This window comes from Nocardioides cavernaquae, assembly GCF_003600895.1.
Lineage (GTDB): Bacteria > Actinomycetota > Actinomycetes > Propionibacteriales > Nocardioidaceae > Nocardioides > Nocardioides cavernaquae.
Map to the genome: position 1 here is coordinate 1,698,436 of NZ_QYRP01000002.1, position 224,607 is coordinate 1,923,042.

At 69.5% G+C, this 224,607-nt stretch carries 216 protein-coding genes, 4 tRNA genes and 1 riboswitch (2 of these 221 cut by a window edge); of the genes, 152 read left to right on the forward strand and 68 right to left on the reverse strand.

The window, feature by feature from the left end:
- The 22 genes from rpsQ to rplQ form a co-directional block, all read left to right on the forward strand.
- Positions 1–127, forward strand: the end of a protein-coding gene (gene rpsQ, locus D4739_RS08290) for a 30S ribosomal protein S17 (protein ID WP_120060176.1). It extends 152 nt beyond the left edge of the window; only the last 127 of its 279 coding nucleotides appear in the window; its start codon lies beyond the left edge, outside the window; the stop codon is at positions 125–127.
- 68 nt (positions 128–195) lie between these two features.
- Positions 196–564, forward strand: coding sequence for a 50S ribosomal protein L14 (gene rplN / locus D4739_RS08295; RefSeq protein ID WP_017932847.1), 369 nt, complete (start codon positions 196–198; stop codon positions 562–564).
- Positions 565–567: 3 nt separating this feature from the next.
- Positions 568–924 carry a 50S ribosomal protein L24 gene (gene rplX, locus D4739_RS08300; RefSeq protein WP_120060177.1) on the forward strand — a complete coding sequence of 119 codons (357 nt, stop codon included), beginning with the start codon at positions 568–570 and terminating at the stop codon, positions 922–924.
- A complete protein-coding gene (gene rplE / locus D4739_RS08305) occupies positions 924–1,484 on the forward strand; it encodes a 50S ribosomal protein L5 (protein WP_120060179.1) in 561 nt (186 codons plus the stop codon). The genes rplX and rplE overlap by 1 nt, the downstream gene beginning before the upstream one ends.
- 1 nt (position 1,485) lies before the next feature.
- Positions 1,486–1,671, forward strand: a complete 186-nt coding sequence (locus D4739_RS08310) for a type Z 30S ribosomal protein S14 (protein WP_010831721.1) — start codon at positions 1,486–1,488, stop codon at positions 1,669–1,671.
- 88 nt (positions 1,672–1,759) lie between these two features.
- Positions 1,760–2,179, forward strand: a complete 420-nt coding sequence (gene rpsH / locus D4739_RS08315) for a 30S ribosomal protein S8 (RefSeq protein ID WP_120060181.1) — start codon at positions 1,760–1,762, stop codon at positions 2,177–2,179.
- Between the two features lie 29 nt (positions 2,180–2,208).
- Positions 2,209–2,751, forward strand: a complete 543-nt coding sequence (gene rplF / locus D4739_RS08320; protein ID WP_120060183.1) for a 50S ribosomal protein L6 — start codon at positions 2,209–2,211, stop codon at positions 2,749–2,751.
- Positions 2,752–2,753: 2 nt separating this feature from the next.
- On the forward strand, positions 2,754–3,137 hold the full coding sequence (rplR, locus tag D4739_RS08325; RefSeq protein WP_120060185.1) for a 50S ribosomal protein L18: 384 nt from the start codon (positions 2,754–2,756) through the stop codon (positions 3,135–3,137).
- A 34-nt stretch (positions 3,138–3,171) separates the two neighbouring features.
- Positions 3,172–3,786 carry a 30S ribosomal protein S5 gene (gene rpsE / locus D4739_RS08330; protein WP_120060187.1) on the forward strand — a complete coding sequence of 205 codons (615 nt, stop codon included), beginning with the start codon at positions 3,172–3,174 and terminating at the stop codon, positions 3,784–3,786.
- Positions 3,786–3,968, forward strand: a complete 183-nt coding sequence (gene rpmD / locus D4739_RS08335) for a 50S ribosomal protein L30 (protein ID WP_120060189.1) — start codon at positions 3,786–3,788, stop codon at positions 3,966–3,968. Before rpsE ends, rpmD begins: the two co-directional genes overlap by 1 nt.
- Before the next feature lies 1 nt (position 3,969).
- Entirely contained in the window at positions 3,970–4,413 is a 444-nt protein-coding gene (gene rplO, locus D4739_RS08340; RefSeq protein ID WP_120060191.1) for a 50S ribosomal protein L15, read from the forward strand.
- 157 nt (positions 4,414–4,570) lie between these two features.
- Positions 4,571–5,875: a preprotein translocase subunit SecY gene (secY, locus tag D4739_RS08345; RefSeq protein ID WP_120060193.1), complete on the forward strand. Its 1,305-nt coding sequence runs from the start codon at positions 4,571–4,573 to the stop codon at positions 5,873–5,875.
- A complete protein-coding gene (locus D4739_RS08350) occupies positions 5,875–6,447 on the forward strand; it encodes an adenylate kinase (RefSeq protein WP_120060195.1) in 573 nt (190 codons plus the stop codon). Before secY ends, D4739_RS08350 begins: the two co-directional genes overlap by 1 nt.
- Before the next feature lie 8 nt (positions 6,448–6,455).
- Positions 6,456–7,307 (forward strand): type I methionyl aminopeptidase, encoded by an 852-nt coding sequence (gene map, locus D4739_RS08355; RefSeq protein WP_120060196.1) that lies wholly within the window; start codon positions 6,456–6,458, stop codon positions 7,305–7,307.
- A 50-nt stretch (positions 7,308–7,357) separates the two neighbouring features.
- Positions 7,358–8,416, forward strand: coding sequence for an LLM class flavin-dependent oxidoreductase (locus D4739_RS08360; protein ID WP_238473576.1), 1,059 nt, complete (start codon positions 7,358–7,360; stop codon positions 8,414–8,416).
- Between the two features lie 219 nt (positions 8,417–8,635).
- Positions 8,636–8,857 (forward strand): translation initiation factor IF-1, encoded by a 222-nt coding sequence (gene infA, locus D4739_RS08365; protein WP_056887142.1) that lies wholly within the window; start codon positions 8,636–8,638, stop codon positions 8,855–8,857.
- A gap of 28 nt (positions 8,858–8,885) precedes the next feature.
- Positions 8,886–8,999, forward strand: coding sequence for a 50S ribosomal protein L36 (gene rpmJ / locus D4739_RS08370; protein WP_008361054.1), 114 nt, complete (start codon positions 8,886–8,888; stop codon positions 8,997–8,999).
- Positions 9,000–9,193: 194 nt separating this feature from the next.
- Entirely contained in the window at positions 9,194–9,565 is a 372-nt protein-coding gene (gene rpsM / locus D4739_RS08375; RefSeq protein ID WP_120060197.1) for a 30S ribosomal protein S13, read from the forward strand.
- Between the two features lie 70 nt (positions 9,566–9,635).
- Positions 9,636–10,043, forward strand: coding sequence for a 30S ribosomal protein S11 (gene rpsK, locus D4739_RS08380; RefSeq protein WP_120060198.1), 408 nt, complete (start codon positions 9,636–9,638; stop codon positions 10,041–10,043).
- A 29-nt stretch (positions 10,044–10,072) separates the two neighbouring features.
- On the forward strand, positions 10,073–10,681 hold the full coding sequence (rpsD, locus tag D4739_RS08385; protein ID WP_120060199.1) for a 30S ribosomal protein S4: 609 nt from the start codon (positions 10,073–10,075) through the stop codon (positions 10,679–10,681).
- A gap of 110 nt (positions 10,682–10,791) precedes the next feature.
- Positions 10,792–11,808, forward strand: coding sequence for a DNA-directed RNA polymerase subunit alpha (locus D4739_RS08390; protein WP_120060200.1), 1,017 nt, complete (start codon positions 10,792–10,794; stop codon positions 11,806–11,808).
- A gap of 122 nt (positions 11,809–11,930) precedes the next feature.
- Positions 11,931–12,581, forward strand: coding sequence for a 50S ribosomal protein L17, sunset domain variant (rplQ, locus tag D4739_RS17430; protein WP_120060201.1), 651 nt, complete (start codon positions 11,931–11,933; stop codon positions 12,579–12,581).
- A 62-nt stretch (positions 12,582–12,643) separates the two neighbouring features.
- Here the strand turns inward: rplQ and D4739_RS08400 are convergent, their stop codons facing one another.
- Both D4739_RS08400 and D4739_RS08405 read right to left on the reverse strand, forming a co-directional pair.
- On the reverse strand, positions 12,644–13,561 hold the full coding sequence (locus tag D4739_RS08400) for a hypothetical protein (protein WP_147384850.1): 918 nt from the start codon (positions 13,559–13,561) through the stop codon (positions 12,644–12,646).
- Positions 13,558–14,304: a DUF2786 domain-containing protein gene (locus D4739_RS08405; protein WP_120060203.1), complete on the reverse strand. Its 747-nt coding sequence runs from the start codon at positions 14,302–14,304 to the stop codon at positions 13,558–13,560. The genes D4739_RS08400 and D4739_RS08405 overlap by 4 nt, the downstream gene beginning before the upstream one ends.
- A 127-nt stretch (positions 14,305–14,431) precedes the next feature.
- Between D4739_RS08405 and truA the strand changes: the two genes are divergently transcribed.
- The 3 genes from truA (at position 14,432) to D4739_RS08420 (ending at position 16,545) form a co-directional block, all read left to right on the forward strand.
- Positions 14,432–15,268 (forward strand): tRNA pseudouridine(38-40) synthase TruA, encoded by an 837-nt coding sequence (gene truA / locus D4739_RS08410; RefSeq protein WP_120060204.1) that lies wholly within the window; start codon positions 14,432–14,434, stop codon positions 15,266–15,268.
- Positions 15,261–15,878: a class I SAM-dependent methyltransferase gene (locus tag D4739_RS08415; protein WP_120060205.1), complete on the forward strand. Its 618-nt coding sequence runs from the start codon at positions 15,261–15,263 to the stop codon at positions 15,876–15,878. The genes truA and D4739_RS08415 overlap by 8 nt, the downstream gene beginning before the upstream one ends.
- A 97-nt stretch (positions 15,879–15,975) precedes the next feature.
- Positions 15,976–16,545 (forward strand): hypothetical protein, encoded by a 570-nt coding sequence (locus D4739_RS08420; protein ID WP_120060206.1) that lies wholly within the window; start codon positions 15,976–15,978, stop codon positions 16,543–16,545.
- 14 nt (positions 16,546–16,559) lie between these two features.
- Here D4739_RS08420 and D4739_RS08425 read toward each other — a convergent pair whose 3' ends face one another.
- Entirely contained in the window at positions 16,560–17,048 is a 489-nt protein-coding gene (locus D4739_RS08425; RefSeq protein WP_120060207.1) for a hypothetical protein, read from the reverse strand.
- A 191-nt stretch (positions 17,049–17,239) separates the two neighbouring features.
- Positions 17,240–18,529 carry a citrate synthase gene (locus D4739_RS08430; RefSeq protein WP_238473577.1) on the reverse strand — a complete coding sequence of 430 codons (1,290 nt, stop codon included), beginning with the start codon at positions 18,527–18,529 and terminating at the stop codon, positions 17,240–17,242.
- 374 nt (positions 18,530–18,903) lie between these two features.
- Here D4739_RS08430 and rplM point away from each other — a divergent pair, with 374 nt between their 5' ends.
- From rplM to D4739_RS08455, 5 genes are read left to right on the forward strand one after another with little or no spacing between them, the layout of a single operon-like run.
- Positions 18,904–19,347, forward strand: a complete 444-nt coding sequence (gene rplM / locus D4739_RS08435; RefSeq protein WP_120061812.1) for a 50S ribosomal protein L13 — start codon at positions 18,904–18,906, stop codon at positions 19,345–19,347.
- Between the two features lie 20 nt (positions 19,348–19,367).
- Positions 19,368–19,871: a 30S ribosomal protein S9 gene (gene rpsI / locus D4739_RS08440; protein ID WP_120060209.1), complete on the forward strand. Its 504-nt coding sequence runs from the start codon at positions 19,368–19,370 to the stop codon at positions 19,869–19,871.
- A gap of 29 nt (positions 19,872–19,900) precedes the next feature.
- A complete protein-coding gene (glmM, locus tag D4739_RS08445) occupies positions 19,901–21,250 on the forward strand; it encodes a phosphoglucosamine mutase (RefSeq protein WP_120060210.1) in 1,350 nt (449 codons plus the stop codon).
- A 60-nt stretch (positions 21,251–21,310) separates the two neighbouring features.
- On the forward strand, positions 21,311–22,333 hold the full coding sequence (locus tag D4739_RS08450; protein ID WP_147384852.1) for a GNAT family N-acetyltransferase: 1,023 nt from the start codon (positions 21,311–21,313) through the stop codon (positions 22,331–22,333).
- Between the two features lie 15 nt (positions 22,334–22,348).
- Positions 22,349–23,095, forward strand: coding sequence for a DUF8017 domain-containing protein (locus tag D4739_RS08455; RefSeq protein WP_120060212.1), 747 nt, complete (start codon positions 22,349–22,351; stop codon positions 23,093–23,095).
- Between the two features lie 57 nt (positions 23,096–23,152).
- Here the strand turns inward: D4739_RS08455 and coaA are convergent, their stop codons facing one another.
- Complete coding sequence (gene coaA, locus D4739_RS08460; RefSeq protein WP_120060213.1) at positions 23,153–24,169, reverse strand: type I pantothenate kinase; 1,017 nt, start codon at positions 24,167–24,169, stop codon at positions 23,153–23,155.
- A gap of 82 nt (positions 24,170–24,251) precedes the next feature.
- Here coaA and glmS point away from each other — a divergent pair, with 82 nt between their 5' ends.
- The 9 genes from glmS to tsaD all read left to right on the forward strand — a co-directional run bounded on the left by glmS (position 24,252) and on the right by tsaD (position 33,620).
- Positions 24,252–26,117: a glutamine--fructose-6-phosphate transaminase (isomerizing) gene (glmS, locus tag D4739_RS08465; RefSeq protein ID WP_120060214.1), complete on the forward strand. Its 1,866-nt coding sequence runs from the start codon at positions 24,252–24,254 to the stop codon at positions 26,115–26,117.
- 49 nt (positions 26,118–26,166) lie between these two features.
- Entirely contained in the window at positions 26,167–26,532 is a 366-nt protein-coding gene (locus D4739_RS08470; RefSeq protein WP_120060215.1) for a holo-ACP synthase, read from the forward strand.
- A 110-nt stretch (positions 26,533–26,642) separates the two neighbouring features.
- Positions 26,643–28,118, forward strand: a complete 1,476-nt coding sequence (locus tag D4739_RS08475) for a bifunctional ADP-dependent NAD(P)H-hydrate dehydratase/NAD(P)H-hydrate epimerase (protein ID WP_120060216.1) — start codon at positions 26,643–26,645, stop codon at positions 28,116–28,118.
- A complete protein-coding gene (gene alr / locus D4739_RS08480; protein ID WP_120060217.1) occupies positions 28,115–29,293 on the forward strand; it encodes an alanine racemase in 1,179 nt (392 codons plus the stop codon). Before D4739_RS08475 ends, alr begins: the two co-directional genes overlap by 4 nt.
- Positions 29,290–30,429: an alpha/beta fold hydrolase gene (locus tag D4739_RS08485; protein WP_120060218.1), complete on the forward strand. Its 1,140-nt coding sequence runs from the start codon at positions 29,290–29,292 to the stop codon at positions 30,427–30,429. The genes alr and D4739_RS08485 overlap by 4 nt, the downstream gene beginning before the upstream one ends.
- Positions 30,426–31,379 (forward strand): tRNA (adenosine(37)-N6)-threonylcarbamoyltransferase complex ATPase subunit type 1 TsaE, encoded by a 954-nt coding sequence (gene tsaE / locus D4739_RS17150; protein ID WP_238473578.1) that lies wholly within the window; start codon positions 30,426–30,428, stop codon positions 31,377–31,379. The genes D4739_RS08485 and tsaE overlap by 4 nt, the downstream gene beginning before the upstream one ends.
- A gap of 9 nt (positions 31,380–31,388) precedes the next feature.
- The gene (gene tsaB / locus D4739_RS08495; protein WP_120060219.1) at positions 31,389–32,027 is read left to right on the forward strand and encodes a tRNA (adenosine(37)-N6)-threonylcarbamoyltransferase complex dimerization subunit type 1 TsaB; all 639 of its coding nucleotides are present in this window, start codon (positions 31,389–31,391) and stop codon (positions 32,025–32,027) included.
- A complete protein-coding gene (gene rimI / locus D4739_RS08500) occupies positions 32,024–32,458 on the forward strand; it encodes a ribosomal protein S18-alanine N-acetyltransferase (protein ID WP_120060220.1) in 435 nt (144 codons plus the stop codon). The genes tsaB and rimI overlap by 4 nt, the downstream gene beginning before the upstream one ends.
- A gap of 121 nt (positions 32,459–32,579) precedes the next feature.
- Positions 32,580–33,620, forward strand: coding sequence for a tRNA (adenosine(37)-N6)-threonylcarbamoyltransferase complex transferase subunit TsaD (tsaD, locus tag D4739_RS08505; protein WP_120060221.1), 1,041 nt, complete (start codon positions 32,580–32,582; stop codon positions 33,618–33,620).
- A gap of 56 nt (positions 33,621–33,676) precedes the next feature.
- On the opposite strand, the gene rocD is transcribed toward tsaD, so the two are convergent.
- Both rocD and ddaH read right to left on the reverse strand, forming a co-directional pair.
- Complete coding sequence (gene rocD / locus D4739_RS08510; protein ID WP_120060222.1) at positions 33,677–34,945, reverse strand: ornithine--oxo-acid transaminase; 1,269 nt, start codon at positions 34,943–34,945, stop codon at positions 33,677–33,679.
- Complete coding sequence (gene ddaH / locus D4739_RS08515) at positions 34,942–35,784, reverse strand: dimethylargininase (RefSeq protein WP_120060223.1); 843 nt, start codon at positions 35,782–35,784, stop codon at positions 34,942–34,944. Before ddaH ends, rocD begins: the two co-directional genes overlap by 4 nt.
- A gap of 133 nt (positions 35,785–35,917) precedes the next feature.
- On the opposite strand from ddaH, the gene D4739_RS08520 reads away from it, so the two are divergent.
- A complete protein-coding gene (locus tag D4739_RS08520; protein WP_120060224.1) occupies positions 35,918–36,355 on the forward strand; it encodes an Lrp/AsnC family transcriptional regulator in 438 nt (145 codons plus the stop codon).
- Positions 36,356–36,433: 78 nt separating this feature from the next.
- Here the strand turns inward: D4739_RS08520 and D4739_RS08525 are convergent, their stop codons facing one another.
- Complete coding sequence (locus D4739_RS08525; RefSeq protein ID WP_120060225.1) at positions 36,434–37,633, reverse strand: class I SAM-dependent methyltransferase; 1,200 nt, start codon at positions 37,631–37,633, stop codon at positions 36,434–36,436.
- 101 nt (positions 37,634–37,734) lie between these two features.
- Here D4739_RS08525 and D4739_RS08530 point away from each other — a divergent pair, with 101 nt between their 5' ends.
- Complete coding sequence (locus tag D4739_RS08530; RefSeq protein ID WP_120060226.1) at positions 37,735–38,781, forward strand: glycosyltransferase family 2 protein; 1,047 nt, start codon at positions 37,735–37,737, stop codon at positions 38,779–38,781.
- A gap of 57 nt (positions 38,782–38,838) precedes the next feature.
- On the opposite strand, the gene D4739_RS08535 is transcribed toward D4739_RS08530, so the two are convergent.
- The 5 genes from D4739_RS08535 to D4739_RS08555 are packed head-to-tail and all read right to left on the reverse strand — an operon-like array spanning position 38,839 to position 44,431.
- The gene (locus tag D4739_RS08535; RefSeq protein ID WP_120060227.1) at positions 38,839–39,987 is read right to left on the reverse strand and encodes a glycosyltransferase; all 1,149 of its coding nucleotides are present in this window, start codon (positions 39,985–39,987) and stop codon (positions 38,839–38,841) included.
- Positions 39,984–40,754 (reverse strand): ABC transporter ATP-binding protein, encoded by a 771-nt coding sequence (locus tag D4739_RS08540; RefSeq protein WP_120060228.1) that lies wholly within the window; start codon positions 40,752–40,754, stop codon positions 39,984–39,986. The genes D4739_RS08535 and D4739_RS08540 overlap by 4 nt, the downstream gene beginning before the upstream one ends.
- On the reverse strand, positions 40,747–41,592 hold the full coding sequence (locus D4739_RS08545) for an ABC transporter permease (RefSeq protein ID WP_120060229.1): 846 nt from the start codon (positions 41,590–41,592) through the stop codon (positions 40,747–40,749). The genes D4739_RS08540 and D4739_RS08545 overlap by 8 nt, the downstream gene beginning before the upstream one ends.
- A complete protein-coding gene (locus D4739_RS08550) occupies positions 41,589–42,926 on the reverse strand; it encodes a nucleotide sugar dehydrogenase (RefSeq protein WP_120060230.1) in 1,338 nt (445 codons plus the stop codon). The genes D4739_RS08545 and D4739_RS08550 overlap by 4 nt, the downstream gene beginning before the upstream one ends.
- Positions 42,923–44,431, reverse strand: coding sequence for a glycosyltransferase family 4 protein (locus D4739_RS08555; RefSeq protein WP_182920350.1), 1,509 nt, complete (start codon positions 44,429–44,431; stop codon positions 42,923–42,925). The genes D4739_RS08550 and D4739_RS08555 overlap by 4 nt, the downstream gene beginning before the upstream one ends.
- 98 nt (positions 44,432–44,529) lie before the next feature.
- On the opposite strand from D4739_RS08555, the gene wecB reads away from it, so the two are divergent.
- The 7 genes from wecB (at position 44,530) to D4739_RS08590 (ending at position 52,940) form a co-directional block, all read left to right on the forward strand.
- Positions 44,530–45,645 carry a non-hydrolyzing UDP-N-acetylglucosamine 2-epimerase gene (gene wecB, locus D4739_RS08560; RefSeq protein ID WP_120060232.1) on the forward strand — a complete coding sequence of 372 codons (1,116 nt, stop codon included), beginning with the start codon at positions 44,530–44,532 and terminating at the stop codon, positions 45,643–45,645.
- Complete coding sequence (locus tag D4739_RS08565; protein ID WP_120060233.1) at positions 45,642–47,468, forward strand: glycosyltransferase family protein; 1,827 nt, start codon at positions 45,642–45,644, stop codon at positions 47,466–47,468. Before wecB ends, D4739_RS08565 begins: the two co-directional genes overlap by 4 nt.
- A gap of 1 nt (position 47,469) precedes the next feature.
- Entirely contained in the window at positions 47,470–49,641 is a 2,172-nt protein-coding gene (locus tag D4739_RS08570) for an acyltransferase family protein (RefSeq protein ID WP_120060234.1), read from the forward strand.
- Positions 49,642–49,682: 41 nt separating this feature from the next.
- The gene (locus D4739_RS08575) at positions 49,683–50,405 is read left to right on the forward strand and encodes a lysophospholipid acyltransferase family protein (protein WP_182920351.1); all 723 of its coding nucleotides are present in this window, start codon (positions 49,683–49,685) and stop codon (positions 50,403–50,405) included.
- Between the two features lie 93 nt (positions 50,406–50,498).
- A complete protein-coding gene (locus D4739_RS08580) occupies positions 50,499–51,815 on the forward strand; it encodes a threonine/serine exporter family protein (protein WP_120060236.1) in 1,317 nt (438 codons plus the stop codon).
- Positions 51,816–51,829: 14 nt separating this feature from the next.
- Complete coding sequence (locus D4739_RS08585) at positions 51,830–52,639, forward strand: enoyl-CoA hydratase-related protein (RefSeq protein ID WP_120060237.1); 810 nt, start codon at positions 51,830–51,832, stop codon at positions 52,637–52,639.
- A 28-nt stretch (positions 52,640–52,667) separates the two neighbouring features.
- Complete coding sequence (locus tag D4739_RS08590) at positions 52,668–52,940, forward strand: hypothetical protein (protein ID WP_182920352.1); 273 nt, start codon at positions 52,668–52,670, stop codon at positions 52,938–52,940.
- A gap of 7 nt (positions 52,941–52,947) precedes the next feature.
- Here D4739_RS08590 and D4739_RS08595 read toward each other — a convergent pair whose 3' ends face one another.
- From D4739_RS08595 to D4739_RS08620, 6 genes are all read right to left on the reverse strand, one after another.
- Positions 52,948–53,169: a histidine kinase dimerization/phospho-acceptor domain-containing protein gene (locus D4739_RS08595; RefSeq protein WP_120060238.1), complete on the reverse strand. Its 222-nt coding sequence runs from the start codon at positions 53,167–53,169 to the stop codon at positions 52,948–52,950.
- Positions 53,169–53,915, reverse strand: coding sequence for a response regulator transcription factor (locus tag D4739_RS08600; RefSeq protein WP_120060239.1), 747 nt, complete (start codon positions 53,913–53,915; stop codon positions 53,169–53,171). Before D4739_RS08600 ends, D4739_RS08595 begins: the two co-directional genes overlap by 1 nt.
- Positions 53,916–53,963: 48 nt before the next feature.
- Positions 53,964–55,787 (reverse strand): Ig-like domain-containing protein, encoded by a 1,824-nt coding sequence (locus tag D4739_RS08605; RefSeq protein WP_220699258.1) that lies wholly within the window; start codon positions 55,785–55,787, stop codon positions 53,964–53,966.
- Entirely contained in the window at positions 55,784–56,362 is a 579-nt protein-coding gene (locus D4739_RS08610; RefSeq protein WP_120060240.1) for a signal peptidase I, read from the reverse strand. Before D4739_RS08610 ends, D4739_RS08605 begins: the two co-directional genes overlap by 4 nt.
- A gap of 119 nt (positions 56,363–56,481) precedes the next feature.
- The gene (locus D4739_RS08615) at positions 56,482–57,015 is read right to left on the reverse strand and encodes a TasA family protein (RefSeq protein WP_120060241.1); all 534 of its coding nucleotides are present in this window, start codon (positions 57,013–57,015) and stop codon (positions 56,482–56,484) included.
- Between the two features lie 162 nt (positions 57,016–57,177).
- The gene (locus D4739_RS08620; RefSeq protein ID WP_120060242.1) at positions 57,178–57,513 is read right to left on the reverse strand and encodes a hypothetical protein; all 336 of its coding nucleotides are present in this window, start codon (positions 57,511–57,513) and stop codon (positions 57,178–57,180) included.
- Between the two features lie 67 nt (positions 57,514–57,580).
- Here D4739_RS08620 and D4739_RS08625 point away from each other — a divergent pair, with 67 nt between their 5' ends.
- Together D4739_RS08625 and D4739_RS08630 are read left to right on the forward strand one after the other, a co-directional pair.
- Positions 57,581–57,922: a hypothetical protein gene (locus D4739_RS08625; RefSeq protein ID WP_120060243.1), complete on the forward strand. Its 342-nt coding sequence runs from the start codon at positions 57,581–57,583 to the stop codon at positions 57,920–57,922.
- Positions 57,923–57,928: 6 nt separating this feature from the next.
- On the forward strand, positions 57,929–59,161 hold the full coding sequence (locus D4739_RS08630) for a site-specific DNA-methyltransferase (protein ID WP_120060244.1): 1,233 nt from the start codon (positions 57,929–57,931) through the stop codon (positions 59,159–59,161).
- Positions 59,162–59,259: 98 nt separating this feature from the next.
- Here D4739_RS08630 and D4739_RS08635 read toward each other — a convergent pair whose 3' ends face one another.
- Entirely contained in the window at positions 59,260–60,669 is a 1,410-nt protein-coding gene (locus D4739_RS08635) for a WS/DGAT/MGAT family O-acyltransferase (protein ID WP_120061815.1), read from the reverse strand.
- A 76-nt stretch (positions 60,670–60,745) separates the two neighbouring features.
- Here D4739_RS08635 and D4739_RS08640 point away from each other — a divergent pair, with 76 nt between their 5' ends.
- Positions 60,746–61,885, forward strand: a complete 1,140-nt coding sequence (locus D4739_RS08640; protein ID WP_120060245.1) for an FUSC family protein — start codon at positions 60,746–60,748, stop codon at positions 61,883–61,885.
- Between the two features lie 85 nt (positions 61,886–61,970).
- Here the strand turns inward: D4739_RS08640 and D4739_RS08645 are convergent, their stop codons facing one another.
- Together D4739_RS08645 and D4739_RS08650 are read right to left on the reverse strand one after the other, a co-directional pair.
- Positions 61,971–62,807 (reverse strand): SDR family NAD(P)-dependent oxidoreductase, encoded by an 837-nt coding sequence (locus D4739_RS08645; RefSeq protein WP_120060246.1) that lies wholly within the window; start codon positions 62,805–62,807, stop codon positions 61,971–61,973.
- Positions 62,804–64,351: a flavin-containing monooxygenase gene (locus D4739_RS08650; RefSeq protein WP_120060247.1), complete on the reverse strand. Its 1,548-nt coding sequence runs from the start codon at positions 64,349–64,351 to the stop codon at positions 62,804–62,806. Before D4739_RS08650 ends, D4739_RS08645 begins: the two co-directional genes overlap by 4 nt.
- A gap of 72 nt (positions 64,352–64,423) precedes the next feature.
- Here D4739_RS08650 and D4739_RS08655 point away from each other — a divergent pair, with 72 nt between their 5' ends.
- The 4 genes from D4739_RS08655 (at position 64,424) to D4739_RS08670 (ending at position 71,232) form a co-directional block, all read left to right on the forward strand.
- The gene (locus D4739_RS08655) at positions 64,424–65,029 is read left to right on the forward strand and encodes a TetR/AcrR family transcriptional regulator (RefSeq protein ID WP_120060248.1); all 606 of its coding nucleotides are present in this window, start codon (positions 64,424–64,426) and stop codon (positions 65,027–65,029) included.
- 75 nt (positions 65,030–65,104) lie between these two features.
- The gene (locus tag D4739_RS08660; RefSeq protein WP_120060249.1) at positions 65,105–66,580 is read left to right on the forward strand and encodes a flagellar hook assembly protein FlgD; all 1,476 of its coding nucleotides are present in this window, start codon (positions 65,105–65,107) and stop codon (positions 66,578–66,580) included.
- A gap of 58 nt (positions 66,581–66,638) precedes the next feature.
- On the forward strand, positions 66,639–70,496 hold the full coding sequence (hrpA, locus tag D4739_RS08665) for an ATP-dependent RNA helicase HrpA (protein ID WP_120060250.1): 3,858 nt from the start codon (positions 66,639–66,641) through the stop codon (positions 70,494–70,496).
- Between the two features lie 31 nt (positions 70,497–70,527).
- Positions 70,528–71,232, forward strand: coding sequence for a hypothetical protein (locus tag D4739_RS08670; protein WP_120060251.1), 705 nt, complete (start codon positions 70,528–70,530; stop codon positions 71,230–71,232).
- Positions 71,233–71,236: 4 nt separating this feature from the next.
- Here D4739_RS08670 and D4739_RS08675 read toward each other — a convergent pair whose 3' ends face one another.
- Entirely contained in the window at positions 71,237–71,821 is a 585-nt protein-coding gene (locus D4739_RS08675) for a hypothetical protein (protein WP_120060252.1), read from the reverse strand.
- Between the two features lie 47 nt (positions 71,822–71,868).
- The gene (locus D4739_RS08680) at positions 71,869–72,558 is read right to left on the reverse strand and encodes an aspartate/glutamate racemase family protein (protein WP_120060253.1); all 690 of its coding nucleotides are present in this window, start codon (positions 72,556–72,558) and stop codon (positions 71,869–71,871) included.
- A 107-nt stretch (positions 72,559–72,665) separates the two neighbouring features.
- Between D4739_RS08680 and D4739_RS08685 the strand changes: the two genes are divergently transcribed.
- The 4 genes from D4739_RS08685 (at position 72,666) to D4739_RS08700 (ending at position 78,160) form a co-directional block, all read left to right on the forward strand.
- Positions 72,666–75,329, forward strand: a complete 2,664-nt coding sequence (locus D4739_RS08685) for an AMP-binding protein (protein ID WP_120060254.1) — start codon at positions 72,666–72,668, stop codon at positions 75,327–75,329.
- A 24-nt stretch (positions 75,330–75,353) separates the two neighbouring features.
- Complete coding sequence (gene purU / locus D4739_RS08690; protein ID WP_120060255.1) at positions 75,354–76,199, forward strand: formyltetrahydrofolate deformylase; 846 nt, start codon at positions 75,354–75,356, stop codon at positions 76,197–76,199.
- Between the two features lie 145 nt (positions 76,200–76,344).
- The gene (gene mshA, locus D4739_RS08695; RefSeq protein WP_420799017.1) at positions 76,345–77,607 is read left to right on the forward strand and encodes a D-inositol-3-phosphate glycosyltransferase; all 1,263 of its coding nucleotides are present in this window, start codon (positions 76,345–76,347) and stop codon (positions 77,605–77,607) included.
- A gap of 16 nt (positions 77,608–77,623) precedes the next feature.
- The gene (locus D4739_RS08700; RefSeq protein ID WP_182920353.1) at positions 77,624–78,160 is read left to right on the forward strand and encodes a type III secretion system chaperone family protein; all 537 of its coding nucleotides are present in this window, start codon (positions 77,624–77,626) and stop codon (positions 78,158–78,160) included.
- Between the two features lie 5 nt (positions 78,161–78,165).
- On the opposite strand, the gene D4739_RS08705 is transcribed toward D4739_RS08700, so the two are convergent.
- The 3 genes from D4739_RS08705 to D4739_RS08715 are packed head-to-tail and all read right to left on the reverse strand — an operon-like array spanning position 78,166 to position 81,186.
- On the reverse strand, positions 78,166–79,323 hold the full coding sequence (locus D4739_RS08705; RefSeq protein ID WP_120060257.1) for an acyl-CoA dehydrogenase family protein: 1,158 nt from the start codon (positions 79,321–79,323) through the stop codon (positions 78,166–78,168).
- A 49-nt stretch (positions 79,324–79,372) separates the two neighbouring features.
- Positions 79,373–80,050 (reverse strand): response regulator transcription factor, encoded by a 678-nt coding sequence (locus D4739_RS08710; RefSeq protein ID WP_120060258.1) that lies wholly within the window; start codon positions 80,048–80,050, stop codon positions 79,373–79,375.
- A complete protein-coding gene (locus D4739_RS08715) occupies positions 80,047–81,186 on the reverse strand; it encodes a sensor histidine kinase (protein WP_120060259.1) in 1,140 nt (379 codons plus the stop codon). The genes D4739_RS08710 and D4739_RS08715 overlap by 4 nt, the downstream gene beginning before the upstream one ends.
- A gap of 134 nt (positions 81,187–81,320) precedes the next feature.
- Between D4739_RS08715 and phoU the strand changes: the two genes are divergently transcribed.
- Positions 81,321–81,971 carry a phosphate signaling complex protein PhoU gene (phoU, locus tag D4739_RS08720; RefSeq protein ID WP_120060260.1) on the forward strand — a complete coding sequence of 217 codons (651 nt, stop codon included), beginning with the start codon at positions 81,321–81,323 and terminating at the stop codon, positions 81,969–81,971.
- A 331-nt stretch (positions 81,972–82,302) separates the two neighbouring features.
- On the opposite strand, the gene D4739_RS08725 is transcribed toward phoU, so the two are convergent.
- From D4739_RS08725 to D4739_RS08735, 3 genes are read right to left on the reverse strand one after another with little or no spacing between them, the layout of a single operon-like run.
- Entirely contained in the window at positions 82,303–83,040 is a 738-nt protein-coding gene (locus tag D4739_RS08725; protein ID WP_182920354.1) for a phosphoglyceromutase, read from the reverse strand.
- A complete protein-coding gene (locus D4739_RS08730; RefSeq protein ID WP_120060262.1) occupies positions 83,040–83,618 on the reverse strand; it encodes a hypothetical protein in 579 nt (192 codons plus the stop codon). Before D4739_RS08730 ends, D4739_RS08725 begins: the two co-directional genes overlap by 1 nt.
- Positions 83,619–83,674: 56 nt before the next feature.
- Positions 83,675–84,472, reverse strand: coding sequence for a UbiA family prenyltransferase (locus tag D4739_RS08735; RefSeq protein WP_120060263.1), 798 nt, complete (start codon positions 84,470–84,472; stop codon positions 83,675–83,677).
- 255 nt (positions 84,473–84,727) lie between these two features.
- On the opposite strand from D4739_RS08735, the gene D4739_RS08740 reads away from it, so the two are divergent.
- From D4739_RS08740 to D4739_RS08775, 8 genes are all read left to right on the forward strand, one after another.
- On the forward strand, positions 84,728–85,213 hold the full coding sequence (locus D4739_RS08740) for a CarD family transcriptional regulator (protein WP_120060264.1): 486 nt from the start codon (positions 84,728–84,730) through the stop codon (positions 85,211–85,213).
- Between the two features lie 333 nt (positions 85,214–85,546).
- On the forward strand, positions 85,547–87,121 hold the full coding sequence (locus D4739_RS08745; RefSeq protein ID WP_238473579.1) for an MFS transporter: 1,575 nt from the start codon (positions 85,547–85,549) through the stop codon (positions 87,119–87,121).
- Positions 87,122–87,312: 191 nt separating this feature from the next.
- Positions 87,313–89,403, forward strand: a complete 2,091-nt coding sequence (locus D4739_RS08750) for a molybdopterin oxidoreductase family protein (RefSeq protein WP_120060266.1) — start codon at positions 87,313–87,315, stop codon at positions 89,401–89,403.
- Positions 89,400–90,809 (forward strand): FAD-dependent oxidoreductase, encoded by a 1,410-nt coding sequence (locus D4739_RS08755; protein ID WP_120060267.1) that lies wholly within the window; start codon positions 89,400–89,402, stop codon positions 90,807–90,809. The genes D4739_RS08750 and D4739_RS08755 overlap by 4 nt, the downstream gene beginning before the upstream one ends.
- 187 nt (positions 90,810–90,996) lie before the next feature.
- Positions 90,997–93,546, forward strand: coding sequence for a nitrite reductase large subunit NirB (gene nirB, locus D4739_RS08760; protein WP_120060268.1), 2,550 nt, complete (start codon positions 90,997–90,999; stop codon positions 93,544–93,546).
- On the forward strand, positions 93,543–93,893 hold the full coding sequence (gene nirD, locus D4739_RS08765) for a nitrite reductase small subunit NirD (protein ID WP_120060269.1): 351 nt from the start codon (positions 93,543–93,545) through the stop codon (positions 93,891–93,893). The genes nirB and nirD overlap by 4 nt, the downstream gene beginning before the upstream one ends.
- On the forward strand, positions 93,890–95,014 hold the full coding sequence (locus tag D4739_RS08770; protein WP_120060270.1) for a uroporphyrinogen-III synthase: 1,125 nt from the start codon (positions 93,890–93,892) through the stop codon (positions 95,012–95,014). Before nirD ends, D4739_RS08770 begins: the two co-directional genes overlap by 4 nt.
- A complete protein-coding gene (locus D4739_RS08775; RefSeq protein ID WP_120060271.1) occupies positions 95,014–95,736 on the forward strand; it encodes a sirohydrochlorin chelatase in 723 nt (240 codons plus the stop codon). Before D4739_RS08770 ends, D4739_RS08775 begins: the two co-directional genes overlap by 1 nt.
- Positions 95,737–95,921: 185 nt before the next feature.
- Here the strand turns inward: D4739_RS08775 and ispF are convergent, their stop codons facing one another.
- Positions 95,922–96,404, reverse strand: a complete 483-nt coding sequence (ispF, locus tag D4739_RS08780; RefSeq protein ID WP_120060272.1) for a 2-C-methyl-D-erythritol 2,4-cyclodiphosphate synthase — start codon at positions 96,402–96,404, stop codon at positions 95,922–95,924.
- A gap of 32 nt (positions 96,405–96,436) precedes the next feature.
- Between ispF and D4739_RS08785 the strand changes: the two genes are divergently transcribed.
- Together D4739_RS08785 and D4739_RS08790 are read left to right on the forward strand one after the other, a co-directional pair.
- On the forward strand, positions 96,437–98,080 hold the full coding sequence (locus D4739_RS08785; protein WP_120060273.1) for a molybdopterin-dependent oxidoreductase: 1,644 nt from the start codon (positions 96,437–96,439) through the stop codon (positions 98,078–98,080).
- A 13-nt stretch (positions 98,081–98,093) separates the two neighbouring features.
- On the forward strand, positions 98,094–99,413 hold the full coding sequence (locus D4739_RS08790; protein ID WP_182920355.1) for a C39 family peptidase: 1,320 nt from the start codon (positions 98,094–98,096) through the stop codon (positions 99,411–99,413).
- A gap of 69 nt (positions 99,414–99,482) precedes the next feature.
- Here the strand turns inward: D4739_RS08790 and rlmB are convergent, their stop codons facing one another.
- Both rlmB and cysS read right to left on the reverse strand, forming a co-directional pair.
- A complete protein-coding gene (rlmB, locus tag D4739_RS08795) occupies positions 99,483–100,433 on the reverse strand; it encodes a 23S rRNA (guanosine(2251)-2'-O)-methyltransferase RlmB (RefSeq protein ID WP_120060275.1) in 951 nt (316 codons plus the stop codon).
- On the reverse strand, positions 100,433–101,845 hold the full coding sequence (cysS, locus tag D4739_RS08800; protein WP_120060276.1) for a cysteine--tRNA ligase: 1,413 nt from the start codon (positions 101,843–101,845) through the stop codon (positions 100,433–100,435). The genes rlmB and cysS overlap by 1 nt, the downstream gene beginning before the upstream one ends.
- A gap of 128 nt (positions 101,846–101,973) precedes the next feature.
- On the opposite strand from cysS, the gene D4739_RS08805 reads away from it, so the two are divergent.
- A complete protein-coding gene (locus tag D4739_RS08805; RefSeq protein WP_120060277.1) occupies positions 101,974–103,008 on the forward strand; it encodes a hypothetical protein in 1,035 nt (344 codons plus the stop codon).
- Positions 103,009–103,029: 21 nt separating this feature from the next.
- Positions 103,030–104,535 carry a metallophosphoesterase gene (locus D4739_RS08810; protein WP_182920356.1) on the forward strand — a complete coding sequence of 502 codons (1,506 nt, stop codon included), beginning with the start codon at positions 103,030–103,032 and terminating at the stop codon, positions 104,533–104,535.
- Positions 104,536–104,550: 15 nt separating this feature from the next.
- Here the strand turns inward: D4739_RS08810 and D4739_RS08815 are convergent, their stop codons facing one another.
- Positions 104,551–106,386 (reverse strand): glycoside hydrolase family 13 protein, encoded by a 1,836-nt coding sequence (locus tag D4739_RS08815; protein ID WP_120060278.1) that lies wholly within the window; start codon positions 106,384–106,386, stop codon positions 104,551–104,553.
- An 88-nt stretch (positions 106,387–106,474) separates the two neighbouring features.
- Between D4739_RS08815 and D4739_RS08820 the strand changes: the two genes are divergently transcribed.
- Positions 106,475–106,550, forward strand: a tRNA-Thr gene (locus D4739_RS08820).
- Positions 106,551–106,665: 115 nt separating this feature from the next.
- On the opposite strand, the gene D4739_RS08825 is transcribed toward D4739_RS08820, so the two are convergent.
- The 5 genes from D4739_RS08825 to D4739_RS08845 are packed head-to-tail and all read right to left on the reverse strand — an operon-like array spanning position 106,666 to position 110,340.
- Positions 106,666–107,442, reverse strand: coding sequence for a dioxygenase family protein (locus D4739_RS08825; protein WP_120060279.1), 777 nt, complete (start codon positions 107,440–107,442; stop codon positions 106,666–106,668).
- 27 nt (positions 107,443–107,469) lie between these two features.
- Complete coding sequence (locus D4739_RS17030; protein WP_120061818.1) at positions 107,470–108,129, reverse strand: uracil-DNA glycosylase; 660 nt, start codon at positions 108,127–108,129, stop codon at positions 107,470–107,472.
- 32 nt (positions 108,130–108,161) lie between these two features.
- Positions 108,162–108,674, reverse strand: a complete 513-nt coding sequence (locus D4739_RS17035; protein WP_120060280.1) for a hypothetical protein — start codon at positions 108,672–108,674, stop codon at positions 108,162–108,164.
- Positions 108,671–109,192 carry a hypothetical protein gene (locus tag D4739_RS08840; protein ID WP_120060281.1) on the reverse strand — a complete coding sequence of 174 codons (522 nt, stop codon included), beginning with the start codon at positions 109,190–109,192 and terminating at the stop codon, positions 108,671–108,673. The genes D4739_RS17035 and D4739_RS08840 overlap by 4 nt, the downstream gene beginning before the upstream one ends.
- The gene (locus D4739_RS08845; protein WP_120060282.1) at positions 109,189–110,340 is read right to left on the reverse strand and encodes an alpha/beta fold hydrolase; all 1,152 of its coding nucleotides are present in this window, start codon (positions 110,338–110,340) and stop codon (positions 109,189–109,191) included. Before D4739_RS08845 ends, D4739_RS08840 begins: the two co-directional genes overlap by 4 nt.
- A 59-nt stretch (positions 110,341–110,399) precedes the next feature.
- Here D4739_RS08845 and D4739_RS08850 point away from each other — a divergent pair, with 59 nt between their 5' ends.
- The gene (locus D4739_RS08850) at positions 110,400–111,953 is read left to right on the forward strand and encodes an FMN-binding glutamate synthase family protein (protein ID WP_120060283.1); all 1,554 of its coding nucleotides are present in this window, start codon (positions 110,400–110,402) and stop codon (positions 111,951–111,953) included.
- Between the two features lie 33 nt (positions 111,954–111,986).
- On the opposite strand, the gene D4739_RS08855 is transcribed toward D4739_RS08850, so the two are convergent.
- The 3 genes from D4739_RS08855 to D4739_RS17155 all read right to left on the reverse strand — a co-directional run bounded on the left by D4739_RS08855 (position 111,987) and on the right by D4739_RS17155 (position 114,972).
- The gene (locus D4739_RS08855) at positions 111,987–113,447 is read right to left on the reverse strand and encodes an alpha,alpha-trehalose-phosphate synthase (UDP-forming) (RefSeq protein ID WP_120060284.1); all 1,461 of its coding nucleotides are present in this window, start codon (positions 113,445–113,447) and stop codon (positions 111,987–111,989) included.
- A 24-nt stretch (positions 113,448–113,471) separates the two neighbouring features.
- Positions 113,472–114,443 carry an adenylate/guanylate cyclase domain-containing protein gene (locus D4739_RS08860; RefSeq protein WP_120060285.1) on the reverse strand — a complete coding sequence of 324 codons (972 nt, stop codon included), beginning with the start codon at positions 114,441–114,443 and terminating at the stop codon, positions 113,472–113,474.
- 127 nt (positions 114,444–114,570) lie between these two features.
- Complete coding sequence (locus D4739_RS17155) at positions 114,571–114,972, reverse strand: Crp/Fnr family transcriptional regulator (protein WP_238473580.1); 402 nt, start codon at positions 114,970–114,972, stop codon at positions 114,571–114,573.
- Positions 114,973–115,222: 250 nt separating this feature from the next.
- Between D4739_RS17155 and D4739_RS08870 the strand changes: the two genes are divergently transcribed.
- From D4739_RS08870 to D4739_RS08890, 5 genes are all read left to right on the forward strand, one after another.
- Positions 115,223–115,519, forward strand: coding sequence for a DUF3263 domain-containing protein (locus D4739_RS08870; RefSeq protein WP_120060287.1), 297 nt, complete (start codon positions 115,223–115,225; stop codon positions 115,517–115,519).
- A gap of 5 nt (positions 115,520–115,524) precedes the next feature.
- Positions 115,525–116,034, forward strand: coding sequence for a LytR C-terminal domain-containing protein (locus D4739_RS08875; protein WP_120060288.1), 510 nt, complete (start codon positions 115,525–115,527; stop codon positions 116,032–116,034).
- A gap of 74 nt (positions 116,035–116,108) precedes the next feature.
- Positions 116,109–117,026, forward strand: coding sequence for a trehalose-phosphatase (gene otsB, locus D4739_RS08880; RefSeq protein WP_120060289.1), 918 nt, complete (start codon positions 116,109–116,111; stop codon positions 117,024–117,026).
- Between the two features lie 9 nt (positions 117,027–117,035).
- A riboswitch (SAM riboswitch) is annotated at positions 117,036–117,180 on the forward strand.
- 11 nt (positions 117,181–117,191) lie between these two features.
- On the forward strand, positions 117,192–118,457 hold the full coding sequence (gene thrC / locus D4739_RS08885; RefSeq protein WP_120060290.1) for a threonine synthase: 1,266 nt from the start codon (positions 117,192–117,194) through the stop codon (positions 118,455–118,457).
- 59 nt (positions 118,458–118,516) lie between these two features.
- A complete protein-coding gene (locus D4739_RS08890; RefSeq protein ID WP_120060291.1) occupies positions 118,517–118,795 on the forward strand; it encodes a MoaD/ThiS family protein in 279 nt (92 codons plus the stop codon).
- Positions 118,796–118,966: 171 nt separating this feature from the next.
- Here D4739_RS08890 and D4739_RS08895 read toward each other — a convergent pair whose 3' ends face one another.
- Positions 118,967–119,530: a GDYXXLXY domain-containing protein gene (locus D4739_RS08895; protein WP_120060292.1), complete on the reverse strand. Its 564-nt coding sequence runs from the start codon at positions 119,528–119,530 to the stop codon at positions 118,967–118,969.
- Positions 119,527–120,771, reverse strand: coding sequence for a DUF2157 domain-containing protein (locus D4739_RS08900; RefSeq protein ID WP_182920358.1), 1,245 nt, complete (start codon positions 120,769–120,771; stop codon positions 119,527–119,529). The genes D4739_RS08895 and D4739_RS08900 overlap by 4 nt, the downstream gene beginning before the upstream one ends.
- A 162-nt stretch (positions 120,772–120,933) precedes the next feature.
- Between D4739_RS08900 and D4739_RS08905 the strand changes: the two genes are divergently transcribed.
- From D4739_RS08905 to D4739_RS08930, 6 genes are all read left to right on the forward strand, one after another.
- Positions 120,934–122,352 carry a cytochrome ubiquinol oxidase subunit I gene (locus tag D4739_RS08905; protein WP_238473581.1) on the forward strand — a complete coding sequence of 473 codons (1,419 nt, stop codon included), beginning with the start codon at positions 120,934–120,936 and terminating at the stop codon, positions 122,350–122,352.
- Entirely contained in the window at positions 122,349–123,350 is a 1,002-nt protein-coding gene (locus tag D4739_RS08910; protein WP_120060294.1) for a cytochrome d ubiquinol oxidase subunit II, read from the forward strand. The genes D4739_RS08905 and D4739_RS08910 overlap by 4 nt, the downstream gene beginning before the upstream one ends.
- 115 nt (positions 123,351–123,465) lie before the next feature.
- Positions 123,466–124,314 (forward strand): SGNH/GDSL hydrolase family protein, encoded by an 849-nt coding sequence (locus tag D4739_RS08915; protein ID WP_238473582.1) that lies wholly within the window; start codon positions 123,466–123,468, stop codon positions 124,312–124,314.
- Between the two features lie 196 nt (positions 124,315–124,510).
- Positions 124,511–126,142, forward strand: coding sequence for a chaperonin GroEL (gene groL / locus D4739_RS08920; RefSeq protein ID WP_120060296.1), 1,632 nt, complete (start codon positions 124,511–124,513; stop codon positions 126,140–126,142).
- A gap of 242 nt (positions 126,143–126,384) precedes the next feature.
- Positions 126,385–126,912 carry an RNA polymerase sigma factor gene (locus D4739_RS08925; protein ID WP_238473583.1) on the forward strand — a complete coding sequence of 176 codons (528 nt, stop codon included), beginning with the start codon at positions 126,385–126,387 and terminating at the stop codon, positions 126,910–126,912.
- Positions 126,912–127,544 (forward strand): hypothetical protein, encoded by a 633-nt coding sequence (locus D4739_RS08930; protein ID WP_120060298.1) that lies wholly within the window; start codon positions 126,912–126,914, stop codon positions 127,542–127,544. The genes D4739_RS08925 and D4739_RS08930 overlap by 1 nt, the downstream gene beginning before the upstream one ends.
- Here the strand turns inward: D4739_RS08930 and D4739_RS08935 are convergent.
- Entirely contained in the window at positions 127,541–128,167 is a 627-nt protein-coding gene (locus tag D4739_RS08935) for an alpha-ketoglutarate-dependent dioxygenase AlkB (RefSeq protein ID WP_120060299.1), read from the reverse strand. The genes D4739_RS08930 and D4739_RS08935 overlap by 4 nt on opposite strands.
- A gap of 149 nt (positions 128,168–128,316) precedes the next feature.
- Here D4739_RS08935 and D4739_RS17340 point away from each other — a divergent pair, with 149 nt between their 5' ends.
- Entirely contained in the window at positions 128,317–129,012 is a 696-nt protein-coding gene (locus D4739_RS17340; RefSeq protein ID WP_274380482.1) for a GntR family transcriptional regulator, read from the forward strand.
- Positions 129,013–129,057: 45 nt separating this feature from the next.
- Here the strand turns inward: D4739_RS17340 and D4739_RS08945 are convergent, their stop codons facing one another.
- Complete coding sequence (locus D4739_RS08945; protein ID WP_120060301.1) at positions 129,058–130,575, reverse strand: hypothetical protein; 1,518 nt, start codon at positions 130,573–130,575, stop codon at positions 129,058–129,060.
- 146 nt (positions 130,576–130,721) lie between these two features.
- On the opposite strand from D4739_RS08945, the gene D4739_RS08950 reads away from it, so the two are divergent.
- Together D4739_RS08950 and D4739_RS08955 are read left to right on the forward strand one after the other, a co-directional pair.
- Positions 130,722–131,918: an RtcB family protein gene (locus tag D4739_RS08950; protein ID WP_238473584.1), complete on the forward strand. Its 1,197-nt coding sequence runs from the start codon at positions 130,722–130,724 to the stop codon at positions 131,916–131,918.
- 128 nt (positions 131,919–132,046) lie between these two features.
- Complete coding sequence (locus D4739_RS08955; RefSeq protein ID WP_120060302.1) at positions 132,047–132,985, forward strand: esterase/lipase family protein; 939 nt, start codon at positions 132,047–132,049, stop codon at positions 132,983–132,985.
- Positions 132,986–133,003: 18 nt separating this feature from the next.
- Here the strand turns inward: D4739_RS08955 and D4739_RS08960 are convergent, their stop codons facing one another.
- On the reverse strand, positions 133,004–134,653 hold the full coding sequence (locus D4739_RS08960) for a DNA repair helicase XPB (protein WP_120060303.1): 1,650 nt from the start codon (positions 134,651–134,653) through the stop codon (positions 133,004–133,006).
- Complete coding sequence (locus tag D4739_RS08965; protein ID WP_120060304.1) at positions 134,646–136,631, reverse strand: helicase-associated domain-containing protein; 1,986 nt, start codon at positions 136,629–136,631, stop codon at positions 134,646–134,648. Before D4739_RS08965 ends, D4739_RS08960 begins: the two co-directional genes overlap by 8 nt.
- Positions 136,632–136,746: 115 nt before the next feature.
- Here D4739_RS08965 and D4739_RS08970 point away from each other — a divergent pair, with 115 nt between their 5' ends.
- The 4 genes from D4739_RS08970 to D4739_RS17345 all read left to right on the forward strand — a co-directional run bounded on the left by D4739_RS08970 (position 136,747) and on the right by D4739_RS17345 (position 139,774).
- Positions 136,747–137,757 (forward strand): ATP-binding cassette domain-containing protein, encoded by a 1,011-nt coding sequence (locus D4739_RS08970; protein ID WP_120061821.1) that lies wholly within the window; start codon positions 136,747–136,749, stop codon positions 137,755–137,757.
- Positions 137,754–138,617 carry an ABC transporter permease subunit gene (locus D4739_RS08975; protein WP_120060305.1) on the forward strand — a complete coding sequence of 288 codons (864 nt, stop codon included), beginning with the start codon at positions 137,754–137,756 and terminating at the stop codon, positions 138,615–138,617. The genes D4739_RS08970 and D4739_RS08975 overlap by 4 nt, the downstream gene beginning before the upstream one ends.
- Positions 138,610–139,302: an HAD family hydrolase gene (locus D4739_RS08980; RefSeq protein ID WP_120060306.1), complete on the forward strand. Its 693-nt coding sequence runs from the start codon at positions 138,610–138,612 to the stop codon at positions 139,300–139,302. The genes D4739_RS08975 and D4739_RS08980 overlap by 8 nt, the downstream gene beginning before the upstream one ends.
- 64 nt (positions 139,303–139,366) lie before the next feature.
- A complete protein-coding gene (locus D4739_RS17345) occupies positions 139,367–139,774 on the forward strand; it encodes a cold-shock protein (protein ID WP_120060307.1) in 408 nt (135 codons plus the stop codon).
- A 6-nt stretch (positions 139,775–139,780) separates the two neighbouring features.
- On the opposite strand, the gene D4739_RS08990 is transcribed toward D4739_RS17345, so the two are convergent.
- On the reverse strand, positions 139,781–140,800 hold the full coding sequence (locus tag D4739_RS08990) for an adenosine deaminase (RefSeq protein ID WP_120060308.1): 1,020 nt from the start codon (positions 140,798–140,800) through the stop codon (positions 139,781–139,783).
- Positions 140,801–141,007: 207 nt separating this feature from the next.
- The gene (locus D4739_RS08995; protein WP_238473586.1) at positions 141,008–142,288 is read right to left on the reverse strand and encodes an aspartate aminotransferase type Ic; all 1,281 of its coding nucleotides are present in this window, start codon (positions 142,286–142,288) and stop codon (positions 141,008–141,010) included.
- A gap of 165 nt (positions 142,289–142,453) precedes the next feature.
- On the opposite strand from D4739_RS08995, the gene D4739_RS09000 reads away from it, so the two are divergent.
- The 21 genes from D4739_RS09000 to D4739_RS09100 all read left to right on the forward strand — a co-directional run bounded on the left by D4739_RS09000 (position 142,454) and on the right by D4739_RS09100 (position 166,492).
- Positions 142,454–142,526: transfer RNA gene (locus D4739_RS09000), tRNA-Trp, on the forward strand.
- 39 nt (positions 142,527–142,565) lie between these two features.
- Positions 142,566–142,808 (forward strand): preprotein translocase subunit SecE, encoded by a 243-nt coding sequence (gene secE, locus D4739_RS09005; RefSeq protein WP_120060310.1) that lies wholly within the window; start codon positions 142,566–142,568, stop codon positions 142,806–142,808.
- Between the two features lie 68 nt (positions 142,809–142,876).
- Complete coding sequence (gene nusG / locus D4739_RS09010; protein WP_120060311.1) at positions 142,877–143,725, forward strand: transcription termination/antitermination protein NusG; 849 nt, start codon at positions 142,877–142,879, stop codon at positions 143,723–143,725.
- Positions 143,726–143,851: 126 nt separating this feature from the next.
- Complete coding sequence (gene rplK, locus D4739_RS09015; protein ID WP_120060312.1) at positions 143,852–144,280, forward strand: 50S ribosomal protein L11; 429 nt, start codon at positions 143,852–143,854, stop codon at positions 144,278–144,280.
- 64 nt (positions 144,281–144,344) lie between these two features.
- Complete coding sequence (rplA, locus tag D4739_RS09020) at positions 144,345–145,058, forward strand: 50S ribosomal protein L1 (RefSeq protein WP_120060313.1); 714 nt, start codon at positions 144,345–144,347, stop codon at positions 145,056–145,058.
- Positions 145,059–145,228: 170 nt separating this feature from the next.
- Positions 145,229–146,062 carry a hypothetical protein gene (locus tag D4739_RS09025; protein ID WP_120060314.1) on the forward strand — a complete coding sequence of 278 codons (834 nt, stop codon included), beginning with the start codon at positions 145,229–145,231 and terminating at the stop codon, positions 146,060–146,062.
- Between the two features lie 290 nt (positions 146,063–146,352).
- Complete coding sequence (gene rplJ, locus D4739_RS09030) at positions 146,353–147,027, forward strand: 50S ribosomal protein L10 (protein WP_120060315.1); 675 nt, start codon at positions 146,353–146,355, stop codon at positions 147,025–147,027.
- A gap of 80 nt (positions 147,028–147,107) precedes the next feature.
- On the forward strand, positions 147,108–147,494 hold the full coding sequence (gene rplL, locus D4739_RS09035; protein WP_120060316.1) for a 50S ribosomal protein L7/L12: 387 nt from the start codon (positions 147,108–147,110) through the stop codon (positions 147,492–147,494).
- A 311-nt stretch (positions 147,495–147,805) separates the two neighbouring features.
- Entirely contained in the window at positions 147,806–148,774 is a 969-nt protein-coding gene (locus D4739_RS09040) for an ABC transporter ATP-binding protein (RefSeq protein ID WP_120060317.1), read from the forward strand.
- 11 nt (positions 148,775–148,785) lie between these two features.
- Positions 148,786–149,571 (forward strand): MlaE family ABC transporter permease, encoded by a 786-nt coding sequence (locus D4739_RS09045; protein ID WP_120060318.1) that lies wholly within the window; start codon positions 148,786–148,788, stop codon positions 149,569–149,571.
- 4 nt (positions 149,572–149,575) lie between these two features.
- Positions 149,576–150,400: an MlaE family ABC transporter permease gene (locus D4739_RS09050; protein ID WP_120061822.1), complete on the forward strand. Its 825-nt coding sequence runs from the start codon at positions 149,576–149,578 to the stop codon at positions 150,398–150,400.
- Positions 150,401–150,403: 3 nt separating this feature from the next.
- A complete protein-coding gene (locus tag D4739_RS09055; protein WP_120060319.1) occupies positions 150,404–151,681 on the forward strand; it encodes an MCE family protein in 1,278 nt (425 codons plus the stop codon).
- The gene (locus D4739_RS09060) at positions 151,678–152,718 is read left to right on the forward strand and encodes an MCE family protein (RefSeq protein WP_120060320.1); all 1,041 of its coding nucleotides are present in this window, start codon (positions 151,678–151,680) and stop codon (positions 152,716–152,718) included. Before D4739_RS09055 ends, D4739_RS09060 begins: the two co-directional genes overlap by 4 nt.
- Positions 152,718–153,704, forward strand: a complete 987-nt coding sequence (locus D4739_RS09065; RefSeq protein ID WP_120060321.1) for an MCE family protein — start codon at positions 152,718–152,720, stop codon at positions 153,702–153,704. Before D4739_RS09060 ends, D4739_RS09065 begins: the two co-directional genes overlap by 1 nt.
- A complete protein-coding gene (locus D4739_RS09070; protein WP_120060322.1) occupies positions 153,701–154,816 on the forward strand; it encodes an MCE family protein in 1,116 nt (371 codons plus the stop codon). The genes D4739_RS09065 and D4739_RS09070 overlap by 4 nt, the downstream gene beginning before the upstream one ends.
- Positions 154,813–156,195, forward strand: a complete 1,383-nt coding sequence (locus D4739_RS09075; RefSeq protein ID WP_120060323.1) for an MCE family protein — start codon at positions 154,813–154,815, stop codon at positions 156,193–156,195. The genes D4739_RS09070 and D4739_RS09075 overlap by 4 nt, the downstream gene beginning before the upstream one ends.
- Positions 156,192–157,469 carry an MCE family protein gene (locus tag D4739_RS09080; RefSeq protein ID WP_120060324.1) on the forward strand — a complete coding sequence of 426 codons (1,278 nt, stop codon included), beginning with the start codon at positions 156,192–156,194 and terminating at the stop codon, positions 157,467–157,469. Before D4739_RS09075 ends, D4739_RS09080 begins: the two co-directional genes overlap by 4 nt.
- Before the next feature lie 25 nt (positions 157,470–157,494).
- Positions 157,495–158,052, forward strand: coding sequence for a hypothetical protein (locus D4739_RS09085; protein WP_120060325.1), 558 nt, complete (start codon positions 157,495–157,497; stop codon positions 158,050–158,052).
- Positions 158,049–158,849, forward strand: a complete 801-nt coding sequence (locus D4739_RS09090) for a J domain-containing protein (protein ID WP_120060326.1) — start codon at positions 158,049–158,051, stop codon at positions 158,847–158,849. The genes D4739_RS09085 and D4739_RS09090 overlap by 4 nt, the downstream gene beginning before the upstream one ends.
- 187 nt (positions 158,850–159,036) lie before the next feature.
- Entirely contained in the window at positions 159,037–162,504 is a 3,468-nt protein-coding gene (gene rpoB / locus D4739_RS09095) for a DNA-directed RNA polymerase subunit beta (RefSeq protein ID WP_120060327.1), read from the forward strand.
- Between the two features lie 112 nt (positions 162,505–162,616).
- The gene (locus D4739_RS09100; RefSeq protein ID WP_120060328.1) at positions 162,617–166,492 is read left to right on the forward strand and encodes a DNA-directed RNA polymerase subunit beta'; all 3,876 of its coding nucleotides are present in this window, start codon (positions 162,617–162,619) and stop codon (positions 166,490–166,492) included.
- A 174-nt stretch (positions 166,493–166,666) separates the two neighbouring features.
- On the opposite strand, the gene D4739_RS09105 is transcribed toward D4739_RS09100, so the two are convergent.
- Positions 166,667–167,659, reverse strand: coding sequence for an acyltransferase family protein (locus D4739_RS09105; RefSeq protein WP_147384853.1), 993 nt, complete (start codon positions 167,657–167,659; stop codon positions 166,667–166,669).
- 49 nt (positions 167,660–167,708) lie between these two features.
- Here D4739_RS09105 and D4739_RS09110 point away from each other — a divergent pair, with 49 nt between their 5' ends.
- The 5 genes from D4739_RS09110 (at position 167,709) to D4739_RS09130 (ending at position 175,060) form a co-directional block, all read left to right on the forward strand.
- Complete coding sequence (locus D4739_RS09110; RefSeq protein WP_120060330.1) at positions 167,709–168,605, forward strand: NUDIX domain-containing protein; 897 nt, start codon at positions 167,709–167,711, stop codon at positions 168,603–168,605.
- Between the two features lie 8 nt (positions 168,606–168,613).
- On the forward strand, positions 168,614–171,430 hold the full coding sequence (locus D4739_RS09115; RefSeq protein WP_238473587.1) for an FAD-binding and (Fe-S)-binding domain-containing protein: 2,817 nt from the start codon (positions 168,614–168,616) through the stop codon (positions 171,428–171,430).
- A gap of 178 nt (positions 171,431–171,608) precedes the next feature.
- Positions 171,609–172,862: a class I SAM-dependent methyltransferase gene (locus tag D4739_RS09120; protein ID WP_120060331.1), complete on the forward strand. Its 1,254-nt coding sequence runs from the start codon at positions 171,609–171,611 to the stop codon at positions 172,860–172,862.
- A complete protein-coding gene (locus tag D4739_RS09125) occupies positions 172,843–173,907 on the forward strand; it encodes a hypothetical protein (RefSeq protein ID WP_120060332.1) in 1,065 nt (354 codons plus the stop codon). The genes D4739_RS09120 and D4739_RS09125 overlap by 20 nt, the downstream gene beginning before the upstream one ends.
- Positions 173,908–173,977: 70 nt before the next feature.
- A complete protein-coding gene (locus D4739_RS09130) occupies positions 173,978–175,060 on the forward strand; it encodes an alpha/beta hydrolase (protein ID WP_220699259.1) in 1,083 nt (360 codons plus the stop codon).
- Between the two features lie 223 nt (positions 175,061–175,283).
- Here the strand turns inward: D4739_RS09130 and serC are convergent, their stop codons facing one another.
- Positions 175,284–176,402 carry a phosphoserine transaminase gene (gene serC, locus D4739_RS09135; protein WP_120060333.1) on the reverse strand — a complete coding sequence of 373 codons (1,119 nt, stop codon included), beginning with the start codon at positions 176,400–176,402 and terminating at the stop codon, positions 175,284–175,286.
- A 124-nt stretch (positions 176,403–176,526) separates the two neighbouring features.
- Between serC and D4739_RS09140 the strand changes: the two genes are divergently transcribed.
- Positions 176,527–176,991, forward strand: a complete 465-nt coding sequence (locus D4739_RS09140) for a GNAT family N-acetyltransferase (protein WP_238473588.1) — start codon at positions 176,527–176,529, stop codon at positions 176,989–176,991.
- 81 nt (positions 176,992–177,072) lie between these two features.
- On the opposite strand, the gene D4739_RS09145 is transcribed toward D4739_RS09140, so the two are convergent.
- Positions 177,073–178,200, reverse strand: coding sequence for a citrate synthase 2 (locus D4739_RS09145; protein ID WP_120060335.1), 1,128 nt, complete (start codon positions 178,198–178,200; stop codon positions 177,073–177,075).
- Between the two features lie 174 nt (positions 178,201–178,374).
- Entirely contained in the window at positions 178,375–179,871 is a 1,497-nt protein-coding gene (locus D4739_RS09150) for an MFS transporter (RefSeq protein WP_182920359.1), read from the reverse strand.
- 87 nt (positions 179,872–179,958) lie between these two features.
- Between D4739_RS09150 and D4739_RS09155 the strand changes: the two genes are divergently transcribed.
- The 7 genes from D4739_RS09155 (at position 179,959) to D4739_RS09185 (ending at position 187,912) form a co-directional block, all read left to right on the forward strand.
- Positions 179,959–180,378 (forward strand): MarR family winged helix-turn-helix transcriptional regulator, encoded by a 420-nt coding sequence (locus tag D4739_RS09155; RefSeq protein ID WP_120060337.1) that lies wholly within the window; start codon positions 179,959–179,961, stop codon positions 180,376–180,378.
- 49 nt (positions 180,379–180,427) lie between these two features.
- On the forward strand, positions 180,428–181,069 hold the full coding sequence (gene pdxH / locus D4739_RS09160) for a pyridoxamine 5'-phosphate oxidase (protein WP_120060338.1): 642 nt from the start codon (positions 180,428–180,430) through the stop codon (positions 181,067–181,069).
- A gap of 60 nt (positions 181,070–181,129) precedes the next feature.
- Positions 181,130–181,705 (forward strand): TetR/AcrR family transcriptional regulator, encoded by a 576-nt coding sequence (locus tag D4739_RS09165; protein WP_238473589.1) that lies wholly within the window; start codon positions 181,130–181,132, stop codon positions 181,703–181,705.
- Positions 181,705–183,438, forward strand: a complete 1,734-nt coding sequence (locus D4739_RS09170) for an ABC transporter ATP-binding protein (protein WP_120060340.1) — start codon at positions 181,705–181,707, stop codon at positions 183,436–183,438. Before D4739_RS09165 ends, D4739_RS09170 begins: the two co-directional genes overlap by 1 nt.
- The gene (locus D4739_RS09175; RefSeq protein ID WP_120060341.1) at positions 183,435–185,405 is read left to right on the forward strand and encodes an ABC transporter ATP-binding protein; all 1,971 of its coding nucleotides are present in this window, start codon (positions 183,435–183,437) and stop codon (positions 185,403–185,405) included. Before D4739_RS09170 ends, D4739_RS09175 begins: the two co-directional genes overlap by 4 nt.
- Positions 185,406–185,912: 507 nt before the next feature.
- Positions 185,913–187,466, forward strand: a complete 1,554-nt coding sequence (locus tag D4739_RS09180) for an MDR family MFS transporter (protein WP_238473590.1) — start codon at positions 185,913–185,915, stop codon at positions 187,464–187,466.
- Entirely contained in the window at positions 187,463–187,912 is a 450-nt protein-coding gene (locus tag D4739_RS09185; protein ID WP_120060342.1) for a MarR family winged helix-turn-helix transcriptional regulator, read from the forward strand. Before D4739_RS09180 ends, D4739_RS09185 begins: the two co-directional genes overlap by 4 nt.
- Positions 187,913–187,991: 79 nt before the next feature.
- Here the strand turns inward: D4739_RS09185 and D4739_RS09190 are convergent, their stop codons facing one another.
- A complete protein-coding gene (locus D4739_RS09190) occupies positions 187,992–189,647 on the reverse strand; it encodes a glycoside hydrolase family 13 protein (protein ID WP_120060343.1) in 1,656 nt (551 codons plus the stop codon).
- A gap of 45 nt (positions 189,648–189,692) precedes the next feature.
- On the opposite strand from D4739_RS09190, the gene D4739_RS09195 reads away from it, so the two are divergent.
- On the forward strand, positions 189,693–190,379 hold the full coding sequence (locus D4739_RS09195; protein ID WP_120060344.1) for an iron-dependent transcriptional repressor DtxR: 687 nt from the start codon (positions 189,693–189,695) through the stop codon (positions 190,377–190,379).
- A gap of 11 nt (positions 190,380–190,390) precedes the next feature.
- Here the strand turns inward: D4739_RS09195 and D4739_RS09200 are convergent, their stop codons facing one another.
- On the reverse strand, positions 190,391–190,660 hold the full coding sequence (locus D4739_RS09200) for a DUF2277 domain-containing protein (RefSeq protein ID WP_120060345.1): 270 nt from the start codon (positions 190,658–190,660) through the stop codon (positions 190,391–190,393).
- 74 nt (positions 190,661–190,734) lie between these two features.
- On the reverse strand, positions 190,735–192,729 hold the full coding sequence (locus D4739_RS09205) for a beta-propeller domain-containing protein (protein WP_120060346.1): 1,995 nt from the start codon (positions 192,727–192,729) through the stop codon (positions 190,735–190,737).
- Between the two features lie 65 nt (positions 192,730–192,794).
- On the opposite strand from D4739_RS09205, the gene D4739_RS09210 reads away from it, so the two are divergent.
- The gene (locus D4739_RS09210) at positions 192,795–193,961 is read left to right on the forward strand and encodes a saccharopine dehydrogenase family protein (protein WP_120060347.1); all 1,167 of its coding nucleotides are present in this window, start codon (positions 192,795–192,797) and stop codon (positions 193,959–193,961) included.
- Positions 193,962–193,979: 18 nt separating this feature from the next.
- Here the strand turns inward: D4739_RS09210 and D4739_RS09215 are convergent.
- Positions 193,980–194,055: transfer RNA gene (locus tag D4739_RS09215), tRNA-Arg, on the reverse strand.
- Between the two features lie 190 nt (positions 194,056–194,245).
- On the opposite strand from D4739_RS09215, the gene D4739_RS09220 reads away from it, so the two are divergent.
- From D4739_RS09220 to D4739_RS09240, 5 genes are all read left to right on the forward strand, one after another.
- Entirely contained in the window at positions 194,246–195,430 is a 1,185-nt protein-coding gene (locus D4739_RS09220; protein WP_238473591.1) for an LCP family protein, read from the forward strand.
- Positions 195,427–195,657 (forward strand): hypothetical protein, encoded by a 231-nt coding sequence (locus tag D4739_RS09225; protein ID WP_120060348.1) that lies wholly within the window; start codon positions 195,427–195,429, stop codon positions 195,655–195,657. The genes D4739_RS09220 and D4739_RS09225 overlap by 4 nt, the downstream gene beginning before the upstream one ends.
- Positions 195,658–195,731: 74 nt before the next feature.
- A complete protein-coding gene (gene cpaB, locus D4739_RS09230) occupies positions 195,732–196,391 on the forward strand; it encodes a Flp pilus assembly protein CpaB (protein ID WP_120060349.1) in 660 nt (219 codons plus the stop codon).
- A 72-nt stretch (positions 196,392–196,463) separates the two neighbouring features.
- Complete coding sequence (locus D4739_RS09235) at positions 196,464–196,799, forward strand: MscL family protein (RefSeq protein ID WP_120060350.1); 336 nt, start codon at positions 196,464–196,466, stop codon at positions 196,797–196,799.
- Between the two features lie 179 nt (positions 196,800–196,978).
- Positions 196,979–197,209: an FmdB family zinc ribbon protein gene (locus D4739_RS09240; protein ID WP_120060351.1), complete on the forward strand. Its 231-nt coding sequence runs from the start codon at positions 196,979–196,981 to the stop codon at positions 197,207–197,209.
- A 74-nt stretch (positions 197,210–197,283) separates the two neighbouring features.
- On the opposite strand, the gene D4739_RS09245 is transcribed toward D4739_RS09240, so the two are convergent.
- Entirely contained in the window at positions 197,284–197,892 is a 609-nt protein-coding gene (locus tag D4739_RS09245; RefSeq protein ID WP_120060352.1) for a 5-formyltetrahydrofolate cyclo-ligase, read from the reverse strand.
- Positions 197,893–197,951: 59 nt separating this feature from the next.
- Between D4739_RS09245 and D4739_RS09250 the strand changes: the two genes are divergently transcribed.
- From D4739_RS09250 to D4739_RS09280, 7 genes are all read left to right on the forward strand, one after another.
- Entirely contained in the window at positions 197,952–199,337 is a 1,386-nt protein-coding gene (locus tag D4739_RS09250) for a UTP--glucose-1-phosphate uridylyltransferase (protein WP_120060353.1), read from the forward strand.
- Between the two features lie 5 nt (positions 199,338–199,342).
- Positions 199,343–200,578 (forward strand): molybdotransferase-like divisome protein Glp, encoded by a 1,236-nt coding sequence (gene glp / locus D4739_RS09255; protein WP_120060354.1) that lies wholly within the window; start codon positions 199,343–199,345, stop codon positions 200,576–200,578.
- A complete protein-coding gene (gene moaC / locus D4739_RS09260; protein WP_120060355.1) occupies positions 200,578–201,102 on the forward strand; it encodes a cyclic pyranopterin monophosphate synthase MoaC in 525 nt (174 codons plus the stop codon). Before glp ends, moaC begins: the two co-directional genes overlap by 1 nt.
- Positions 201,099–201,575 carry a MogA/MoaB family molybdenum cofactor biosynthesis protein gene (locus D4739_RS09265; RefSeq protein ID WP_120060356.1) on the forward strand — a complete coding sequence of 159 codons (477 nt, stop codon included), beginning with the start codon at positions 201,099–201,101 and terminating at the stop codon, positions 201,573–201,575. The genes moaC and D4739_RS09265 overlap by 4 nt, the downstream gene beginning before the upstream one ends.
- Before the next feature lie 46 nt (positions 201,576–201,621).
- A complete protein-coding gene (locus D4739_RS09270) occupies positions 201,622–202,173 on the forward strand; it encodes a GNAT family N-acetyltransferase (RefSeq protein WP_274380483.1) in 552 nt (183 codons plus the stop codon).
- 82 nt (positions 202,174–202,255) lie between these two features.
- The gene (gene sepX / locus D4739_RS09275; protein WP_476638909.1) at positions 202,256–203,143 is read left to right on the forward strand and encodes a divisome protein SepX/GlpR; all 888 of its coding nucleotides are present in this window, start codon (positions 202,256–202,258) and stop codon (positions 203,141–203,143) included.
- Positions 203,144–203,219: 76 nt separating this feature from the next.
- Positions 203,220–203,292: transfer RNA gene (locus D4739_RS09280), tRNA-Ala, on the forward strand.
- Positions 203,293–203,371: 79 nt separating this feature from the next.
- Here the strand turns inward: D4739_RS09280 and D4739_RS09285 are convergent.
- From D4739_RS09285 to D4739_RS09295, 3 genes are all read right to left on the reverse strand, one after another.
- On the reverse strand, positions 203,372–204,409 hold the full coding sequence (locus D4739_RS09285; RefSeq protein WP_120060359.1) for an NAD(P)-dependent alcohol dehydrogenase: 1,038 nt from the start codon (positions 204,407–204,409) through the stop codon (positions 203,372–203,374).
- Positions 204,410–204,445: 36 nt separating this feature from the next.
- Positions 204,446–204,913, reverse strand: coding sequence for a MerR family transcriptional regulator (locus tag D4739_RS09290; RefSeq protein ID WP_420799018.1), 468 nt, complete (start codon positions 204,911–204,913; stop codon positions 204,446–204,448).
- 85 nt (positions 204,914–204,998) lie between these two features.
- A complete protein-coding gene (locus tag D4739_RS09295; protein WP_120060360.1) occupies positions 204,999–205,646 on the reverse strand; it encodes a TetR/AcrR family transcriptional regulator in 648 nt (215 codons plus the stop codon).
- A 101-nt stretch (positions 205,647–205,747) separates the two neighbouring features.
- Between D4739_RS09295 and D4739_RS09300 the strand changes: the two genes are divergently transcribed.
- The 3 genes from D4739_RS09300 (at position 205,748) to D4739_RS09310 (ending at position 209,601) form a co-directional block, all read left to right on the forward strand.
- Entirely contained in the window at positions 205,748–207,607 is a 1,860-nt protein-coding gene (locus tag D4739_RS09300; RefSeq protein WP_120060361.1) for an acyl-CoA dehydrogenase family protein, read from the forward strand.
- 8 nt (positions 207,608–207,615) lie between these two features.
- Positions 207,616–208,680, forward strand: coding sequence for an oxygenase MpaB family protein (locus D4739_RS09305; RefSeq protein ID WP_120060362.1), 1,065 nt, complete (start codon positions 207,616–207,618; stop codon positions 208,678–208,680).
- A 150-nt stretch (positions 208,681–208,830) separates the two neighbouring features.
- Entirely contained in the window at positions 208,831–209,601 is a 771-nt protein-coding gene (locus D4739_RS09310) for an alpha/beta hydrolase family protein (protein WP_120060363.1), read from the forward strand.
- Positions 209,602–209,620: 19 nt separating this feature from the next.
- On the opposite strand, the gene D4739_RS09315 is transcribed toward D4739_RS09310, so the two are convergent.
- The 3 genes from D4739_RS09315 to D4739_RS09325 are packed head-to-tail and all read right to left on the reverse strand — an operon-like array spanning position 209,621 to position 211,983.
- Positions 209,621–211,072 (reverse strand): hypothetical protein, encoded by a 1,452-nt coding sequence (locus D4739_RS09315; RefSeq protein WP_120060364.1) that lies wholly within the window; start codon positions 211,070–211,072, stop codon positions 209,621–209,623.
- Positions 211,069–211,299: a hypothetical protein gene (locus D4739_RS09320; RefSeq protein WP_120060365.1), complete on the reverse strand. Its 231-nt coding sequence runs from the start codon at positions 211,297–211,299 to the stop codon at positions 211,069–211,071. Before D4739_RS09320 ends, D4739_RS09315 begins: the two co-directional genes overlap by 4 nt.
- Positions 211,300–211,356: 57 nt before the next feature.
- On the reverse strand, positions 211,357–211,983 hold the full coding sequence (locus D4739_RS09325) for a TetR/AcrR family transcriptional regulator (protein WP_147384857.1): 627 nt from the start codon (positions 211,981–211,983) through the stop codon (positions 211,357–211,359).
- Positions 211,984–212,217: 234 nt separating this feature from the next.
- On the opposite strand from D4739_RS09325, the gene D4739_RS16865 reads away from it, so the two are divergent.
- Together D4739_RS16865 and D4739_RS09335 are read left to right on the forward strand one after the other, a co-directional pair.
- Positions 212,218–212,670: a hypothetical protein gene (locus tag D4739_RS16865; RefSeq protein ID WP_182920360.1), complete on the forward strand. Its 453-nt coding sequence runs from the start codon at positions 212,218–212,220 to the stop codon at positions 212,668–212,670.
- Between the two features lies 1 nt (position 212,671).
- Positions 212,672–213,307 carry a DUF1345 domain-containing protein gene (locus D4739_RS09335; RefSeq protein WP_238473592.1) on the forward strand — a complete coding sequence of 212 codons (636 nt, stop codon included), beginning with the start codon at positions 212,672–212,674 and terminating at the stop codon, positions 213,305–213,307.
- 71 nt (positions 213,308–213,378) lie between these two features.
- Here D4739_RS09335 and D4739_RS09340 read toward each other — a convergent pair whose 3' ends face one another.
- Complete coding sequence (locus D4739_RS09340) at positions 213,379–214,440, reverse strand: HAD-IIA family hydrolase (protein ID WP_120060367.1); 1,062 nt, start codon at positions 214,438–214,440, stop codon at positions 213,379–213,381.
- 213 nt (positions 214,441–214,653) lie between these two features.
- Between D4739_RS09340 and D4739_RS09345 the strand changes: the two genes are divergently transcribed.
- The 5 genes from D4739_RS09345 to D4739_RS09365 all read left to right on the forward strand — a co-directional run bounded on the left by D4739_RS09345 (position 214,654) and on the right by D4739_RS09365 (position 220,138).
- Positions 214,654–215,727 carry a class 1 fructose-bisphosphatase gene (locus D4739_RS09345; protein WP_120060368.1) on the forward strand — a complete coding sequence of 358 codons (1,074 nt, stop codon included), beginning with the start codon at positions 214,654–214,656 and terminating at the stop codon, positions 215,725–215,727.
- 55 nt (positions 215,728–215,782) lie between these two features.
- Positions 215,783–216,658, forward strand: coding sequence for a phosphoribulokinase (locus tag D4739_RS09350; protein WP_120060369.1), 876 nt, complete (start codon positions 215,783–215,785; stop codon positions 216,656–216,658).
- A 45-nt stretch (positions 216,659–216,703) separates the two neighbouring features.
- Positions 216,704–217,738, forward strand: a complete 1,035-nt coding sequence (gene gap / locus D4739_RS09355) for a type I glyceraldehyde-3-phosphate dehydrogenase (protein ID WP_120060370.1) — start codon at positions 216,704–216,706, stop codon at positions 217,736–217,738.
- A gap of 3 nt (positions 217,739–217,741) precedes the next feature.
- Positions 217,742–218,947 carry a phosphoglycerate kinase gene (locus D4739_RS09360; protein ID WP_120060371.1) on the forward strand — a complete coding sequence of 402 codons (1,206 nt, stop codon included), beginning with the start codon at positions 217,742–217,744 and terminating at the stop codon, positions 218,945–218,947.
- A 225-nt stretch (positions 218,948–219,172) separates the two neighbouring features.
- The gene (locus tag D4739_RS09365; protein ID WP_220699260.1) at positions 219,173–220,138 is read left to right on the forward strand and encodes a Dyp-type peroxidase; all 966 of its coding nucleotides are present in this window, start codon (positions 219,173–219,175) and stop codon (positions 220,136–220,138) included.
- Between the two features lie 38 nt (positions 220,139–220,176).
- Here D4739_RS09365 and D4739_RS09370 read toward each other — a convergent pair whose 3' ends face one another.
- Both D4739_RS09370 and tkt read right to left on the reverse strand, forming a co-directional pair.
- A complete protein-coding gene (locus D4739_RS09370) occupies positions 220,177–220,893 on the reverse strand; it encodes an HAD-IA family hydrolase (RefSeq protein WP_238473593.1) in 717 nt (238 codons plus the stop codon).
- Between the two features lies 1 nt (position 220,894).
- Positions 220,895–222,850, reverse strand: a complete 1,956-nt coding sequence (gene tkt, locus D4739_RS09375) for a transketolase (protein WP_120060373.1) — start codon at positions 222,848–222,850, stop codon at positions 220,895–220,897.
- 160 nt (positions 222,851–223,010) lie between these two features.
- Here tkt and D4739_RS09380 point away from each other — a divergent pair, with 160 nt between their 5' ends.
- Positions 223,011–223,676, forward strand: coding sequence for a response regulator (locus D4739_RS09380; protein WP_120060374.1), 666 nt, complete (start codon positions 223,011–223,013; stop codon positions 223,674–223,676).
- A gap of 37 nt (positions 223,677–223,713) precedes the next feature.
- Positions 223,714–224,607 carry the 5' portion of a GAF domain-containing sensor histidine kinase gene (locus D4739_RS09385; RefSeq protein ID WP_220699261.1) on the forward strand. It continues 345 nt past the right edge of the window, so the window shows 894 of its 1,239 coding nt (coding positions 1–894); it begins with the start codon at positions 223,714–223,716; its stop codon lies beyond the right edge, outside the window.

The window sequence follows — 224,607 nt, forward strand, 5'->3', positions numbered from 1 at the left end:
CAAGCTGAAGGCGCACGACGAGAAGAACGAGTGCGGCATCGGCGACCGGGTCCAGATCATGGAGACCCGGCCGCTGTCGGCGACGAAGCGCTGGCGCGTCGTCTCCATCGTCGAGAAGGCCAAGTAACCCACTAGTTCGGCCAGGCTCAGTGCCCGTGAGGCCCTGAGAACCGGCACGACAACCAGGAGAAATCAATGATCCAGCAGGAGTCGCGACTCAAGGTCGCCGACAACACCGGTGCGAAGGAAATCCTTTGCATCCGTGTTCTCGGTGGCTCTGGTCGACGCTACGCCGGCATCGGGGACGTCATCGTCGCCACCGTCAAGGACGCGATCCCGGGTGGAAACGTGAAGAAGGGTGACGTCGTCAAGGCTGTCATCGTCCGGACCGTCAAGGAGCGCCGTCGTCCCGACGGTTCCTACATCCGCTTCGACGAGAACGCCGCTGTCATTCTCAAGAACGACGGCGAGCCCCGCGGTACCCGCATCTTCGGCCCGGTGGGCCGCGAGCTGCGCGAGAAGAAGTTCATGAAGATCATTTCCCTTGCTCCGGAGGTGCTGTGAGCCATGGCTAAGAGCATCAACATCAAGACCGGTGACACCGTCAAGGTCATCGCCGGCAAGGACAAGGGCGCGCAGGGCAAGGTCCTCAAGGTTCTCCGTGAGGACGACCGTGTGATCGTCGAAGGCGTCAACCAGATCAAGAAGCACGAGAAGGTCGTCAACACCGGCTCGGGCAACACTGGTGGCATCGTGACCGTTGAGGCCCCGATCCACGTCTCCAACGTGATGCTCGTCGAGGGTGACGGCGTCACCCGCGTTGGCTTCAAGAAGGTCGAGGGCACCAAGAAGCGCCCCGACGGTTCGACGTACACCGTGCAGCGCTCGGTGCGTGTCTCCCGCAAGACGGGGGAGGAGATCTGATGTCTGAGACCAAGATCCAGCCTCGGCTGAAGACCCGGTACCGCGCGGAGATCATCCCCGCGCTCAAGACCGAGTTCGAGCTTCCCAACGTCATGCTGGTTCCCGGCCTGACCAAGATCGTGGTCAACATGGGTGTCGGCGAGGCTGCTCGCGACTCCAAGCTGATCGAGGGTGCCGTCAAGGACCTCACCGCGATCACCGGCCAGAAGCCGCAGGTCACCAAGGCCCGCAAGTCCATCGCGCAGTTCAAGCTGCGTGAGGGCATGCCGATCGGCGCGCACGTCACGCTGCGTGGCGACCGCATGTGGGAGTTCCTGGACCGCCTGCTGTCGCTCGCGCTGCCGCGTATCCGCGACTTCCGTGGTCTGAACCCGGGCCAGTTCGACGGCCGTGGCAACTACACCTTCGGTCTGACCGAGCAGGTCATGTTCCACGAGATCGACCAGGACCGGATCGACCGGTCGCGCGGCATGGACATCACCATCGTGACCACCGCCACGACCGACGACCAGGGCCGCGCGCTGCTCAAGCAGCTCGGCTTCCCGTTCAAGGAGAACTGACATGGCGAAGACTTCGCTGAAGGTCAAGGCTGCCCGCAAGCCCAAGTTCGCGGTGCGTGGCTACACGCGCTGCCAGCGCTGCGGTCGTCCGAAGGCTGTCTACCGGAAGTTCGGCCTGTGCCGTATCTGCCTCCGGGAGATGGCTCACCGGGGCGAGCTGCCCGGCGTGACCAAGTCCTCCTGGTGACCAGGGCACCCCGAGATTCCAACGACAGCTGAAGGTCCGCCCCGCCGTTGAGCGGACGGAAACCGCAGCAAGAGAGAGAACACGCATCATGACGATGACTGACCCGATCGCAGACATGCTCACGCGTCTGCGCAACGCCAACCAGGCGTACCACGACGCGGTGTCGATGCCTTACTCCAAGCTGAAGCAGGGTGTCGCTGACATCCTCAAGCAGGAGGGCTACATCACCTCGTACGACGTGAAGGACAACGTCGACTCCGAGGGCCAGGAGGCCGTCGGCAAGACGCTCACCATCACCCTCAAGTACGGCCGCAACCGCGAGCGTTCCATCGCTGGCGTGCGCCGCATCAGCAAGCCGGGCCTCCGGGTCTACGCCAAGTCCACGGGTCTCCCGAAGGTGCTCGGCGGACTGGGTGTCGCGATCATCTCGACGTCCCAGGGCCTGCTCACCGACCGCCAGGCGAACCAGAAGGGCGTGGGTGGGGAAGTCCTCGCCTACGTCTGGTAACCCGGACAAGACCAGGAAGGATTAGAAGCATGTCGCGTATTGGCAAGCTCCCCATCGCGGTCCCGTCCGGTGTTGACGTGGCGATCGACGGCAGCGACGTGACGGTCAAGGGCCCCAAGGGCACCCTGACCCACACGATCGCCGCTCCGATCACCATCGAGCGCGGCGAGGATGGCATTCTCGAGGTCAAGCGCCCCAACGACGATCGCATTGCGAAGTCGCTGCACGGCCTGACCCGCACACTGATCAGCAACATGGTCGTGGGCGTGACCGAGGGTTACGAGAAGAAGCTCGAGATCGTGGGCGTGGGTTACCGCGTCCTCCCCAAGGGCCCGACCCAGCTGGAGTTCCAGCTCGGCTACTCCCACGTGATCACGTTCAACGCTCCCGAGGGCATCACCTTCACCACGGAAGGCCCGACGAAGCTCGGCGTCGTGGGCATCGACAAGCAGCTCGTCGGTGAGGTTGCCGCCAACATCCGCAAGTTGCGCAAGCCGGAGCCCTACAAGGGCAAGGGCGTCCGCTACAGCGGCGAGCACATCCGCCGCAAGGTCGGAAAGGCCGGTAAGTAACCATGGCGATTTCCCTGAAGAACAACAAGCACACCTCGGCCCGGGTGCGTTCGCGCCTGCGCCGCCAGGTTCGTGGTCGCAAGAAGATCTCCGGTACGGACGAGCGTCCGCGCCTGGTCGTGACGCGCTCTGCCAAGCACATCTCCGTCCAGGTCGTGAACGACCTGGTCGGCAAGACGCTGGCCTACGCGTCCACCATGGAGGCGGATGTCCGCTCCTTCGAGGGCGACAAGTCGGCCAAGGCACGCAAGGTCGGCGAGCTCGTTGCCGAGCGCGCGAAGGCTGCGGGCGTCGAGAGCGTGGTCTTCGACCGCGCCGGTAACAAGTACCACGGTCGCATCGCTGCGCTGGCGGATTCCGCCCGCGAAGCCGGTCTGACCTTCTGATCGCGACAGAGACAAGAGAGAAGAGGAAAGTCTGATGAGCGGAGCCCAGCAGCGCGGTCAGCGCGCCGGTGGCGAGCGCCAGTCGGGCGGTCGTGGAGGCCGCGACGGTCGTCGCGGCGACCAGGCAGCCGACAAGACCGCCTACATCGAGCGTGTCGTCGCGATCAACCGTGTCGCCAAGGTCGTGAAGGGTGGTCGTCGCTTCAGCTTCACCGCCCTCGTGATCGTCGGTGACGGCGAAGGCATGGTCGGCGTCGGTTACGGCAAGGCCAAGGAAGTCCCCGCGGCGATCGCCAAGGGTGTCGAGGAAGCGAAGAAGGCCTTCTTCAAGGTTCCCCGCATCCAGGGCACCATCCCGCACCCGGTCCAGGGCGAGAAGGCTGCAGGCGTCGTCCTGCTCAAGCCGGCTTCCCCCGGTACCGGTGTGATCGCCGGCGGTCCGGTGCGCGCAGTTCTCGAGTGCGCCGGCATCCACGACGTCCTGAGCAAGTCGCTCGGTTCGTCCAACCAGATCAACATCGTTCACGCGACTGTCGCGGCGCTGAAGATGCTCGAGGAGCCCGAGGCCGTTGCGGCCCGCCGTGGCCTCCCCGTCGAGCACGTCGCCCCGGCAGCCCTGCTGAAGGCTCGGGCGGAGGCGACCAACTGATGGCACGCCTCAAGGTCGAGCAGAAGCGTGGCGTCGTCGGCGTCAAGGCCAACCAGCGCGAGACCCTTCGCACCCTGGGCCTGAAGCGCATCGGTGACGTCGTAGTCAAGGAAGACCGCCCGGAGATCCGGGGCATGGTCAACACGGTCCGTCACCTTGTGACGGTTGAGGAGGTCGACTGACATGGCCGCGCTCAAGCTGCACCACCTGCGTCCTGCCCCCGGTGCCAAGACTGCCAAGACCCGCGTGGGTCGTGGTGAGGGCTCCAAGGGTAAGACCGCTGGTCGTGGTACCAAGGGCACCAAGGCTCGCTACCAGGTTCCGACCGCCTTCGAGGGTGGTCAGATGCCGATCCACATGCGGCTCCCGAAGCTCAAGGGCTTCCGGAACCCGTTCAAGGTCGTGTTCCAGGTCGTGAACCTGGACCGCCTCGGCGAGCTGTTCCCGGAGGGTGGCACCATCACGGTCGCCGACCTCATTGCCAAGGGCGCCGTCCGTGACGGTTTCCCGGTCAAGGTCCTCGGATCGGGCGACATCACCGTCGCCGTCCAGGTGACCGCCGACGCCTTCTCCGGCGCTGCCAAGGAGAAGATCGAGGCTGCCGGCGGCAGCGTCATCGTCGCCTGATCGATAGCTGAACACACGCGAGGGGCACCGGATCCGTCCGGTGCCCCTCGCGCGGTTTGTGACACACACCTGCCTGTTAGGCTTCGCCGAGCCTGTGCGGCCTGCGCCGTACGGGCTCGACCATGACCCTGCTGGGCCGTACTGAGAAGAGGGACTCGTGCTAGGCGCGTTTGCTAACGCCTTCCGGACGCCGGACCTGCGACGCAAGTTGCTGTTCGTGCTGTTTGTCATCGTGCTCTTCCGATTCGGCTCACAGCTGCCGGCGCCGGGCGTCAATGCCGCCAACGTCCAGCAGTGCATCGAGGGCGTGAAGGACGACAGCGTCTACAACCTGATCAACCTGTTCTCAGGTGGCGCGCTCCTGCAGCTGACGATTTTCGCGCTCGGCATCATGCCGTACATCACCGCGAGCATCATTCTGCAGCTGCTCGTGGTCGTGATCCCGCGCCTCGAGGCCCTCAAGAAGGAGGGTCAGGCAGGGCAGACCAAGATCACGCAGTACACCCGCTACCTGACGCTCGCCCTCGCGCTGCTCCAGGCCACCGGCATCGTCGCCCTGGCCCGTTCGAAGCAGCTGCTGCAGGGCTGTGAGCGCGACCTGCTCTACGACAACGAGAGCGTCCAGGTCTTCCTCGTCATGGTGATCACCATGACTGCGGGCACCGCCGTCATCATGTGGCTCGGCGAGCTGATCACGGACCGCGGAGTCGGCAACGGCATGTCGATCCTGATCTTCTGCCAGGTCGTCGCGACCTTCCCGGCTGCCCTCTGGCAGGTCCAGGCCACCAAGGGCTGGTGGACCTTCGGCATCGTCATGGTGATCGGTCTGATCATCGTCGCCGGCGTCATCTTCATCGAGCAGTCCCAGCGGCGCATCCCGGTGCAGTACGCCAAGCGCATGGTGGGCCGCAAGATGTTCGGCGGCAGTTCGACGTACATCCCGCTCAAGGTGAACCAGGCCGGCATCATCCCGGTCATCTTCGCCTCGTCGCTGCTCTACCTGCCTGCAATGGCGGTCCAGTTCAACCAGGGTCAGAGCCCCCAGCCGAAGTGGGTCCAGTTCCTCAGCGACTACTTCGTCGGCGGCGACCACCCGCTCTACATGGCCCTCTTCTTCGGCCTCATTGTCTTCTTCACCTACTTCTACGTCTCGATCACGTTCAACCCGAACGAAGTTGCGGACAACATGAAGAAGTACGGCGGCTTCATCCCCGGGATCCGGGCGGGCAAGCCGACCGAGGACTACCTCGGGTATGTCCTTTCCCGGATCACGCTGCCGGGAGCTCTCTACCTCGGTCTGATCTCGCTGGTTCCGTTGATCGCCTTCGCGGTGATCAACGCGAGCCAGAACTTCCCCTTCGGCGGCACCTCCATCTTGATCATGGTCGGTGTTGCGCTGGACACGGTGAAGCAGATCGAGAGCCAGCTCCAGCAGCGCAACTACGAAGGGTTCCTCCGCTGATGCGTCTTCTTCTCATGGGTCCGCCAGGCGCGGGCAAGGGCACTCAGGCCGTCGACCTCGCCACGAGCATCGGTGGCGCCCACATCTCCACCGGAGACATGTTCCGCGAGAACCTCGCGAACGAGACCGACCTGGGCAAGCTCGCCAAGCAGTACATGGACGCCGGCCAGTACGTCCCCGACGAGGTCACCAACGGCATGGTCCGCAACCGCCTCGCAGAGCCCGACGCCGCGGCGTTCGTGCTCGACGGCTACCCGCGCACCGCAGACCAGGTCGTCGAGCTCGATGACATCCTCGCGTCGCTGGGCGCCAAGCTCGATGGCGTCATCTCGCTCGTGGTCGAGGACCGTGAAGAGCTGGTGCAGCGCATGATCAAGCGCGCGGAGACCAGCGGCCGGGCCGATGACACCGAAGAGGTCATCCGCCACCGCCAGGACGTGTACGACGCGGAGACCGCCGCGCTCGTGCCGCTCTACCGCGATCACGGCATCCTGCACGAGGTCGACGGCATCGGCACGATCGACGAGGTCGCTGCGCGCATCGCCGCAGTGGTCGACTCGCTGCGGGGCTGACGGATTCGATGGCCCTTCGCGATCGCGGTGTCGAGATCAAGACGCCCGAGCAGATCCGCCTCATGCGGAAGGCCGGGCTCCTGGTCGGCGAGACCCTGGAGCTGCTTCGCTCGTCCGTCCGGGCGGGGACCAGCACCGCGGAGCTCGACGCGATCGCGGAGGACAACATCCGCTCCCACGGGGGCATCCCGTCCTTCAAGGGCTACAGCCACCCGCCGTTCCCGTCGTCGATCTGTGCATCGGTCAACGACGAGATCGTGCACGGCATCCCCAACCAGCGGGTGCTGAAGGTCGGCGACATCATCTCGATCGACTGCGGCGCGATCGTCGAGGGCTGGCACGGCGACGCCGCGATCACCGTCGCGGTGGGCGAAGTCGCGCCTGACGTCGCCGAGCTGATGCGTGTGACCGAGGAGTCGCTGTGGCGCGGCATCGCTGCGATGCGTCTGGGCGGGCGCGTCACCGACATCTCCGCAGCGGTCGAGTCCTACGTCCGCAGCCAGCCCCACCCCGGTGGCGGCAGCTGGGGCATCCTCGAGGACTTCACGGGCCACGGCATCGGCTCCGAGATGCACATGGCTCCGAACGTCCCCAACTACGGCCGGGCCGGCCGCGGTCCCAAGCTCGAGCGTGGCCTGGCGCTCGCCATCGAGCCGATGGTCACCCTCGGTTCGCACCGGTGGAAGACCTACGACGACGAGTGGACGATCGCCACTGCCGATGGCAGCTGGGCTGCCCACTACGAGCACAGCATCGGTCTCACGGCGAGCGGCGCCTGGGTGCTCACCGCGCTCGACGGGGGAGAGGCCCGGCTCGCCGAGCTCGGCGTTCCCTTCGGCGGCCTTCCCGGCTCCGCCTGATCAGGGGCCTTGTCGGGGAACAACCCGAGCCGTCCGCAGGTTGCAGCACCGTGACCCCGGCCCACCCTCACCTGTCCGTCCTCGACCTCGTGCCGGTGCGGGCGGACCAGTCCACCCGCGATGCGGTCTCCGCCTCGCGAAGCCTTGCGCAGGTTGCGGACCGCCTCGGCTTCCGCCGCTACTGGGTGGCGGAGCACCACAACATGCCGGGCGTCGCCGCCACCAACCCACCGGTCCTGATCGCGATGATCGCCGCGGCAACGTCGCGGATCCGGGTCGGTTCGGGTGGCGTGATGCTCCCGAACCACGCCCCGCTCGTCGTCGCCGAGCAGTTCGCGCTCCTCGAGGCGGCGCACCCGGGACGGATCGACCTCGGCATCGGCCGGGCTCCGGGCACGGACCCGTTGACCCGCTATGCGCTGCGCGACGGGGCAGGATCGTCGGGGGAGGACCCGGTCGCCCGCTTCCCCGAGTACGTCGACGACGTGCGGCTGCTGCTCTCGCCGGACGGTGTCGGAATGCAGGTCGGGGGCAGGCTGCACCCGCTCCGCGCCACGCCTGCCGCCCGCAGCACCCCGGACGTCTGGCTCCTCGGGTCCTCCGACTACTCCGCCCGCCTTGCGGCGGAGCGGGGGCTGCCCTACGTCTTCGCGCACCACTTCGCCGGTCGCGGCACGGCCGAAGCGCTCGGGCTCTACCGCTCGGCGTACCGGCCCAGTCCTGAACACCCCGAGCCGCGGACCTTCCTGACCGTCAACGCCGTCGTCGCTGACACGTACGCCGAGGCGCAGCGCCTGGCCCTGCCCAACCAGCAGGCGATGGTGGCACTGAGGACCGGTTCCGACCTTTTCGCCCAGCGCCTGGTCGAGGATGCGGAGGAGGTCGGCATCGCTTTGGAGCACGAGCGGCTGGCGGCGGCGATGCTGCGTCGCTGGGTGATCGGGGACCCGGCAGCGGCCGCCGCGCAGGTGCGGGCCCTTGCCGCGACGTACGAGGTCGACGAGGTGATGATCCACCCGGTTGCGGGCGCGCACGTGGGCACGCCGAGGGAGGCTTCGCCGGCCCGTGAGGCGACGCTGGAGCTGCTAGCGCACGCCTTGTCCGATTAGGTGGAAGCGCGCCGATCTGACTAGACTTGCCTGTCGGCCCAACGTGGGTCCGTTTCGTGGTGCCTCGCGGCTGCCCGGTTCACAACTCCAGCATCGGTCACGATGCTGGCGCGTGCCCGGGGTAAATGAGGCTCATCGAGACGATTCACGAGGTCCACTCGTCCCGACGACGAGAGGTTCCCGGGCCACCGGTAGAGAAACACGATCAGTAAGGACGGCATGCCGAAGAAAGAAGGCGTGATTGAACTCGAGGGCGTCATCACTGAAGCCCTCCCCAACGCGATGTTCCGTGTGGAGCTGAGCAATGGGCACAAGGTTCTCGCTCACATCAGCGGCAAGATGCGCCAGCACTACATCCGGATCCTCCCCGAGGACCGGGTCGTGGTGGAGCTCTCGCCGTACGACCTCACGCGAGGTCGGATCGTCTACCGCTACAAGTGATCAGCAGCCGAACTGAAAGGTCCTTCTGATGAAGGTCAACCCCAGCGTCAAGAAGATCTGTGACAAGTGCAAGGTGATCCGTCGCCACGGCCGCGTCATGGTGATCTGCGAGAACCCGCGCCACAAGCAGCGTCAGGGCTGAGCTCCGGCTCACTCGCAGCCGGTGGCCTCGCGCCGCCGGTGCTCCACAACTGAACAACCACTCAAATCGAGTCGCTAGCCGCATCGAAAGACGCGGTGAAGTCACCTCCGGAACAGAGGCCGGAGCCTGGAGACCCATCCGGGACGCGACACGACCAGACACCTCTGTGAATTACCGAAGGGAAACGCCAGACAATGGCACGCCTCGTTGGTGTAGACCTCCCGCGCGACAAGCGCATCGAGATCGCACTCACCTACATCTACGGCATCGGCCGTACCCGCGCCCAGCAGCTGCTGGCCGCCACCGGGGTCAACCCGAACCTCCGCGTCCACGAGCTGGGCGACGAGGAGCTGGTCAAGCTCCGCGACGAGATCGAAGCCAACTTCAAGATCGAGGGTGACCTCCGTCGCGAGGTCCAGGCCGACATCCGCCGCAAGATCGAGATCGGTAGCTACCAGGGTCGCCGCCACCGCATGGGCCTTCCGGTCCGCGGTCAGCGCACCAAGACCAACGCTCGTACCCGCAAGGGTCCGAAGCGGACTGTCGCCGGCAAGAAGAAGAAGTGATCTAGCGCCCAGCGCTCAGATCCTTCTGATTCCTCGAAACTCACAGACCAGCCACCTCAGGAGATATTGAATGCCTCCCAAGAGCCGACAGGCTGCGGCGAAGACCAAGATTCGCCGCAAGGAGAAGAAGAACGTTGCTCAGGGCGAAGCCCACATCAAGAGCACGTTCAACAACACCATCGTCACCATCACGGACCCCACCGGTGCCGTGATCTCGTGGGCCTCTGCCGGCACCGTCGGCTTCAAGGGCTCGCGCAAGTCCACGCCGTTCGCTGCGCAGATGGCTGCGGAGGCCGCTGGCCGTCGCGCCATGGAGCACGGCATGAAGAAGATCGACGTCTTCGTCAAGGGCCCGGGTTCTGGTCGCGAGACCGCGATCCGTTCGCTCGGTGCCATCGGCCTCGAGGTCGGCACCATTCAGGACGTCACGCCCGCCCCGCACAACGGCTGCCGCCCGCCCAAGCGCCGTCGCGTCTGATCACCGAGACCTAAGGAGACAACTGAGTTATGGCTCGTTACACCGGCCCCATGACCAAGAAGTCGCGCCGTCTCGGTGTCGACCTCGTTGGCGGAGACGCAGCTTTCGAGAAGCGTCCCTACCCGCCCGGCCAGCACGGCCGCGGCCGCATCAAGGAGAGCGAGTTCCTTCTCCAGCTTCGTGAGAAGCAGAAGGCTCGCTTCACCTACGGCGTGATGGAGAAGCAGTTCCACAAGTACTACGTCGAGGCGAACCGTCGCTCCGGCAAGACTGGTGAGAACCTCCTCCAGCTGCTCGAGGCCCGCCTCGACAACGTCGTGTACCGCGCTGGCTTCGCCCGCACCCGCAAGGCTGCTCGCCAGCTCGTGGTCCACGGCCACTTCCTGGTGAACGGCAAGAAGGTCAACATCCCGTCGTACCAGGTGTCGCAGTACGACATCATCGACGTCCGCGAGAAGTCGCTGGAGATGACCCCGTTCATCGTGGCTCGCGAGACCCACGGCGAGCGCGTTGTTCCGGCGTGGCTGCAGGCCATCCCGGGTCGCATGCGGATCCTGGTTCACCAGCTTCCTGTTCGGGCGCAGATCGACCTGCCCGTCCAGGAGCAGCTGATCGTTGAGTACTACTCGAAGAAGTGATTCGACGGTAGGAGGTCCCAGACCGGGGCCTCCTGCCGAGCTCCACAACTTCCCTCACCTCGAAGTTCGGGTCCGTCAAATGGTGGTCGGTCCCGGGAAGGAATGAATCAGTGCTTATCGCACAGCGCCCCACCCTCTCCGAAGAGGTCGTCGACGAGTTCCGCTCGCGGTTCGTCATCGAGCCGCTGGAGCCTGGCTTCGGCTACACCCTCGGAAACTCCCTCCGTCGCACCCTGCTCTCGAGCATCCCGGGCGCCTCGGTCACCAGCATCAAGGTGGACTCCGTCCTCCACGAGTTCTCGACTGTCGAGGGCGTCAAGGAAGACATCACCGAGGTCATCCTCAACCTCAAGGCTCTCGTCGTCTCCTCGGAGAACGACGAGCCTGTCACGATGTACCTCCGCAAGTCGGGCGCCGGTGTTGTCACCGCGGCCGACATCCAGCCCCCGGCTGGTGTCGAGGTCCACAACCCCGAGCTCAAGATCGCGACGCTGTCCGACAAGGGCAAGCTCGAGATGGAGCTCGTCGTGGAGCGTGGCCGCGGCTACGTCTCCGCCGTCCAGAACAAGGGCGCTGACAACGAGATCGGCCGCATGCCGGTCGACTCGATCTACAGCCCCGTCCTCAAGGTGACCTACAAGGTCGAGGCCACCCGTGTCGAGCAGCGCACGGACTTCGACAAGCTGGTCATCGACGTCGAGACGAAGCCGTCGATCAAGCCCCGCGACGCCATCGCCTCGGCCGGCAAGACCCTGGTCGAGCTCTTCGGCCTGGCCCGCGAGCTGAACGTCGAGGCCGAGGGCATCGACATCGGCCCGTCCCCGATCGACGAGCAGCTGGCTGCCGACCTCGCCCTCCCGGTCGAGGACCTGCAGCTGACCGTCCGCTCCTACAACTGCCTCAAGCGCGAGGGCATCCACACCGTGGGTGAGCTCATCAGCCGCTCGGAGCAGGACCTCCTCGACATCCGGAACTTCGGTTCCAAGTCGATCGATGAGGTCAAGGGCAAGCTCGTCGAGATGGGCCTGTCCCTCAAGGACAGCGCGCCGGGCTTCGACGCCGCCGCCGCCCTCGCGGCGTACGGCGACGACGATGACGACACCTTCGTCGAGGACGAGCAGTACTGATCGCATCCGGATGCCGGCGCGGCACGTCCGCGCCGGCGTCCTGATCACCACCTGAAAATCGAGCGGCTCTCGCCGCTCGTCTACCCGGGTACCTGATACGGCCCGAGAGAAAAGAGAGAACCATGCCCGCTCCGAAGAAGGGTTACCGCCTCGGCGGTTCGCCCGCCCACCAGCGCCTGATCATCTCGAACCTGGCCACCGCCCTGTTCGAGCACGGCCGGATCACCACCACCGAGGCCAAGGCCCGTGTGCTGCGTCCCCACGCCGAGAAGCTGATCACCAAGGCCAAGAAGGGCGACCTGCACAACCGCCGCGAGGTCCTCAAGACCATCCGCGACAAGGGTGTCGTGCACGTCCTCTTCACCGAGATCGCCCCGCTCATGGCGGAGCGTCCCGGCGGCTACACCCGCATCACCAAGATCGGTCCGCGCAAGGGCGACAACGCCCCCATGGCGGTCATCGAGCTCGTGACCGAGGCGTTCTCGCCGAAGGCCCCGAAGGCTGCTCCGGCCGCTGAGGTCGTTGAGGCTCCGGTCGAGGAGACCGAGGTCGTCGAGACCGAGGTCGCCACGGTTGCTGACGTCGACGGCAACGCCGACGTCGCCGAGCCGCTCGAGGACGGTTCCGCTCCCGAGGGCTTCGAGATCAAGGGCAACAAGGACTCGATGAAGTTCCACACGCCCGCGTCGCAGTGGTACGACCAGACGGTCGCCGAGGTGTGGTTCCGCACCGAGGAGGCCGCTGAGGCCGCTGGCTTCACCAAGGCCGGCTGACACCAGCTCTGAATCGAAGGTCCGTCACCCCTCGGGGTGGCGGACCTTCGTGCATGTGCGGGTCACCCGTCCGGTGTGGGTACGACGCGGAGCGCTGTGGCGAGCCAGCTGCCGTCGCGGCGCTCGAGGGTCACGACGAGCCGGACCGCGTGCGAGCTGGGCTGCCCCTCGCCGATCTGAGTGCTCCCGGTCAGCCCGACCAGCACCTGGGCCCGGTCGGCGCGCAGGACGTCGAGCCCTGCGGCGATGACGCTGCCCTGCTGGGTCGTGCGCGACTCGGTCGTGCGGCGGATCAGCTCGGGGGCGGCTGCGTTGTAGGCCGCGCGGAACTCTCCGGAGCTGAGGGAGAGCACGCGCTCGATGTCGGCCGTCGGGTGCTGCCAGCTGAGGTCGGCATAGGCATCGGCGACCGCAGCTGCGGCAGCGAGTGCGGCCCGGGCGGGTGGGCGTGCGTCGACCACCGGCTGCTTCGGCGCGCCGGTCTCGAGCGAGGCGAGGAGCCATCGGCCGTGGCGGCTGTCCAGGGTGAGGACGGCCGACGAACCCGTGTCGCGACGACCCGCGGATGTGCTGAGTGACTGATCGACGAAGACCAGCACCGAGGCACGGGTCGCCGTCGAGCCGATGATGGCGGCGTCGACGACAGTCGCGCTGGCGCGCGCGTGCTGCTTCTCGGCGCTGACACGCAGGCGGCCGACGAAGTTGTTGTAGGAGCGCCGGAACGCTGGAGTCAGCAGGCTGCGGGTCTGGGCCGCGTCCTGGTCGAGCGTGCGGTAGTCGTAGCCCAGCACTGCCTCAGCGGCACCCTCGGCGGCAGCGATCAACGCCCGCCGGGCCGCTGGGCCGCTCGTGGCGATCGAGGACTCCCCGACGGCAGGGTAGGCGGTCGGGCGCTGGCCGAGGGCGCTCTCGCCCGATGGCTGACACGCCGCAGAGAGGGAGAGCCCGGCCGCCACGAGAACAGCGGGGACACGCTTCATGAGGGCAGTATGCCGCGTGAACCGCGGGCCAGGCGTGCGCGGTCACCCAGGTCCGCCCGCTGCCCCGACTCCCAGCCGTTGCGCCGCCCCGATCCGGTCAGGACCCGGGCCCGCCCGGTGCGAAGTCGGGGGTACTCGTGGTGCATCGCCTCGGTGACCAGCTCGGACCGGTCAGCGAGGACGAGCGCTGCGGTGCTGCCCGCGGCCGCGAACCGTGGAGCTGCCTCGGCGGCAGCCGCGCGCTCTGCGTCGGCGAGGCGCTGACCGACGGCATGGGTGAAGCCGGCCAGCCACGACCGGCGGAATGCAGCGGCGTGCTGGCCGCGGGGGACCGGTGTGCGGGTCAGGTCGCGGATCGCGTGCAGCAGCAGGCTCGTGAAGAGCACCTCGGAGCGGTCCAGGTCTCCCGCGTGGCCGAAGAGGTGGAGGGAGATCTCCTTGCCGTCATCGGTGTGCCGGACGCGGCGGACCGCCTTGCAGCGCAGCTCGTGGGCGATCACCGACAGCAGGTCCGCCTTGTCGGCGGCATACGGAGCGTCCAGCCCGATCACGCGGTCGCCGACCGGGTCGACCGAAGGATCATCGCCCGCCAGCAGCGCGCGATCGATGCCATACGCCGCGATCAGCGCGGCCGCCTTGGCGGTGTAGGACTCTGCCTCGGCAGGTGTCGTGGCAGGGTCGGCTGCCTTGGCGAGCAGCTTGCGGACCTTCGCCAGCATGGGGTCGCTCGTCGGATCGGTCATCAGGGCACATCCTTCCGGGTCGGGATGACGAGGCTGGCAGCGGCCTCCGACAGTCGGGGCAGGACTCGGCTCCGTCCTCCACAGGTCCCGTCGCCGACACAGGCGGGCCGGATGGGAAGATGCTTGCGTGCGACTGCGGATCGACCTTGCCTATGACGGTGGCGGCTTCAAGGGCTGGGCCGTCCAGCCTTCCCTGCGCACGGTCCAGGGTGAGCTCGAAGCGGCCCTCGCGACCGCGCTCCGGTTGCCGGAGGTGCGGGTCGTCTGTGCGGGGCGCACCGACACGGGCGTCCACGCGCGTGGCCAGGTCACGCACGTCGACGTCGACCCTGCGGTCCTCGAGGCCGCTGCGGGACGCGCCGGTGAAGACCGCTTCCTGGCACTGCAGCGCCGCCTGAACGGCATCCTGGACGCCGACCTGCGGGTCCACGGCGTACAGGAGGCGCCGGAGGGCTTCGACGCGCGGTTCTCCGCGGTCTGGCGCCGGTACGCCTACCGCGTCGCGGATCGGCCCGAGCTGCTCGACCCGCTGACGCGTGGGCACGTCCTGTCCTGGCGCGGCCCGCTCGACCTGGTTGCCATGAACGAGGCCAGCCGGATGCTGATCGGGCTGCACGACTTCGCGTCCTTCTGCAAGAAGCGTGAGGGCGCCACGACGATCCGCACCCTGCTCGACGTGCACTGGTACCGCGACGCCGACGACCGCGCCGTCGCGACCGTGCGAGCGGATGCCTTCTGCCACTCGATGGTCCGAGCCCTCGTGGGCTGCATGCTCGCGGTCGGCGAGGGAAGCCGGGAACCGGAGTGGGCGGGCAAGGTCCTGAGCGCGGCGTCGCGCGATCCTGCGGTCCGGGTGGTCCCGCCGCATGGACTGACCCTCGAGGAGGTCGGCTACCCGCCGGCCGATCAACTGGCGCGACAGGCCGAGCTGGCCCGCGCGAAGCGGGAGCACACCGATGGATGACGAGCACTACTTCTCCGCCGACCCGTCGGTCCCGTTCAAGCGGGAGCCGGTCGTGGCCGAGATCTGGGGCCACGAGCTGAAGCTCGACAGCGGCTCCGGAGTCTTCGCGCGCGGGCGCATCGACATCGGCACCGCGGCGCTCTTCCGTGAGACCGAGCCTCCGATCCAGGGTCGCTTCCTCGATCTCGGCTGTGGCTACGGCGCCATCGGCCTGGCCATCGCGCGGGCTGTCCCGCTCGCGTCGGTGTGGGGTGTCGACGTCAACGAGCGCGCCGTGCGCCTGATGAACGAGAACGCCCAGGCGATGGGCGTCACCGGCCGGGTGGTGGCCTGTACGCCGGACCAGGTGCCCTCCAACGCCACCTTCGACGAGATCTGGTCCAACCCGCCGATCCGCATCGGCAAGGAGGCGCTCCACGAGCTGTTGCTGACCTGGCTGCCGCGGCTCGTGCCGGGCGGTCGTGCGGTCATGGTCGTCGGCAAGAACCTCGGTGGCGACTCGCTCCAGCGCTGGCTGACCGAGCAGGGTTACCCCACCGAGCGGGTCGGCAGCTCGAAGGGGTTCCGCATCCTCGAGTCGATCCGTCCGGCTGACGGCCCGGCCAGCTGACCCGGCTGCCTGACCCGGCTGCCTGACCCGGCTGCCTGACCCGGCTGGATACTGACCCAGGTGGGGGTTCTCAGGTGGGCCTGCTTGGATGTGCGCCATGCTCCGTCGCGTCGTACCTGCCCTGGTCCTTCCGCTCCTGCTCGCCGGCACCCTGGCGGCGTGCGGCCAGGAGGACGACCCCAGCACGTCCAGCCAGGAGGACGACCCCAGCACGTCCAGCCAGCCGGTGCCCTTCTCGGGTCGCCAGGAGACGTCGGACGGTGCTTCCAGCCTGGTGCTTCCCGAAGGCTGGGTGAAGGCGCCTGAGGCCCTCGACGGCCCGGTGACCCTGGCCGCTGTGGATGCGCTCGAGGTCAGTCGCGAGGTCTACGTCACCTCTGCGGCGTCGATCGACGACGCCGAGGCGGTGGCGATCTACTCGGCCACGGCGCTGGGCAAGCAGGGCGCCACGTGCCGCCGGGACCGCACCGACGACACCTTCGGAGCCAGCTACCGGATCGTCGACTGCGCGTGGGCCGAGTCGGCGCCGCCGTACCGGAAGATCATGGTCGCGATCGGTGACGACCAGCGCGGAGCGATGGTTCTCGTGGCCGGCGAGGCGAAGGACCGCGCGGGCCTCGCCGAGCTGATCACTCCGCTGCTCGCGTCATGGGAGTGGGCCGACTGACCCACCGGCGCGGCTCAGAGGCGGACCTTGCGGCTGGGCCAGTGCAGGACCAGGTCCTCGCCGTGCCCGGTCTGCTCCCAGTGGCCGATGAGGTCGGCGATGCGTGAGGAGACGCGGCGGTGCTCGTCGTCGGAGAGCAGCTCCGGCTTGTGGCGGACGGTGCCGTCGTGGCCCACGAGCGCCGCGATCAGCTCGGAGCGCACTGCGTCGCTCCGTCCGGCCTCGCTGATCCGCTTGTTGCGTCGGGCATCGGCCAGCTTCTTGCGATCCTCGGGCGCCGGGAAGAAGAAGCCGTCGCAGTCGCCTCCCGCGGCCAGCTGCCCGAAGATGCCGAGCCGGATGCCGAGCACCTCCTCGATGGCGAAGTGCACGAGGTCATGCGGGACCGGGCCGCCGCCGGGACCGATCCGGGGCGGGACGTCAGGGCCGGTGTCGTGCGGGTCATCGCGGCGCAGCCCGATCAGGTAGCGCTTCTCGTCCACCTTGCGGAAGATCACGTGCATGGGGCGAACCTAGGGCACGGCGGAGGGACTCGGCCACGGGTTTGTGCGCGCTGCCTTGCTCGGCATGATTGACGTGTCGGCGCGCCAAAGGTGACGTCTCGGCCCGCCAGGGGTGACCTTTCGGCGGAAATGGGAGGAAGCCCCGGATCGGGTCCGCTGGCGCGGGTCCGGTCCGGGGCTTCCTGCACTTCCTAGGCCCAGCGCTCCTCGCGGGGAACGAACTTGAGCGTCCGGTCACCGGTGTAGACCTGCTTCGGACGGGCGATCTTCTGCTCCTTGTCCGTGATCAGCTCCTGCCACTGGGCCAGCCAGCCCGGCGCGCGGCCGATCGCGAAGAGCACGGTGAACATCTCCGGCGGGAACTGCAGCGCCTCGTAGATGAGACCCGAGTAGAAGTCCACGTTGGGGTAGAGCTTGCGCTTGATGAAGTACTCGTCCTCGAGCGCGATCTTCTCGAGCTCCTTGGCGATCGCCAGCAGCGGGTTGACGCCGGTCACCTCGAAGACGTCGTCGCAGGCCTTCTTGATGATCTTCGCGCGCGGGTCGAAGTTCTTGTAGACCCGGTGCCCGAAGCCCATCAGGCGCTCGTTGCCGTTCTTCACACCCTCGATGAACGCGGGGATGTTCTCGACCGAACCGATGCGCTTGAGCATGCGGAGCACGGCCTCGTTGGCGCCACCGTGCAGCGGGCCGTAGAGGGCGCCGACGCCGGCGGCGACCGCGGAGTACGGGTCGACCTGCGAGGAGCCGACGGAGCGGACCGCGTTGGTCGAGCAGTTCTGCTCGTGGTCGGCGTGCAGGATGAAGAGCACGTCGAGCGCCTTCACCAGGCGCGGGTCGGCGTTGAACTTCTGCTCGCTCATCTTGAAGAGCATCGAGAGGAAGTTCTCGGTGTAGGAGAGCTCGTTGTCCGGGTAGACGTAGGGCTTGCCCTGCGCGTGGCGGAACGACCAGGCGCCGAGGGTCGGCATCTTGGCGATCATGCGCACGATCTGCATGTGCCGGTTGTCGGCGTCCTCGATGTTGCGCGCATCCGGGTAGAAGGTCGACAGCGCGCCGACGGAGGCCATGACCATGCCCATCGGGTGCGCGTCGTAGCGGAAGCCCTGCATGAACGCCTTGACGTTCTCGTGCACGAAGGTGTGGTAGGTGATCTCGTGGACCCAGGCCTCGTACTGCTCCTTGGTCGGGAGCTCTCCGTAGACGAGGAGGTAGGCGACTTCGAGGAACGTCGACTCCTCGGCAAGCTGCTCGATCGGATAGCCCCGGTACTCGAGGATGCCCTTGTCGCCATCGATGAACGTGATGGCGCTCTTGCAGGAGGCGGTGTTGACGAAGCCGGGGTCATAGGTCGACAGGCCGGGCTCGTCGTCGGAGGTCTTGATCTTGCCGAGGTCTGCGGCCTTGATCGTTCCGTCGACGATGGGAACCTCGTATTCGGCGCCCGTGCGGTTGTCCCTGATGGTCAATGAATCAGTCACGGAGGCCACACTAGGCTGCGGGTGGAGACGGCGGATAGCGGGTGTCCGGCCCACGGGCATCTCACCACCTCACGGATCACGGGTGCGCTACGCCGTTCAGGCGTGGGTACGCCGTTTTGACCGGGCAGCGCGCCGCCGCTTACCCTTGTCTGTCGCGACTCCTGCCGCGTTGCCCACCATCGGTCTCACAGCCGGGGCAATGCAGATCCGGACACCCGCCACTCGTTCGTTCGAGTGCGCTGGGAAAGCCGGGCCGTGTTCGTCAGAAGCCGCCGCCCCCGATCGACGTACAGGCTCGCCTGCCGCTGAGGGAGGGGACTCCCTGCCGGGGACTTCCCGGCTGGGGAACCACGAACGAGAAAGCTGTGATCGCCTTGCGCACCTACAGCCCCAAGCCCGCTGACATCCAGCGTGAATGGCTCATCATCGACGCCAACGACGTCGTGCTCGGACGCCTCGCCGTCCAGACCGCGAACCTCCTTCGCGGCAAGCACAAGCCGACCTTCGCTCCGCACATGGACATGGGCGACTTCGTCATCATCATCAACGCCGAGAAGGTTCACCTCTCCGGCACCAAGAAGACCACCAAGCTCGCGTACCGCCACTCGGGTTACCCGGGCGGTCTGTCCTCGACGCCGATCGGTGAGCTCCTCGAGAACGACGCACGCAAGGCGATCGAGAAGGCTGTCTGGGGCATGCTCCCCAAGAACCGCCTGGGCCGCCAGATGCTGAAGAAGCTCAAGGTCTACTCGGGCCCTGAGCACCCGCACGCGGCCCAGCAGGCCAAGCCGTTCGAGATCACGCAGATCTCCCAGTGACTGTAGACAAGGAAATCAACGTGACCGAGAACGCTACCGCTGAGGTCGAAGAGACCTTCGTCGCCGACGAGCAGGGTGTCGCCTACACCTCCGAGTCCGAGGCGTCTGCCGACGCTCCGCTGAAGCCCGCCACCATTGCTCCTGGCGCTGCCACCGGCCGCCGCAAGGAAGCCGTCGCCCGCGTCCGGATCGTTCCGGGCACCGGCGTGTGGACCATCAACGGTCGTGAGCTGAACGACTACTTCCCGAACGCCCTGCACCGTCAGATCGCGAACGAGCCGTTCGCGACGCTGCAGCTCGAGGGTCGTTTCGACGTCATCGCCCGCATCCACGGCGGCGGCTCCGCCGGCCAGGCCGGTGCGCTGCGCCTGGGCGTTGCCCGCTCGCTGAACGCGATCGACGTCGAGGCCAACCGCCCCGAGCTCAAGAAGGCCGGTCTGCTGACCCGCGACGCTCGCGTCGTGGAGCGCAAGAAGGCCGGTCTCAAGAAGGCCCGCAAGGCGTCGCAGTTCAGCAAGCGCTGATCTGTCGGCTCTCTGCGACACTGCCTTCTGTGGCAAACCTTTTCGGCACGGACGGGGTCCGGGGACTGGCCAACGGTGTTCTCACCGCTGAGCTGGCCCTGGACCTCTCCGTTGCCGCAGCACATGTCCTGACCGACCGCGGTGAGTTCGCGGGGGCTCGCCCCCTCGCCGTGGTGGGTCGGGACACGCGCATTTCCGGGCAGTTCCTCGAGGCAGCCGTCGTCGCGGGCCTCGCGTCGGCCGGAGTCGACGTACTGCTCCTCGGTGTCGTCCCCACTCCGGGTGTCGCCTACCTGACTGCGTCGCTGGATGCTGACCTCGGTGTCATGCTCAGCGCCTCGCACAACCCGATGCCGGACAACGGCATCAAGTTCCTCGCCCGCGGTGGCGTGAAGCTCGACGACGCGATCGAGGTCGCGATCGAGCAGCGCATGGGTGAGGCCTGGACCAGGCCGACCGGAGGCGACGTCGGCCGCGTCACGACGTACGACGCCGCGCTGGACGATTACGTCGAGCACCTCGTGCAGACCACCTCCAAGCCGCTCGCCGGTCTCCGCGTCGTCCTCGACTGCGCCGAGGGCGCAGCGTCCGATGCGGGCCCACGCGCGCTGGAGAACGCCGGCGCCAAGGTGACCGCGATCCACGCACAGCCCGACGGCCTGAACATCAACGACGGCTGCGGTTCGACCCACCTGGGCAACCTGCAGGCGGCCGTGGTCAAGGACGGCGCCGACGTGGGCTTCGCACTCGACGGCGACGCGGACCGCTGCCTGGCCGTCGACCACGAGGGCAACGTCGTCGACGGAGACCAGATCCTCTGCATCCTGGCCGAGTCGCTGCGCGACCAGGGCAAGCTCGTTGACGACACCGTCGTTGCCACCGTCATGAGCAACCTCGGCTTCAACCGCGCACTCAACGCGACCGGCATCAAGGTCGTGCAGACCAAGGTCGGCGACCGCTACGTGCTCGAGGCCATGAAGGCCGAGGGCTACTCGCTGGGCGGTGAGCAGTCCGGCCACGTGATCATGAGCGACCACGCCACCACCGGCGACGGCATCCTCACCGCGCTCCACCTCCTCGAGCGCATGGCCATGACCGGCAAGTCCCTGCAGCAGCTGGCCGCCATGATGACCCGGCTCCCGCAGGTCCTGCTCAACGTGCCCGAGGTCGACCGCACGCGTTGCGACACCGACGAGGTGCTCACCGCTGCCGTGGCCGAGGCCGAGGCCGGCCTGGGCGACGACGGCCGCGTGCTGCTGCGTGCGTCCGGCACCGAGCCGCTGGTGCGCGTCATGGTCGAGGCCGTCTCCCTCGAAGAGGCCAACTCGGTCGCCGAGAAGCTGGCCGACGTGGTCCGCGAGCGGCTCTCGCTCTCCTGACCCAGGCGCCGCGATAAAATCGGTGGCCCCTCGCGGGAGCACGGCCTAGCGTCGTACGACGTGAGTGAGTTGCGGTTCCACCAGGTCGCGCCCGACGCCTCCGACGCCGAGATCGCGGCGTGGCACGCGGCGTACGTCGCCTCGGACACGCACGCGCGGGTCGATGCGTGCCCGTTCCGGCTGGCCGAGACCGTCGACATGGTCCGGGTCCCCACGGCGTACCGGTGGTTCGGTGCGTGGTCGGCGCACCGCGACGACACCCTCGTGGCGGTGGGCTTCGTCGAGACGCCGCTGGCGGACAACCTGCACCTCGCCCAGGTGGAGGTGCAGGTGGTGCCGGAGTTCCGCAGGCAGGGGATCGGCTCGGCGTTGCTGGCCCGGCTCGAGGGCGAGGCACGCGCGCGCGGCCGCGTGAGCGCGATCGCGGAGGTCTCCTACCCGCTCGAGGCGCCCGAGGACGGTGCCGGGTCGGCGAGCGCGGAGTTCGCGCGTGCGCACGGCTTCGAGTTCGCACTCGGCGACATCCAGCGTCGCTGTGCGCTGCCGATCGACGAGGAGCTCCTGGAGGGCCTGGCGGCCTCCGCGGCTCCGCACCACGCCGGCTATCGCCTGGTGTCGTTCGCCGGTCCGGTCCCCGACGAGTGGGTGGAGGGTGTCGCGGCGATGGCGGGATCGCTCGTGGTCGAGGCGCCCATGGGTGAGCTGGACATGGAGGCCGAGGACGCCTCGGTCTCGGGCTGGCGTGACCGGGAGGCAAGCCTCGAGCGCCAGGGACTGACGCCATGGCACACGCTGGCTCTCGATGCGGCGGGGGTGCCGGTCGCCTACACCTCCGTTGCGGTGTCGGCGGATGACAAGGCCCTGTGCCACCAGTGGGGCACGCTCGTCGTTCCCGCGCACCGCGGCCACCGGCTCGGGCTCGCGGTGAAGGTCGCCAACCACCGCGCCCTGCAGGCCGAAGGCGTGCCCGCAGCCGAGATCGCGACCTGGAACGCCGCGGTCAACGAGCACATGATCGGCGTCAACGAGCTGCTCGGTTTCCACAGGGTGGGGCGTCTCGGGGAGTTCCAGAAGCGTCTCTGAGCGCATGATGGGGCGGTGACCTCCCTGCCCCGGCTCCGCTCCGTCGCCACCGTCGTGGCCGTGGTCGGGCTGTGCTGCGTGGTGGCGCTCGGTGTGCTCGGTGCGGTGCTGCGGACACCGCCGGGATCAGCGGAGCAGCGGCCGGGGGAGGCCGCGTCCGCAGCGCTCTCCGCGGTGCCTCCCGCTGCTGCCGCGGTTCCCGCGCCCGCGGTCACGGTCCCCGCGGGCTGGCGGCGCGTGTCGGGACCGGACGGCAGTTCGTACGCCGTGCCGCCGGGCTGGCGCTCGCGTCCACTCGAGGAGGCTGTCGCCTACCGGGACGAGGGGCAGGTGACCGTCGAGGGACTCGCGCTCTCCCAGTCCTGGGCCAACGACTGCCGCGCAGACATGGCGCCCGTGCCGGTTGCCTGGGCGTTGCTCGGGGCGCCGGTTCGCTCGACCAACCCGGAGGGGGTGGCTCGCGCTGCGGCCGCGGGGTGGGTGCGGGGCTACGCCGCGATGAGGTCGGGTGCCGAGGTGCCCGCGCCGAGCGTGCGGGCGATCGACCTCGCGGAGGGAGAGCGTGCGGTGGCCGCATCGGTCACCCTCGACCTGAAGGATTCGGCGAACCCCTGCGCGGGTGACACCGCGGAGCTCACGGTTGTGGGGCTGGTGGCCGGTGACGAGGTCCGATCGCTGGTCGTGGCGCGGTTCCTCGGGGTGGGTGGGAGCCCGTCGGACGCGGCGTACACCGCGGTGCTGGGCTCCTTGCGCCAGAGCTGACCTCTCGGTCCGCCAAAATTGACCTCTCGGCGGACCAGGGGTGACCTCTCGGCGGGGTCAGAGCTTGCGCAGGCGGACGTAGCGGACCGAGTGGTCCGGGTCCTTGCGCAGCACGAGGGTGGCGCGCGAGCGCGTCGGGAGGACGTTCTCCATCAGGTTCGGGCCGTTGATGGTGTCCCAGATCCGCTCGGCCTCCGCGCGCGCCTCGTCCTCGGTGAAGGCGCCATAGCGGGCGAAGTACGACCCCGGCTTGCGGAAGGCGGTCTCGCGCAGGCGCAGGAACCGCTCGACGTACCAGCGGCGGATGTCGGTGGCCGCGGCGTCGACGTAGACGGTGAAGTCGAAGAAGTCGGAGACCGCGAGGCCGGTGCGGCCGTCGTCGCGCACACGGGCCGGCTGGAGGACGTTGAGGCCCTCGACGATGACGATGTCGGGCTTGCGGATCGTCACCTTCTCGTCGGGGACGACGTCGTAGACCAGGTGCGAGTACGTCGGCGCCTGGACCTCTTCGCGGCCGGACTTGATGTCGATGACGAACCGGAGCAGGGCCTTGCGGTCGTAGGACTCGGGGAAGCCCTTGCGGTGCAGGATGCCACGACGCTCGAGCTCGGCGTTGGGGAGCAGGAAGCCGTCGGTGGTCACGAGCGCCACCGAGGGGTGCTGTGGCCAGTGGGCGAGCATCTGCTGCAGCAGGCGGGCTGACGTCGACTTGCCCACGGCGACCGATCCGGCCAGGCCGATCACGAACGGCGTGCGCGGCGGCTGTGGCTCGTTGAGGAACTCCTCCTGCTTGCGGTGCAGGCGGCCGGCCGACTCGACGTACATCGACAGGAGGCGGGACAGCGGCAGGTAGACCTGCAGCACCTCGTCCAGGTCGAGCTCGTCGCCGAGGCCACGGAGGGCCTCGATCTCCTCACGCGTCAGCGGTGACTCGGTGGACTCGGCGAGCTCCGCCCACGCGGCGCGGTCCAGCTCGACGTACGGCGAGGCTTCGCGCGGCTCCGGGCGAGGCTCGCTCCGTTCGGTCTGTCCGGTCCCAGGGCCGGGCAGATCGGGGGCGTCGGTGGACGACATGCCGGGAATTGTTGCAGGAGTGCGGATTGCCGGGCCGAACGGTCCCCCAAAACGAAAGAGTGGAGACCGTAGACTCCTCCCCATGTGCGGAATCGTGGGTTACGTCGGTGACAAGCAGGCTCAGGGTGTCGTCATCGAGGGCCTCCGCCGTCTCGAGTACCGCGGCTATGACTCCGCCGGCATCGCCGTCGTGTGCGGCCCGGACGGCACTGCGGGCTCGGGTGCCCTCGCGTCGGACAAGAAGGCCGGCAAGCTGGCCAACCTGGAGAAGGAGATCGCGGACCACCCGCTGCCTCCCTCCACCACCGGCATCGGTCACACCCGCTGGGCCACCCACGGTGCGCCGACCGACCGCAACGCACACCCGCACCTCGGCAACGAGCGCCGCCTGGCGCTGGTCCACAACGGCATCATCGAGAACTTCGCCGAGCTGCGCTCCTCGCTCGAGGCCGACGGACATGAGCTGCTCTCGGAGACCGACACCGAGGTCGCCGCCCACCTGGTCGAGCGCGAGCTCGTGAAGGGCGTCGACCTGACCGCCGCGATGCAGGCCGCCTGCCGGCAGATGGAGGGCGCGTTCACGCTCGTCGCCATCGACGCCCAGGACGCCGACCGCGTGGTCGCCGCCCGCCGCAACTCGCCGTTGGTCGTGGGCCTCGGCGAGGGCGAGAACTTCCTCGGCTCCGACGTCGCCGCCTTCATCGAGCACACCCGCGAGGCGATGGAGCTCGGCCAGGACCAGGTCGTCACGATCACCCGCGAGGGCGTCGCTGTCACCAACTTCGACGGCACCCCGTCCGACGGCACGCGCTACCACGTCGACTGGGACCTGTCGGCCGCCGAGAAGGACGGCCACGACTGGTTCATGCGCAAGGAGATCCACGAGCAGCCGCGCGCCGTCGCGGACTCGCTGCTCGGTCGCCGCACCCCGGCCGGCCAGCTGCAGCTCGACGAGGTGCGCATCTCCGACGAGGACCTGCGTGACATCGACAAGGTCATCATCATCGCCTGCGGCACGTCGTTCTACGCGGGCATGGTCGCGAAGTACGCCATCGAGCACTGGTGCCGGATCCCGTGCGAGGTCGAGCTGGCCTCCGAGTTCCGCTACCGCGACCCGATCCTGACCCGTGAGACCCTGGTCGTCGCGATCTCGCAGTCCGGCGAGACCGCCGACACCCTGCAGGCGATCCGCCACGCGCGCACGCAGCGCTCCAAGGTGCTCGCGATCTGCAACACCAACGGCTCGACGATCCCGCGTGAGTCCGACGCGGTGATCTACACCCACGCCGGTCCCGAGATCGGTGTCGCCTCGACCAAGGGCTTCCTGACCCAGCTCGTGGCCTGCTACCTGCTCGCGCTCTACCTCGCGCAGGTCAAGGGCACCCGCTACGGCGACGAGATCAACCAGGTGATGGACCAGCTCGAGGCGATGCCGGGCCACATCCAGACGGTCCTCGACCGGGAGGAAGAGGTCTATGCCCTCGCCAAGTCCTACGTGGGGGCGCGGTCGGTGCTCTTCCTCGGCCGTCACGCGGGCTACCCGGTCGCGCTCGAGGGTGCGCTCAAGCTCAAGGAGCTGGCCTACCTCCACGCCGAGGGCTTCGCCGCCGGTGAGCTCAAGCACGGCCCGATCGCGCTGGTCGAGCAGGACCTGCCGATCTGGTGCGTCGTGCCGCCCCGCGGCCGCGACCAGCTGCACGAGAAGATGATCTCCGGCATCCAGGAGGTCCGAGCGCGAGGCGCCCGCACCATCTGCCTGGCCGAGGACGGCGACACCGCCATCGAGCCGTACGCCGATGTGCTGATCCGGCTGCCCAAGGTGCCCACGCTGCTCCAGCCGCTGGTTGCCGCGGTCCCGCTGCAGCTGTTCGCCTGCGAGCTCGCCACGCTCATGGGACACGACGTCGACCAGCCCCGCAACCTGGCGAAGTCCGTCACGGTCGAGTGATCGTCGTGGTCGGGGCGGCTGGATTGGCTGGGTCGGCTGGGGTGACCGCGTGATCGTCGGATTGGGCGTCGACGTGGTCGACGTCGCCCGGTTCGCCGAGTCGCTCGCGCGCACCCCGGGCATGCGCGACCGGCTCTTCACGCCCGGTGAGCTCGGTCCCGACCACAACCCGCGGTCCGACCAGTCCCTGGCGGCCCGGTTCGCCGCCAAGGAGGCCATCGCCAAGGCGCTGGAGGCGCCGGCCGGCCTCTCCTGGCAGGACGCCGAGGTGGTCACGGCCGAGTCGGGCAAGCCCGAGCTCGTGATCACCGGCACGGTGCGGACCGCAGCGCACGCGCTCGGGGTGAAGTCCGTGCACCTCTCGCTCGCGCACGACGGTGGCATCGCCACGGCCTACGTCATCCTGGAGGGGTGACCTCCCGGGGCGGGTTCCCCGGGGAATGCCTTCCTCCTCGGGCAGGTCTGGGCAGGACGCCTGTGTCGCACGAGCGCCGGGCCGCGTCCTCCCGGCCGTAGGCTGACGCCATGCGGCACGCACACACGGTTGCGCAGGTCCGGGCGGCGGAGGAGGAGCTCCTCTCCGCGCTCCCTGACGGGGTGCTGATGCAGCGGGCCGCGACCGGTCTGGCCTACGCCGTGATCGACCTGCTCGGTGGTGCCTACGGTCGACGGGTCGTGCTGCTGGTCGGCTCGGGAGACAACGGCGCAGACGCGATGTACGCCGGGGCGTTGCTGGCCCGTCGTGGCGCGAAGGTGGAGGCGGTTCTGCTCGCCGACCGGGTCCACGAGGCGGGGCTCGACGCATTCCGGTCCGCGGGCGGCCGCATCCGCGGCGAGTCGAGTGCACAGCCATTCGGTGAAAGCAGCCACCTGCGCACTCAACTCGCCGCGGACGTGGTCGTGGACGGGATCGTCGGGATCGGCGGGCGTCCGGGGCTCCGGCCGGAAGCGGTGGCCGCGCTGGCGGCGTACACGCGGCCGGGGGTGGACGGGCGGCGGCCGGTCGTGGTTGCGGTGGACGTGCCGAGCGGGGTCGACGTCGACAACGGACGGCTCGATGGCCCTCATGTCCGCGCGGACCTGACCGTCACCTTCGGGACCCACAAGGTCGCCCACCTGGTCGATCCCGCGGCCGAGGCGTGTGGCGTCGTGCAGCTCGTCGACATCGGCCTCGCGCTGCCCGAGGCAGCCGTGACATCCCTCCAGGCCGCCGACGTGGCCGCGCTCCTGCCGGTGCCCGGCCCGTTCGACCACAAGTACACCCGCGGCGTCGTGGGCGTGCGCGCCGGTTCGCGGCAGTACCCGGGCGCGGGCGCGCTCTGCGTCGCCGGCGCGGTCTCCGGGCTCGCGGGCATGGTGCGCTACCGGGCGGTCGACAACGACGAAGGAGTCGCGGACACGGTCCGCGCCCAGCACCCCGAGGCGATCTCGGGCGACGGGCGGGTCCAGGCCTGGGTCGTCGGATCCGGTGGTGGCGACCGCGCCGAGGAGGCCCTGCTGGAAGCAGTCGCCGACGGCACACCGGTGGTCGTCGATGCCGACGCGCTCGCACACGTGGTGGGCTCGCTGGGCGTCGCGGCGATCCTCACGCCCCATGCCGGCGAGCTGGCACGGATGCTCGACGTCGCGCGCTCCGAGGTCGACGCGCACCAGCTGCTCTTCGCACGCGAGGCCGCCGTGCGCTTCGGTGCCGTCGTGGTCCTCAAGGACCGGCACACCCTCACCGCCCACCCGGACGGCCGGGTCCGGGTGACGACGACCGGGGTTCCGTGGCTCGCGACGGCCGGCGCGGGCGACGTGCTGGCCGGTCTGACCGGCGCACTCCTGGCCTCCGGGCTGGATCCGTTCGACGCCGCGTCGGTGGGTTCGTGGGTGCACGGAGCCGCCGCCACGCTCGCCGCGGACGGCGGTCCGCTGGCCGCTGGAAGGGTCGCGCTCGCCATCCCCGAAGCAGTACGCCGCATCCTCGGCGAACGCGGCCTGACAGAATCGACCCCATGACCCGCCCGAGTCCCGCCGAGATCGTCGTCGACGTCGCGGCCATCCGGCACAACGTCCGCCGGCTCCGGGAGATCGTCGGACCCGAGGTCGCGATGATGACCGTGGTCAAGGCAGACGGCTACGGACACGGGCTGGCCGCTGCCGCCCAGGCGGCCCGCGACGCTGGCGCGACCTGGCTCGGTGTCGCCACCCTCGAGGAGGCGCGCACGGTCCGGGCCACGGGTGACACCGGCCGGCTGCTGTGCTGGCTGACGGTGCCCGGCGAGGACTACCGCGCTGTGCTCGAGGCGGACGTCGACGTCACGGCGTACTCCGTCGCGGAGCTGGACGAGATCCGGGCCGCGGCACGCGAGGTGGGTGTCCGCGCCCGCGTGCAGCTCAAGGTCGACACCGGGCTCTCCCGCGGCGGATCGCCCGCCGAGGACTGGCCCACGCTCGTGGCGGCCGCGCGCCAGGCCGAGACCGACGGCGACGTCGTGGTCACCGGCGTCTGGTCCCACCTCGCCGCGAGTGACGACCCACTCCACCCCGCCAATGACGCGCAGGAGAAGGCGTTCGTCGCCGCACTCGCCGTGGCGGAGGAAGCGGGGCTCCGGCCCGAGGTGCGCCACCTGGCCAACAGCGCGGCGGCGATCCTCCGGCCCTCGGCACGGTTCGACCTGGTCCGGTGCGGCATTGCGTCGTACGGCCTCGATCCGGCGCCGGGTGAGACCCCCGCCGACATCGGGCTGGTCCCCGCGATGACGGCCCGCGCACGCCTCGCGCTGGTCAAGCCGGTGCAGGCGGGAGACGGCGTCTCCTACGGCCACACCTGGATCGCCGACCGCGCGACGACCGTCGGTCTGGTGCCGGTGGGCTACGCCGACGGCGTCCCGCGGCACGGCTCCAACGTCGCCGAGGTGTACGCCGAGGGCGCGCGACGCCCGATCAGGGGCCGGGTCTGCATGGACCAGTTCGTGATCGACCTCGGTCCGTCGTCCGCGGCGGGCCCGGGCGACGAGGTCGTCCTGTTCGGCACCGGTGCGTGTGGCGAGCCGACGGCAACCGACTGGGCAGCCGCCGTGGGCACCATCAACTACGAGATCGTGACCAGGATCGGTGGCCGCTTCGCGCGCGTCACCGTGGATTCCGAGGCCGTCCAGGACGGCGACACCGAGGGTGGAGCAGGCGCATGAGCTGGAGGGGCAGGGCCGCTGCGGCGGTCGCCGGTGTGGTCGGTGTGGCCGCGGCAGGCACGGCGGTCGGTGTCGTCCGCCATCGCCGGGAGATCGAGCACCGAGGCCCGGGCCAGGCGCGGCTCGGCAGCCTGCGCTCGACCCCGCGCACGGTGATCGCCGCCGATGGTGTGGAGCTGCACGTCGAGGTCGACGAGGTCGCCCCATCCGGCCGCTCTTCCGGGCGCCACCGGGCCCGGACCGCTGAGGCCGATCACCTCACCGTGGTCTTCGTGCACGGGTTCTCGCTCAACCTGGACAGCTGGCACTTCCAGCGCGCCGGCTTCCGCGGGCAGGTCCGCAGTGTCTTCTACGACCAGCGCTCGCACGGTCGCTCGGGTCGCTCCACCGAGGGCCACAGCACGATCGAGCAGTGCGGCGAGGACCTGCTCCGGGTCATCGACGAGGTCGCGCCGACGGGGCGCATCGTGCTGGTCGGTCACTCGATGGGTGGCATGACGATCATCGCGCTGGCCGAGGAGCACCCCGAGCTGTTCGGGGACCGCATCGCAGGCGTCTGCCTCGTGGCCACGACCGCCGGCGGTCTCAGCCCGGCCAGGATGATCCTCCCGTTCGTCCCCGAGGGCGTCGGTGGCGAGGTGGCCCGCCGGGTCGTGGCCGCGCTCGCCCGCACGTCGCGGGTCGTCGAGGGTGTCCGCAAGGTCTCGACGCCGCTGGCCATGGTCTTCACCGACATGTTCGCGTTCGGCGACGACGTCCCCGCGTCGTACATCGAGTTCGTGGACACGATGATCTCCGGCACCCACTTCGAGGTGCTCGCCGAGTTCTTCCCGAACTTCGAGGCACTCGACAAGTTCGCGGTCATCAACGCCTTCGAGAAGGTCCCGACCGAGATCGTCTGCGGCACGGGCGACAAGCTCACCTCGGTCGGTCACAGCCGCAAGCTGCACTCGCTCCTGCCCGAATCGACCCTGACCGAGGCCGAGGGCGCGGGTCACATGGTGCTCATCGAACGCCACGAGATGGTCAACGCTGCGATCGACCGGCTGCTGGCGTCCGCCGCCTCAGCGCCGGTCGCCCGTGCCGAGGGCGCGTCAGCGGCATCGTCCCGAGGCGCGTCGAGGAAGGTGCGGTGAGTGCGGATATCCGGCGGGTCGGAGCAGAGGCCGCGCCGGAGCTGTACGCCGTGGTGCGGGCTGCCTTCGCGGGCCGCCCTCCGCTCGATCCGCCGTCCGACGCACTCGCCGAGACCCCCGAGACGCTCGCTGCCGCGCTCGGTGCGCACGGCGGACTGATCGCCGTGATCGAGGGCGAGGTGGTCGGTGGGCTGGTGCTCGACCCGGTCGGCTCGCTCCTGGCGCTGAGGCGCTTCGGCGTCGTTCCGGCGGCGCGGCACCACGGCGTCGCCCACGACCTGGTCCGTGAGTCGCTGGTGGTCGCAGGCGAGCTCGGGCTCGACGGGCTCACCGTCCTCGCGCGCGAGGAGCTGGAGTCCAACGTCGGCTTCTGGAACAACAACCTCTTCACCGAGGTCGAGCGCCGCAAGCCCTACGTCGAGCTGGTGCGCCCGGTGCCGCACACGGTCGAGGTGACGGATGCCGAGGCCATGCGGGCGCTGGGTTCCTCGCTGGCGGCGGTTCTGCGTGCGGGTGACGTGCTGGTGCTCAGCGGCGAGCTCGGTGCCGGCAAGACCACCTTCACCCAGGGCCTCGGTGTGGGGATGCAGGTGCGTGGTGACGTGACGTCACCGACGTTCGTGATCGCCCGGGTGCACCCGTCGCTGGTCGGTGGCCCGTCGCTGGTCCACGTCGACGCCTACCGGCTCGGCGGCATCGACGAGCTCGACGACCTGGACCTCGACACCTCGCTGGACCAGGCCGTGACCGTCGTCGAGTGGGGGACAGGCGTCGCCGAGGCGCTCGCGGATGACCGGCTGCACGTGCGCATCGACCGCGCCGTCGGTGGCCCTGGCGGGGCCCTCGATTCCGACGGTGACGCCGGGGCAGACGACGACACCCGTCGCGTGGAGCTGGTCCCGGTCGGCGCCCGCTGGCTGGGCGTCACGCTGCCCGGCCGCGCCCAGTAGCCTTCTGCCGTGCTCCTCGCCCTCGACACCGCAACCGCTCAGGTCGCCGTTGCGCTCTACGACGGCACCGACGTGGTCGCCGAGGAGCGCTCCGAGCAGTCGATGAAGCACGGCGAGCACCTCGCTCCGATGATCGCGACAGTGCTCGCCGCCGCTCACGCGACGGTTGCCGACATCACCGCGATCGGGGTCGGGGTCGGTCCTGGCCCGTTCACCGGCCTGCGCGTCGGCCTGGTCACCGCACGCACGCTCGGCATGGTGCTCGGGGTCCCGGTCCACGGCGTCTGCACTCTCGACGTGCTCGCTGCCGAGGCGGTCGCGCGCGGCGCGGTCGTCGGCGACTTCCTGGTCGCCACCGATGCGCGACGCAAGGAGGTCTACCTCGCGGCGTACGACGCGACGGGGGCCCGGCTGTCCGGTCCCGAGGTGATCCGCCCCGTGGATGCCGCATCGACCCTGCCGACTGCCGGCGAGGGCGCGACGCTCTACCCCGACTCGTTCCCCAACGCGGTCTACCCGTTCCGGCCGAGCGCCGGCTGGCTGGCCCGCCTGGTCGCCGCAGGCACGGTGCCGTTGCTCGACCCGGAGCCGCTCTACCTGCGCCGCCCCGATGCCGTGGCGAGCGCCGGGCCCAAGAAGGTCTCGTGATCCGGCCGGCGACTGCAGGCGATGCCGCCGCGATCGCCGGGCTCGAAGCGGCACTCTTCGGTGTCGACGCCTGGAGTGCCGAGCAGGTGAGCGAGGAGCTCACCGGTTTCGGGGCGGGATTCATCCTGCACGCTGGCGAGGAGCTGGCCGGCTACGTCGTCACCCGGACCATCGGGGACGTGAGCGACCTGCAGCGGATCGCTGTGGACGCGGCGTACCAGCGTGGGGGCAGGGCGTCGGCGCTGCTGCGTGAGGCGATGCGGGCAGCTGCTGCGTCGGGCGCTGAGCGGATGCTGCTCGAGGTGGCCGAGGACAACGAAGCCGCGCTGCGGTTCTACGCGCAACGCGGCTTCGTGGAGATCGACCGGCGTGCGCGCTACTACCGCAGCGGTGCCGCTGCCATCGTCATGGCCGCCGACCTCTTTCCCTGAGGGCTCGGGGTCCGCCGTTGCCGGCAGGGAGTGCACCTCGGGGTTCCGGGCAGGCTATGTGATCCACCGGGCGCGGCAGGTCAAGGTTGGGTAACGGTCGCGGCACGGCACAATGGCGCCCATGAGTGAACCCCTCGTCCTCGGCATCGAGACCTCGTGCGACGAGACCGGGGTCGGCATCGTGCGGGGCCACACCTTGCTGGCCGACGCCGTGGCGTCGTCGGTGGAGGAGCACGCCCGCTTCGGTGGTGTCGTCCCCGAGGTCGCGTCGCGGGCCCACCTCGAGGCGATGGTGCCGACGATCGAGCGTGCCTGTGCGACCGCAGGCGTCTCGCTGCGCGACCTGGACGCGATCGCGGTGACCTCCGGTCCTGGCCTGGCGGGCGCGTTGCTGGTCGGCGTCGCCTCCGCGAAGGCGCTGGCACTCGGACTCGACAAGCCCCTGTACGGCGTGAACCACCTCGCCTCGCACGTCGCCGTCGACCAGCTCGAGCACGGCCCGCTGCCGGAGCGCTGCCTGGCGATGCTGGTGTCCGGCGGCCACTCGTCCCTGCTGCTGGTCGACGACATCACGCTCGGGGTCACGCCGCTCGGCGCCACGATCGACGATGCCGCCGGTGAGGCGTTCGACAAGGTGGCGCGGGTGCTCGGGCTGCCGTTCCCCGGTGGCCCGCACATCGACCGGGTCGCGGCCGACGGGGAGATCACCATCGACTTCCCGCGCGGTCTGACCTCCCGCAAGGACCTGGAGCGGCACCGCTTCGACTTCTCGTTCTCGGGGCTCAAGACGGCGGTCGCCCGCTGGGTCGAGGCACGTGAGCGGGCCGGTGAGCCGGTGCCTGTCGCCGATGTCGCCGCGTCGTTCCAGGAGGCGGTCTGCGACGTGCTCGTTCGCAAGGCGCTCGATGCAGCAGCTGAGCACGACGTGGACACGATCATGATCGGCGGCGGCGTCGCCGCGAACTCCCGGCTCCGCGCGATGGCCGAGTCGCGGGCTGCCGACCGCGGGATCCGGATCCGCGTGCCGCGGCCCGGCCTGTGCACCGACAACGGCGCGATGGTGGCCGCACTGGGCTCCGAGCTCGTGGCCCGTGGTCGCACCCCCTCGGCGCTCGATCTCCCCGCCGACTCGAGCCAGCCGATCACGACCGTCGTCGCCTGACCTGCCCCGCCCGCTCTGACTCGCCCTGACTCTTCCCGGCGAGCCGGAGGCCTTGGTCAGGCCAGTGCGTTGGACAGCGCGTCGACGGCGAGGTCGATCTCGTGCTCCTCGATGACCAGTGGCGGCGCGAGCCGGACGGTCTGGCCGTGGGTGTCCTTGGCCAGCACGCCCTGGGCGAGCAGGCGCTTGCAGACCTCGCGCCCGGTGCCGGCTGCCGGATCGACGTCGATGCCCGCCCAGAGCCCGAGGCCCCGCACCTGGGTCACCCCGTCCCCGACCAGCGAGCCGAGGCGCATGTGGAGGTGCTCGCCGAGTGCGGATGCGCGCGCCTGCCAGTAGCCGGTCCCGAGCATGCCGACCACGGCCCGCCCGACCGCGCACGCCAGCGGGTTGCCGCCGAACGTCGACCCGTGCTGGCCGGGCTGGAAGACCTCCATCACGTCGGCGTCGGCGAGGACCGCTGAGACGGGGAGTACGCCGCCCCCGAGCGCCTTGCCGAGGAGTACGACGTCCGGCTGGACTCCCCAGTGCTCGCTGGCGAGAGTGCGCCCGGTGCGGCCCAGACCGGACTGGATCTCGTCGGCGATCATCAGCACCCCGGCCTTCGTGCAGGCAGCGCGGACGGCGGGAAGGTAGGACGGCGGCGGCACGATCACGCCGGCCTCGCCCTGGATCGGCTCGAGCAGGACGGCGACCACCCGGCCTTCCAGCTCGGTGAGCGTGCGTTCGAGCGCCGCCGCATCGGCGTACGGGACGGTGCGGAAGCCGGGCGTGTAGGGCCCGAAGCCGGCGCGTGCGTCGGGGTCGTCGGAGAAGCTGATGATGGTCGTGGTGCGGCCGTGGAAGTTGCCGGACGCGACGACGATGACCGACTCCTCGGCGGGGATGCCGCGGACCTCCTGGCCCCACTTGCGGGCCAGCTTGAGCCCGGTCTCGACCGCCTCGGCGCCGGTGTTCATCGGCAGCACCATCTCCTTGCCGATCAGCCCGGCGAGCTCCGCGCAGAACGGCCCGAACTGGTCGTGGTGGAAGGCACGGCTGACCAGGGTCACGCGCTCCAGCTGCTCGCGGGCGGCGGCGAGCACCTGGGGGTTGCTGTGGCCGAAGTTCACCGCGGAGTACGCCGCGAGGCAGTCGAGGTAGCGCCGGCCGGTGAGGTCGGTGATCCACGCCCCCTCGGCGTGGCTGGCCACGATCGGGAGCGGCGAGTAGTTGTGCGCCGCGTGCTGCTCGGCGAGCGCGATGTGGTCCGCCGAGCTCCGCGGGGAGCCCGGGAGCGGTGCGGCGGGAACGATGGCCTGGCGGGGGATCTGAGTGGCGGTCATACGCGAATCTCCAGAGTGCAGCACTTGGGTCCGCCGCCGCCCTTGAGCAGCTCGGACAGATCGACGGGGATGGGGGTGAAGCCGTGGGCGGAGAGCTGGGCGATCAGGCCCTCCGCGGCCGCGGCGACGATGACGTTGCGGCCGTCGCTGACCACGTTGAGCCCGAGCACGACCGCGTCCGCCTCGGAGGCGATGATCGCGTCGGGGAAGAGCGTGCGCAGGACCTCCCGGCTGCCCGGGCTGAACGCCGCCGGGTAGTAGGCGACCGTGTCGTCGTCGAGCACGGCGAGCGCGGTGTCGAGGTGGTAGAACCGCGGGTCGACCAGCGTCAGCGAGGTGACCGGCAGGCCGAAGAACTCCTGCGCCTCGGCATGCGCGGCGGGCTCGGTGCGGAAGCCGGTGCCGGCGAGGATCCGCTCGCCGACGACGAGGAAGTCGCCCTCGCCCTCGTTGGTCGCGACCGGCTCCTTCACATGGGTCAGGCCGGCCTCGCGGAGCCACGCAAGGTACGCCGGGCCCTCGGCGGCGCGTTCGGGGAACCTGAACTTCGCGCCGAGGGCACGTCCGCGGGCGGTCGTGCCGCCGTTGGCGGCGTACACCATGTCGGGGAGGCCCGGGACCGGGGCGATGACGTCGACCGCGTGGCCGAGCTCGAGGTAGATCCGCCGCAGGCGCTCCCACTGTGCGAGGGCGCGGTCGGTGCTGACCGGGACGTCGGGATCCATCCACGGATTGATGCTGTAGCTGACGGTGAAGTGCTCGGGGCGACACATCAGGTAGTGCCGCGGACGGGAGGTCCGGGGGACCGGGACGTCAGAGGGCAGCGCGAGGACGGTCATGCGTCAAGTGTGGGAACGAAGTGCTCTGCAATCGATCGCTAGCCGTTGCGCATCCAGGAGGGATCCGTTGCGCGTATCGTCGTGAAAAGAAGATCTGTTGCATCCAGTGGACGACCTCACTCCGGGAGGGCTCGTGGACGACATCGACCGCCAGGTGGTGGGCTGCCTGCTCGACAACGCCCGCGCCACTTTTGCCGAGATCGGCGAGCAGGTCGGCCTGTCCGCGCCGGCCGTGAAGCGGCGGGTCGACCGGCTGACCGAGCGTGGCGTCATCAAGGGTTACACGGCCGTGATCGACGCACCGGCGCTCGGCTGGACGACCGAGGCCTACATCGAGCTCTACTGCACCGGCACCGTCGCGCCGGCGGTGCTGCGGCAGATGCTGGGCGGGCTGCCCGAGGTGGTCGGCGCGTGCTCGGTCACCGGCAGCGCCGACGCGCTCGTGCACATGCTGGCGAAGGACGTCGCTGCCCTCGAGCGGGCGCTGGAGAAGTTGCGTGACCACCCCAACGTCGACCACTCCAAGAGCGCGATCGTGCTGTCGCGGCTGATCGACCGCCCGCGGTCTTGACGTTTCGGCCCGCCAAACCTGACGGTTCGGCCCGCCAAACCTGACGGTTCGGCCCGCCAAACCTGACGGTTCGGCGGGTCAGAGGGGTTGGACGAGGTACGCCGTGCCGACGCCGGTGACGCGGGTCAGGATGAGCGTGCCCTCGTTGTCACCGGCCAGATCGAGTCGCTTGCGCAGCTGCTCCGGCACGATCTGGACGCCGCGCTTCTTGATCGCCAGCGTGCCGATGCCGCGGTCGCGCAGGGCGGCCTTGAGCTGCTTCTCCCGATAGGGGAGCTCCTCGAGCACGCGGTAGCCCTTCGTGAAGGGTGAGTGGAAGGCGAGGTCCGATGTCACGTAGGCGATGTGCTCGTCGAGCAGCCCGCCGTCGACGCCGGACGCGATCGCGGTGACCAGTCCGGCCCGGATCACGGCTCCGTCGGGCTCGTAGAGGAAGGCGCCGACCGGGCGGACGGGGCGCTCGGGCACGCCGTCGTACGGGTCGTCCTCCTCGGTGATGGTTGCCAGTCCGCCCTCGCCGATCACGGTGGCGCGGCGGCGGGCGGTCGCCAGTCGCGGTGACCAGAGTGCCGCCTCCTTGACGTCGCCGCCCTCGCTGACCCACTCGGCCTCGACGCCCTCGGGCACCAGCTCGTGGGGGATGCCGGGGGCGACCTTCACGATCGCGTTCCGGGTCAGGAGCCCGAGGACGAACTCCCACGACGGCGTCCAGCCGTTGACATCGAAGATCCGGCCCGCTGCGCTGCGGCGGGCCGGGTCGGCGAAGACGGCCCCGAAGCCAGCCAGGTCGAGCGTCGTCGAGTCCGCGACGCTGACCGCACCGGCCAGCCCGAGCGCGGACAGGTTGGCGCGAGCGACCTCGACGCGGAGCGGGTCGATGTCGACGCCGGCCGCGGTGAGCCCGGCGCGGGCGAACGCGATGAGGTCACCGCCGATGCCGCAGCCCAGGTCGATGACGCTGGAGGGCTCGGCGGCTGCCAGTCGTGCGGCCCGGTGGGCGGCGACCCGGGGGCGGGTGGCCTGCTCGAGCGCCTCGCCGACGAAGTACATCGCGGTCGCGTCCGGTCCGAACTTGGCGACTGCGCGGTGGCGCAGCTGCACCTGGCTCAGCGCCACGGTCGCCCGCGCGGCATCCGGCTCGACCTTGCGGAGCGCGGTGGCGGTCCTCACAAGGTCGCCGGAAGGTCCGTCAAAGCTGTCGGCGTACAGGTGGGTGGCCCGGGTCAGCAGCTGCTGGCCGGGCTCGGTGAGCAGCCAGCGGAAGGCGTCCAGATCCACCTCCGGAGGGTAGCGAATGACAAAGACAATAAAATCAGTAGACTAAGATAAGTAAGACTCAGAAACCGCTCGGGGAATCGGCCCGGGGGAAGAGGTGGAGCATGCAGTTCCGGACCGTCGAGCAGAGCGCGATCCTCGCCGCCCCCCGTGTTGCGACGGCGGTGTCCGTGGTGATCCCTGTGCTCAACGAGGAGCGCTACCTGCGCCAGTCCGTCGAGCGCGTGCTCCGCCAGGAGTACGACGGCGAGGTCGAGGTCGTCCTCGCGCTCGGGCCGAGCAGCGACGGCACCCACCGGATCGCGGCCGAGCTCGCGGCCGAGGACCCGCGCATCGTGCTGGTCGAGAACCCGGCCGGCCGCACGCCTCATGCGTTGAACCTCGCGATCGCCGCCTCCAGCCACCCCTACCTGATCCGGGTCGACGCCCACGGCCTCCTGCCCGAGGGCTACGTCCGCGACGTGGTCCACCTGCTCGACACGACGGGAGCCGCCAACGTCGGCGGCATGATGCGCGTCGAGGGAGACACCCATTTCGGGCGTGCCGTGGCTGCGGCGATGTCGTCTCCGCTGGGCATCGGCGGCTCGAAGTTCCACGTCGGCGGCGAGCCCGGCCCGGCCCGCACGGTCTACCTCGGGGCATTCCGTCGCGACGTGCTCACCGAGCTTGGCGGCTTCGACGAGCACTTCCACCGGGCCCAGGACTGGGAGCTCAACTTCAGGATCCGCGATGCCGGGCACACCGTCTGGTTCACGCCACACCTCGCCGTCACCTATCGCCCGCGCCGTGACTTCAAGGCGCTGCGGAAGCAGTTCTACGGCTCAGGCCAGTGGCGCCGGCAGATCGTCGACGCCCACCCGAGGACCGCGAGCCTGCGTTACCTCGCGGCTCCGATCGTCACGGCGGCCGTCGCCCTCGGCGTACTCCTCGGAGTGATCGGGCTCGTGGTCGGCGGCGTCCCCGGTGCCGTGCTGCTCGCCGGCTTCCTCGCCCCGTTCGGCTACGTCGCCGGCGTGCTCGCCGCGACCCTCCCGATGGGCCGCGGTCTGCCCTGGCAGTCCCGGGCGTTGCTGCCGCTCGTCGTGATCACGATGCATCTCTCCTGGGGTGCCGGGTTCCTCCGGTCGATACCGCGCAGCCAGCGCCGCTGACCCGCCCGCCTCGGGCGGAGGTCGCCGGGACTTGGGAAGGTGGCCCCGGCGGCGTCGCTACGGACGGGGGGCGCCGGCGATCGAGCCGAGGCGCGACACGAACTCGCCCGAGCGCACCGACCAGTCCAGTCGCGCGGCGGCGTAGGCGTGCCCGCGGGCACCCATCCGTCGGCGGCCCTCAACGTCGACGTCGAGGCGCAGGATCGCCTGGAGGACGCGCTCCGGGGCGGCGGTGCCCGAGGGCGTGAACGGTACGACGACGCCGGCGCCGGTGGCGGTGACCAGTTCGGCGGCGCGGGGGAGCGGCGTCGTGATGACGGGTACGCCGTGGGCGAGGTACTCCACGACCTTGGTCGGCTGGGAGATCCGGTAGTTGGGCTGGTCGTGGAGGAGCGACAGGCCGGCCAGTGCGCCGTCGACGAGCTCCATCGCCCGGTCGTGCGGGAGGAAGCCGTGCCAGGTGACTGCATCGGAGTCGGAGAGCAGAGCGGTCGTCTCGGCGTCAGCATGGCCCACGAGCTCGACCCGGATCCGCCCGCCGGTGTGCTCGTGCAGCAGCCGGCCGAGGGCGACCAGCTCATGTGCTCCACGAGCGCGGGTCAGGTGCCCCACGTAGACCACGCGGGGCTGGTCGGGAGGCGCGGTCGACGCCGGGACCCGGGTGGTGTTCGGGACGACGGGGTGCGGTCGAGCGAACCGCTGCTGATAGGCGTCCTCGGCCAGCAGCAGGTGGGCGCGTCGTTCCGCGGCGGCCTCGACGCGGCGTACGGCCCAACGGGTGGGACGCCGGAGTGGTCCGGGGACCCAGCCCTTCATGGCAAGTGCCGCGGCCGTGTCCTCGTGCACGTCCCAGACGACGCGGCGCGGGTCGATTCCGCGTACGGCGAGGAGCAGCTCGGGGTCGTGGAGCAGGACCAGGTGGTGCTGCTCCGCCTCGGACCTGACCAGCTTGCGGGCAGCCCTCTGCGCCGTGAGGCGCGAGCGGCCGAGTGCGCGCGGCAGGTCGATCTGGCGCAGCCCTGCCGGAGCCGGCGGCAGGTCGAGCCCGTAGCCCGTGAACGGCGCCGCGTAGGTCACCTCCCAGCCGTTCTCCAGCAGGGCGGCGATCTGGCGGTGCCGGATCCGGGCGTCCTCGGGGTGGTGCACGACGGTGACCACCAGTGCTCGCCCAGGCCGTCCGGGAAGCCGCTCGCCGGGGGTGCTCATGCGCCGGCCCGCCGTTTCGCCGGCAGGCTGGTCACCTCGGCGTAGCGCTCGAGGACCTCCGCGGTCGGTCCGTCGGCCAGGAGCTCGCCGCGGTGGATCCACAGCACGCGGTCGCACATCTCGCGGATGTGGCTCAGCTGGTGGCTGACCAGCAGCACCGTGCCGGCCTGGGCCCGGATCTCCTCGATGCGTCGCTCGCTGCGGCGACGGAACTCCGCGTCACCCGTGGCCAGTGCCTCGTCGATCAGCAGGATGTCCGGGCGGGCCGCGGAGGAGATCGCAAACCGCAGGCGAGCCCCCATGCCGGCCGAGTAGGTGCGCATCGGGAGGTGCAGGAACTCGCCGATACCGGCGAAGTCGGCCACCTCGTCGTACGACGCGGCGACCTGCCCGCGGGTCTGGCCGAGCGCGAGCCCGCCCAGCCGGATGTTCTGCTCGCCGCTCAGGTCGCGCATGAGGGCCGCGTTGACGCCGAGCAGGGCCGCGGACCCGTCGGTCCAGATCGCGCCGGACTTCAGCGGCTGGCTCCCGGCGATCGCGCGCATCAGCGTGCTCTTGCCCGAGCCGTTGTGGCCGACGACCCCGATCGACTCGCCGTGGCGGGCCACGAAGGAGACGCCGCGGACGGCCTGGACGACGTCGACCGTGCCGACGTGGCGCAGCAGGCGCGACTGCCGCGGTCCGAGCCGGCGGCCGCCGTAGGTGCGGTAGTCGACGTGGACGTCGTCGACGATGAGCGACGGGCGCCCCAGGGGGATGTCAGCCACGGCCGTACCTCGCCTCTCCGCGCCAGAAGTAGACCAGCCCGACGACGAGCGCGAGCGCGGCCCACGCGGCACCCCAGAGCCACAGCGTCAGCGACGCGTCGTACTCGGCAAGGAGGGTGGCCCTGCCGAGCTCGAGGTAGACCGCGATCGGCTGGTGCGTCAGCAGCCAGCCGACGACGCCGTCTCCGGCGTAGCGGTCGATCGAGTAGAAGACGCCGGAGGCATACATGAGGCCGCGGATCCCGAACGGGATGAGCTGGCCGAGGTCGCGGACGTCGTTGACCAGGCGGGCGCACAGCAGTGCGGCGCCCGTCCCGAAGATCCACTGCAGGCCGATCGCGAAGGGCAGCAGCAGCCACGACCACTGCGGGGCCTCGCCCGAGAGCGGGACCAGCACCAGCAGCACGAGGAGGGCCGGGGCGAGGGTGAACAACTCGGCCAGCACGATGCTGAACGGCAGCAGTGCCCGGGGGAACTGCAGCGACGTCACCAGCCCGGAGTTGTTGACGATCGCGCCCGAGCCGTTGTTGATGTTCGCGCTGGTGAAGTGGAACAGGAAGACCCCGATGACCAGGAAGCCGATGTAGTTGCCGATGCCGGCGTCCGTGCCGAGCATGACGCCGAAGACGAGCAGGTAGACCCCGGCCCACAGCAGCGGTGTGAGGATCGCCCAGGTCTGGCCCAGGAAGCTGCCCTGGTTGCGGCTGTAGGCGCGGGCCGCGCCGAGCGCGATCGCGAAGTGGCGACGTCGCCACAGCTCGCGGAGGTACGCCGCCAGCGTGGGGCGGCCGCCGACCCGGGTCAGACCGTGTTCCGCGGCGAGGAGGTCGAGGCTCACAACCGGTGTGCTCCATCGCCCTGGGTGACGCCCCGGGTGTCGAAGAAGAGTCGCGAGGACTCGACCAGCGCCGGGACGTCGTAGGCACTGTGGGGCTGGACCAGGATCACCAGGTCGGCGAACGCGAGTGCGGTCGCCAGGTCGTCGGCGCGGGTGACGTCGAGGCCCGGCTCCCAGTTCTGGACGTTCGGGTCGTGGTAGACCACGCGCGCGCCGAGGAGGTCGAGGTGGCGGGCCAGTGGCACGGCCGGCGACTCACGCTGGTCGGCGATGTCGGGCTTGTAGGTCACGCCGAGCAGCAGCACCGACGAGCCGTGGATCGCCTTGCCATGGGCGTTGAGGAGGTTCTGTGCCCGGTGGGCGACGTAGGACGGCATGGTCGCGTTGATCTCCTCGGCCAGCTCCACGAACCGGAACGGGTAGCCGAGCTTCGCGCGCACGTTGTGGGAGAGGTAGTTGGGGTCGATCGGGATGCAGTGGCCGCCGACGCCTGGTCCCGGGTAGAACGCCTGGAAGCCGAACGGCTTGGTCGAGGCGCAGCGGATCACGTCCCACAGGTCGATCTTGAGCTCGTGGCAGAACCGCGCCATCTCGTTGACCAGCGCGATGTTGATGTGGCGGTAGGTGTTCTCCAGGAGCTTCGCGGTCTCCGCCTCGGCCGGTCCGCTCGCCTCGACGACCGTGTCGACGAAGCGCCGGTAGAACGTCGCGGCCCGCTCGGTGCTCTCGGGAGTGATGCCGCCGACGATCTTCGGGGTGTTGGTCAGCCCCCAGGTCGCGTTGCCGGGGTCGATCCGCTCGGGGGAGAAGGCCAGGTGGAAGTCCTCGCCGGCGACCAGGCCGGAGGCCGCCTCGAGCTGCGGCAGGACGACGTCCTGCGTCGTGCCCGGGTACGTCGTCGACTCGAGCACCACGAGCTGGCCCGGGTGCAGGTGCTCACCGATCACGCCGACCGCGGACTTCACGGCCCCCAGGTCGGGCCCACCCTCGGCGCCCAGCGGAGTCGGCACGCAGATCACCGCGACGGCCGCCTCGGCGAGGACCGAGGCATCCGTGGTCGCCCGGAACCCCGCCTCCTTCAGGGCTGCGATGTCGTCGTCGCTCAGGTCGTCGACGTGGGAGCGACCCTCGTTCAGGCCGGCGACCGCACGCTCGCTGACGTCCAGCCCCACGACCGAGAGACCGGCGCGGCTGGCGGCCTGAGCGAGCGGCAGCCCGACGTAGCCGAGGCCGATCACGACCAGGTCGACGGTCGCCTTCTTCGTGGCCGTGCGGCGCTGGCGAGGTGCGGGGGTGGCCGTCTTGTCGGTCAGGTGGGTGATCGTGGCGGTCATCGGTGTCCTCCGGTGGTGACGGCGCTGGGTGTGGTGCGGGTCGTGGCGCTGGCTCGGGTGCTGGCGTAGATCTGCTGGTAGCTGTCGGCGGCGGCCGCCCAGGTCCGGTGCGTGGCGGCCCAGGAGCTGCCGGCGGCGCCGAGCGTGTGCCGCAGGCCGGGGTCGTCGCGAAGCCGCGCGATCGCTGCGGCCAACGCGTGCCGGTCCCCGGGCGGGACGAGCAAGCCGCGCTCGTCCCCGACCAGCTCGCGCAGTGGCGCCAGGTCGCTCGCGATCACCGGGCGCCCGAGGCCCATGGCCTCGACCGGCTTGAGCGGCGGCACGAGGCGGGTGACGGGGAGGTCGGCGCGGGGCACGGCGTACACGTCGATGGAGCGGTAGATCCCCGGGACGGCGCTGTGCGGCACACGACCCGTGAAGGCGACCGTGCCCTGCAGGCCGAGGCTGTCGGCCAGGGCTTCGAGATCGGCACGGGCCGGGCCGTCGCCGACGATCAGGAGCCGCGTCGGAGCCTGGGCGGGGTCATCCCGGAGCTCGGCTACCGCCCGGATCAGGACGTCGATGCCCTCGTAGGCGTTGAGCGTGCCGACCACGCCGACGGTGAACGGCCGCCCCTCGTCGACCTGGCTCGCGGTCAGGAAGCGCGGGTCCACGCCGTTGCCGACGACGTGCACGCGGTCGGCCGGGACGCCGCGGTCGACGATCGCGGAGCGCATGGCCTCGCTCAGGGTCACGACGGCGTCGGCGGCGAGCATGCACTCGGTCTCGCGGGCCCGTGCCAGCCGGTAGGTCTCCGCGTCGGTGCCGCGGGAGTTCCGGCTGCGCCAGGTCTCCTCGAGGAAGCCGCGCGCCTCGTAGACGACCGGGATCGCGAACCGGGCCCGCAGGGCGAGCGCGACCTGGGCGTTGACGTGGTTGCTGTGGGCGTGGAGGACGTCCGGGCGGACCTGCTCCACCAGGCGGGCCGCGTGCTCGATGCCGCGGGCGAGGGCGGCGTCGGCGCGCAGCGGGAGGCGTCGCGGCAGCAGGCGGTGATGCGTGACCCCGTCGACGACCACCTCGAAGTCCGCCCGGAGGTGGCCCTTCGTCACGGGGAACCCGAGCTGAGTCACGACACGGACGGGAGTGCCGGCCGAGAGCTGGGCGCGAGCGATGCCCTGCGTGCGCACGGTGTAGCCGGCCTGCACCTCGGGCAACGCGTTCGTCACCAGGTGCAGCACGCCGCCACCCGTGGGCGGTCCGTACGACGTAGAGCGGGTCGTCTCGAGTGGCCGGGTCAGCAGGGCGAGGTCGCCAGCCACCTGCTGGCGGAGCAGCCGGCCGATCGCACCGGCCGCCTCGGCGTGCCCCGCTGCCGAGGTGAGGTCGCCGCGGGTGAGGGCGTCGACCGCCGCGGCGTACGACCCGGAGCGGAGCCAGGGCTGGGGGAGCGAGGAGACCCGGTCGGTGCTGCGGGCCAGGTGGCGGGCGAGGACGCTCGCGGCTGCTGCTGCATGGGTGGGCACGGGGATCTCCTTCCTCAACTCGCCGGATGGCCTGGTTCGTGGTTACTACCAAATCTATAGTAACTTACTGGAATTAGATGGAACCACGGAAGGAAGCCATGTCCCACCTCGTCGTCCACATCACCGGCGCTCGCCCGAACTTCCCCAAGGCGGCACCGGTCATCGACGCGCTCGCGCGTCAGGCGGCCGCCGCAGGGCAGGACGTGCGGCAGGTGCTGGTCCACACCGGTCAGCACTACGACGAGCGCCTTTCGGACGTGTTCTTCCGTCAGCTCGGCCTGCCCGAGCCCGACGTCAACCTCGGCGTCGGGTCCGGCTCGCACGCCGAGCAGACCGCTGCCGTGCTGGTGGGGCTGGAGAAGCTCTTCCTCGAGGGCGAGTGGGGCAGGCCCGACCTGGTCGTGGTCTATGGCGACGTGAACTCGACGGTCGCCGCTGCACTGGTGGCCGCCAAGCTGCAGATCCCACTCGCCCACGTCGAGGCGGGGTTGCGTTCCTTCGACCCCTCGATGCCGGAGGAGGTCAACCGCCTGGTCACCGACCGGCTGGCCGATGTCCTCCTCTGCACCAGCGCCGACGCCGTCGCCCACCTCGGCAACGAAGGGGTGGCACCCGAGCGGATCCACCTCGTCGGCAATCCCATGATCGACACCCTGCTGGCCCATCTCGGGAGCTTCGACGTGGAGCTGGCCCGCAAACGGCACGACCTCGACGGGCGGTACGCAGTTGCCACCCTGCACCGACCTGCCAACGTTGATTCTGCTCAGGACGTCCAGGCGCTGGTCACGACGCTGCACTCCGTTGCTGACCAGGTCGAGGTCGTGCTTCCACTTCACCCGCGCGGCCGTGAGGCGCTCCTCAGCGCGGGTCTGCTCGACCACGACCGGATCCGGCTGGTCGAGCCCCTCGGCTACGTCGAGTTCCTCGGACTGGTCCGGGGTGCCGACGTGGTCGTGACCGACTCCGGCGGCGTCCAGGAGGAGACCACGGTGCTCGGCGTACCGTGCCTCACCCTGCGCCCCAACACCGAGCGACCGGTGACCATCACGCATGGCACCAACCGCCTCGTGACGCGCGACGAGCTCGCGGCTCGTGTGGCCGAGGTGCTCGCGACACCGTCGGAGGAGACGGATGGTGGCTGGCCGGTCCCGCCCCTGTGGGACGGCCAGGCCGGTCCGCGCATCGCCAAGGTCCTGCTGGAGGTGCTCCGATGAGCGTCAAGTCGCGACTCAAGGTCCGCACCCGCGCAAGGCGGGTTCTCGGCTACCGACCGTTTCACTCCTCTCTGGGCGAGCTGCGCTTCCGTGCACGCCCGCGCATCCCGGAGGCCCCGCTCCCGCTCGCCGTGCCGCGTCGGCCCGACCTCCGAGTGGCGGTGATCCTCGACCCGTTCAGCGAGCTGGCCTTCGGCTACGAGTGGGACCAGGTCGCGCCCGGGCCTGACGACTGGCGCCGGGTGCTGTCCGGGCACAGGCCGGACCTGCTCTTCGTTGAGTCGGCGTGGGGCGGCAACGGTGGTCGCTGGCGGCTGCACATGACGCGCGACAACAAGCCCAGCGAGGAGCTCCGCGCTCTCGTCTCGTGGTGCCGGGCGGAAGGCATTCCGACCGTCTTCTGGAACAAGGAGGACCCGCCGGGCTACGAGAAGTTCCTCGAGACGGCGCGCCTCTTCGACCAGGTCTTCACCGTCGATGCCGACCGCATCCCGTGGTATCAGCGCGATCTCGGCCACGACCGCATCGCCCTGCTGCCGTTCTCCGCCCAGCCCCACCTCCACAACCCCGTGCGCCGCGGGCACGTCGGGCGGTCCTTCGACGTGGCCTTCGCCGGCACCTGGCACCCCGAGAAGCACCCGGAGCGCCGCCGCCAGATGGAGTTCCTGCTGGTCCCTGCCTGCGAGTTCGGGCTGCACATCTGGTCGCGGATGGAGAAGGACGCCAAGCACCGCTTCCCGGGCAAGCTGGGCAAGCGCGTCGTGGGGTCACTGCCCTACGAGCAGATGCTCACGGCGTACGCCCGCTACAAGGTGTTCCTCAACGTCAACTCGGTGACCGAGAGCCCGACCATGTGCGCGCGCCGGCTCTTCGAGCTCTCTGCCGCGCAGACCGCTGTCGTCTCGGCCCCCGCGGCGAGCATCGAGCCGTTCTTCGGCGACACGATCACTGTCGTCTCCACTGCGGAGGAGGCCCGTGCCGCGCTCGCGAAGCTGATCGGGTCGGACGACGAGCGTGACCGGCTGGCGCTCAGGGCGCACCGTCGCGTCTTCGACGAGCACCTGCTCGAGCATCGCGTCGAGTCCGTGCTGCTCAGCGTCGGGATCGCGCCGTCCGGCCCGGACCAGCCGCTGGTCAGCGTGATCGTGCCGACTCACCGGCCCGACCAGCTCGACAACGTGTTTGCCAACGTCGGTCGCCAGTCCCACCGTCGTCTGGAGCTGGTGCTGGTCACCCACGGCTTCGAGGTCGACGAGGCCGAGCTGCGTCAGCGTGCGACGGCCGCGGGGGTGTCGTCGCTGGTGGTCGTTCCGGCTCCGTCCGAGCTGACCCTGGGTGCCTGCATGAACCTGGGTGTCGATGCCGCGATCGGTGACCTGGTTGCCAAGGTCGATGACGACAACTACTACGGCGTGCACTACCTGACCGACCTCGTCCGGGCGCTCGACTTCTCCGGCGCCGATGTCGTCGGCAAGTGGGCCCACTTCGTGCACCTCGAGGCCAGCGACGCGACGCTGCTCCGGTTCGCCAGCGCGGAGCACCGGTTCGTCGATCTCGTTCAGGGCGGCACGCTGCTGACGCGGCGTTCCGTCGTACGCCGGATCCCGTTCGCCGACATCCCCCGCGCTGTCGACACCACTTTCCTGACGGCCGCACGTGAGGCGGGCCTGACCGTCTACGCCGCCGACCGGTTCAACTTCGTCTCCGTGCGGCGGGCCGATCCCGGCTCCCACACCTGGACCATCACCGACAGCGAGCTGCTCGCGAAGAGCTCCACACATCTGCTCTTCCACGGACAGCCGTTCGGCTACGCGGAGGTCTGACGTGGCCACGCTCGAGCTGCTTGGGCGGGCGTCGGAGGCCGGCCCGAAGGCGGGCCAGTCGGGCGGGTCCAGCCCGGCATCTGGTTCCGCGGCTGGTCATGCGCGGATGAGGGCCGACATCGAGGGCCTGCGCGCGATCGCGACGTTCCTCGTGCTGCCCTTCCACGCCGGGCTGATGCTCTTTCCGGGTGGCTTCGTCGGCGTCGACGTCTTCTTCGTCATCTCCGGTTTCGTGATCACGGGGCAGCTCGTGCGCGAGGTGGAGAGGTCGGGCCGTGTGCGCCTGCTCGACTTCTACGCGCGCCGCGTCCGGCGGCTGCTGCCCGCGAGTGCCGTCGTGCTGGGCGCGACCGCCTTCATGGTCTGGGCGTGGGTGCCGCGGATCCGCTGGGAGACGACGGGCGGCGACATCGTCGCGGCCGCGCTCTACGTCGTGAACTGGCGCCTCGCCGACCGCTCGGTCGACTACCTCGCCGAGGACGTCACGCCCTCGCCCGTGCAGCACTTCTGGTCGCTGTCGGTGGAGGAGCAGTTCTACCTGCTCTGGCCGCTGCTCGTGCTCGCGGCCGCGCTGGTCGCCGCGCGCTACGGCGTACGTCGGAAGGTCGCGCTCGCCGTCGGCCTCACGGCGGTGGCGCTCCCGTCGTTGCTCTGGGCCGGCCACCAGGCTGTCGCAGCACCGGAACGCGCCTACTTCGCCACGAGCGTGCGCATCTGGGAGTTCGCGATCGGTGCCTTCGTCGCCCTGGCCGCGGCGCGCCTCGCCCGGATCCCGAGGGCCCTCGCCGTCGGGCTCGCCTGGCTCGGGTTGGCCATGATCCTGTGGTCCGGTCGCACGTACTCCACCGACATGACCTGGCCCGGGTACGCCGCGCTGGTGCCGACGCTGGGCGCCGGACTGCTGATCGGGGCGGGCGTCGCCGCGGGGCGTGGGGGCCCGGTCTGGTTCCTCGGCCGTAAGCCGATGCTGGTGATCGGCTACCTGACCTACTCGCTCTACCTGTGGCACTGGCCGCTGCTGATCGTGGCCCGCGAGCACTTCGGGGGCATCCCGGTCTGGGTGGGCCTGCTGATCGTGGTCTTCAGCGCGCTGCCGGCCTGGCTGACCTGGAAGTTCGTCGAGACGCCGTTCCGCAGCTCACCTGTGGTCACGAAGCACCGCCGGGTGGCGTTCGGTCTCGGGGCGAACGCCACCCTGGTCGGAGCGGCCGCCGGCCTCACGCTGATCGTCGCGCTCAGCCACTCGTTCGGTCCCGGCTCCGCCGTCACCGCCGCCGTCACTCCCGTGGGAGGCACCACGGGTGCGCTCGGCGCGGCGGCGCTCGGCGACGACCCGACGCGATCGTCGGCCGGTGCGGTTGGCACCAGCTGGCCGCAGGCGATCGTCCCCGATCCGGTGCTCGCACCGAAGGACGTGCCAGGTCTCTACCGGGCCGGCTGCCAGCAGCAGCCCGACTCCGCCGACCCGGTGAGCTGCTCCTACGGCAACAAGGACGCCGGCACGACGATTGCCGTGGTCGGCGACTCCAAGGCCGCCCAGTGGGTGCCCGCCTTCGAGCAGCTGGTGACGAAGCACGACTGGCACGTGATCACCTACAACAAGTCGGCCTGCCAGTTCGTCGACACCGACACCCCGCTCGACGGTGGCGTCTACACGACCTGTCGCGAGTGGACGCGCAACGTGATCGCGAAGCTGACAGGTCCGGACCGGCCCGACGTCGTGGTGACCGCGGGCCAGCAGGACGACGCGGTCACCGGAGTTGCGGATGACGGCAGCCTGGAGGAGAGCCAGCCGGTCATGCAGGCCGCGCTGGCGGCGACCTGGCGGCAGGTCGCGGACGCCGGGGTGAAGGTGATCGTGCTCGCGGACACCCCGCAGACCGGACGGGACATCTATCCGTGCGTCGCCGAACGCCCGAAGGACCCGGGGGAGTGCGCCTACGAGCGGGCCAACGGAGTGGCTGCCTCGGGCGCGCCGGTCCAGCGTGCGGCCGCCAGCGAGGCGAAGGTGCCGTTCATCGACCTCGTCGACTGGATCTGCCCGCGCGCCGAGTGCGCGCCCGTGATCGGCGGCGTACTCGTCTACCGGCAGGGCTCGCACATCACCAAGACCTACATCGAGTCGCTCGCTCCCCGTCTCGAGCAGGAGCTGGCGGCGCTCGGCGTCACCTGAGTTCCCACCGCAGCGGCGGGCGATGGGCCATGATCCTCCGCATGCCCGTCAGTCATGAAGAAGCCCACGAGATCGCCCGCTACGGCACGAGCCGCTGGGGTTACCTCGTGGTGAAGCTGGTGCTCACGCCGATCTTCCGGTTGCTCTTCCTGATGGGGGTCACCGGTCAGGAGAACGTGCCGAAGTCCGGTCCGGTCGTCATCGCGCCCAACCACAAGAGCTTCTGGGACAGCTTCTTCATCACCGCGGTCCTGCGCCGACGTGTCTTCTACATGGGCAAGTCCGAGCTCTTCCAGGGCCGGTCGGGCCGGTTGCTGCTCGCGCTCGGTGCCTTCCCGGTGAAGCGTGGCGAGTCCGACGCCGAGGCGATCGAGACGGCGCTGGCGATCCTGAAGCGCGGTGACGTCCTGTGCCTCTTCCCCGAGGGCACCCGGATCAGCGACCCGGACTCCCTCGGCATCCCGCGCAAGGGCGCCGCGCGCCTGGCCATCGAGGGCGGTGCGCCGATCGTGCCGACCGCCATCACGGGCACCGAGAAGCGGCGCTGGCCGCTGCCGCGCCGCGTGCAGATCGCCTTCGGTGAGCCGATCCCGGTCGCGGGTCTCACCGCGACCCCCGAGGACGCGGCACGCATCGTCGACGAGCACCTGTGGCCGAGCATCACCGAGGACTACAGCCGGCTGAAGTCGCGCCCCGGCCTGATCGCGGCCGGGGTGGCCGCAGCGGGCCTCGGCTTCGCCGTGCACCGCATGCGCAAGCGCTGACCCACGGTTGCGCATGCCACGGAGTACGCCGATCGGCGGTTGCGCGTGGGGCCCTCACGGGTGCTCTTGCGCGGCCTGCCAGCATGGGGAGCCATGAGCGAGACGCGCACCCTGCATCTCACGATGGACCTCTGCCTCCGGGTGGGTGAGCTGTTGCTCTCCTCCGGTGCCGGGGCCGCCGACGTGACCGCAACCATGCAGTCCGTTGCCCACTCCCTGGGCCTGCGGAACCCCGTCATCGACGTCACCTTCACCGCGCTGTCGATGGGTTACCACGCCGATCCGGAGCTGCCGCCGCTGACTCTCCTGAGGTCCGTGGTCCATCGCGAGATCGACTACGAGGACCTGACCCGCGTCGACCACCTGGTCAGCCAGGTGCTGCTCGGCGAGGTCGACGTGGTCGCGGCGCGAGCCACCGTCGCCCGGATCAGCTCGTCCGGCCACCGGCGCAAGCGCTGGGCAGTCACCACGGGCTGGGGCGTGATGTGCGTCGGCGTCGCCCTGATCCTCGGCGGTGGCGTGGCGGTCTGCGCGATCGCGTTCTCCGCGGCAGTGGCCATCGACCGCCTGCAGGCGTTCCTGTCGCGGCGCCGGCTCCCGTCGTTCTACCAGCAGGTCGCCGGAGGCGGGCTGGCCACGTTGCTCGGCGTACTCGCCGCGTGGGCGGGGCTTGCCGTGAACCCGTCCCTCGTGGTCACCGCCAACATCGTGATGCTGCTCTCCGGCGTCGGGTTCATGGGTGCCCTTCAGGACTGCCTGTCCGGCTTCTACGTCACCGGCAGCGCGCGGGTGATGGAGGCGCTGCTCTCGACCGCCGGCCTCATCGCCGGGGTCAGCGGGGGCCTCGCGGTCGCCGATGTGCTCAACGTCGACGTCGGCCGCATCAGCCCCGGTGAGGGCACCTGGCAGGCAGTCACGGGCATCGCGATCGGCTCCGCGATCGCGGCCGGTGCGTTCGCCTTCTCGTCGTACGCGCCGAAGCGCACGGTCGTCCCGATCGGCCTGGTGGCCGCCATCGCTCTCGTGATCGACAACCAGATCGTGTCCGGCGGCTTCGGGCGCACCTGGGGCGCCGCGGTCGCGGCGTTCTTCGTCGGCGTGGTTGCCTGGTCCCTCTCGCGCTGGGTGAAGGTGCCGCCCCTGGTGGTCGTGGTCTCGGCGGTCGTGCCGCTACTGCCGGGCCTGCTGATCTACCGGGGCCTGGCGCTGCTCAGCGAGGACGCCGGAGATCCGGCGGCCGGCATCCTTGCGCTGGCCACCGCGGCGTCGGTGGCCCTCGCGCTCGCGGCGGGTGTGATCCTCGGCGAGTACGTCGCGCAGCCGCTGTCGCGCGAGGCCCGCAAGCTGGAGGGGCGACTCTCGGGCCCGCGCCTGGTGGGACCGCTGCGCGCGAAGTTCCGGCGCGTCTGACCTACGCTCTGGCCATGCGACAGCCCGTTCCCCAGCAGGTCCTCGCCGACGGTGCCCTGCTCCTCGACCGCGCCGACGGCGTCGTCACGGTGACGTTCAATCGCCCCGACCGCCTCAACGCGATGAACGAGGCGATGTTCTCGGCGTTCGCCGACCTGATCGACGAGGCGGCCGCGGACCGTTCACTGCGAGCGATCGTGCTCCAGGGTGCAGGTGGAGCGGCGTTCAGTGCCGGCAACGAGATCACCTCATTCGTCGAGATGGAGACGGGTGCCGAGGTGGTCGCCTTCGAGAAGGGGGTCCGCAGCGTGCTCCGCCGGTTCGCGGAGCTCCCGCTGGTGACGATCGCGGCGATCGACGGCATCTGCGTCGGCGGCGGCCTCGGCATCGCGACGTACTGCGACATCCGGGTCGCCACGCCCCACTCCCGCTTCGGCTACCCGATCGCGCGCACCCTGGGCAACGCGCTCGCGGCCCCGATGCTCGAGCGCTGCGTCGCCGCCTTTGGTGAGTCGGTCACCCGCGAGATGCTGCTCGGCTCACGGCTCGTCACCGCCGACCGCGCGTACGCCGTCGGAGCACTCGCCGCAGTCGTCGAGCCGGACGCGCTGGACGGGTTCGTGGCCAGCCTGACCAAGGGGATCGGGCACTCCGCGCCCGGCACGATCGCCACCACGAAGGCGCAGCTGCTGCGACGTTCCGATGCCCTGCTGGCGGACGAGGGCGACGAGGCGATGCTGATCGAGCGCTACAGCTCGGCCGACTTCCGCGAAGGCGTGCGGGCGTTCACCGCCGGCGAGAAGCCGACCTTCACGGGCGCCTGACCAGAGCCGGACCAGACGAGGAGACTCCATGCACGTGTTCGTCAAGCCCATCAACCGGTTCCTGGCCTGCCAGGTCTGCGCTGGCCTGCTCTTCGTCCAGCGTGAGATCAAGATGACCACCACCGGCATGACGTTCTTCGACCTCGACTGGGCCAACAAGTCGGCCGACGGCGCGATCTGCCGACGCTGCGGTTTCGTGCACACCTTCCTGGGCGGCGGGCTGCAGTGGCTCGCGCCCGACCAGGTCAAGGCCGATGACCTGCCCGAGGACCCGCTCGCCGGTGCCGCCGAGCTTCCCTGAGCCGGTCTCAGGGCGTGCCGTCGAGGGCGTCGCCCTCGGCCACCATCGCGCAGATCATGGCGGCCATGCGCTTGCTCGCTGCCAGGGCGTTGGAGGAGAGCCGCTTCAGGTCGGGGTCCTCGATCTCGTCGTCGAGCATCTCGACGCTGGCCATGATCGCGGTGAGTGGAGTGCGCAGGTCGTGGGCCGACCGGTGGATCAGCTCGCGCAACTGCTCGTCGGGAGCCATCACAGGACCCGCACGTCGTCAGCCTCGAGGCGGAAGCCGACTCCGCGCACCGTGACGACGGCGCTGGAGAGGCCCTGGCCCTCGAGCTTGACGCGCAGGCGCGCGACGGTGACGTCGAGGGTCTTGGTCGAACCGAACCAGTTCTCGTCCCAGACCGCGTCCATCAGCTCTTCGCGGCGGGCGACCACTCCCGGCTGAGAAGCGAGGTGGTTGAGCAGGTCGAACTCCTTCTCCGTCAGCCCGACCTCGGACCCGGCCACCCAGGCACGGCGTGCCGAGGGGTCGATCTGGAGCACGGTGCCGTCCTCGCCAGGCGTTGAGGCACGGGCCGCGCCACCGGCGGTGGCGACGGTGGACGAGGCCGCCGGACGCGTACGCCGCAGCAGCGCGCGAGTCCTCGCGAAGAGCTCCGCAAGCCCGAACGGCTTGGGTAGGTAGTCATCAGCGCCGACATCCAGCCCGTCGACCCGGTCGAGTTCGCTGTCGCGGCCGGTCAGCATGAGGATGCCTCCGTCGTAGCCATCGGCACGCAGCTGGCGACAGACCTCGAGCCCGTCGATGTCGGGCAGGCCGAGATCGAGAAGGACGAGGTCCACTCCGCCCGCGGCGACCACCGCCAAGCCCTCGGCGCCGCTGGCAACGCGCTGGACGGCGTAGCCCTCGCGCTGGAGCGCGCGCAGCAGGGGGACGGCGACGCTGTCGTCGTCCTCCAGGAGCAGGAGCCGTTGGCCCGCGGTCGTCTGCACACCCAGCAGGATGCCATCCGGGCACGAACGGCTGCGTCGTCGGATCGGTCAGTAGTCACGGTCGAGTGGGCCACTTTCGGTGACGGGGGCGGTCGCGCAGGCCGTGCCCGAGATGTCGGTCGCGGACGCCGAGGGGGTCCAGACCATGGTGGAGGGGTTGCCGCCCCGGATGCCGGTGCCGCTGGCGACGGTGCCGAGGGTCACCGTGATGATCGTCGCGGGGACACCGCCGACGGTGCCGGTCGAGGCGGTCATCGTGGCGTTGAAGGCGACGGTCTTGCCGCTCTTCACGTACTCCTGGCCGAGGAGGACGGAGCCGAGCCCGACCGGTGAACCGGACCGCAGCACGTCGATGGTGTCTCCGCGGCCGCCGAGTCCCAGCAGGCCGCCGTCCCGCAAGCGGAGGCTGACGGCGAGTGGCGATCCGGTCCAGCCGGCTGTGATGGTCGCCGGGTTCACCAGCGTGCTGTAGCTCAGCACCAGCTGGTCGCCCGCGTCGGGCTTGCCGGCCGACGCTCCACCGTTGACGGTCTGCACATCCACCCCGCGCAGCGGGCTGTTGTCGACCCGTCGGCCGCTCACGGTCGCCGAGATCGTGGTCCCGCCGTGGCCGTCGACGAGCAGGGCACGGAGGTCGTAGAGGCCGTCGGTCTCGGTCCGCGTGTCCCACGAGCAGGAGTACGTCGCGCTGGTGTCGGTGCACAGGTCCGTCCAGGTGCTCGTGCCGGAAGGGGCCCGCTGGATCCGGACCGAGGCGACGCCCGCGGTGGAGTTCGCGGTGGCGCCGACGGTGACCACGCCGGCGAGGTAGGAGCCCGGGTCCTCCACGGAGACCGAGGAGACGGTGTTGTCGATCGACCGGGCAGCGAGCACCGCTGACGTCGTGCTGTTGCCGGCGGCATCGGTCGCGACCGCACGGAACCCGTAGGAGCCGTCAGCCGTCGTCGACGTGTCGAACCGGCAGGACCACGGAGAGGTGGTCGCCGTGCAGGCCGTGAGCCAGGTGCTGCTCCCGGTCACGGCGTACTGGTGGACCACGGTGGCGATGCCGGAGTGCGCGTCGCTGGCCGCAGCTGCGAGGGTCACCGTTCCGCGCAGCGGCGAGCCGGGGTCGGTCAGGGTGACCGACGGCGCCGTGTTGTCGACGAGCACGTCGGTGATCACGGCCGAGGCGTAGGTGGTGGTGCCGACCACGGCGACAGCGCGCAGGTCGTACTCCTGGCTGGTGAGGGCGCCAGTCGACCAGGTGCAGGTCAGCTCGCTGCCGAGCCCGGAGCAGGCGGTCTTCCAGTTGTCGCTTCCGGCGACGCTGTACTCGATGCGGGTCGTCAGCGTGAGGATGCCGGCGTTGTAGACGTGCGCGGAGAGAGGGACGTTGCCGCGCAGTGGGTCGCCCGGGTTGTCGAGGAGGACCAGGAGGCTGTTGGCAACGGCTGTGCTGACCACGGCAGAGGTCGCGGCGTTGCCAGCCGAGTCGGTGGCCCGGGCGCGCAGCAGGTGGCCACCGTCGCTCACCGTCCGGGTGTCCCAGCTGCAGCTCCAGGGCTGGCCGGTCGCGGTGCACAACGTCGTCCAGGTGCCGCCGCCCGACGGCTGTGCCTCGATGACGACCGAGGCGAGGCTGGAGTCGGCGTCGGCGGCATCCGCAGTGATCGTGACCGTGTTGCGGAGCGGGCTCCCCGGGTCGCGGACGGCCACGGTGGGCACGGTCCAGTCGGAGGCGGCACGCACGGTCGCGGAGCTCGAGGTGGTGGCACTCCAGGTGGCGCTCGACGTCTGGGGCGGGTGGAACGCCACGGAGCCGAGCGCGAGGACAGCGGCCGCGCTCCAGCGGCGGCCGATGCGGCGACGCTGGACGCGGTGGCTGGTCACAGCGCAGCTCCTGCCGTCCCGGAGCTGCCGTGGGGCTGCCGGGCGCCACGTCCGCGGATCGCTGCGACCAGGTCGCGGGCGGCGAGCAGGGCGACAGCGCAGGCGGGCAGGCCGAGGATGACGAAGCGCGAGCGTGGGTCGGCCAGCGCGAGGAGCGCGTTCCCGACCCAGGGGACGTCGAGCACGACGACCGGCTGGGTCGGAGAGTTGAGGGTGAACAGCCAGGGGTCCTGGTCCGCGTTCGCGTCGCCCTTGGTCTGGAGGACGGTAGTGCCCGCCTCGTCCTTGGTGATGGCGACGATGCGATGCGTCACCAGCGAGTGGGTGCCGGAGTCGGCGGGCGGAAGGTAGGTGATCACGTCACCGATCTCCAGCCCGCCGACGGGCACCTCCCGCTCGATGACCAGCGACCCTCGTTCGAAGGTGCCAGACATCGAGCCGCCAGTGATCACGTAGTCCTGGTACCCGAGCAGGCGCGAGCCGAGAAAGCCCAGGCCGGCGACGAGGACCAGCATGACGAGGAGGCGCGCGCCGAGACCCGCAGCACGACGTACGACGCGAAGCAGGTGGCGCATGCTTCCTCCTGGCAATGGACGGGTGGTGGTGACCCCGAGGGGTGAGGGGGAGTGGACCCCGCGGGGACATCTGGGCGGACGGTTGGCCGGGCCGACCCCATGCCGGTCCGGCCGTCACGTCACTGGTTGGTGGTGGTGCCGTCCAGCTGGATCGAGTTCCACTGGAAGGTGGCGCTGGCGCCCTTGCCCTGCTCGGTGTTGGTCGCGGCCTGGGCCAGCGTGACCGTGAACCGGTAGCTGTGCGCCTCGTTGGCGGCGAAGGTGCCGAGCGGGGTGGCCTCGCCATCGGTCAGGCCACCGAACGTGCCGTCGTACACCGTGGTGCTGGTGGTGGTGTCCGTGATCGCCAGGTTGAGCAGGTTGCTGGAGAACGCGTTGCTGGACGCGGTCTCGGTGAGGCTGAACGCCGCCGGCAGCGAGCCGGTGTTGGTCAGCGTCAGGGAGCCGTTGAGCGTGTCGCCCGGCTTGAGGTCGGTCAGCGCGAAGATCGCCGCGTTGTCCTTGGAGTTGCTGTGCGTCAGGGTGCCGGAGACGACCGAGCTGGCCGTGTTGCCGGACTGCGAGGTGAAGGTGGCGCCCGAGCCGACCGCGATCGCGCCGGCGGCGACGAGCGTGGCGAGCGGCACGAGGATGGTGCGGCGGTTGCGTGACATGAGGATCCCTCCCAGGGTTGGTGCACGTTGCTGTGCTTGCACGTCAACGCTAGGGAGAGCACCTCCACGGCTTCTCCAGCCGATTGCCACAGGAGTGCCACAGCCCGGCAACAGTTGCCGGAGGTCGTGCGCCGGAGGGCCGGAGCACTGGAGGGCCGGGGATCAGCGGCGGCGGAGCACGCGCCCGGGAGCCTTCGCGACGAAGCCCGGGGCGGCCGTGACGCCGCGGATGCCGAGCCGGGCGCCGCCGACCGTCGTGCGCACACCGAAGCGGGCCGCGGCCCCCGGCGCCTTGATCGCGGAGCCGACCGGGTCGGAGATCGCTCCGGCTACCACGGCGGCGTCGTCGAGGTGGGTGAGCACGAACGGCAGGTGTTTCACCGCGCGCAGGTCGCCGTGCTTCACGACCGGCGGGACAGCAGCCACCGTCACCTGGACGGCGAGCTTCACGGTCGTCGGTGACGGCAGCGACAGCGGGATCCCGAGAGGCAGCTTCATGGTCGCGAGGATATCGTCAGTTCCGAGAGCCACCCTCACGCTGAGGGGAGGCCGAGAGGGGCAGACGATGGGCAAGGTCACCAGCACCGCCAAGGTCGTGGGCAAGGGCGCGCGACTGGCGGTCAAGTACGGCCCCCAGGCCAAGATCGCCTGGGACAACGGCGGCAAGCAGGCCGGCACCGCTGCCGCCCGCCGTGCTCGTTCGGTCAACTCACGCCGCAAGGCGTTCAAGCACGCCGCCACCGTCGTCGAGGGCTCCGTCCTCAAGGTCGCGCCCACCGGCACCACGATGTACGTCGTCTTCGCCGGCGAGGTCCCGATCGCGACGTACCCGAAGAGTGACCTCACCCCGGTCGAGCTGCTCGCCCATGCCGACCTGACCAAGCGGATCCCCGCCAACCAGGCCTGATCTCGCATGGCCGAGCTGCTGCCCGACCCCGATAACCCAGCGAACCCAGCGAATCCTTCGACATCCGGGCCGGGCGGCGCGCGCACGCTCTTCGTCGAGGGCGACAACCTCGACGTGCTGCCACTCCTCCCGGCCCTCATCGGGAGCCCCGTGGACGTGGTCTACATCGACCCGCCCTACAACACTGGCAACGACTTCTCCTATGCCGACAAGATGGGGGTTGGCCGGGGCCGCCACGGGGCCTGGGTGGCGATGATGCGTCCGCGTCTCGAGGCGGCGCGCGAGCTGATGGCCGAGTCCGCGGCGATCTTCGTGAGCATCGACGACAACGAGGTCGCCCACCTGCGGCTGCTGCTCGACGAGGTCTTCGGTGAGCGCAACTTCATCGCGCAGGTCGTGGTCAACCTCAACGCCAAGGGGCGCCAGCTCGGCCCGTTCTTCGCCACCAACCACGAGTACCTGCTGGTCTACGCGCGCTCCTTGTCGAGTTGCGGGCTCGATGCGACCAGCGTGCACGAGGTGAGCGAGGCCGACTTCCCGGTGCTCGATCCCGACGGGCGCCGGTTTCGGCACCTGCCGCTTCGCAACACCAACAAGAAGTTCAACCCGGCAACGTGCCGCACGCTCGCCTACCCGCTCTGGGGTGACCCGCTCACCGGCCGGGTGGCGACCGCAGCGTTCGACGGCGGGCAGGAGATCTGGCCCGTCTTCGGTGACGGAGCGCCGGCGGTCTGGCGCTGGTCCGCGCCGCGCGTCGAAGAACGCCCGGACGACCTGGTCTGCCGGACCATCAGCGGCCGGCTCGGGGAGAGGGTCGACATCTTCCAGCGCGACTGGCTGCACCCGGGACGCCGCAAGAAGCTCCGCACGATCTGGCTGCACGACGAGGTCGGCTCGACCGACACCGCGGTCGCCGAGGTCAAGGCCCTGGTCGGCAAGGTGTTCGAGTCGCCCAAGCCGACCGGCCTGCTGCTCCGGATCCTCGAGACGTTCCCCTCCGACGCGGTTGTGCTGGACTTCTTCGCCGGCTCCGGTACGACGGGGCACGCGACGCTGATCGCCAACGCTGCCGACGGTGGCAGCCGGGTGTCGGTCTCGGTGAACAGTCCCGAGCCGACCCGCACCGGATCTGCAGCGCAGGTTGCCGGCTACGAGTCGGTCAGCGCGATCACCGAATCCCGCTTGCGCGCCGCCGCGGCCGCCCACGGCGAGGATGTCGCGGCGTACCGGCTGAGCTGACCAACCGTCGACACGGCGCAACCTGGACGTCGACACGGCGCGACTTCGAGCTCGAGACGGCGCCTAGTCGACGCCGAAGTCGCGCCGTGTCGACGCAGTCAGTTGAGGCCGGCGGCGCGCTCGAGGTCGACCAGCGCGTCCTCGAGGTGGATCAGCAAGCGCTGCAGCGACGGCACGGTGCGGCGGCAACCGGTCAGGCCGAAGCCCATCTGCCCGTTGTAGGACGTGCAGGTGATGTTCATGGCCTGGCCGTGCATCGGCACGGACGCGGGGTACATGCCCGACAGCTTCGCGCCGTTGTAGTAGACCGGCTCGCGCGGCCCGGGGACGTTGGAGATCACCAGGTTGAACGGCGGCCGCATGATGCCGTTGAGCCGCAGCACCGGCTGGATCACGAGCGGGGCCATCCCGATCGCGGCCATCGCGATGATCTGCGCCTTTGTCATCGACTCCATGGCCTGCTTGCCCGCGACCATCGAGTCGTGGATGCCCTGGAGGCGGTCGGCCGGGTCCTCGAGGTTGGTGCCGAGCTTCACCATCAGCGTCCCGACCGCGTTGCCGCCCTTGTCGGAGGCCACGTGGGCTTGCTTGGCGTTGAGCCCGACCGGGCACATCGAGACGAGTGAGGCATCGGGCAGGGCGCCGAGGTCGGAGAGATAGGTGCGCATGGCGCCGCCCGACATCGCGAGAACGACGTCGTTCAGGGTGGTCCCCGTGGCCTTGGCGACGCGCTTGAGGCGCTCGATCTCCCAGTCCTGCGCGGCGACACGGCGGGCGCCGCTGATCCGCTGGTTCAGGATCGAGCGCGGCGCGGCGTACGACGCGGGGCCGGCGGTCTCGTTGCGTGCTCCGGTCTGGAGGGTCTTGATGAGGGCGCTCGGCATGCCGGCGGCCTCAGCAGCGACACCGAGGGCAGAGCGGACCGCGCTGATCGGCACGTCAGCGGCAGCGCGCACGAGCGCCCGGCTGGCCTCGTCGCGCGGCGGCTTCGGCCGGTAGGCGAAGGGCGGCACCATCCCGCGCTCGTCGGGGTCCGGGGAGAACGCGCTGCCGAGCAGGCGCATCGCGGAGACACCGTCCACCAGGGCGTGGTGGATCTTCGTGTACATCGCGACGCGGCCGTCGTTGAGGCCCTCGATCAGGTGGCTCTCCCAGAGCGGACGCTCGAGTGAGAGCTGCTGTCCGTGCAGGCGCGAGGTCAGGTCGAGCAGTTCGCGGATGCGGCCGGGCTCGGGCAGGGCGGAGTGGCGCACGTGGTGCTCGATGTCGAACTGCTCGTCCTCGGTCCACGTCCACTGCAGACCGGTCGCCAGCGAGCGGTGGGGGCGCTTGAGGAACAGCGGCCGGACCTTCTCGACCATGAGCGACTCTTCGTACATGTCGCGCACATAGCTCGGGCCGGCGTCGTCCGGCTTCTCGAGCAGCAGCAGGCCGCCGACGTGGATCGGTGTGTTGCGGCTCTCCGCAAGGAGAAAGCCGACCGACTGCGGGTCGATGGGAGTAGCCATGGTGTCCTCGTCTCCTCCGGCCCCCATGCCGGATCCGTTCGAACTGTACTGCTCCCGCTCTGGCAGGATCCGGTCCATGGACATGCCGCATCTCGACGACGTCCGGGCCCGCGGTCGCACGTCGGCCGCGGTGCGGGTCCGGCGCTGGCAGAGCAAGTCCTGGCACGTCGCCCAGTGCGCCATCGCGGCCGGGCTCGCGTGGTTCGTCGCGTCCGACCTGCTCGGTCACGACACCCCGTTCTTCGCGCCGATCGCAGCCGTCGCCGCCCTCGGTACGTCGTACGGCCAACGCCTGCGCCGCGTGGGTGAGGTGGCCATCGGAGTGGCCATCGGGGTCCTGATCGGCGACCTCCTGGTCACCCAGATCGGCACCGGCTGGTGGCAGCTCACGATCATCGTCGCGCTTGCGATGTCGACTGCGATCCTGCTCGACGGGGGACAGCTCTTCGTCACCCAGGCGGCGGTCCAGGCGATCGTCGTGACCACCCTCGCGCCGACCACATCGGGTGCCTTCACGCGATGGACCGATGCGCTCATCGGCGGAAGCCTGGCCCTGCTCGCGGCCGCGATTGTGCCGGCGGCTCCCTTGCGGCGGCCCCGAGAACAGGCAGCCGTGGTGATCCGCAAGATCGCGGGGCTGCTGCGTGTGGCCGCCGATGTCATGGAGAGCGGCGAGGTCGAGCCGGCGATGGCCCTGCTCGCCGACGCCCGCGCCACCGACTACCTGATCCGCGAGCTGCAGGCGGCGGCCGATGAGGGGCTCGCCGTGGTCGCGTCCTCGCCGTTCCGGCTGCGGCACCGCCCGGGCATGCGACGGATGGCCGAGCTGGTCGATCCGCTCGACAAGAGCCTGCGCACGACGCGGGTCCTGGTCCGACGTACGGCGGTCGCGGCGTATCACCGCCGCCCGGTCCCCGCGTCGTACGTCGTGGTGTGCCGCGAGCTGGCCGATGCCGCTGACGTCCTCGCGGAGGAGTTCCGCGCCGATCCCTCGACCGAGGGCCCCTCGGCTGCGCGTGCCGCACTGATGGCGGTCGGGCAGCACACCTCCGAGCTCCAGCGCTCGCACGCGCTGTCGATCGAGGTCGTCCTGGCGATGTTGCGCGGACTCGTTGCCGACCTGCTGGAGCTGACCGGGCTCAGCCCGCTCGAGGCGACCGACGCCCTCCCGGCCCCGCGCCGGGACTGGCTGGACGACGACCTGCGCCACGACTGACCCGCCCCAACGGGACAGTCCCCAACATGTGGCATCTTTCCGCTGCGCGAAACCTGCCTCACGTTGGGGACTATCGGGTCGAAGGTCAGGCCTTCTTCTTCGCGGGGATGACCCGCTTGCTGCCGAACGCCACGATGTCCTGGTAGCGCGAGCCGGCGAACTTGCCGAAGTTGTGGACGATGTGGGCGTCGATGCCCACGAGGATCCGGGCCTGGTTGCGCTGGACGGCGCCGAGGATCACCCTGGCGGCCTTGTCCGGGGTCATGCGGGCCAGCTTCTCCTCGAAGATCCGGTCGAGCGCCTCGGAGTTCTGCCCGGCGGTCTTGCGGCCGTTCTTGGAGATGCCGGTCTTGATGCCACCGGGGTGCACGCAGGTCACGCCGACCGGGTGCTTGTTGATCAGCATCTCCTCGCGGAGTGCTTCGGTGAAGCCGCGCACGGCGTACTTGCTGGCGTTGTACGCCGACTGACCCGGCATGGAGACCAAGCCGAAGAGCGAGCTGATGTTGACGACGTGGCCGTCGCCCGACGCGATCAGGTGGGGGAGGAACACCTTGGTGCCGGTGACGACGCCATTGACGTTGATGCCCATGATCCAGTCGAACTCGTCGAGGGTCATGTCCTCGAAGTCGCCGGTCATCGTGACGCCGGCGTTGTTGATGATGACGTTGACGCGGCCGAAGTGCTCGGCGACGGCGTCGGCGTAGGCGAGGAAGGCGGCCCGGTCGGAGACGTCGAGCTTGTCGGCCTTGACCTCGGCGCCGATCTCCTTGACCAACGCGACGGTCTCGTTCAGACCGGCTTCGTTGACGTCCGAGATGGCGACTGCTCCGCCGCGGCGGGCCGTTTCGAGCGCCAGTGCGCGCCCGATGCCGGAGCCGGCACCGGTGATGACGACGACCTTGTCGTTGAGCGACTTCATGCGGAGACCTTCTTCGTGTTCTTGGGGCGGCGGGTGCGGGTGGAGGTGCGGGTGGGAGGGGTGGCCTCGGCGGCCGGGACGACGTCGTACTTGTCGAGGTCGAAGGCCGAGAGGTGGTTGCGGAACGTGAACGTCTGGCCCGGCCAGAGGGTGGTGTTGTTGCCGAACTCGTCGACGTACCAGCTGGCGCAGCCGCCGGTCAGCCACACGGTCGGCTTCATGCGGGCCTGGACTGCGTCGGTCCAGGTGTCCTGGGCCTCGAGGGTGGGCTCGACCGCGGCAACGCCCTCGGTGCGAAGCGTGCGGACGGCGTCGACGATGTAGCGGACCTGCGACTCGATGATGAAGATGATCGAGCTGTGGCCGAGAGCGGTGTTCGGGCCGACGATCTGGAACATGTTCGGGAACCCGTTGATCGTGGTGCCCTTGTAGGCACGCATGCCCTTCTCGCTCCACACCTCGGCCAGCGTGCGGCCGTCCTTGCCGACGACGTGCTGGGCGATCGGCGGGTCGGTGACGTGGAAGCCCGTCGCGATGATCAGTACGTCGATCGGTCGCTCGACGCCGTTGGCGTCGACGATGCTGTCGGGCCGGATCTCGGCGATGCGATCGGTGACGAGGTCGACGTTGTCGGCGGCGATGGCGGGGTACCACTTGTTGGAGACCAGGATCCGCTTGCAGCCGGCGCGGTAGGCCGGGGTGACCCGGGCGCGCAGCTCGGGGTCCTTGATCGCCTTGGCGATGTTCTTCTTGCCCTGGGCCTCGACGGCCTTCATCAGGACGGGGAAGCGGTTGAATGCGGGGACGCGGCCCTCGAGGGTGGCGTAGACGCCGGCGCGGACGGCGCGCTGCACGCCCGGGACGCGACGGAAGAGCTCCTTCTCGATGCGCGAGAAGCGGCGCTCGTTGCGCGGGATGATCCAGTTCGGCGTGCGCTGGTAGACGTCGACCTGCGCCGCGATCTTCTGCACCTCGGGCACGAGCTGGATCGCCGAGGCGCCGGTGCCGATGACAGCGACGCGCTTGTCGGTGAGGTCCACGTCGTGGTTCCACCGGGCGGTGTGGAACGTCTCGCCCGTGAAGGACTCGATGCCCTTGATCTCGGGGAGCGACGGCTCGGAGAGGCCGCCCGCGCCGGCGATCAGGGTCTTCGCTGCGTAGCTGCCGTTGCTGGTCTTGACGATCCAGCGCTGCTGGACGCCGTCCCAGGCGGAGTTGATCACCGAGGTGTCGAGCACGACGCGGTCGAGCACGCCGGCGTCGGTGGCGACCTTCTTGGTGTACTCCCAGATCTCCTGCTGCGGGGAGTAGACCTTCGACCAGTCGGGGTTGAGGGCGAAGGAGTAGCTGTAGAGCTGGCTCGGGACGTCGCACTCGGCGCCGGGGTAGGTGTTGATGTGCCAGGTGCCGCCGACGTCGCTGTCCTTCTCGATGACGACGAAGTCGCGCTCGCCGGCCTCGTCGAGCTTGATGGCGGCGGCGAGTCCGGCAAAGCCGGCGCCAACGATCAGGTGGTCAACGAGCGTGGGGGTGCTGGTGGTCATGGGTCGAGGTTACGGAGCGTATTGAACATTCGTCAATAGCGTTGCTGAACGAGATTCAGTAAGGTGGGACACATGAGCACCCGCATCCGCCTCTCGCCGGAGGACCGCCGCGCGCAGCTGATCGCGCTCGGGGTGGAGCTCATCGCGACCCGCACCCTCGACGAGGTGTCGATCGACCTGCTCGCGGAGGAGGCCGGCGTCTCGCGGGGGTTGCTCTACCACTACTTCGGCGGCAAGCAGGAGTTCCTCCTCGCGGTCCTGCGGCACATGGCGGACGAGCTCTTCCTCGCGACCGCCCCGGTCGACCACCCCGACCTCGTGCACCGGTTGCGGGTCTCGCTGGTGAACTACCTCGGCTTCGTGCGCGACCACCACACGGCGTACCTCTCCTTCATGCAGACGGCCCGAGGGGGCAGCAGCCCCGAGGTCCGGGCGATCTACGAGGACGGGCGCGGTGCGCTCACCGACCGCATCTTCGACTCGGCCACGGCCGACGAGCTCGCCGTCTTCGGCATCGCCGACACCCCGAGCAGCCGGCTCTTCGCCCGCGGCTGGAGCGCGATGGTGGAGGACGTCCTGATGGCCTGGCTGGACGATGCCCGCGGCCTCACCGAGGACGAGCTGATCGACTCGCTGACCTTCTCCCTCGGCGGGGTCCTCGGCGTCGTCGCGCGCTGATTCCCCAAACCTGCCTGCGGGCCCGGCCCGAGGGTTACATTTTCCGGGTCCGTTTCGCATCTCGGGGGAAATGACATGACCTTCACGCTTCCGCGCGCACACGTAGCGCTCGCTCTCGGGCTGTTGATCGCAGTCCTCGGACTGCCGACCGCAGCGCACGCCACGGATGTGCCGCCGCCGGAGGTCGCCTGGCCGTCGGTCACCCGCTTCAACCCCACGCTGACGACGTACACGTTCACGGTCGACGACACGGCGGCCAGCGACAGCGGCGACCTTTACGCCGTGTGGGGCCTCGAGCGGAGCCTGATCCCGCACCAGGGCGAGTTCACGATGACGTTCGCTGAGGACGGCTGGAACCGCATCGAGGTCGAGCGCTGCGTGGCCGAGGTGTGCACCCCGACCGGCGTCACCTCCGACCTGCTGAACGTTCGTCGCTCAGCTGTCGTCTCGGCCCACACGGTCGAGGGGTTGTCGCGGGAGCTCACCGTCACGGCCGGCTACAGCATCGACCTCGAGGGCAGCCTCGAGTCGGGGCGCTGGTGGGTCACGACCGCCGGCGGTGGTCCCGAGGTCGTCTCCGGGCCCCTGACGACGAACCAGTTCCAGGTCGCGCTTCCCGAGGGGACCCCCGACGGTGAGTACCTGATCTGGGCGGAAGGGATCGTCAACACCGCCGACTACGGCACCCTCGTGGCAGCGCCGTTCTCCACGCAGTTCACGATCGACCGCACAGCAGCGACGGCCGCAGTGTCGATCCCCACCATCTTCAACCCGGCGGTCGACGGCTACCGGGACGTCCTGCGTTACACGGTCACCCCGAACGAGCACATGGGGAGTGTCGAGGCACAGGTCTTCGGACCCACTGGCGCGGAGTGGACCTGGCCTGCGGCGATGGTGGCCGGGGCAGGCGAGACGGTGGCGTTCGACTGGGACGGACGCTCGGCGTTCAACGGCTCGCTCGCGCCCGAGGGCACGTACACCGTCCGCATCTCGCTGCTCGACGCAGCCGGCAACACCTCGACCATCAACCGGTTCGTCACCCTGGACCATGCCCGGCTGCAGACCCGCACCTTCCGGCGCACGGTGAGTGCGGCCGGGTCGACTGTCGACAAGCACGTCGGACGCTGCTCGGTGCTGCGCCGCCCGTCACTTCGCGGCTGGGCCGGGTCGCTCGGCTACTACTCCAACAAGCGTTGCCGCGCAGGCTCCGCGGCATCCCAGGTCACGACCGTCAACGGGCTCCTCGTTCCGAAGGCCTTCCAGGGGAAGTACAAGACCCTGTCGATCTCGACCTACGGCGGAGCGGCGCGCGGCTACCCGCGCAGCGGTCTCGGGTTCGGCATCCTCCGGGCCTCGGACGACTCCCTGGTGGGGTTGCGCCGACTCGGCCCTGCGCTCGGGGCCCACTCCGGCGGCAGCTTCGCCGCGAGCGGTCTCGTCCACGGCAAGTCCACGACTCCGGCGGTGTTCTGGGCGGCAGGCACCGGCGGCGGCCAGCGCTACGACGTCAAGAACTTCACGGTCACGCTGACCTACACCGTCCTCGCCTGACGCACCGCCTGACCCGCCGCCGGCACGCGGTGCGGGTGGCCACCGGGCATGCGGGAGAATGGGCGACGTTGTGTCCGAGCCCTTGAAGATCACCTATCCCGACCTGCCGGTCAGTGCGCGCCGCGATGACATCGCCGCGGCCATCCGTGACCACCAGGTCGTCGTCGTCGCGGGCGAGACCGGGTCGGGCAAGACCACCCAGCTGCCGAAGATCTGCCTCGAGCTCGGCCGCGGGCTCGGCGGCCGCGAGGGCAAGCTGATCGGCCACACGCAGCCGCGCCGCATCGCTGCGCGCTCAGTGGCCGAGCGCATTGCCTCGGAGCTCGGCACCGAGCTTGGTGACACCGTCGGCTACCAGGTCCGGTTCACCGACCGCACCTCGCGCGAGAGCCGGGTCAAGCTGATGACCGACGGCATCCTGCTCGCCGAGCTGCAGCGCGACCGCAAGCTGCTGAAGTACGACACGATCATCATCGACGAGGCGCACGAGCGGTCGCTCAACATCGACTTCATCCTCGGCTACCTCAAGCGGCTGCTGCCGCAACGGCCGGACCTCAAGGTCATCGTCACGTCGGCGACGATTGACGTCGACCGCTTCGCCGCGCACTTCGCCGACGCACGCACGGGCACGCCTGCGCCGGTCGTCGAGGTCTCGGGTCGCACCTATCCGGTCGAGGTCCGCTACCGCCCGTTGATGGAGCTGCCGGAGGACGACGAGGACGGCGAAGCCGTTGTCCGGGACCAGACCGAGGCCATCGTCGACGCGGTCAAGGAGCTCTCCGCCGAGGGCCCCGGCGACGTGCTCGTCTTCCTGCCCGGAGAGCGCGAGATCCGGGACACCGCCGACGCGCTGAACACCGCCTTCGGCATCACCAAGGGCGATCGTCGCGGCCTGCTCGAGATCGTGCCGCTCTACTCGCGGCTGTCGGCAGCCGAGCAGCACAAGGTCTTCTCGTCGCACACCGGTCGCCGCGTCGTACTCGCGACCAACGTCGCCGAGACCTCACTGACCGTCCCCGGCATCCGGTACGTCGTCGACTCCGGCGTCGCGCGCATCTCGCGCTACTCGGCCCGCACCAAGGTGCAGCGGCTGCCGATCGAGCCCATCTCCCAGGCTTCCGCGAACCAGCGGTCCGGCCGCTGCGGCCGCGTCGAGGCGGGCATCGCGATCCGGCTCTACTCGGAAGAGGACTTCGAGGGCCGGCCGGAGTTCACCGATCCCGAGATCCTGCGCACCAACCTGGCCAGCGTCATCCTCCAGATGGCGTCGCTCAGCCTCGGCGACATCGCGCGCTTCCCGTTCGTCGAGCCGCCGGACAAGCGCAACATCCAGGCCGGCGTCCAGCTCCTCGAGGAGCTCGGCGCGCTGGGGTCCGGTGACGCCACGCGCCCCGGTCCACGCCTGACCCAGCTCGGGCGTCGCCTCGCGCGGATGCCGATCGACCCCCGCCTGGGCCGCATGGTGCTCGAGGCGGAGAAGCTCGGCTGCGCGCGCGAGGTCATCGTGATCGCTGCAGCGCTCTCGCTGCAGGACCCGCGTGAGCGTCCCGGCATGGATCGCCCGGCCGAGCAGGCTCGAGCCGACCAGCTGCATGCCCGGTTCAAGGCGGAGGGCAGCGACTTCCTCGCGTGGCTCAACCTCTGGCGCCACATCAAGGACCAGCAGCGCGACCTCTCCAGCAGCGCCTTCCGGCGGATGTGCCGCGATGAGTTCCTCAACTACCTGCGCGTGCGCGAGTGGCAGGAGTTCGAGTCGCAGCTGCGTGCGGTCTGCAAGGAGATGAAGTTCGACGTCGGAGTGCCCGCTGACAGCCCCGATGCCGACGGCATCCACCAGGCACTGCTGTCCGGGCTCCTCTCGCACATCGGCGCGCTCGAGGAGCGCGACAAGCCCCGCCCAGGCAGCCCTGCAAGCAAGGGACGCCCGGGACCACGCGAGTACCTCGGCGCCCGCGGCACCAAGTTCGCGATCTTCCCCGGCAGCGGCCTCAAGGGCACCAGCCCACAGTTCCTGATGGCCGGCGAGCTGGTCGAGACCGGCCGCCTGTGGGCTCGGCAGAACGCCGCCATCAAGCCTGAGTGGGCCGAGCGCCTCGGCGAGCACCTGGTCAAGCGCAGCTACTCCGAGCCGCACTGGAGCCGCAAGCGCGCCTCGGTGATGGCCGTCGAGAAGGTCACCCTGTACGGCGTCCCGCTGGTCGCCGACCGCCCGGTCAACTACGGCCGCATCGACCCCGAGCTCGCGCGCGAGCTCTTCATCCGGCACGCGCTCGTCTATGGCGAATGGGCGACCCGCCACCGCTTCATGGCCGACAACGCCAGGCTGCTCGAGGAGGCCGAAGAGCTCGAGCACCGGGCCCGCCGCCGCGACATCGTGGTGGATGAGCACACGCTCTTCGACTTCTACGACGCCCGGGTCGGTGCCGGCTGCGTCAGCGGTGCGCACTTCGACCGGTGGTGGAAGGACGAGCGGCGCAAGCGTCCCGACCTGCTCACCTTCGACCCGTCGATGCTCACCCACGACACTGTCGAAGAGATCGAGGCCGGAGACTTCCCGACGCTGTGGCGTGCCGACGGCACGTACGACGAGGGCCTTACCTTCCCGATCAGCTACCACTTCGAGCCCGGCGCAGCCGCCGACGGACTGACCATCGAGGTGCCTCTGGCGACGCTCAACCGGGTCGAGGCCGACCAGTTCAGCTGGCTCGTGCCGGGCCTGCGCGAAGAGCTCGTCACCTCGCTGATCCGCAGCTTGCCCAAGAACCTCAGGGTCAACTTCGTGCCCGCGCCCAACCACGCGCGCGCGTTCCTCGAGCACGTCCCGGCAGGGGAGGAGCCCCTCCTCGAGGCGCTCGAGCGCCACTTCCGCTCGACCACCGGCGTCGTCGTGCCGCGGACGGCCTGGGACTGGTCCAAGGTGCCCGAGCACCTGCGTCCGACTTTCCGTGTCGTCGATGAGCAGGGCCGTGAGCAGGGCGCCGGCAAGGACCTCGAGGCGCTGAAGGCACCGCTGCGACCCAAGTTCGCCCGCGCGATCGCGGAGGTCGCCGCCGAGTCCGGCGTCAGCGTCACCGGCCAGACCACCTGGGCCTTCGACACCATCGAGAAGTCGTTCACGCAGACCCGCGCAGGCCATGAGGTCAGGGGCTTCCCGGCCCTCGTCGACGAGGGCAGCACGGTCGGCCTGCAGGTCTTCGGCTCCGAGGACGAGCAGCTCGCACGCCACCGCCTGGGAGTGCGACGCCTGCTGCTGCTCGGGCTGCCCGATCCGGGCAAGGAGCTGATGCACGGATTCGGTAACGCCGAGAAGCTCGCCCTCGCCGGATCGCCCTATCCCACCGTCGCCGAGCTGCTCGAGGACTGCCGGGCAGCCGTGTTCCAGCAGGCGATCGATGCCCGACCGCCGGTGCGCTCGCCGGAGGACTTCGCCGCGCTCAAAGACGCTGCGCGCACTGACCTGACCGGCCACGTGGGGGCGGTGCTCGCGGACGTGATGCGGGTGCTGGAGGTGTCGCGGACAGTGGATCGACTCCTCTCCGGTCGTGCGGACATGACCACCCTGCCCGCGCTCGCCGACATGAAGGCCCAGCTCGAGCGCCTTGTCCACAGGGGCTTCGTGGGCGAGTTCGGCGCTGCCCGCCTGCGGCGTACTCCGGTCCATCTCCGCGCCCTCGAGTACCGCCGCGAGCGCCTGGACTCCCAGGTCGCGAAGGACCGTCAGCTGATGGACCAGATCGGCGAGCTCCAGGAGGCACACCTGAACCGCCTCGCGGCGCTGCCCGCAGGCAGGCCGCCCGGCGAGGACCTTCGCCAGGTCGGCTGGATGCTCGAGGAGTACCGGATCTCGCTCTGGGCCCAGCAACTCGGCACGGCGTTCGCGGTCAGTGACGCCCGGATCCGCAAGGCACTCGGCTAACCTCGCGTCAACGATCCCGGGGGAGCGAAGCATGGCGGTGTTCACGTTCCATCTCGCGGAGCTCCCTTCCCGGACCACGGCGCGAGCGTTGGTCCGCCCACCGGTTCCGGGCACCACGGAGGGCCTCAGGCATGCCGAGTGCCTGGCGATGATGACGCTCGGCTCGCCGACGTTCTCCACCGAACGCATGCAGCTCGGTCGGCTGGCGCTCTTCGCCGCCTGGGACGACGAGGACGCGATCGACCGCTTCCTCGACCACGACCGGCTCGGCCGCCGGCTCGCCGATGGCTGGCACGTGCGGCTGGAGTTCCTCCGGAAGTACGGCGACGTCGCCTGTCTTCCTGACCTCCCGACCAAAGCAGGCAGCTGGGATCCCGAGGAGCCGGTCGTCGCGGTGACCCTGGCTCGGCTCTCCCTCGGAAACCTGCCCCGCTTCCTGAAGTGGGGCAAGCCCGTCGAGCGGCTGGTCGCCGACCACCCGGCGACCACGCTGGCGCTCGCAGCCATGCGGCCGCCCGGCAACTTCTCGACCTTCTCGGTCTGGCGGTCCGTGCGCGAGATGACCGAGATGGTGCACGGCCGCAGCGACGTACCCGACGCACGGCGACATGCCGCGGCAATGGAGGAGCAGCGCCGCAGGGACTTCCACCGCGAGTCGACGTTCATGCGCTTCCGGCCGTTGTCGGAGCACGGCGAGTGGCAGGGCCGGACGGGGATCGTGCCGGGCCTCGCCTGAAGGCTCAGGCCAGGTTGCCGTGCAGCTCGAGGTGCGCAGCGGCCTCGAGCTGCTCGCTCAGGAGCAGCATGCGCGAATGCTCCGGATGTCCGACGTGGGCCCGGCCCACGGCCACGACCCGGGCGAACGCCGCGGCCCGCAGGAGGACGTCGGCGAAGTCGCCCGTCGCGATCCCGCTGAGGACCGCATCGATCATCGCGATCACCTGGTCCGGCCCCGGCGGGTCGGCAACTCCCGCCACCACGCGCGCGACCTGGGCGGTTGCCCGCCCCTCCTCGAACTGGGCGGCGACCTCGGCCGGCATGCCGTGCACCCAGGCCCTGAGCAGGTAGAGCCGCCACAGGCAGCCGGCCAGCGAATCGGCCGGAGCGCCTGACCACAGGTCGGCGAGCGTCTCCAGCCCCTCGGTCTCGGCGAGGTGCAGCACGCGCTGCGCGGTCTCGGTGTCGCCGCTGGAGCGGGCGCCGCGGACCAGCAACGTTGCTGCGCGATCAGCGGCCTCCGACACCAGTGCCGGGTCGGACCCGCCCTCGAGCGATGCGAAGTAGGCATCGCCCGGCGTCATCGGCCGGTGGTGGTCGCGGGTCATCCTGCGAGCCTAGTCCGACTCATCGCGGACAACCGCGCGTCGGCGGATCAGGCCAGCGCGCGGTCGAGTGCTGCGGTGACGTGCAGGGTGGTGCACGGGAACAGCGGCAGGTCGACGTCGGCCTGCTTGACCAGGAGCTCCAGCTCGGTGCAACCGAGGATCACACCGCCGGCGCCTGCGTCGTACAGGTCGTCGATGACCGAGATGACGCTGCGGCGCGAGGAGTCGAGCACCTTGCCGTGCACGAGCTCGTCGTAGATGACCCGGTTGAGCTCGGCGTGCTGCCGCTCCTCGGGGACGACGACCTCGATGCCGTGCGAGGCGATCCGGTCGGTGAAGAAGGTGCGACCCATGGCGAAGCTGGTGCCGAGCAGGGCCACCTTCGAGATGCCCTGTTCCTTCACCGCGGCAGCGACCACGTCGGCGAGGTGCACCAGCGGGATGTCGACGGCGGCCTCGACCTGCTCGGCGACGCGGTGGAACGTGGTGGTGCAGAGCATCAGGAAGTCAGCACCGGCAGCCTCGACACCGCGTGCCGCAGCGGCCACGATCTCGGCGACCTCGTCCCAGCGCTCCTGCTCCTGCAGCGCAGTGACCTCGGCGAACTCGACGGATGCCATCACCGTCTTCGCCGAGTGCAATCCGCCCAGGCGTTCTTCGACGCCGACGTTCAGCAGCTTGTAGTACGCCGCGCTGGACTCCCAGCTCATGCCCCCGACAAGTCCGATGGTCTGCATGGCGGGAGTCTGTCAGATCTGCGCTGCGCGCTCACGTGGTGACCCGAAGAAACCGAGTGACGGACTGCACAGCGACACAGGCAAGGCTTACCTAATACACTTCGTTAGTGTCCGTTATCCACCCGTCTGACCTGCCGCTCTGGTCGACGCCTCTCGTCGACCGCCTGGCTGCGTTCGGGGGACGGACCGCGCTCCTCGGGACCGGCGCGAAGAACGGCATGACGTACGCCGAGCTGGCCGCGCGCGTGCACGACGTCGCGGGCCGCCTCGGCACTGCCCGCCGGCTGGTCCTGATCGAGGCCGGGAACGACGCCGAGACCCTGATCGCCCACCTCGGTGCGCTGGCTGCCGGGTGCCCCGTGCTCCTCACCGGGCCCGGTGCTCCCCGCGATGCCCTCGTCGCGGCGTACGACCCCGATGTGGTCGTCACCGCCGGCGACCTGGACGAGCGGCGTGCGGACACGACGCACGACCTCCACCCTGATCTGGCCCTGCTGCTCTCGACCTCGGGCAGCACGGGTTCGCCCAAGCTGGTGCGGCTGTCCCGGCGCAACGTGATCAGCAACGCACGGGCCATCGCCGACTACCTCGGCATCCGCGACACGGATGTCGCTGCCACGACCCTGCCGGTCCACTACTGCTACGGACTCAGCGTCGTGCACAGCCACCTCGTGGCTGGCGCATCGGTCCTGCTGACCGACCGCTCGGTGACCGACCCGGAGTTCTGGACAGAAGCGCGCGCCCACGGTGTGACGACGTTCCCCGGTGTCCCGCACACCTTCGACCTGCTGGAGCGCAGCGGCTTCACCGGCGCAGAGCTGCCGACGCTGCGCTACCTCACCCAGGCGGGTGGCCGTCTGGCCCCCGACGCCGTCCGCCGCCATGCCCTGCGCGGCCGCGAGCAGGGCTGGGACCTCGTCGTCATGTACGGCGCCACCGAGGCCACCGCACGCATGGCCTTCCTGCCGCCCGTGCTCGCGGCGGAGGCGCCCGGCACCATCGGCATCCCGATCCCCGGCGGCTCGCTGAGCGTCGACCCGATCGACGGCCTCCAGGACCCCGACGTGGGTGAGCTGGTCTACCGGGGCGACAACGTGATGCTCGGCTACGCGGAGTCGCCGGCCGACCTGGCGCTCGGTCGCACGGTCCACGAGCTGCGCACCGGCGACCTGGGCCGCCAGCGCGACGACGGCCTCTTCGAGATCGTGGGCCGGCGCTCGCGGATCGCCAAGGTCTTCGGTCTCCGCGTCGACCTCGACCGCGTGGAGCGCGTTCTCGCTGCCCGTGGCGTCATCGCGGCCGCAGCCGACGGCGGCGATGCGCTCGTCCTCGCCGTGGCAGCCGGTGCTGCTCCTGTCGACGCGGCGTCGGTCCTCGCGGTGGTCCGCGAGGAGTTCGGCCTCACGCCTTCAGGGGTCCGGTTGCTGACGCCCGCCGACCTGCCGCGCCTGGCCAGCGGCAAGGTGGACTACCGCGCCATCACCGACGCCAGTTTCACCGGCCAGCCGGTGAATCGGGCACATGTAGTGGCGCGCACCGCACAACAACTGCCCGACTCGCGCGCGAAGTACGCCGAGCCGGTCACCCCCGACGCCGTGGCCGCGCTGTTCGCTGTCCTGCTCGGCCGGCCCGACGCCACGCCACAGCACTCCTTCCGGGCGCTCGGCGGCGACTCGCTCTCCTACGTCGAGGCCAGCCTCCGGCTCGAGGAGCTGCTCGGCACCCTTCCGTCGGACTGGACCCGCAAGAGCGCTGCGGAGCTCGCCGGGCACGCCCGGCCGGCGCACGAGCGGCGCGCCCGCAACAGCCGCGCGACCCGCTTGTTCGGCCGTGTGCGGTCGGTGGAGACCAGTGTGCTGCTCCGTGCGGTGGCCATCGTGTCCATCGTGGGCAGCCACGCGAATCTCTTCGTGCTGCTCGGCGGCGCGCACACCCTCTTCGCGGTCCTCGGCTTCAACTTCGCCCGCTTCCACGCCGACCTGCCGCGGCCCGATCGCACCCGCGCCGTGCTGCGCAGCGTCAGCCGGATCGCGCTTCCCGCCATGGTCGTGATCGGCGCGGTCTCCCTCTACCAGCCCGAGCTCGGCTGGCGACAGGTCCTGCTGCTCAACTGGCTGCTCGGGCCGGAGCACTGGACCAATCCCCAGTGGCGCTACTGGTTCATCGAGGTCGCCCTCCTGCTGATGCTGGCGGCGGCCGCGCTCCTCGTCGTACCCACGCTGGACCGGCTCTCGCGCCGCTACGCCTTTGGGTTCCCGATCGCGCTCGCCGCCCTCGGCCTGGTGCCGCGCTTCGTCCTGCGCGTTCAGGACAGCCTCGGCGATGTCGACCAGCGCCATGTCGTCCTGGGGCCGATCGATTTCGGAGGCGGCGACTTCCTGCACCAGGCGCACACCGTCTTCTTCGTCTTCGCGCTCGGCTGGGCGGCGGCGCGCGCCAGCAACCACTGGCAGCGGCTGCTGGTCTCGGCGCTCGCGCTGGTGAGCCTCTGGGGCTACTTCGAGCACGAGCCCGCGCGCGACGCCTACGTCGCCATCGGCATCCTGCTGCTGACCTGGGTTCCCCAGATCCGGGTGCCCGCGAGGATGGCGGCCCTGGCCGGGCTCCTGGCGTCGGCATCGATGTGGATCTACCTGGTCCACTGGGAGATCTACCCGCACCTCGAGCACCGGATCCCGGTGCTGGCGACCCTGCTCTCGCTGGTCGCGGGTGTGCTCGCCTGGCGCGCCTGGACCCACGTCGAGGCGCGGGCGCGTCGGCGCACCTCCTGACCTCTGCCCGATACTGGGTGGGCCATGGACCGATACGTACTCACTCTTCACTGCCCCGACCAGCCCGGGATCATCCGCGCCTTCGCCGAGGGCGTCGTGCAGGCGCAGGGAAACATCGTCGACAACATGCAGTACACCGACCCCGAGACGGGATCGTTCAGCATGCGCACGGAGTTCGACTCGCCGCTCGGTGACCTCGACCTGGTTCGCGCGGTCCTCGAGACCGCCCTCGCGGCGTACGACGCGGTGATCACGCTGCGTCTGCAGACCCAGCGTCGACGTGCGCTGATCATGGTCAGCAAGACCGACCACTGCCTGTTGGACCTGCTCTACCGCTGGGAGAACGGAGAGCTGCCGGTCGACATCCCGGTGGTTGTGTCCAACCATGACGACCTGCGGCCGATCGTCGAGCGCCACGGGCTGACGTTCGTGCACCTCCCGGTGACGGCTGCGACCAAGGCCGCCGCCGAGGCCCGGCTGTTGGCCCTCGTCGAGGAGCACGCCATCGACTTCGTCGTCCTCGCGCGCTACATGCAGGTGCTCTCGGACAACCTGTGCAGCCAGCTCCCGGGTCGGATCATCAACATCCACCACTCCTTCCTGCCGGGCTTCAAGGGCGCGAAGCCGTATCACCAGGCGCACGCGCGCGGAGTGAAGCTGATCGGAGCGACGGCCCACTACGTGACCGCCGACCTGGACGAGGGCCCGATCATCGAGCAGGACGTCGTCCGGGTGACGCACACCTACACCGCCCAGCAGCTCGTTGCGCACGGGCGCGATGTCGAGCGCCTCGTGCTTTCCCGGGCCGTCCGCCGTCATGCCGAGGACCGGGTCCTGATGGTCGGTGTCCGGACCATCGTCTTCGACTGATCCCTCCCCGCCGAAGGGTCAGGTTTGGCGCGCCGAGCCGTCAACACTGGCGCCGCGGGCCATCAACCGTGGCGCACGGGGAATGCCCGGGCCCCACTGTTCGTTGTCGCCGGTGGAGCATCGGGACCGGACAGGAAGGCGGGAGGTGGCAGAGTTGGATCGCATCGCGATGATCAGCATGCACACCTCGCCGCTCGATCAGCCCGGCACCGGCGACGCCGGCGGCATGAACGTCTACGTCATCGAGCTCGCCCGTCGTCTCGCCGACCGCGGCATCGGCGTCGACATCTTCACCCGGGCCACCTCGAGCCGGGCGCCGCAGATCGTCGAGGCCGGCGACCGGATCCTCGTGCGCAACGTCCACGCGGGCCCGTTCGAGGGCCTCGGCAAGACCGAGCTCCCCGGCCAGATGTGCACCTTCGCCCGCGAGGTCATGCGCGCCGAGGCAGGCCAGCGCCCGGGCACCTACGCCGCGATCCACTCGCACTACTGGCTCTCGGGCCAGGTCGGAGCGCTCGCCCGCGACCGCTGGGGCGTCCCGCTGGTCCACTCGATGCACACGATGGCCAAGGTCAAGAACGAGGCACTCGCCGAGGGCGACACCCCCGAACCCGTCGCCCGCGTCATCGGCGAGGAGCAGGTGGTCGAGGCCGCCGACATGCTCATCGCCAACACCGACATCGAGGCCAAGCAGCTCATCAACCTGTACGACGCGGAGCCCGGCCGCGTCGAGGTGGTCAACCCCGGCGTCGACCTCGACGTCTTCCGCCCGCTGGACAAGAGTGTTGCGCGCGCCCGGCTCGGGCTGCCGCGCGACGCCCATGTGCTCCTCTTCGCTGGCCGCATCCAGCCGCTGAAGGCTCCTGACGTGCTGCTGCGTGCGGTCGCCGTGCTCCTCGACGAGGACCCGTGCCTGCGGTCCCGCCTGGTGGTGCCGGTCGTGGGCGGCCCGTCCGGCTCTGGTCTCGAGCACCCCACCGCCCTCGCCGACCTCGCTCGCGACCTGCGCATCGATGACGTCGTCCGCTTCGTGCCGCCGGTGCTCCAGTCCGAGCTCGCGGTGTGGGCGGCTGCCGCCACGCTGGTCGCGGTCCCGTCCTACAACGAGTCCTTCGGGCTGGTGGCGGTCGAGGCGCAGGCCACCGGCACCCCGGTCATCGCTGCCGACGTCGGCGGCCTGCCGACCGTCGTACGCCACGGGCACTCGGGCCTGCTCGTCCCCACGCACGACCCCCGCCACTGGGCTGCGGCGATCCGCCGCGTCATCGAGGATCCGGTCCTCGCACTGAACCTCTCGATCGGCGCACTCGAGCAGGCGCGACACTTCTCCTGGGAACGAACCGCGGAACGCACGCTCGAGACCTACGAGCAGGCCGCCCGCCTGATGCGCGAGGAGCTCAGAGTCTGATGAACGGCACTGTCCGATGAGCACCGATCCGGCCGGCGACCTGCACAACGCCATTCCCGACGAGGCGGCCAAGGTCGTCCGGGCCTGGCTCGACGACAACGACATCGCCTACGACGAGCAGCAGCCCGGCCAGATCTCCTTCGCGCTCCCGGGCGAGAAGAAGCTCCAGACGCCGGTCCGCCTCGACGTCAGCACGCACGCGCTCGGCATCCACGCCTTCGTCTGTCGCAACCCCGACGAGAACCACCAGGTCGTCTACCGCTGGCTGCTGGAGAAGAACCTCCGCCTGTACGCCGTGGCGTTCGCCGTCGACAAGGACGGCGACATCTACCTCGACGCGCGCCTGCCGCTCTCGAGCGTGACCGCCGATGACCTCGACCGCATCCTCGGCACCGTGCTGAGCGTCGCGGACAACAGCTTCAACACGATCCTCGAGCTGGGGTTCGCCTCCTCCATCCGCAAGGAGTGGGAGTGGCGGATCAGCCGCGGCGAGTCGACGAAGAACCTCGAGGCGTTCCGCGGCTGGCTCGAGCGGGACGCCCCGACGTCCTGAGGCCCTTACAGCCCCATGTCCTTGGCGATGATCGTCTTCATGATCTCCGAGGTGCCGCCGTAGATGCGGTTGACCCGGTTGTCGGCGTAGAGCCGCGCGATCGGGTACTCGTTGATGAAGCCGTAGCCACCGTGCAGCTGCAGGCAGCGGTCGATGACCCGATGGGCCACCTCGGTGCAGAACAGCTTGGCGGAGGCGGCTTCCGCCGGCGTCAGCTCCCCGGCGTCGAGGGCCTCGAGGGCCCGGTCGGCCACGGCCTCGGCAGCGTCGACCTCTGCCTTGCAGGCGGCGAGCTCGAACTTGGTGTTCTGGAACGACGCCACCGGCTTGCCGAAGACGACCCGCTGCTGGACGTACTCCTGCGCGAAGCGCACCGCCGCGGCCGCCTGGGCGTAGGCGCCGTGGGCGATGCCCCAGCGCTCGGACGGGAGGTTGCTGCCGAGGTAGGAGAAGCCCTTGTCCGCCTCGCCGAGCAGGTCCTCGACCGGCACCTTGACGTCGACGAACGAGAGCTCGGCGGTGTCGGAGGTGCGCAGGCCGAGCTTGTCGAGCTTGCGACCGACCGTGTAGCCGGGCGACGAGGTGTCGACGCCGAAGAGCGAGATGCCGAACCGTCGGTCGTCCTCGCGAGGAGCGCTCGTGCGGGCACAGACGATGACCCGGTCGGCGTGGACGCCACCGGTGATGAAGGTCTTGGCGCCGTTGAGGACGTAGTGCGTGCCGTCCTCGGACAGCTTCGCGGTCGAGCGCATCCCGGCCAGGTCGGAGCCCGTGCCGGGCTCGGTCATCGCGAGCGCCCACATCTCCTCGCCGGTGACGAACTTCGGCAGGTAGCGCTTCTTCTGCTCCTCGGTGCCGAGCATCAGCAGGTAGGGCAGCGCGAGCAGCACGTGAACGCCGGACCCGCCGAAGGAGACACCCGCGCGCGAGGTCTCCTCGTACTGGATGGCGGTGAACTTGTGGGAGTCCAGCCCGGCGCCGCCGTACTCCTCGGGGACGCTGATGCCGAACAGGCCGAGCTCGCCGAGCTTGGCGTAGAGCTCACGCGGCACGATGCCTGCGGCGAACCACTCGTCGTAGTGGGGGACGACCTCGGCTGCGATGAACGAGCGGAGGGTCTGGCGGAAGGACTCGTGGTCCTCGTCGAAGACAGAACGGCGCATGGTTCAGGTCTACACCCTCGCCATGCGCCGCCGTGTCAGAGGTGCCGTGTCAGAGGTCGAGCTTGTAGCCCAGACCGCGCACGGTGACGAGGAACTTCGGCTCGCCCGGGTCGGGCTCGAGCTTCGCGCGCAGGCGCTTGACGTGTACGTCGAGGGTCTTGGTGTCGCCGACGTAGTCGGAGCCCCAGACCCGGTCGATCAGCTGCCCGCGGGTGAGAACGCGGCCCGGGTTTCGCAGGAACATCTCGAGGAGCTCGAACTCCTTGAGCGGCAGCCGCGTGTCGATGCCGTCGACGGTCACGACGTGGCGCTCGACGTCCATGCGGACCGGTCCGGCCTCGAGCGTCTGCGGCGCGAGGTCGGGCTCGACGCCGCGGCGCAGGACGGCGCGGATGCGCGCGACCAGCTCACGGGGGGAGTAGGGCTTGGTGACGTAGTCGTCGGCGCCCAGCTCGAGGCCCACCACCTTGTCGACCTCGTCGTCCTTGGCGCTCACCATGATCACCGGGACGGAGGAGGTCTGCCGGATCTGGCGGCACACCTCGGTGCCGGGCAGGCCGGGCAGCATCAGGTCGAGCAGCACGATGTCCGCACCGTTGCGGTCGAACTCCGTGATCGCGTCGTTGCCGTTGGTGGCGACGGCGACCTCGAAACCCTCCTTGCGCAGCATGTAGGTGAGAGCGTCGATGTAGCTCTCTTCATCCTCTACGACGAGTACGCGGGTCATGAACTCTCCTCCGAGAGGTTGGCAACGGAGCGGGGGAGGGTCAGGGTGAAGGTCGATCCCTGGCCCTCGACGGACCACACGCGGACTTCTCCGCCGTGGGTGGCAGCGACGTGCTTGACGATGGACAGGCCGAGGCCGGTGCCACCGGTGGAGCGGTGCCGGGCCGGGTCGACCCGGTAGAACCGCTCGAAGATGCGGTCCAGGTCGTCGGCCGGGATGCCGATGCCCTGGTCGGTCACGGCGATCTCGACGGTGTCATCGAGCCCGCGCACCCCGACGAGGACGGAGGAGCCCTCGCGGGAGTAGGCGACCGCGTTGGCGACGAGGTTGCTGACCGCGATGGTGAGCTGCTCCTGGCTGCCGCTGAGGAAGAGGCCGGCCTCGCCGCCGGGAACCACGGTGATGCCCTTGGCCTGCGCGTCGATCGCGCTGGTGTCGATGGCGACGGCCACGACCTCGTCGACGGCCACCGGCTTGGGCTGCGCGACCGGCTCGTCGCCCTGGAGTCGGGAGAGGTCGATGATCTGCTGGACGAGGTGGGTCAGGCGGTCGCTCTCCTTGAGCATGCGCCCGGCGAACCGCTCCACGGCCTCCGGGTCGTCGGAGGCGTCGTGGACGGCCTCGCTGAGCAGCCGGATGGCACCGACCGGGGTCTTGAGCTCGTGGCTCACGTTCGCGACGAAGTCGCGTCGGATCGAGTCGACCCGACGCTCGCGGGTGCGGTCCTCGACCAGCGCCAGGACCAGGCGTGACCCGAGGGGCGCGACGCGGGCGGTCACGTGGCGGGGCTGGGCGCCGGACGTGCGCAGCTGGAGCTCGGTCTCGCGGATCTGGCCGTCGCGGCGTACCTTGCGCACGAGGCCGGCCAGCTGCTCGTCAGCGACCTCGTTGCGATGCACGAGTCCGAAGGCGTACGCCGGGGCGGAGGCCTTGAGGACGACGTCGTTCTCGTCGACCACGACGGCGCTTGCGCGCAGCACCGAGAGGACCGACGAGATGCCGGCCGGCATCGCGGGCACCACCGGGGCAGGCGCGCGGCGCTGAAGCCGGTCGCTGAAGTGCCACGCGAGGACACCGCCACCACCGACGGCGAGTCCCGCGAGGGCAGCGAGAAGCGCCTGAAGCGTCGGAGTCACGCTGCGATCGTACGCACGGAGTCACCCGGCGTTGGCCATCCAGACGCCCCACCACCAAGATTTCGCCAGCAGTTCACGCCTCGGCACTTGCCGGACACCTGACGCCGATCGGTGTACCTCGGTAGGTTCGGACCATGCGTGATGCCTACTCCGACCAGCTCGACGCCATCTTCGACGACCTTGCCACCATTGCCAGCGATGTGAAGGTCGCCGTCGCGCGAGCGACGACCGCGCTGCTGACCGGTGACGCCGTGGTCGCCGAACAGGTGATCAGCGCCGATGTCGTGATCGACACCCGCCGTGAGCGGGTCGAGGACCGGTCCTTCAGCCTGCTCTCCCTGCAGCAGCCGGTTGCCGGCGACCTCCGCACGATCGTCGCCGCGCTGCGCATGGTGGCCGATCTCGAGCGCGCGGGCGACCTGGCCGTCCACGTCGCCAAGATCGCACGCCTCCGGGTGCCCGGCATTGCCGTCCCGGAGGACGTGCGGCCGATGGTGCAGCGCATGGCCGAGATCGCTGAGGAGATGGTCGGCCGCACCGCGCGGATCATCGCCGAGCGCGACATCGACGGCGCCACGGCCCTTGCCAAGGTCGAGGACGAGATGGACAACCTGCGCGCCCAGATGCTGCGGGACCTGCTGGGCTCCGACTGGAGCCACGGCGTCGAGTCTGCCGTCGACCTTGCCCTGCTGGGGCGCTACTACGAGCGCATCGGTGACCACGCGGTCTCGGTTGCCAACCGGGTCGTGTACGTCGTGACCGGGGTCCGTCCCTCCCGCGACTGAACGTCGACACGGCGCGACTTCGCCGTCGACATGGCGCAAACTTGGCGTCGACACGGCGCAAACTTGGCGTCGACACGGCGCAAACTTGGCGTCGACACGGCGCAACGTGGGCAGCTTGCGGGCGGCTGCGGCAGGGCAACACCGTCGCTGTCGGCGCGACAGACTCGCTTGCCTCGTTGCGGCCCCAGTCGCAGCCGACTTTTGCGCTCCTCGCGCTGCCCCGCCTCCGCCGCTCTGCACGTACGGGCACCCGCCGTTCCGGGCCGGGTGGAAATGCAGCGACCGGCTGGGCGCTTGGAGCACCAGCCGGTCGTTTGCTTGCTGCTCTGTGTCAGCGGCCCTGGTTGGCGACTGCGGCGGCAGCAGCGGCAGCGGCCTCGGGGTCGAGGTACTCACCGCCGGGAACGAGCGGCTTGAGCGACTCGTCGAGGCGGTAGACCAGCGGCTGACCGGTGGGGATGTTCAACGCTGCGATGTCGGAGTCGGAGATCCCGTCGAGGTGCTTGACCAGTGCACGCAGCGAGTTGCCGTGGGCCGTGACGAGCACGGTCTTGCCCGCCTTGAGGTCGGGCACGATCGCCTCTTCCCAGTAGGGAACCAGGCGGGCGACGACGTCCTTCAGGCACTCGGTGCGCGGAACGTCGATGTCGGCGTAGCGCGGGTCACCGACCTGGGAGAACTCGTCGTCGTCGGCAAGCGGCGGTGGCGGGACGTCGTACGAACGACGCCAGAGCTGGAACTGCTCGTCGCCGAACTTCTGCAGGGTCTCCTTCTTGTTCTTGCCCTGCAGGGCGCCGTAGTGGCGCTCGTTGAGCCGCCAGTCGCGGCGGACCGGAATCCAGTGCCGCTCGGCGGTGTCGAGCGCGATGTTCGCGGTGTTGATCGCGCGTCGCTGGAGCGAGGTGTGGACCACATCGGGGAGAACCCCGGCCTCGACCAGCAGGTTGCCGCCGTTGACGGCCTCCTCGCGACCCTTGTCGGTGAGGTTGACGTCGACCCATCCGGTGGAGAGGTTGAGCGCGTTCCACTCGCTCTCGCCGTGGCGGAGCAGGATGAGCGTGTAGGTCATCAGTGACCCTCGCTCGTGCCGTGCTCCTCGGTGTGCCCGGCCTCGACAGCGGGGTCGGCGGGACCGTTCTGGTCGGCGAACTGGCTGCCGGCGATGTTCGCGACGACCGGGACCTTCAGCGTGACGCTCTTCGCGTTGGCGAAGTCGAACTCGACCTTCACCTCGTCGCCCAGCTCGAAGTCACCGCTCACGACGATGCCGGGGACGGCCTCGGTGATGGCGGCGGTCTTGGCGGCGAGCACCACGAACCCGCCCGACGGGACGGTCACCGCAGACTTGACCTTGCCGGTCACGTCGCCGCCGACGGCGACGAGCTCGTCGTCCTCGTTGGCAGTCGAGCCGGCGGCCACGACCTCGTTGTTGACCAGGGTCACGACGAGGGTGCCCTCGCCGGGGTGAGCCTCGTTGGCCACGATCACCGCGTTGAGCACGTCGACGCGCGAGCCGCGGTCGTTGGTGCCCACGGCCGGCGTGTAGATCGCGTCCGTGGGGTGGGTCGTGCACGAAGCGAGAGTGGGAGCGGCGAGCAGGAGCGCGCCGATGCCCAGCAGGCGCGAGGTCCGGTTGCTGATCAGCATCGATGTGGCCTTCGTCAGTGTCGTCAGTGCGGGGACAGCCTAGGGCATGTCGTCGGTCAGCGACTCACTCCGAGTGTGAGGCCCGAGACGAGCATCGCGACGGCGATCACGCCCGTGTAGACGGAGGCGAGGACGAGCAGCCGCGGAGCCCCGGTGCGCAGGGCAAGGGTGAGGGGGAAGTGCCGGATCCCGTCCTTGTTGTCGTCCACCAGGCCAGGCAGTGAGGTGAGCACGTGGATGCCGATGCCGAGCAGCGCGGAGAGCAGCGTGAGGACGATGCTGGGCGCCTCTCCGATGGTGCCGTTGGGGGCTCCCCCATAGGACAGGAAGGCGGGCCAGAGCGCGAAGCTGGCCATCCACATCAGGTACGAGAAGCGAGTACGACGCAGGACGCCGGAGTTCGCCACGAGGGCGATGCCGAGCAGCATCAGGTGGCTCGATCCGGCCACGACACCGTTGGCCACGGACAGCGGCACGACGAGCAGCACGGCACAGATCAGCGCGAACCACACCTGACCGTGCTCGACCTGGCCCTGGGCGATCGGCTTCCCGGTGCGCTGGAGTCGACGGTCACGCTGCACGTCGAGCAGGTCGTTGTGCCAGCCGAGGATGGCCTGTCCGACGAGGACGGCGGCGAAGACAATTCCCGCCTGGCTGAGCGGACGCCCGGTGAGAGCGGCCGCGACCGCGACGACGATGGCCGTGATGAGTGCCTGACGCGGGTGGCTCGCGCGGACCAGTGTCACGGGCAGGCTGCGTCCGAGATCGACGCGGGTGGCCCTCCGGAGTCCGTGCAGGCGCGGCGGCCGGGGAACGCGAGGGACACGGGGGCGGGGCAGGGACTTCGCGGACATGCCTTGCAGTATCGACCACACGGGGCCGGAACGCGCGCTGGTCGGGGGTGTCTGTCCGACGGTGCCCGATTTGTCCGCGAGTGGAGCGCGGGGCGCCGCAGAACGCCGTGATCGCACACAGGTGCGAATCCGGTGCGCGACCACAGGATCCGCATTTCTGTCAAGCCCCCACTACCGCTCTGACCAGCACAAACACTGCGAAGACATGCTTCGAGGTCGTGTTAGACTGGTCACCTAGGAAGGGGTACCTGACATATGACTTTCACCGTCGGCGAAACGGTTGTTTACCCGAATCATGGGGCTGCGGTCATCGAGGACATCGAGTACCGCACCATCAAGGGGGAAGAGCGGGAGTACCTGGTCCTTCGCATCGTGGCGCAGCAGGACCTGGTCGTCCGTGTGCCCGCGTGCAACCTGGACCTGGTCGGCGTCCGCGACGTCGTGGACAAGGACGGCCTGGACCGGGTCTTCGACATCCTGCGCGCTGCGCACGTCGAGGAGCCGACCAACTGGTCGCGCCGCTACAAGGCCAACCTTGAGAAGCTGCACTCGGGCGACGTCATGAAGGTGTCGGAGGTCGTCCGTGACCTGTGGCGCCGCGAGCGTGACCGTGGCCTGTCTGCTGGCGAGAAGCGGATGCTGGCCAAGGCGCGCCAGATCCTCGTCTCCGAACTGGCCCTGGCTGAGCACACCAACGAGGACAAGGCAGAGGCCCTCCTCGACGAGGTGCTCGCTTCCTGAGCCTGGCACAGACTCCGTAACAGGACCCCCGACCGTCACGGTCGGGGGTCCTGTTCGTTTCGAAGCAACTTGAAGGGGCCAATCAAATTTGCAGATCGGTCGCTGACCTGCGGGTTTTCATCACCGCAACACGATGTAACCGGGCGTTCATGGCAAATCAGTGAGTGGGTGAGGACAAGTTGACACCTGTGCGAAACAAAGGTGCCCGTCGGCGAAACGTGGAATTCCTACGGTTCTCGGTATCCGATGACTGCATCGGTCATCTCTCGTAGCACCCGGATTCCCCTCGCCGACGACGTCGAGGTCGAGCCGGGCCCCCGCAAGGAGTTTGACGTGACAATCACCGAAACCGGCGCGCACAGCGCCACGGTGACCGCCAAGGGCGGCACCTGGATCGAGGACTGGCGTCCCGAGGACGACGAGTTCTGGGCCAACGGCGGCAAGAAGATCGCCAAGCGCAACCTGATCTGGTCGATCTTCGCCGAGCACCTCGGCTTCTCGGTCTGGCTCCTCTGGAGCGTGAGCGCCGCACTGCTGGCGAAGCAGGGCTTCGTCTTCACGCCCGAGCAGCTCTTCTTCCTGGTCGCCGTGCCGAACCTCGTCGGCTCGCTGATCCGGATCCCCTACACCTTCGCGGTGGGCAAGTTCGGCGGTCGCAACTGGACGGTCATCAGTGCGCTCCTCCTGCTGATCCCGACGGTCCTCTACGTCGTCGCCGTGCAGAACCCCGACACCCCGTTCTGGGCGTTCGTCGTGATCGCGGCAACGGCCGGCTTCGGTGGCGGCAACTTCGCCTCCTCGATGGCCAACATCAACTTCTTCTACCCGGCCAAGGAGAAGGGTGCTGCGCTCGGCCTCAACGCTGCGGGCGGCAACCTGGGCGTCGCGCTCATCCAGTTCTTCCTGCCGATCATCGTCGGCGCCGGTGGCGCCTTCGGCCTCTTCGTCGCGGCCACCAAGGTCATCGACGGCAAGAAGGTCCCCGACATTCACCTCGAGTACGTCGGCTTCCTCTACATCGCTCTCGCGATCGCTGCGGCTGCCGCGGCGTACTTCCTGATGAACAACCTGCGTGAGGCCAAGTCGACGCCGAAGGACCTGCTCCCGGTCCTGAAGCAGAAGCACACCTGGGTGATGTCGTTCCTCTACATCGGCACCTTCGGTTCCTTCATCGGCTACTCGGCCGCGATGCCCCTGCTGATCAAGCTCAACTTCTTCCGTCAGCCGGTCCCGACCGCGGAGCCGCTCGGCATCAACTTCGTCTACTACGCCTTCCTCGGTGCGCTCGTCGGCTCCATCGCCCGCCCCGTCGGTGGCTGGCTCGCTGACAAGTACGGCGGCTCGAAGGTCACGCTCTACACCTTCATCGCGATGATCGCCGGCACGCTCGGCATCTTCTGGACCCTGACCCGCCTCACCAAGGTCCCGGTTCCGCCGCCGGAGGTCCTCAAGGGTTGGCAGGCCGATCCCTCGACGTTCCCGGGCTACAAGCCGGAGGTCATCGAGGCCGTCAACGCCAACACCGCGCTCTTCCCGCTCTTCCTCGCCTTCTTCCTCTTCGTCTTCGCCGCGACCGGCATCGGCAACGGCTCGACGTACCGGATGATCCCGCTGATCCAGAAGCACCACGCGGTCGAGGCCACGGAGGAGGGCACCCCGGAGCGTCACTCGGCGCTGCTCAAGGCGACGAAGCTGTCGTCGGGTGTCATCGGCATCGCCGGTGCCATCGGCGCCATCGGTGGCTTCCTGATCCCGATCACGTTCAACGCGCCGTGGGTCACCGACCCGATCGACGCGTGCCGCTCGGCCTTCCTGGTCTTCACCGGCTTCTACGTGATCTGCCTCGCAGTGACCTACTGGTTCTACATCAAGAAGACCGGCAAGAGCCTGGGTCACGCCGACATCTGATCCACGCAGCACCTGATCCACGCAGCACCGCAACACCACACACGGCGTACGTCGCTGGGGCTCGGGGCCCGGCGACGTGCGCCGTTGTGCGTGTGTGAGAACTTGTTGACACCTGCGAGCGACGAGCGCACACGGGAGCGAAATCCGGCGTTCCTACCGTGGCTGGTGAACCGCTTGTTTGAGGAGATCCGATGACGACCACCACGCACTGTCCCTACTGCTCGCTGCAGTGCGGCATGAAGCTCTCCGGGACGCGCAAGCTCGAGGTTTCCGAGTGGGCGGAGTTCCCGGTCAACAAGGGCGCGATGTGCCGCAAGGGCTGGACCTCGGCCGAGCTGCTCCACCACCGTGAGCGCCTGACGACTCCGCTGATCAAGGAGCCGACCGGCGAGTTCCGCCCCGCCTCGTGGGAGGAGGCGCTGGACTATGTCGGCGAGCGCCTCAACGGGCTCCGGGCACAGCACGGCCCGGACTCGATCGGCATCTTCGGTGGCGGCGGCCTGACCAACGAGAAGGCCTACCAGCTCGGCAAGTTCGCCCGGGTCGCCGTCGGCACCTCGCAGATCGACTACAACGGCCGCTGGTGCATGAGCTCGGCGGCCAACGCCGGCTCGCGCGCCTTCGGCGTCGACCGGGGACTGCCGTTCCCGCTGGCCGACATCGCGGAGGCCGACGTCCTCATCCTGGTCGGCTCCAACCTCGCTGAGACGATGCCTCCAGCCGCGCGCCACCTGGTCGAGTCGCGCGAGAAGGGTCACCACGTCGTGGTGATCGACCCGCGCCGCACGGCGACGGCCGACAAGGCCGACACCTTCCTCCAGCCCGTCCCCGGCACCGACCTGGCCCTCGCCCAGTCGCTCCTGCACCTGATCGTGGCCAACGGCCACGTCGACGAGGAGTACGTCGCGTCCCGGACGACCGGCTGGGAAGCGGTCAAGAACTCCGTCATGTCCTGGTGGCCCGAGCGCGGCGAGCGGGTCACCGGCATCCCGGCCTCCGAGCTCAAGGAGCTGGCTGACCTCGTCGGCACTGCTGAGAAGGTCATGATCCTGACCGCCCGCGGCCCCGAGCAGCAGGCCCAGGGCTCCGACACTGTCCTGGCGTGGATCAACATCGCGCTGGCGCTCGGCATGCAGGGCAAGGAGCACTCGGGCTACGGCTGCCTCACCGGCCAGGGCAACGGCCAGGGTGGCCGCGAGCACGGCCAGAAGTCCGACCAGCTCCCCGGCTACCGCATGATCGACGACCCCGCCGCGCGCGAGCACGTCGCCGGCGTGTGGGGGATCCCGGCCGAGTCGATCCCGGGCAAGGGCCGCTCGGCGTACGAGCTGCTCGATGCGCTCGGCCAGGACAACGGCCCGAAGGCGCTGCTGGTCTTCGGCTCCAACATCATCGTCTCGGCACCCAACGCCAACCACGTCGGCGAGAGGCTCGACGCGCTCGAGCTGCTGGTCGTCGCCGACATGGTGATGTCCGAGACCGCCGCCCGCGCTGACGTGATCCTGCCGATCACGCAGTGGGCCGAGGAGACCGGCACGATGACCAACCTCGAGGGCCGGGTCATCCTGCGCCAGCGTGCGATCACGCCGCCGGCCGGAGTGCGCAGCGACCTTGAGATCATCGAGGGCCTCGCGGAGCGGCTGAAGTCGCCGATCGCGTTCTCCGTCGAGCCGGAGGAGATCTTCGCCGAGCTCGGTCGCGCGAGCGCTGGCGGCAAGGCCGACTACAGCGGCATCACCTATGACCTGATCCGCGAGCAGAAGGGTGTCTTCTGGCCCGCGCCGGCCGGGGTCATCGGCACGGACGGCCACGTCGGCACTGAGCGCATGTTCACGGAGTCGTTCGCCACCCCGAGCGGTCGCGCGAACTTCATCGCCGTCGAGCACCGCGGCGCCGCAGAGCAGCCCGATGCGGAGTACCCGGTCCACCTCACGACCGGTCGCGTCCTCGCGCAGTACCAGTCCGGCGCCCAGACCCGCCGGATCAGGGACCTCACCGACGACGGCGCCTTCGTCGAGATGCACCCGATGCTGGCCACCCGCCTCGGCACGGCCGACGGTGAGTTGGTGCGCGTCGAGACCCGCCGTGGTGAGATGGTGGCTCCGGTCCGCGTTGTCCGCACGATCCGCCCGGACACGGTCTTCGTGCCGTTCCACTGGGTCGGTGCGAACAAGCTGACCAACGATGCGCTCGACCCCGCCTCCCGCATGCCGGAGTTCAAGGTCTGCGCGGCACGGGTGTCCGAAGCAGCCAAGGTGAATGGACAGGTGGTTGTTGCATGAAGCGCGAGAAGCTGGTCATCGTCGGAAACGGCATGGCCACCACGCGACTCGTCGAGGAGCTGGTCGCACGACGCTACGAGGGTGACATCACGATCCTCGGCGACGAGGACCACCCGGCGTACAACCGGATCCTGCTGTCCGCGGTCCTGGAGGGCACGCACCCGATCGACGCGCTGACCCTGCGCCAGCCCGACTGGTACGCCGCGCAGGGCATCGACCTGCGCCTGGGCAGCCGGGTGCTCGAGATCGAGCGCGAGCTGCGTGACGTCATGCTCGTCGACGGCCAGAAGATCGTCTTCGACAAGCTCGTCCTCGCCACCGGCGCCATCCCGACGCTGCCCCCGATCCGTGGCCTGATCCAGCTCGACGGCTCGCTGCACCCCAAGGTGCACGCCTTCCGGAGCCTTGCCGACACGCAGCGCCTGCTTGACGCGATGGAGGAGCTCTCCGTGGAGAGTCGCCCGGTCCGCGCCGTTGTCGTCGGCGGCGGCCTGCTCGGCCTCCAGGTGGCCCGCGCGCTCAGCGTCCGCGGCGTCGAGACCGAGGTCGTCGAGGGCACCGAGCACCTGCTCTCGCAGCAGGTGGACCGCAAGGGCGGCACCGTTCTCAAGCGCCACCTCAAGAAGCTCGGCACCGAGGTCTACACCGGTGCCCGCGCCATCCGCCTGACCGACGAGGGCCTCAAGCTCGACACGGGCTACACCCTCGACGCCGACCTGATCGTCCTGACCGCCGGCGGGCGACCGTCCACGGCGCTCGCTCGCGGCGCCGGCCTCACCGTGCGTCGCGGCCTGGTCGTGGGGGAGCACCTGCAGTCGGTCGACGACGACAACATCTTCGCGATCGGTGACTGCGCCGAGTTCGAGGGCCGGGTCACCGGATTCGTCCCGCCCGCGTGGGAGCAGGCAACGCTGCTCGCCGCGCACCTGAGCGGCGAGGACGTGAAGTACGAAGGCTCGCGCAGCGTCGCGCGCCTTCGCGCCACCGGGCTCGACGTGGCGGTGCTCGGCGACCCGGAGCACACCGAGGGCGACATCGTCGAGGTGACGAACCCGATCATCGGTACCCACCGCAAGCTCGTCGTCGACGGCAACGTCATCGTCGCCGGCACGCTGATCGGTGACCTGTCGCGCATCGGCCTGATCACCCAGCTCTTCGACCGTCGCACGATCCTCTCCGACACGGAGCCCGGCGAGCTGTTGATGGCCGAGCGCCCCGACGGCGACAGCTCCACGCTGCTGCCCGACGAGGCCGAGGTCTGCGCCTGCGCCGGTGTAAACGCCGGTCGCATCCGGTCCTGCCGCACCTTCGAGGAGGCCAAGGAGAAGACCCGCGCCACGACGGGTTGCGGCGGCTGCGCCTCGGTGGTCAGGGAGCTCATCGAGGCGGCGCACGTCCCCGTCTGACGGTCTCCGCAGCACCCCAGCACCCTCGGAACGGCCCGGGTGACATCCGTCACCCGGGCCGTTCTGCACGCCTGAGAGCACCCTCTGTTGCAAGCAGGTGAGCAACCTGTTTCCTCACCGAAACAATCAGAAACCGCAGGACAACAACCGGCGCCTACCGTCGTACTCAGTTGAAAGGTAGGTCCCCATGAGCATTCGCAAGACTCTTGTTGTCGCCGGTCACGGCATGGTTGGTCACCGATTCGTCCAGGCTGCCATCGAGCGCGGCCTCACCGAGCGGTACGACATCGTCATCGCCGGTGAGGAGTCCCGCGCGGCCTACGACCGCGTCGCCCTGACGTCGTTCTTCGAGGTCGGCGCCGACGCCCTCTCCTTCCTGCCCGAAGGGGTCTACGAAGACCCGCGGGTCAAGCTCCTGGTCGACACCGAGGTCACCTCGGTCGACCGCGATGCCCAGAGGGTCACCTTCAGCAACGGCGAGACCCAGGCGTACGACGTCCTGGTGCTCGCCACCGGTGCCGCCCCCTTCGTCCCGCCGGTGCCCGGCAAGGACCTCGAGAACGTCTTCGTCTACCGGACGATCGATGACCTCGAGGCGATCCGCGAGGCGTCCAAGACCGCCAAGGCGGGCGTGGTCATCGGCGGCGGACTGCTCGGTCTCGAGGCCGCCAACGCGCTCCACCAGCTCGAGGTCGAGACCCACGTCGTCGAGCTCGCTCCGCGCCTCATGGCCGTGCAGATCGACGACGCCGGTGGCGCGACGCTCAAGCGCCACATCGAGAAGCTCGGTCTGAAGGTCCACACGGGCGTCATGACAGAGCTCATCGACGGTGACGACGACGGCAAGGTCAGCGCCCTCAAGTTCAAGGACAACGACGAGCCGCTCGAGGTCGAGATCGTCGTCTTCTCCGCCGGCATCCGTCCGCGCGACATCCTGGCCCGTGAGTCCGGCCTCGACGTCGCCGAGCGCGGCGGCATCCTGGTCGACCCGCAGATGCGGACCTCCGACTCCAACATCTTCGCCATCGGCGAGTGTGCGGCCCCCGAGGGCCGGATGTACGGGCTCGTGGCTCCCGGTTACCAGATGGCCGAGGTCGCGGTCGACGCGCTCCTCGAGGGCCCGGGCGAGTTCACCGGCGCCGACATGTCCACCAAGCTCAAGCTCCTCGGCGTCGACGTCGCCTCCTTCGGTGACGCGTTCGCGACCACCGAGGGTTCGCTCGAGCTGGTCTTCGCCGACGCGGTCGGCGGCGTCTACAAGAAGCTCGTCGTGAACGAGGACGCGACGCAGCTCCTCGGCGGCATCCTCGTGGGCGACGCCTCGGCGTACGGCATCCTGCGGCCGATGGTCTCCAGCGGCATGGCGCTGCCGGAGAACCCGGAGGAGCTGATCCTCCCGGCGTCGCGTGGCACTGCGCAGATCGGCATGCCCGACGAGGCTGTCGTCTGCTCCTGCAACAACATCACCAAGGGCACGATCTGCGGCATCATCGACGAGCAGGGTTGTGTCGACCTGCCGTGCGCCAAGGCCTGCACCAAGGCCGGCACGGTCTGCGGCTCCTGTGTGCCGATCGTGAAGAACCTCCTCACCGAGCGCATGGAAGCGGCTGGCAAGACCGTCAACAAGGCGATCTGTGAGCACTTCTCCTACTCGCGCCAGGAGCTCTTCGACCTGGTGCAGGTGCACCAGTACAAGCGCTTCGACGACATCATCGAGGCGCACGGGACGGGCCGCGGTTGCGACATCTGCAAGCCGGCGATCGCCTCGATCCTGGCCAGCCAGTTCAACGGCCACGTGCTCGACAAGCAGACAACTGCTTCGCTGCAGGACACGAATGATGCGTATCTCGCGAACCTGCAGAAGAACGGGACGTACTCCGTCGTCCCTCGCATCCCCGGCGGGGAGATCACGCCTGAGGGACTGATCGTCATCGGTGAGGTCGCTCGCGACTTCGGCCTCTACACGAAGATCACCGGTGGCCAGCGGATCGACATGTTCGGTGCGCGCATGGAGCAGCTGCCCGCGATCTGGTCGCGTCTGGTCGACGCCGGCTTCGAGTCGGGCCACGCCTATGGCAAGTCGCTGCGCACGGTGAAGTCCTGCGTCGGCAAGACCTGGTGCCGCTTCGGTGTCCAGGACTCCACGCAGCTCGCCATCGACCTGGAGCTGCGCTACCGCGGCCTGCGCTCGCCGCACAAGCTCAAGGGTGCCGTCTCCGGATGTGCCCGTGAGTGCGCCGAGGCGCGTGGCAAGGACTTCGGGGTCATCGCCACGGACAAGGGCTGGAACCTGTACGTCGCGGGCAACGGCGGCATGGTGCCGGCGCACGCCCAGCTGCTTGCCGGCGACCTCGACACCGAGACGCTCTACAGGTACCTCGACCGCTTCCTCATGTACTACATCCGCACCGCTGACCGCCTGCAGCGCACGAGCACCTGGCTCGCTGCCCTGGACGGTGGCATGGACCGGCTCAAGGCGATCGTCATCGACGACGAGCTCGGCCTGGGTGAGGAGCTCGAGGCGGAGATGAGCCGCCACGTCGACACCTACTTCGATGAGTGGAAGGCGACGCTGGAGGACCCGGAGAAGCTCGCTCGCTTCGTCTCCTTCATCAACGCCCCCGAGACCCCGGACCCGAACATCTCGTTCGACACCGAGCGTGGCCAGATCGTTCCCGTCAACCACGACGAGCCCGTGGTCCTCGGCTCGACGATCCCGGTAGGAGCCCCCCAGTGAGTGTGACCACGACTGACGAGTTCGCTCCCGTCTGCCGTCTCGAGCAGCTCGAGGTCGAGCGCGGTGCCACCGCGCTCGTCCACGGTCAGGCGGTTGCCGTCTTCCGCACGTACGACGACACCGTCTACGCGCTCGGAAACTACGATCCGTTCGCGAAGGCCAGCGTTCTCGCTCGCGGAATCGTGGGTACCCGTGGTGAAATTCCCTTTGTGGCATCTCCCATGCACAAGCAGGCCTTCGATCTCCGCACCGGCCAGTGCCTCGACGACGAGAACGTCAGCGTTCCGTCGTACGTGGTGCGCGTGGTCGACGGCGTCGTACAGGTGGGGCCGAGGCAGCAGGTATGACCGTTTCCTCCACCGACAAGCCCCTCGAGGGCTACCGGATCGGCATCACTGCCGCCCGGAAGGTGGACGAGCAGGTCGCGCTCCTGGAGCGTCGGGGTGCCCACGTCGAAGTGGCCACCACAATCTCCGTCGAGCCCAACCGGATCAACGAGGTGGCGCTTCGCGAGGCGACCCACGAGGTGATCGGCGGCCGCCCGGTCGACCTCTTCGTCGCGACCACCGGCATCGGCATCCGTTCCTGGTTCGAGGCTGCTGCGTCCTGGGGCTTGCTGGACCAGCTGATCGAGGTTCTCGGCAGGTCGGAGATCCTTGCCCGCGGGCCCAAATCCGTGGGAGCGCTGCGCAACAGCGGCCTGCGCGAGCTCTGGTCGCCCGACTCCGAGCGGTTCGAGGACGTGCTCGCGCACCTGCGCGGCCGCGACCTCACCGGCCGCCGGATCGTCGTGCAGGAGCACGGCCAGTCACTCTCGACGGTGGCCCACGCGCTCCGCCGCCAGGGCGCCGATGTGCACGTGGTGACCGTCTACCGGCTCGAGGGAGCACACGACCCCGACCCGGTCTTCCGCATGGTCGACCTCGTGGCCGAGCGCAAGCTCGACGCCGTCACCTTCACGTCCGCTCCCGCTGTCGCGGCGTTCATGGACATGGCCGGGGTCGTCGGCCGCCGCGAGGAGGTGCTCGCGGCCTTCCAGGCTGACGTGGTCGCCACCTGCGTCGGACCTGTCACCGCGGCTGCGTTCGAGATGTGGGGCGTGCCGACGATCCAGCCCGAGCGCTCGCGCCTGGCCGCGATGGTCAAGCTGCTCGAGACCGAGCTGCCCTCCCGTCGCGACGGCACTGCGCTCGATGTCTCGGGCCACACGCTCCTCATGCACGGCGACGTGATCCTGCTCGACGGCATCGAGGTCCGGCTCTCGCCGGCCCCGCTCGCGGTCCTGCACGCGCTTGCGGTGAACCCCGGCCACGTCGTCTCGCGCCGCGAGCTGCTCTCCTGCCTGCCCACGGGTCAGGCGTCGTCGGAGCACGCTGTCGAGATGGCTGTGGCCCGGCTCCGTGCCGCGATCGGCACCCGCCTGATCCAGACGGTCGTGAAGCGGGGCTACCGGCTGGTGGTGGGCTGATGATCTCGCGCCACGCATCTCGGGCCCCGCGCCTCGTCACGGTCGCCCACGGCACGCGCGTCGCGCACGGCAACCAGGTGGCCGCATCGATCACCGAGCAGGCCGCCCGGCTGCTGGGAGTGCCCGCCACGACGTCGTACGTCGAGCTGTGCGAGCCGCTGCTGGCCGACGTCATGGCCGATCGTCGGTCGCGCGCTGGAGCGCCCGACGTCGTCGTTCCGCTGCTGCTCTCGACCGGATTCCACATCAAGACCGACATCCCCGAGGCCGTTGCGGATGCGCACTCGATCCTGACGCGCCCCCTCGGCCCCGATCCGATGCTGACGGCCGTGATGTGCCGTCGCCTGCAGGAGGCTGGAGCCGTCCCTGGCTCGCCCGTGGTGATGGTGGCTGCCGGCTCCAATGACCCCGACGCGCTGCCTGACCTGGCTGAGGCCGAGCGTCTGCTCTCCCTCGCATGGGATGCGCCGGTCCTCACCGCCACGGTCGCGGGGCAGGGCCGTCCCCTTGCGGACGCGATCGCCGAGGCCCGCGGCCACGGCGAGGTTGCCGTGTCGACGTACCTGCTCTCGCCGGGGTTCTTCTCGCGCAAGGCCGCGAGCATTGCCTCCGAGCAGGGAGTGCGCCACGTTGCTGGCGTTCTCGGTGATCACGCGCGCATCGTCGAGCTCGTGGTCAGGCGTTATCGCGCTGCTCTTGCGGCTGCTCACATCGCGGCCTGATTTCCGGGGCGTGCGGCCTCAACTGACGCGCAGCCCTCCCTGCAGCTCGCGCTCCGCTCGCTGGCGCTCGCTCCGGCTCGACGGTCGGGCTGTGCGCCAGCTCGGGCCGCCCGCCACCGAGGTCAGGGAACCAGCGTGAAGACTTCCTGTCGGCAGGTGACTGAGAGTCTTCACGTTGTTGAGAGTCAGGCGGGGTCGAAGACCAGCGCTGTGGCGATCGCTGCGACACCTTCGCCACGGCCGGTGAGGCCCAGGCCGTCGGTCGTGGTGGCGGAGAGCGACACCGGCGCACCCACGACCTTGGTGAGCAGGTGCTCGGCCTCGATGCGGCGCGCACCGAGGCGGGGGCGGTTGCCGATCACCTGGATCGCAACGTTGCCGATGGTGAACTCGGCAGCGCGCACGCGGCGGACGGTCTCGGCGAGCAGAGCGGTGCCGGCGGCGCCTGCCCACTCCGGCTCCGAGGTGCCGAAGTTGGTGCCGAGGTCGCCGAGCCCGGCAGCCGAGAACAGGGCGTCGCAGGCGGCGTGGGCGGCGACGTCGGCGTCGGAGTGGCCGGCCAGCCCGGCGGGCTCGTCGGGCCACGAGAGGCCGGCCAGCATCATCGGGACGCCTTCCTCGTAGCGGTGGACGTCCGTGCCGATGCCGATGCGGGGTGTGCGGGTCACAAGATGATTGTTGCGGATGCCACCATGGGGGAATGAGCAACGCCCGCATGTCGTGGGGAACGGCCGGCCTGGTGGCCGGTTTTGCCGGTCTGGCGGTGAGCCATGGCACGGCCCATTACCTCGGTCGGCGACTGACCCCGTTCGATGCTGTGGCCGAGCTGGTCATCGACGTGACCCCGGGGTCGGTGGCGCATTGGTTCATCGAGCTCGTCGGGACGCTGGACAAGCCGCTGCTGGGCCTGATCATCGCGGCCATCATGTGTCTGCTCTTCCTCGCGGCCGGCCGCCTCGCTGCGCGTGCCTGGTGGGCCCCCCTCCCGCTGTACGCCGCGATGGGCGGGTTTGCGCTGCTGGCCACGCTCACTCGTGACGATGCGACCCGCACGGACGCCGTGCCGGTCGCGCTGGGCGCGGTCTGCTGGATCGCTGCGCTCTCCTTCATCACCGAGCCCGTCACCACCGGATCCCGAGCCGCTGCAGTCTCCGCCGCGACCAGCGATGTCGCAGGCGATGCGCACGCGCACAGTCGGCGGACCGTGCTGATCCGGTCCGCCGTCGTCACCGCGATCGGAGTGGGCACGGCGGTCCTCGGGCCCATCGTCGGGCGCGGTCGCCGGCGGGTGGAACAGGCCCGCCGGCTCCTGGTGCTGCCGGCGACGACCCCGAACGTGCCCGCAGGGGTGTCGCTCAAGGGGGAGGGGTTGACGCCCTGGATGACCAGCGCGGACGACTTCTACCTGATCGACACCGCGTTCCAGAAGCCCGCGATCGACCCGAAGACCTGGTCGCTGCGCATCCACGGCATGGTCGAGCGCGAGGTCGTGCTCAGCTATCAGGAGCTGCTCGACCGCGAGGTCACCGAGGACTGGATCACGCTCAGTTGCGTCTCCAACCCGGTCGGTGGTGACCTGATCGGCAATGCCTGGTGGAGCGGCGTACGCATTGCGCCGCTGCTGGCCGAGGCCGGCGTACGCCCGCACGCCGATGCCGTGCTGCAGACCTCGCAGGACGGCTGGACCTGCGGCACCCCGCTGCAGGCGCTCACCGACGACCGCCAGGCGATGATCGCCTTCGCCATGAACGGTGAGGCGCTGCCGATCGAGCACGGCTTCCCGGCGCGCGTGATCGTGCCCGGGCTCTACGGATACGTGTCTGCCTGCAAGTGGGTGGTCGACATCGAGGTGACCCGCTTCGACAGGATCTCGGCGTACTGGACCGAGCTCGGGTGGTCCGAGAAGGCACCGCTCAAGATCGGCTCGCGCATCGACGTGCCGCGTTCGGGGCAGGACATCCGGCCCGGCGATCTGCGCATCGGCGGCATGGCCTGGGCGCAGCACACGGGCATCGAGCGCGTGGAGTACGCGATCGACGGAGGTGCGTGGCAGGTCGCCGCGATCGGCGGCATCACGAACCACACGGTGCCGGCCGGTCCCGCAACGTCCGCAGCGCCGACAGGGGAGGCTTCCTCGGCCGCGCCGTCCGCTGCGCCCGTCGGAAAGGTCCCCAACCGCGACACGTGGGTCCAGTGGGCGGCCACCGTGACGGTCGACGAGGGCGACCACGAGCTGCGCGTCCGGGCGGTCGGTGCCGACGGCGAGGTCCAGACCGGCGTGGAGAAGGACGTACGACCTGATGGCGCCACGGGGTGGCACACCCGGCAATTCAGCGTCGGCTAGATATCGTCGGCAGGTGAGCATCCGCAGCCTCCTGCTCGACCCCCGCCTGGACCGTGCCCGCCTGCGGGTCGCGATCGCGGCGACCGCGCTCCTGCTGCCGCTCGGGGCCGTGCAGCTGCTCGATCGTGAGACCAGCGGAGTCGATGACCCTCACTCGACCCAGCGTGGGGCGCTGGCCGCGGCCACGCCCGCGCGCAACACCTTCCGCGAGACCGACAGCCAGGCCGCCTGGCTTGCCGGCACCCGACGCGGTGCCACTGCTGTCGACGGCAGCCTCCGGATCGCGAAGCCTGCAGGCACCGTGAGCATCGGCGGACGCAGGTGGGAGTGGGGCGCATGGGCATCTCCCTGGGTCAGCCCGGGCCACGGTTTCACCGAGGTCATTCCGTCCTGGCGCGCCACGACCCCGGCCGGCACCTGGATCGCCGTGCAGGTCCGCGCCCGCACCTCGACCGGCAAGCTCACCCAGTGGCAGAAGCTCGGTCGCTGGACCAGCGCCGTGAGCAGCACCTACAAGCGCAGCTTCGGGACCCAGGACGACGGCCTCTCGGTGGTCTCGACAGACACCCTGCGCGCGAAGAGCGGCGTCGTGTTCACGGCGTACTCCGTGAAGGTGCAGGTCTTCCGCGCGGCCGGCACGACCGCCACTCCCGCGATCGACTCCGTGCACGCCGTGGCGTCACAGCTGGCCACTGCGGTTCCGCCGGTCTCGGCGCCGATGCTCCCGGCGAAGACGCTGGCCGTGCCGGCGTACTCCCAGATGACGCACCGCGGTCAGTACCCCCAGTACGGCGGCGGTGGCCAGGCCTGGTGCTCGCCCACCAGCCTGTCGATGATGCTCGCCTACTTCGGTCGCCGGCCGACCGCGAGCGAGTACTCCTGGGTCAACAGCAGCTACGCCGACCCGTGGGTCGACGAGGTGGCGCGCCGGGTCTTCGACGCGCAGTACCAGGGCACGGGCAACTGGCCCTTCAACACGGCGTACGCCGCGACGCGAGTGCCGCGCGCCATGGTGACCCGGCTGACCTCGCTGCGTGACGTCGAGCGGTTCATCGCGGCCGGCCTGCCGGTCCAGGTGTCGATCACGTTCTCGTCCGGCCAGCTCACCGGTGCGCCGATCAGCGGCACCGCCGGGCACCTGGTCGTGGTCGTCGGCTTCACGAGCACCGGCAAGGTGATCGTCAACGACCCCGCGGCGTCGAGCAACGCCGGGGTGCGGCGTACCTATGACCGGGCGCAGTTCGAGGCGGCCTGGCTGCGCAAGTCCCACGGCCTGGCCTACGTGATGCGCGACAGCTCGCGTGCCTTCCCGACGGGCTACGGCCTCACCTGATCCGCCGAGAGGTCAGGTCTGGCGCGTCGAGAAGTCAGGTCTGGCGCGCCGAGCCGTCAACGATGGCGCTCAGGCGCGAGCCTGAGCGATCGCGTAGAGCGTCACCGAGGCCGCAACACCCGCGTTGAGCGACTCGACGGAGTTGGCCATGGGGATCGACACGATGTGGTCGCAGTTCTCCGAGACCAGGCGCGAGAGGCCTTCGCCCTCCGAGCCGACCACGACGACGAGCGGGCCCGTGGCCAGGTCGCCGAGCGTCGGCAGGGTGAGGTCGCCTTCCATGTCCAGTCCGACGACCATGCAGCCGGCGTCCTGGTAGGCCTTGATCTGGCGGGTCAGGTTGACGGTCTGCGCGACCTTGATCCGGGCGGCAGCGCCAGCGGACGTCTTCCACGCGGCGGCGGTCATGCTGGCCGAGCGCCGCTCGGGGATCACGACGCCGTGCGCGCCGAAGCCGGCCGCCGAGCGGACGATCGCGCCGAGGTTGCGCGGGTCGGTGATGTGGTCGAGCACGACGATGAGCGGCTCTTCCTGGTTGTTCCGAGCGTCGTCGATCAGGTCGTCGGCGTGGGCGTACTCGTAGGCGGGGACGCGGGCGGCAAGACCCTGGTGACCGTTGAAGCCGGTCATGCGGTCGAGCTCGACCTTGGTCACCTCGAGGAGCGGGATGCCCATCTCGGCGGAGAGCTGGAAGGCCTCACGCAGGCGGCCGTCGCGCTCGGCGTTCTCCGCGACGTAGACGCCGTTGACCGGGACGCCTTCGCGCAGTGCCTCGACGACGGGGTTGCGGCCGATGATCCACTCGGCCTCACCGGCGGCGCGCTTGCGCTGCGGGCGACGGCCGGCCGCCCGCTCCTTCACCTGAGCGATCTTGTGCTGCTTGTGGTACTCGCGGTCCTTGGCCTTCGGGGTCGGACCCTTGGGCTCCAGGCCACGCTTGACGCGGCCGCCGGAACCGGCGGTGGGGTTGCCCTTGCCGGTCTTCTTGATCGCGCCCTTGCGCTGGGAGTTGCCAGCCATCAGAGGTTCCCTGCTTCTAGTGACCACTTCGGGCCGTTGGGGGTGTCCTCGATCTCGATGCCGGCGGACTTGATCCGGTCACGGATCTCGTCGGCGGCCGCGAAGTCCTTCGCGGCGCGCGCAGCCTGGCGCTGATCGAGGAGGCCGGCGACGAGGACGTCGACGGCGGCGGTGAGCTTGTCGGTGGTGCCGGAGGCGGTGCTGCCCCAGGCGGAATCGGCGGGGTCGAGGCCCAGCACGTCGAGCATGGCGCGGACGTCGGCGGCGATGCTGCTCGCGCCGGTGGCGTCACCCTCCGCGAGGAGCTTGTTGCCGTCACGGACGGCGTCGTAGATCACGGCGACGGCCGCGGGAGTGCCGAGGTCGTCGTCCATCGCGTCGACGAAGCCGGCACGCAGCTCGTCGGAGGCGGCCGGGTTGCCCGCGCGCCCGAGGAAGTGCTCGATCCGCTGGAAGCCGACCGCAGCCTCCTCAAGTGCCTCGAAGCTGAACTCGACGTTGGAGCGGTAGTGCGCGGCGACCATGTAGAACCGCAGCTCGATCGGGCGGACCCGCTCCAGGACACTGGGGACGAGGAGCGAGTTGCCGAGCGACTTGCTCATCTTCTCGCCGGCGGTGGTGATCCACGCGTTGTGCATCCAGTACGTCGCGAAGTCGTGGCCTGCGGCGCGGGACTGGGCCTGCTCGTTCTCGTGGTGGGGGAAGCGCAGGTCGACGCCGCCGCCGTGGATGTCGAAGGCGGTGCCGAGGTACTTGCCGGCCATGGCCGAGCACTCGATGTGCCAGCCCGGGCGGCCGCGGCCCCACGGGGAGGGCCAGGAAGCGGTCTCCGGCTCGGAGTCCTTGCGACCCTTCCACAGGGCGAAGTCGCGGGGGTCGCGCTTGCCGCGCGGGTCGGCGTCAGCAGCGGCTTCCATGTCGGCGACCTTCTGGTGCGTCAGCTCGCCGTAGGCCTGCCAGGAGCGGACGTCGAAGTAGACGTCACCGCTGCCGTCGGGCGCGGCGTACGCGTGGCCCCGGGCAATCAGAAGCTCGATCAGCTCGACCATCTCGGGGATGTGGCCGGTGGCGGCGGGCTCGTACGTCGGGGGCAGGACGTTGAGCGCGGCATAGGCGCGAGTGAGCTCGCGGTGCATGTCGTAGGCGAGGTTGAACCAGGGGCGACCCTGCTCAGCCGACTTGGTCAGGATCTTGTCGTCGATGTCCGTGGTGTTGCGGATGAACGTGACGGCGTAGCCCGAGACCTCGAGCCAGCGGCGCAGGACGTCGAAGTTCACACCCGAGCGGATGTGGCCGACGTGGGGCTCGGACTGGACGGTCAGGCCGCAGACGTAGACGCCCGCCTGCCCCTCGACGAGGGGGACGAAGTCGACGACGTCGCGTCGTGCCGTGTCATAGATCCTGAGTGCCACCGGAGAAGTCTAGGGACCGACGGGCCCGGCCCCCAATCCACTCTTCATGATCCTGTAGCGCTGGGCGGAGCAGGATGACGCGACAGACCGAAAAAGGGGGGGCAATGCGGGTTGGCACGAGGTTGTTGGTGGGCGTGCTGCTCGCTGGATCCACCGGATGCGGGCAGGCGGGGTCGACGACCAGCACCGTCGACCGGTTGAGGGCTCTCCCGGGTGTGCGCGATGCCGCGGTCGAGAGGATCGCCCTGGACGACGACTACTTCGGCTACCAGGCCGCGGTGGACATGGAGCCCGATGCGCAGCCCCCGCAGATCGCCATCGCCCTCGATGAGCTAGCGCGATGGAAGCAGACCCACGAGGGCGACGAGACCTCCACCGCGGTCTACCTCGACGGCGGAACCACCGACCTCGACCAGGAGACCTGGGGCGAGGGTTCGGACGGCGGCGGTCCGACCGCCGTGCTCGCAACGGCTGGCAGCCACGCGCGCAACCTGGCCAATGCGGAGCTGCTCGTCGCTGCGACCGCAGCTCTCGACCTCCCCGTCACGATCCGCGATGGGGAGTGGCGCGTCACCAGCCGGGCACCGCGGGCCACGGCGGCCGTCATCGCCGCTCATCCCGATCTCGCGAGCTCGCCTGACCTGATCATCTCCCCACGGATCCCGCTGGGAGAGGAGCGGTGGGGGCGCCCCGCGGGGTTCGGATCATCACGCCTGACGCCTGAGCTCGTCGCGACGTACGACACGGCGGTCGCCAACGCCGAGCTGGTCCGGGAGGGCGAGGTGTCGGTCAGCTTCGTCGGCAACACCAGCACGGCCGGCCTCGGAGAGACCTTCGACGAGGTGACCGGCGAGAAGATCGAGCCGCCCGTGGGAGCCGTCGACATCATGATCGACCTGCGGCTGCCCGGTGGTGCCGGTCCGCGGTCGCTCGCGCCCAGGCTGGTCGACGACGCGCGCTGGCCGATGATCCGCGCGCAGCTCGACCTGCTCCGCACACTGCCTCGTGGTTCGCACGTCTGGATCTGGTTGCAGTGGACCCCACGCGGTGGCATTGCGTACGACGCGACCCGCACCGTCATCGAGGTGACCCTCGGTGAGGAGCTCGTCGGGCAGGCCCGGACGCCGTGGAACCTCCAGGCACAGCAGTACCTTGCCCGTTGAAGCGGCTCCTAGGGTGGACCGATGATCCGTCGCGTGCTCGGCCTCGTCGTGGTGTGGCTGGTGTTTGCCCTGGGGATCGGGCTGGCGGTCTTCGTGACCAGCTCGACGCGAACGACGGTCGCGGGCCACGACGCCGAGGTGCGCCCGACCCTGGACGGCTGGGTGACCGTGCGGACGGGAGCGGTGCTCCCGGACCTGCGGGTGCGCACGGACCACCGCCTCGGGGTCGAGCTCACCCTGGGCAAGACGCAGGTCAACTCCGTCGAGGACCTGGTCGACCGCTATGCGCTCCTCGCGGCCGACCCCGATGCCCAGGTCGCCCGGGTCAGGTGGGCCGTCCGCGGCCTCGCCGGGGAGGCCGCGCTGCGCGGAGGGCTTGCGGCATCCGTCGCGATCGCCTTCTGGGCGCTGGTGGGACGGTCGCGGCGGCGCGAGCTGGTCCACCTCGGCGGCAGTCATCATCGGTGGGTTGCTGTCGGTGTGGCCGGGGCCCTCGGTGCCAGCCTTGTTGCCTGGCAGCCCTGGCGACAGCCCGACCCGCTGTTCATCACCGCAGAGGACTGGCAGCCCCTCGGTGAGTACGCCGGCCCGGAGGTCTCGATCCCGAAGGAGCTGGCCGACGCCGAGATCACCAGCAGCTCGGTCACCGATGCCACCCGGCGGCTCCTGCTCAGTGCCCTGGACAGCTACCAGCACGCCCAGGCCTTCTACGACGACGCAGCGTCGGCGGCGGCGGACCTCTCCGTCCGTCAGCCCGCGGACGGGGAGACCGTGGCATTGCTGGTCAGCGACCGCCACGACAACATCGGCATGGATCGCGTGGCCCGTGCGATCGGCGACGCTGCCGGGGCAACCGCTGTGCTCGACGCGGGTGACGACACCTCGACCGGACAGGCGTGGGAGACGTTCAGCCTGGACTCGCTTGCGGCGACCTTCAAGGACCTCGACCGCTGGGTGGCCGTGGGCAACCATGACAACGGCGGCTTCGTCCGCGACTACCTGAAGGACCACGGGTGGCAGGTGGCGACCCGCACGGTGGTCGACGGCCCGGGCGGCTCGACGCTCCTCGCCCTCGACGACCCGCGCTCCAGTGGCCTCGGGCGATGGCGCGATCCGGTCAGCGGCACCGTCGCCGAGTCAGCGGACGAGGTCGCCGAGATCGCGTGCGCCAGCGATGTGCGGGTCGGGACGCTTCTCGTCCACGACGCGAACGCCGGTGCCGAGGCACTCCGACGGGGATGCGTCGACCTCGTGGTGGCCGGTCACGTGCACGTCGCATCGGACCCGTCGGCGGTGGTCGGGGTCGGCGGCACCATCGGCTGGACGCACACCACAGGCACGGCCGGGGGCGCGGCGTACGCGATCGCGGTCGGCAGCAAGCTGCGTCGGGCCGCGGCGGTCAGCCTCATCACCTACGCCGATGGCCGGCCGGCCGGCGTCCAGATCGTCACCCTCGAGACCACCGGACGGTTCCGCGTCGGGGACTACACGCCGCTGGAGTACGACGCGGTGCGGGGTCCGCGCTGACGGCACGCTCCGTGCTCAGGCGTGGAGCGAGAACGCCGGACCGTCGCTCGCCGGGATCACGAGCTCGTTGCTGTCCACCCGGGCCGCCGCGCCGAGTCGAGTGCGCGGTCCTGTGGCGGATGCATCCACCTGCGCACTCGACTCCGTGAAGAGCTGAGCCAGCGGCAGCCGCAGCTCCGGCCCGGCAGCCCTGCGGGCCACCACCAGCACGTTGCCGTCGGGGTGCTCGCGCAGGAAGGCCAGCGTGTCCTCATCGGCGTGCACCCAGCGCAGTCCACCGCGCCGCAGCGCCGTGTGCTCGCGCCGCAGCGCCGCCAGCGCGGCGTACTGGTCGAGGGTCTCTTCGTCCCAGGTGTCGCGACGGTCCCAGGGCATCGTGCGGCGCGAGTCCTCGCCCATCGTGCCCTCGAGGCCGATCTCGTCGCCGGCGAAGACCATGGGCACACCGGGGAGGGCGAACTGAAGTCCGGCGGCCACCCGCTGCTGCGCGCCGGATCCGGTGATGGTGCGGATGCGTGCGGAGTCGTGTGAGCCCAGGATGTTCCACGACCACTGGAGGTTGCGGAAGCCGAGGCGCCCGTGCCACTGGCGGATGCTGTTGACCACCTGCGTGCCGCTGCGGCGTGGGATGGGGACAGGCATGCCGAACGGCCTCGCGGCCGTCGTGGGGGACACCAGCCACTCCCACACCGGCCACGAGAATCCGGCGTAGTTCATCGAGCCGTGCCAGCCGTCACCCGGCAGGTCGACCGACGCGTCGTGGTTGTGCTCGCCGATGACGAGGGCGTCGTCGCGGCGGTCTGTGGCGGTGGCGCGCACGGTCCGGGCGACCCCGTGGTTGAGGTCGGTCGCGCCGAGGCGGCCGGTCATGTTGGCGACGTCGATGCGCCAGCCGTCGAGCCCGAAGTCGAGCCAGTGTGCGACCACCGAGTCGCCGCCCTCGGTGAAGGCACTGCGGAGCGCGGGCTGCGAGTGGTCGAGCTTGGGCAGGCTGTCGTGGCCCATCCAGGTCTCATAGGTTCCGTCGTCGTGGAAGAAGAACCAGTCCTTCTCGGGGCCGGTGCTCCGGGCGCGGAGGAACCACTCGTGGGTGTCGCCGGTGTGGTTGGTGGTCAGGTCGCCGAGCACCTTCCAGCCACGCTTGTGCGAGGCGTCGATCAACCGCGTGTACGCCGCGTCCCCGCCGAGGAGAGGGTCGACCTCGTCGAACGTGCTGGCGTTGTAGCGGTGGTTGGACTCCGCCGGGAAGACCGGCGTCGTGTAGACGATGTCGGCACCGACGGTGGCGACGTGGTCGAGGTGGTCGGTCAGCCCGTCGAGGTCGCCGCCGAAGAGCTGCAGCCATGTGCGCGAGTCGGTGCCGTCGAAGACGACGGGGGCGTCCCACGGCTCCGGGACCGCCCAGTCCGGGGTGGGCCGCTCATCGGCCGCCTTGCTGCGGGCGAAGCGGTCCGGGAAGACCTGGTAGACGACGCCGTCGCGACCCCAGTCGGGACCGGGCTCGTGCGTGGTCAGCCGGAAGTCGAACGCGTCCGGCACATCGTGGTCGAACACTCCCGCGCCCGTGAGCCAGTCGTGGGTGTCGCGACGGCGGAGCAGGAAGCGGTAGTGGCACTCCGGGTTCAGGACCGGCACCTCGCCCTCCCACCAGATCGCGCTTTCGTTTCGCTCGACGATCGTGCAGGGGTGGAAGGTCGGCTCGGCATCCTTGGTCGTGCGGATCCAGATCTCCTCGACCGGGTCGCTCGGATGCGTGCGTACGCGGACGCTCACCATGTCGCCGAGCAGCGGGGTCTCCGTGCCGACGTACAGGGGCGAACCGTCGTGGTGGGGCTGGTCCAGCAGGCTCATGCCGGCAAGTCTGCCCGGACTGTGTTTCCGGTGGGTCTCGACGTCCGTACGCCGACTACGATGGCCGCGCGCCGGTCGCCCGGCGCACGCCGGTGTAGCTCAGTTGGTAGAGCGTCTTACTTGTAATAAGAGGGTCGCGGGTTCAAATCCTGTCACCGGCCCCATTGTCGTTGGCTCCGGCAACGCGGCTGCCCGCGTTCAAGTCCCGCAACCGGGGCAACGGCGTCACGCGCTGTTGCCATCACCAGCAGGTGCTCCAGAGGACGCAGCCGGCCCCGGTCAGGCGACCTGCAGGCTCCGCTTGGCCAGACCCATCCAGAACCCGTCGATCTTCTGCTCACCGGGAGTGGTCGGATCGGTGGCGGCGCCGAGGGTGATGAACAGCGGCGTGTAGTGCTCGACGGTCGGGTGGGCGTAGGGCATGCCCGGCGCCTTCGACTTGTACGCCGCGAGCTCGTCGACGTCGCCGCGCGCGAGCGCCTCGCCGGCCCAGGCATCGAAGTCCGACGACCATCCCGGTGCACGAGCATCGAGGCTGAAGTCGCGCAGGAACGGGAGGCCGTGCGTCATGAAGCCCGATCCGATGATCAGCACGCCCTCGTCGCGGAGCTCGCGCAGGCGCTGGCCGAGGCCGAGCAGCTGATACGGGTCCTGGGTCGGCAGCGACATCTGAAGAACCGGGATGTCGGCGTCGGGATACATGATCTTGAGTGGGACCCAGGCACCATGATCGAGGCCACGCGACGCGTGCTGATGCACGGAGAGACCGTCCGGCATCGACGACACGATGCGGTTCGCCAGCCACGAGGCATCGGGCGTCTCGTAGGTCATCCGGTAGTAGCGCGGGTCGAAGCCGCCGAAGTCGTAGACCAGGGGAGCGCCGCTCGCGGTGAGCGAGATCGGCGCCGACTCCCAGTGCGCGCTGACGATCAGGATCGCCTTCGGGCGTGGAAGGTCCTTGGCCCATGCGGCGAGCTGCCCCGACCACAGCGGGTCGTCGAGCAGGGGCGGGGCACCGTGACCGATGTAGAGGGCGGGCATCGCAGGAGCAGTCATGCCCACCTCAATGGTTGAGGATTCAACTTAATTCCCGAGCGACCAGTCGACCGGGCTTCCGCCCTGCTGCGCCAGGAGGGCGTTCACCTGGCTGAAGGGTCGCGAGCCGAAGAACCCCCGGTATGCCGAGAGTGGCGACGGGTGTGCCGATTCGACGCAACCGATCCCGCCGGCCGCGAGCTGTGGCGCCAGCCGGCGCGCGTCGTTGCCCCAGAGGATCGCCGCCCTCGGACCGCCTCGCGCCGCGATCGCGTCGATGGCGCAGGAGGTGATGTCTTCCCACCCCTTGCCGCGGTGGGAGTTCGAGGCGCCGGGCTGGACGGTCAGCACCCTGTTGAGCAGCATGACGCCCTGGTCGGCCCACGCGCTGAGGTCCCCGTGGTCGACCGGAGTGATGCCCAGGTCGGTCTCCAGCTCCTTGTAGATGTTCGCGAGGCTCGGCGGGAGTGGCCGCACGTGCCGCTCCACCGAGAAGCTCAGCCCCACCGGATGCTGCGGATTCGGGTAGGGATCCTGACCGACGATGAGCACCTTGAGCTCGGCGAGCGGCTTCCGGAACGCGCGGAACACCCGCTCGCCACTCGGCTGGTAGCCCCGGCCCGCGGCAAGCTCCGAGCGCAGGAACTGCCCCATGTCCGCGATGCGTCCCTCAACGGGCGCCAGCGCAGCGGCCCAGTCGGCGGCCATCAGTCCGCGCTCCACCAGGGACGCGAGCGTGCTCACGTGGTCGCCTCGACCGGCTCGATCCTGCTGACCCGACGCAGGAAGACGAGGAACCAGATCGCGACTGCCAGCGCTGCGATCGCCAGCGGAACCACGATGGGCGCCAGGTCGGACGTGTCTCCACCGCCCAGCAGGACGAGTGCCAGTGCGGCGAGGTCGATGCCCACCGACGCGGTGAGGATCGCGCGGGCCGTTGCCCGATGGCGTTCGTCGGCCAGCAACGGCTGGACCCCTGCGCAGATCCCGACGACGAGCGCGAGCTGGGCGACGAAGTCGCCGGTCTGGATGAACCAGTCGTACGGCGCGTCGAGTGCTGCCGCGGCCGCCGAGACGAGCCCGGTCGCGGCGCCGAGCCGCGCGAGGAGGAACCATCCGGTGCGGGGCAGGTTGCCCAGCCCGGCCAGGCACATCAGCCAGCCGATCACATCCGGGATCACGTCGACGTGCTCGAAGTTGAGATCGAGCAGGACGAGCAGGAAGCCCCAGCCGACCAGCCCGAGCGACCTCACGACGCGCGAGCGGGGACGGCGGTGCGTGCCAGCGCCGCGAACGCGATGAACCAGGCGACCAGGACCGCCGTGGCAACGCGCAGCGCCGTGATGACGTCGCTCACCCAGCCAGGACCGGCGTCGGCCTGGTCGAGCGCGACGAACAGTCCAAGAGCCAGCATGACGAACAGCACGCTGCCGCTGATCCGGCCAGCCGCGGCGCGGCGGAAGCCTTCGGCCAACACGTCGCGCAGGCCCGCGCAGCTGCCCGTCAGCAACAGGAGGAGTCCGAGCAGGACCAGCCAGTCGGCGATCCGCACCTGGACGTCGGCGAGGAGGAGGCTGCTGCCGACCAGTCCGAGGACCGCGCCGAAGCGTGCGGTCCCGAACGCGTCACTCGCCCGCACGAGCGGGCCCAGGGCGACGAGGCAGATCACGCTGCCGGCCAGTCCGACGACAGCGCTGACCGAGGCGAGGGTCGAGAGTGCGGTGAGTGCCGCACCGGCGATCAGCGCGAGGAGTGCGCGGTCCGTGGTCATCCCTTGAGCGCTCGCGATCCGGTCGACTTGTAGCGGCGCTGCGGGTTGGCCCCGATGCCGATGCGTGAGTCGCCGGGGGTGGACCACTGGTCCACCCAGGCGTCGATCAGCGGCCACGTCGTACGCCGAGCCGCGCGGCCGGTGACCATGCCGAGGTGGCCTCCGGGAACGGCCTCCCAGCGCACGGCAGGAGAGCCCTTCAGCATCGCGACGATCGGGCGGACGGCGGCGATCGGTGCGATGCCGTCGTTCTCGCCGCCCATCACCATCACGGGCACCTTCACGTCGCGCACGTCGATGGTGCGTTCGTCGGTGACGAGCCGGCCGGTCTTCAGCTCGTTGTTGCGTACGACGCGGTGATAGAGCTGTCCGAACGTGCGACCCGGATAGGCGATCATGTTGCGCCCGAAGGCATCGACGGCCTCGAGCTGCGCAAGGAACTCGGTGTCGTCGAGGTGCTGGATCTTCACCAGGGGCTTGGTGATCACCTTGTCGACCGCCGAGATCTGGAAGGCCCAACGGACCAGCGGCTTCGGGGCGCCACCCATGAGCTGGTAGCCCTTGGTGACGACCTTGAGCGCGTCGGGCAGGTTGGCGTTGAGCAGCGGGCGCAGCGGAGCGATCGCCGGCACCTTGCTGACGTCCCAGGGCGACCCGAGGGTGGTGATCGAGGCGACCGGCAGCTTCGGATGGGCGGCCGCCGAGAGCAGCGAGAAGATGCCGCCGAGGCTCCACGCGACCAGGTGCACCGGGCGGCCCTGTGTGTGCTGGTGGACGGCGTCGATCGCGGAGGGCAGCACGTCGTCGATCCAGTGCTCGAAGCCGAGGTTGCGGTCCTTGAACGAGACCTCGCCGTACTCGACGAGGTAGGTGGGCCGGCCCTCGCCGACCAGGTGCTCGACGAGCGAGCATCCGCGACGCAGGTCGTAGCAGCTCGACGGAGCGGCGAGCGGCATGACCAGGAGGACCGGATCGCCCGATGGCTTCACGCCCGGCGCGGGGCGGTAGTGGTAGACCTCGCGGAGAGGGCCCTCATCGATGAGCGTGCGCGGCATCGGACGCAGGTCGGCCAGTCCGCCGTACAGCACCTTGTGTGCCACGTTGCTTGCTGCGGAGACGACCTGATCGGGCTTGGGGATCAGATCCATGTCGGAAAGGTACCGGAGACGCTCGACAAGCGCGCGCTGTGACGCTAGACACAACCACTATGAAGTGGAAAGCGTTGATCGCTGTCGGAGCCGCAGGCGTCGGGGCCGTGGCCGCACGCGACCTGACCCAGAAGTCCCACGCCCTGCAGCGGAACTTCCCGGTGCTCGCACACGCCCGCTACTGGATCGAGAACATCGGCCCCGAGCTGCGGCAGTACATCATCAGCGGCGACGACGAGGAGCGGCCGTTCAGCCGCGACCAGCGGCGCTGGGTCTACTCGTCGGCGAAGCTGCAGAACAACTACTTCGGCTTCGGCACGGGCAACGACGTCGAGAACACCATGGGCTACCCGATCATCAAGCACCGCACTTTCTCGGACGTGGCGCCATCGACGGCAATCCACTCGGGTGAGGAGGTGGGAGTCCCGTCGGCCAAGATCCTGGGTGGCCCCCGGGACCGCAAGCACGCGTTCCGGCCCAAGTCGATCGTCAACATCTCGGCGATGAGCTTCGGGTCGCTGTCGGGAGCGGCCGTCGAGGCGCTCAACAAGGGCGCAGCGCAGGCCGGGGTGCTCCACAACACCGGTGAGGGCGCGCTCTCGCCCCACCACCGCCACGGCGGTGACATCGTCTTCCAGATCGGCACGTCCTACTTCGGCTGCCGCGACGACGACGGCAAGTTCAACATCGAGCGCCTCAAGGAGGTCGTCCAGACCGCGCCCGTCAAGGCGATCGAGATCAAGCTGAGCCAGGGCGCGAAGCCCGGTCTGGGCGGCATGCTGCCGGCGGCCAAGATCAGCGAGGAGATCGCCGCGATCCGCGGCATCCCGATGGAGCAGGACTGCTCCAGCCCGTCGCGGCACACCGAGTTCACCGACGTGGACAGCCTGCTCGACTTCGTCGAGCTGGTCGCCTCCGAGACCGGGCTCCCGGTCGGGATCAAGTCGGCGGTCGGGCACATGGACTTCTGGGAGTCCCTGCTCGAGCTCTCCGGACCCGGCCGCAACGTCGACTTCATCACGATCGACGGCGGCGAGGGCGGCACCGGTGCCGCCCCGCTGGTCTTCACGGACTCGGTCTCCCTGCCCTACCGGCTCGGCTTCACCAGCGTCTACAGGCTCTGGGCCGAAGCGGGCCGCACCGACGAGCTGACCTTCATCGGCTCGGCCAAGCTCGGCATCCCGGAGAACGCGATCGTGGCGTTCGCCCTCGGAGCGGACATGGTCAACACCGCGCGTGGCGCGATGCTGGCGCTCGGCTGCATCCAGGCGCAGAAGTGCCACACCGACCACTGCCCGACCGGTGTCGCCACCCAGAACCCGTGGCTGACCCACGGGCTCGACCCGACCGACAAGTCGGTGCGCGTCGCCAACTACCTGAAGACCATGCGACGCGACCTGCTCAAGGTCTCCGAGGCATGCGGTGTCGCCCACCCGGGCCTGCTCACCGTCGACGACATCGACATCGTCAACGGGGTCCGCTCCAAGCGGCCGCTCGGCGACGTCTATGACTACAAGCCCGGCTGGGGCATGCCGTCCGAGGCGATCCAGCGCGAGATCAGCGACATCATGCGTCCGCGGCTGCCCGTGGACAAGGCCGCGCCGACGACGTGAGTCGGCTGGCGCCGGCCTGGGCAGGGACCCTGCTCAGGTGGTGCCGCCGCGCCCCTCGGCCGGGACCGCCCGGCGTACGCGGCGACGGTGCACGGGGCGGATCGTGGTCAGGTCGTCGAGGAACCCGGACGCCCAGCTCGCGACGTCCTTCTCGATCACCGTCTTCCGCATCGCCTTCATGCGACGGGTGAGCTCCTTCGGCTCGGCGGAGGCGGCCTCGACGAGTGCCGCCTTCATGCCGTTGATGTCGTAGGGGTTGACCAGCCACGACTGGGAGAGCTCGAACGCCGCGCCCGCGAACTCGCTCAGCACCAGGGCGCCGTCGTTGTCGTAGCGGCAGGCGACGTACTCCTTGGCGACGAGGTTCATGCCGTCGCGATAGGGCGTCACCATCATGATGTCGGCGGCGCGGTAGAGCGCGGCCATCTCCTCACGCGGGTACGACGAGTGGAGGTAGGAGATCGCTGGCCGGCCGATCTCGCCGAGGTCGCCGTTGACCCGCCCGACCAATCGGTCGATCTCGTCGCGAAGGCGGCGGTACTGCTCGACGCGCTCGCGCGACGGCGTCGCGACCTGCACGAAGACGGTGTCCTCGACGTCGAAGACGCCGTCCGCCACCAGCTCGGCGTAGGCGCGCAGGCGGGGGTAGATGCCCTTGGTGTAGTCGAGCCGGTCGACGCCCAGGATGACCCGCTTGGGGTTGCCGAGGGCCTCGCGGATCGCGGCCGCGCGCTCGGTGACGGTGACCGACCGGGCCAGCGCCTCGAAGTCTGCGGTGTCGATCGAGATCGGGTACGACGCGGCGCGGACCAGGCGCCCGTCGGGAAGGTAGACCGTGTCGCGGTGCGTCTTGAAGCCGACGCGCTGGCGGACCAGGCGGACGAAGTTCTGGGCGCCGCCCGGGAGCTGGAAGCCGACGATGTCCGCCCCGAGCAGGCCCTCGAGCACCTGACGCCGCCACGGCAGCTGCTGGAAGAGCTCGGCCGGCGGGAACGGGATGTGCAGGAAGAAGCCGATGCGAAGGTCGGGCCGGAGGTCGCGCAGCATCTGCGGCACGAGCTGCAGCTGGTAGTCGTGCACCCAGACCATGGCGTGGGGAGCAGCGACCTCGGCTGCCTTCTCCGCGAAGCGCCGGTTGACCGTGACGTAGGAGTCCCACCACTCTCGGTGGAACTCCGGCTTCGCCACCACGTCGTGGTAGAGCGGCCACAGGGTGCCGTTGCTGAATCCCTCGTAGAACTCCTCGACCTCGGACGCGCTCAGCGAGATCGGGATCAGCTGGAGTCCGTCCTCCTCGAACGGCTCGATGACGTCGTCCGCGCTGCCGGGCCAGCCCACCCAGGCGCCGCCGTGCAGCTTCATGACCGGCTCCATGGCCGACACCAGACCACCCGGGGAACGCCGCCAGTGCAGCGATCCGTCCGCCTCCACGACACGGTCGACAGGGAGGCGGTTGGCAACGATGACCAGTTCGGCAGTTCCGGTGGAGGTCACACGGGAACCTTAGTGGGTCACCGCTCAGGACCGGTCGCGGTCGCCCGGCCGCAACGCCCAGGTCTCGAGCCGCGAATAGCCGCGGACCCGCTCCGTCGGGGCGCGGCGTACGCGGAAGTCGTCGGCGAGGAGGGCAGCCAGCTCTCCGTTGACCAGCACCGTGCCCGGTCGCGCCAGGGAGGTGAGCCGGGCGGCGATGTTGACGACCTCGCCGAAGACGTCGCCGAGGCGCGCGAGGACCGGTCCGTAGGCGAGTCCGACGCGGAGCTCGGGGAAGGTCTCGTCGACGCTGTGGCGCTGGGCGAGGTCGATCGCGATCCATGCCGCGGCCGTGGGGGAGTCGCAGACGAAGAGCACCTCGTCCCCGATCGTCTTGATGACCCGTCCGCCGTGACCCGCGATCACCTCGGTCGCCGTTGCCTCGAACGTCTCGACCAGTGCGCCGAGCTCGGCGGTGGTGAGCTTGCGGCTGGTGCGCGTGAAGTTGACGATGTCGGCGAAACCGACGGCGAGATCGACACCGGCGCGGTCGCCCGCCAGCAGGGCCCGGCCCGCGGCGCCCACGAGGTGGCGTCGCCAGACGTAGTCCTGGAGGTTCTGGATCATCGGCAGGAAGTCGGTGACGATGCCGAGCAGGGCGGCCGCGGCCACGTCGGGTGCTGCGGGCGAGTCCGGCTCGCCCAGCGCCGCGAGCTGCGGGGCCAGCTGGGCGATCTCCCAGTCGGCGAGCCGGGCGAAGGTGCGGCCCATCGTGCGCACCATCGCGCCCTCGTCCTCGACGTCGAGCAAGCCGGAGTCCAGGAGCGCGCTCAGCTGCCCGATGGCCTGGATGTCCGCGTCGACGAAGAGGGCTTCGTCGGGGCCGGGGGACGGGAAGCCGAGGGCACGCCACAGCGTCGTCAGCCGGTCGAGGTCCACGCCGGTCGCGTCGGCGACCTGCGAGCGGGTCAGGTGGGCCCCGCCGCCGAGGACGGACTCCGCGAGCGCGTCGTACAACGCGGAGCTCGACGCTGTCTCGGGTCCCTGCGTCTCGGGTTCGGGCGTCTCGGGTCCGTGCGGAGTGAGGTCCGGGGAAGCAGAAACCGGGGGCACAGAGGTGCCCCCGGTCTCCTGATGTGCCACGTCAGTCGTTGAGTCGCTCGCTGGTGGTCGCCTCGAGCGCCGTCTTGAACGTCGGGCTCTTCTCCATCAGCTCGCGCACGGCTTCGCTGGTGAAGTGCAGGACCTCGAGGTCGGTCATGGAGACGACGCTCGCGGAGCGCAGGCGGTGGCCCACGATCGCGGACTCGCCGACCGTGTCGCCGGGGCCCAGACGGGCGATCTCTTCGCGGCCCTTACGGACCGAGACCTCACCGGAAAGGATGATGTAGGCCTTGTCGGCCGGCGTCTTCTCCCAGATCAGGCCCCAGTGGGCGGGAATGTGGACAGCCGTGCCGTAGGACGCGATCAGTGCGACCTCGGCGTCAGTCAGGGCTGAGAATCGGTCGAGGGCGCGCAGCGCTGCGGCCTCGTTCGTGTCAGTCACGTAAGTGGTCCTCTCCGGGGTGTGACGTACCTCCCAATGCGGATCCTCCCTGCGATTGACGGTGGTGTCCAGCAAACGGTCCACATTCGTCACCCGTTGCTTCCCGCCACATTCGTCACACAGGCCCCGCGGTCGGTGCGACACGCCCGCAGAACCACCCGGCAGACGCGCCGATGAGCGAATGACATCCGTGTGATTCCGTGCGTAGGATGACTCGAAAGCAGTGAAGCGCGCGAAGGGGTCGACACGCATGGACGCCGCCGAGACGGTCAATCACGAAGAGCACGCCGGTCTGGCGAGCCTGTCGGAGCGCGATCGCGACATCCTGGAGTTCGAGCGCCAGTGGTGGAAGTTCGCTGGCGCCAAGGAGCAGGCCGTCCGCGAGAAGTTCGACATGTCGTCGACGCGCTACTACCAGGTGCTGAACGCGCTGATCGACAAGCCGGAGGCCCTCGAGGCCGACCCGCTCCTGGTCCGGCGCCTGCGCCGGCTCCGCGCTGCCCGCCAGCGCCAGCGCTCCGCCCGCCGCCTCGGCTTCGAGCTCTGATCCGCATGCGGTTCCAGACCCTTCGCACCCGCTCCGCCCAGCTCGGTGAGGCTGGCGTGACCGCCCCGTCGCCCGTCGTCATGCTGAGCGTCGTCGCTGTCGCGATGGCCGGGATCGCGCTCATCGCCACCCGTGGCGAGGGTGGCCCGGGCAAGCTGCAGCCCGTGTCGCAGCCGGAGTCCTCGGTGGTCTCGACCGCGCCCCCGACCACGGCCGCCCCCAAGCCGAAGCCGCCGGTGGTCCGCAAGGACGTCGTGGTCGAGGTCTACAACACCTCCGCCATCAAGGGCCTCGCGGCCCGCGCTGCGTCGAAGGCTTCGGTGCTGAACTGGCAGGTCGTCGGCACGGACAACTGGTCCGCCTCGGTCCCGGCGCCCACGATCTACTTCGGGCCCCGCCTCGAGGACGCCGCGAGGCTGCTCGCCAAGGACCTCGGCATCACCCGCGTTCGCCCGGCCGTGGACCCGATGAAGCCCGACCGGCTCACGGTCATCCTCACCTCCGACTACTCCTGAGTCTCCGGGTGGTCTGACCGCCTGACGGGACCGGTCGGCAGGACCGCTTTCCGGGTTCATGGTTGAGTAGAGGCATGCGGTTCACGTCCCCGGAAGGGATGCGACGGTACGCCGCGTTGGTCAAGGTCGCCTCCGAGACGGTGGTCGGTCTGGACTTCGACGGAACGCTGTCGCCCATCGTTGACGATCCCGAGCGAGCCCGGATCCATCCGGAGGCGCCCGGCGTACTCGCCGCGCTCGCGGAGCGTGTCCTCGGCATCGCGGTGGTCACCGGCCGGCCCGCGCGCCAGGTCGTCGCCCTCGGGGAGCTCGACGAGCTCGGCGACGTGTTCGGGGAGCGTGGCCAGGAGCTGCGCGTCTTCGGGCAGTACGGCAACGAGCGGTGGAGCTCGTCCAACCGGCGCGTGATCGGACCGCGGCCGCCCCACGGCCTGGCGTCGTTCCTGCGCGAGCTGCCCGGCATCCTGCGGCGCTGCGGCGCGGCCGATGCCTTCGTCGAGCACAAGGGGCTCGCGGTCGCCGTGCACACGCGCCGCCTCCCGGACAGCGAGGAGGCCTTCGCGCGGTTGCTCCCCGAGCTGGCCGCTGCCGCCAAGCGCCACGACATGATCGTCGAGCCCGGCAAGCAGGTCGTCGAGATCCGCTCGCCCGGGGCTCACAAGGGCGACGTGGTGCACGGTCTCGCGCGGGACCTCCGCGCAGGTGGTTTCTGCTTCGTCGGCGACGACCTCGGCGACGTGGACGCCTTCCATGCGGTCGCCGAGCTCCGCGAGACGGGTGTGCCGACACTCCTCGTGTGCTCGGCCGCCGAGGAGGACGGCGAGGCCGGTCCCGTGGAGAGCGCGCTGCTGCCACTCGCCGACCTCGTGGTGCCCGGCCCCGGCGGCGTACTCGAGTTCCTCACTGCCTTCGCCGAGGACGCCGGCGGACGCGTCGCGGGCGAGGGACCCAGAATCTGGACCCGATTCGCGGATCGTCAGTCCGGCCCGTAGGCTTGGCCCAGCTCATCGAGAGGGACTGAGGGAACGGCCCTGTGAAGTCCCGGCAACCGCCGCGAACCTCCTGCGTCACCGAAACTGGTGGAGCAGTCGCGGAAACGGTGCTAATTCCGGCCCGCGGCGAAGTCCGACGTGGGGAAGATGAGAGGGAGGTTCCTCATGAGCATTGTTGAGAGTGCTGGCCAGGTTCTGCGCGAAGGCGCGTTTGGTCACGCCACCGGTCTTGCCTGTCGCGAGTGCGGCCACGAGATCCCGCTCGGCCCGAACTACGCCTGTCCGGAGTGCTTCGGTCCGCTCGAGATCGCCTACGACTTCCCCGCGATCACGCGTGAGGAGATCGAGGCCGGTCCCGCCAACATCTGGCGCTACAAGGCGCTGCTCCCTGTCCCGTCGGACATCGAGCAGTCGCCCAACATGGAGCCCGGCTACACCCGCCTGCTGAAGGCTCACAACCTCGGTCGTGAGCTCGGCATCGACAACCTGTGGGTGAAGGACGACTCCACCAACCCGACGAACTCCTTCAAGGACCGCGTCGTCGCGTGTGCGCTCTCGGCCGCCACGGAGTTCCACTCCAAGGTCTTCGCCTGCCCGTCGACCGGCAACCTGGCCAACGCCGTTGCTGCCGCCGGTGCCCGGGCCGGCATCAAGACCGTGGTCTTCATCCCGGCCAACCTGGAGACGCCGAAGAAGGTCAACTCCGCGATCTTCACCGACTCGCTGATTGCCGTGAACGGCAACTACGACGACGTCAACAAGCTGGCCTCCGAGATCGCCGGCGAGGAGGACGGGTGGGCATTCGTGAACGTCAACGTCCGTCCCTACTACGCCGAGGGCTCCAAGACACTCGGCTACGAGATCGCCGAGCAGCTCGGCTGGCGCCTGCCCGACCAGATCGTCATCCCGGTCGCCTCGGGCTCGCAGCTGACCAAGGTGCACAAGGCGTTCCAGGAGCTGATCAAGCTCGGTCTCGTCGAGGAGAAGCCCTATCGCGTCTTCGGTGCACAGGCGACTGGTTGCTCGCCGGTGTCGGTTGCCTACAAGGCCGGCGTCGACGCGATCCGCCCGGTGAAGCCGGACACGATCGCCAAGTCGCTCGCCATCGGCAACCCGGCTGACGGCATCTATGTGCTCGACATCTGCCGGGAGACCGGCGGCGCCGTCGAGGACATCACCGACGACGAGGTCCGCGCGGGCATCGTGCTGCTGGCGCGCACCGAGGGCATCTTCACCGAGACCGCCGGCGGCACCACCGTTGGTGTCCTGAAGAAGCTGGTCGAGACCGGCCAGCTCGACACCTCGCTCGAGACCGTGGTGATCAACACCGGTCACGGCCTCAAGACGCTGGATGCAGTCACCGAGCTGGTGGGCGCGGCGGCGACCATCGACCCGTCGTACGACGCGTTCCGCGCGTCTGGTCTCGTCTGACCCCCTGATCAATCACCCGTGATCGACCCGCACTGACAGCCCGACCTTCGAGGAAGAACATGAGCGTCTCCGTCCGCATCCCCACCATCCTGCGCACCTACACCGGTGGCGCCTCCGAGGTCACTGCTGAAGGTGCCACGCTGGCCGAGGTACTCGACAACCTCGACGCCAGCTACGCGGGCATCAAGGGCCGGATCCTCGACGACAAGGGCGACCTGCGTCGCTTCGTCAACGTCTACGTCGGCAACGAGGACGTGCGGTTCCTCGAGAACCTCGCGACCGCCACCCCGGCCGGCGCGCAGATCTCGGTCATCCCCGCCGTCGCAGGCGGCTGCTGACCAACTGTCGACACGGCGCAACATCTGAGTCGACACGGCGCTTCGTTGACGTCGACACGGCGCAAGATCCGGAGTTCTCCACAGGAGGCCCGGATCTTGCGCCGTTTTCGTTGAACGAAGGGACGTCTCGGCGTCAAGGTTGCGCCGTGTCGACGTGAACGAAGGGACGTGTCAACGCTTCTCGAGGGCGACGACGCTGGCGTGGCCCCACTTGTCGACCTTGATCCGGGCGGCGTAGCCCGAGTCGGGAGTCGGGCGCTCGATCAGGTTGCCGTTCTCGTCGTACTCCTCGAACTCGCCGGTCCACAGACCTGACTGGTTGATGTCCTTCTGCACCTGCGCGGCCTTGTCCTGCGGGAGGAACAGGCTCTCGATGCCGCACTTCAGCTGCCAGTCGCGGTCGTCGCAGGCCAGGTAGGGCCCGTCGTCGGGGCGCTCGCGGGTGAGGCCGTCGGCGACCATGACGCCCTTCTCCTCGACCAGCCGGACGTAGACCTGGCGGCCGTCGTCGTGGTTCTCGTCGAGCGCCTTCCGCTCGGCCTCCGACGGCTGCAGATCCGGGTAGGAGAGCGCGACGTAGGCGCCGCGGAAGGGGTCGATCGGGTCGACAGGACCGACGCGGACCAGGTACTCCTCACCGGTGAGGCGGGCCGAGAGCTGTCCGAACACGGCCACGGGGACCAGCAGGAGCTGGGCCAGGACCACGAGGGCCAGGACCAGGTAGCGACGGTTCATCGGTCTGCTCCTTCCAGGGCTTCGACCATCTCGCGGCGGGCCCGGTCGGCGATCCAGCCGGTGCCGGCGAAGACCAGGCCGAGGGCGACGAACAGCCAGGCTCCGGTGATGACCTGCGCGAAGACCGCGAAGCTCTGCACGGTCGTGAAGAGCGCGAGGGCCGCAACGCCGATCCAGGTGAGTGCGGCCTCGTCGCGGAGTACGCCGATCGCGGCGACGCCGGCGGCGGCCGCGACGAAGAAGACGATCGCGACGATGGCGTGGAGCCAGGCGGCTGCGCTGATCTGGTCACCCACGTCCGGGGTCTCCGGCGACCACCAGGTCAGGACCATGGCCAGCGCGAGGATCACCACGCCTCCGGCTGCCTCGAGCCGTCCGGCCCCGGTGCTGCGGAGGGCGCCCGCGCCAGCGAGCAGTGCTGCGACGACCAGCGCGCCGACCAACCACGCGTCGTACCGCGTGTCGCCGTCGCCCCAGGGGAGCGCTGCGACGAAGAGTGCAGCGAGTCCCGTCACCGCGCCGAGGAAGCGCCAGACCGTGCCGAAGTGACTCCAGCCCGCACGGTCGGCCGCACTGTCGTGAAGTCGTCCGAGCGCAAGGCCTGCCATCGCGAGCGCGCCGAGCGCGAGCACGAAGGACGGCTGCCGCTGGAGGCTCTCGCCGGTGTGCCACAGGAGCCACCCCGAAGCGAGGAGCACGCCGACCACCAGGGGAGCGACGCCGCGGACGGCGTAGGCGTAGAGCAGGGCACCGGCGGCCCAGATGCCGACGAGCGTCGCGTCGTACGCCGGGACCTGGAGGCTCTGCGCCGCCTGCATGACCACTGCGCCGTAGAGCAGGCCGGCGAGGCCTCGCGCTGCTCCGACGACGGGAGAGCGGCGGGTGCGGACGCGGTGGTCGAGGACCTCTGCGGCCACCACCGAGCCGAGCCAGAGGAGCACCACCGCCCCGAAGCGCGCCAGTGGCGGGAGCTGGTCGAGGTTGGCGGCGACCAGCCAGATGATGCCGATGCCGACGAACCCGGCGCCGAGCCACAGCGCGATGCGCGAGAGCTCCAGCCGCCGGACCGGGTGGTAGCGGCCCAGGAGGAGCGTCGCCTGCTCGTCGGTGAGGATCCCGTCGGCCCGCCAGGCGGCCACCTCGTGCCCGAGCCAGGCGAGCTGACCGGGAGTGGCGGGCGTGGGCCCGCGTCGTTGCCGTGCGTCCGGAGGTGAACCCGGAGGGGGGAGGTCGGTGCTCATGTCCTCAGCGTGGCGGTCCGGTGACCTGTGCGCCATCCGTCCGAATACTCACCTTTGCCCGACCTTGGTCCCGGTCGTGTCGAATCGCGTGATCGATACAAGCGATCGGCAGGTGCGTTTTCTCATAGTGCCTCAGTGGCGTCGCGTGCGTAGCCTCGGATCGTGGCCCTCGACGTACTCCCCGCGTTCCTTCCCCATCTGCTTGCGGTTGTCGGCGACGACGCCCCGATCGGACTCCTGCCGGCGCGAAACCAGATGGCCCTCTCGCTCGGCTCGCACATCATCCTGGCCTGCTTCGGCGTCGCGTTCCCGACGATGATCTTCGTGGTGCACCTGCTCGGCATCCGCGGCAACGCGGCCGCGCTGGAGCTGGCGAAGCGCTGGTCGAAGGTGTCTGCGGTCCTGTTCGCGATCGGCGCGGTGTCCGGCACGGTGCTGAGCTTCGAGATGGGCCTGCTGTGGCCCGGCCTGATGGGCAAGTACGGCGATGTGCTCGGCCTGCCGTTCGCCTTCGAGGGGCTCAGCTTCTTCGTCGAGGCGATCTTCCTCGGCATCTACCTCTACGGCTGGGGCCGGATGCCCGCGAAGGTGCACCTGCTGATGCTCGTGCCGATGGCCACCGCGGGCGTCGTGGGCACCTTCTGCGTGCTCGCGGTCAACGCCTGGATGAACAACCCGACCGGCTTCAGCCTCAACGCCGCAGGCGACGTGGTCGACATCCAGCCGTGGCAGGCGATGTTCAACAGCGGCGTCTGGCTGATGTTCGCCCACATGTGGGTCGCCGCATTCGTCGTCGTCGGCTTCTGCATCAGCGGTGTCTACGCGGTGGGCATGCTCAAGGGTCGTCGCGACGCACACCACCGCCTCGGCTTCATGGTGCCCTTCGTCTTCGCCACCGTCTTCGCGCTCGCGCAGCCGCTGGTCGGCCACGTCCTCGGCCTGCGCCTCGCCGAGCACCAGCCGGCCAAGCTGGCCGCCTTCGAGCTTTCCGAGACCCGTGAGCAGCCCGCGCCGCTGACGCTCGGCGGGATCCTGGTCGACGGCGAGGTGAAGTACGCCCTCAAGATCCCCGCGCTCGGATCGCTGATCGCGCGCAACGACTTCGACAAGCCGGTCCCCGGGCTCGACGAGTTCGCCGCGGAGGACCTGCCGCCGGTCAACACCGCGCACCTCGCCTTCCAGTCGATGGTCGGCATCGGCACGCTGCTGGCCGGTGCGGTTGCCCTCTTCTGGTTCCTCCGCTGGCGCAAGCGCGACCTGCTCGAGAACAAGTGGTTCCTCCGCTTCTCCGCCGTCTCGGGGGGTCTGGCGATCGTCGCGCTCGAGGCGGGCTGGATCGCGACCGAGGTGGGCCGGCAGCCCTGGGTGGTCTACGGCTTCCTCCGCACGGAGGACGCGGCCACCGACAACCCCTACCTGTGGTGGTCGCTCGCCGGCACGTCCCTCGTCTACGTCCTCATGGGCACCGCGGCGTACGTCGTGCTGAGGTCGATGGCCCGCCGCTGGCGCGAAGGGGAGAAGGACCTCCCGAGCCCCTACGGCCCTGCTCTCACCGACGCGACGGACGGGGGCCACGCATGAGCGTCGAGCTGATCGTCGCCGCTGCACTCTTCACCGGAGTCCTCGCGTACGCCGTCTTCGGCGGCGCCGACTTCGGCTCCGGCTTCTTCGACCTGACCGCGGGCGGGTCGCGCCGCGGCGCTGAGCTCCGCACCCTGATCGACCACAGCATCGGACCGGTGTGGGAGGCCAACCACGTCTGGCTGGTCTTCGTCCTGGTGACGTGGTGGACCGCGTTCCCCATGGCCTTCGCCGCGGCCATGACGACCCTCTGGCTGCCGCTGATGCTGGCCCTGCTGGGCATCGTGCTGCGTGGCGCGAGCTTCGCCTTCCGCAAGTACGCCGAGACGCTGGGCCAGGCGCGGCTCTTCGGCGCGATCTTCGCCCTCTCCTCGCTTGTCACCCCGTTCTTCCTGGGCGCGGCCGCGGGCGCCATCGCGTCGGGCCGGGTTCCGGCTGAAGGCAACGGCGACCTGATCACGTCCTGGCTCAATCCGACCGGTGTCGTCGGCGGCCTGGTCGCGGGCGGCACGTGTGCCTTCCTCGCCGGGTCGTTCCTCGTGGCCGACGCCGCGCGCGCCGGGCACGACCACCTCGCCGACACGCTGCGGATCCGCACCCTCGGCGTCGGTGTGGTCACGGGCCTGGTCGTCTTCGCCGGCCTGTTCCCGCTGCGTTCGGACGCACCGACCCTGTTCGACGGGCTCTCCGGTCGCGCCCTGCCGCTCGTGCTGCTCTCGGGTGCCGCCGGTCTGGCGACGCTGGTCCTGATCTACCGCCGCCGCTACGCGTTCGCGCGGTTGACGGCGGTCGGTGCCGTGAGCACGGTCGTCCTCGGCTGGGGCGTCGCCCAGTACCCCTGGCTGCTCGTCGACGAGATCACCTTCGTCGACGCAGCCGGTGCGCCGGCAACGCTCCGGGCCCTGGTCTTCGCGGTCGCGCTGGCCGGCGTGATCGTCCTGCCCGCCCTCGGCTACCTCTTCTGGCTCACCCAGTCGGAGCGCTGGACCAAGCACTGACCGGATGGTGGGGGACTATCCGGGCGGCGGCCTGTTGCCGACACGCTGCACGGAGTTGGGCATCGGTTCACGAAGCCGTGGCACAACTGACGGCATGCGACACAGCAGGATGTGGATGGGTGCCGCGATCGTCAGCGGCGCAGTCGCAGCGGCGGTCGGCGGCGCGACGTACGGCGGGCGCGAGCTGCTGCACCGGCAGGCCGATGCAGCGCGTGCCGTGATGGGCAAGCCGCACGGGGAGAAGGCACCGAAGGCCGACAAGGTCTACCGCAAGCGGTTCGGTGATCCGCTCGACCTGGTGATGCTCGGCGACTCGCTCGCGGCCGGGCTGGGCGCCGACCTGCCGGGGGAGACACTGGGCGCTCGCCTGGCCAAGGGTCTGGCCAAGAAGGTGAAGCGTTCGGTCCGCCTGCGCACGGTCGCCAAGGTGGGCAACCACTCCGAGGAGCTGGGGCGGCAGATCGCGCGGCTGCCGGAGGACTACCGACCCGACGTGGCCGTGATCGTGGTCGGCGGCAACGACATCACCCACCGCAAGCCGCTCGCCGAGTCGATCGCCCACCTCGAGGACGCGATCCGCCAGCTCCAGGACCGTGGCGCCGCAGTCGTCGTCGGCACCTGTCCCGACCTCGACATGCTGCGTGCCGTGCGACAGCCGCTGCGCACGCTCGGGTCCATGGCGTCGAAGCAGCTGGCGACTGCGCAGCGTGATGCGGCGCTCCAGCTCGGAGCGCACGTCGTCGTGCTCGCCCAGGTGGCCGGCCCGTTCTTCATCTCCCATCCGGAGGAGATGTTCAGCATCGACCAGTTCCATCCGTCGTCACTCGGCTACCGGCGCACGGCGAAGGCGATGCTGCCGTCGCTGCTCGCCGCGCTCGGTGCGTCGGAGGCGGTGCCCGACGGACACCACACGCCCGGCTTCCATCTGCCGCGGCTGGCGAGCGGCGAGCCGCCCTCAGCCTGAGAAACGTTTGCACTCGCTTGGGTCGAGTGCTAAACATGAGGCTGGCACTCTCCTCATGAGAGTGACAACCTGGACCTGGCGAAGCTGAGGTCCTCAAGTCCGGCGGGAAGGGTCCGCCGGGTGCGAGGTCCGTCCGTCGCGGGCAGCCCGCCGAGGTCCCCACATTCCAACTCATGACGAAGGAATCGCAGAAGTCATGGCGAAGCTGATTGCATTCAACGAAGAGGCCCGTCGCGGCCTCGAGCGCGGCATGAACACTCTTGCCGACGCGGTGAAGGTGACCCTCGGTCCCAAGGGCCGCAACGTCGTCCTGGAGAAGAAGTGGGGCGCCCCGACGATCACCAACGACGGCGTCTCCATCGCCAAGGAGATCGACCTCGAGGACCCCTACGAGCGCATCGGCGCCGAGCTCGTCAAGGAGGTCGCCAAGAAGACCGACGACGTCGCCGGTGACGGCACGACGACGGCGACCGTCCTCGCCCAGGCGCTGGTCCGCGAGGGCCTCCGCAACGTTGCTGCTGGCGCGAACCCGATGGGTCTCAAGCGCGGCATCGAGGCGGCCGTGGCTGCGATCATCGAGCAGCTGCTGGCGCAGGCCAAGGACGTCGAGACCCGTGAGCAGATCGCGGCCACCGCGACCATCTCCGCGGGCGGCGACACCACCGTCGGCGACGCCATCGCCGAGGCGATGGACAAGGTCGGCAAGGAAGGCGTCATCACCGTCGAGGAGTCGAACACCTTCGGCATCGACCTCGAGCTCACCGAGGGCATGCGCTTCGACAAGGGCTACATCTCGGCGTACTTCGTGACCGACCCGGAGCGCATGGAGACCGTGCTCGAGGACCCCTACGTCCTCATCGCCAACTCCAAGATCTCCAACGTCAAGGACCTCCTGCCGATCCTCGAGAAGGTCATGCAGTCCGGCAAGCCGCTGCTGATCCTGGCCGAGGACGTCGACGGCGAGGCGCTGTCGACCCTGGTCGTCAACAAGATCCGTGGCACCTTCAAGTCCGTCGCCGTCAAGGCTCCGGGCTTCGGTGACCGCCGCAAGGCCATGCTGCAGGACATCGCGATCCTGACCGGCGGCCAGGTCATCTCCGAGGAGGTCGGCCTCAAGCTCGAGTCGACCGGCCTGGAGCTGCTCGGCCAGGCCCGCAAGGTCGTCATCACCAAGGACGAGACCACCATCGTCGAGGGTGCTGGCGACGCCGGCCAGATCGAGGGCCGGGTCAACCAGATCCGCGCCGAGATCGAGAAGTCGGACTCCGACTACGACCGCGAGAAGCTGCAGGAGCGTCTGGCCAAGCTGGCCGGCGGTGTTGCGGTGATCAAGGTCGGCGCGGCCACCGAGGTCGAGCTCAAGGAGCGCAAGCACCGCATCGAGGACGCCGTCCGCAACGCCAAGGCTGCTGTCGAGGAGGGCATCCTCCCCGGTGGAGGTGTCGCGCTCGTCCAGGCCGGCGCGGTCGCGTTCGAGAAGCTGGACCTCGAGGGTGACGAGGCCACTGGCGCCAACATCGTCCGCGTTGCCATCTCGGCCCCGCTCAAGCAGATTGCGATCAACGCCGGTCTCGAGGGTGGCGTCGTGGCGGAGAAGGTCGCCGGCCTCGAGCCGGGCTTCGGCCTCAACGCTGCCACGGGTGAGTACGTCGACCTGCTGGCCGCCGGCATCATCGACCCGGCGAAGGTGACCCGCTCTGCCCTGCAGAACGCGGCCTCCATCGCGGCGCTGTTCCTGACCACCGAGGCCGTTGTGGCCGACAAGCCCGAGAAGGCCGGCGCAGCGATGCCGGGCGGCGACGGCGGCATGGGTGGCATGGACTTCTGATCCACCTGCGCTTCTGCGCACTGTCGCCTGACGGCGACGCTCCAGGCCCTTTTCCCGGCCAAGAGCCCAAACCCACTCCGTGGGATTGGCCGGGAAAGGGGCCTTCCGCGTCTCCGTCCCCTCACGGTGCGCTTCAACGCCGCTCCCGGATCAGTGCGCGGCAGGCGGGGTGGGGGCCGCATCGACGTACAGCTCGCCGGAAAGAACCCGTGCCTTGCCGGACAGGTGGGAGTGTGGAGACCGTGGCCGACCTGGAGCAGCACGCGCGATTCACTGCGCTTGCGGAGACTGTCGGGCCGCCCTTGCGGTGCTATCTGTCGCGGCGCGCGGACCACGACCAGGTCGATGACGTGCTGGCCGACGTGTTCCTGGTGCTGTGGCGACGGCTCGGCGACGTGCCGGGTGATGACCCGTTGCCCTGGACGTACGCCGTGGCGCGAGGCTGCCTGGCCAACGCGAGGCGCTCGCGTCAGCGCCAGCTGCGCCTCGTCGAGAGGATCGTGCGGGTTGATCCGCCGGCTCCGGCGGGCGACGAATCCGATCATCCCGAGGTGCTGGTGGCCCTCGCGGAGCTCAGGGACCTCGATCGGGAGATCGTCATGCTCTGGGCCTGGGAAGGGCTGGCGCCGCGCGAGATCGCAGTGGTCACCGGCCTGTCGGCGAATGCGGTGAGCATCCGGCTGTACAAGGCGAAGCGCCGGATGGCAGTGCTTCTCGGACAGGATCCGGCCGGTGCCGGACAGGAACCAGGCGAAGGGAGGCGGCCTTGATGAACGACGACGAGCTGCGCGCGCTGATCCGCGCGGCGGACCCAGCCAGCGACGTCGACGAGAAGCGGGCGCCCTCATGGATCCAGGACCTGGTGGAGGAGACCGTCATGACGCACGACGCAGATGAAGGTGTGGCGAAGGTGGGCGGCAGCGCCCGGAAGGCACCGGCGCGCGGGCTGTGGATCGCGGCGGCAGCGGCTGCGCTGGTGGTCGGAGGTGGTGCGTTGGCCGCGACCATTCTCGCGACCGATGGCGACGGCACCGGCGGCGCAGGCGACGATGCACCGCGCAAGGAGCTGGCGCTGACGCTGGCGCCGCAGGACGCGATGCAGATGTGCATGGCGTTCTCGCCGGAAGCCCTTCGCCCGCTGGAGGTTGCCTTCTCCGGCACCGTCGACGACGTGGAGGGCGACACCGTGACGCTGAGTCCCGACCACTGGTACGCCGGCGACACCGGCGCTGACGTCGTCGTGGTGACCGCAGGCAGCCCGGAGGTGTTGCTCGAGGGCGGAATCACCTTCGCAGAAGGCGAGCGCTACCTGGTGGGTGCGTTCGACGGCGCCGTCGCGACCTGTGGCCTCAGTGCGCCGTGGAGCACCGAGATGGCGGCGGCGTACGACGAGGCGTTCTAGAAGACCCCGGCCGGGCGGAACTGCACGGAGATCCGGGGACCTGCCGAGCGCGCCTTGGGCACCGAGTGCTGCCAGGTCCGCTGGCAGGACCCGCCCATGACCAGGAGGTCGCCGTGACCCATCGTGAACGCGATCGAGGCACCGCCGCCCTCGGGCCGCAGCAACAGCCGCCGCGGATCACCGAAGGAGAGGATGGCGACCATCGTGTCGTCGGTCGCTCCGCGGCCGATCCGGTCACCGTGCCACGCCACCGAGTCGCGACCGTCCCGGTAGAAGCAACAGCCTGCGGTGGCGAACGAGTCGCCCAGCTCCGGCAGGTAGTGGTTGGTGAGCGCCTGGCGGGCGCTGCCGAGCACCCGGTGGGGGAGCGCGTCGTCCGCGGCGTAGGTGTGCACGAGACGCGGGACGTCGACCACACGGTCGTACATGGTGCGCTGCTCGGCGCGCCACGGGACGTCCCGGACAAGCGCGCGGAGCACTTCGCCCGCGCCGGTCACCCACGAGCGTCGGACGTCGACCCAGGCTCCGTCGGCAAGCTCGGTGCGGGCGACTGAACCGCGCAGGCGACCGAGGACCGGTGCGCTGGCGAGGTCGAAGAGGTCGCCCTGGAACTCGACGCTCATGGCGAGAGAATAGCAGGTGATCGAACAGGCATTCGAGAATCCGCGCGGCCTGTCAGGCGGCCCGAATAGTCCGTATGGGTCATCTTCTGCGCAACAACCCGTCCGTCCGGACTACTGACGGCATACTCCTCAGAGCAGCGAGAACGGGGGTGACGGTGCAGCTCAAGCACGTGCAAGTTCGTGAATATGTGCGGGACCTGGTCACTGGCGCCTCGCCAGGGGCTCCCGCGCCGTCTGAGCGCGAGCTCGTGCAGCGCTTCGGCGTTGCCAGGATGACGGTGCGCCAGGCCATCGATGCTCTCGTCACGGAGGGTCTGCTTGAGCGTGTCCCCGGCCGCGGCACCTTCGTCGCCGAGCCGGTCCGCCCGCCCTCGGGCGTCACCAGCTTCACCGAGGACATGCGCCGGCGAGGCCTCGTCGCGGACACGCAGACGCTGATCGCCCGCCGCGAGAAGGCGGGTCCCGGAGTTGCTCGCGCCCTCAACATCACCAACGGTGACCCGGTGCTGCACTGGAAGCGGCTGCGGCGAGCCGACGGCATCGTGATGTGCATCGAGGACGCCTATCTCAACGAGGTCCTGCTGCCCGGCTTCCTCCAGACCGGCATGCCTGCGAGCCTGTACGCCGCGCTCGACCGCCGCGGGCTGCGCCCGACGTGGGCGGAGGACTCGGTGAGCGCCGACCTGGCGACCGAGGACGAGGCGGAGCTCCTCGGCATCGAGCTCGGCGATGCGGTGCTCCGTGTCGCCCGGCGCGCGCTGCACCGCCAGCGGCCGATCGAGGTCTCGCGGTCGGTCTACCCGGGCTCGCGCTTCACAGCCTTCGTCCAGTTCGCCGAGACGTGATTGAGCCGAGCGTCCGGCGAGCTTGCGCGACGTGACCGAGGCAGGTCAGCAGGAGCGCCAGATCTCGCGCCGGATCGCCTCGTCGCCCGGCCGCTCGCCGAAGTCACCCTGCAGGCGATCGATCGGAAGCCGGTGGATGAACCCGCTGGCGGCGCACCGTGCCGAGAGTGGAGGGGCCCCGGACTCGAGTGCCCCGATGGTGATGTAGGTGCGGGTGAGCGGCAAGCTCAGGACATCGTCGGGGGTGGACCCGACGGGCCTGCCCGCCTTGGCAGCGCAGGAGCGGAAGTGCACCGTCGTGGCATCCGCCTTGACCGAGGCGGCGCCGGCCGGCCCCTTGGCTGACCACTGACGAAGTGCGCGCGCCATCTCCTCGGTGTCCGACGGGTTGTCGCCGACGAAGTCGATGCTGACGCAGGACTCGCCGCCGGAGCGGTACGCGGCGTACGCGTCTCCGCCCCAGCCGTCGGCCGCGTCGAGCGCGGCGAGCTCCGGAATCCGGGCGGCCAGCACGAGGTACCAGGTCAGCGCACCGAACGTGCCGGAGTCGAAGGACTTCTCGCCCGACGCGAGGCCGGGCGTCTTGACCGGATCGGCGGGGTCCTCGCTGGCCAGGAGCGACCAGGGGTCGAGCAGGTGCTCGTCCGTCGTCGGTGGGTTGGCGAAGAGGTCGTCGACGGACTCGTTCGCCTCGTCGTCGTCCGCATCCACGACGGCCGCATCGAGCAGCGCCTCCCCGAGGGCGTACGGCGCGCCCATGAGCGTCTGCAGCACGGAAGGGATCTCGGCCATGCCCTCCTCGGCCGCCTCTGCCTCGCCGTTCTGCTCCTTCCGGAGCGCCTTGCGATCCGCGCGGGAAAGGCTCTTGGCGTACTTCGTCTCGATCCGGGAGGCATCGCCCTCCACCAGTGCGCTGTACGCCGAGCCGGCACCCGTCGTGTCGTCCTCGAAGCTGTCCATGTGGTCGCCGATGCCGAAGTGCTGGTCCTGGAGGACGTGGGTCAGCTCGTGCACGAGAGTCGACTTCACCGCCGGGGTGAGCTTCGTGCCGTTGATGCGAACCCGGTCGTCGTCGAACGAGTACAGGCCGATGACACCGCTCGAACCCATCGTGTTCGCCGCCTCGAGGAGGTCGAGATCCGCAGGCACGAGGTCGAGCGAGCGCATCAGGTCCTTGATGTCGGCCATGTCCTCGCGGTCCTCGTCGGTGAGGTCGCTGTCGTCCGCGGTCACCTGCTTGTCGAACTCCTTCGCTGCCAGGAAGTCGACGTGGACCGGGTGCTTGAACTCGAGGCCGCGCAGCCGCTCGGCGATCTCGACGTAGGGCACCACCCGCTCGTCCCAGGTCGAGGGGTGGTCGGGCCCGGTGTCGTGATTCCGGTCGAGGACCGCACCAGTTGCGGCCAGGCCGGCGAAGGCGGCGAGCACGGTCAGGGCGAGCGCGACCCGGCGGCCCCGCGGCGCACGGAGCCACCCGGACGACTCGCGCGGCTCCGAGGGCTGGGAGGGCTGGGAGGGCTCGGCGGGCTCTGCGGTTGCGGACATCCCGGACGGCTCGGACATGGGCGGAGGCTAGCCCGAGTTCTCTGCACGCACACCGGAAATCCGGTGCGCAACGGGATTTCGCCGCCCTAGCCTCCTCGGGCCCGGTCGACCGGCCGGGCATCGTGGCCGGTGCGGAGAGCGCCGGCCGGAGACGGATGAAAACGATGATGGACCAGATCAATCCGAAGCTCTGGAACTGGGCTTCGATCCTCGAGAAGAACACGCGCGAGCAGGCGATGACGACGGCGACGATGCCGTTCATCCACCCGCACCTCGCGCTGATGCCGGATGCCCACCTGGGCCTGGGCGCGACGGTGGGTTCGGTCATCCCGACCCTGGGCGCGATCATGCCCGCCGCGGTCGGCGTCGACATCGGCTGCGGCATGATCGCCGTGCGCACGGCGTACACGCGCGACGAGCTGCCGGACGACCGGCGCCCGCTGCGTGAGGCGATCGAGCGCGCCGTCCCGCTCTCGGCCGGTGCGGCCAACCGCAAGATCAGCCGCGCCCACACCGAGCGCCGGATCGATGAGCTCACGCTCCGCGCGAAGGAAGCCGGCTTCGAGCCCGGCGACCACGCGAAGCGGTGGGACCTGCAGCTGGGCACCCTGGGATCGGGCAACCACTTCATCGAGGTGACCGTCGACGAGCTCGACCGAGTGTGGCTGTTCCTCCACTCGGGCTCTCGGGGCGTAGGCAACCGGATCGCCCAGAAGCACATCCGGATCGCGCGTGACGACTGCGCGCGGCGCTGGATCCAGCTTCCCGACCCGGACCTCGCCTACCTGGTCGAGGGCACCGACGAGTTCGACGCCTACATCGGCCAGATGCGGTGGGCGCAGCACTACGCGCTGCTCAACCGCGAGGAGATGATGGACCGGGTCGTGCGCCAGTTCGCCGAGTGGGTCGGTGCAGGGTCCGGCGAGGACGGGATCGGTGCGGTGGAGCGTCTCGAGGAGATCAACTGCCACCACAACTACACCGAGCAGGAGTTCCACTTCGGCAAGACGGTGTGGCTCTCCCGCAAGGGCGCGATCAACGCGGAGGCAGGTCGACCGGGGCTGATCCCGGGGTCGATGGGCACCGCGTCGTACGTCGTGACGGGCAAGGGCAACCCGGTCTCGCTCAACTCGGCGCCGCACGGCGCCGGGCGGGAGTACTCGCGGACCGGGGCGCGCAGGACGTTCACGCGCGAGCAGCTGCGCGAGGCGATGGTCGGTATCGAGTACCGCGACACCGCCGCGTTCATCGACGAGATCCCGCAGGCCTACAAGGACATCGACCAGGTCATGGCGGACGCCGTCGACCTGGTGGAGATCCGCCACACGCTGCGGCAGATCGTGAACGTGAAGGGGGACTGAGGCAGGCCGGTCCGGGAGCGGTCCCGGGCCGGCCTGTCCTGCCTGCGACGTGGCGCTCGTCACCTCCACCGACGACGGTCGTTGTAACCGTCAAGCACGTCCGCTCGGGCGCGCAGAGGGAGTTCGAGATGTTGCGCGTCCGCTTGTCAGTCGTCCTTGCCGCCGTCGTCGCCCTGCTGCTGCCCACGGCGTCGTACGCCGCGCCGTTGCCGGTGCCGTACTCCTTCCTCACCTCCGCGGTGCTCGCAGGTCTCCAGCCCAACGCCGACGCACCCGGCACGAACATCTGGACCTGCAAGCCGACCGCGGCCCACCCGCGTCCCGTCGTCCTCGTCCACGGGCTCACCGGCAACAAGGCCACCAACTGGCAGACCTTCGGCCCGTTGCTGAAGAACAACGGCTACTGCGTCTTCGCGCTGACCTACGGCGTCAACAAGCTCGCGCCGACGCCGCTCGACCAGTTCGGCGGCGTCAACCGCATCGAGGACAGTGCCGTCGAGCTGAAGGCGTTCGTGAACAAGGTCCTCGCGGCCACCGGTGCCACGCAGGTCGACATCCTCGGGCACTCCGAGGGCACCGTCATGCCGAACTACTACGCGAAGTTCCTCGGTGGTGCCCCGAAGATCAAGCGCTACGTGTCGATCGCCCCGCTGTGGCACGGCACGAACCCCGCGGGCCTCGACAAGCTCTCGACGATGGGCACCCCCTTCGGTGTCACGGCACTGCTGGGCCAGGCCCTCGATCCGTTCTTCGCCTCCGGCCCTCAGCTCCTCGCCGGTTCGGCGTTCTGGGCCAAGATGCGCTCCGGCGGCACTCCGATCGTGCCCGGCATCGAGTACACCAACATCGTCACGCAGTACGACGAGCTGGTGCAGCCCTACACCTCGGGCATCGAGCCGGGCATGACGAACCACGTCGTCCAGAGCTACTGCCCGCTCGACTTCTCGGAGCACTTCCAGATCGTGGCCGACCCGATTGCTGCACGGATCGTGCTCAACGCCCTGGACCCGGCGAACAGGAAGCCGGTGCCGTGCCAGCTGGTGCTTCCGTTCCTCGGCACCCTGTGAGACAGGACTGAGCAGGCGCTAGGCGGTGCCCTGCTCGATGTCGTCGGCGTCGACGATCCGGTAGGCGTAGCCCTGCTCGGCAAGGAACCGCTGCCGGTTCTGCGCGAAGTCGGCGTCGACCGTGTCGCGCGAAACGATCGTGTAGAAGTGCGCGCTCTTGCCCTCGGACTTCGGGCGCAGCAGCCGGCCGAGGCGCTGTGCCTCCTCCTGGCGGGAGCCGTAGGAGCCCGAGACCTGGATCGCGACCTCGGCACCGGGCAGGTCGACGGAGAAGTTGGCAACCTTGCTGACCACCAGGAGCTCCTCCTCACCCGAGCGGAACGCGTCGAAGAGCCGCTGGCGCTCCTTGACCGGGGTCTCTCCGGTGATGACAGGCGCCTGCAGCGCCTCGGCGATCTCGGCGATCTGGTCGAGGTACTGCGCGATCACCAGCGTCGGCTGGCCGGGGTGCTGGGCGACCAGGCGGCGTACGACGTCGATCTTGTGGTGCGTGCAGGCGGCGAGGCGGTAGCGCTCCTCGGGCTCGGCGACCGCGTAGGCGAGCCGCTCGGCGTTGGGGAGGGTCACCCGCACCTCGACGCAGTCGGCGGGCGCGATGTAGCCCTGCGCCTCGATGTCCTTCCAGGGCGCGTCGTAGCGCTTGGGACCGATCAGCGAGAACACGTCGCCCTCGCGACCGTCCTCGCGGACCAGGGTCGCGGTCAGGCCGATCCGGCGGCGGGCCTGGAGGTTGGCCGTCATGCGGAAGATCGGCGCTGGGAGCAGGTGCACCTCGTCGTAGACGACGAGGCCCCAGTCGCGGGCGTCGAGGAGCTCGAGGTGCGTGTAGGCACCCTTCCGTTTGGTCGTGAGCACCTGGTACGTCGCGATGGTGACCGGCCGGATCTCCTTGGTGGATCCGGAGTACTCGCCGATCTCGTCCTCGGTCAGCGACGTGCGCTTGATCAGCTCGTCCTTCCACTGCCGGGCGGAGACGGTGTTGGTGACCAGGATCAGCGTGGTCGCCTGGGCGTGCGCCATCGCGGCCGCACCGACGATCGTCTTGCCCGCGCCGCACGGGAGCACGACGACGCCCGATCCGCCGTGCCAGAAGGACTCGGCCGCCTCGGACTGGTAGCTGCGCAGCGCCCAGCCGTCCTGGGTCAAGGAGATCGGGTGCGCCTCGCCGTCGACGTAGCCGGCGTAGTCCTCGGCCGGCCAGCCGAGCTTGAGCAGCGCCTGCTTGAGGTTGCCGCGCTCGGAGGCGTGCACCATCACGGTGTCGGCGTCGACGCGCTCGCCGATCATGCCCGCGATCTTCCTGGCGCGGAGCACCTCCTCCAGCACGGGCCGGTCGTTGCTGGCCAGGACCAGGCCATGGACCGGGTGCTTCTCGAGGCGCAGGCGGCCGTAGCGCGCCATCGTCTCGGCGATGTCGACCAGCAGCGAGTGCGGCACCGCGTAGCGCGAGTGCGTGAGCAGCGTGTCGATCACCTGCTCCGCGTCATGGCCGGCCGCGCGGGCGTTCCACAGGCCGAGGTTCGTCAGCCGGTAGGTGTGGATGTGCTCCGGGCTCCGCTCCAGCTCGGCGAACGGCGCGATCGCGCGTCGCGCATCGGCCGCCTGGGGGTGGTCGATCTCGAGCAGGAGGGTCTTGTCCGACTGGACGATCAGGGGGCCATCATTCACCGGCTGAGTCTACGGCCCGCACGGAACTGATCCGGTGCACGGCAAACGAGCGCCGGTCCTCGCTGCGGTGATCGTATGCGGTGAGCTGTCCGCCCTCGACCCGCAGCGGGTCCACGATGCGTTCGCCGCGGGAACCGTGGTTGTCGAGGTACTCGATCACGACGCTCTCACCGCCCTCGACCGCAGCACGCAGTGCCGCGACCGCGCCGGCTGGGGTCGAGGCGACGAGCGCGCTGCCCCGTGACGACGCGACCTTGTCGCCGGCGCGCACGGCGGCGACGGCTGCGTTGACCTGGGCCGTCTCGCGGGCCGCGTCGCGTCCGGTCGGCGTTGCCTTGGGGGTGCGGGCGCGCAGCACCTGGGGCCGGGCGACGTGGACCGTGCCGTCGGCTGCCTCGACCACGGGCGCGAGGCCGAGCTCCCGGAGCCGGGGGAGCAGCACGTCGATGGGTGTGGTGCTGATCAGCACCGTTGGGACCAGCTGGCGCAGGCCGAGCGAGGCAGCGCGCGGGTCTCCGAGCAGGGTGGCCAGTGCGGCCTCGTCGTCGGACCGCAGGAACGCCTCGGCGTAGCCGACGCGGACGGTGCCATAGGTGCGTGCGGCATCGTCGACCAGATAGGTCAGCGGCTGTGGGACCGGGGTGCGCGAGACCTCGGCGAGGAAGGCGTGGATCTCGGCAGCTGACCAACCGGCGTCGAGAGCTCGCCGGACCGAGCCAGCGGCGAAGCGGTAGACCGTCGCGCCGCCGCGGGACTCGACGTCGGCGACGAGCTGCAGTCGTGCGGCCAGGGCCGGGAGCAGCGGGCCGGGCGCGATTGCGGTCAGGTCGCCCTGGATCAGGATGTGGTCGAGCGGCTCGGGAAGCAGCGGCGCCAGGATCGCGGCCGCGTCCTCGCCCGCGAGCAGCGCGCGCCCGGCAGGTGACAGGGCGCCGAGCCCGGTCAGGCCCAGGAACGCAGCCTCCTCGACGGATGCGGCGACGAGGGCCGCCTGAACTGATGCGCGCCGGGGCCGCACCCAGCGCACCCGCGCCACCAGCGACGGCAGGCCGGTGCCGGTCGCGAGTCCGGTGGCGGGCGGGAGGTCGGCGAGCTCCTGGAGGGCGGTCCGGCGGGTGTCGACCTGGTGCGGGTCGACCAGGCCGGGCGCCAGGGCGTTGACGGCCTTGCCCGCGGCATCGCGTCCACCCACGAGCGCGGGGGTCCGGGGTGAGGCGAGCCAGGCGGAGGCGAGTCGCGTCCAGCGCTCGCCGGCAGGGAGGCGGCACCACGCGTCGTACGCATCGGTGGGGAGCCATCCCTCGGTCTCGCCGACCGGACCGGCGGCAAGCAGGCCCGCGGCCGCGGCGACGTCGAGGAGGAGAGCGGCCTCGCGCTCGGTGACGTGGAGCAGGAGCGCGGCGACCTTGAGGTCGCGGACCCCGAGACCGCCCGAGCGGAGTACGACGGGGGGCTGGGTGCTCCAGTGGTCGAGCAGCACCTCGAGCCGTCGTGCCGCCTCGAACGCGGCTCCTGCGGCCATGCTGGCGACCAGCGAAGGCGACTGGGCCGTGGTGACCAGCTCGGGCGCGGTGACCGGTCCGCTGGGGGCGGGGGCGCGTCCGAGGAGCTCGGCAACGACCGTGACCGCACGCAGTCCGCCGGACCCCTCCCAGATGAGGGCCAGCGCCTCGAGGAACTCGACCGACTCGCTCGAGCCGCTGAGCTCGTCGCGCGGCACCTGGCCGCGACCGACCAGCAGGTGGAGGATCCCGAGATCGGCGAGCGTGAGCCGGTCCAGGGCCCGGAGCGTCGAGGCACGGGTCGCCGAACGGGAGGCGAGCTGCGAGGAATCCTGGGGAGCGGGGGCGGCGAGGTCAGGTCGCAGGCGCAGCAGGTGGGCGAGGCGTTCCTCGGGCCACTGGCGCAAGTGGTCGGCAAGAGAGCGCGCGATGGGGGCGCTGGCCGGCTGCCCTGTCGAACTGGGAGGAGGGGTCATTTGGGCTCAAAACTACTCGCCCGGGAGTTTCGGCGACGCATGCTTGTCCGCACCCGCCAGACTGCACCTTGGCGACACCGAACCGAACCGCGCGACGAAAGGGGCCCTCGTGGCCATGATCGAGGCCAGGGACCTGGCCAAGGCATACGGCGGCAAGCAGGCCGTGGCGGGCCTCTCCTTTGATGTCCGGCCCGGCACGGTGACCGGATTCCTCGGGCCCAACGGCGCCGGCAAGTCGACCACGATGCGGTTGATGCTGGCCCTGGACCGGGGCATGGGCACCTGCACGTTCGACGGACGCCCGTTCACGGCGTACTCCGAGCCGATGCGTGAGGTGGGCGCCCTCCTCGAGGCGAAGCCGTTCCACCCGACCCGCACGGCGCGCAACCACCTGCGGATGCTGGCTGCGGCCAACAAGATCCCGATGTCCCGCGTTGATGCCGTGCTCGGCCTCGTCGGTCTTGCCGACGTGGCAGGCAAGAAGCCGAGCACCTTCTCGCTCGGCATGGGCCAGCGGCTCGGGCTGGCCGCTGCGCTGCTCGGCGACCCGCACACCCTGATCCTCGACGAGCCCGCCAACGGCCTCGACCCGCAGGGCATCCACTGGCTGCGCTCACTGCTCAAGAGCCTCGCTGCAGAGGGGCGCTCGGTCTTCGTCTCCAGCCACCTGCTCTCCGAGATGGCGCTCATGGCCGACGAGCTGGTCGTGATCGGCCGCGGGCGCATGATCGCCAACGGGCCGGTCGAGGACTTCACCAGGCTCAGCGTCCGCAACCACGTCCTGGTCCGCACGCCGCAGGCCCATGACCTCGCCTCGCTGATCGGTGCCCGGCTCGCGGGCGTCGGCTCCGTGCAGGCATCGGCTGCGGGCGAGCTGACCGTGACCGGGCTCGACGCCCCAGCGATCGGCGACCTCGCCTTCGACAACGGCATCCGCATCCACGAGCTCTCCGTCCACCAGGCCACGCTCGAGGAGGCCTTCCTCGAGATCACCGGCGGGTCCGAGGAGTTCCAGGCGCACGCACGCCCGCAGAGCCCGCAGTCCTCCCCGCCAGCCACCCCGCCAGCCACCCCGCCAGCCACCCCGCCGGCGACGGCGACGACCCCGAAGGATGGCCAGTCATGAGCGCCGCGCTGCGTTACGAATGGGCCCGGCTGCGCACCCTCCGGTCGACCTGGTGGCTCAGCATCGGCAGCCTGGTCGCGGGCATCGGGTTCACGCTGATCGGCTCGCTGGTCATCCGGGTCAACATCCGCGGCGACGAGCTCAACGGTCAGCATCTTGACGGTGAGATGGCCCGCTTCTTCGTGGCCGCCGCGATGACCCAGTTCTCCAATGTCGACGGCATGTTCTACCTGCTCGCCTACGTCGCCGCGATCATCGGCGTCCTGGCGTGGGGCCACGAGTACCGGCACGGCATGATCCGCGCGACGCTGACCGCGGTGCCGCAGCGTCCGGCGGTCTTCGCTGCCAAGTACGTCGTCGTCGGCGCCTGGGTCGGCGCCCTGGTGGTGATCAGCTGCCTGGTGTCCCTGTTCGTCGCCGGCGTCGTCTTCATGGGCCTCGACATCTCCTACGACCTCACGGCGATGCTGCTGACGGTCTTCACCCACGTGGTCTACGCGGTCCTGCTGACCTGGCTGGCCATGGCGGCGACCGTCCTCGTCCGGCACCAGACCTTCAGCATCGTGCTGCTCTTCCTCTGGCCGCTCGGCATCGAGAACCTGATCCGTGGTTTCGCCGCGATCCTGTCGGGGTTCACCACCAACGACACGTTCTCCGAGGCGACCCGGTTCCTCCCGTTCAACGCCGGCGGCCGGATCATCCAGAACTTCGGCGACACCCCGGGCGGCTTCGGCCTGCAGGACAACCTCGACCTCTTCGGCAACCCGTTGAGCGCGTGGGGTGGGTTCATCGTGTTCGGCGGGTTCGTGGCGCTGCTCACCGCTGGTTCCCTGGCCTCCTTCGTCAAGCGGGATGCCTGAGGCCGGCTCCGACGCTCCGGGGGCATCGCGCCCTCGGCTGGTCGTCGGCTTCGATCTGGACATGACGCTGATCGACACCGTGGCGGGGTTCGCCGCGACCCTCGAGGCGTTGGGCGTGGAGCTCGGGATCGCGTTTCCCACCGAGGAGATGACCTCGCGCCTCGGGCCGCCGCTGGAGCACATGCTGGCCGAGCACATGGGCCCGCAGGAGATCGAGGCTGCCGGCGATCGTTTCCGGGCGCTGTACCCGGACCACGCCATCACGCCCACTCCCGCGTTCCCCGGGGCGCACGACGCGATCAGCGCCGTGCGCGCGGCAGGTGGCCGGGTCATCCTGGTCACCGGCAAGTACGCCGCCAACGCGCAGCTCCACGTCGACCACCTCGGCTTCGACATCGATCACCTCGAGGGCTGGGTGTGGGGAGTGGGCAAGGCCGACGTCCTCACCCGGGAAGGGGCGACGATCTACGTCGGCGACCACATCCACGACGTGGAGGGTGCGCGGGCCGCGGGGATCATCAGCGTCTCGGTGCTCACCGGCGGCTGCACCCGGGAGGAGCTGGAGGACGCCGGCACCGACGTCGTACTCGATGACCTGACGGCGTTCCCCGCCTGGCTCGAAGCCCATCTGGCAGCGACCGCGACCGGGCAAACCGGTTCGCCTGGGCCCACTCCGTCCAACTAGGCTTGGGGTTCCCGCGGCGGCCACTCGGCTGCCGCGACGCAGCAGCACGGAAGAGGTCATCGCAGTGCCGACTGGCAAGGTCAAGTGGTACGACGCCGAGAAGGGGTTCGGTTTCCTGTCCCAGGAGAGCGGTCCTGATGTCTACGTGCACGCCGAGGCTCTGCCGGAGGGTGTCAAGGAGCTCAAGCCCGGCGCCCGCGTCGAGTTCGGCATCGCCCAGGGCCGTCGCGGCGAGCAGGCGCTCCAGGTCCGCATCCTCGAGGCGCCGGCCTCGGTCTCGCGCAACCAGCGCACCTCGCAGCGCAACTCCCAGCGCAAGAAGCCGGATGACCTCGCCACGATCGTCGAGGACCTGATCGGCCTGCTCGACGGCGTCGGTGAGGGCTACCGTCACGGACGCCACCCCGAGCCTGCCAACGCGAAGATCACCGCCAAGCTGCTCCGCGCGCTCGCGGACGAGCTCGAGCTCTAGAAAGAGCTACGCCAGCCAGGCGTCGATGTCCGCGAGTCCCTGGCTCACGACGTCGGACGGCGCCCGCGAGCCCCTCAGCGACATCCGCGCCAGCTCGGCGAGGGTGGCGTCGCTGAGCTCGTGCGCCGCGCGCATGGTGGCGTACTGCCCCTCGAGCCGGGAGCCGAAGAGCAGCGGGTCGTCGGCGCCGAGTGCGATCTGGGCGCCGCCGTCGAGCAACTGGGGGACCGGCACCGACGTCAGGTCGGAGTAGACCCCGAGCGCCACGTTCGAGACCGGGCAGACCTCGAGGGTGATGCCGGCCTCCGCCACGCGCTCGAGGAGCGCGGGGTCCTCGACGGTGCGTACGCCGTGGCCCAGGCGTTGCGCGTGCAGGTCGTCCAGGCAGGCGCGGACGTTGTCGGGGCCGCGGAGCTCTCCGCCATGCGGCGCCAGCAGGAGCCCGGCCCGGTCCGCGATGGCGAACGCCGCCGCGAACTCCGACGTCACCCCGCGTCGCTCGTCGTTGGAGAGGCCGAAGCCGACCACGCCGCGGCCGGAGTACTGCGCTGCGAGCCGGGCCAGGGTGCGGGCGTCCATCGGATGGCGGGTCCGGTTCGCAGCGATGACGACCGCCATGCCGATGCCGGCGCTCTCCGAGGCATCGCGGACGCAGTCCAGGACGAGGTCGGTGAACGCGGTGATGCCGCCGAACTTCGCGGCGTACCCGCTCGGGTCGACCTGGATCTCGAGCCACCGGCCACCCTCGCGGGCGTCGTCCTCGGCGGCCTCCCGCACCAGGCGGCGTACGTCGTCCTCGGTGCGCAGCACGGAACGCGCGATGTCGTAGAGGCGCTGGAAGCGGAACCAGCCCTTCTCGTCCGCGGCTGACAGCTGCGGCGGCCACTCCTCGACCAGCGCGTCCGGGAGCGCGATCCCGTCACGCTCGGCGAGCTCGAGCAGCGTTGAGTGCCGCATCGACCCGGAGAAGTGCAGGTGAAGGTGGGCCTTGGGCAGCGTGGCGAGATCGCGGCGTTGCTGGCTCAAGCGGGCCCCTCCTGGATCGGTTGCTCGAACCTACAAGGGCCAGGCCGGGAGACACGCCGCGCTGAGGTCACAAACCCGCATCGACACGTCGCAACTTGAACGTCGACACGTCGCAACTTCGACGTCGACACGTCGCAACTTCGACGTCGACACGTCGCGACTTTCGACGTCGACGCCAAGGTTGCGCCGTGTCGGCGCAACAGGGGGTCAGGCCGTGAGCTGCTCCGCGGCGGCGAGGAGGACGCAGGTCGCGACGGCGTCCATCGCCTCGGTGACGGCGTCGAGCTCGGGGAACGTCGGCGCGAGACGGATGTTGCGGTCGCGCGGGTCGTTGCCACCGGGGAAGGACGCGCCAGCGGGGGTGAGGGCGATGCCGGCCTCCTTCGCCAGCTGTACGACGCGTGTCGCGGCGCCGTCGAGGACGTCCAGGCTGACGAAGTAGCCGCCGGTCGGCTTGGTCCACTCGGCCACGCCGAGGCCGCCGAGACGCGAGTCAAGGACGGACTGCACGGCCTCGAACTTCGGCCAGATGATCTCGCGGTGCTTGACCATGTGGTCGCGCACGCCCTGGGGCGAGCCGAAGAACTGGGCGTGACGCAGCTGGTTGACCTTGTCCGGACCGATGGCGCCGGCGCCGAGGTGCTTGAGGTACCACTGCACGTTCTCGACCGATGCCGCGAGGAACGCGACTCCTGCGCCGGCGTAGGTGATCTTCGAGGTGGAGGCGAACATGATCGGCCGGTGCGGGTGGCCCGCCGCCGAGGCGAGGGTCAGGATGTCGGCGCTCTTGGCCTCGTCCTCGGTGAGGTGGTGGAACGCGTAGGCGTTGTCCCAGAAGATCTTGAAGTCCGGAGCAGCGGTCGGCATGGAGGCCAGGCGCGCCGCGACCTCCTGCGAGCAGACCGAGCCACTCGGGTTCGCGTAGGTGGGGACGATCCACATGCCCTTGATCGACGGGTCGCTGGCGACCAGCGCAGCGACCGCCTCAGCGTCCGGGCCGTCGTCGTTCATCGGCACGGTGACCGTGTCGATGCCGAACCAGTCGAGCAGCGTGAAGTGGCGGTCGTAGCCGGGCACCGGGCAGATGAAGGTGACCTTCTCTTCCTGGGACCAGGGACGCTCGCCGTCGACCGCGCCCTTCAGCCAGAGGTCTGTCAGCACGTCGCGCATCATCACGAGCGACGCGTTGCCGCCGGCGACGACCTGCTCGGGCTCGACCCAGAGCAGCTCCGCGAACATCTCGCGGATCTCCTTGATGCCCTCGAGGCCGCCGTAGTTGCGCGTGTCGACGCCGTTGGCATCGGTGTACGACGCAGGCAGCGCGAGCAGCGCGTCTGACAGGTCCAGCTGGGCCGGGGCGGGCTTGCCGCGCGTCAGGTCCAGCTTGAGGCCGCGGCCCTTCAGTGCGTCGTACGCCGCGCGCTGCTCGGTGAGGAACGCGGCGAGCTCGTCGGGGCTGCGGTCGGCGAGGGGCTGGGTCTCGGTCACGGGCCCATCGTTCCAGACGCCCGGGCGGGATCCGGGGGAGGAGAGCCCATTTGGACGGCCCATTTGGACTCGACCTCCACCTTGCCCGTAGACTCCCGGCTTGGTGTTTCCCACCAGGATTCGTCATGCCCACCCACCGGGCATGCTGGGTCCGGGAGCCATCAGAGGGCACTAGCTCAATTGGCAGAGCATCGGCCTCCAAAGCCGAGGGTTGGGGGTTCAAGTCCCTCGTGCCCTGCAAGACGCACATTTTTGCAGTCAGCGGAAGGTGAACGACGTGTCGGACAACGACGCCGTACGTGGATCGGGTGACCGCCCGGTCCGCACGGGGCCGGTCACTTTCTACCGCCAGGTGATCGCCGAACTGCGCAAGGTCGTCTACCCCACGCGCGAGCAGCTGATCACGTACTTCTTCGTGGTCCTGGTGTTCGTCGTGGTCATGATGACGATGGTCTCCCTGCTCGACCTCGGCTTCGGCAAGCTCGTCTTCGAGATCTTCGCCGGCCCCGACGCCAAGTAGCCAGACCTCCAGCAGACCAGCAGACCACTTCGGAGCGGGCCCTCCCGCCCCGGAAATCGATCCACAAGATGACGGAGCACCACGTGTCGGACCAGTACGACGAAGCGCCTGACGAGATCGTCGAGCCCTCGATCGACGAGACCCCTTCTGGCGACGTCGAAGCCGCCGGCGAGGAGCACGCGGAGGCCCTCGAAGAGGCAGCCGACGAGGTTGCCGTCGACGAGGCTGCCGAGGAGATCGAGGCCGCCGACGTCCTGGACGACGACGCGTCGGTCGATGACGCTCCGCTGGACCCGCTCGAGGAGTTCCGCAAGGCCCTGTGGGCCAAGCCCGGTGACTGGTACGTCATCCACACCTACTCCGGCATGGAGAACCGTGTGAAGGCGAACCTCGAGAACCGCATCATCTCCCTCAACATGGAGGACTACATCCACGAGATCGTGGTCCCCATCGAAGAGGTTGCCGAGATCAAGAACGGCCAGCGCAAGCTGGTCAAGCGCACCGTCCTCCCCGGCTACGTCCTGGTCCGCATGGACCTCACCGACGAGTCGTGGGCCGCGGTCCGCCACACCCCGTCGGTGACCGGCTTCGTCGGCCACAGCCACCAGCCGGTGCCGCTGAGCATGACCGAGGTCGAGGACATGCTGGCTCCCGCCGTCGTGGCCGCGGCCGAGGCCGAGGCTGCTGCTTCCGGCACGCCGGCCCCCGCGGGCTCCACCCCGGCCGCGCGCAAGCCGGTCGAGGTCGCCGACTTCGACGTGACCGACTCGGTCATGGTCGTCGACGGCCCGTTCGCAACGCTCCACGCGACGATCACCGAGATCAACGCTGAGTCGCAGAGGGTCAAGGCCCTCGTCGAGATCTTCGGCCGGGAAACCCCGGTCGAGCTGAGCTTCAACCAGATCCAGAAGGTCTGATCCTCAGGGATCTGGCACCAAAGACCTGGTTGAGCGCCGGTTCGCGAAGCACTGCGAGTCCGGCACACCGCAAGTGGCAGAGGCGTGAGGCGCCTCGACAGGACCACGAGACAGAGAGAAGAGACAATGCCTCCCAAGAAGAAGATCGCCGCGCTCGTCAAGGTGCAGCTGCAGGCTGGCGCCGCGACCCCGGCCCCGCCCGTCGGCACGGCCCTCGGCCCGCACGGCGTCAACATCATGGACTTCTGCAAGGCGTACAACGCCCAGACCGAAGCCATGCGTGGAAACGTGATCCCCGTTGAGATCACGATCTACGAGGACCGCTCCTTCACCTTCATCACGAAGACGCCGCCGGCGGCTGAGCTGATCAAGAAGGCCGCTGGCCTGAAGAAGGGCTCGGGCGTCCCGCACAAGGAGAAGGTCGGCAAGCTGACCAAGGACCAGGTGCGCGAGATCGCGACGACGAAGCTCCCCGACCTGAACGCGAACGACATCGACGCCGCCATGAAGATCGTGGAAGGCACTGCCCGCTCGATGGGCATCACCACCGACTGAACCCCTGTGGGAGGGCCGCGCTGGCCCGCTGACCACATCTCCTCTTAGAAACGAAGGAACAATCATGCAGCGCAGCAAGACCTACCGCGCAGCGGCCGAGGCGTTCGACAAGAACGAGATCTTCGCCCCGCTCGCCGCGATCAAGATCGCCAAGACCGCGTCCAAGAAGAAGTTCGACGAGACCGTCGACGTCGTCATGCGCCTCGGTGTCGACCCGCGCAAGGCCGACCAGCTGGTCCGTGGCACCGTCTCCCTGCCGCACGGCACGGGCAAGACCGTCCGCGTCCTCGTGTTCGCCGTGGGCGAGAAGGCTGACGAGGCCCGCGCGGCCGGCGCCGACCTGGTCGGTGGCGACGAGCTCATCGAGAAGGTGGCCGGCGGCTGGACCGACTTCGACGCCGCAGTCGCCACCCCCGACATGATGGGCAAGGTGGGCCGCGTGGCCCGCGTGCTCGGCCCCCGTGGCCTCATGCCGAACCCGAAGACCGGCACCGTGACGCCGGACGTGGCCAAGGCCGTGTCCGACATCAAGGGCGGCAAGATCGAGTTCCGCGTGGACCGTCACGCGAACCTGCACTTCATCATCGGCAAGGCCTCCTTCTCGGAGGCTCAGCTGGCGGAGAACTACGCCGCCGCGCTGGAGGAGGTGCTTCGTCTGAAGCCCGCCTCGTCGAAGGGTCGCTACATCAAGAAGATCACCGTCTCGACGACCATGGGCCCCGGCGTCCAGGTCGACCCGAACCGCACCAAGAACGTCGCGGCCGAGGACGAGGCCTGATTGAGCCGAGCGTCCGGCGAGCTTGCTCGACGTGACCGAGGCGATTGAGGGCCGCAGCGCGTCAGCGCTGCCGATCTGATTTTCAGCTGAACCTGAGATCTCCCTGTGAGATCGTCCGGAGGCCACACCCGCACGTCGGGTGTGGCCTCCGTCATGTTTGACTACGCCCCATGTCCACGCCTGTGACCTCCTCCACTTCCCGCCGCCTGCTGATCGTCCTCGCCGCGCTCGGCGTCCTCGCGGCCATGGTCCTCGCCGTCGTGCTGGGGAAGTCCGCCACTCCGGACAAGGCGGGCGGCGCCCGCATCGAAGGCGGCTTCCGCGAGCTCCGGGCCGACGAGTTCGCCGACGCGATCGTCCAGGCGCGTGAGGAAGCAGGCTCGTGGAAGTTCCTCCAGGTGGAGACGATCGATGGGAAGAGCAAGGCTGTCTGGGAGGGCGTCACCGTCTGGAACGGCGACGACGACCTCGCCATGACGTACAAGCCCCAAGGAGCCGAGGGCGAGTTCCGTCTGGCCAGTGGTGCCTGGTACTGGAACGATCCGGCCTCCCGGGCCAAGCCGTGGATCAAGCTGGTTCCCGATGGCAGCGGGCCGTGGATCGCAGCGCTCGATCGGCTGGCAGACCCCGCGCGTGACGCGGAGATCTTCGCGTCGCCGAAGGACTTCCGGGTCGTGGGCGCGGAGAACATCGGGTCCTCGGAAGCCGTGCACTACCGGATCACTGTCGACCTGGAGCAGGTGCTGGACGCACAGGGTGTGCCCCTGCCGGGCGAGGCCGGGCAGCAGCAGGTCTACGACGTCTGGCTCGACGCGGAGGATCGCATCGTGAAGATCGTGGAGCCCTCGAGCCTCGGCGCCACCAGCCTCACCCGCATCCGCACGTTCTTCGGCTACGGCGACGACTACGAGATCCCGGTTCCGCCGGCCGACCAGGTCAAGCCCGGAAAGTTCGGCCCGAGCCCGTCCGCCAAGGCGGAGCCGAGCGCATCGCCCGCCAACTGAACCGGACCTGTCCGCAGTGACGCCAGAGGTACGCCGCGCCCCGCCGGGGGCGGCGTACCTCGGCCGATTTGGCGGTGTGGCTCACCGCCCGTAGAGTTCTCCGAAGAAACCAGAGACCGCCGGTTGTCGCGCTGCCCAGCAGCTCGGCCGAAGGTTCCGCGAAGCGGATGGCCTGCGCAGGTGTCAGAGCAAGGATCTTCCGGATCCACCAACGCCCTGCGCTCCTGCGCCAGGGCGTTTTTTCGTGGGCCGGGCGACGGTCTCACCAGACGTAGTCCGGAAGGAGACCCATGGCGCGGCCAGACAAGGCAGCCGCTGTTGCAGAGGTCGTTGACACGTTCAACGCATCTGCCGGCGCCGTCCTGACCGAGTACCGCGGGCTCACCGTGAAGCAGCTGCAGGAACTGCGGCGCTCACTCGGCGAGAACGCTGATTACGCCGTGGTCAAGAACACGCTGGCCCTCATCGCCGCCAAGGAGGCGGGCATTGAGGGTCTCGACGACCTGCTGACCGGTCCGACCGCAATCGCCTTCATCAGTGGCGACGTGGTCGAGGCGGCCAAGGGTCTGCGTGACTTTGCCAAGGCGAACCCCGCCCTTGTTATCAAGGGTGGCGTCCTCGACGGCGCGCTCCTCTCCGCGGCAGAGGTGGCCAAGCTGGCCGACCTCGAGTCGCGCGAGGTGCTCCTGGGCAAGATGGCCGGCGCAATGCTGGCGTCGCTGTCCCAGGCCGTCTACCTGCTCAACGCCCCGCTCTCGCAGGCTGCCCGGCTCGCCGGCGCCCTGCAGGCCGCGGCGGAGCAGGACCCCTCGATCCTCGCAGGTGGTGCCGGTACGCCGGCCGCCGCTGAGGAAGCACCGGCTGCCGACGAGGCTGCCCCCGCTGACGAGACCACCGAGGCTCCGGCCGACGAGGCTCCCGCCACGGAGGCGACCGACGCGGTTGCCGAGCCCACCGACGCCTGATCCAGGCCGACGTACACACCACCTGAAACCCGGCCCTCCGCCAGACCAGCGGATGGCCACATACGGAAGGAACCGCCACCATGGCGAAGCTCACCACCGACGAGCTCCTCGACGCGTTCAAGGAGATGACCCTCATCGAGCTCTCTGAGTTCGTGAAGCAGTTCGAGGAGACCTTCGGCGTCACCGCCGCCGCTCCCGTTGCTGTTGCCGCTGCTGCGGGCGCTGGCGCCCCGGCCGCCGAGGCTGCCGAGGAGAAGGACTCCTTCGACGTCATCCTCGAGGCCGCTGGCGACAAGAAGATCAACGTCATCAAGGAGGTGCGCGCGATCACGAACCTCGGTCTCAAGGAGGCCAAGGACCTGGTCGAGGCGGCCCCCAAGGCCATCCTCGAGGGCGCTGACAAGGCTGCCGCCGAGAAGGCCAAGGAAGCCCTCGAGGGCGCCGGCGCCACCGTCACCCTCAAGTGACGCTCTGACACCACGTCTTCACGCCAACGGGGCGATCACCTTCGGGTGGTCGCCCCGTTGTCCATTTCCTGCCACCGCCGTCCCGGAGGGCAGCTCGTGGCAAGGACCTGGTGTTGGGCACAATGTGGCGGGTGTGGTGTGTGGTGACTGACCATTGCCAATGACCGCTCCGTGGACTGATAGTTGCACTGGACGTGACGGGGGCCACGAAAAGCCGTAACTTTGCGGCGTCCGTCACGTTGTGTGCTCCGTAGGCGGATCGAGCCACCGTCACGGTGATCGAGGACGCGAGTACGAAAAGGGAGTCCCTCATGGGTGTTGAGATCAAGATCGAGCATCTCACCAAGTCGTTCGGCAAGCAGCTGATCTGGAACGACGTGACGCTGACGATGCCCGCCGGCGAGATCTGCGTGATGCTCGGCCCGTCCGGCACCGGCAAGTCCGTCATGCTGAAGACCCTCATCGGTCTGCTGAAGCCTGACCGGGGCTCGGTCATCATCGAGGGCACCGACATCGCCAACTGCTCGGAGAAGGACCTCTACGAGATCCGCAAGCTCTTCGGCGTGCTGTTCCAGGACGGCGCCATGTTCGGCTCGATGAACCTCTTCGACAACGTGGCCTTCCCGCTTCGTGAGCACACCAAGAAGTCGGAGTCCGAGATCAAGCGGATCGTGCTCGAGAAGATGGACCTCGTCGGTCTCATCGGCGCCGAGTACAAGCTCCCCGGCGAGATCTCCGGCGGTATGCGCAAGCGTGCCGGCCTGGCGCGTGCGCTGGTCCTCGACCCCGAGATCCTGCTCATCGACGAGCCTGACTCCGGTCTCGACCCGGTCCGCACCTCGTTCATCAACCAGCTCTTCGTCGACCTGAACGCGCAGATCAACGCGACGTTCATGATCGTCACGCACGACATCCACAGTGTTCGCGTTGTTCCGGACCAGATCGGCCTGCTGTACCACAAGCACCTGGCCATGTTCGGTCCTCGCGAGATGCTGCTCTCGTCGGACGAGCCGGTCGTGCGTCAGTTCCTGAACGCCCAGACCGTGGGTCCGATCGGCATGTCCGAGGAGAAGGACGCGACCGAGCTCGAGGCTGAGAAGGACATGGACCTCCCGCCGCTGCCGCCGATCCCGCTGCAGCTGGAGACGTCCAACGGCATCCCGCGCAAGTCGCAGCGTCCGCCGGGCGAGTGGTGCCGGCTCAACGGTGTGACGCCGCCTCCCGGTTCCTTCCGCGCTGACTCGATCCTGTCGGCGTCCGCCGCCAAGTCTTCCGACTGACCCGGGTTGCCGTGGCAGCGATCACCGCTTCCAGGGCTCTCGCGCCAATTGGCACGGCGGGCAAGCTCTTCGCGTTTGCCCTCGACGTGGCACGAGGGCTATTCCGCCGGCCCTTCCAGACTCGGGAGTTCCTCCAGCAAGCTTGGTTCATCGCTTCGGTGACCATCGTTCCGACCGCCCTGGTCGCGATCCCGTTCGGTGCGGTGATCGCGCTCCAGGTCGGTGGACTGATCGAGCAGTTCGGCGCTCAGTCCTTCACCGGCTCGGCAGCTGTCCTCGCGGTCGTCCGTGAGGCAGGGCCGATCGCCACGTCGCTCCTGATCGCGGGTGCCGGTGGTTCGGCGATCGCGGCCGACCTCGGCGCGCGCAAGATCCGTGAAGAGCTCGACGCGATGATGGTTCTCGGCATCGATCCGATCCAGCGTCTCGTGGTGCCGCGCGTGCTGGCATGCATGCTGGTGGCCGTCTTCCTCAACGGCCTGGTGAGCGTTGTCGGCGTCGCCGGAGGCTATGTCTTCAACGTCCTCCTCCAGGACGGCACACCGGGCTCCTACCTCGCCAGCTTCACCGCCCTCGCCCAGCTCCCAGACCTGTGGCAGGGCATGGCCAAGGCGCTCGTGTTCGGTCTGATCGCGGCCATCGTGGCCTGCTACATGGGCATGAACGCCGGCGGCGGCCCGAAGGGCGTCGGTGACGCGGTCAACATCTCCGTCGTCGTGACCTTCATGCTCCTGTTCCTCGTCAACTTCGTGATGAGCGCGCTCTACATCCAGCTCGTCCCACCGAAGACAGGGTGATGTGATGGCCCTGCGAGAGATCGGGCAGCGTCCCGGCCGTTTCCTCGACCACCTCGGCAGCGAGCTGGCGTTCTACCTGCGCGCCCTCTCCTGGGTGCCGCGGACCATCAAGCACTACCCGCGCGAGATCCTGCGGCTGCTCGCCGAGGTCACCCTCGGCACCGGTGCCCTTGCCGTCATCGGCGGCACCGTGGGCGTCATCGTCTCGATGTGCTTCTTCACCGGCACCGAGGTGGGTCTCCAGGGCTACGCCGCGCTGAACCAGCTCGGCACGGCGCCGCTGACCGGCTTCGTCTCGGCGTACTTCAACACCCGCGAGATCGCGCCGCTGGTCGCGGGCATCGCGCTGGCCGCCACCGTCGGCTGCGGTTTCACCGCGCAGCTGGGCGCCATGCGCATCTCGGAGGAGGTCGACGCGCTCGAGGTCATGGCGATCCCGTCGCTACCGTTCCTCGTCACGACGCGCATCATCGCCGGCCTGATCGCCATCGTCCCGCTCTACATCGTCGGCCTCATGTCGTCGTACTTCGCGACCCGGCTCACGGTCACCCAGGGATACGGCCAGAGCGCCGGCACCTACGACCACTACTTCCACGCCTTCCTGCCGCCGGGTGACGTGCTCTGGTCCTTCGGCAAGGTCCTGGTCTTCGCGGTGGTGGTGATCCTGATCCACTGCTACCACGGCTACACCGCCAGCGGAGGTCCGGCCGGCGTCGGCGTCGCGGTCGGCAAGGCCGTCCGCACCTCGATCGTGGCGATCAACGTCATCGACCTCCTGCTGTCGATGTCGATCTGGGGCACCACCACCACCGTCAGATTGGCAGGCTGAGCGATGCGGATCCTGCGCAGCCACCGGCTGATCGGGCTGATGTTCCTCGTGATGATGGGCGCGTCCCTCTGGTTCACGTGGGCGATCTTCAGCAAGAAGTTCGCGGACTACGACGAGGTGACCCTGCAGACCTCCAAGATCGGCCTGCAGATGCCCGAGCGTGCGGACATCAAGTACCGCGGCGTCATCGTGGGCGAGGTGCTCGACTTCGCGCCCACCGACGAGGGTGCCGAGATCACGCTCGGCCTCTTCCCCGACCAGGTGAAGACGATCCCTGCCGACGTCACCGGGGCGATCCTCCCGAAGACCCTCTTCGGCGAAAAGTACGTCTCGCTCGAGAGCGCGAGCGGCAGGCCGACGCCTGCCATCCGGCGCGGTGCTGTCATCGAGCGCACGGCGGTCGCGACCGAGGTCGAGCAGGTGCTCAGCGACCTGCTGCCGCTGCTCCAGACGGTTCAGCCCGAGCAGCTCAACTACTTCCTCAACGCGGTCGCGACGGCGCTCGAGGGCCGCGGCTCGAAGCTCGGCGACGGCCTGTCCAACCTCGACGCCTACCTCAAGCGGTTCAACCCGGAGGCGAAGGCGCTCGTCGAGGACCTGCGCAAGACCGCTGAGGTCTCCGACCTCTATGCCGACGTCCTGCCGGAGCTGGCCGAGGTGCTCCGCAACACGGTCACGACCGGCAAGACCATCGAGGATCGTGAGGCGCAGTTGCAGAAGCTGTTTGCCGAGACCGCGGCGTTCTCCAAGACGGCAGAGAGCTTCCTTGCCGCCAACGAGAAGAACCTGATCCGGCTCGGTGAGGTGACGTCGGCCCAGATGAGGCTGTTCGCGCGCTACGCACCGGAGTACCCCTGCCTGCTCGGCGGCATCGCGGGTGTCGTGCCGAAGATCGACCAGACCTTCCGGGGGCACATCCTGCACATCAACCTCGAGCTGCTCCCGAACCAGCCGCGCGGTTACACGGTGGACGACATGCCGTTCAACGGCGCGGTCGAGCCGCCGTACTGCGGCACCCTGCCGAACCCGCCCCACACCCAGTCGAACCCGCTCCCCACCCCGCCGAACTTCAACGACGGCATCGAGAAGCCGACCGGAAAGGGCACGCGTCGCGCCCCGGCCGGCGGCGTCGACGGCGCGTACGTCGGCACGGAGGCCGAGGCGAACATGCTCCGCGCCCTGCTCGGCCCGGTCTTCGGCCTGCCGACGGAGGACGTCTCGGACCTCTCGGTGCTGATGGTCGCCCCGATGGCGCGTGGCGCGGAGGTGAGCGTCCGATGAGCCGCAAGGGCCTCGACAAGAAGACCACCCAGGACCTCGTCCGGCTGACCATCTTCATGGTCGTCACCGCGCTGGCGACCGGACTGCTGGCCGCGGTCATCGGCAACCTGTCCTTCGGGCGCTCGAAGGAGTACACCGCGATCTTCTCGGACGCGACCGGTGTCAACAAGGGCGACGACATCCGCATCGCCGGCGTCAAGGTCGGCAGTGTCAAGAAGATCGAGATCGCCGACCGGACCCGCGCGCGAGTCACCTTCACGGTGCAGGAAGACACTGCGCTGACCGAGGCGACCCACGTCACGATCCGCTTCCGCAACCTGGTCGGCCAGCGCTATCTCTCGCTGAAGCAGGAGATCGGCGGGACCAGCAAGCTGAAGGAGGGCTCGACGATCGCGCTGGACCACACCTCGCCGGCGCTCGACCTCACCGTCCTCTTCAACGGCTTCAAGCCGCTCTTCGCGGCCCTGTCGCCGACCGACATCAACAAGCTCTCCTACGAGATCATCCAGGTCTTCCAGGGGGAGGGCGGCACCCTCGAGGGGCTGCTCGCCGACACGGCGTCGCTCACCTCGACCCTGGCCGACCGTGACGAGGTCATCGGCGACCTGATCGAGAACCTCAACACCGTGCTGGTCCACATTGCCGACCGTGACGAGCAGCTCAGCGAGCTGATCGCGAGCTTCCGGACGCTGGTCAGCGGCCTGAACAAGGACCGTGAGGCGATCCTCGGGCCGCTGGACGAGATCTCTGCGCTGTCGGTCCAGACAGCATCGCTGGTGCAGGGGCTGCGGCCCGAGCTGGTCGCGGACCTGAAGCAGCTGCGCCGCCTGGCTGGCACCCTCGACCGCCACAAGGGCGAGCTCGACCGCACGCTCCAGGTCCTGCCCATCAAGCTGACCAAGATGGGTCGCACGGCCGCCTACGGTTCGTGGTTCAACTTCTACCTCTGCGAGTTCCACGCGAAGGTCACGCTGCCGACCGGTGGCGCTCCGATTCCCGTGGACTACAACACGGCTGCGAAGAGGTGTGACCTCTGATGATTCCCTTCCGTGAGCGCAACCCCGTCGTCATCGGCGCGGTGAGCCTTGCCGTGCTCGGCGCGACCATGGTCGCGGCCTTCCGGGCAGACGATCTCCCGTTGATCGGTGGTGGCGACACCTATTACGCGGCGTTCAGCGAGGCCGGTGGCCTCAAGGTCAACGACGAGGTCCGCATCTCCGGCGTCCGCGTCGGCAAGGTCAACGCGATCGAGCTGGATGGAGCGAAGGTGAAGGTTGCCTTCAAGGTCAGCGCTGCCGCCGACTTCGGTAGCCAGACCGCAGCCGCGATCAAGGTGAAGACGATCCTCGGCCAGATGTACCTCGCCCTGCTTCCGCAGGGGGAAGGGCAGCTCGAGGAGGGCTCCACCATTCCGGTCGACCGCACCAGCTCGCCGTACGACGTCGTCGAGGCGTTCGAGGGCCTGGCCAAGACCGCCGACCAGATCGACACCGACCAGCTGGCGCGCTCGCTTCGCACGCTGGCAGACCTGACCCGCAACACGCCCGAGGAGTTCCAGGCCGCCCTCACGGGTGTCTCGGCCCTGTCGCGGACCATCGCCAGCCGCGACGACGAGCTCAACTCCCTGCTCGAGAACCTGAACACGGTTGCCGGGGTCCTGGACGAGCGCGACGAGGACATCATCGCGCTGATGAAGGATGCCGACGTGCTGTTCCGCGCGGTCGTCGCGCGCCGCGAGGCCATCCACAACCTGCTGGTCTCGACCGCGACGCTCGGCAAGGAGCTGACCGCGCTGGTCAAGGAGAGCCGTGCCGACCTCGCGCCCGCGCTCCGCCACACCGAGAACGTGCTGCAGGTCCTCGTCAAGAACCAGGACAACCTCGACCAGAGCCTCAGGCTGATGGCCCCGTTCTACCGGGTCTTCGCCAACACGCTCGGCAACGGACCGTGGTTCGACAACTACATCGTCAACCTGCCGCCTGGTCCGCAGCTGGGCCGTGCCGGGACGGGGGATGTCCGATGAGAAGGTTCCTGGTCCCGCTCGTGGTGCTGGTGCTGGTCGCCGGTGTGGCCTTCGCGCTCTTCGCCGGGGACGACCGCAAGCACCTGACCGCGCACTTCCCGCGGACGGTCTCGGTCTACGAAGGCAGTGACGTGCGTGTTCTCGGGGTGCCCGTGGGTGAGGTCGAGAAGGTCGAGCCGTCAGGCACCGACGTCGTGGTGACGATCTCCTACCCGTCTGACGTTGCCTTCCCCGAGGACGCGAAGGCGGTCATCATCGCCCCGTCCGTGGTCGGCGACCGCTTCATCCAGATCACCGACCCGTACGACGGATCCGGGCCGAAGCTTGCGGACAACGCCGTGCTGCCGCTGGAGCGGACCTCGACACCCCTCGAGCTCGACGAGATCTACCAGAGCCTGGACGACCTCATCGTGGCGCTCGGTCCCGACGGCGCCAACAAGGACGGCGCCCTCAGCGACCTCCTCGTCGAGACCGGCCAGAACTTCAGCGGGCAGGGCGAGAAGTTCTCCGCGATGGTCCATGACCTCAGCACGCTCACCGGCACGCTCGACTCGAACCGTGAGGAGCTGTTCGCGGCGGCGGAGAAGCTGGAGGCGTTCCTGAGCACGCTCGCCAAGAACGACGACACGGTGCGCGCGTTCAACCAGTCCCTCTCGGACGTCTCCGGTGTCCTCGCCGGCGAGCGTGAGGAGCTGGCCGCCTCGCTCAAGAACCTCTCGGTGGCGCTCAAGCAGGTCTCGGGCTTCGTTCAGCAGAACGAGGCTTCCCTGGGGCGCAACATTCGCGGCCTGAACAAGGTCGCGAAGATCCTGGTCCGCCAGCGCGCCTCGCTCGACGAGATCCTCGATGCTGCCCCCGTCGCCCTGGTCAACCTCGGCCACACCTACAACCCGCAGGCAGGCACGCTCGATGCCCGCGCTGACCTGCTCGGCGTGGTCAACCAGCTCGGCACCAACCCCGGCGCGGTCCTCTGTGGACTCGTCAACAACAACTCGCTCTGCGACGTGATCGAGGGTGTGCTGCCGCGCGCCGGCGCCCTCGACGGGGTGAAGGCCCGCCCGGCCGACCCCTTCGACCCGACGCTCGGCGGACTCGTGGAGGTGGCCCGATGAACGGCAACCTGCGCGGCCTCGTCGTGGCCGTCCTCGGTGCGCTGCTGCTGACCAGTTGCAGCTTCGACGTCTACAAGCTGCCGCTGCCCGGTGGCGCCGACACCGGCGACGACCCGATGACGCTGAAGGTGCAGTTCGCGGACGTCCTCGATCTGGTGCCCCAGTCGACGGTGAAGGTCGCCGACGTCAGCGTCGGCAAGGTGACCGACATCGACCTTCGTGGCTACGCAGCCGAGGTGACGGTCGAGATCCACGGTGACGTCGACCTCCCCGCCAACACGGTCGCGACGATCCGTCAGACCAGCCTGCTCGGCGAGAAGTTCGTCTCGCTCGCGCCCCCGGAGACGGGAGCCAGCAGCGAGCCGCTCGCTGACAACGACGTCATCCCGATCAACCCCAAGGGCCACAACCCCGAGGTGGAAGAAGTGCTCGGTGCGCTGAGCCTGCTGCTCAACGGTGGCGGTGTGGCGCAGCTCAAGACCATCTCGAGCGAGATCAGCCTCGCCCTCGAAGGCAATGAGGGTGCCGCGAAGTCAGTGCTCCGCCAGCTCGCGGAGCTGATGGGCACCCTCGAGGAGGGCAAGGCGGACATCGTGCACGCGATCGAGGCGGTCAACCGTCTTGCCATCGCTGCGAACAAGCAGATGCCCGCGATCGACTCCGCCCTCGAGGAGCTGCCCTCGGCGCTCGCGTCCCTCGACCGCCAGCGCGATGACCTGGTCAAGATGCTCGCTGCGCTCGAGAACCTCAGCGATGTCGGCGTCCGCGTGATCAGTGCGTCGAAGGAGAGCACGATCAGTGCCTTCCGTGACCTGCACCCCGTCCTGAAGTCGCTCGCCGACGCGGGCAAGGACCTCCCCAACAGCCTCCAGATCCTCTTCACCTACCCGTTCCCGGACTCGATCTTCGGACGCGATCCGCAGGCGGCCCGCAACCTGCACATGGGTGACTTCGTGAACCTGTCGATCCAGATGGATCTCGACGTCAGGGACCTCATCGAGAACCCGGCCGGTCTGCCCGTCCCCGAGTGTCAGCAGCTCCAGGGCCTCGGCGAGATCTGCGGCGCTGTCCTGAGGAGTCTCCAGAACTGCCTCCAGCAGCAGTCCGCTTCCGCGTGCCTCGCGCTTCCGGGCGCGATCACGACGGAGCTGTGCAAGCTGGCCCCCCTTCCGGGCGTATGCCCCGCGGCGGGCGGCACCAGTGGCGGCACGACCGGGGGGACGACGAACCCGCTGCAGGACGTGATCGACCAGCTCGGGCTTCCCGGACTTGGCCGCGCCGCGACCGGCACGGTGCCGTCGAAGCCGACGTACCGAGACCTGATGAGGTCCTATGACCCCGACCTTGTGGCCCTGCTCGTCCCGGGGGTGACCCGATGATCACTCGCCGGACCAAGATCCAGCTCCTGATCTTCGCGCTGATCACGCTGCTCGGCACGACCTACGTCGGGGCCAAGTACGCCCAGCTCGACAAGCTCTTCTACGACAGCGAGTACGAGGTCGTCGGACACTTCGCGGAGTCCGGCGGCATCTACGCCGGAGCCGAGGTCGCCTATCGCGGTGTCAAGATCGGGCAGGTCGACCGCCTGGTCGCGACCACGGACGGTGTCGACGTCGTCATGGCCATCGAGAACGGCCACGACGACATCCCGGCTGACGCCCTCGCCATCGTCGCCAACCGCTCGGCCCTCGGCGAGCAGTACGTCGACCTGCAGCCGCTCGCGGACGGCAAGCCGTTCCTCGTGGACGGCAGCGACATCGACGCGGCCGACACCCGCACGCCGATCTCCACCTCGAAGCTCCTCACCGACATCAGCCGCACCGTCGCGGATGTCGACCAGGACGCCCTGCGGACGGTCGTCAGCGAGCTCGGCCTCGCCTTCAAGGACACCGGCGAGGACCTCGGATCGCTGATCGACTCCTCCAACCGGTTCCTCGAGACGGCCACCGAGAACTTCGACCTGACCGCCGCGCTGATCCGCGACAGCAACACCGTCCTCGACGGCCAGCTCGCCTCGGCGACCGCGATCCGGTCGTTCTCTCGGGACCTCGCCCTGTTCAGCGGGACGCTGGCCGGCAGCGACGCCGACCTGCGCCAGCTGATCGAGAACGGAGCCGTGAGCGCCCAGGTGCTGAAGAAGTTCCTCAGCGACCACGGTGTCGAGCTCTCCGAGCTGATCAACAACCTGGTGACGACGGGCGAGGTCGTGGTCCGGCACCTCGATGACGTCCAGACCCTCCTCGTCGCCTTCCCGTACGTCGTCGAGGGCAGCTACACCGTCACGGCGAAGGACCCTCGCACCGGCCTGTACGACGCCCACTTCGGCCTGGTCTTCACGAGCCAGCCCCCGGTGTGCCACGCCGGTTACGGCGGCACCAAGCAGCGGGCTCCGATCCGCACCGAAGACGTTCCCATGAACATGGACGCCCGGTGCACCGAGCCCGCGAGCAAGAGCAACCCCCGCGGCGCGCAGCACGCGCCCCGCGCAGCCACCGGCTACGGCAACGTCGTGGCCACCTATGACCCGGACACGGGTAAGGTCACGTGGACCGACGAGGTGCCCGCAGATCAGCGGTCCACCGTCGTTCCCGCGCCGGCCAGCCTGGGCGAGGAGAGCTGGAAGTGGCTCTACCTCCAGCCCCTCGGCCAGTGACCCATCGCCGTACAGGAGTGAGTTCATGACGCACGAGCCCCACGGGGTCTCCGGCGCGCGCGGCTGGCGGTTGCCGGTCCTGGTGCTGCTGAGCCTCGCCCTCCTTGCCGCCTCGGTGGTGCTGGTGATCCGCGCCTGGGATGCGCGGGACGTGGCCGCGGCAGGCAGCTACGGCACGACCGATGTCCGCGACGAGGTGATCGCGACGACCGAGCAGTTCGTGCTCCGCATGGGCACCTACGGTCCGAAGGACCTCGACAAGTCGAAGAAGCTCACCGGCTACCGCGACCGCGTGAGCGAGATGCTGACGACGAAGTTCCGCACGTCGTTCGAGCAGTCGCTGGAGATCGTCGAGCAGCAGGTCGCCCAGGGAGCAGCACGCTCCGCCAAGGTCCAGGGCATCGGCCTTGCCAGCGTGACCGCCGACAAGGCCACCGCGCTGGTCGCCTGGCAGGCCAACGACACAGTGCGCTCGGAGCCCTACGGGGACCCGGTCCAGTTCCGCTGGGAGGTCACCATCGTGAAGGTCAAGGGTGACTGGCGCGTCGACAACTTCCAGCCCGTGACGGGGGAGACGCCGTGAGCACCGTCGACCTGTACGCCGTCCTCGGCGTTGCCCGCGATGCCTCGACCGAGGAGATCCGCACGGCCTGGACCGCTGCGGTCGCGGGCCTCGGTCCGACCGACCCGTCGTTCCGCGTGTTCAACCAGGCCGGCGAGGTCCTCCTCGACCCCGCCCGCCGCGCGAGGTACGACGCGGAGCTCGCCGACGCAGAGCCGGAAACCGCGGCGCGCGTCGACGTGCCTGCCGAGGTGGAGGTCGCTCAGGCGGCACCACCCATCGAGCCCGGCCCGCCTGCCGGCCGGCTTCCGCGCGGAGTCCCGACCTGGGTGCTCGCGGCGCTGCTCGTGCTGACCCTCGTGGTCGGGGGAGCGGCGGCCTTCGCCGCCGGCCCGATCGGCCGCGCCCTTCCTGACCGTCCCGCCCCGGTCAGTGCTGCCGCGCTCGCCGATGCGGTGCGGTCCGCGGAGTCGGCGATCGTGCCCGTGCTCTCCTACGACTACCGCCACCTCGACGAGGACCGTGCCGCGGCGCTCACCCGGATGACGGACGACTTCGCGAAGGACTACCGCAAGACTTTCGCGATCATCGAGGACAACGCGCCCACGACGAAGACTGTCGTGAAGGTCGAGGTGCTCGCGTCGGCCGTCGCCAGCAGCAGTCCGGACCGCGTGGACGTGCTCCTGTTCGTCAACCGGCCGACCACGAACAAGGCGACCCCGAAGGCGACGGTCTACCGCGACCAGGTGACGTTGGAGATGACCCGGTCGGGCGACCGCTGGCTCGTCGATGACATGCACACGACGCTGCCTGCTTGACCGGACCGCCACGGCGAGCCATCATCGTCGTACCGTCCCGGACGCATCTGGTCGAGGGTTTGTGACGCACGTCTTTTTCTAGTACGCTTCTTCTTTGCGTCTGCCCTCAAATGCGGCCCGCCTGCACGGTGGCTGGTTCGTGGTGGGAGGCGCCATCTCAGTCGCGAACCCTCTAGAAGGACACCTCTTGGCCGCGCGCGCTTCCGCTGGTAACCCCCGCCGCATCTCCTTCGCAAAGATCACCGAACCTCTCGAGGTCCCGCAGCTTCTCGCCCTTCAGACGGACAGTTTCGACTGGCTCGTGGGCAACGAGAAGTGGCAGGCCGCTGTCCAGCGTCGCATCGACGCTGGTGAGGACGTCTCCACGAAGTCGGGCCTGACCGAGATCTTCGAGGAGATCTCCCCGATCGAGGACTTCTCCGAGACGATGTCGCTCTCGTTCGAGAACCCGGTCTTCTACGACCCGAAGTACACCGTCGAGGAGTGCAAGGACAAGGACTTCACCTACTCCGCACCCCTCTACGTCTCTGCGGAGTTCACCAACAACGAGACCGGTGAAATCAAGGGCCAGACGGTCTTCATGGGCGAGTTCCCGCTCATGACCGACAAGGGCACCTTCGTCATCAACGGCACCGAGCGTGTCGTCGTCTCGCAGCTCGTCCGCTCGCCGGGCGTCTACTTCGAGCGCACCGCCGACAAGCTGTCCGACAAGGACATCTACACGGCCAAGGTCATCCCCTCGCGTGGAGCCTGGCTCGAGTTCGAGATCGACAAGCGCGACATGGTCGGCGTCCGCCTCGACCGCAAGCGCAAGCAGAACGTCACCGTCCTGCTCAAGGCCCTCGGCTGGACCAACGAGCAGATCCGTGAAGAGTTCGGCCAGTACGAGTCGATGATGCTCACCCTGGAGAAGGACAACACCCAGGGCGAGGACGACGCGCTCCTCGACATCTACCGCAAGCTGCGTCCGGGCGAACCGCCGACGCGTGAGGCTGCGCAGACGCTGCTGAACAACTACTACTTCAACCCGAAGCGGTACGACCTCGCGAAGGTCGGGCGTTACAAGATCAACAAGAAGCTCGCGACCACCGAGGCCTTCGACCAGCAGACGCTGACCATCGACGACATCGTGGCCACGATCCGCTACATCGTCGCGCTGCACGCTGGCGAGACCGAGCTTCCGCAGGCCGATGGCGCCGAGCACCCCGTTGCTGCCGACGACATCGACCACTTCGGCAACCGTCGCATGCGCACGGTCGGCGAGCTGATCCAGAACCAGCTCCGCACGGGCCTTGCCCGCATGGAGCGCGTGGTCCGCGAGCGCATGACGACCCAGGACGTCGAGGCCATCACGCCGCAGTCCCTGATCAACATCCGCCCGGTCGTCGCGGCGCTGAAGGAGTTCTTCGGCACCTCGCAGCTCTCGCAGTTCATGGACCAGACCAACCCGATCGCCGGTCTGACCCACAAGCGCCGCCTCTCCGCGCTCGGCCCGGGTGGTCTCTCCCGTGACCGCGCCGGCATGGAAGTGCGAGACGTCCACCCCTCGCACTACGGCCGCATGTGCCCGATCGAGACGCCTGAAGGCCCGAACATCGGTCTGATCGGCTCGCTCGCGTCCTACGGACGGATCAACCCGTTCGGTTTCGTCGAGACGCCGTACCGCAAGGTCGTCAAGGGTGTCGTCACCGACCAGATCGACTACCTGACCGCCGACGACGAGGACAAGTACGTCATCGCGCAGGCCAACGCGGTGCTCGACGCGAACAACAAGTTCGCCGAGGAGCGCGTGCTCGTGCGTCTCCGCCAGGGTGAGGTCTCCGAGATCCTGCCCGAGGACGTCGACTACATGGACGTCTCGCCGCGCCAGATGGTGTCGGTCGCGACCGCCCTGATCCCGTTCCTCGAGCACGACGACGCAAACCGCGCGCTCATGGGCGCCAACATGCAGCGTCAGGCTGTCCCGCTCATCAAGAGCGACAGCCCGATCGTCGGCACCGGCATCGAGTACCGCGCCGCAGTCGACGCGGGTGACGTCGTCACCGCGACCAAGGCCGGTGTCGTCAAGGACGTCTCCGCCGACCTGGTCGAGACCATGAACGACGACGGCACCTACTCGTCGTACCGCATGGCGAAGTTCAAGCGCTCGAACCAGGGCACCTGCATCAACCAGCGCCCGCTGGTTGCCGAGGGTGACCGTGTCGAGGTCGGCTCGCCGATCGCCGACGGTCCGTGCACCGACAACGCCGAGATGGCGCTGGGCACCAACCTCCTCGTGGCCTTCATGCCTTGGCAGGGTCACAACTACGAGGACGCGATCATCCTGTCGCAGCGCCTCGTCCAGGAGGACGTCCTCACCTCGATCCACATCGAGGAGCACGAGGTCGACGCTCGCGACACCAAGCTGGGCCCGGAGGAGATCACGCGGGACATCCCGAACGTCTCCGAGGAGATGCTGGCCGACCTCGACGAGCGCGGCATCATCCGCATCGGCGCCGAGGTCACCACCGGTGACATCCTCGTCGGCAAGGTCACGCCCAAGGGCGAGACCGAGCTGACCCCGGAGGAGCGCCTGCTCCGCGCGATCTTCGGTGAGAAGGCGCGCGAGGTTCGCGACACCTCGATGAAGGTGCCGCACGGTGAGTCCGGCACGGTCATCGGCGTCCGCGTCTTCAACCGCGAAGACGGCGACGAGCTGCCCCCGGGCGTCAACGAGCTCGTTCGTGTGTACGTCGCGCAGAAGCGCAAGATCTCCGTGGGTGACAAGCTTGCCGGCCGTCACGGCAACAAGGGCGTCATCGCGAAGATCCTGCCGATCGAGGACATGCCGTTCATGGAGGACGGCACCCCGGTCGACGTCGTGCTGAACCCGCTCGGTGTCCCGCGCCGCATGAACATCGGTCAGATCCTCGAGCTGCACCTGGGCTGGATCGGCAAGCAGGGCTGGGACCTCAACCTGTCCGGCGACCCGGCGAACAGCGACTGGAAGCAGCGCCTGATCTCCATCGGTGCCGACAAGTCCGAGCCCAACACGAAGGTCGCCACGCCGGTCTTCGACGGTGCCCGCGAGGACGAGATCATCGGTCTGCTCGGTTCCACCACGCTGACCCGTGACGGTGAGCGCCTCGTCGGTGAGTCCGGCAAGGCCAACCTGTTCGACGGTCGTTCCGGTGAGCCGTTCCCCGAGCCCGTCTCGGTCGGCTACATGTACATCCTGAAGCTCCACCACCTGGTCGACGACAAGATCCACGCTCGTTCGACCGGTCCGTACTCCATGATCACGCAGCAGCCCCTGGGTGGTAAGGCCCAGTTCGGTGGCCAGCGGTTCGGCGAGATGGAGGTCTGGGCCATGGAGGCGTACGGCGCCGCCTACGCCCTGCAGGAGCTCCTCACGATCAAGTCGGACGACGTGCCCGGCCGCGTGAAGGTGTACGAAGCCATCGTCAAGGGCGAGAACATCCCCGACTCGGGCATCCCGGAGTCGTTCAAGGTTCTCGTCAAGGAGATGCAGTCGCTCTGCCTGAACGTGGAGGTCCTCTCGCAGGACGGTTCCATGATCGAGCTGCGCGACGCGGAGGAAGACGTCTTCCGCGCCGCCGAGGAGCTCGGCATCGACCTGTCCCGTCGCGAGCCGAGCTCGGTCGAAGAAGTCTGATGTGAGTAGCGGTACGCCGCCCAACCCGGCGAAGAGCCCAGCCGGGCGGCGTACCGCCTCGATCAGTCCTCAGTCTTTTCTTTCTCAGTTCTAACGAAGGACAGCAGCCAAAGTGCTCGACGTTAACTTCTTCGACCAGCTCAAGATCGGCCTCGCCACCGCGGACGAAATCCGCGGATGGAGCCACGGTGAGGTCAAGAAGCCGGAAACCATCAACTACCGCACGCTGAAGCCTGAGCGCGACGGTCTCTTCTGCGAGAAGATCTTCGGTCCCACCCGGGACTGGGAGTGCTACTGCGGCAAGTACAAGCGCGTGCGCTTCAAGGGCATCATCTGCGAGCGCTGCGGCGTCGAGGTGACTCGCTCCAAGGTCCGTCGCGAGCGCATGGGTCACATCGAGCTGGCCGCTCCCGTGACCCACATCTGGTACTTCAAGGGCGTCCCGTCGCGCCTTGGCTACCTGCTCGACCTCGCTCCGAAGGACCTCGAGAAGGTCATCTACTTCGCGGCGTACATGATCACCTCCGTCGACGAGGACGCGCGTCACCGCGACCTGTCCTCGCTCGAGGCGAAGGTGGACCTTGAGCGCAAGCGCCTCGAGGGTCGTCGTGACGGCTCGCTGAACGACCGCGCCACGAAGCTTGAGGAGGACCTCGGTGCTCTCGAGGCCGAGGGCGCCAAGGCCGACGTCAAGCGCAAGGTCAAGGACGCCGCCGAGCGCGAGATGAAGCAGCTGCGTGACCGTGCGCAGCGCGAGCTGGACCGTCTCGACGAGGTCTGGAACCGCTTCAAGAACCTCAAGGTCCAGGACCTCGAGGGCGACGAGCTGCTCTACCGCGAGATGAAGAACTGGTTCGGCAAGTACTTCGAGGGCTTCATGGGCGCTGCGGCGATCCAGAAGCGCCTCCAGGACTTCGACGTCGAGGCCGAGGTCGAGTCGCTGCGCGAGACCATCGCCACCGGCAAGGGCCAGCGCAAGGTCCGCGCCCTCAAGCGCCTCAAGGTCGTCGACGCCTTCCGCAAGACCGGCAACCAGCCGATCGGCATGGTCCTCGACGCCGTTCCGGTCATCCCGCCGGACCTGCGTCCGATGGTGCAGCTGGACGGTGGCCGCTTCGCGACCTCCGACCTCAACGACCTGTACCGCCGCGTGATCAACCGCAACAACCGGCTCAAGCGACTGCTTGACCTCGGTGCGCCGGAGATCATCGTCAACAACGAGAAGCGCATGCTTCAGGAGGCCGTTGACTCGCTGTTCGACAACGGTCGTCGTGGCCGTCCGGTCACCGGTCCGGGCAACCGCCCGCTGAAGTCGCTCTCCGACATGCTCAAGGGCAAGCAGGGTCGTTTCCGTCAGAACCTGCTCGGCAAGCGCGTCGACTACTCGGGTCGTTCGGTCATCGTCTCCGGCCCGCAGCTGAAGCTGCACCAGTGCGGTCTGCCCAAGCAGATGGCGCTGGAGCTCTTCAAGCCGTTCGTGATGAAGCGCCTCGTGGACCTGTCCCACGCGCAGAACATCAAGTCGGCCAAGCGCATGGTCGAGCGCGCTCGCCCGGTCGTCTGGGATGTCCTCGAAGAGGTCATCACCGAGCACCCGGTGCTGCTCAACCGTGCACCCACCCTGCACCGCCTCGGCATCCAGGCCTTCGAGCCCCAGCTGATCGAGGGCAAGGCCATCCAGATCCACCCGCTCGTCTGCTCGGCCTTCAACGCCGACTTCGATGGTGACCAGATGGCTGTCCACCTCCCGCTGTCCGCGGAGGCGCAGGCCGAGGCCCGCATCCTGATGCTGTCGACGAACAACATCCTGAAGCCGTCCGACGGTCGCCCCGTGACCATGCCTACCCAGGACATGATCATCGGTCTGTTCTTCCTCACCACGGACCGCAAGGGCCCGGGCGAGGGACGGATCTTCGGCACGCCGTCCGAGGCCATCATGGCGTTCGACCGCAAGGAGATCTCGCTGCAGAGCGAGGTCAAGATCCGCCTGTCCGGCGTGGTCCCGCCGCGCGACTTCGAGGCCCCCGAGGGCTTCGAGGCCGGCGACGACTTCATCCTCGACACCACGCTGGGTCGCGCGATCTTCAACGAGGCGCTTCCGGACGACTACCCCTTCGTGAACTACGAAGTGGGCAAGAAGCAGCTCGGCGTCATCGTCAACGACCTCGCTGAGCGCTACACCAAGGTCGCGGTTGCCGCATCCCTGGACGCGCTCAAGGACGCCGGCTTCCACTGGGCCACCCGCTCGGGTGTCACGGTCTCGATCGAGGACGTCGTCACCCCGGCGAACAAGATCGAGATCCTCTCGAGCTACGAGGCCCAGGCCGCCAAGGTCCAGAAGCAGTTCGAGCGTGGTCTGGTCACCGACGAGGAGCGTCGCCAGGAGCTCATCGAGATCTGGACGCAGGCTTCCAACGAGGTCGCCAAGGCCATGGAGGTCAACTTCGACAAGGCCAACCCGATCTACATGATGGTCGACTCGGGTGCGTCCGGAAACATGATGCAGATCCGTCAGGTCGCCGCCATGCGTGGCCTCGTGGCGAACCCGAAGGGTGACATCATCCCGCGGCCGATCAAGTCGAACTTCCGTGAAGGCCTGTCGGTCCTGGAGTACTTCATCTCCACCCACGGTGCCCGCAAGGGTCTTGCCGACACCGCGCTCCGCACCGCCGACTCGGGTTACCTGACCCGTCGTCTGGTGGACGTGTCGCAGGACGTCATCATCCGCGAGGACGACTGTGGCACCGAGCGTGGCCTGCCGAAGAAGATCGGCGTCCTGCTCGACAACGGCACCACGGTCAAGCACGAGCACGTCGAGGTCGCGGCGTACGCCCGCACGTCGGCCACCGAGATCACCGACCCGAAGACCGGCGACGTCCTCGTCGCCGCGGGCGAGGACCTGGGTGACGTCCGGATCGGCGAGCTCGTCGACGCCGGCATCACCGAGGTCAAGGTCCGCTCGGTCCTGACCTGTGACGCCAAGACCGGCACCTGCGCCAAGTGCTACGGCCGCTCGCTGGCCACCGGCAAGCTGGTCGACATCGGTGAGGCGGTCGGCATCATCGCGGCCCAGTCCATCGGTGAGCCCGGCACGCAGCTGACCATGCGCACGTTCCACACCGGTGGTGTGGCCTCCGCAGACGACATCACGCAGGGTCTGCCCCGCGTCGTGGAGCTCTTCGAGGCCCGCTCGCCCAAGGGTCGTACGCCGATCGCTGAGGCCGCTGGCCGCATCGAGATCGAGGAGACGGACAAGACCCGCAAGGTCATCCTGACCCCCGACGACGGCTCCGAGGTCCAGGAGTACCCGGTCTCGAAGCGCTCGCGTCTGCTCGTCGCCGACGGTCAGCACGTCGAGGTCGGACAGAAGATCATCGTCGGCACCGAGGACCCGCAGGACGTCCTGCGCATCCTGGGTGTCCGCAAGGCCCAGGAGCACCTGGTCGACGAGGTTCAGAACGTCTACCGCTCGCAGGGTGTGTCGATCCACGACAAGCACATCGAGATCATCGTGCGCCAGATGCTCCGTCGCGTGACGGTCATCGAGTCGGGCGAGACCAACCTGCTGCCGTCCGACCTGGTCGACCGCGTGATCTTCGAGGCGGAGAACCGCCGCGTGGTCTCCGAGGGTGGCAAGCCGGCCTCGGGTCGTCCGGTCCTCATGGGCATCACCAAGGCCTCGCTGGCGACCGAGTCGTGGCTCTCGGCGGCCTCCTTCCAGGAGACCACCCGCGTCCTCACCGACGCAGCGATCCACGGCCGTTCGGACTCCCTGCTGGGTCTGAAGGAGAACGTGATCATCGGAAAGCTGATCCCGGCGGGCACCGGCCTCGAGCGGTACCGCAACATCCGGGTGGAGCCGACCGAGGAGGCCCGCGCCGCGGCGTACTCCGTCACCGGTTACGACTCCTACGACTACGACTTCGGTTCGACCGCCGGTCAGGCTGTCGCACTGGACGACTTCGACTTCGGTTCCTACCAGAGCTGAGTCAACCTCGAAGGGCCCCGTCGACCTTGGTCGGCGGGGCCCTTCGGGCTTTTCGGCGGCCCCGTCCGGACGCCGAGGGATGGTCGGGGCCGGTGCAGGGGTCAGGCGCCACACCTGACACCTGGACGCGCCAAACCTGACCTCTCGGCGGACCAGACCTGACCTCTCGGCGGTCTAGGAGGTGGTGCGGTGCCTCTTCCAGCTGCCGACCGGGTCGGCGAGCCAGGCGAGGCGGCTCGACACCGGGGCCCACGCGAGGAAGACCGAGAGCGCGATCGCACCGATGATGGTCGGGACCAGGGCCCAGGGACCGGTGTCGATCGTCCAGTCCTGGTAGCCGACGTAGAAGGCGCCCTTCACCACGAAGCCGTGGAACAGGTAGACCACGAGCGTGGCCGACCCCAGCCGGGAGAACCAGGATGCCTTGCGCGGCACCACCATCAGGATGCCGAGGGCACCCGCGGTCGCCACGGCCAGGAGGATCAGGCGGATGCCGATGCCCTCGGTCGCCGACGCCCCGAAGTCGGCGTACGCGTCGGAGTAGTAGAGCCAGCCGGTGGCGATCCACTCATCCGTGAACGCGGCGAACGCGAAGATGCCGACGAGGAGTCCGGCGCCGATCTCGCGGCCGTGGTTGGAGCGGAGGAAGTTCACTGCGCGCGGGCCGAGATAGAGACCGAGGGTGAAGAAGGGGAGCATCCCGATGGTGCGGTTGAGGTCGAAGAATCCCGATCCTGCCGTGCCCCACAACAGCGAGGCGACGACGCTGAGCGGCAGCGCGATCCAGTGCTTGCTCAGGATCGGCGTGATCAGCCGCCACTGGAAGAGGGCCGCGAGGTACCACATCGGCCAGTGCGGATTGAGCCAGATGTCCTCGATCCCCTTCTCGTGGCCCACGTGGATGCGGAACATCACGAGCAGGAACTCGAAGACGAAGTAGGGGAGCGCGATGCCGGTCAGGAGGCCCGTGAGGCTCTTCCGGGACCAGGTGAACCCGCGCGACAGATAGCCGCTGACCAGCACGAAGGCCGGCATGTGCCAGTAGTAGAAGAAGTCGTAGACCTGCTCGGTCAGCGGCTCCTCGGGCATGAGGGTCAGCGCATGGCCCACCACGACCAGCGTCACGAGGGTCATCTTGAGGTTGTCGAGCCATGGATCCCGAGTCATCGCCTCCACCCTAGGCGGTGGCTCGGAGGCCAGACCCTAGACTCGGGCCATGGGACGACTTCCGCAGCGCCAGCGCGTCGCGGCGTACGCCGTCATCATCCGCGGTGGGGAGATCCTGCTCTCGCGCCTGGCGCCGCGCATCTCCGGTGGTGAGCTGTGGACTCTCCCCGGCGGTGGCCTCGACCACGGCGAGGACCCGCAGGCGGCAGTGGTCCGCGAGATCTTCGAGGAGACCGGCCTGTGCGCGACGGTCTCGCGTGAGGCCCGGGTCTACTCGATGCACAACGCGCGGGCGCGCTTCGGCAAGGACAAGACCGACTTCCACGCGCTGCGGATCGTCTTCGAGGGCTGGGTTGCGGCCGATGCGCCGGCGCCCGAGGTCCAGGAGGTCGACGGCTCGACGGTCGCGGCGGCCTGGCACCCGCTCGATGGCGTCCTGGCCGGCGGGATCCCGGTCACCGCGCTGGTCAGCGAGGCGCTGGCAGAGCACCAGAACGCGAAGCACCAGCGCGTCGCGGCGTACGCCGTGATCTGCCGTGGCGGCGCGACCGGTCGCGAGGTGCTGCTCACGCGGCTGTCCCCGATCGCGCACCAGCCCGGCGCGTGGACGCTTCCGGGTGGCGGGATCGAGCACGGCGAGCGGCCCGCCGCAGCTCTCGCCCGGGAGGTCTCGGAGGAGTGCGGGGTGGCGTGCGAGACGGGCGCGCTGCTCGACGTGCACGACGTACGCCTGGTCGGGACGGCGCCCAACGGACGCACGCAGGACTACCACGGCGTCCACCTGCTCTTCGCGGCCTCAGTGCCCGCTGACGCCACCCTCCGGGTGGTCGAGGACGGCGGCACGACGGACCAGGTGGCCTGGGTGTCGGTCGCCGACGTCGCCGACGGCCGGGTCGAGGTGCTCGACGTCGTCGCGCACGCCCTCGCGCTTCCCGGCGTCTCCTGAGGACTGCGGTGAACGACCTCGTCGCGGAGCTGGGGCGGGCGGGGGTCGCGGACGTCTCGGCGAGCGCGCTCGACCGTGCGATGTACGCCGCGGACGCGTCGCTCTACCGCGTCGTGCCGGCCGCTGTGGCTCGCCCGCGGACGGTAGATGAGCTGGTGGCCGCCGTCGAGGTGGCCCGGTCGCTGGGTGTCCCCGTGACGATGCGCGGTGCGGGCACCTCGATCGCGGGCAACGCCGTCGGGCCGGGGCTGGTCATCGACACCGCGCGCCATCTTCGACGGGTGCTCTCGCTGGATCCCGAGGCACGGGTCGCGCGGGTGGAGCCGGGTGTCGTGCACGCCCAGCTCCAGGGCCTCGCGCTCGCTGAGGGGTTGCGGTTCGGCCCCGATCCCTCGACCCACACGCGCTGCACGATCGGCGGCATGCTCGGCAACAACTCGTGCGGTTCGCGCGCGCTCGGCTTCGGGCGCACCAGTGACAACGTCGTCGGCATGCGGGTGCTGCTGGGGACAGGTGAGGTCATCTCCACGGATGCGCCCGGGGCCGTCGCGGGGGACCTAGCCAGCGTGGTCGATGCGAACCTGGCGCACGTGCGCACGCAGTTCGGCCGGTTCTCCCGACAGGGGAGCGGCTACGCGCTGGAGCACCTGCTGCCGGAGAACGGTCGGCGGCTGGACCGGTTCCTCGTGGGCTCGGAAGGCACGCTCGGCGTGGTCCTCGAGGCGACCGTCGCCCTGGTCCCGGACCCGGTCCATCGGGTCCTGCTGGTCCTCGGGCACGCCTCGATGGCAGACGCCGCCGACACCGTGCCCGGGCTGCTCGAATCCGTTCCGCTGCACTCGCCGGGCGGGAGCGGGCTGCTCGCGCTGGAGGGGATCGACGCACGCATCGTCGACGTCGTGCGGGCTCAGGGTCGTGCAGTGCCCGAGCTGCCGCGCGGTGTGGGGTGGCTGATCGCCGAGCTCACGGGTTCGACGGTCGGCGAGGCGGTCGCACATGCCCGCGGGCTGGCTGCCTGGGCCTCCGGGGCGGGAGCGCTGGACCACCGGATCGTCATCGACACGGCCGAGCAGGACGCGCTCTGGCGGATCCGCGAGGACGGTGCGGGGCTGGCCGGCCGCAGCCTCGGCCGGCCGGCGTACTCCGGGTGGGAGGACGCGGCGGTCCCACCTGCGCGACTCGGTTCGTGGCTGCGGGAGTTCGACGCGCTGCTCGGCGAGCACGGCCTGTCGGGGGTGCCCTACGGCCACTTCGGTGACGGGTGCGTGCATGCGCGGATCGACTTCACCTTCGACGACGGCGGAGCTCGCTTCCGGTCGTTCCTCACCGATGCCGCACACGCGGTGGCAGCGTACGGCGGGTCGCTTTCGGGCGAGCATGGCGATGGACGGGCCCGCTCGGAGCTCCTCCCGGCCCTGTACGACGCGCAGTCGCTCGCCCTGTTCCGCGAGGTGAAGCGGATCTGTGACCCGGAGGGACTGCTCAATCCGGGGGTGCTGGTCGATCCGGCGCCGCTCGATGCCGATCTCCGGCCCGCGCGCGAGGTGCACGAGCCGCGCACCTTCCTGCGCCTGGCCGGGGAGTCGCTGGGCGAGGCGGTGCACCGGTGCACGGGTGTCGGCAAGTGCCTGGCGACCAGTGGCGGCGGTGGCGTCATGTGTCCGTCCTACGTGGCGACCCGTGACGAGAAGGACTCCACCCGCGGTCGCGCCCGCGTGCTTCAGGAGGCGCTCGACGGCTCGCTGGTCCATGGTCTCGACGACCCGGCCGTCCACGAGGCGCTCGACCTGTGCCTCGCCTGCAAGGGCTGCTCGCGGGACTGCCCTGCCGGCGTCGACATGGCGGCGTACAAGGCGGAGGCGCTGCAGGCCACCTGGCGTGGGAGGCGGCGGCCGAGGAGCCACTACACGCTCGGGCGGTTGCCATTCTGGGCGCGGGTCACTCCGCCGGGGCTGGCCAACCGGGCGCTCGCCCGGCCGGTGCTGGCGCGGATCGCGCAGCGCATGGCTGGGGTGGACCCGCAGCGCACCATGCCGTCCTTCGCGCCGACGCGGCTGCAGGACCTGGCGGCGGGCTGGTTCTCGTCCCGCCCCGACGGCCGACCGGACGTCTGGGTCTGGGCGGACACCTTCACGGACCGGTTCACGCCCGGCCCCGGGCTCGCGGCGATCCGGCTGCTGCAGGACGCCGGGCTCGAGGTGCGGGTCATCCCGGCTGACGCGTGCTGCGGATTGACCCTGGTGTCCACGGGCCAGCTCGATGCGGCGCGCAAGGTGATGACCCGCACCGTCGACCGGCTGCACCCCTACGTCGCCAGCGGGGTGCCGGTGCTGGGCCTCGAGCCGAGCTGCCTGGCCACGCTCCGGGACGACCTTTCCCGGCTGGTGGACGGATCGAACGCTGCGACGGTGGCCGCCGGGGTCCTCACGCTGGCCGAAGCCCTCACCGGTCCGCTGGCAGCGCCACTGGCGAATGCTGGCTGGTCGTTGCCGGACCTGAGCGGCGTCGAGATCGTGGCCCAGCCGCACTGCCACCACGCGTCGGTGCTGGGCTGGGAGACGGACGAGGGCCTGTTGAAGGCTGCCGGGGCGACCGTCACACGCGTCGGTGGGTGCTGTGGGTTGGCGGGCAACTTCGGGGTCGAGGCGGGACATCACGAGATCTCGGTCGCGATCGCGGAGACATCGCTCCTGCCTGCGGTCCGGTCGGCGGGCCCTGAGGCGGTGGTCGTGGCCGACGGCTTCTCGTGCCGCTACCAGCTGGCCGACCTGGCCGACGTACGTGCGGTGCACCTGGCGGAGCTGCTGTCGGGCAACCAGTCTTGACCTCTCGGCCTGCCAAACCTGACCTCTCGGCGGACCAGAGTTGGCCTTTCGGCGGGGCGGGAGGGGGAGGTCTTGGCGGGAACTAGGATTGCCACATGCACCCCCGATACCGCCGGTACGTCATCCCTGCCCTTCTCGGGGGGCTGCTTCTCGTTGTCGTCATCGCCAAGTTCAGCTGATGGCTGAGCCGCTGGCGGGCGCGCTGGCAAGGGTGCGCGCCCACCTCCTCGACGACCAGGCCCTGGTGCGCGCGGTCGCGTCCGGCCGCCAGCGTGCCGCCATGCCGCCGTACCGGCGCGTCGAGCTCAGGTTCGTCGACCTGAAGGCCGGACGTCACCTCCAGATCACGTCGTACGACGCGACGCAGGCGCACACCGCCAACCACGCGGTCGGCGAGCCCGCCAGCGCAGCCGTCGACGCGCTCCTCGAGCAGCCCTTCGGGAACTGGCACGTGGAGACGCTCACCCAGCAGCACCAGCTGCGGGTGACCAAGAAGAACGAGGCGATGGTCCACTCCGCCCGACGGACCGAGCCGGTCGACGCGGGCGAGATCCAGCGGGGGCACGACAAGGCCAAGGGCCGGCTGCTGCCCGAGGACGCACCGGTGCTTATCGCGCTCGGCATCTCCTCGGTGGAGGGCAGGATCAAGCCGAGCCGCCAGGCGAAGTACCGCCAGGTGGAGGAGTTCCTGCGGCTGCTCGACTCCTCGGTGACCGACGCGCTGCAGACCGGCAAGCTGCGTCAGCCGACCGCGGACGAGCCGCTGCGCATCGTCGACCTGGGCTGCGGCAACGCCTATCTGACCTTCGCCGCTCAGGCGTACCTCGGCACGAAGCTGCCCGTCCACCTCACCGGGGTCGACGTGAAGCAGCAGTCCAGCGACCACAACTCCGCCGTCGCCGCGAAGCTCGGACTCGACATGGAGTTCGTCGTCGGCACGATCGCCGACGCCCAGCTCGCGCAGGCTCCTGACGTCGTCCTCGCGCTGCACGCCTGTGACACCGCCACGGACGAGGCGCTTGCCCGTGCCGACGAGTGGCGGGCCGCGCTCGTGCTCGCGGCCCCCTGCTGCCACCACGACGTCGCCGCGCAGCTGCGCAAGGCGCCCACGCCCGCGCCGTACTCCCTGCTGACGCGGCACGGCATCCTCCGCGAGCGCTTCGCCGACACCCTCACCGACGCCGTGCGCGCATCGATCCTGCGCCTGCTCGGCTACCGCGTGGACGTCGTCGAGTTCGTCGAGTCGGCGCACACCCCTCGCAACACGCTGCTCCGCGCGGTCCGGACGGGCGAGGTGGTGAAGGGCGGAAGCGCCCGCAAGGAGTACGACGACCTGGTCGCCACGTGGCGCATCCAGCCGAAGCTCGCGGAGCTCGTCGGGATCGCAGGACCGGCCCCGACAGGTGAGGCGGATGCGGATCCCGATGCGTGAGCTGCTGATCGGCACCCTGATCGGGACCCCGTTCCTGGTCGGGGCGACCGTGGCGCAGTCCGACGGACCCGTGGTCGCTGATCCCGACGCTCCGTCCATCACCTTCCAGGACCCCGACATCATCGAGTCGTCCGGCCTCGTCGTGCGGGGTGGCCGGGTGGTGACCATGAACGACTCGGGCGACACCGCCCGCGTCTTCGCCGTCGACCTCGCCACGGGAGAGACCGTCGGGGTCACGCACTGGTCGGCCGATCCTGAGGACCTCGAGGCGCTCGCGCCCGCCGGTCCGGGGGAGGTCTGGGCGGGCGACATCGGCGACAACCCACGCGAGCGGTCTGCGATCACGGTGACCCGGGTGCCGGTCGGGCCGGGCGACCGCTCGGTGGACGCCCCGGCGTACGAGCTGACCTATCCGGATGGTGCTCGCGATGCCGAGTCCCTCTTGTCCGATCCCGTGACCGGCCGCCTGTACGTCGTCTCGAAGGACTCGATGCGCGGCACCGTCTATGCCGCTCCTGCCCAGCTCCAGGCCGGCGCGGACAACCGCATGGAGGCGCTCGGCTCGGTCCTCGGTCTGGCGACGGACGGAGCCTTCTTCCCCGACGGCAAGCACATCGTGGTCCGCAACTACACGAGCGCCTCGGTCTACTCGTTCCCGGATCTGACGCTGCGGGGGTCGTGGGTCCTGCCGGCGCAGCGCCAGGGTGAGGGCATCGCCGTGGCGGCGGACGACTCGATCTACCTCTCCTCGGAGGGGGCCCACCAGGAGCTGCTGCACGTGACGGTGCCGGCGAAGGTGCGGGCGGCGATGGGGTCCACGACGACCTCCTCGTCGACCTCTCCGTCGACCACCGCGAACCCGAGCTCGTCACCCTCATCGGAGTCCGGACCAGCGAGTGGCCCGGCGAGTGGCCCGGCGAGTGGAGCTGCGACCAGCGCCGACGTCGACCAGCCGGGCGACCCCTCGCCGTGGCCGTGGATCCTCGGGGGCGCCCTCGGCCTGGCTGCGCTGGTTGCCCTCTTCCGGTCACTGCGGCCCCGCTGACCTGGCTCCCTCCGCGAGACGACGCACTGCGTGGTTCCACGAGGGCGCGGACGCCGCTAGGTTGACGGCTGTGAGCGGCAGCAGCAAGTTCCTCGATCCGAAGCGCACGCTGGAACAGCGGCGCCAGGCCGTCGTCAACCTCTGGGACTTCCTGGTGCGCGGTGGCATCGCCGACACGACCCGGAGCCCAGGTGAGGTCATCGACACGGGCCGCGTCCGTCGGCTCACCCGCTACACCCCGGTCGAGGGCGTCGAGCCCCGTGGACTGCCCGTCCTCCTGGTCCCGCCGCTGGGCGCCCAGTCGCTCTGCTTCGACCTGCGCAAGGGAGCCTCGGTCGTCGAGCACCTGGTGGAGTCGGGTCGCCCGACCTACCTCGTCGACTACGACGACCTCAAGGCTGCCGACAAGGACCTGGGCATCGAGCACTGGGTCAACGACGTGCTGCCCAACGCGATCCAGAAGGTCTCCGACGACAACGGCGGCTCCGAGGTCGACCTGATCGGCTGGTGCATGGGCGGCCTGCTGTCGATCTGCACCGACGCCGTCCACCCCGAGCTGCCGATTCACACGCTGACCCTCGTCGCGAGCCCGTTCGACATGTCGAAGGTGCCGATCATGGCTCCGCTCCGTGCGATCGGGAAGGTCTCCGGAGGCCGCATCGTCGGCACCGGACTGCGCACGATCGGCTCGATCCCTTCGCCGCTGGTCAGCCTCGGTTTCAAGGCGACCGCGCTGCCGACGTACCTCAAGAAGCCGATGACGGTCTGGAAGCGCCGCGACGACCGTGAGTTCCTCGGTCAGGTGCAGGCGGTCGACCTCTTGATGAACAACATGGTCGCCTACCCGGGCCGCGCCACGATGCAGGTCTACCAGCGCATGGCGCTGCGCAACGAGGTCGCCACCGGCAAGATCCAGGGCCCGAACAAGCTCGTCGACCTCGACAACGTCGACGTACCGGTGCTGGCTGTCGGCGGTCATCGCGACGTGCTTGCGCCGATCCCGGCCGTCCACCACGTCGGTGACCTGCTGCCCAACAGCCCGGACGTCCGGCTGGAGACCGCTCCCGGCGGGCACCTCGGTGTGCTGACCGGCACCCAGGCGCGCGACACCACGTGGGCGTTCATCGACAGTTTCCTGGACGACCACGCCTGAGGCCATGCACCTCACGGTGGTCAGCGGCGACATCACCGACCAGCAGGTCGATGCGGTCGACGCTGCAGTTTCACCGGCCGGCCGGTGAAACTGTCGCTTGTAGTGCCGTGCACCGCACTACAAGTGCCCGAATCACCGGCCGACCGGTGAAACTGCCGGAGGTGAAATGCGCAACGGCGGCCGCGGGAATCCCGCAGCCGCCGTCGTACGACGTGTCAGCTGGTCAGAGCTTGCCGACCACGTGGTCGATGCACTGGGTCAGCTTGACGATGTCGGCCGGGTCGATCGCCGGGTACATCGCGATGCGCAGCTGGTTGCGGCCGAGCTTGCGGTAGGGCTCGGTGTCGACCACGCCGTTGGCGCGCAGCACCTTGGCGATCGCCGCGGCGTCGATGTTGTCGTCGAAGTCGATCGTGCCGATCACGAGCGAGCGCGCGGCCGGGTCGGCGACGTACGGCGTGGTGTAGGCGGTCTTCTCGGCCCAGCCGTAGAGCGCGTCGGAGGAGGCGGCGGTGCGCTCGACCATGCCCTTGAGGGCTCCGTTGGCGTTCATCCAGTCCAGCTGCTCGGCCATCAGGAAGAAGGTCGCGATGGACGGGGTGTTGTAGGTCTGGTTGAGGCGCGAGTTGTCGATCGCGGTCGTCAGGTCGAAGAAGGCGGGGACGAAGCGGCCCGACGCCTTGATCTCGGCGACCCGCTCCAGCGCGCGCGGCGACATGATCGCGAACCACAGGCCACCGTCGGAGGCGAAGCACTTCTGCGGGGCGAAGTAGTAGACGTCGACCTGGTTCAGGTCGACCGGCAGGCCACCGGCGCCCGAGGTGGCGTCGATCAGGACGAGAGCGTCGTCGGCAGCGCCCGCGGGGCGGATGACGTCGGTCATGACGGCCGTCGAGGTCTCGTTGTGGGCCCAGCCGTAGACGTCGATGCCCTCCTCGGCGACCGCGACGGGACGCGTGCCCGGGTCGGACTTGATGATCGACGGGGCGGCCAGCCACGGGGCGTCTGCGGCAGCCTTCGCGAACTTGCTCGAGAACTCGCCGAACGTCAGGTGCTGCGACTTCTCGCGGATCAGGCCGAAGGTGGCGATGTCCCAGAAGGAGGTGGCGCCACCGTTGCCGAAGACGACCTCGTAGCCCTCGGGCAGGGCGAAGAAGGTGCTGAGGCCGTCACGAACGCGGCCGACGGTGTTCTTCACCGGGGCCTGGCGGTGGGACGTGCCCATCAGCGCGGTGCCGGTCGCGGCCAGCGCGTCGAGGGCGCCGGGGGCGATCTTGGAGGGGCCGGCGCCGAAGCGGCCATCGGCGGGGAGCAGGTCTGCGGGGATCATCACGTCGGTCACGTGGGAAAGCCTTTCACGGATCGGTCTACAGAAGAACCTGACTCCGTTGTCAGCACGCCTATTCTGGCATCCCCGCGGCGTGAGGTGCTCCCGGGACCAGAGGGAGGACCGGAGAGTGGAGATCGTGGCCGTCCCGTTCGGGCACCCGGATGCGGTGGCGCTGATGGAGCGAGTCCAGGCGATCTACGTGGAGCGTTACGGCAGTGGGGACGAGTCGCCCATGGACCCGGCCGACTTCACGCCGCCGACGGGCGTCTTCTACCTGGGCTATCGCGACGGGGTCGCGGTCGTGTCCGGGGCCTGGCGGTCTGTCGGGCTGGACCGCCTCGGCACTGTGCGCACTGCGGAGGTCAAGCGGATGTACGTCGTCGAGGAGGCGCAGCGCCAGGGTCTGGCGCGCATCATGCTCGCCCACCTCGAGGCGACGGCACGCGCCGCCGGCCACGAGGTCATGGTGCTCAACACCGGCGACCGCCAGCCCGAGGCGATTTCGCTCTATGAGTCGTCGGGCTACGACCGCGTCGACGACGGCTGGGGCACCTACGCCTGCCACCCAGGCGCGTACTTCTTCGCCAAGCGACTGCCCTGAACGTCGACACGGCGCAAGGTCGACGTCGAGGCGGCGCAACTTCGCGCCGTGTCAAGGTCGATGTTGCGCCGTGTCAACGGGTCAGCTGAGCATCCAGTCTTCGTGCCAGCCCTCGACCTCTTGCGCCTTGCGCGTGCCGGGGCCCGCGTAGACCGCGGACGGGCGGATCAGGCGCCCGGTCTTCTTCTGCTCGAGGATGTGCGCGGACCAGCCACCCGTGCGGGCGCAGGTGAACATCGAGGTGAACATGTTGGCCGGGACCTCGGCGAAGTCGAGGACGATCGCGGCCCAGAACTCCACGTTGGTCTCGAGCACGCGGTCCGGACGGCGCTCGCGAAGCTCGGCGAGGGCAGCCTGCTCGAGGGCGGAGGCGACCTCGTAGCGCTCGGCGCCGAGCTCCTGGGCGGTGCGGCGCAGGACGCGGGCGCGCGGGTCCTCGGCACGGTAGACGCGGTGGCCGAAGCCCATCAGGCGCTCGCCGTCGTCGAGCAGCTTCTTGACGTAGGTGCGGGCGTCGCCGACCTGCTCGACCTCTTCGATCATGCCGAGGACGCGCGAGGGAGCGCCGCCGTGCAGCGGGCCGGACATGGCGCCGATGGCCCCGGAGAGGGCTGCGGCGACGTCAGCGCCGGTCGAGGTGATGACGCGTGCGGTGAACGTCGAGGCGTTCATGCCGTGCTCGGCGGCGGAGGACCAGTACGCGTCGATCGCCTTGGCGTGACGCGGGTCGGCCTCGCCGCGCCAGCGGATCAGGAACTTCTCCGCGAGGGTCTTGCCCTCGTCGACGAGCTTCTGCGACACGACGGGGCGGCCGACGCCGCGGGCGGACTGGCCGGCCCACGCGAGCACCATGACGGCCGCACGGCCGAGGTCCTCGCGGACCTTCTCCGGCGTCGAGTCGTAGGTGTAGGTGATGCCGAAGGCGGGCGCGAGCTGCGCGATCGCGGACTGGAGGTCGACGCGGACATCGCCGGTGTGGACGGGGAGCGAGTAGGCCTCGGCGGGCTGCAGGCCCGGGTCGAAGGCGCCGTCGACGAGCAGGCCCCAGATCTTCTCGAACGGGACGCGGCCGACGAGCTCTTCGATGTCGACGCCGCGGTAGCGCAGCGCTGAGCCTTCCTTGTCCGGCTCGGCGATCTGTGTGGAGAAGGCGATGACGCCTTCGAGGCCCTCGTGTACGACGGGGCCGTTGTTCTCCGCGGAGGTCATGGATGGGACTCCTTCGTCGAGACAGGCGGGCCGGTGGGAACCGCCGCTGCCGCATTCTGCCCCACGCGGCCGCCGATGCCACGTGCGCCGTCCCAACAGGCGTACGCCGCGGCCCCGGCGTGGTGCCGGGGCCGCGAGGTCGGAGCGGGTCATGCCGGGACGGCGTTGCCCGGGTCAGCCGATGGTGGGAGCCGGGCGACGCCTCGGCACGAGGAGCGCGAAGGAAGCCAGCACGCCCACGGAGGTGATTGCGACGATCACGTGCAGGCCATCGACCATGCCCGGGATCAGCTGGCCGACCTGGGCCGGACCCTCGCTGGCCGCCGCGCTGCCGAGCACTGCGGAGATGATGGCGAGCACGATCGCGCCGCCGATCTGCACGCTGGTGTTGACCAGGCCCGAGGCCAGTCCCTGCTCGTGATCGGCGACGCCCGAGGTGGCCTGGGCGTTGATCGACGGGAAGGTCGTGGCGAAGCCGATGCCCAGCAGGATCATGGTGGGGAGCAGCAGCGGCACGTAGCCGAGCCCCGGGTCGACCCGCAGGAACAGGACGTACGCCGCGAGGAAGGCCGCCATGCCGACCGCGATCAGCACCTGGGTGCGCACGCGGGCGAGAACGCGGTCGATCTTCGTCGAGGAGGCGACGACCAGCAGGCCGGTCGGCAGGAAGCCGAGGGCCATCGCGAGCGGAGACCAGCCCAGGGAGTTCTGCAGGTAGAGCGTCACCAGGAACTGGAAGGCGAAGTAGCCGCCGGCCATGATCGCGCCGGCCACGTTGGCGTGGACCAGGTGCCACGACCGCAGGATGCCCAGTCGGATGAGCGGGGAGCTGTGGCGCAGCTCGGTCACGACGAAGGCGACGGCCAGCAGCAGGCTCGCGATCAGGGTGGTGAGGACGAAACCGTCGGTCCACCCTCGGGTGGGGGCCTCGACGACGCCGACGACCAGCAGCAGGAGTGCGGCGGTGCTGGTCACGGCGCCGGTCAGGTCGAAGTCGCGGATCCGGGCGACGGTGCGCTGCGAGCGGGGGACCACCCGCAGGCCGACCACGACGAGGAGCAGGGCGATCGGGCCGGGCAGCAGGAACACCGCGCGCCAGCCCACCTCGGTGAGCAGGCCGCCGAAGACCAGGCCGAGCGAGAAGCCGCTGGCACCGACGACGGTGTAGATGCCGAGGGCCCTGTTGCGCGCGGGCCCCTCGACGAACGTCGTCGTGATGATGGACAGTCCGGCCGGCACCGTGAAGGCCGCGGCCACGCCCTTGACGAAGCGCAGCGAGACGATGGCCTCCGGGCTGGACAGCAGCGCGCTCACGACAGAGGCAACGCCGAAGACGGCCACGGCGGTCAGGAAGACCTGGCGCCGCCCGAGCAGGTCGGCCGCGCGGCCGCCGAGCAGCAGCAGGCCGCCGTAGCCGAGGACGTAGCCGCTGACGATCCACTGCAGGCCGGCGGGCGTCATGCCGAGGTCGGTGCCCATCGAGGGGAGGGCGACGCCGACCATGGAGATGTCGAGGCCGTCGAGGAAGAGTGCGCCGCAGAGGACGACGAGGAGCAGCCAGGTGCGGGAGCTCCAGCCCTGGGCGTCGTGGATGGTGCCGGCTGAGGTCGCCGGCTCGGGCGCGGAGGTCGCCTCGTGGGCGGCTCGGAAGGTGGGGGTGTCGGTGGACATGCCCACCAGCATGCATGCATGTGCATTAGATGCGCAAGCAACATTTGCGTAAACATAAGATGCGGATGCATCTGCTATCGTGGCGGCATGTCCTCCGCACGCTCCGATCGCGCACCGTCGTCGACCGACGAGCGCCTTGCCGACGAGTGGCACCAGCTGATGGGCCGCTACCAGCGGCTGATGTGCGCGCTCGACCGCGAGCTCGGCGCGGCACACGGGCTCACGGCCAGTGAGTTCGAGGTGCTCCAGCAGCTCCATCGCGCCGACGAGTGCAGCATGCGCCTGCGCGAGCTCGGCGAGGGCGCCCATCTCAGCCAGAGCGCCCTGTCGCGACTGGTCGCGCGGCTGGAGAACGACGGCCTGCTCGAGCGGCGTACGTGCTCCGAGGACCGGCGCGCGCAGTACGTCGGGCTGACGGCCGCTGGGCGCGATCGTTACGCCGATGCGCGGCCGACGCAGCGCCAGGTGCTGCGCGAGAACGGCACCGACTGCCTCGCTCGGGACTGAGCCGGGGCGTGGGCGCCGGGTTGTCCCGAGCCCGCGTCATGATGGGGACATGAACGAGCACCTGGCTTCGCTTCGTGCGGAGTATGCCGCCGCCGGGCTCCACGAGTCCGGGATGCCGGCCGATCCGATCGAGATGTTCCGCCGCTGGTTCGCCGATGCCGGCGAGCTCGACGAGCCCAACGCGATGATCCTCGCCACGGTCTCCGCCGAGGGCCAGCCGTCGAGCCGGATCGTGCTGCTCAAGGGACTCGACGCGCGGGGGTTCGCCTTCTACACCAACCAGCGCTCGCGCAAGGGCCTCGAGCTCGCCGCCAATCCGCGCTGCGCGCTGCTGTTCCCGTGGCACGGGCTCCAGCGCCAGGTGCGGGTCGAGGGGGTGGCCGTGCCGCTCGCCGACGCCGAGGTCGCGGCGTACTTCGCGAAGCGGCCGCGCGGGGCTCAGCTCGGCGCGATGGCCTCGCCGCAGTCGCAGGTCGTGAGCCGCGAGGAGCTCGACGCGCGCTTCGTCGCCGCCGACGCGGCGTACCCGGACGAGGTGCCGGTGCCCGACGGCTGGGGAGGGTACGTCGTCGAGCCGACGCTGGTGGAGTTCTGGCAGGGCGGGGTCAACCGCCTGCACGACCGTGTGCGCTACCGCCTCGCCGGCGCCGGCGAGGGGGAGGAGTGGGCCCTGGAGCGCCTCGCGCCCTGAGGCCCGGGTCGCCCCCAATCCACTTGATGAGTGAGTGCTCACTCACTTACACTGGTTGGCATGTCCAAACGAGCTGCACCGATGGCGCCCGACGACCGTCGGGCCGCCCTCATCGAGGCGACCCTGCCGCTTCTCCGTGAGCACGGCCGCGCCACCACGACCCGTCAGGTCGCCGAGGCGGCAGGTGTCGCCGAGGGCACGATCTTCCGGGTCTTCGCCACCAAGGACGAGCTCTTCCTGTGCACGCTGGAGAAGGCGTTCGACCCGACCGAGCTGATCGAGAAGCTCGAGGCGGTCGACCCCGCCGCCGACCTGCGTGAGCGGCTGCTCGCCATCGTCGGCGTCTTCCAGGACCGCTTCGCCTCGATCTTCGAGCTGATGTCGATCATGGGGATGACCCAGCCTCCGCTGTCGGTCAAGCAGCAGGGGGACTGGCGGCGACGGGTCAACGAGCTCACCACGGCGCTGATCGAGCCCGACGCGGACCAGTTCCGGATCCAGGTTGACGAAGTGGTCCGGCTGGGCCGCCTCCTCACCTTCTCCGGCAGCCACCCCCACATCTCCGAGGGCCGGCTGCTCACCCCCGACCAGATCGTCGACGTCGTGCTCCACGGCACGCTGAAGGAGACCGACTGATGCTGCTCCGCCTCATGCGCAGTCACCTGCGCCCCTACCTGCCCTGGCTGGCGATCGTCGTCGGGCTCCAGTTCGTCGGCACGCTGGCGATGCTGTTCCTGCCCAGCTTGAACGCCGACATCATCGACCGCGGCGTGGCGCTCGGCGACAGCGGCTACATCGTGCGCATCGGTGGCGTGATGCTCGCCGTCTCGCTGGGCCAGATCGCATGCAGCATCATCGCGGTCCGCTACAGCGCCCGCGTCGCGATGAGCTTCGGGCGCGACGTACGCCGCGACCTCTTCCACCGCGTCGGCGACTTCTCCAGCCAGGAGATCTCGCAGTTCGGTGCGCCGAGCCTGATCACGCGCGGCACCAACGACGTGCAGCAGGTGCAGATGCTCGTCCTGATGTCCCTGACCATGCTGGTCTCCGCGCCCATCATGATGCTCGGCGGCATCGTGATGGCGATGCGCGAGAACTTCGGTCTCTCCTGGCTGCTCGCGATCTGCGTGCCGGCGCTGCTGGTCACGGTCGGCTTCATCGTGAGTCGCATGGTGCCGGGCTTCAAGCTGATGCAGGGTCGCATCGACACGATCAACCGGATCCTGCGCGAGCAGATCACGGGCATCCGCGTCGTACGCGCTTTCGTGAGGGAGCCCGACGAGCGTGCCCGCTTCGGGCGGTCCAACGCCGAGCTGACCGCGTCCGCGACCTCGACGGGTCGGTGGATGGGCAGCATGTTCCCTGCGGTCATGCTGATCATGAACGTCTCGATCGTGGGGGTCTACTGGTTCGGCGCGCACCGGATCGACGAGGGCCAGATGGAGATCGGCGCGCTGACCGCCTTCATGAGCTACCTGATGCAGATCCTCATGTCGGTGATGATGGCGACCTTCATGCTCGTGCAGGTGCCGCGCGCGGCGGTCTGCGCCGACCGCATCGTCGAGGTGCTCTCGACGGAGCCGTCCATCGTGCCCTCGGCGTCACCGGTGGTGCTCGCGGATCCGCGGGGCGAGGTCACCTTCGACAACGTCTCCTTCGCGTACCCGGGTGCCGTTGACCCGGTGCTCACCGGCATCTCGTTCACTGCCCGTCCGGGGGAGACCACCGCGATCGTCGGCTCGACCGGTGCCGGCAAGACCACGCTGATGGACCTCGTCCCGCGCCTGTACGACGCGACGTCGGGCGCGGTGCGCATCGACGGGATCGACGTGCGTGACCTCGACGAGGAGTCGCTGTGGGGCCTGATCGGCCTGGTGCCACAGCGGGCGTTCCTGTTCAGCGGGACGATCCGGTCGAACCTCTCCTATGGCAGGGCGGACGCGTCGGACGAGGAGCTGTGGGCCGCGCTGCGCATCGCCCAGGGCGAGGACTTCGTGCGCGCCATGGCCGAGGGCCTCGATGCCCCGGTCTCGCAGGGAGGGACCAACCTCAGTGGTGGGCAGCGGCAGCGCCTCGCCATCGCGCGAGCTCTCGTGCGTCAGCCACTGATCCACCTCTACGACGACGCCTTCTCCGCGCTCGACGTCGCCACCGACGCCCGACTGCGCCGGGCGCTCGGGCCGGTCACCGCCGCCGCGACCGTGATCGTGGTGGCCCAGCGGGTCAGCTCGATCCTGGAGGCCGACCAGATCGTCGTACTCGACGACGGGCGGGTGGTCGGTCTCGGCACCCATGCGTCGCTGATCGAGGACTGCCCGACCTACCAGGAGATCGTCACGTCCCAGCTCACCGCGGAGGAGGTCGCATGAGCGGCACGATGAAGACCACCGAGCGCATCGTCGCTCCCGGCGGGCCCGGTCGCGGCGGCCCGTTCGGAGGTGGCATGGTCGCGCAGAAGTCCCTTGCCTTCGGGCCGTCGGCCAAGCGGCTGTTCCGCCGGATGGCTCCGCAGCGGCTGCGCATCATCGGCCTGCTCGTCCTCGGCGTGGCGTCGGTGGCCTTCATGGTCGTCGCGCCGAAGATCCTCGGCCACGCGACGGACCTGATCTTCAACGGCGTCCTCGGTCACAGGATCGGCGACGCCGGCACCACCAAGGAGCAGGCGATCGAGGGCTTGCGTGCCACCGGTGACGACAAGATGGCGGACATGCTCTCGGGCATGGACGTGATCCCCGGCGTCGGCGTGGACTTCGGCGCTGTCGGGCTCACCCTGCTGGTCGTGCTCGGCGTCTACGTCGCGGCTGCGCTCACCGGCTGGATGCAGGGCTGGCTGGTCAACGACCTGGTCCAGAAGACGGTCTCGGAGCTGCGTGACGAGGTCGAGGACAAGCTGCACCGGTTGCCGCTGAGCTACTTCGACAAGCAGCCGCGCGGCGAGCTCCTGTCGCGCGTGACGAACGACATCGACAACGTCGCCCAGTCCCTGCAGCAGACGCTCTCGCAGTTGCTGACGTCGCTGCTCACCGTGGTCGGCGTACTCGCGATGATGCTGTGGATCTCGCCCCTGCTGGCGCTGATCGCCCTCGTGACGATCCCGCTCACGCTGGTGATCAGCAAGCAGGTCATGGGCCGCTCGCAGGGTCTCTTCGTCGACCAGTGGCGCCGCACGGGCACGCTCAACGCGCACATCGAGGAGACCTTCTCCGGCCACGCGCTGGTGCGGGTCTACGGTCGCCGCCCGGAGGTCGAGCGCACCTTCGCCGAGCAGAACGAGGGGCTCTACCAGGCGTCGTACGGCGCGCAGTTCGTCTCCGGGCTGATCATGCCGATGATGATGTTCGTCGGGAACCTGCAGTACGTCGCGATCGCGGTCGTCGGCGGTCTCCGGGTGGCCAGTGGCTCGATGTCGCTCGGCGACGTGCAGGCCTTCATCCAGTACTCCCGCCAGTTCACCCAGCCGCTCACGCAGGTCGCCTCGATGGCCAACCTGTTGCAGTCGGGTGTCGCGTCGGCCGAGCGGGTCTTCGAGCTGCTCGACGCACCGGACGAGTCTGCTGAGCCCTCCGGTGAAGGTGGCGCTGTGCTGTCGCGGGGTGCTGTCGGGTTCGAGGACGTGTCGTTCTCCTACGATCCGTCGCGGCCGTTGATCGAGGGCCTCTCGCTCGAGGTCGCTCCCGGTCAGACAGTGGCGATCGTGGGCCCGACCGGCGCCGGCAAGACCACGCTGGTCAACCTGATCCTGCGGTTCTACGAGCTCAACGGCGGCTGGATCACGCTTGACGGGGTCGACATCGCCACGATGCCGCGCCCGGTGCTGCGGGACCGGATCGGCATGGTCCTCCAGGACACCTGGCTCTTCGAGGGCACGATCCGGGAGAACATCGCCTACGGCCGTCCTTCGGCTTCGGAGGCGGAGATCCTCGAGGCGGCCCAGGCGACGTTCGTGGATCGGTTCGTCCACTCCCTGCCGGACGGGTACGACACGGTGCTGACCGGCGAGACCGGTGGCATCTCTGCTGGTGAGCGCCAGCTGATCACGATCGCGCGCGCGTTCCTGTCCGACCCTGCGCTGCTGATCCTCGACGAGGCCACCTCGTCGGTCGACACCCGCACGGAACTGCTGCTCCAGCACGCGATGGCGGCGCTGCGCTCCGACCGCACCTCGTTCGTGATCGCGCACCGGCTCTCCACCATCCGCGACGCCGACCTGATCCTGGTGATGGAGGCCGGCCAGATCGTCGAGCAGGGCACGCACTCCTCGCTGCTGTCGGCGGACGGGGCGTACGCCGCGCTCTACCGCTCGCAGTTCGAGGCGCCCGTGGAGGAAGCCGTCTGACCCCGCCGAATGGCCAGGTTTGGCGTGCCGAGCCGTCAGGTGTGGCGCGCCGAAAGGTCAGGTTTGGGGTGCCGAAGGGTCAGTTTCGGCGCTCGCCAGAAAACCGGTCGACGGCCTGCCGGGCGCGGCGTACCGTCGAAGGACACGGGAAAGGAGGTGATCGACGCAATGCATGCTTCGAGGACACGTGAGGTGGCTGCGCGCTAGCAGCCGATGCTCTGACTCCGGTCGGCATCGCCTCTTGCGAATCCACCGCAGTCCCCGCGACCCGCAGGCCCCGGCTGTTGTCCTGGCCGGACAACACAGGCCTGCGGGTCGTTCCCATTTCGCCAGCGCTGACCTTTCGCGCCGCCAAACCTGGCCTCTCGGCATGCCACACCTGACCTCTCGGCGGGCCACGACCAACATCTCGGCGGGGGAGCGGGACGGGCGTCACAAAGGAAAAGGTTGCGGAGCGCAACCAAATCTGCAATCGTTGACTTTGACAACGACTTTGCAGGAGAACCCGTGAGCACCGCAGCACCCCAGAATGACCTGGCGCCGACCGCCATGACCCACCGCGAGGTGCTGGAGGCGATGTCCGGGCTGCTGCTCGCGATGTTCGTCGCGATGCTCTCCTCGACGGTCGTCTCCAACGCCCTGCCCGTGATCGTGGGCGACCTGCACGGCACCGAGTCCGGCTACACGTGGGTGATGGTCGCGACGCTGCTCGCGCTCACTGCGACGACCCCGATCTGGGGCAAGCTCGCCGACCTCTACAACAAGAAGGCGCTCGTCCAGATCGCCCTCGTCGTGTACGTCGCGGGGTCGGTCCTCGCCGGTTTCGCGACCTCGATGGAGATGCTGATCGGCGCCCGTGTGGTCCAGGGTCTCGGCGTCGGCGGCCTCACCGCGCTGGTGCAGATCGTCATCGCCAGCATCGTCTCGCCGCGTGACCGCGGGCGCTACTCCGGCTATCTCGGTGCGACCTTCGCGGTCGCCACCGTGTCCGGGCCGCTGATCGGCGGACTGGTCGTGGACACGCTCGGCTGGCGCTGGTGCTTCGGAGTTGCCGTCCCGTTCGCGGTCCTGGCCTTCGTCGTACTCCAGCGGACCCTGCACCTGCCGACGGTCCGCAACGACGCCAAGGTCGACATCCTCGGCGCGACGCTCATCGCAGCCGGCCTGTCGATCCTGCTGGCCTGGGTCTCGCTCGCGGGCTCGAGCTTCGCGTGGGCCTCGGGCACGACCGCTCTCATGGTCGGTCTCGGCGTGGCCGCACTCGTCGCGCTGGTGTTCGTCGAGTCCCGCGTTGCCGAGCCGATGATCCCGCTGCACCTCTTCAAGAACCGGACCGTGACCCTGTCGGTGATCGCCAGCCTGAGCGTGGGCGTCGCGATGTTCGGCTCGACGGTCTTCCTCTCGCAGTACTTCCAGCTCTCGCACGGGCTCACCCCCACCGAGGCCGGCCTGATGTCGCTGCCGCTGGTCATGGGCCTGCTCGTGGCCGGCATCGGCAGCGGCCGACGGATCAGCCGCACGGGCCTGTGGAAGAACGTGCTCATCGTCGGCTCGTTCGTGCTCGCGGTCGGCGTCGCGCTGCTCGGCACGATCGATGGCTCGACCCCGCTGTGGGTGGTCAGCATCTGGATGACGATCACCGGCCTCGGACTCGGCGCGATCCAGCAGAACCTGGTTCTCGCCGTACAGAACTCCGTGCCGCACAGCGAGGTCGGCGCGGCATCCTCGTTGGTCGCGACCTTCCGCACGATGGGTGGCGCGGTCGGTGTCGCCCTGCTCGGCACCGCGATGAGCCACCGCGTGACCGACCACGTCGCCGCCGGGTTCGCGAAGCTCGGCCTCGTGCTGCCGCACGAGGGTCACCAGGAGATCCCCGACCTCTCCACCTTGCCGCCGGCGGTGCGTGCTGTGGTCACCAGCGCCTATGGCGAGGCCACCGGTCACGTCTTCCTGCTGATGATCCCCGCCGCGGTCATCACGGCTGCGCTGGTCTGGCTGTTCCGTGAGGTGCCGCTGCGCTCCACGATCCACAGCGACGAGGAGCTGGAGGCACTCGCATGAGCACCCAGCCACTGCTCGCCCTCGAAGCCCAGATGCGGTTGATCGGCCGTCGCGTACGCCGCGTGGCCGCGGACCGCGCGGCGGCGGTCGACCCGTCGCTCGGCGAGGTCGGGTACGCCGTGCTCGAGAGCCTGCACCGCCTCGGTCCGTCCCGTCAGCGTGACCTCGTGTCCGGTCTGTGCGTCGAGAAGGCAGCAGTGAGTCGAGCGGTCACCCAGCTGGCCGAGCTCGAGCTGGTCGAGCGGATCGACGATCCCCATGACGGTCGTGGCCACCAGCTGACGCTGACGAAGCTCGGTGCCCGCCGGATCGGTGGCGTGCTGGCCGATCGCCGCGCGATCTACGCTGCCCGGCTGGCGGACTGGTCGCCCGACGAGATCGCTGCGTTCGTGGTGATGCTCGAGCGCTACAACGCCGCGCTCGAAGGCTCGGGCCACCAGAACTGACCTCTCGCCGCACCAAAGGTGGCCTTTCGGCCCGCCAAGCCTGGCCTTTCGGCTGGGGGAGAGGGAGAGTGGGAAGGGGTCAGGGGCGGTGGAGCCAGGTGGCGGTGTTCGCGTCGCCGGGCCGGGCCTTCGGATCTGAGCCGCTGCACAGCAGGACCGTGGCTCCCGCGAGCAGCCGGTCCCGGTGCTCGGCCGCGATTGGCTCGCTGCCGGTGTTGAGGTGGCAGACCAGCGGCCCACGGCGGATCACCAGCTCGTCCTCGGTGCCGGAGACGTGCAGCTCGGGCTCGACACCGGCCAGCTCGGACAGCAGATCGTGGCGGACCGCGAGTGCGCGGCGTACGAACTCGAGTGTCGACGAGTCGTCGCCGGTCTGGGCCTCCACGGAGAGCTCGGCCCACGACGAAGGCTGGGGCAGCCAGGGCTGACCGTCGCCGGGCCCGAACCCGTACGGCGGCGCGGCCCCTGACCACGGGATCGGCACGCGGCACCCGTCGCGTCCGCCGCGACCGGGCACGTTGGCACGGGGGTCCTGGCGCAGCTCCGGCGGGACGTCGACCTGGGGGAGGCCGAGCTCCGCCCCTTGATAGAGGTACGCCGAGCCCGGCAGCGCCAGCATCGTCAGGAACGTCGCGCGCCACCGCTCGACCCCGACAGGACCACCGCCGTAGCGGGTGACCGCCCGCACGACGTCGTGGTTGCCGAGCACCCAGGTCGGCGCGGGCACGGCTGCGAGCGTCTGCTCGATCACCCCACGGAACGCCGAGGCCGAGAACGGCGCCGCGAGCCAGTGGAAGTTGAACGCCTGCTGCAGCTCGTCGGGACGGACGAAATCGGCGATGTCGCCCGGATCGCGCACCCACGCCTCGGCGATCGCCATGCGCTCGCCCGGGTAGGAGTCGAGCAGCTTGTGCCAGCCGCGGTAGACCTCGTGGACCTCGGGCTGGTTCCACATCGGGGTGTGGCTCGGGCGCTGGGTGATCAGTGACTCGCCCGGGTCCGCGGACTCGCCCGGTGCCAGCGTCTGGTCCGGCAGGCCGTCTGCCTTGAAGAGCCCGTGCGCGACGTCGATGCGGATGCCGTCGACGCCACGGTCCAGCCAGAAGCGCAGCACACCGTCGAACATCGCCGGGACATCCGGGTTGTGCCAGTTGAGGTCGGGCTGGCTGGTGTCGAAGAGGTGGAGGTACCACTCGCCAGGGCCGTCCGGCCGTTCCGGATCGGTGGGAACGCGGGTCCACGCCGGCCCCTCGAAACGGGAGATCCAGTTGTTGGGCGGGCCTTCGACGCCGTCGGCCCCGATGCGCCCGGGCCGGAAGAGGTAGCGGTCCCGCTCCGGGCTGCCCGGCCCCGCCGCGAGCGCGTCGACGAACCACGGGTGCTCGCTCGAGGTGTGGTTCGGCACGAGGTCCACGATGACCCGCAGGCCGAGCTCGTGGGCGCGCTCCAGCAGCGCGTCGGCGTCGGCCAGCGCACCGAACAGCGGGTCGACATCGCAGTAGTCGCTGACGTCGTACCCGGCGTCCTTCTGGGGGGAGACGTAGAACGGCGTGATCCACAGGGCGTCGACACCGAGGTCGCGCAGGTAGGGGAGCCGACTCGTGATGCCGGGCAGGTCGCCGACGCCATCACCGTCGGAGTCAGCGAACGAACGGACGTAGACCTGGTAGCAGACCGCGTGCAGCCACCAGGGCGTGGACGACGAAGCCGCTGTCCCAGCAACAGTCTCAGCCATGGCTCGACTCTGTCATGCGCCCATGAATACGGCAGGATGGGGTCCGTGAGCGATCTCATCGACACCACCGAGATGTACCTCCGGACGATCTACGAGCTCGTCGAGGAGGACATCGTTCCCCTGCGCGCACGCATCGCGGAGCGCCTGCACCAGAGCGGCCCGACCGTCTCGCAGACCGTGGCCCGCATGGAGCGCGACGGCCTGCTCACGGTCGAGGGCGACCGCCACCTCGAGCTCACCGAGGAAGGCATGCGCCTCGCCACTCGGGTCATGCGCAAGCACCGGCTCGCCGAGCGCCTGCTCACCGACGTCATCGGGCTCGACTGGGAGCTCGTGCATGCCGAGGCCTGCCGCTGGGAGCACGTCATCTCCGAGACCGTCGAGCGCCGGCTCATCGAGCTGCTCGACCACCCCACGGAGTCGCCCTACGGCAACCCGATCCCGGGCCTGGATGAGCTGGGCGAGACCGAGACCGGCGACGGTTTCATGACCGGTGTCGAGCCGCTCTCCGCGATCACCGGCCCCGGCGAGCAGCGGGTCCACGTCCGTCGCATCTCCGAAGAGGTGCAGAAGGACGAGGCGCTCATGGCGGCTCTCCGCCGTGCCGGCGCCCTGCCCGACAAGACCGTGACCGTTGCCGTCACTCGTGAGGGTGTGCTGGTCGGCTCTGGCGGCGAGACCGCCGAGATCGTCCTCGAGGCGGCCGACCACATCTTCGTCACTCGTCGGTAGCGCCTGCGCGGTCAGCTGCCGTAGCGGAGCTGGGCTCGCGCCCGGGCCTTTTGCGCCTCCGCTTCGCGGTCCTTGGGCGGGGCAGTGGTCACGAGCTTCTCCAGCAGGTGCGCGGTGATGTGCGCGATCTCGTGAACGGCCTCGTCAAAGGCAGCCTGGTTGGCCTGCGACGGCTTGACGGTGCCGCTGACCTTGCGGACGAACTGCAGCGCAGCCGCAGTCACCTCGTCGGGGGTCGCGGGCGGCTCGAAGTTGTTCAGTGGGCGAATGTTCCGGCACATGCCTCAAACGGTACGCCGCGAGTCGAGTGCGCAGGTGGCTCCAGTCGCCAGGGCGCTGCGCACTCGACTGCCGGTCAGAGCGCCAGGAACTCGGCGCTGCTCTCGGTGACGAGGACGACGCGGCCATCGGGGAGCGGGACGGTGCGCAGCGCTGCCACGTCGGCGTACCCCTCGGTGCCCTTGACGTTGCGGCGGTCGATCGAGCCGTCCTTGGCGACCTCGAGCACGGAGATCCAGGCGGTCATGCCGCCGGCGCGGCCGTAGCGGGAGATCACGGTCAGCGCGGTCTGCTGGTCCGGAAGCCAGGTGAACTGGCGCGGGTCCTGGCCGGCGCGGACCTCGATGTTGGTGGAGTACTTCTCCACGCCGAGCTGGCGCGGCTTGCGCAGGTCGGCGAGGTCGAAGACGGCCACCTGGCCGCCGCGCGTCATGCCGCGGTTGTCGGCATCGACCCCGAGGCCGAGGATCCGGTCCTTGCCGATCGGGTGGAGGTAGTCGGAGTAGCCGGGGATCTTCAGCGAACCGACCTCCTTCGGGTGCGCCGGGTCGCTCAGGTCGATCGCGTAGAGCGGATCCACCTGCCGGAACGTCACCAGGATCGCCAGGTCGTCGAACCAGCGCACGGACATGATCTGCTCGTTGACGCCGAGCTTGTCCACACGGCCGAGGGGGACCAGGTCGCCGTCCTCCTCCTTCAGCGTGACGATCGAGTTGGAGTTGCCGGTCTCCGAGGACGGACCCGCGGCGACCCGCAGCGTCCCGTCGACGGCGTCCATCGACCAGCGGTCGCGGACGGTGCCCTCGACCTCGCCCGACCCGACGTACGCCGCAGTGGGGCCGTCGAGCGCGAACGCGTGGAGCTGGGTGGTGCCGTCGTCCGGCGAGCCTCCGCCCCAGCCCGGGGGTGCGACGCGGTCGACCAGGACGTCGCAGCACCCACCGCGCCAGCCGAAGGAGGCCGAGGTGGCCAGGTAGAGCCGGTCGGTCGAGGAGTAGACGGTCTGCGAGGAGGTCGCGACGCCCGTCGTCGAGCGGTCGGTCGGAGTCGACGGGTCGTAGCCGACGACGGAGACGCTGCCGCCGCCGGTGAAGTCCTCGGGGCGGCTCATGTCGCTGCAGTCGACGAGCTGGGCGGCGTCGCCTGCGGCCCCGTCGGCGGTGTCGCGCACGGCCGGGAGCCACTCGTCGATGGTCGACTCCGCGAGCACCTTGCGGTTCTCCTTCAGCGCTTCGCGCTGGGTGAACTTGCCCTGCGGCTGCACGAAGTCCAGCTGGGGCAGATCGGTGGCGAGGACGAGGCGCACCGTCTCGCCGTACTGGCGCGCGGAGAGCAATGACGCGTCGTACCGGGACTCTCCGACCACCTCCGGAGACTTCGGGTCGGAGAGGTCGACGGTCTGCACTGTGGTCTGGGGGCCGTCCTGGTTCCACTGCTGCGAGAACACGACGACCCGGTCGCCGACGAGCAGCATGTCCGGCTGCAGGTCGCCGCGGTGGGTGCCCGGGAGGTCGAGGCGGCTCAGCCGTTCGGGGGTCTTCCCCGCCACGGAGTACGTCGTCAGGTCGTCGCCGTCGAGGCGGATCAGGATCTTGCCGTCGGTCTTCACGACGTCCGGCTCGTCCACCCCGGACTCCTGCACGTTGGTGCCGGTCTCGCTGGAGCTCTGCGAGCCGTCGAGGGCCTTGCCGGCAGCCGCGGCGACGGGTGCGTCAGCCACGGAGTTGAGGTTGTCGAGGGCGAAGGTCCGGCGTTGCATGTTCACCCAGGGCCCGCCCCCCTCGGCGTAGATCATCCCGCCGCCCCAGCCCCACGCGGTGACCATGTCGCGGGTGTTCTCCTGGTACCAGCCGAGCAGGTCGTCGCAGGTCCCGGCGGACACCAGCGCGAGGTCGCCGGAGCCCAGCGGATCGCCGGCCTTCGCCACGCGCTGCACGGGCTTGTTGCTGCTGCCCGGGGCCGGGGACGGGTCGTCGCCGACGTTGGCGCCGAGGGCGAACGCGCCACCGAGTGCGGCCACGGCGACACCGGCAGCCAGGCCGCCCCGGACGAGGGTGCGTGAGGTCAACATGTCAGTGGGACGCGGGGGACCGGGGTCCGGTTCCCCGGGCGCGAGGAGTGGGGCAGAGTGGGGTCATGAGTCGCGACTTCGACATCGTCCTGTTCGGCGCCACCGGCTTCACCGGTGGGCTCACCGCGGAGTACCTCGCCCGCAACGCCCCGGCCCGCCTGACGTGGGCGATCGCCGGTCGCAGCGAGGCGAAGCTGGCCGCGGTGCGTGAGCGGCTGGCCGCCATCGACCCGCGCCTGGAGACGATGGACGTCCTCGTTGCCGACGTCACCGACGAGTCCGCGCTGCGCGCGGTCGTCGAGCGCGCGAAGGCCGTCATCACCACCGTCGGGCCGTACCTCGAGCACGGGGAGCCGCTGGTCGCGGCCTGCGCGGCTGCCGGCACCGACTACGTCGACCTCACCGGCGAGCCCGAGTTCATCGACGAGATGTACGTCAGGCACCACGCCGCCGCGGAGGCCTCCGGCGCGCGCATCGTGCACGCGTGCGGCTTCGACTCGATCCCTCACGACCTCGGCGCGTTCTTCACCGTCCAGCACCTCGATGCGAGTGGGCCGGTGACGCTGCGCGGCGTCGTACGGTCGAATGCGACGTTCTCCGGCGGCACCTTCCACTCGTTCCTCGGCTCCGCGCCGCGTGCCCGGCAGATGCGTGCGGCCCACCAGGCGCGCAAGAGGGCCGAGCCGAAGCTGCTCGGCCGCAAGAGCCGCGCGGTCACCGGCAAGCCGCACCGCGACAAGCTGCTCGGCTACTGGCTGCTCCCGCTGCCGACGATCGACCCCGGTGTCGTCGCGCGCAGCGGTGCCGCGCTGAAGTCCTACGGTCCCGACTTCCGCTACTCGCACTACGCCGGCACCAGGACGCTGCGGTACGCCGCGGGCGGCGCCGCCGGCTTCGCGGCTCTGGCGGGAGCTGCCCAGGTGAAGCCGCTGCGTGAGTTCCTCGGCCGGAAGGTCCCGCAGGGATCGGGCCCGGACGAGGCTCGCCGCCGGAAGTCGTGGTTCACCGTCGACTTCGTCGGCGAGTCCGCGGGAGAGACCGTGCACACCCGAGTGTCCGGCGGCGACCCCGGCTACACCGAGACCTCGAAGATGCTCGCGGAGTCCGCCCTGTGCCTGGTCCTCGACTCGAACCCGCCGACCGCCGGCATGGTCACCACCGCCCAGGCGATGGGGGAGAACCTGCTCAGCCGGCTGCGCAAGGCGGGCATCAAGTTCGAGCTGGTGCGCTGAGCCCTGATGAAGTGCCTGTGGTGCCCCAGGCAAGAGTCGAACTTGCGACCTTTCGCTTAGGAGGCGGCTGCTCTATCCACTGAGCTACTGGGGCGGGTCGTGCGGGCGGGCCCGTCGCGACGGCGTACATCCTCGCACGCGAAGCGCGTGGGCTCGCTGCGGGCGGCGATCTCCGCATTTTGTCCGTTCTCAGGTTCACCGGAGAGAATCGTCACAAGGTCGGTCGATAGCCTGCCCCGGAGGTCTGCAACAGCGGGCCGGGAGACGTCAGAGAGAAGAGCCCGTTGAGCGACGAGAACGCCGTGGCCCGCCACCGGGCCGACGCGCTCCCGAGGCATCGGATCGCGAAGGCGTTCAGCTACGGCATCGTCTTCCTGACTGTCGGCGTGATGCTCTTCGTCTCCTACACGTACCGGACGCTCAACGGGAACCTCAACGTCGTCTCCATCGAAACCCTGACCAACAGGCCCGTCAAGGAGAAGGTCGAGGGCGACCGCCAGCCGATCAACGTGCTGGTCATGGGGTCGGACTCGCGCGATGGCGCCAACAACATCGACGGGCTGACCGGCGGCGGGCAGCGCTCCGACACCACCATGCTGCTGCACCTCTCGGCCGACCGGAAGCAGGCCTACGGCGTCAGCCTGCCGCGTGACGCGATGGTCGAGCGGCCCGAGTGCAAGAAGAAGAACGGCGACGTGATCCCGGGCGGCTTCGCCATGTGGAACGACGCCTTTTCCTACGGCGGTCCGCTCTGCACGGTGCAGCAGACCGAGCAGCTCACCGGCATCCGCATCGACCACTTCGTGGTTGTCGACTTCAGTGGCTTCAAGGACATGGTCGACGCTGTCGACGGCGTGGAAATCTGTGTCCCCGAAGAGGTCAACGACACCCACGGCAACATCCACCTCGACGCCGGCCGCCGCGAGGTGCGGGGCAAGGAGGCGCTCGACTACGTGCGGGTGCGGTCCAACATCTCCGCCAACGGCGACATCGGCCGCATGAAGCGCCAGCAGGTCTTCATCGCCTCGATGGTCAACAAGGTCCTGAGTGGCCAGACGCTCGGCAACCCGGTCCGGTTGATCAACTTCCTCAAGGCCGCCACCAAGTCGCTCACCGTCGACAAGGCGATGGGCAACCTCAAGGAGATGGCGGACCTGGGTGCGCAGTTCCGCGACATCAAGCTCAGCGACATCAAGTTCATCACCGTGCCGTGGAGCTTCTGGCCGGAGAACCCCAACCGGCTGATCTGGAAGACCGAGGAGTCCAAGGAGCTGTGGCGCAAGATCCGCAAGGACCTGCCGCTGAGCAAGCGCCTGTCGTCCGAGGCGGTGACCGCCGACGAGTCGCCCGGCGCGAGCGACAAGCCGTCTCCGTCGAGCTCGCCCAGCTCGTCCCCGTCCGACGAGCCGTCTGACGAGCCGACGAAGTCGGCCGAGGAGATCGCCGAGGAGAACGGGCTCTGCGCATGAGCGACGAGACACCCGCCGTCGAGTCCGGCGCTGAGCCGGCTGCTGAGTCCTCCGCTGGGTCGGTCCCTGCGAAGGAGCCGGCATGGAAGCGACGCGCCCGCCTGGCCGCCGTCTTCGGTGACGTCCTGCCTGAGTCGACCCGCGACGACCGCGATCCCGACGCCTCGGGCGATGCCGGCACGTCCGAGGCCTGGCTCAAGCGGCAGGTGCCGCCGCACCACGGCTGAGGCTTCTCGCGCTCGGGTCGCGTGCCTGTGGAGGAGCGCGGCGAGCGATCGTGGATCCGTCCTAGCGTCGCGGCATGGAGAACCCTGATCCGCGCGCCTCGTTCCGCGTTCGCGTCGAGACCCTGCGCCACGGCGTACGCCGGGTGGTGCTCGGGCACCGGCGGTTGCTGGCCGCCGTGCTCGTCTGCCTTGCTGCGTTCGCAGCGCTGCGTTCGGTGGCACCGCCACCTGCAGAGACCGTGACGGTGCTGCGGGCGGGCAGCGATCTGGCTGCGGGCACGGTGCTGGCCGACGACGACCTGGTCGAGGCGGCCGTGCCGCCCGACGACGTGCCGGACGGAGTTGTGGGCTCCCCGGTCGGGCGCCAGCTGGCGACTCCGGTCCGGCGCGGCGAGGTGATCACCGAGGTGCGGGTGGTCGGGCCGGGCCTGCTGAGGGGAGCTGATGGTCAGGTGGCGCTTCCCGTGCGGATCACCGATGGCGACACGGTGGCGTTGCTCCGGGTGGGGGATCGCATCGATCTCCTCTCGGGTGATCCGGCGAGCGCCGAGCCAGTGGGCGTGACGGTGGCCCGCGGCGTGCGCGTTCTGGCGCTGCCTGCGATCGATGGCGCGAGCCAGTCCGCTGTGGCATCCCGTGGACGCATCGTGGTCATTCAGGTGTCACCGGCTGTGGCCGAAATCGTTACGGGTCACGCCGCGCGTGGCCTTCTGAGCGTCGCCATCGACGGATAAGGTGCTGGCCACCACGTGTTCCCAGTCGCTCGGATGGCTGGGGGCCTCCCGCGTCTCGAAGGAGATCAACGCATGTCCGGTTTCAAGAACTTCATCCTCCGCGGCAACCTGATCGAGGTTGCTGTCGCGTTCATCATGGCGACGTCGTTCGGCCTCGTCGTCACGAGCTTCGTGGCTTGGCTGACGGCGCAGATGCCCGAGAGCGCTGCGGACTACTTCTCCAACAAGGAGAACTCGTTCGGTGCGTTCCTGAACGCTGTCATCTCGTTCGTGCTGCTCGCCGCGGTCGTCTACTTCTTCATCGTGGTGCCCTACACGAAGGCCAAGGAGAAGTTCTTCCCGGCCGAGGCCGCGGGCCCGTCCGAGCTGGACATCCTGACGCAGATCCGCGACTCGCTCGCCAAGTGATCCACTGATCCACTTCTCCACGGGCCGTCAGGCTCCAGCTTTCGAGAGGCCCGTCTCCCCGCCGGGGAGGCGGGTTTCTCGTTTTCCCGTATCATTGGCAGTCGGCTGGCCGGAGTGCCAGCCACCTGCGTGACACGAACAGCACCGACAGCCGCCGAACCGTCCGAGAGGAGCGCCTCGTGCCGACCTACCAGTACGCCTGCACTGAGTGTGACCACGCCTTCGAGCAGGTCCAGAGCTTCTCCGACGACGCGCTCACCGTCTGCCCCGACTGCGGTGGCAAGCTCCGCAAGGTGTTCAGCGCCGCGGGCGTGGTCTTCAAAGGCTCGGGCTTCTACCGCACCGACTCGCGCAGCTCCAGCTCGAGCAGCAGCCCGGCGAAGCCCGCCGCTCCTGCCGCCAGCAGCTGACCAGACTTGACCTGTCGAGGCGCCAGACCTGGCCTCTCGACTCGCCATTGGTGACCTTTCGGCGGTGAGAAGCGTCAGAAGCGGGTGAGGGCTGACGGCGTTACCGCGGCTGTGACCGGTCGGTCGTGGGGCTCGGACGGCACCGATGCGAGCAGCTCGCCGTCGTGGAGCAGGACGCACATGAACGTCCCGACGGGCACGCGGCCGAGCGCCCGGTCGTAGGAACCTCCGCCGCGCCCCATGCGGATGCCGTCTGCTCCGACCGCCAGCCCCGGCACGAGGACGACGTCGGCGGTCGCGATCGCATCGACGCCCAGGCGCTCGCCGGTGGGCTCCAGCAGCCCGCGCGGGGCGGGACCCAGCTCGCCGTCGTACGCCGCCCAGTCGAGGTCGTTGTCCGCCAGCAGCACCGGGAGGATCACGCGCTTCCCGCTTGCCCTGAGCGCGTCGAGCAGCACTGCGGTGCCGGGTTCGCTGCCGAGCGACACGTACGCCGCGACCGTGGCCGCCCGGCGTACCTCGGGAGCGGCGAGCAGCAGCTCGGCGGTGGCGCGGGCACCCGTGGCAACCGCGGACAGGGGGAGCTGTCGACGCGCGGCGAGCAGCTGGTCGCGCAGCGAGGTCTTGGCGGCGCGCAGCGCCGGGCTCTGGTCTGGTCCGGTCCCGGCGGCGTACTCCGACATGCGGACCAGACTAGGGGTCCCGCCCGCACGTCCTCGCCGATCGGCCTACGATCGAGGGTATGGCTAGTAAGGCGCTGGATCGAGCCCGCAACAAGATGAGCGATGCCGGCGTGGATCCCACGGCGATCGAGGTCTTCGCCCACTACTTCCGGCTGCTGGAGCTCGGTGAGACGGGGAAGATCCCCGAGTCGACCATCGAACCGCACGAGATGGACTCGCTCGCGGACGTGACCGTCCCCGACGACGTGGCGACCGAGGCGATCCGGCACACCGCGGTGATCAAGCTCAACGGCGGCCTCGGCACGTCGATGGGCATGGACCGCGCGAAGTCCCTGCTCTGCGTGCGCCGCGGCCTCTCGTTCCTCGACATCATCGCCCGGCAGGTGCTCCACCTCCGTGCCGAGTACGACGCGCCGCTGCCGCTGATGTTCATGAACAGCTTCCGCACGAGCGCCGACACCATGGCCGCGTTGGAGCGCTACGACGCCCTTCCGGTGGAGGGCCTGCCGCTGGAGTTCCTGCAGAACAAGGAGCCCAAGCTGCTGGTCGGCTCGCTCGAGCCGGTCCGCCACGACAAGGACCCGAGCCTCGAGTGGTGTCCGCCCGGGCACGGCGACCTCTACACCGCGCTGCTCGGGACGGGCCTGCTCGACAAGCTGATTGACGCGGGCTACCGCCACGTCTTCGTCTCCAACTCCGACAACCTCGGTGCCGTCCCGGACGCCCGCGTCGCGGGCTGGTTCGCGCAGTCGGGCGCGCCGTTCGCGATCGAGGCGGTCCGCCGCACGCCGAGCGACCGCAAGGGCGGCCACTTCGCCCGCCGCAAGGTCGACGGGCGCATCGTCCTGCGCGAGTCGGCGCAGACCCTGGACAGCGACCGCGAGGCGCTCGCCGACCTGGCTCGCCACCGCTACATGTCGACCAACAACCTGTGGTTCGACACCGCTGCGATGAAGGCAGCCCTCGTCGCCCGCGACGGCGTGCTCGGGTTGCCGCTGATCCGCAACGAGAAGAGCGTCGACCCGGCCGACCCCTCGACGCCGAAGGTGATCCAGATCGAGACGGCGATGGGTGCCGCGATCGAGATCTTCGACGGTGCGACCACGATCGAGGTCGGCCGCGACCGCTTCGTCCCGGTGAAGACCACCGACGACCTGCTGGTCCTCCGTTCCGACGTCTACGACATCGGCACCGACTTCGTGCTCGACCGGGCTGCGGCCGACGTGCCCTACGTCGGTCTGGACCCGGACTTCTTCCGGTTCGTGGGCGAGTTCGACAAGCGCTTCCCGGACGGCGCTCCCTCGCTGCGCGAGGCGACCAGCTTCGTCGTCGACGGCGACTGGACCTTCGAGCGGGGAGTCCAGGTCAAGGGCGAGGTCGCCCTGCAGAAGCCTGACGTCGCGCGCCGCGTCGCCGCGGCCTCCGTCCTCGGCCCCGAGGACTGACCGGGATGGATGCTTGCGGCGCCGGGCGCTCCGCCACGCCCGTTGACGACCATGTCGCGCGGATCCTGGCGGCGGTCGAGCCGCTGCCCGCGGTCGCGGTGCCGGTCCTCGACGCGCTCGACCTGACCCTGGCCGAGGACGTGCGGGCCGCTGTCGCCCTGCCGACCTTCGACAACTCCGCGATGGACGGCTACGCCGTGCACTGGCACGACGTCGCCGACGCCCGCTCCGATGCCCCGATCCACCTTCCCGTCGTCGGCGCGATCGAGGCCGGTGCCGCGGCGCTCTCCGAGCTGGTCCCGGGGACCGCGATCAAGATCATGACCGGCGCTCCCGTGCCGCCCGGTGCGACCGCCGTCGTCCCCTACGAGTGGACTGACCGTGGCGCGCAGGAGGTGCTGATCCACCAGGCGCCGCGCGAGGGGGCCAACATCCGTTCCCGGGGCGAGGACGTCGAGGTCGGCGACCTGCTCGTCGAGGCCGGCACGGTTCTCGGCCCGCGCCAGATCGGGCTGCTGGCTGCCGTCGGCCAGGCCCGGGTCAGTGCCCGTCCGCGTCCACGCGTGGTGATCCTGTCCACCGGCAGCGAGCTGTGCGAGCCCGGCCACCCGCTGGGACCCGGGCAGATCTACGAGTCCAACTCGTACATGCTCGCTGCGGCAGCGCGCGCGGCCGGTGCCTCGGCGTACCGGGCGAGCTCGGTCTCCGACGATCCCGACGCCTTCCTCGAGCGACTGACCGACCAGCTCGTCCGCGCCGACATCGTGGTGACCAGTGGTGGCGTCAGCCAGGGCGACTTCGACGTCGTGAAGGCGGCACTCTCCGGGCTCGGCACCGTCTGGTTCGGTGACGTCGCGATGCAGCCGGGCAAGCCACAGGGCTTCGGCACCGTCGGGGACGACAGCACGCCGGTCTTCACGCTGCCGGGCAACCCGGTCTCGGCGTACCTCTCCTTCCAGCTCTTCGTCCTGCCCGCGATCCGCACGATGCAGGGCAAGGCACGCGCCTCGATGCCGCAGCGGACGGCGCGCTGCACGAAGGGCTTCACCTCGGCCGCCGGCAAGCGCCAGTTCGTCCGCGGCTCGTACGACGCGGCGCTGGTGGCACCCGTCGGCGGACACGGCTCGCACCTGCTCGGCGACCTGGCCGCGTCCAATGCGCTGATCGTGGTGCCCGAGGACGTCACCGAGGTCGCGGCTGGCGATAGCGTGCAGGTCATGTTGCTGGATGTGGACTTCTGATGGGCGGCCAGACTGATGGGCAGGGCCTGACCCATGTCGACGAGACCGGTGCCGCGCGCATGGTGGACGTCTCGGAGAAGGCCGTCACCACCCGCGTTGCCACCGCTTCGGGTCGGGTCCTGGTCTCGCCGACCGTAATCGGTCTGCTGCGGGGTGAGGGAGTGCCCAAGGGCGATGCGCTGGCCGTTGCCCGCATCGCCGGCATCATGGGCGCGAAGAAGACCCCCGAGCTGATCCCGCTGTGCCACCCGCTCGCGGTCTCCGGAGTCACCGTCGACCTGTCGGTCGCGGATGACGCTGTCGAGATCAGTGCGACCGTGAAGACCACCGACCGCACCGGTGTCGAGATGGAGGCCCTGACGGCCGTTGCGGTTGCGGGGCTGACCGTGATCGACATGGTCAAGGCCGTCGACAAGGCCGCGACGATCACCGACGTGCGCGTCGACACCAAGACGGGCGGCAAGTCGGGGGAGTACAGCCGGGCGGAGCAGGCAATCCAGCATGGTCGGCCGGTGGCGGAGTGAGCGCGCCCAAGGCCTTCGTCGTCATCGCCTCCAACCGCGCAGCGGCTGGTGTCTACGAGGACGAGACCGGTCCGGTGATCGTGGAAGCCTTGCAGGGTTGGGGATTCGACGTCGCGTCGATCGTCGTGCCTGACGGCAAGCCCGTGAAGGAAGCCATGCTGAAGGCCCTCTCGCGTGGTGCCCGCGTGATCCTCACCTCCGGTGGCACCGGCCTGACGCCGACCGACAAGACGCCCGAGATGACGCGCCCGCTCATCGACGTACCCGTACCCGGCCTGGCCGATGCGATCCGCATGCGCGGCATCGCCAACGGCGTACCCACCGCAGCCCTGTCGCGCGGGCTGGCCGGCATCTCCGGCAACTGCCTGATCGTGAACCTCCCCGGTTCGAAGGGCGGCGTGAAGGACGGGCTCGCCGCGCTCGACGGGGTCCTGATGCACGCCGTCGAACAGATCACCGGCAGTGACCATTGACCCCGCCTCCATGAGGTGGCCCGTCACGCTTCGTCACGGGCCCCTCGTGCTGCGCCCCCTCGTCGTCGGCGACGGCCGCGCCTGGCGCGAGCTCCGCTCCCGCAACGCCGACTGGCTGCGGCAGTGGGAGGCGACGATGCCGCCCGACAGCGGATCCCGGCCGACGACGTTCCGTGCGCTGGTACGCCGCCTCGGGCGCATGGCGCGCGAGGGGCAGGCGCTGCCCTTCGCGATCGAGGTCGACGGCGAGTTCGCCGGCCAGATCACCGTCAACAACATCGTGCTCGGATCGGCGCGGTTCTGCTCGGTGGGCTACTGGATCGGCCAGGAGTACGCCGGCCGGGGGCTGGTCCCACTCGCCGTCGCGATGGTCGTCGACCACCTCTTCCTCATCGAGCGGCTGCATCGCGTCGAGATCGCGATCCGTCCGGAGAACACCAACTCCCTGCGGGTGGTGGAGAAGCTCGGCATCGAGCGGTGTGGCCTGGCGCCGCGCTACCTGCACATCGACGGGGCCTGGCGTGACCACGTGCTGTTCGGGATCACTGCCGAAGAGGTGCCCGGGGGACTGGTCCGAAGGCTGCTGAACGGGTTCTGATCCCAGTTGTCACACAAGTGATTTTGCGACACACCTATGGACTTGCGCCCCATCCTGCGCTACCGCTTCTAATCTCGGACACGTGGACCTGACCCCGTTTATCTTCGTAGCTCTGGTTGTGGCCTGGGCGGTCTATCTGATTCCCCAGGTGCGCCGACACTCAGACGAGGTGTCGAGCAGTCGATCCGTCGACCGGTTCTCCTCCACCATGCGGGTGCTCGCCCGCCGGGAGACGGCCGAATCCCGAGTTGTCGTGACGCCGGCTCGCGCCGGTGCTGCGCCGGTGGTCACCACCAAGGCCCAGTCGTCTCCGGGTCAGTCCTCCGCTACGCCCGCCTCGTCTCCGGGGCCCTCGCGTCGTCCGTCGGCTGCGCAGATCCGCGCGCGCCGCGCGGCTGCGAAGAAGGCTGCCCAGCGCCGCCGTCGGGTGCTCGGCACGATCGTCACCCTCAACGTCATCGTGGCGGCCGTCGCCGCGTTCGGTGTCATCGGCTGGGTCTGGCAGGCGGCTCCGGCCACCCTGCTCGTCGCCTGGCTGGTCACCTGCCGCCTGATGGTCCGCTCCGAGCAGGCGCAGGCCACCTGGGCGCCGGTCCGGATCAAGATGCCGACCTCCCTCGCGGAGACCGCGGCCGAGACCGAGAGCGTCGCAGGCGCGGTGCCGGCCGACATCGCCGTCGAGCGCAACGACCAGGGCTTCGACGAGGTCGGCTCCGACGCCGACACCTCGACGATCCCGGCCATCCGCGAGCCGCTCTGGGACCCGGTCCCGACCACGCTCCCGACCTACGTCAGCAAGCCGGCGGCCACGCGTCGCACGGTGCGCACGATCGACCTGGGTGCCCCCGGCACCTGGACGTCGGGCCGCACCGAGGAGTCCTCCGCGATCGCCCGCGAGGCCGACCAGGCCGAGCGCGACGCGAAGGTCTCTGCCCGCCAGCGTCGCGAGCAGCGTCGTACCGGTTCCTGAACCCCGGATTGGGATCACCCCTCGGGCTGGTGCTATCTTTTCGTCTCGCATCGCAGCACTTGCAGCGATGCAAGTTGGGGGTGTGGCGCAGCTGGTAGCGCGTCTCGTTCGCATCGAGAAGGCCAGGGGTTCGAGTCCCCTCACCTCCACCCAAGAGCAAACCGCCCGCCACCTGTGAAGACAGGTCGCGGGCGGTTCGCATTGCTGGCCACGTTCAGCTGGCCAGGTTCAGATGGTGGCGGCGTCGATCACGAACCGGTAGCGGACGTCCGAGGCCAGGACCCGTTCGTACGCCTCGTTGACCTTGTCTGCGGAGATGATCTCGATCTCGGAGCCGATGCCGTGCTCGGCGCAGAAGTCGAGCATCTCCTGGGTCTCTGCGATGCCGCCGATCATCGAGCCGGCGAACGAGCGCCGACCGGTGATCAGCGAGAAGACGTTCACGCCCAGCGGCTCGGCGGGAGCACCGACGTTGACCAGGGTGCCGCCGACGGCGAGGAGCCGGAGGTGGGCATCGACGTCGATTGCGGCGCTGACGGTGTTGATGATCAGGTCGAACGAGCCCGCGAGCTGCTCGAAAGTGGTCGGGTCCGACGTCGCGTAGTAGTGGTCGGCGCCGAGCCGGAGGCCGTCCTCCTGCTTCTTCAGCGACTGCGACAGGACGGTCACCTCCGCGCCCATGGCGTGGGCGATCTTGACCGCCATGTGGCCCAGCCCGCCGAGGCCGACGACGGCGACCTTCGTGCCGGGGCCGGCGTTCCAGTGCCGCAGCGGGGAGTACGTCGTGATGCCGGCGCACAGCAGCGGTGCGGCGGCTGCCGGGTCGATGCCGTCGGGCACAGAGACGACGAAGTCCGCGTCGACGACGACGTGGGTGGAGTAGCCGCCCTGGGTGGTGGTCCCGTCGCGGTCGGTCGCGGCGTACGTCCCGACCATCCCGTTGAGGCAGTACTGCTCGTCGCCGTTGCGGCAGTTGGCGCACTCGCGGCAGGAGTTGACCATGCAGCCCACGCCGGCGCGGTCGCCGACCTGGTGCTTCGTCACGGCCGGTCCGACCTCGGTGACGGTGCCGACGATCTCGTGGCCGGGCACGACGGGGAAGGGCTGCGGGCCCCAGTCGCCGTTGACGGTGTGGATGTCGGAGTGGCAGATGCCGGCGTACTCGATCGTGATGAGGACGTCGTTCGCGCCGACCTTGCGGCGCTCGATGGTGGTGGGAGCCAGCGGCTGGCCGGCGGCGGGTGCTGCGTAGGCGTTCACGCGCATGAGTGGACGTTTCCCTTCGGGGAGCGATGGGGGGGGTCAGTGGTTCTTGTGGTGCGTGAGCTCGTCGATGAGGGCGCGGGACTCCGCCGAGAGACGGTCGGCCGCTGTGATGTCGCCCGCGGCCACGGCGGACCAGTAGGCGACCTTCAGGCTCACGTAGCGCTGCCGGAGCTTGAGGTGTTCCGCCTCGCGCTCCAGTCGCGCCGCCTGTGCCTCGAGCAGGGCCACCTGTTCGGCGGCCGCCTCCGGTCCACGGTGCCCGTTGGCGACGTACTGCTTCATGTCGCTGACGGACAGGCCGGTCGCGGAGAGGCAGGCGACCCAGGTCAGCTGGTCGAGGTCGTCCTCGTCGTAGACGCGGTGGCCACTGCTCGCGCCGCGGCTGACCGGCGCGATCACGCCGATCGACTCGTAGTAGCGCAGCGTGCTGGCGGGAAGGCCGCTCAGTGCGGCGGCCTCCTTGATCGTGTAGGTCCTGCGGGTCGCGATCGAGCTCACGTCCATGACGCTAGGAACTTCAAGTACTTGAAGTCAAAGCCCCTGGCGCGGTCCTCGGTCTCGAGGGGCCCGGCCTTCGTCGTTCCTGGGGTCAGGCGTCCTTGAAGGCGCGGTGGACCGCACGCCCGACGAACTCGCCCAGGTCATCGGGGCCCCAGTCGTTGGACTCCTCGAGCACGGAGCGGACCGCTGACTCGCACGAGGCGAGGAAGAGCTCGATCAGCACGGGGAGCTTGCGGTCGAGGTCCGGCGTCTGCCACCACAGCTCCATGGCGGGGGCGATCCAGGCCGTCGTCTGCTCGGTGACGTGCGCGCGTGCTGCGCGGAAGCGTTCGGCGACGGCCAGGTCGGGCTCGCCGGAGAAGACCAGTCGCCAGGTGTCGGGGGAGGCCGTGACGGTCGCCAGCAGTGCGCGGAAGCCGATCACGAATGCTTGCTCGGAGTCCGCGGCGCCGCCCGAGCTGTGCAGTGCGTCGAGGACTCCTGCGACGAGCAGGGGCACCTCGCGGTCCAGCAGGGCCTCGACCATCTCCACCCGGTCGGAGAAACAGGCGTAGACGACAGGGCGGGTCACGCCCATCTCGGACGCGACGGAACCGATGGTCACCGCGCCGATGCCCTCGCGGACCGCGATCGTCAGGGCAGCATCGAGCACCTGGGGGCGTCGTCGCTCGGGCCCCAGGTGGGGCGCGCGCTCACGCGGGCGGGGGCCCGTGCTGGGCCGGGTGCTGGCAGGCATGGGCAGATCCTAGTGGCGGGAAATGTTTCCTACATCACCGTAGCAACTTCCTACATCAATGTATTAATGTGGATCCGTCCCTTCCAGACGAAAGAGTCCCCATGACGCTGTTCAACCCCCACAAGCCTGACTTCGCCGAGTTCGATGCGGAGACGCGTCGCATCTTCGAGGAGACCATCAACTTCTTCGAGGGCAAGGGCAAGGCGTGGCTGCTCCAGCAGGACCGCGACCGCGTCTGGTTCGCCGACTTCCTGGAGTTCCAGAAGAAGGAGAAGGTGTTCGCGACCTTCCTGACCCCGGCCGAGCAGGCTGACGGCGACCCGAACAAGCGGTGGGACGAAGCCCGCGTCACCAAGTACAGCCAGATCCTCGGCTTCTACGGCATGTCGTACTGGTACGTCTGGCAGGTCACGATCCTCGGCCTCGGCCCGATCTGGCAGACCTCCAACGAGGCCGTCAAGCGCAAGGCCGCCAAGCTCCTCGACGAGGGCGAGATCTTCGCCTTCGGTCTCTCCGAGCGTGACCACGGCGCCGACGTCTACACCTCCGACATGGTGCTCACCCCGAAGGGTGACGGCACGTACGTCGCCAACGGCGGCAAGTACTACATCGGCAACGGCAACAAGGCCGGCATGGTGTCGATCTTCGGTCGCGTCGAGGGTCTCCCGACCGGCCCGAAGACCCAGGACGGCTACGTCTTCTTCGTCGTCGACAGCCAGCACAAGGCCTACAAGCTGCGCAAGAACGTCGTGAACTCGCAGATCTACGTCGCTGCCTTCGACCTGGAGAACTACCCGGTCCGCGAAGAGGACATCATCCACGTCGGCTCTGAGGCCTTCGACGCGGCGATCAACACCGTCAACGTCGGCAAGTTCAACATCGGCTTCGGCTCCGTCGGTGCCACCCAGCACGTCTGGCACGAGGGTCTGACCCACGCCGACAACCGCGTGCTCTTCGACACCAAGGTCACCGACTTCGCGCAGGTGCGCGCCAACTTCACCGAGAGCTGGGTCCGCCTCCAGGCGATGGACCTCTACTCCGAGCGCGCTGTCGACTACATGCGGTCCGCCTCGGCCGACGACCGCCGCTACCTGCTCTTCGACGCCATCGAGAAGATGAGCGTCAGCCGCCAGGGCGCCCACGTCTACGAGCTGATCGCCGACTGCATCGCGGCCCGCGGCTTCGAGAACGACATGTACTACCCGGTCGGCGCAGTCGCGATGATGGGTCTGCCGCGACTCGAGGGCACGGTTCACCTCAACATGGCGCTGTCGCTGAAGTTCCTGCAGAACTACATCTTCAGCCCGACCGACCCGAGCCTGGCCCTGCTGGCCGTGCGCGGCAAGGCGAGCAAGGTCCCGGACGTGGCGTTCGCCCCGGCGTTCAAGGCCACCCGCGCCGCGATCCGCGCCGCCAAGCCGCTCGGCGCCAAGCTGGCCGCCAAGTCGCCCGAGCTGCCGCCGCGTCGCCGCGACACCGCGGACGACACCTACCTGTGGAACCAGGGCCCGACCGCGGGTCTGAGCAAGGTCGCCTTCCACGACTGGCGTGCCGTGTACGCCGAGTGGGCGCACCTGCCCAACGTGAAGCTCATGCTCGAGCAGTGCGACGCGTTCCAGGCGCTGCTGGGCACCGCCCCGCTGGACAAGAAGCAGATGCGCGACCTGGACCTGCTGCTTGTCGTGGGTGACATCTTCACGACCGTCGCCTATGGCGATCTGATCCTGCAGCAGTCCAAGATCTGGAGTGTCGACAACGACCTCGTCGACAGCATCTTTGAGGTGCTGGTCGGTGACGTTTCCAGGCACGCACTCGTGCTCACCCAGAAGCCCTCGCTGACGAAGGCCCAGGTCAAGGCGGCCAACGCGATCCAGCGTCGCCCCGTCTTCGACGACGAGCGCACCGCGCGCGTGTGGGCCGAGGCCCGCTCCACCGCCGGCGACTACTCAATGAACCCGTGAGGTTTCCAATGAAGAAGAGCAAGGTAGAAATCAAGCCGCACGCGGACAACGGGTTCTTCGCTCCCGGTTCGGTCACTCGCAAGGTGTGGGGCTACCCCACGACCCCGCTGATGGGCATCATCCGCGCCGTCGTGATCGAGGAGTTCGACCCCAACCTGGTGGCCTCCGTGCACCAGACGGGCGCGAACTACGACCGGCTCGACACCCGCTACGCCCGCACCGTCCAGTACTTCGCGGCGGTGGCGTTCGCGGACAGTGCGACCGTGGCGAAGATGGCCGACGTGCTGGTCAAGATCCACTCCAAGTCGATCGGCATCGAGCCGGTGAGCGGTAACAAGTACGACGCCAATGACCCGGACTCACAGCTGTGGATCCTGATCACCGGCTGGCACTCCGTGCTCACCGCCTACGAGATGTTCGGCCCCGGCAAGCTCACCGAAGCCGAGGAGAACGAGTTCTGGGCCGACTGCGCCATCGCTGCGGAGTTCCAGACCTGCGACCCGCTGAAGGTGCCCCGCAACGCAGAAGAGGTGCGGGCGTACTTCGACAGCTGGGAGCCGCGCCTGGCCTCGAGCCTGTCGACGCACCAGATGATCAACCAGCTGCTCAACGGTGTGACCGCGGTCCTGGCGCCCCACAAGGCGCTCCACATCCGGCTGCTCAGCCCGATCATCAACTTCGTGATGCGCAAGGCAACGATCGCGACCCTCCCGCGCCACATGCGTGAGCTCGCGAACGTCCGCCAGGGGCGGTTCACCGATCTGTGGATCACGGTGCTGGCGCGCCTCCTGATGGCTGCTGCCTCGCGGAGCCTCTTCATCCAGCGCTGGGTGCTCGGCATGGTTGCGCCCCGCACGCTGGCGATCATCGAGCCGCACTGGCAGGGTCTCGAGCCGTTGAGCCCGGAGATCCTGACGCCGGCCCAGGCGCGCGAGCGCTACGGCTACCCGAAGCCGGCTGACGCCCACCTCGAGCTCCGCGCCCGCCAGCACCACCGCGTCTTCGACGAGCACCTGCCGCCGAGCGACGAGGGCCTGATCGAGTCGCAGCCCGTGCTCGGCACGCTCGGCTGACCGAGCTCGTGCCGTGACACGGCTTTGAAACACATGGCTTTGAAACACCCGGCAACAGGGCGGCCCGTAGCGGGCCGTCCTGTTGCGTTTCCGAAACGCTCGGTGGCCCGGATTACCCCTACTTCTGAGTAGTGCTGCACGCTTGCCGCCATGGCAGAACGTGTCACCTTTCCGAGCTCCACAGGTCCCATGCTCGCCGGGCTCATCGACGTACCGACGGGGCCCGTGCGCGGCTGGGGTGTCTTCATCCACGGCTTCACGCTCGGCAAGGACTGCCCTGCGGCCGCGCGCATGTGCAAGCAGCTGGCCAGCGAGGGCATCGGGATGCTCCGGTACGACGCCCACGGGCTCGGCGACTCGGAGGGCGACTGGGGCGATGGCTCGTTCACCCACAAGGTCGCCGACACCGTTCGTGCCGCTGCGTTCATGGCCGAGCGCGGCACGCCGGTCGACCTGCTGGTCGGCCACTCGTGGGGCGGGGCAGCGGTCATCGCGGCGGCACGCGACGTACCCGGTGTGCGGGCTGTCGCGACGGTGGCAGCGCCGGTCGACCCGAGCCACGTCGAGCACCAGTACGACGTCGTGGTCGAGCGCGTCCTTGCGGAGGGCGCGGCTGAGTGGCTGGTCGGCGGCAAGGCGCTGGTCCTGAAGAAGGCCTTCGTCGAGGACGTACGCCGCGCCGAGCTGCGCGACCGGATCCGCAACCTGCGGCTTCCCCTCCTGGTCATGCACTCGCCCACCGACAACACCGTCGGCATCGCCAATGCCAGCGAGATCTTCCGCACCGCCCGTCACCCGCGCAGCTTCGTCTCGCTCGAGGGCTCCGACCACCTGCTCACGCAGCCCGGTCAGGCAAAGCGCGCGGCCCGCATCGTGAGTGCCTGGGCCGACCCCTACCTGGGAGCTGGCGCGGGCAACTAGGTGCCCGCGCCGACTCGCCTCAGGCGAGGGCCGCGCTGATCGGGCCGAGGTCGTCGAGCATCCCGAGCCGGGTCGCCGCGTCGATGACCCGGCGGCGGAGGTCGGCAGGCAGCGCGGCAGCGTGCACGGCCAGCTCCTCGAGGGTTGCCCCGTCGAGGCGCGCGAGCAGCCCAAGTCCCTCGGCCCACAGCCCGGTGTGGTCGGCGGCGTCGATGACGCGGCTCATGATCGCCTCGACATCGAGTGCGACGGCCTGGCGGGCCAGTCGGGCGACGTGCTCGTCCGGGACCCGCTCGGCGATCGACAGCACGTCACCCCACAGGTCGGCATCGGCGACGTCGCCGAGGAAGGCGTCCATCTCGGCCTCGCCCATCCTCGCGACGATCTGGCCGATGTCCCACGGCAGGTTCTCCCACGGGACGTCATCGCCCAGTGCGGCGGCGATCGTGACCAGGGGCGCCCAGAGGTTGTGCTCGGAAGCCTCGGCCAGCACCCGCTCCTGGACGTCGGGGCCTAGCTCCAGGGCGATCCTCGCGACCTCGCGACGCGCCTCGACGGGGAGGAGCGGGACGAGGGGGAGCAGCTCTGGCCACAGCTCCTTGTCGGCGGCGGTCCGCACGACCTTGGCGAGCACCTCGGGCCTGCCGAACGTCGGCAGGGCCGCGAAGCGCTTGCGCGAGTCCGGGTTCATCGTGCGCGCCACGGGCAGGGCGATCTCCCACAGGTCCTCCTCGTGGGCGACGGCGACCATGCCGTCGAGGACGGCCGCCTCCTCGCCGGCCGCGATGTCGGCGAGCAGACCGCGTGCGGCGTCGTCGAGGTGGTCGAGCATGTTGAGGGCCTCGGGCCACAGCTCCTCCTCGTACGCCGCGCGGATGACGCCGCGCAGCCGCTCCGGAGGCAGCAGCCGGACCATCTCCGGCAGCACGGCCGGGTCCTCGAGGACGAACCCGGTGCGCAACAGGGACGCGTCGCTGAGCACGGCCGCCGTCTGCGCGATGGCGTCCTTGTTCACGTAGCTGACGAAGCGACCCATCGTGATGTGCTCGCCGGCATCGCCGAGGATCCTGCCGACCTTGACGACGATGTCGCTGGGGATCCGCTCGATGATCGCGCTGACCCGGCGCGGGTCGAGGTAGGGCGTCATCTCGGCGAGGAACGGGATCGAGACCTTGCGGGCGAGGTCCACCGCGCGGCTCGGCTCGAGCAGCCCGGAGACACGTGCCGCGAGCGGGGCGGGAAAGGCCAGCTCGGCGATCCTTGCGGAGATGCCGACGGGCACCAACTTGCTGGCGGTGGCGATGCCGACCAGTCGCTTGCGGTCGGACTCGAAGAGCCGGTCGGTGATGCTCTCGCGCAGTGCCCGCAGCTCACCGGGCTGGTAGCCCTCGAGATAGGTCAGCTGGTCGACCGGGATGTCGAGCAGCGCGGCGAGCTTGACCAGCTCCGCGCGCGTCGCCAGCGTCGTCACAGTCCCACCGCCTTGCGGACGGCGCCGCGGAGCGGGCGCGGCACGTGGTTGAGGGCGTCGGTCACGGCGCCTTCGAGCTGTGCGCCCTGTCGCGCCTGTGCGGTGCGGATGGCAGCCGTGAGGTGCTCCGCATCGGCTGATCCGAGCGCGGCGAATGCGTCCGGAACCGGGGTGCCGAGTGCGCGCTCGAGCTCGGTGAGCGCGGCAGTGGTGTCGTGGTTCCCCATGGGTGACTCCCTTGAAGGTGACGTGAAGGTGAGGCGGCGGCGGACGGGCCGTGTCCGTCACGTCGTGAGGACGAGGCCGATCGTCTGGACGACAGCGGCGGTGATCCGCTCGGGGGTGAACTGGTCGGGGTCGGTCAGCATCAGCCGCCCGAAGTGCTCGAGCAGCGCGACCGCGGCATGGGCCACGAGTGGAGCGTCGACAGATCGGGCCCCGGTCATCAGGGCATAGCCGGAGATGAGTCCGGCGATCGTGTCGCGCACCTTGGACCGGTCGGCCTCGATCCGGTGGATCACCGCCGCCGGGGCACCGGCCTGGGTGAGCAGCATCGGGCGCCACTGGTCGGGGTTGGCGGCGAACATCGCGACCAGTCGGTTCACCGCCTCGGTGACATAGGCCTCGAGGGACGTCGCGGAGCCGAGGTCGGGCAGCGAGTTCATGAGGTCGCCGAGCATGCGCGCTTCCTCGCGGTCGAGCAGCGCGGAGAGGAGCGCGTCGAGGCCGTCGAAGGCGCCGTACACGACGGGGCGGGTGACGCCCGCCTCGCGCGCGATCGCGTCGACCGAGAGGTGGTCGTAGCCGTCGCGGACGACGATGGCGAGGGCGGCATCCATGAGCTGCTCCCGGCGCTCCGGCATGGGGACGCGCGCGGCGTACGGGCGTCTCCTCCCCGTCGTCTCGCTCACGGGCGTCACTGTAGTGGTGCCGTCTCGTGAGGCGGCTCCGGAAATCCCGCGCCCATCAGGGGAGCGCGACGGGCGACGAGCGTCATGTAGGTCTCCTCTGGTCCGGCTCCGACATTACTACGCCTATGTAGTAATTAACAGATGTCCTGCACCTCACCGGTCGCGGACCTGCGCGTTTGACGCCGGCGGCATGATGGCCAGACGTACGCGAACGGCAATCGAGGGGCGGACACCGTGGACGACGCAGCAAAGCAGCGGATCAAGGCAGCGCTGGTCGCGCAGGCGACCGAGGCCCTGGATGCGCTCCAGGCACAGGTCAGTGACGACAACGCGGCCGCCGTCCTTCCCGAGGACGACACCTATCAGGTCGACGACCTCTCGCAGGCAGCGGAGGCGGGCGACCTGGGCGAGCTCTTCGAGCAGTCCGTGGCGCGCCAGCAGGCCCTTCTCGAGACCGTCGAGGCCCTCGACTTCTCGCCCACCGACACCGTCCGGCCCGGCGCAGTCGTCGCCTTCGGTGGTTCGCACTACGTGGTCGGCGTCGTTGCCGACGAGTTCGAGGTCGACGGTGTCACCTACGAGGGCATCAGCGCCGATGCGCCGGTGGGTGAGGCGATCGCAGGCCTGAAGTCCGGGGAGTCGTTCACGTTCAACGAGCACACCCAGACGCTCGACGTCGTCGCCTGACGTGGCAGCCCACAAGCCGATGTCGGCGATCCCGCGGATCGTCGGTGCGGCCGTCCTCGGCGCCGTGAGTGCCGGTCTTGTCGCCGCGATCAGCGGGTCCGCGCTCGGCATACTCTCCGGGATCGCGGTCACCTGTGCGGTCTTCGTCGTCGTCGGCTGGATCGTCCTGTGGCCGATGAATGCAGAGGAGACCGCAGAGTTCATCGGGCGCGAGGCGGTCGACAAGGCCCTCGAGGAGGGCATCATCGTCTTCGCCTCGGTCGGTGGCCTGGCTGCGATCCTCGTGCTGATGCTGCTCGGCCACGGAGCCGACAGCGGGACCGCCGCACTGGCACTGGGTGGCGTGTTCCTGGCCTGGGGGTCGGTGCACCTGATGTACGCGACCCGCTATGCGGATCTCTACTACACCGCCGACGCGGGCGGGATCGACTTCAACAGCCCCGGCACCCAGCCGTCGTACCGCGACTTCCTCTACTTCAGCTACAACCTCGGCATGACGTACGCCGTGTCCGACACCAACGTCACCCGATCGGAGATCCGCTCCGTCGTGCTGCGCCACTGCATGCTGTCCTATGTCTTCGGTGCGCTCATCCTGGCCACGACCATCAACCTGGTCGTCGCCATCGTCAACGCCTGAGCCGGTCACCCAGCCCCTGAGTGCGCGGCCCCTGACGGCGCGGTCCCTGAGGGGGCGCGGGTGCTGCGACGTCAGGCCAGGCCCGCGGCCACCTCGAGGGCGCGCCACATCGCCGGGTCGCTGCTGACCTGCTCGCCCCCGTCGAGTGCGGCCCAGATCGCGGCGACCACGGCGGGAAGCACCAGCTCCGCGGAGGCCGATGGTGCGATGTCGATCGTGCCGTCGCCGCGCACTGAGACGAGGTCGCCGGGGACGTCGGAGATGCGCGGGACCACCGTGCGCAGGCCGGTCAGGTCGCGGGCGACGTGCGTCGGTCGTATCGCCTTCGACGCGAAGCAGACGTCCTGCAACGACGCGGCACCGGTGAAGACCAGTAGTGAGTCGAGGCCTGCCGCGTTGGCTCCCTCGATGTCGGTGTCGAGCCGGTCACCGCAGGCCAGGGTCCGGGCCGGAGAGCAGCCGAGCCGCTCCCGACAGAGGTCGTAGAGATCGGGAGCGGGCTTGCCGACCACATGAGGTACGGCGCCGGTCGCGGTCCGGACGGCAGCCACCAGCGCCCCGTTGCCCGGAGCAGGTCCGCGGCCGGTCGGAAGCATGATGTCGAGGTTGGCCGCCACCCAGGGCAGCCCGGCCTGCGTCCGGTAGGCGATCTCGGCGAGCTCGGTCCAGGTGACGTCGACGCCGAGTCCCTGGAGCACCGCGACGAGAGGTACGCCCTCGCTCGAGCCGGCGTCTGCCCCGGTGTGGAGCTCGGTGTGGAGCTCGGTGACCGTGACCGGCACCAGACCGGCCTCTGCGATCGCCTCGTGCACGCCCGGTCCGCCGACCGCGAGCACCCGGCTGCCCGGAGGTGCCATCCCCGCGATGTACGCCGCGGCCGCCTGTGAGCTGGTCACGACCGACCATGCCGACCCGTCGGAGCCTCCCTCGAGGCCGAGCGCACGTAGGTGGTCGACGACCTGGTCCGGCGGGCGGGAGGCGTTGTTGGTCGCGAAGGAGACACGCATGCCGTCGGCCATCACCTGGTTCAGTGTCTCGACCGCCCCGGGCACTTCGTGGGGGCCGCGATAGACGACGCCGTCGAGATCGCAGACCAGACCGTCATACCTGGTGGCGAGGGGTGCGGTGGGCATGGCGGACTCCTCCGGGCACGGGATCGGGGCCACAGCCTGACCTGTGCGCCCGGGTCGGCGACTCACCCGCGCGCGTGAGCCTGCGGGTGGGACGAGGCGATCGAAGGACCCGTCACCCCCCACGTCACCCCTGGGAGGGATGCCTGTGACCGGGGCCACTGGTGTGCTCGTCATCAGCCCCGTCGGAGGGCTGGACACGAGGAGGCGACAGAGATGCTGACCGATCGATCGACACTCACGCAGTTCCTCATCGAGGAACGGCGCCGGCACCCGGGGTCGAGCGGCGAGCTGAACTCGCTCATCCTCGACGTTGCCCTGGCCTGCAAGGCGATCTCCCGTCGCATCGCCTCGGGCGCCCTGACCGGCAGCCTGGGCAAGGTCGGCGCCGTCAACGTCCAGGGCGAGCAGCAGCAGAAGCTCGACGTGATCGCCAACGACATCTTCCTGCGCGCCAACGAGTGGGCCGGCCAGCTCACGGGCATGGCCTCCGAGGAGCTCGACGACCCGTACGCGATCCCGGACGGCTACCCGCGCGGCAAGTACCTGCTCACCTTCGACCCGCTCGACGGGTCCTCCAACATCGACGTCAACGTCTCCGTCGGCAGCATCTTCTCGATCCTGCGCGCCCCCGTCGCCGGCGAGCACGCGGTCGTCGAGGACTTCCTCCAGCCCGGCACCGAGCAGGTCGCCGCGGGCTACGCGATCTACGGCCCGTCGACACTGCTCGTGCTGACCGTCGGCACCGGCGTGCACGCGTTCACACTCGACCCGGACCTGGGTGAGTTCATCCTGACCCGCCAGGACATCCAGATCCCGCAGACCACCTCCGAGTACGCCGTGAACAGCTCCAACCGCCGCTTCTGGGAGCCAGCCATCCTGCGCTACGTCGACGAGTGCCTGCAGGGCGTCAACGGCCCGCGCCAGCGCGACTTCAACATGCGCTGGGTGGCCTCCCTGGTCGCCGAGACCCACCGGATCCTGACCCGCGGTGGCGTCTTCCTCTACCCGCGCGACAGCAAGGACCCGACCAAGGAGGGCCGGCTGCGGCTGCTCTACGAAGCCGGTCCGATCGCGATGCTGGTCGAGCAGGCCGGAGGCCGGGCAACCACCGGGCGTGAGCGGATCCTCGAGGTCAAGCCGACCGACCTGCACCAGCGCATCGGGTTCATCTTCGGCTCGCGCGAGGAGGTCGAGCTGATCGAGAAGTACCACGCCGAGGAGCCCGACGGTCCGGTCGCCGAGCACGCCCTCTACGGCCTGCGTGGCCTGTTCCGTCCCGGCAACTGAGTCCCGCCCACCCGACCGTCCGCCGAGCACCGATCCATCACCCGAGGAGGGCGCCATGTCCGCCAAGCACCCCGTCGTCGTCATCACCGGCTCGTCCGGCGCCGGCACGTCCACCGTCCTGAAGACGTTCTCCCAGATCTTCCGCCGCGAGAACATGAACGCGGCGTACGTCGAGGGCGACAGCTTCCACCGCTACGACCGCATGGCGATGAAGGAGGAGATGTCGAAGGCGATCGCCTCCGGCGACCACACCTTCAGCCACTTCGGCCCGGAGGCCAACCTCTTCGAGGAGCTCGAGACCCTCTTCCGCGAGTACGGCGAGACCGGCTCGGGCAAGATCCGCAAGTACCTCCACGACGACGAGGAGGCCGCGCCGTACGGCCAGGAGCCGGGCACGTTCACGCCGTGGGAGACCATCCCGGCCGGCACGGACCTGCTCTTCTACGAGGGCCTGCACGGCGCGATCACGACCGAGAAGGTCGACATCGCCTCCTTCGCCGACCTCACCGTCGGCGTCGTCCCGGTCATCAACCTGGAGTGGATGCAGAAGCTGCACCGCGACAAGTCGAAGCGCGGCTACTCCACCGAGGCGGTCACCGAGACGATCCTGCGCCGCATGGACGACTACGTGAACTACATGTGCCCGCAGTTCTCGCGCACGGACGTGAACTTCCAGCGCGTCCCGGTCGTCGACACGTCCAACCCGTTCATCGCCCGCACGATCCCGACGAACGACGAGTCGATGCTGGTGATCCGGTTCAAGGACCCCCGCGGGATCGACTTCCCGTACCTGCTCTCGATGCTGCACGACTCGTTCATGTCGCGCCCGAACACCATCGTCTGCCCCGGCGGAAAGATGGATCTGGCGATGCAGCTCATCTTCACCCCGATGCTGTGGCGCCTCATGGAGCGTCGCAGCAAGGCCCGCTGACCCGGCCTGACCCCCGCCCAGCCTTGACCCAGGAGGACGACTCCCGTGACCGTACGAGTAGGCATCAACGGCTTCGGCCGGATCGGCCGCAACTTCTTCCGCGCCGTCCGCGCGCAGAACGCCGCAGGCCTCTACCCACCAGGCCAAGGCGATATCGAGATCGTTGCCGTCAACGACCTCACCGACAACGCAGTGCTTGCGCACCTGTTGAAGTACGACTCCATCCTGGGTCGCCTCGACGCCGACGTGTCCGCGACCGCGGACTCGATCGTCGTGGGCGACCAGACCATCGTCGCCTTTGCCGAGCGCGACCCCGCGAACCTGCCGTGGAAGGACGTCGACGTCGACATCGTGATCGAGTCGACCGGCTTCTTCACCGACGCCACCGCGGCCCGCGCCCACATCGACTCCGGTGGCGCGAAGAAGGTGATCATCTCCGCGCCGGCCACACATGAGGACGTCACGATCGTGATGGGCGTCAACCACAAGATCTACGACCCGGACAAGCACAACGTCATCTCCAATGCCTCGTGCACGACCAACTGCCTCGCCCCGATGGTCAAGGCGCTGCACGAGTGCCTCGGCATCGCACGCGGCCTGATGACGACCGTCCACGCCTACACCGCCGACCAGAACCTCCAGGACAACATCCACAAGGACCTGCGTCGCGCCCGTGCTGCAGCACTCAACGTCGTACCCACCTCGACGGGTGCCGCCAAGGCGATCGGCGTCGTGCTCCCGGAGCTCAAGGGCAAGCTCGACGGGTACGCCGTCCGGGTGCCGGTGCCGACCGGATCGATGACCGACCTGACCTTCGTTGCCGAGCGGTCCACCACGGTCGAGGAGGTCAACTCGATCATGCGGCTTGCCGCCGAGGGCCCGCTCGCCGGCTACCTCCGCTACTCGACCGCTCCGATTGTCTCCTCCGACATCGTCACTGACCCGGCCTCCTGCATCTTCGATGCGCCGCTGACCAAGGTCATCGGCAACACCGTCAAGGTCGTCGGCTGGTACGACAACGAGTGGGGCTACTCCAACCGCCTCGCCGACCTCACGACGTACGTCGGACGCGGGCTCTGAACCATGGCCGACCTCTCCTCGCTCGGCGACCTCCGCGGCAAGCGCGTCCTCGTGCGCTCCGATCTCAACGTCCCGCTCGATGGCCCGGCGGATGACCTGCGGATCACCGACGACGGCCGGATCCGCGCGTCAGTGCCGACGATCAAGGCTCTGGCCGATGCGGGAGCCCGGGTGGTCGTGACGGCGCACCTCGGCCGGCCCTCCGGCGCTCCTGACGCGGCGTACTCACTGGCTCCTGTTGCCGCCCGCCTCGGCGAGCTCCTGGCCCAGGACGTTGCGTTCGCAGCCGACACGGTGGGGGACAGCGCCACAGCTGTCGTCGGTGCCCTCGCCGACGGTCAGGTCGCCGTCCTCGAGAACGTACGTTTCAACGCCGGTGAGACGTCGAAGGACGACGCCGAGCGTGGTGCGTTCGCCGACCAGCTCGCTGCCCTGGCTGATGCGTTCGTCTCCGACGGGTTCGGGGTGGTGCACCGCAAGCAGGCCAGCGTGTACGACGTGGCGCAGCGTCTGCCGCACGCGATGGGCAACCTGGTCGCGACCGAGATCGACGTGCTGCGTCGGCTCACCGAGACCCCCGAGCGGCCCTACGTGGTCGTCCTCGGCGGCTCCAAGGTCTCCGACAAGCTCGGCGTGATCGACAACCTGCTGGGCAAGGCCGACAAGCTCCTCATCGGCGGCGGGATGGTCTTCACGTTCCTCAAGGCCCAGGGCCACGAGGTCGGCAAGAGCCTGCTCGAGGAGGACCAGATCCCCACGGTCCTGGACTACCTCAAGCGTGCCGCCGACACCGGCGTGGAGATCGTCCTGCCGACCGACATCGTGGTTGCCGACGCGTTCGGCGACGAAGCCTCTGCCCGCGTCGTCGCGGCGGACGCGATCCCCGCCGAGTCCCTGGGGCTCGACATCGGGCCCGAGTCCGGCAAGGCCTTCGCGGAGGCGCTGGCGGATGCGAAGACCGTTTTCTGGAACGGACCCATGGGGGTCTTCGAGCAGGCTGCCTTCGCCGAGGGCACCCGCGCGGTCGCGCAGGCGCTGACCGGCATCTCCGGGCTCTCGGTCGTCGGTGGCGGCGACTCTGCTGCTGCGGTGCGCACGCTCGGGTTCGACGAGGCCGCGTTCGGCCACATCTCGACCGGCGGCGGCGCGTCGCTGGAGTACCTCGAGGGCAGGGAGCTTCCGGGCGTCACCGTGCTGGAAGCGCGCTGAGGAGACCGTGCTGGAAGCGCGCTGAGGAGACCGTGCTGGAAGCGCGCTGAGGAGACCGTGCTGGAAGCGCGCTGAGGAGACCGTGCTGGAGGCGTGACACGGCGCGCACGCGCTGGGGCAGGGGCAGTCCTCCGCCTCCTCCTGCGACCACGCCTGTGCAACAGTGGCGCCGGGTAGCGGTGGTCGGGTCACCGGCACCGGCGAGCTGACGAACGGGGTACGCAAGTGGCGGCGAAGGCGATTCCGCAGGACGTGCTGGCTCCACCGGCGAGGTCGGCCATCTTCCTGGTCCTGACTGTCCGCGACGGCGACGAGGCGGCGGACACGGTCCGCGGCGTACTCGGTGATGTTGCTGCCTTGGTCCGCTCGGTCGGCTTCCGCATCCCCGAGGCGCAGCTGAGCTGCGTGACGGGCATCGGCAGCGACCTCTGGGACCGGCTCTATCCCGAGGCCGCGCGCCCCGCGCACCTGCACCCGTTCCGGGCACTCGCCGGCACCGTGCCCAGCGTCGTGACGGGAGCTGCGCACCAGGCGCCTTCGACTCCCGGCGACCTGCTCTTCCACATCCGCTCGACCCGCCAGGACACCTGCTTCGAGCTCAGCCGTCAGTTGATGGTGCGGCTCGGCGAGGTGGCCGAGGCGGTTGATGAGGTGCACGGCTTCCGCTACTACGACGAGCGCGACCTGCTCGGCTTCGTCGACGGCACGGAGAACCCGGGTGGCGCCATCGCCATCGACACGGTCTTCGTGGGCGACGAGGACCATGAGTTCGCGGGCAGCAGCTATGTCATCGTGCAGAAGTACCTCCACGACCTGGACGCCTGGGGGAGGCTCACCGTCGAGCAGCAGCAGCTCATCGTCGGCCGCACCAAATCGGACGACATCGAGCTGCCCGACGACGTCAAGCCGACCAACTCCCATGTCGCGGTCAACACGATCGTCGACACGGACGGCAACGAGCAGCGCATCGTGCGGGAGAACATGCCCTTCGGCTCGGCTGGTGCGGGCGAGTTCGGCACCTTCTTCTGCGGCTATGCGGCGGACCCCCGCATCACCGAGCTCATGCTGAGCCGCATGTTCATCGGCGAGCCCGAGGGCAACTACGACCGGATCCTCGACTTCTCGCGCGCAGTCACAGGCTGCAGCTTCTTCGTCCCGACGGCCTCGTTCCTCGAGGACCAGGCCGACTGAGTGCGGTTCGCTGAGGGCGACCTGGCGCCGGTGCTGTCCTACGCCCCGCTGACCATCTGGGGCATGCGCTGCCGGAACCACCCGACCAGGGCCGGGTTGTCGAAGCTCGACACGATCAGCTTCGCGCCCTCGAGATCGTCGTCGCGCGTGTAGGAGTTGTACGACGCGATGCACGTCAGCCCGGCTGCAACGGCCGCCCGCACCCCGTTGGAGGAGTCCTCCACGGCGACAGTGTGCGAGGGCGAGGCGCCGGTGAGCCGCAGCACCTCGAGGTACGCCGCGGGGCTGGGCTTGAGGTCAGTGACCTCCGTGCCGGTGACCACCGTGTCGAACCGGTCCCCGAAGCTGCGCTCGAGCAGCGGATCCACCCAGGCGCGGGTGCCCGTGGTGGCGACATGCACGGCCACCCCGCGTGCGATCAGCGCATCGATCAGCGCGGTGACCCCGGGGCGGGGTCGCACCGCACCCTCGGCGATGAGCTCGCGCATGATCTCGGTCTTGCGCGGGTGCAGCCTTTCGCCGAGCTCTCGAGCCTGCGCGGGAGGCATCCCGTTGCGCTCGAACCAGTGCGCCATCCGGCGGTTGCCGCCGGTGATGCGCAGCAGCTTCCCGTAGGTCGCCAGGTCCCAGTGGTCCGGCAGGCCGGCCTCCTCGAAGGTGCGGTTGAAGGCAACCCGGTGACCGTCCCGCTCGCTGTCGACGAGCGTGCCGTCGACGTCGAAGATCACGGCCTCCAGACGGTCCCCGGGTCGCACGTCAGCGTCCTTCCGCTGAGCGAAGGTGGCTGCGGACCCTGGACAGCACGGCATCGGTCGTGAAGCCGTGGTGAGCGAGCACCTCGCCGCCGGGCCCGCAGGTGCCGAAGTCGTCCAGGCCGATCGCGAGGTCGACGATGCCGTCCCACCCTGCGGTGACACCGGCCTCGATGCTGACCCTGGTGGCCCCCGCGCTGGGTGCGTAGCGGGTCCGGTCGAGCGGCGACACGACGCCGACGTTGTAGCCGTCGCCGCGCAGGCCCTCGGCGACCGCCTCGGCGAGGTGGACCTCCGAGCCGGTGGCCACGATCTCGACGGTCGCCGACGGGTTGTGCCGGGCCGGGTCGAGCTGGGGGAGGTTCTGGCGGGACAGGATCAGGGCTGTGGGCCCATCCGTCCGCGACAGCGCCATCCGCCAGGCCTCGGCGGTCTCGGCGTCATCGGCCGGACGCAGGACCTGCACGCCGGGGATGATCCGCAGCGACTCGACGTGCTCGACCGGCTGGTGGGTCGGACCGTCCTCGCCGACCGCGATCGAGTCGTGGGTGAGCACGTAGATCACCGGCTGCTTCATCAGCGCGGAGAGCCGCAGGGCGGGGCGCAGGTAGTCGGCGAAGACCAGGAACGTGCTGCCGAAGACCCGGAAGCCGCCGTGCAGGCTCATGCCGTTGAGGATCGCTGCCATGCCGAACTCGCGGATGCCGAAGGCGATCGCCCGGTTGGCGTAGTCGCCGGCCGTGACCGGGTCACCGGCCGCCGTACCCGTGGATCCCGCGAGGTCGGCGGAGCCGCCGACCAGCTCCGGCATCACCGGGAACAGTGCGTTCAGGCAGGCCTGCGACGCGACGCGCGTGGCGCGGGGCTTGTCGGCCGGCACCGAGGCCAGCGCCTCGGCGACTCCGCGCGGCAGCTCACGTGCGTGAGTACGCCGCCACTCGGCCGCCGCGTCCGGGTTCGCGGCCTCGAACGCAGCGAACGCGCCATCCCACTCGGCGCGCGCCTCGGCGCCGCGGCCGGCGATCGCGGCGCACGCCGCGCGCACGTCAGCCGGGACACCGAAGTCGGGCTCGGTCCACCCGAAGATCTCCTTGGTCCGGGTCAGCAGCTCGGGGCCGAGCGGCGAACCGTGGGCCTTGGAGGTGCCCTCCACACCGGGTGCGCCGAAGCCGATGACCGTGCGGACCGCGATGAAGCTCGGACGCGGGTCGGCCTTGGCGCGGGTGATTGCCGCATCGATGGCCTCGACGTCGTTGCCGTCGATGACGGCCTCGGTGTGCCAGCCGTACGCCGCGAAGCGGGCCAGCTGGTCATCGCCACAGGAGCGACCGACTCCGCCGTCGATGGTGATGTCGTTGTCGTCCCAGAGCACGATCAGGTTGCCCAGGCCGAGGTGGCCGGCGAAGGACCCGGCCTCGTGGCTGATGCCCTCCATGAGGCAGCCGTCGCCGACGATCGCGTAGGTGTGGTGGCCGGTGATGTCGGGGAAGCGGGCGTTCGCCATGCGCTCAGCGAGCGCCATGCCGACGGCCATCGTGAGGCCCTGGCCCAGCGGGCCGGTCGTGCACTCGACGCCGGCCGTGTGCCCGAACTCCGGGTGGCCCGGAGTCTGCGATCCGACCTGCCGGAAGCGCCGCAGCTCGGCCTCGGGGAGGTCGTACCCGAAGATGTGCAGCAGGCCGTAGAGCAGCGCCGAGCCGTGGCCCGCCGACAGGACGAAACGGTCCCGGTCTGCCCAGTCCGGCGAGGCCGGGTCGTGCCGGAGGTGCCGGCTCCACAGGGTCCACGCCATCGGGGCCGCACCCATCGGCATGCCGGGGTGGCCGGAGTTGGCGGCCTGCACCATGTCGGCGGCGAGGAAGCGCAGCGTGTCGATGGCCCGCTGGTCGGTCTCGGCCGCCAGGTCTGTCGAGGCCGCCCGCGGCGCTCCGGTGGTGCTCGTGCTGATGGTCTCGGTCATCGCGCTGGTCCTCTCCGAGGGTGTGGCTCGCCCCCGTCTTGTGGGGGTGGTTCATCGCACCGCGCCGGGCACGGCGGCGTACTCACCCACGTGGGTGGAGGGGCGGGTGAGATCCCTCCAGGTCCTTCGCGCGGTAGGGCGCGAGCCCTACGCTGACGGAATGCCGACGCCTCCGCCCCCGCAGCGACTCGTGCTCGTCGACGACCACGAGATGGTGCTGCACGGCCTTGACGCGATGCTCGGGCACTTCCCCGACGACGTGGAGGTCGTCGGGCACGCGACCAACGCCACGGACGCGCTGACGGCCGTCGCGGACACGGCTCCGGACACGGTCCTGTGCGACGTGCGCCTGGGCAAGGAGAGCGGTCTCGACCTGTGCCGCCAGATCACCACGCAGTACCCGGACACGAAGGTCGTCCTGCTCACGGTGTACGACGACGAGCACTACCTCTTCCAGGCGCTCCGGGTCGGGGCGTCGGGCTACATCCTCAAGCGGATCGACGGCCAGGAGCTGGTCAACCACCTCAACCGGGTGCGCGAGGGTGAGGTCGTGGTCGACCACGCGCTGGCCGGCCGGGTCGCGCTGTCTGCCGCCCGTCTCTCGGCCGGGGAGTTCTGGTCGGGCGCCCACCTGGGCCTGACCCAGCGCGAGTCCGAGGTGCTCGAGCTCTTGGTTGCCGGCCACTCCAACAAGGGTGTCGCGGGCAAGCTCGTGGTCAGTGAGGACACCGTGAAGACCCACATCCGCGGGCTCTATCGCAAGCTCGGTGTCTCCGACCGCAGCGGTGCGATCGCGGTCGCGCTGCGCGAGGGGCTCTTCCGATGAGGCCGCAGCGGAGGGGTCGTCCGAGGAGGGTGGGTCGGTGAGCAAGGCTGCCCTGTCCGTTCCCGACGCTGCCGAGCTGGCGGCGCGGTTCAGCGCGGACAGCGTGATCCTCTACGCGATCGAGGGCCAGGACCTCGGCATCGTCGACATCTGGCCGGTCCACCCATCCGCCAGGGACCTCAAGCTGCAGGTCGGGTTCGGCGTGACGGGCCGCGTTGCGCGCACCCGCCGACCGCTGCTGCTGCACGAGGACTCACCGCGCAACCCTCTCCACCGCGAGCTGATCCACATCGGCCCCAACGAGACCGTTGCGCGCATGTGCGTGCCGCTTCCCGGGCTCCACGGTGGCCTGGAGGAAGGCGTTCTCGGCGTGCTGGCGCTGACCCGCCCGCCACGCCGGCCCTTCACCCCAGACGACCTCGAGCGTGCCCAGGCGTTCGCTCCGATCCTCGGCCTGCACCTCCATGCGGAGCAGCTCTGGCGCGCGGTCAACCGGCACCGCACCGAGCGTGACCGGCTGATCAAGCAGGCGATCTCGGCGCAGGAGGCCGAGCGCCGGCGCATCGCGTTCGACCTGCACGACGGCGTCACGACCGCGCTCGCATCCATGGCGTTCCACCTGTCCGCGGCGGACCTCACGGTCGGCCAGCTCGCGGCGGCCAGCACCCTCGCGCAGCCGGGGACCGATGCCACGCCCGCTGCCGACGCCGACGCCGCTGCCGCTGCCGACGCCGAGAAGCGGAAGCAGGGCCTCGAGCGTGCCCGCGCCGAGCTGGGTGCGGCCCGCGCCCTTGCCGACATGGCCTACGCCCAGACCAGGGCCGCGATCTCCGGGCTGCACAGCCTCGTGCTCGACGACCTCGGGCTGACCGCCGCCTTCGAGTCGCTGGTGCAGATGGCGAGCCGCGAGGACGGCCCGCGCATCGACCTG

What these genes read in the sequence shown, in the direction of transcription:
- D4739_RS09175 (WP_120060341.1), top strand. Translation starts at nt 183,435, where the DNA reads ATGAGCGGCACGATGAAGACCACCGAGCGCATCGTCGCTCCCGGCGGG.
- D4739_RS09360 (WP_120060371.1), top strand. Translation starts at nt 217,742, where the DNA reads ATGGCCGACCTCTCCTCGCTCGGCGACCTCCGCGGCAAGCGCGTCCTC.
- D4739_RS08730 (WP_120060262.1), bottom strand. Translation starts at nt 83,618, where the DNA reads ATGCTGATCAGCAACCGGACCTCGCGCCTGCTGGGCATCGGCGCGCTC.
- D4739_RS09165 (WP_238473589.1), top strand. Translation starts at nt 181,130, where the DNA reads ATGTCCAAACGAGCTGCACCGATGGCGCCCGACGACCGTCGGGCCGCC.
- D4739_RS08870 (WP_120060287.1), top strand. Translation starts at nt 115,223, where the DNA reads ATGGACGCCGCCGAGACGGTCAATCACGAAGAGCACGCCGGTCTGGCG.
- D4739_RS08785 (WP_120060273.1), top strand. Translation starts at nt 96,437, where the DNA reads ATGAGCAACGCCCGCATGTCGTGGGGAACGGCCGGCCTGGTGGCCGGT.
- D4739_RS09170 (WP_120060340.1), top strand. Translation starts at nt 181,705, where the DNA reads ATGCTGCTCCGCCTCATGCGCAGTCACCTGCGCCCCTACCTGCCCTGG.
- D4739_RS08590 (WP_182920352.1), top strand. Translation starts at nt 52,668, where the DNA reads ATGCACGTGTTCGTCAAGCCCATCAACCGGTTCCTGGCCTGCCAGGTC.
- D4739_RS09310 (WP_120060363.1), top strand. Translation starts at nt 208,831, where the DNA reads ATGGCAGAACGTGTCACCTTTCCGAGCTCCACAGGTCCCATGCTCGCC.
- D4739_RS08910 (WP_120060294.1), top strand. Translation starts at nt 122,349, where the DNA reads ATGAGCGTCGAGCTGATCGTCGCCGCTGCACTCTTCACCGGAGTCCTC.
- D4739_RS08420 (WP_120060206.1), top strand. Translation starts at nt 15,976, where the DNA reads ATGCTCCGTCGCGTCGTACCTGCCCTGGTCCTTCCGCTCCTGCTCGCC.
- D4739_RS08945 (WP_120060301.1), bottom strand. Translation starts at nt 130,575, where the DNA reads ATGTCCGAGCCGTCCGGGATGTCCGCAACCGCAGAGCCCGCCGAGCCC.
- D4739_RS08670 (WP_120060251.1), top strand. Translation starts at nt 70,528, where the DNA reads ATGGCGGTGTTCACGTTCCATCTCGCGGAGCTCCCTTCCCGGACCACG.
- moaC (WP_120060355.1), top strand. Translation starts at nt 200,578, where the DNA reads ATGGGCGGCCAGACTGATGGGCAGGGCCTGACCCATGTCGACGAGACC.
- phoU (WP_120060260.1), top strand. Translation starts at nt 81,321, where the DNA reads ATGCGTGATGCCTACTCCGACCAGCTCGACGCCATCTTCGACGACCTT.
- hrpA (WP_120060250.1), top strand. Translation starts at nt 66,639, where the DNA reads ATGGGCGACGTTGTGTCCGAGCCCTTGAAGATCACCTATCCCGACCTG.
- D4739_RS08700 (WP_182920353.1), top strand. Translation starts at nt 77,624, where the DNA reads ATGAGCACCGATCCGGCCGGCGACCTGCACAACGCCATTCCCGACGAG.
- D4739_RS08750 (WP_120060266.1), top strand. Translation starts at nt 87,313, where the DNA reads ATGACGACCACCACGCACTGTCCCTACTGCTCGCTGCAGTGCGGCATG.
- D4739_RS08980 (WP_120060306.1), top strand. Translation starts at nt 138,610, where the DNA reads ATGCCTGAGGCCGGCTCCGACGCTCCGGGGGCATCGCGCCCTCGGCTG.
- D4739_RS09025 (WP_120060314.1), top strand. Translation starts at nt 145,229, where the DNA reads ATGTCCACGCCTGTGACCTCCTCCACTTCCCGCCGCCTGCTGATCGTC.
- wecB (WP_120060232.1), top strand. Translation starts at nt 44,530, where the DNA reads ATGTCCCACCTCGTCGTCCACATCACCGGCGCTCGCCCGAACTTCCCC.
- D4739_RS09250 (WP_120060353.1), top strand. Translation starts at nt 197,952, where the DNA reads ATGGCTAGTAAGGCGCTGGATCGAGCCCGCAACAAGATGAGCGATGCC.
- D4739_RS09070 (WP_120060322.1), top strand. Translation starts at nt 153,701, where the DNA reads ATGAGAAGGTTCCTGGTCCCGCTCGTGGTGCTGGTGCTGGTCGCCGGT.
- D4739_RS08930 (WP_120060298.1), top strand. Translation starts at nt 126,912, where the DNA reads ATGAACGACGACGAGCTGCGCGCGCTGATCCGCGCGGCGGACCCAGCC.
- D4739_RS09055 (WP_120060319.1), top strand. Translation starts at nt 150,404, where the DNA reads ATGCGGATCCTGCGCAGCCACCGGCTGATCGGGCTGATGTTCCTCGTG.
- D4739_RS09235 (WP_120060350.1), top strand. Translation starts at nt 196,464, where the DNA reads ATGTCCGGTTTCAAGAACTTCATCCTCCGCGGCAACCTGATCGAGGTT.
- D4739_RS08740 (WP_120060264.1), top strand. Translation starts at nt 84,728, where the DNA reads ATGACTTTCACCGTCGGCGAAACGGTTGTTTACCCGAATCATGGGGCT.
- D4739_RS08550 (WP_120060230.1), bottom strand. Translation starts at nt 42,926, where the DNA reads ATGACCGCCACGATCACCCACCTGACCGACAAGACGGCCACCCCCGCA.
- nirB (WP_120060268.1), top strand. Translation starts at nt 90,997, where the DNA reads ATGAGCATTCGCAAGACTCTTGTTGTCGCCGGTCACGGCATGGTTGGT.
- D4739_RS08595 (WP_120060238.1), bottom strand. Translation starts at nt 53,169, where the DNA reads ATGGCTCCCGACGAGCAGTTGCGCGAGCTGATCCACCGGTCGGCCCAC.
- D4739_RS08475 (WP_120060216.1), top strand. Translation starts at nt 26,643, where the DNA reads ATGCGGCACGCACACACGGTTGCGCAGGTCCGGGCGGCGGAGGAGGAG.
- glp (WP_120060354.1), top strand. Translation starts at nt 199,343, where the DNA reads ATGGATGCTTGCGGCGCCGGGCGCTCCGCCACGCCCGTTGACGACCAT.
- rplO (WP_120060191.1), top strand. Translation starts at nt 3,970, where the DNA reads ATGGCCGCGCTCAAGCTGCACCACCTGCGTCCTGCCCCCGGTGCCAAG.
- D4739_RS08965 (WP_120060304.1), bottom strand. Translation starts at nt 136,631, where the DNA reads ATGACCCCTCCTCCCAGTTCGACAGGGCAGCCGGCCAGCGCCCCCATC.
- D4739_RS08840 (WP_120060281.1), bottom strand. Translation starts at nt 109,192, where the DNA reads ATGACCACGGACCGCGCACTCCTCGCGCTGATCGCCGGTGCGGCACTC.
- rplR (WP_120060185.1), top strand. Translation starts at nt 2,754, where the DNA reads ATGGCGATTTCCCTGAAGAACAACAAGCACACCTCGGCCCGGGTGCGT.
- D4739_RS08630 (WP_120060244.1), top strand. Translation starts at nt 57,929, where the DNA reads ATGGCCGAGCTGCTGCCCGACCCCGATAACCCAGCGAACCCAGCGAAT.
- D4739_RS09345 (WP_120060368.1), top strand. Translation starts at nt 214,654, where the DNA reads ATGCTGACCGATCGATCGACACTCACGCAGTTCCTCATCGAGGAACGG.
- D4739_RS08850 (WP_120060283.1), top strand. Translation starts at nt 110,400, where the DNA reads ATGAAGTGGAAAGCGTTGATCGCTGTCGGAGCCGCAGGCGTCGGGGCC.
- rplA (WP_120060313.1), top strand. Translation starts at nt 144,345, where the DNA reads ATGCAGCGCAGCAAGACCTACCGCGCAGCGGCCGAGGCGTTCGACAAG.
- D4739_RS08970 (WP_120061821.1), top strand. Translation starts at nt 136,747, where the DNA reads ATGATCGAGGCCAGGGACCTGGCCAAGGCATACGGCGGCAAGCAGGCC.
- D4739_RS09050 (WP_120061822.1), top strand. Translation starts at nt 149,576, where the DNA reads ATGGCCCTGCGAGAGATCGGGCAGCGTCCCGGCCGTTTCCTCGACCAC.
- D4739_RS08640 (WP_120060245.1), top strand. Translation starts at nt 60,746, where the DNA reads ATGGACATGCCGCATCTCGACGACGTCCGGGCCCGCGGTCGCACGTCG.
- rplF (WP_120060183.1), top strand. Translation starts at nt 2,209, where the DNA reads ATGTCGCGTATTGGCAAGCTCCCCATCGCGGTCCCGTCCGGTGTTGAC.
- cpaB (WP_120060349.1), top strand. Translation starts at nt 195,732, where the DNA reads ATGGAGAACCCTGATCCGCGCGCCTCGTTCCGCGTTCGCGTCGAGACC.
- D4739_RS08975 (WP_120060305.1), top strand. Translation starts at nt 137,754, where the DNA reads ATGAGCGCCGCGCTGCGTTACGAATGGGCCCGGCTGCGCACCCTCCGG.
- D4739_RS08915 (WP_238473582.1), top strand. Translation starts at nt 123,466, where the DNA reads ATGGGTGCCGCGATCGTCAGCGGCGCAGTCGCAGCGGCGGTCGGCGGC.
- D4739_RS09205 (WP_120060346.1), bottom strand. Translation starts at nt 192,729, where the DNA reads ATGTTGACCTCACGCACCCTCGTCCGGGGCGGCCTGGCTGCCGGTGTC.
- D4739_RS08825 (WP_120060279.1), bottom strand. Translation starts at nt 107,442, where the DNA reads ATGACTGCTCCTGCGATGCCCGCCCTCTACATCGGTCACGGTGCCCCG.
- rplQ (WP_120060201.1), top strand. Translation starts at nt 11,931, where the DNA reads ATGCCCGCTCCGAAGAAGGGTTACCGCCTCGGCGGTTCGCCCGCCCAC.
- D4739_RS08950 (WP_238473584.1), top strand. Translation starts at nt 130,722, where the DNA reads ATGATGGACCAGATCAATCCGAAGCTCTGGAACTGGGCTTCGATCCTC.
- D4739_RS08580 (WP_120060236.1), top strand. Translation starts at nt 50,499, where the DNA reads ATGAGCGAGACGCGCACCCTGCATCTCACGATGGACCTCTGCCTCCGG.
- D4739_RS08400 (WP_147384850.1), bottom strand. Translation starts at nt 13,561, where the DNA reads ATGAAGCGTGTCCCCGCTGTTCTCGTGGCGGCCGGGCTCTCCCTCTCT.
- map (WP_120060196.1), top strand. Translation starts at nt 6,456, where the DNA reads ATGGCCCTTCGCGATCGCGGTGTCGAGATCAAGACGCCCGAGCAGATC.
- D4739_RS08610 (WP_120060240.1), bottom strand. Translation starts at nt 56,362, where the DNA reads ATGCGCCACCTGCTTCGCGTCGTACGTCGTGCTGCGGGTCTCGGCGCG.
- rpsH (WP_120060181.1), top strand. Translation starts at nt 1,760, where the DNA reads ATGACGATGACTGACCCGATCGCAGACATGCTCACGCGTCTGCGCAAC.
- nusG (WP_120060311.1), top strand. Translation starts at nt 142,877, where the DNA reads ATGACGGAGCACCACGTGTCGGACCAGTACGACGAAGCGCCTGACGAG.
- D4739_RS09285 (WP_120060359.1), bottom strand. Translation starts at nt 204,409, where the DNA reads ATGCGCGTGAACGCCTACGCAGCACCCGCCGCCGGCCAGCCGCTGGCT.
- D4739_RS08625 (WP_120060243.1), top strand. Translation starts at nt 57,581, where the DNA reads ATGGGCAAGGTCACCAGCACCGCCAAGGTCGTGGGCAAGGGCGCGCGA.
- purU (WP_120060255.1), top strand. Translation starts at nt 75,354, where the DNA reads ATGGACCGATACGTACTCACTCTTCACTGCCCCGACCAGCCCGGGATC.
- glmS (WP_120060214.1), top strand. Translation starts at nt 24,252, where the DNA reads ATGTGCGGAATCGTGGGTTACGTCGGTGACAAGCAGGCTCAGGGTGTC.
- D4739_RS08890 (WP_120060291.1), top strand. Translation starts at nt 118,517, where the DNA reads ATGAGCGTCTCCGTCCGCATCCCCACCATCCTGCGCACCTACACCGGT.
- D4739_RS09320 (WP_120060365.1), bottom strand. Translation starts at nt 211,299, where the DNA reads ATGGGGAACCACGACACCACTGCCGCGCTCACCGAGCTCGAGCGCGCA.
- D4739_RS08575 (WP_182920351.1), top strand. Translation starts at nt 49,683, where the DNA reads ATGCCCGTCAGTCATGAAGAAGCCCACGAGATCGCCCGCTACGGCACG.
- D4739_RS08845 (WP_120060282.1), bottom strand. Translation starts at nt 110,340, where the DNA reads ATGGATCTGATCCCCAAGCCCGATCAGGTCGTCTCCGCAGCAAGCAAC.
- D4739_RS09295 (WP_120060360.1), bottom strand. Translation starts at nt 205,646, where the DNA reads ATGCCTGCCAGCACCCGGCCCAGCACGGGCCCCCGCCCGCGTGAGCGC.
- D4739_RS08675 (WP_120060252.1), bottom strand. Translation starts at nt 71,821, where the DNA reads ATGACCCGCGACCACCACCGGCCGATGACGCCGGGCGATGCCTACTTC.
- otsB (WP_120060289.1), top strand. Translation starts at nt 116,109, where the DNA reads ATGCGGTTCACGTCCCCGGAAGGGATGCGACGGTACGCCGCGTTGGTC.
- D4739_RS08680 (WP_120060253.1), bottom strand. Translation starts at nt 72,558, where the DNA reads ATGCAGACCATCGGACTTGTCGGGGGCATGAGCTGGGAGTCCAGCGCG.
- D4739_RS08815 (WP_120060278.1), bottom strand. Translation starts at nt 106,386, where the DNA reads ATGAGCCTGCTGGACCAGCCCCACCACGACGGTTCGCCCCTGTACGTC.
- D4739_RS09155 (WP_120060337.1), top strand. Translation starts at nt 179,959, where the DNA reads ATGTCCTCCGCACGCTCCGATCGCGCACCGTCGTCGACCGACGAGCGC.
- D4739_RS09150 (WP_182920359.1), bottom strand. Translation starts at nt 179,871, where the DNA reads ATGTCCACCGACACCCCCACCTTCCGAGCCGCCCACGAGGCGACCTCC.
- D4739_RS09185 (WP_120060342.1), top strand. Translation starts at nt 187,463, where the DNA reads ATGAGCACCCAGCCACTGCTCGCCCTCGAAGCCCAGATGCGGTTGATC.
- rocD (WP_120060222.1), bottom strand. Translation starts at nt 34,945, where the DNA reads ATGACCGCCACTCAGATCCCCCGCCAGGCCATCGTTCCCGCCGCACCG.
- D4739_RS09380 (WP_120060374.1), top strand. Translation starts at nt 223,011, where the DNA reads ATGCCGACGCCTCCGCCCCCGCAGCGACTCGTGCTCGTCGACGACCAC.
- D4739_RS08955 (WP_120060302.1), top strand. Translation starts at nt 132,047, where the DNA reads ATGTTGCGCGTCCGCTTGTCAGTCGTCCTTGCCGCCGTCGTCGCCCTG.
- D4739_RS09105 (WP_147384853.1), bottom strand. Translation starts at nt 167,659, where the DNA reads ATGACTCGGGATCCATGGCTCGACAACCTCAAGATGACCCTCGTGACG.
- D4739_RS08310 (WP_010831721.1), top strand. Translation starts at nt 1,486, where the DNA reads ATGGCGAAGACTTCGCTGAAGGTCAAGGCTGCCCGCAAGCCCAAGTTC.
- D4739_RS08350 (WP_120060195.1), top strand. Translation starts at nt 5,875, where the DNA reads ATGCGTCTTCTTCTCATGGGTCCGCCAGGCGCGGGCAAGGGCACTCAG.
- rpsM (WP_120060197.1), top strand. Translation starts at nt 9,194, where the DNA reads ATGGCACGCCTCGTTGGTGTAGACCTCCCGCGCGACAAGCGCATCGAG.
- D4739_RS08775 (WP_120060271.1), top strand. Translation starts at nt 95,014, where the DNA reads ATGATCTCGCGCCACGCATCTCGGGCCCCGCGCCTCGTCACGGTCGCC.
- D4739_RS08725 (WP_182920354.1), bottom strand. Translation starts at nt 83,040, where the DNA reads ATGACCTACACGCTCATCCTGCTCCGCCACGGCGAGAGCGAGTGGAAC.
- rplX (WP_120060177.1), top strand. Translation starts at nt 568, where the DNA reads ATGGCTAAGAGCATCAACATCAAGACCGGTGACACCGTCAAGGTCATC.
- D4739_RS08895 (WP_120060292.1), bottom strand. Translation starts at nt 119,530, where the DNA reads ATGAACCGTCGCTACCTGGTCCTGGCCCTCGTGGTCCTGGCCCAGCTC.
- D4739_RS09075 (WP_120060323.1), top strand. Translation starts at nt 154,813, where the DNA reads ATGAACGGCAACCTGCGCGGCCTCGTCGTGGCCGTCCTCGGTGCGCTG.
- infA (WP_056887142.1), top strand. Translation starts at nt 8,636, where the DNA reads ATGCCGAAGAAAGAAGGCGTGATTGAACTCGAGGGCGTCATCACTGAA.
- D4739_RS08635 (WP_120061815.1), bottom strand. Translation starts at nt 60,669, where the DNA reads ATGGCTACTCCCATCGACCCGCAGTCGGTCGGCTTTCTCCTTGCGGAG.
- rplK (WP_120060312.1), top strand. Translation starts at nt 143,852, where the DNA reads ATGCCTCCCAAGAAGAAGATCGCCGCGCTCGTCAAGGTGCAGCTGCAG.
- D4739_RS09190 (WP_120060343.1), bottom strand. Translation starts at nt 189,647, where the DNA reads ATGGCTGAGACTGTTGCTGGGACAGCGGCTTCGTCGTCCACGCCCTGG.
- D4739_RS08565 (WP_120060233.1), top strand. Translation starts at nt 45,642, where the DNA reads ATGAGCGTCAAGTCGCGACTCAAGGTCCGCACCCGCGCAAGGCGGGTT.
- tkt (WP_120060373.1), bottom strand. Translation starts at nt 222,850, where the DNA reads ATGACCGAGACCATCAGCACGAGCACCACCGGAGCGCCGCGGGCGGCC.
- rlmB (WP_120060275.1), bottom strand. Translation starts at nt 100,433, where the DNA reads ATGGCTGGCAACTCCCAGCGCAAGGGCGCGATCAAGAAGACCGGCAAG.
- rplN (WP_017932847.1), top strand. Translation starts at nt 196, where the DNA reads ATGATCCAGCAGGAGTCGCGACTCAAGGTCGCCGACAACACCGGTGCG.
- D4739_RS09065 (WP_120060321.1), top strand. Translation starts at nt 152,718, where the DNA reads ATGATTCCCTTCCGTGAGCGCAACCCCGTCGTCATCGGCGCGGTGAGC.
- rpsE (WP_120060187.1), top strand. Translation starts at nt 3,172, where the DNA reads ATGAGCGGAGCCCAGCAGCGCGGTCAGCGCGCCGGTGGCGAGCGCCAG.
- D4739_RS09245 (WP_120060352.1), bottom strand. Translation starts at nt 197,892, where the DNA reads ATGTCGGAGTACGCCGCCGGGACCGGACCAGACCAGAGCCCGGCGCTG.
- D4739_RS08660 (WP_120060249.1), top strand. Translation starts at nt 65,105, where the DNA reads ATGACCTTCACGCTTCCGCGCGCACACGTAGCGCTCGCTCTCGGGCTG.
- D4739_RS08710 (WP_120060258.1), bottom strand. Translation starts at nt 80,050, where the DNA reads ATGACCCGCGTACTCGTCGTAGAGGATGAAGAGAGCTACATCGACGCT.
- alr (WP_120060217.1), top strand. Translation starts at nt 28,115, where the DNA reads ATGACCCGCCCGAGTCCCGCCGAGATCGTCGTCGACGTCGCGGCCATC.
- thrC (WP_120060290.1), top strand. Translation starts at nt 117,192, where the DNA reads ATGAGCATTGTTGAGAGTGCTGGCCAGGTTCTGCGCGAAGGCGCGTTT.
- D4739_RS08770 (WP_120060270.1), top strand. Translation starts at nt 93,890, where the DNA reads ATGACCGTTTCCTCCACCGACAAGCCCCTCGAGGGCTACCGGATCGGC.
- D4739_RS08650 (WP_120060247.1), bottom strand. Translation starts at nt 64,351, where the DNA reads ATGACCACCAGCACCCCCACGCTCGTTGACCACCTGATCGTTGGCGCC.
- D4739_RS09290 (WP_420799018.1), bottom strand. Translation starts at nt 204,913, where the DNA reads ATGGACGTGAGCTCGATCGCGACCCGCAGGACCTACACGATCAAGGAG.
- D4739_RS08735 (WP_120060263.1), bottom strand. Translation starts at nt 84,472, where the DNA reads ATGTCCGCGAAGTCCCTGCCCCGCCCCCGTGTCCCTCGCGTTCCCCGG.
- D4739_RS17030 (WP_120061818.1), bottom strand. Translation starts at nt 108,129, where the DNA reads ATGGCCGCCGACTGGGCCGCTGCGCTGGCGCCCGTTGAGGGACGCATC.
- D4739_RS08645 (WP_120060246.1), bottom strand. Translation starts at nt 62,807, where the DNA reads ATGAAGTCGCTCAACGACAAGGTCGTCGTCATCACCGGTGCCGGCTCC.
- D4739_RS09085 (WP_120060325.1), top strand. Translation starts at nt 157,495, where the DNA reads ATGACGCACGAGCCCCACGGGGTCTCCGGCGCGCGCGGCTGGCGGTTG.
- D4739_RS08620 (WP_120060242.1), bottom strand. Translation starts at nt 57,513, where the DNA reads ATGAAGCTGCCTCTCGGGATCCCGCTGTCGCTGCCGTCACCGACGACC.
- D4739_RS08415 (WP_120060205.1), top strand. Translation starts at nt 15,261, where the DNA reads ATGGATGACGAGCACTACTTCTCCGCCGACCCGTCGGTCCCGTTCAAG.
- D4739_RS09125 (WP_120060332.1), top strand. Translation starts at nt 172,843, where the DNA reads ATGCGGATCCCGATGCGTGAGCTGCTGATCGGCACCCTGATCGGGACC.
- D4739_RS09305 (WP_120060362.1), top strand. Translation starts at nt 207,616, where the DNA reads ATGAAGAAGAGCAAGGTAGAAATCAAGCCGCACGCGGACAACGGGTTC.
- D4739_RS09120 (WP_120060331.1), top strand. Translation starts at nt 171,609, where the DNA reads ATGGCTGAGCCGCTGGCGGGCGCGCTGGCAAGGGTGCGCGCCCACCTC.
- D4739_RS08405 (WP_120060203.1), bottom strand. Translation starts at nt 14,304, where the DNA reads ATGACCGATCCGACGAGCGACCCCATGCTGGCGAAGGTCCGCAAGCTG.
- D4739_RS09225 (WP_120060348.1), top strand. Translation starts at nt 195,427, where the DNA reads ATGAGCGACGAGACACCCGCCGTCGAGTCCGGCGCTGAGCCGGCTGCT.
- pdxH (WP_120060338.1), top strand. Translation starts at nt 180,428, where the DNA reads ATGAACGAGCACCTGGCTTCGCTTCGTGCGGAGTATGCCGCCGCCGGG.
- coaA (WP_120060213.1), bottom strand. Translation starts at nt 24,169, where the DNA reads ATGTCGTCCACCGACGCCCCCGATCTGCCCGGCCCTGGGACCGGACAG.
- D4739_RS08935 (WP_120060299.1), bottom strand. Translation starts at nt 128,167, where the DNA reads ATGAGCGTCGAGTTCCAGGGCGACCTCTTCGACCTCGCCAGCGCACCG.
- D4739_RS08755 (WP_120060267.1), top strand. Translation starts at nt 89,400, where the DNA reads ATGAAGCGCGAGAAGCTGGTCATCGTCGGAAACGGCATGGCCACCACG.
- D4739_RS08655 (WP_120060248.1), top strand. Translation starts at nt 64,424, where the DNA reads ATGAGCACCCGCATCCGCCTCTCGCCGGAGGACCGCCGCGCGCAGCTG.
- D4739_RS08425 (WP_120060207.1), bottom strand. Translation starts at nt 17,048, where the DNA reads ATGCACGTGATCTTCCGCAAGGTGGACGAGAAGCGCTACCTGATCGGG.
- rpmD (WP_120060189.1), top strand. Translation starts at nt 3,786, where the DNA reads ATGGCACGCCTCAAGGTCGAGCAGAAGCGTGGCGTCGTCGGCGTCAAG.
- rplE (WP_120060179.1), top strand. Translation starts at nt 924, where the DNA reads ATGTCTGAGACCAAGATCCAGCCTCGGCTGAAGACCCGGTACCGCGCG.
- D4739_RS09145 (WP_120060335.1), bottom strand. Translation starts at nt 178,200, where the DNA reads ATGACCTCCGCGGAGAACAACGGCCCCGTCGTACACGAGGGCCTCGAA.
- D4739_RS08705 (WP_120060257.1), bottom strand. Translation starts at nt 79,323, where the DNA reads ATGCGCCGTTCTGTCTTCGACGAGGACCACGAGTCCTTCCGCCAGACC.
- D4739_RS08875 (WP_120060288.1), top strand. Translation starts at nt 115,525, where the DNA reads ATGCGGTTCCAGACCCTTCGCACCCGCTCCGCCCAGCTCGGTGAGGCT.
- D4739_RS08900 (WP_182920358.1), bottom strand. Translation starts at nt 120,771, where the DNA reads ATGAGCACCGACCTCCCCCCTCCGGGTTCACCTCCGGACGCACGGCAA.
- D4739_RS09350 (WP_120060369.1), top strand. Translation starts at nt 215,783, where the DNA reads ATGTCCGCCAAGCACCCCGTCGTCGTCATCACCGGCTCGTCCGGCGCC.
- D4739_RS09300 (WP_120060361.1), top strand. Translation starts at nt 205,748, where the DNA reads ATGACGCTGTTCAACCCCCACAAGCCTGACTTCGCCGAGTTCGATGCG.
- groL (WP_120060296.1), top strand. Translation starts at nt 124,511, where the DNA reads ATGGCGAAGCTGATTGCATTCAACGAAGAGGCCCGTCGCGGCCTCGAG.
- tsaD (WP_120060221.1), top strand. Translation starts at nt 32,580, where the DNA reads ATGAGTGAACCCCTCGTCCTCGGCATCGAGACCTCGTGCGACGAGACC.
- D4739_RS09060 (WP_120060320.1), top strand. Translation starts at nt 151,678, where the DNA reads ATGAGCCGCAAGGGCCTCGACAAGAAGACCACCCAGGACCTCGTCCGG.
- D4739_RS08615 (WP_120060241.1), bottom strand. Translation starts at nt 57,015, where the DNA reads ATGTCACGCAACCGCCGCACCATCCTCGTGCCGCTCGCCACGCTCGTC.
- D4739_RS09200 (WP_120060345.1), bottom strand. Translation starts at nt 190,660, where the DNA reads ATGTGCCGGAACATTCGCCCACTGAACAACTTCGAGCCGCCCGCGACC.
- D4739_RS08535 (WP_120060227.1), bottom strand. Translation starts at nt 39,987, where the DNA reads ATGAGCACCCCCGGCGAGCGGCTTCCCGGACGGCCTGGGCGAGCACTG.
- D4739_RS08530 (WP_120060226.1), top strand. Translation starts at nt 37,735, where the DNA reads ATGCAGTTCCGGACCGTCGAGCAGAGCGCGATCCTCGCCGCCCCCCGT.
- D4739_RS09210 (WP_120060347.1), top strand. Translation starts at nt 192,795, where the DNA reads ATGAGTCGCGACTTCGACATCGTCCTGTTCGGCGCCACCGGCTTCACC.
- D4739_RS09080 (WP_120060324.1), top strand. Translation starts at nt 156,192, where the DNA reads ATGATCACTCGCCGGACCAAGATCCAGCTCCTGATCTTCGCGCTGATC.
- D4739_RS08585 (WP_120060237.1), top strand. Translation starts at nt 51,830, where the DNA reads ATGCGACAGCCCGTTCCCCAGCAGGTCCTCGCCGACGGTGCCCTGCTC.
- rpmJ (WP_008361054.1), top strand. Translation starts at nt 8,886, where the DNA reads ATGAAGGTCAACCCCAGCGTCAAGAAGATCTGTGACAAGTGCAAGGTG.
- D4739_RS09340 (WP_120060367.1), bottom strand. Translation starts at nt 214,440, where the DNA reads ATGCCCACCGCACCCCTCGCCACCAGGTATGACGGTCTGGTCTGCGAT.
- rplJ (WP_120060315.1), top strand. Translation starts at nt 146,353, where the DNA reads ATGGCGCGGCCAGACAAGGCAGCCGCTGTTGCAGAGGTCGTTGACACG.
- D4739_RS09040 (WP_120060317.1), top strand. Translation starts at nt 147,806, where the DNA reads ATGGGTGTTGAGATCAAGATCGAGCATCTCACCAAGTCGTTCGGCAAG.
- rpsD (WP_120060199.1), top strand. Translation starts at nt 10,073, where the DNA reads ATGGCTCGTTACACCGGCCCCATGACCAAGAAGTCGCGCCGTCTCGGT.
- rpsK (WP_120060198.1), top strand. Translation starts at nt 9,636, where the DNA reads ATGCCTCCCAAGAGCCGACAGGCTGCGGCGAAGACCAAGATTCGCCGC.
- ddaH (WP_120060223.1), bottom strand. Translation starts at nt 35,784, where the DNA reads ATGACCGTCCTCGCGCTGCCCTCTGACGTCCCGGTCCCCCGGACCTCC.
- D4739_RS08810 (WP_182920356.1), top strand. Translation starts at nt 103,030, where the DNA reads ATGATCCGTCGCGTGCTCGGCCTCGTCGTGGTGTGGCTGGTGTTTGCC.
- rplL (WP_120060316.1), top strand. Translation starts at nt 147,108, where the DNA reads ATGGCGAAGCTCACCACCGACGAGCTCCTCGACGCGTTCAAGGAGATG.
- D4739_RS08485 (WP_120060218.1), top strand. Translation starts at nt 29,290, where the DNA reads ATGAGCTGGAGGGGCAGGGCCGCTGCGGCGGTCGCCGGTGTGGTCGGT.
- D4739_RS09110 (WP_120060330.1), top strand. Translation starts at nt 167,709, where the DNA reads ATGGGACGACTTCCGCAGCGCCAGCGCGTCGCGGCGTACGCCGTCATC.